Source organism: Ahrensia marina, assembly GCF_042140245.1.
Lineage (GTDB): Bacteria > Pseudomonadota > Alphaproteobacteria > Rhizobiales > MH13 > MH13.
This window is the reverse complement of the sequence record NZ_CP159483.1, coordinates 2427516-2658201: the sequence shown is the minus strand read 5'-3', so window position 1 is coordinate 2658201 and position 230686 is coordinate 2427516. Positions and strand designations below refer to the sequence as shown.

At 56.1% G+C, this 230686-nt stretch carries 229 protein-coding genes, 5 tRNA genes and 1 pseudogene (2 of these 235 only partly in view); 80 read left to right on the top strand and 155 right to left on the bottom strand.

All coding sequences use genetic code 11. The features are described 5' to 3' along the window. Positions 1-1271 carry the 3' portion of a TRAP transporter large permease gene (locus ABWH92_RS12965; protein ID WP_375569000.1) on the top strand. The gene continues 7 nt to the left of window position 1, outside the view, so only the last 1271 of its 1278 coding nucleotides appear in the window; its start codon lies off the left edge, out of view; it ends in the stop codon at positions 1269-1271. A 5-nt stretch (positions 1272-1276) separates the two neighbouring features. After that, complete coding sequence (locus ABWH92_RS12960) at positions 1277-2326, top strand: L-idonate 5-dehydrogenase (protein ID WP_375568998.1); 1050 nt, start codon at positions 1277-1279, stop codon at positions 2324-2326. Positions 2327-2344: 18 nt separating this feature from the next. Here the strand turns inward: ABWH92_RS12960 and ABWH92_RS12955 are convergent, their stop codons facing one another. Continuing rightward, entirely contained in the window at positions 2345-3784 is a 1440-nt protein-coding gene (locus tag ABWH92_RS12955; RefSeq protein ID WP_375568996.1) for a S8 family serine peptidase, read from the bottom strand. A 151-nt stretch (positions 3785-3935) separates the two neighbouring features. Between ABWH92_RS12955 and ABWH92_RS12950 the strand changes: the two genes are divergently transcribed. The 6 genes from ABWH92_RS12950 (at position 3936) to ABWH92_RS12925 (ending at position 10700) form a co-directional block, all read left to right on the top strand. Continuing rightward, a complete protein-coding gene (locus tag ABWH92_RS12950) occupies positions 3936-4430 on the top strand; it encodes an RNA polymerase sigma factor (RefSeq protein ID WP_375568995.1) in 495 nt (164 codons plus the stop codon). 34 nt (positions 4431-4464) lie between these two features. After that, on the top strand, positions 4465-5232 hold the full coding sequence (locus ABWH92_RS12945; protein WP_375568993.1) for an anti-sigma factor family protein: 768 nt from the start codon (positions 4465-4467) through the stop codon (positions 5230-5232). Between the two features lie 165 nt (positions 5233-5397). Then, positions 5398-6246 carry a hypothetical protein gene (locus ABWH92_RS12940; protein WP_375568992.1) on the top strand — a complete coding sequence of 283 codons (849 nt, stop codon included), beginning with the start codon at positions 5398-5400 and terminating at the stop codon, positions 6244-6246. A 51-nt stretch (positions 6247-6297) separates the two neighbouring features. Then, positions 6298-7344, top strand: a complete 1047-nt coding sequence (locus ABWH92_RS12935; RefSeq protein WP_375568990.1) for a hypothetical protein — start codon at positions 6298-6300, stop codon at positions 7342-7344. After that, positions 7341-8870: a hypothetical protein gene (locus ABWH92_RS12930; protein ID WP_375568988.1), complete on the top strand. Its 1530-nt coding sequence runs from the start codon at positions 7341-7343 to the stop codon at positions 8868-8870. The genes ABWH92_RS12935 and ABWH92_RS12930 overlap by 4 nt, the downstream gene beginning before the upstream one ends. 114 nt (positions 8871-8984) lie before the next feature. Then, the gene (locus ABWH92_RS12925) at positions 8985-10700 is read left to right on the top strand and encodes a serine/threonine protein kinase (protein WP_375568986.1); all 1716 of its coding nucleotides are present in this window, start codon (positions 8985-8987) and stop codon (positions 10698-10700) included. A 25-nt stretch (positions 10701-10725) separates the two neighbouring features. Here ABWH92_RS12925 and ABWH92_RS12920 read toward each other — a convergent pair whose 3' ends face one another. From ABWH92_RS12920 to ABWH92_RS12895, 6 genes are all read right to left on the bottom strand, one after another. Further along, positions 10726-11664, bottom strand: coding sequence for a TSUP family transporter (locus ABWH92_RS12920; protein ID WP_375568985.1), 939 nt, complete (start codon positions 11662-11664; stop codon positions 10726-10728). 3 nt (positions 11665-11667) lie between these two features. Beyond that, positions 11668-12126, bottom strand: coding sequence for a hypothetical protein (locus ABWH92_RS12915; RefSeq protein ID WP_375568983.1), 459 nt, complete (start codon positions 12124-12126; stop codon positions 11668-11670). Between the two features lie 12 nt (positions 12127-12138). Continuing rightward, positions 12139-14136: an FHA domain-containing protein gene (locus tag ABWH92_RS12910; RefSeq protein WP_375568981.1), complete on the bottom strand. Its 1998-nt coding sequence runs from the start codon at positions 14134-14136 to the stop codon at positions 12139-12141. A 2-nt stretch (positions 14137-14138) separates the two neighbouring features. Then, a complete protein-coding gene (locus ABWH92_RS12905; protein ID WP_375568979.1) occupies positions 14139-15014 on the bottom strand; it encodes a hypothetical protein in 876 nt (291 codons plus the stop codon). A gap of 128 nt (positions 15015-15142) precedes the next feature. Then, on the bottom strand, positions 15143-16174 hold the full coding sequence (locus ABWH92_RS12900; RefSeq protein WP_375568977.1) for a PP2C family protein-serine/threonine phosphatase: 1032 nt from the start codon (positions 16172-16174) through the stop codon (positions 15143-15145). A gap of 85 nt (positions 16175-16259) precedes the next feature. Continuing rightward, a complete protein-coding gene (locus ABWH92_RS12895) occupies positions 16260-16922 on the bottom strand; it encodes an FHA domain-containing protein (RefSeq protein WP_375568975.1) in 663 nt (220 codons plus the stop codon). A gap of 410 nt (positions 16923-17332) precedes the next feature. Here ABWH92_RS12895 and speB (ABWH92_RS12890) point away from each other — a divergent pair, with 410 nt between their 5' ends. Beyond that, a complete protein-coding gene (speB, locus tag ABWH92_RS12890; RefSeq protein ID WP_375568973.1) occupies positions 17333-18307 on the top strand; it encodes an agmatinase in 975 nt (324 codons plus the stop codon). Here the strand turns inward: speB (ABWH92_RS12890) and ABWH92_RS12885 are convergent. The 9 genes from ABWH92_RS12885 to speB (ABWH92_RS12845) all read right to left on the bottom strand — a co-directional run bounded on the left by ABWH92_RS12885 (position 18304) and on the right by speB (ABWH92_RS12845) (position 27105). Then, a complete protein-coding gene (locus ABWH92_RS12885; RefSeq protein WP_375568971.1) occupies positions 18304-19215 on the bottom strand; it encodes a polysaccharide deacetylase in 912 nt (303 codons plus the stop codon). The two genes, speB (ABWH92_RS12890) and ABWH92_RS12885, sit on opposite strands and share 4 nt — an antisense overlap. A gap of 22 nt (positions 19216-19237) precedes the next feature. Continuing rightward, a complete protein-coding gene (locus ABWH92_RS12880; protein ID WP_375568969.1) occupies positions 19238-19993 on the bottom strand; it encodes an SDR family NAD(P)-dependent oxidoreductase in 756 nt (251 codons plus the stop codon). After that, entirely contained in the window at positions 19990-20769 is a 780-nt protein-coding gene (locus tag ABWH92_RS12875) for an SDR family NAD(P)-dependent oxidoreductase (protein WP_375568967.1), read from the bottom strand. The genes ABWH92_RS12880 and ABWH92_RS12875 overlap by 4 nt, the downstream gene beginning before the upstream one ends. Next, positions 20766-21566 (bottom strand): ABC transporter ATP-binding protein, encoded by an 801-nt coding sequence (locus tag ABWH92_RS12870; RefSeq protein WP_375568965.1) that lies wholly within the window; start codon positions 21564-21566, stop codon positions 20766-20768. The genes ABWH92_RS12875 and ABWH92_RS12870 overlap by 4 nt, the downstream gene beginning before the upstream one ends. Positions 21567-21569: 3 nt before the next feature. After that, positions 21570-22358: an ABC transporter permease gene (locus tag ABWH92_RS12865; protein WP_375568963.1), complete on the bottom strand. Its 789-nt coding sequence runs from the start codon at positions 22356-22358 to the stop codon at positions 21570-21572. A 74-nt stretch (positions 22359-22432) separates the two neighbouring features. Beyond that, the gene (locus tag ABWH92_RS12860) at positions 22433-23461 is read right to left on the bottom strand and encodes an ABC transporter substrate-binding protein (protein ID WP_375568961.1); all 1029 of its coding nucleotides are present in this window, start codon (positions 23459-23461) and stop codon (positions 22433-22435) included. Positions 23462-23758: 297 nt separating this feature from the next. Next, positions 23759-25108, bottom strand: coding sequence for an aspartate aminotransferase family protein (locus ABWH92_RS12855; RefSeq protein ID WP_375568960.1), 1350 nt, complete (start codon positions 25106-25108; stop codon positions 23759-23761). Beyond that, a complete protein-coding gene (locus ABWH92_RS12850) occupies positions 25108-26172 on the bottom strand; it encodes a phosphotransferase (RefSeq protein ID WP_375568958.1) in 1065 nt (354 codons plus the stop codon). Before ABWH92_RS12850 ends, ABWH92_RS12855 begins: the two co-directional genes overlap by 1 nt. Positions 26173-26178: 6 nt before the next feature. Continuing rightward, positions 26179-27105, bottom strand: coding sequence for an agmatinase (speB, locus tag ABWH92_RS12845; RefSeq protein ID WP_375568956.1), 927 nt, complete (start codon positions 27103-27105; stop codon positions 26179-26181). 142 nt (positions 27106-27247) lie between these two features. Between speB (ABWH92_RS12845) and ABWH92_RS12840 the strand changes: the two genes are divergently transcribed. Then, on the top strand, positions 27248-28153 hold the full coding sequence (locus tag ABWH92_RS12840; RefSeq protein ID WP_375568955.1) for a LysR family transcriptional regulator: 906 nt from the start codon (positions 27248-27250) through the stop codon (positions 28151-28153). A 38-nt stretch (positions 28154-28191) separates the two neighbouring features. Here the strand turns inward: ABWH92_RS12840 and ABWH92_RS12835 are convergent, their stop codons facing one another. The 9 genes from ABWH92_RS12835 to ABWH92_RS12795 form a co-directional block, all read right to left on the bottom strand. Continuing rightward, on the bottom strand, positions 28192-28521 hold the full coding sequence (locus tag ABWH92_RS12835) for an antibiotic biosynthesis monooxygenase family protein (RefSeq protein ID WP_375568954.1): 330 nt from the start codon (positions 28519-28521) through the stop codon (positions 28192-28194). A 230-nt stretch (positions 28522-28751) separates the two neighbouring features. Next, positions 28752-30494, bottom strand: coding sequence for an extracellular solute-binding protein (locus tag ABWH92_RS12830; RefSeq protein ID WP_375568952.1), 1743 nt, complete (start codon positions 30492-30494; stop codon positions 28752-28754). Then, positions 30491-30886: a hypothetical protein gene (locus ABWH92_RS12825; RefSeq protein ID WP_375568950.1), complete on the bottom strand. Its 396-nt coding sequence runs from the start codon at positions 30884-30886 to the stop codon at positions 30491-30493. The genes ABWH92_RS12830 and ABWH92_RS12825 overlap by 4 nt, the downstream gene beginning before the upstream one ends. A gap of 727 nt (positions 30887-31613) precedes the next feature. After that, positions 31614-31769 (bottom strand): TauD/TfdA family dioxygenase, encoded by a 156-nt coding sequence (locus ABWH92_RS12820; RefSeq protein ID WP_375568948.1) that lies wholly within the window; start codon positions 31767-31769, stop codon positions 31614-31616. Next, positions 31706-32020, bottom strand: a complete 315-nt coding sequence (locus ABWH92_RS12815; protein ID WP_375574306.1) for a hypothetical protein — start codon at positions 32018-32020, stop codon at positions 31706-31708. Before ABWH92_RS12815 ends, ABWH92_RS12820 begins: the two co-directional genes overlap by 64 nt. Beyond that, positions 32021-32701, bottom strand: coding sequence for an HAD family hydrolase (locus ABWH92_RS12810; protein ID WP_375568946.1), 681 nt, complete (start codon positions 32699-32701; stop codon positions 32021-32023). A 28-nt stretch (positions 32702-32729) separates the two neighbouring features. Continuing rightward, positions 32730-33443 carry a hypothetical protein gene (locus tag ABWH92_RS12805; RefSeq protein ID WP_375568944.1) on the bottom strand — a complete coding sequence of 238 codons (714 nt, stop codon included), beginning with the start codon at positions 33441-33443 and terminating at the stop codon, positions 32730-32732. 6 nt (positions 33444-33449) lie between these two features. Further along, complete coding sequence (locus ABWH92_RS12800) at positions 33450-36641, bottom strand: efflux RND transporter permease subunit (RefSeq protein ID WP_375568942.1); 3192 nt, start codon at positions 36639-36641, stop codon at positions 33450-33452. A 4-nt stretch (positions 36642-36645) separates the two neighbouring features. Next, positions 36646-37881 (bottom strand): efflux RND transporter periplasmic adaptor subunit, encoded by a 1236-nt coding sequence (locus ABWH92_RS12795; RefSeq protein WP_375568940.1) that lies wholly within the window; start codon positions 37879-37881, stop codon positions 36646-36648. Positions 37882-37953: 72 nt separating this feature from the next. On the opposite strand from ABWH92_RS12795, the gene ABWH92_RS12790 reads away from it, so the two are divergent. Beyond that, positions 37954-38589: a TetR/AcrR family transcriptional regulator gene (locus tag ABWH92_RS12790; protein WP_375568939.1), complete on the top strand. Its 636-nt coding sequence runs from the start codon at positions 37954-37956 to the stop codon at positions 38587-38589. A 221-nt stretch (positions 38590-38810) separates the two neighbouring features. Here ABWH92_RS12790 and ABWH92_RS12785 read toward each other — a convergent pair whose 3' ends face one another. The 7 genes from ABWH92_RS12785 to ABWH92_RS12755 all read right to left on the bottom strand — a co-directional run bounded on the left by ABWH92_RS12785 (position 38811) and on the right by ABWH92_RS12755 (position 45244). After that, positions 38811-39617, bottom strand: a complete 807-nt coding sequence (locus ABWH92_RS12785; RefSeq protein WP_375568937.1) for a sugar phosphate isomerase/epimerase family protein — start codon at positions 39615-39617, stop codon at positions 38811-38813. A gap of 1 nt (position 39618) precedes the next feature. Further along, positions 39619-40578 (bottom strand): sugar phosphate isomerase/epimerase family protein, encoded by a 960-nt coding sequence (locus ABWH92_RS12780; RefSeq protein WP_375568935.1) that lies wholly within the window; start codon positions 40576-40578, stop codon positions 39619-39621. A gap of 17 nt (positions 40579-40595) precedes the next feature. Continuing rightward, entirely contained in the window at positions 40596-41885 is a 1290-nt protein-coding gene (locus tag ABWH92_RS12775; protein WP_375568933.1) for a TRAP transporter large permease, read from the bottom strand. Next, positions 41882-42439 carry a TRAP transporter small permease gene (locus ABWH92_RS12770; RefSeq protein ID WP_375568930.1) on the bottom strand — a complete coding sequence of 186 codons (558 nt, stop codon included), beginning with the start codon at positions 42437-42439 and terminating at the stop codon, positions 41882-41884. Before ABWH92_RS12770 ends, ABWH92_RS12775 begins: the two co-directional genes overlap by 4 nt. 1 nt (position 42440) lies before the next feature. Beyond that, positions 42441-43430 (bottom strand): sialic acid TRAP transporter substrate-binding protein SiaP, encoded by a 990-nt coding sequence (locus ABWH92_RS12765; protein ID WP_375568928.1) that lies wholly within the window; start codon positions 43428-43430, stop codon positions 42441-42443. Positions 43431-43461: 31 nt separating this feature from the next. Next, complete coding sequence (locus ABWH92_RS12760; RefSeq protein WP_375568926.1) at positions 43462-44130, bottom strand: GntR family transcriptional regulator; 669 nt, start codon at positions 44128-44130, stop codon at positions 43462-43464. Between the two features lie 373 nt (positions 44131-44503). After that, positions 44504-45244 carry a DeoR/GlpR family DNA-binding transcription regulator gene (locus ABWH92_RS12755; RefSeq protein ID WP_375568924.1) on the bottom strand — a complete coding sequence of 247 codons (741 nt, stop codon included), beginning with the start codon at positions 45242-45244 and terminating at the stop codon, positions 44504-44506. Between the two features lie 158 nt (positions 45245-45402). On the opposite strand from ABWH92_RS12755, the gene ABWH92_RS12750 reads away from it, so the two are divergent. The 5 genes from ABWH92_RS12750 to ABWH92_RS12730 are packed head-to-tail and all read left to right on the top strand — an operon-like array spanning position 45403 to position 50716. Next, a complete protein-coding gene (locus ABWH92_RS12750; protein WP_375568922.1) occupies positions 45403-46167 on the top strand; it encodes a BtpA/SgcQ family protein in 765 nt (254 codons plus the stop codon). Beyond that, positions 46164-47354 (top strand): SIS domain-containing protein, encoded by a 1191-nt coding sequence (locus ABWH92_RS12745; RefSeq protein ID WP_375568920.1) that lies wholly within the window; start codon positions 46164-46166, stop codon positions 47352-47354. The genes ABWH92_RS12750 and ABWH92_RS12745 overlap by 4 nt, the downstream gene beginning before the upstream one ends. After that, complete coding sequence (locus ABWH92_RS12740) at positions 47347-48312, top strand: carbohydrate kinase family protein (RefSeq protein ID WP_375568918.1); 966 nt, start codon at positions 47347-47349, stop codon at positions 48310-48312. Before ABWH92_RS12745 ends, ABWH92_RS12740 begins: the two co-directional genes overlap by 8 nt. 1 nt (position 48313) lies before the next feature. Continuing rightward, positions 48314-49825, top strand: coding sequence for an amidohydrolase family protein (locus ABWH92_RS12735; RefSeq protein ID WP_375568916.1), 1512 nt, complete (start codon positions 48314-48316; stop codon positions 49823-49825). A 12-nt stretch (positions 49826-49837) separates the two neighbouring features. Beyond that, complete coding sequence (locus ABWH92_RS12730) at positions 49838-50716, top strand: polysaccharide deacetylase family protein (RefSeq protein WP_375568914.1); 879 nt, start codon at positions 49838-49840, stop codon at positions 50714-50716. On the opposite strand, the gene ABWH92_RS12725 is transcribed toward ABWH92_RS12730, so the two are convergent. From ABWH92_RS12725 to ABWH92_RS12685, 9 genes are all read right to left on the bottom strand, one after another. Beyond that, positions 50713-51360: an aspartate/glutamate racemase family protein gene (locus tag ABWH92_RS12725; protein WP_375568912.1), complete on the bottom strand. Its 648-nt coding sequence runs from the start codon at positions 51358-51360 to the stop codon at positions 50713-50715. The two genes, ABWH92_RS12730 and ABWH92_RS12725, sit on opposite strands and share 4 nt — an antisense overlap. Before the next feature lie 7 nt (positions 51361-51367). After that, positions 51368-52264 carry a polysaccharide deacetylase family protein gene (locus tag ABWH92_RS12720; protein ID WP_375568910.1) on the bottom strand — a complete coding sequence of 299 codons (897 nt, stop codon included), beginning with the start codon at positions 52262-52264 and terminating at the stop codon, positions 51368-51370. Further along, on the bottom strand, positions 52264-53136 hold the full coding sequence (locus ABWH92_RS12715) for an ABC transporter permease (protein WP_375568908.1): 873 nt from the start codon (positions 53134-53136) through the stop codon (positions 52264-52266). Before ABWH92_RS12715 ends, ABWH92_RS12720 begins: the two co-directional genes overlap by 1 nt. Beyond that, a complete protein-coding gene (locus ABWH92_RS12710; protein WP_375568906.1) occupies positions 53133-54020 on the bottom strand; it encodes an ABC transporter permease in 888 nt (295 codons plus the stop codon). The genes ABWH92_RS12715 and ABWH92_RS12710 overlap by 4 nt, the downstream gene beginning before the upstream one ends. Continuing rightward, on the bottom strand, positions 54020-55039 hold the full coding sequence (locus ABWH92_RS12705) for an ABC transporter ATP-binding protein (protein ID WP_375568904.1): 1020 nt from the start codon (positions 55037-55039) through the stop codon (positions 54020-54022). Before ABWH92_RS12705 ends, ABWH92_RS12710 begins: the two co-directional genes overlap by 1 nt. Positions 55040-55052: 13 nt before the next feature. After that, positions 55053-56162: an SIS domain-containing protein gene (locus ABWH92_RS12700; protein ID WP_375568902.1), complete on the bottom strand. Its 1110-nt coding sequence runs from the start codon at positions 56160-56162 to the stop codon at positions 55053-55055. Between the two features lie 32 nt (positions 56163-56194). After that, positions 56195-57235: a PotD/PotF family extracellular solute-binding protein gene (locus tag ABWH92_RS12695; protein ID WP_375568900.1), complete on the bottom strand. Its 1041-nt coding sequence runs from the start codon at positions 57233-57235 to the stop codon at positions 56195-56197. Positions 57236-58322: 1087 nt separating this feature from the next. Beyond that, positions 58323-59342 carry a D-cysteine desulfhydrase gene (locus ABWH92_RS12690; RefSeq protein WP_375568898.1) on the bottom strand — a complete coding sequence of 340 codons (1020 nt, stop codon included), beginning with the start codon at positions 59340-59342 and terminating at the stop codon, positions 58323-58325. Between the two features lie 157 nt (positions 59343-59499). Then, positions 59500-60384 (bottom strand): LysR family transcriptional regulator, encoded by an 885-nt coding sequence (locus tag ABWH92_RS12685; protein WP_375568896.1) that lies wholly within the window; start codon positions 60382-60384, stop codon positions 59500-59502. 350 nt (positions 60385-60734) lie between these two features. On the opposite strand from ABWH92_RS12685, the gene dctP reads away from it, so the two are divergent. The 4 genes from dctP (at position 60735) to ABWH92_RS12665 (ending at position 64300) form a co-directional block, all read left to right on the top strand. Further along, a complete protein-coding gene (gene dctP, locus ABWH92_RS12680) occupies positions 60735-61628 on the top strand; it encodes a TRAP transporter substrate-binding protein DctP (RefSeq protein WP_375568894.1) in 894 nt (297 codons plus the stop codon). Positions 61629-61727: 99 nt separating this feature from the next. Beyond that, on the top strand, positions 61728-62234 hold the full coding sequence (locus tag ABWH92_RS12675) for a TRAP transporter small permease (protein ID WP_375568892.1): 507 nt from the start codon (positions 61728-61730) through the stop codon (positions 62232-62234). A 3-nt stretch (positions 62235-62237) separates the two neighbouring features. After that, entirely contained in the window at positions 62238-63539 is a 1302-nt protein-coding gene (locus ABWH92_RS12670) for a TRAP transporter large permease (protein WP_375568890.1), read from the top strand. A 47-nt stretch (positions 63540-63586) separates the two neighbouring features. Beyond that, complete coding sequence (locus ABWH92_RS12665) at positions 63587-64300, top strand: alpha/beta fold hydrolase (RefSeq protein WP_375568888.1); 714 nt, start codon at positions 63587-63589, stop codon at positions 64298-64300. 555 nt (positions 64301-64855) lie between these two features. On the opposite strand, the gene ABWH92_RS12660 is transcribed toward ABWH92_RS12665, so the two are convergent. The 9 genes from ABWH92_RS12660 to ABWH92_RS12620 all read right to left on the bottom strand — a co-directional run bounded on the left by ABWH92_RS12660 (position 64856) and on the right by ABWH92_RS12620 (position 75851). Continuing rightward, positions 64856-66217, bottom strand: a complete 1362-nt coding sequence (locus tag ABWH92_RS12660) for a four-carbon acid sugar kinase family protein (RefSeq protein ID WP_375568886.1) — start codon at positions 66215-66217, stop codon at positions 64856-64858. Further along, positions 66214-67479, bottom strand: a complete 1266-nt coding sequence (locus tag ABWH92_RS12655) for a ribulose-bisphosphate carboxylase large subunit family protein (protein WP_375568884.1) — start codon at positions 67477-67479, stop codon at positions 66214-66216. Before ABWH92_RS12655 ends, ABWH92_RS12660 begins: the two co-directional genes overlap by 4 nt. Beyond that, entirely contained in the window at positions 67476-68525 is a 1050-nt protein-coding gene (locus ABWH92_RS12650) for a Gfo/Idh/MocA family protein (protein ID WP_375568882.1), read from the bottom strand. The genes ABWH92_RS12655 and ABWH92_RS12650 overlap by 4 nt, the downstream gene beginning before the upstream one ends. Further along, positions 68518-70182: a hypothetical protein gene (locus ABWH92_RS12645; protein ID WP_375568880.1), complete on the bottom strand. Its 1665-nt coding sequence runs from the start codon at positions 70180-70182 to the stop codon at positions 68518-68520. The genes ABWH92_RS12650 and ABWH92_RS12645 overlap by 8 nt, the downstream gene beginning before the upstream one ends. Positions 70183-70188: 6 nt before the next feature. Further along, positions 70189-71034 carry a phosphogluconate dehydrogenase C-terminal domain-containing protein gene (locus ABWH92_RS12640; protein WP_375568878.1) on the bottom strand — a complete coding sequence of 282 codons (846 nt, stop codon included), beginning with the start codon at positions 71032-71034 and terminating at the stop codon, positions 70189-70191. Then, positions 71031-72086 carry an ABC transporter permease gene (locus tag ABWH92_RS12635; RefSeq protein ID WP_375568876.1) on the bottom strand — a complete coding sequence of 352 codons (1056 nt, stop codon included), beginning with the start codon at positions 72084-72086 and terminating at the stop codon, positions 71031-71033. Before ABWH92_RS12635 ends, ABWH92_RS12640 begins: the two co-directional genes overlap by 4 nt. Next, positions 72083-73582 (bottom strand): sugar ABC transporter ATP-binding protein, encoded by a 1500-nt coding sequence (locus tag ABWH92_RS12630; protein WP_375568874.1) that lies wholly within the window; start codon positions 73580-73582, stop codon positions 72083-72085. The genes ABWH92_RS12635 and ABWH92_RS12630 overlap by 4 nt, the downstream gene beginning before the upstream one ends. Further along, positions 73579-74745 (bottom strand): ABC transporter permease, encoded by a 1167-nt coding sequence (locus tag ABWH92_RS12625; RefSeq protein WP_375568872.1) that lies wholly within the window; start codon positions 74743-74745, stop codon positions 73579-73581. The genes ABWH92_RS12630 and ABWH92_RS12625 overlap by 4 nt, the downstream gene beginning before the upstream one ends. Positions 74746-74843: 98 nt before the next feature. Further along, the gene (locus ABWH92_RS12620; RefSeq protein ID WP_375568870.1) at positions 74844-75851 is read right to left on the bottom strand and encodes a sugar ABC transporter substrate-binding protein; all 1008 of its coding nucleotides are present in this window, start codon (positions 75849-75851) and stop codon (positions 74844-74846) included. Positions 75852-76077: 226 nt separating this feature from the next. On the opposite strand from ABWH92_RS12620, the gene nanR reads away from it, so the two are divergent. Next, positions 76078-76794, top strand: coding sequence for a transcriptional regulator NanR (gene nanR / locus ABWH92_RS12615; RefSeq protein ID WP_375568868.1), 717 nt, complete (start codon positions 76078-76080; stop codon positions 76792-76794). 416 nt (positions 76795-77210) lie between these two features. Next, entirely contained in the window at positions 77211-77441 is a 231-nt protein-coding gene (locus ABWH92_RS12610) for an integrase core domain-containing protein (protein ID WP_375568866.1), read from the top strand. On the opposite strand, the gene ABWH92_RS12605 is transcribed toward ABWH92_RS12610, so the two are convergent. Genes ABWH92_RS12605 through ABWH92_RS12570 form a run of 8 tightly spaced genes read right to left on the bottom strand, consistent with a single transcriptional unit; the run spans position 77404 to position 85761 of the window. Further along, the gene (locus ABWH92_RS12605) at positions 77404-77715 is read right to left on the bottom strand and encodes a DUF6455 family protein (RefSeq protein ID WP_375568864.1); all 312 of its coding nucleotides are present in this window, start codon (positions 77713-77715) and stop codon (positions 77404-77406) included. The two genes, ABWH92_RS12610 and ABWH92_RS12605, sit on opposite strands and share 38 nt — an antisense overlap. Then, a complete protein-coding gene (locus ABWH92_RS12600; protein ID WP_375568862.1) occupies positions 77708-79648 on the bottom strand; it encodes a TRAP transporter permease in 1941 nt (646 codons plus the stop codon). The genes ABWH92_RS12605 and ABWH92_RS12600 overlap by 8 nt, the downstream gene beginning before the upstream one ends. Positions 79649-79660: 12 nt before the next feature. Next, the gene (locus ABWH92_RS12595) at positions 79661-80632 is read right to left on the bottom strand and encodes a TAXI family TRAP transporter solute-binding subunit (RefSeq protein WP_375568860.1); all 972 of its coding nucleotides are present in this window, start codon (positions 80630-80632) and stop codon (positions 79661-79663) included. Positions 80633-80658: 26 nt separating this feature from the next. After that, positions 80659-81315 carry a maleylacetoacetate isomerase gene (gene maiA, locus ABWH92_RS12590; RefSeq protein WP_375568858.1) on the bottom strand — a complete coding sequence of 219 codons (657 nt, stop codon included), beginning with the start codon at positions 81313-81315 and terminating at the stop codon, positions 80659-80661. Continuing rightward, positions 81312-82010, bottom strand: a complete 699-nt coding sequence (locus ABWH92_RS12585; protein WP_375568856.1) for a fumarylacetoacetate hydrolase family protein — start codon at positions 82008-82010, stop codon at positions 81312-81314. The genes maiA and ABWH92_RS12585 overlap by 4 nt, the downstream gene beginning before the upstream one ends. After that, positions 82007-83056 carry a gentisate 1,2-dioxygenase gene (gene gtdA / locus ABWH92_RS12580; protein ID WP_375568855.1) on the bottom strand — a complete coding sequence of 350 codons (1050 nt, stop codon included), beginning with the start codon at positions 83054-83056 and terminating at the stop codon, positions 82007-82009. The genes ABWH92_RS12585 and gtdA overlap by 4 nt, the downstream gene beginning before the upstream one ends. Before the next feature lie 18 nt (positions 83057-83074). Beyond that, positions 83075-84628 (bottom strand): benzoate-CoA ligase family protein, encoded by a 1554-nt coding sequence (locus ABWH92_RS12575; protein ID WP_375568853.1) that lies wholly within the window; start codon positions 84626-84628, stop codon positions 83075-83077. Next, positions 84625-85761 carry an FAD-dependent monooxygenase gene (locus ABWH92_RS12570; RefSeq protein ID WP_375568851.1) on the bottom strand — a complete coding sequence of 379 codons (1137 nt, stop codon included), beginning with the start codon at positions 85759-85761 and terminating at the stop codon, positions 84625-84627. The genes ABWH92_RS12575 and ABWH92_RS12570 overlap by 4 nt, the downstream gene beginning before the upstream one ends. A 91-nt stretch (positions 85762-85852) precedes the next feature. Here ABWH92_RS12570 and ABWH92_RS12565 point away from each other — a divergent pair, with 91 nt between their 5' ends. Together ABWH92_RS12565 and ABWH92_RS12560 are read left to right on the top strand one after the other, a co-directional pair. Continuing rightward, the gene (locus ABWH92_RS12565; protein WP_375568849.1) at positions 85853-86266 is read left to right on the top strand and encodes an acyl-CoA thioesterase; all 414 of its coding nucleotides are present in this window, start codon (positions 85853-85855) and stop codon (positions 86264-86266) included. Further along, a complete protein-coding gene (locus tag ABWH92_RS12560; protein WP_375568847.1) occupies positions 86256-87020 on the top strand; it encodes an IclR family transcriptional regulator in 765 nt (254 codons plus the stop codon). Before ABWH92_RS12565 ends, ABWH92_RS12560 begins: the two co-directional genes overlap by 11 nt. Here the strand turns inward: ABWH92_RS12560 and ABWH92_RS12555 are convergent. The 9 genes from ABWH92_RS12555 to ABWH92_RS12515 are packed head-to-tail and all read right to left on the bottom strand — an operon-like array spanning position 87017 to position 94362. Next, a complete protein-coding gene (locus ABWH92_RS12555; RefSeq protein WP_375568845.1) occupies positions 87017-87691 on the bottom strand; it encodes a hypothetical protein in 675 nt (224 codons plus the stop codon). The genes ABWH92_RS12560 and ABWH92_RS12555 overlap by 4 nt on opposite strands. After that, on the bottom strand, positions 87688-88293 hold the full coding sequence (locus tag ABWH92_RS12550; RefSeq protein WP_375568843.1) for a hypothetical protein: 606 nt from the start codon (positions 88291-88293) through the stop codon (positions 87688-87690). Before ABWH92_RS12550 ends, ABWH92_RS12555 begins: the two co-directional genes overlap by 4 nt. Before the next feature lie 3 nt (positions 88294-88296). Further along, entirely contained in the window at positions 88297-89082 is a 786-nt protein-coding gene (locus ABWH92_RS12545; RefSeq protein WP_375568841.1) for an ABC transporter ATP-binding protein, read from the bottom strand. Beyond that, positions 89079-89747 carry a protein-S-isoprenylcysteine O-methyltransferase gene (locus ABWH92_RS12540; protein ID WP_375568839.1) on the bottom strand — a complete coding sequence of 223 codons (669 nt, stop codon included), beginning with the start codon at positions 89745-89747 and terminating at the stop codon, positions 89079-89081. The genes ABWH92_RS12545 and ABWH92_RS12540 overlap by 4 nt, the downstream gene beginning before the upstream one ends. Next, positions 89744-90835 (bottom strand): FecCD family ABC transporter permease, encoded by a 1092-nt coding sequence (locus ABWH92_RS12535; RefSeq protein WP_375568837.1) that lies wholly within the window; start codon positions 90833-90835, stop codon positions 89744-89746. The genes ABWH92_RS12540 and ABWH92_RS12535 overlap by 4 nt, the downstream gene beginning before the upstream one ends. Then, positions 90813-91979, bottom strand: a complete 1167-nt coding sequence (locus ABWH92_RS12530; protein WP_375568835.1) for an ABC transporter substrate-binding protein — start codon at positions 91977-91979, stop codon at positions 90813-90815. The genes ABWH92_RS12535 and ABWH92_RS12530 overlap by 23 nt, the downstream gene beginning before the upstream one ends. A 28-nt stretch (positions 91980-92007) precedes the next feature. Continuing rightward, a complete protein-coding gene (locus ABWH92_RS12525; RefSeq protein WP_375568833.1) occupies positions 92008-92298 on the bottom strand; it encodes a DUF1971 domain-containing protein in 291 nt (96 codons plus the stop codon). Beyond that, positions 92295-93257, bottom strand: a complete 963-nt coding sequence (locus tag ABWH92_RS12520) for a Rossmann-like domain-containing protein (protein ID WP_375568831.1) — start codon at positions 93255-93257, stop codon at positions 92295-92297. Before ABWH92_RS12520 ends, ABWH92_RS12525 begins: the two co-directional genes overlap by 4 nt. A 10-nt stretch (positions 93258-93267) precedes the next feature. Further along, complete coding sequence (locus tag ABWH92_RS12515) at positions 93268-94362, bottom strand: ABC transporter substrate-binding protein (protein ID WP_375568829.1); 1095 nt, start codon at positions 94360-94362, stop codon at positions 93268-93270. 1145 nt (positions 94363-95507) lie between these two features. Here ABWH92_RS12515 and ABWH92_RS12510 point away from each other — a divergent pair. After that, positions 95508-106481 carry a DUF5801 repeats-in-toxin domain-containing protein gene (locus tag ABWH92_RS12510; RefSeq protein ID WP_375568827.1) on the top strand — a complete coding sequence of 3658 codons (10974 nt, stop codon included), beginning with the start codon at positions 95508-95510 and terminating at the stop codon, positions 106479-106481. A 58-nt stretch (positions 106482-106539) separates the two neighbouring features. Here ABWH92_RS12510 and ABWH92_RS12505 read toward each other — a convergent pair whose 3' ends face one another. The 7 genes and pseudogenes from ABWH92_RS12505 to ABWH92_RS12475 form a co-directional block, all read right to left on the bottom strand. Next, on the bottom strand, positions 106540-107328 hold the full coding sequence (locus tag ABWH92_RS12505; protein ID WP_375568826.1) for a transglutaminase-like cysteine peptidase: 789 nt from the start codon (positions 107326-107328) through the stop codon (positions 106540-106542). A 72-nt stretch (positions 107329-107400) separates the two neighbouring features. Further along, positions 107401-108708 (bottom strand): HlyD family type I secretion periplasmic adaptor subunit, encoded by a 1308-nt coding sequence (locus ABWH92_RS12500; RefSeq protein ID WP_375568824.1) that lies wholly within the window; start codon positions 108706-108708, stop codon positions 107401-107403. Further along, complete coding sequence (locus tag ABWH92_RS12495) at positions 108708-111014, bottom strand: type I secretion system permease/ATPase (RefSeq protein WP_375568822.1); 2307 nt, start codon at positions 111012-111014, stop codon at positions 108708-108710. Before ABWH92_RS12495 ends, ABWH92_RS12500 begins: the two co-directional genes overlap by 1 nt. After that, entirely contained in the window at positions 110953-112239 is a 1287-nt protein-coding gene (locus tag ABWH92_RS12490; protein ID WP_375568820.1) for a TolC family protein, read from the bottom strand. Before ABWH92_RS12490 ends, ABWH92_RS12495 begins: the two co-directional genes overlap by 62 nt. A gap of 239 nt (positions 112240-112478) precedes the next feature. Beyond that, on the bottom strand, positions 112479-113612 hold the full coding sequence (locus tag ABWH92_RS12485; RefSeq protein WP_375568819.1) for a helix-turn-helix transcriptional regulator: 1134 nt from the start codon (positions 113610-113612) through the stop codon (positions 112479-112481). Between the two features lie 316 nt (positions 113613-113928). Beyond that, positions 113929-114300: pseudogene (locus ABWH92_RS12480) on the bottom strand (hypothetical protein); the annotation flags it as partial. A 662-nt stretch (positions 114301-114962) separates the two neighbouring features. Further along, positions 114963-115517: a hypothetical protein gene (locus ABWH92_RS12475; RefSeq protein ID WP_375568817.1), complete on the bottom strand. Its 555-nt coding sequence runs from the start codon at positions 115515-115517 to the stop codon at positions 114963-114965. 360 nt (positions 115518-115877) lie between these two features. Here ABWH92_RS12475 and ABWH92_RS12470 point away from each other — a divergent pair, with 360 nt between their 5' ends. Beyond that, positions 115878-116243 carry a thermonuclease family protein gene (locus ABWH92_RS12470; RefSeq protein ID WP_375568815.1) on the top strand — a complete coding sequence of 122 codons (366 nt, stop codon included), beginning with the start codon at positions 115878-115880 and terminating at the stop codon, positions 116241-116243. A 685-nt stretch (positions 116244-116928) separates the two neighbouring features. On the opposite strand, the gene ABWH92_RS12465 is transcribed toward ABWH92_RS12470, so the two are convergent. The 4 genes from ABWH92_RS12465 to ABWH92_RS12450 form a co-directional block, all read right to left on the bottom strand. Beyond that, on the bottom strand, positions 116929-117624 hold the full coding sequence (locus ABWH92_RS12465) for a hypothetical protein (RefSeq protein WP_375568814.1): 696 nt from the start codon (positions 117622-117624) through the stop codon (positions 116929-116931). A 153-nt stretch (positions 117625-117777) separates the two neighbouring features. Beyond that, entirely contained in the window at positions 117778-118008 is a 231-nt protein-coding gene (locus tag ABWH92_RS12460; RefSeq protein WP_375568812.1) for a hypothetical protein, read from the bottom strand. A 153-nt stretch (positions 118009-118161) separates the two neighbouring features. Further along, positions 118162-118422 carry a hypothetical protein gene (locus ABWH92_RS12455; protein ID WP_375568810.1) on the bottom strand — a complete coding sequence of 87 codons (261 nt, stop codon included), beginning with the start codon at positions 118420-118422 and terminating at the stop codon, positions 118162-118164. Between the two features lie 2 nt (positions 118423-118424). Further along, positions 118425-119189: a lysozyme gene (locus tag ABWH92_RS12450; protein WP_375568808.1), complete on the bottom strand. Its 765-nt coding sequence runs from the start codon at positions 119187-119189 to the stop codon at positions 118425-118427. A gap of 559 nt (positions 119190-119748) precedes the next feature. Here ABWH92_RS12450 and ABWH92_RS12445 point away from each other — a divergent pair. After that, positions 119749-120555 (top strand): hypothetical protein, encoded by an 807-nt coding sequence (locus tag ABWH92_RS12445; protein ID WP_375568806.1) that lies wholly within the window; start codon positions 119749-119751, stop codon positions 120553-120555. 616 nt (positions 120556-121171) lie between these two features. Here the strand turns inward: ABWH92_RS12445 and ABWH92_RS12440 are convergent. The 6 genes from ABWH92_RS12440 to ABWH92_RS12415 are packed head-to-tail and all read right to left on the bottom strand — an operon-like array spanning position 121172 to position 128739. Beyond that, complete coding sequence (locus ABWH92_RS12440; protein WP_375568805.1) at positions 121172-123055, bottom strand: hypothetical protein; 1884 nt, start codon at positions 123053-123055, stop codon at positions 121172-121174. A gap of 27 nt (positions 123056-123082) precedes the next feature. Further along, positions 123083-125305, bottom strand: coding sequence for a hypothetical protein (locus tag ABWH92_RS12435; protein WP_375568803.1), 2223 nt, complete (start codon positions 125303-125305; stop codon positions 123083-123085). Further along, positions 125281-125691 carry a DUF6950 family protein gene (locus tag ABWH92_RS12430; RefSeq protein ID WP_375568802.1) on the bottom strand — a complete coding sequence of 137 codons (411 nt, stop codon included), beginning with the start codon at positions 125689-125691 and terminating at the stop codon, positions 125281-125283. Before ABWH92_RS12430 ends, ABWH92_RS12435 begins: the two co-directional genes overlap by 25 nt. Then, a complete protein-coding gene (locus tag ABWH92_RS12425) occupies positions 125673-126263 on the bottom strand; it encodes a hypothetical protein (protein ID WP_375568801.1) in 591 nt (196 codons plus the stop codon). The genes ABWH92_RS12430 and ABWH92_RS12425 overlap by 19 nt, the downstream gene beginning before the upstream one ends. Further along, on the bottom strand, positions 126260-126973 hold the full coding sequence (locus tag ABWH92_RS12420; protein ID WP_375568799.1) for a hypothetical protein: 714 nt from the start codon (positions 126971-126973) through the stop codon (positions 126260-126262). The genes ABWH92_RS12425 and ABWH92_RS12420 overlap by 4 nt, the downstream gene beginning before the upstream one ends. Then, complete coding sequence (locus ABWH92_RS12415) at positions 126970-128739, bottom strand: hypothetical protein (RefSeq protein WP_375568797.1); 1770 nt, start codon at positions 128737-128739, stop codon at positions 126970-126972. Before ABWH92_RS12415 ends, ABWH92_RS12420 begins: the two co-directional genes overlap by 4 nt. 166 nt (positions 128740-128905) lie before the next feature. Here ABWH92_RS12415 and ABWH92_RS12410 point away from each other — a divergent pair, with 166 nt between their 5' ends. Further along, on the top strand, positions 128906-129394 hold the full coding sequence (locus tag ABWH92_RS12410) for a hypothetical protein (RefSeq protein WP_375568795.1): 489 nt from the start codon (positions 128906-128908) through the stop codon (positions 129392-129394). 81 nt (positions 129395-129475) lie between these two features. On the opposite strand, the gene ABWH92_RS12405 is transcribed toward ABWH92_RS12410, so the two are convergent. Together ABWH92_RS12405 and ABWH92_RS12400 are read right to left on the bottom strand one after the other, a co-directional pair. Continuing rightward, positions 129476-130330, bottom strand: coding sequence for a phage antirepressor N-terminal domain-containing protein (locus tag ABWH92_RS12405; RefSeq protein WP_375568793.1), 855 nt, complete (start codon positions 130328-130330; stop codon positions 129476-129478). A gap of 276 nt (positions 130331-130606) precedes the next feature. Beyond that, positions 130607-131041, bottom strand: coding sequence for a hypothetical protein (locus ABWH92_RS12400; RefSeq protein ID WP_375568791.1), 435 nt, complete (start codon positions 131039-131041; stop codon positions 130607-130609). A gap of 100 nt (positions 131042-131141) precedes the next feature. Here ABWH92_RS12400 and ABWH92_RS12395 point away from each other — a divergent pair, with 100 nt between their 5' ends. From ABWH92_RS12395 to ABWH92_RS12380, 4 genes are all read left to right on the top strand, one after another. Continuing rightward, a complete protein-coding gene (locus ABWH92_RS12395; protein WP_375568789.1) occupies positions 131142-131339 on the top strand; it encodes a hypothetical protein in 198 nt (65 codons plus the stop codon). Between the two features lie 55 nt (positions 131340-131394). After that, complete coding sequence (locus ABWH92_RS12390; protein WP_375568787.1) at positions 131395-131961, top strand: hypothetical protein; 567 nt, start codon at positions 131395-131397, stop codon at positions 131959-131961. A 280-nt stretch (positions 131962-132241) separates the two neighbouring features. Then, a complete protein-coding gene (locus ABWH92_RS12385; protein WP_375568786.1) occupies positions 132242-132484 on the top strand; it encodes a hypothetical protein in 243 nt (80 codons plus the stop codon). 275 nt (positions 132485-132759) lie between these two features. Further along, positions 132760-132972, top strand: coding sequence for a hypothetical protein (locus ABWH92_RS12380; protein WP_375568784.1), 213 nt, complete (start codon positions 132760-132762; stop codon positions 132970-132972). A gap of 178 nt (positions 132973-133150) precedes the next feature. Here ABWH92_RS12380 and ABWH92_RS12375 read toward each other — a convergent pair whose 3' ends face one another. The 6 genes from ABWH92_RS12375 to ABWH92_RS12350 all read right to left on the bottom strand — a co-directional run bounded on the left by ABWH92_RS12375 (position 133151) and on the right by ABWH92_RS12350 (position 138904). Next, positions 133151-133978 carry a pentapeptide repeat-containing protein gene (locus ABWH92_RS12375; protein WP_375568782.1) on the bottom strand — a complete coding sequence of 276 codons (828 nt, stop codon included), beginning with the start codon at positions 133976-133978 and terminating at the stop codon, positions 133151-133153. Positions 133979-134210: 232 nt separating this feature from the next. Beyond that, positions 134211-137081 carry an ATP-binding protein gene (locus ABWH92_RS12370; protein ID WP_375568780.1) on the bottom strand — a complete coding sequence of 957 codons (2871 nt, stop codon included), beginning with the start codon at positions 137079-137081 and terminating at the stop codon, positions 134211-134213. Positions 137082-137235: 154 nt separating this feature from the next. Next, on the bottom strand, positions 137236-137439 hold the full coding sequence (locus ABWH92_RS12365; protein WP_375568778.1) for a hypothetical protein: 204 nt from the start codon (positions 137437-137439) through the stop codon (positions 137236-137238). Positions 137440-137546: 107 nt separating this feature from the next. Beyond that, a complete protein-coding gene (locus tag ABWH92_RS12360; protein WP_375568777.1) occupies positions 137547-137972 on the bottom strand; it encodes a hypothetical protein in 426 nt (141 codons plus the stop codon). Further along, positions 137972-138469: a hypothetical protein gene (locus ABWH92_RS12355; RefSeq protein WP_375568775.1), complete on the bottom strand. Its 498-nt coding sequence runs from the start codon at positions 138467-138469 to the stop codon at positions 137972-137974. Before ABWH92_RS12355 ends, ABWH92_RS12360 begins: the two co-directional genes overlap by 1 nt. 12 nt (positions 138470-138481) lie before the next feature. Further along, positions 138482-138904 (bottom strand): phage tail terminator-like protein, encoded by a 423-nt coding sequence (locus ABWH92_RS12350; protein ID WP_375568773.1) that lies wholly within the window; start codon positions 138902-138904, stop codon positions 138482-138484. A gap of 14 nt (positions 138905-138918) precedes the next feature. Here ABWH92_RS12350 and ABWH92_RS12345 point away from each other — a divergent pair, with 14 nt between their 5' ends. Then, complete coding sequence (locus ABWH92_RS12345) at positions 138919-139113, top strand: hypothetical protein (RefSeq protein WP_375568771.1); 195 nt, start codon at positions 138919-138921, stop codon at positions 139111-139113. 369 nt (positions 139114-139482) lie between these two features. Here ABWH92_RS12345 and ABWH92_RS12340 read toward each other — a convergent pair whose 3' ends face one another. From ABWH92_RS12340 to ABWH92_RS12295, 10 genes are read right to left on the bottom strand one after another with little or no spacing between them, the layout of a single operon-like run. Continuing rightward, positions 139483-140481, bottom strand: a complete 999-nt coding sequence (locus ABWH92_RS12340; RefSeq protein ID WP_375568769.1) for a phage minor head protein — start codon at positions 140479-140481, stop codon at positions 139483-139485. Further along, the gene (locus ABWH92_RS12335; protein ID WP_375568767.1) at positions 140478-140846 is read right to left on the bottom strand and encodes a hypothetical protein; all 369 of its coding nucleotides are present in this window, start codon (positions 140844-140846) and stop codon (positions 140478-140480) included. Before ABWH92_RS12335 ends, ABWH92_RS12340 begins: the two co-directional genes overlap by 4 nt. Beyond that, on the bottom strand, positions 140843-141265 hold the full coding sequence (locus ABWH92_RS12330) for a DnaT-like ssDNA-binding protein (RefSeq protein ID WP_375568765.1): 423 nt from the start codon (positions 141263-141265) through the stop codon (positions 140843-140845). Before ABWH92_RS12330 ends, ABWH92_RS12335 begins: the two co-directional genes overlap by 4 nt. A 13-nt stretch (positions 141266-141278) precedes the next feature. Further along, positions 141279-141569 (bottom strand): hypothetical protein, encoded by a 291-nt coding sequence (locus tag ABWH92_RS12325; protein WP_375568763.1) that lies wholly within the window; start codon positions 141567-141569, stop codon positions 141279-141281. A gap of 10 nt (positions 141570-141579) precedes the next feature. Next, positions 141580-142599 (bottom strand): major capsid protein, encoded by a 1020-nt coding sequence (locus ABWH92_RS12320; protein WP_375568762.1) that lies wholly within the window; start codon positions 142597-142599, stop codon positions 141580-141582. 15 nt (positions 142600-142614) lie between these two features. Continuing rightward, the gene (locus tag ABWH92_RS12315) at positions 142615-142995 is read right to left on the bottom strand and encodes a head decoration protein (RefSeq protein ID WP_375568760.1); all 381 of its coding nucleotides are present in this window, start codon (positions 142993-142995) and stop codon (positions 142615-142617) included. Positions 142996-142997: 2 nt separating this feature from the next. Continuing rightward, complete coding sequence (locus ABWH92_RS12310; RefSeq protein ID WP_375568758.1) at positions 142998-144104, bottom strand: DUF2213 domain-containing protein; 1107 nt, start codon at positions 144102-144104, stop codon at positions 142998-143000. A 3-nt stretch (positions 144105-144107) separates the two neighbouring features. After that, positions 144108-145421, bottom strand: a complete 1314-nt coding sequence (locus tag ABWH92_RS12305; RefSeq protein ID WP_375568756.1) for a DUF1073 domain-containing protein — start codon at positions 145419-145421, stop codon at positions 144108-144110. Next, positions 145418-146908 carry a phage terminase large subunit gene (gene terL, locus ABWH92_RS12300; RefSeq protein ID WP_375568754.1) on the bottom strand — a complete coding sequence of 497 codons (1491 nt, stop codon included), beginning with the start codon at positions 146906-146908 and terminating at the stop codon, positions 145418-145420. Before terL ends, ABWH92_RS12305 begins: the two co-directional genes overlap by 4 nt. Further along, a complete protein-coding gene (locus tag ABWH92_RS12295) occupies positions 146835-147152 on the bottom strand; it encodes a hypothetical protein (protein ID WP_375568752.1) in 318 nt (105 codons plus the stop codon). Before ABWH92_RS12295 ends, terL begins: the two co-directional genes overlap by 74 nt. A gap of 413 nt (positions 147153-147565) precedes the next feature. On the opposite strand from ABWH92_RS12295, the gene ABWH92_RS12290 reads away from it, so the two are divergent. The 5 genes from ABWH92_RS12290 (at position 147566) to ABWH92_RS12270 (ending at position 152643) form a co-directional block, all read left to right on the top strand. Continuing rightward, the gene (locus ABWH92_RS12290; RefSeq protein WP_375568751.1) at positions 147566-148744 is read left to right on the top strand and encodes a hypothetical protein; all 1179 of its coding nucleotides are present in this window, start codon (positions 147566-147568) and stop codon (positions 148742-148744) included. A 246-nt stretch (positions 148745-148990) separates the two neighbouring features. Then, positions 148991-149950 carry a DUF3137 domain-containing protein gene (locus tag ABWH92_RS12285; RefSeq protein ID WP_375568750.1) on the top strand — a complete coding sequence of 320 codons (960 nt, stop codon included), beginning with the start codon at positions 148991-148993 and terminating at the stop codon, positions 149948-149950. Between the two features lie 154 nt (positions 149951-150104). Beyond that, positions 150105-150458 (top strand): hypothetical protein, encoded by a 354-nt coding sequence (locus ABWH92_RS12280; protein WP_375568748.1) that lies wholly within the window; start codon positions 150105-150107, stop codon positions 150456-150458. Positions 150459-150864: 406 nt separating this feature from the next. After that, complete coding sequence (locus tag ABWH92_RS12275) at positions 150865-152007, top strand: hypothetical protein (RefSeq protein WP_375568746.1); 1143 nt, start codon at positions 150865-150867, stop codon at positions 152005-152007. A 144-nt stretch (positions 152008-152151) separates the two neighbouring features. Continuing rightward, entirely contained in the window at positions 152152-152643 is a 492-nt protein-coding gene (locus tag ABWH92_RS12270) for a DUF2441 domain-containing protein (RefSeq protein WP_375568745.1), read from the top strand. A gap of 392 nt (positions 152644-153035) precedes the next feature. Here ABWH92_RS12270 and ABWH92_RS12265 read toward each other — a convergent pair whose 3' ends face one another. The 6 genes from ABWH92_RS12265 to ABWH92_RS12240 all read right to left on the bottom strand — a co-directional run bounded on the left by ABWH92_RS12265 (position 153036) and on the right by ABWH92_RS12240 (position 156697). Next, complete coding sequence (locus ABWH92_RS12265; protein WP_375568743.1) at positions 153036-153563, bottom strand: hypothetical protein; 528 nt, start codon at positions 153561-153563, stop codon at positions 153036-153038. A 212-nt stretch (positions 153564-153775) separates the two neighbouring features. Further along, positions 153776-154051, bottom strand: a complete 276-nt coding sequence (locus ABWH92_RS12260) for a hypothetical protein (protein WP_375568741.1) — start codon at positions 154049-154051, stop codon at positions 153776-153778. Next, positions 154052-154663: a hypothetical protein gene (locus ABWH92_RS12255; protein WP_375568739.1), complete on the bottom strand. Its 612-nt coding sequence runs from the start codon at positions 154661-154663 to the stop codon at positions 154052-154054. It lies immediately after the preceding gene. Next, entirely contained in the window at positions 154647-155426 is a 780-nt protein-coding gene (locus ABWH92_RS12250) for a hypothetical protein (RefSeq protein ID WP_375568737.1), read from the bottom strand. The genes ABWH92_RS12255 and ABWH92_RS12250 overlap by 17 nt, the downstream gene beginning before the upstream one ends. Continuing rightward, positions 155427-155807 (bottom strand): VRR-NUC domain-containing protein, encoded by a 381-nt coding sequence (locus tag ABWH92_RS12245; RefSeq protein ID WP_375568736.1) that lies wholly within the window; start codon positions 155805-155807, stop codon positions 155427-155429. Positions 155808-156268: 461 nt separating this feature from the next. Continuing rightward, positions 156269-156697, bottom strand: a complete 429-nt coding sequence (locus tag ABWH92_RS12240; protein WP_375568735.1) for a hypothetical protein — start codon at positions 156695-156697, stop codon at positions 156269-156271. Between the two features lie 189 nt (positions 156698-156886). On the opposite strand from ABWH92_RS12240, the gene ABWH92_RS12235 reads away from it, so the two are divergent. After that, positions 156887-157078, top strand: a complete 192-nt coding sequence (locus tag ABWH92_RS12235; RefSeq protein ID WP_375568733.1) for a hypothetical protein — start codon at positions 156887-156889, stop codon at positions 157076-157078. Between the two features lie 326 nt (positions 157079-157404). Here ABWH92_RS12235 and ABWH92_RS12230 read toward each other — a convergent pair whose 3' ends face one another. After that, on the bottom strand, positions 157405-157641 hold the full coding sequence (locus ABWH92_RS12230) for a hypothetical protein (RefSeq protein WP_375568731.1): 237 nt from the start codon (positions 157639-157641) through the stop codon (positions 157405-157407). A gap of 166 nt (positions 157642-157807) precedes the next feature. Here ABWH92_RS12230 and ABWH92_RS12225 point away from each other — a divergent pair, with 166 nt between their 5' ends. The 15 genes from ABWH92_RS12225 to ABWH92_RS12155 all read left to right on the top strand — a co-directional run bounded on the left by ABWH92_RS12225 (position 157808) and on the right by ABWH92_RS12155 (position 165508). Further along, positions 157808-158338, top strand: coding sequence for a S24 family peptidase (locus tag ABWH92_RS12225; RefSeq protein WP_375568730.1), 531 nt, complete (start codon positions 157808-157810; stop codon positions 158336-158338). Positions 158339-158570: 232 nt separating this feature from the next. Continuing rightward, positions 158571-159494 carry a hypothetical protein gene (locus ABWH92_RS12220; RefSeq protein ID WP_375568728.1) on the top strand — a complete coding sequence of 308 codons (924 nt, stop codon included), beginning with the start codon at positions 158571-158573 and terminating at the stop codon, positions 159492-159494. Positions 159495-159669: 175 nt separating this feature from the next. Beyond that, positions 159670-160002, top strand: a complete 333-nt coding sequence (locus ABWH92_RS12215) for a hypothetical protein (RefSeq protein ID WP_375568726.1) — start codon at positions 159670-159672, stop codon at positions 160000-160002. Between the two features lie 100 nt (positions 160003-160102). Then, positions 160103-160426 (top strand): hypothetical protein, encoded by a 324-nt coding sequence (locus tag ABWH92_RS12210; RefSeq protein WP_375568724.1) that lies wholly within the window; start codon positions 160103-160105, stop codon positions 160424-160426. Next, on the top strand, positions 160423-161139 hold the full coding sequence (locus ABWH92_RS12205) for a hypothetical protein (protein ID WP_375568722.1): 717 nt from the start codon (positions 160423-160425) through the stop codon (positions 161137-161139). Before ABWH92_RS12210 ends, ABWH92_RS12205 begins: the two co-directional genes overlap by 4 nt. Further along, positions 161139-161591 (top strand): hypothetical protein, encoded by a 453-nt coding sequence (locus tag ABWH92_RS12200; protein ID WP_375568721.1) that lies wholly within the window; start codon positions 161139-161141, stop codon positions 161589-161591. The genes ABWH92_RS12205 and ABWH92_RS12200 overlap by 1 nt, the downstream gene beginning before the upstream one ends. Then, the gene (locus ABWH92_RS12195) at positions 161591-161959 is read left to right on the top strand and encodes an HNH endonuclease (protein WP_375568719.1); all 369 of its coding nucleotides are present in this window, start codon (positions 161591-161593) and stop codon (positions 161957-161959) included. The genes ABWH92_RS12200 and ABWH92_RS12195 overlap by 1 nt, the downstream gene beginning before the upstream one ends. Beyond that, complete coding sequence (locus tag ABWH92_RS12190; protein WP_375568717.1) at positions 161959-162171, top strand: hypothetical protein; 213 nt, start codon at positions 161959-161961, stop codon at positions 162169-162171. The genes ABWH92_RS12195 and ABWH92_RS12190 overlap by 1 nt, the downstream gene beginning before the upstream one ends. Then, positions 162168-162425, top strand: coding sequence for a hypothetical protein (locus ABWH92_RS12185; RefSeq protein ID WP_375568715.1), 258 nt, complete (start codon positions 162168-162170; stop codon positions 162423-162425). Before ABWH92_RS12190 ends, ABWH92_RS12185 begins: the two co-directional genes overlap by 4 nt. Continuing rightward, positions 162422-162688 carry a hypothetical protein gene (locus tag ABWH92_RS12180; RefSeq protein WP_375568713.1) on the top strand — a complete coding sequence of 89 codons (267 nt, stop codon included), beginning with the start codon at positions 162422-162424 and terminating at the stop codon, positions 162686-162688. Before ABWH92_RS12185 ends, ABWH92_RS12180 begins: the two co-directional genes overlap by 4 nt. A gap of 1 nt (position 162689) precedes the next feature. After that, positions 162690-162938 carry a hypothetical protein gene (locus ABWH92_RS12175; RefSeq protein WP_375568711.1) on the top strand — a complete coding sequence of 83 codons (249 nt, stop codon included), beginning with the start codon at positions 162690-162692 and terminating at the stop codon, positions 162936-162938. After that, complete coding sequence (locus ABWH92_RS12170; RefSeq protein ID WP_375568709.1) at positions 162931-163935, top strand: hypothetical protein; 1005 nt, start codon at positions 162931-162933, stop codon at positions 163933-163935. The genes ABWH92_RS12175 and ABWH92_RS12170 overlap by 8 nt, the downstream gene beginning before the upstream one ends. Then, complete coding sequence (locus tag ABWH92_RS12165; RefSeq protein ID WP_375568707.1) at positions 163932-164249, top strand: DUF3850 domain-containing protein; 318 nt, start codon at positions 163932-163934, stop codon at positions 164247-164249. The genes ABWH92_RS12170 and ABWH92_RS12165 overlap by 4 nt, the downstream gene beginning before the upstream one ends. 22 nt (positions 164250-164271) lie before the next feature. After that, on the top strand, positions 164272-164496 hold the full coding sequence (locus tag ABWH92_RS12160) for a hypothetical protein (RefSeq protein ID WP_375568705.1): 225 nt from the start codon (positions 164272-164274) through the stop codon (positions 164494-164496). Between the two features lie 232 nt (positions 164497-164728). Further along, positions 164729-165508 (top strand): tyrosine-type recombinase/integrase, encoded by a 780-nt coding sequence (locus ABWH92_RS12155; protein ID WP_375568704.1) that lies wholly within the window; start codon positions 164729-164731, stop codon positions 165506-165508. A 72-nt stretch (positions 165509-165580) separates the two neighbouring features. Here ABWH92_RS12155 and ABWH92_RS12150 read toward each other — a convergent pair. The 8 genes from ABWH92_RS12150 to ABWH92_RS12115 form a co-directional block, all read right to left on the bottom strand. Next, positions 165581-165656 (bottom strand) — tRNA-Trp (locus tag ABWH92_RS12150). Positions 165657-165804: 148 nt separating this feature from the next. After that, the gene (locus ABWH92_RS12145; protein ID WP_375568702.1) at positions 165805-166467 is read right to left on the bottom strand and encodes a CatB-related O-acetyltransferase; all 663 of its coding nucleotides are present in this window, start codon (positions 166465-166467) and stop codon (positions 165805-165807) included. Next, complete coding sequence (locus ABWH92_RS12140) at positions 166467-167648, bottom strand: trans-sulfuration enzyme family protein (RefSeq protein ID WP_375568700.1); 1182 nt, start codon at positions 167646-167648, stop codon at positions 166467-166469. Before ABWH92_RS12140 ends, ABWH92_RS12145 begins: the two co-directional genes overlap by 1 nt. 15 nt (positions 167649-167663) lie before the next feature. Next, entirely contained in the window at positions 167664-168008 is a 345-nt protein-coding gene (locus tag ABWH92_RS12135) for a VOC family protein (protein ID WP_375568698.1), read from the bottom strand. Between the two features lie 98 nt (positions 168009-168106). Next, positions 168107-169282, bottom strand: a complete 1176-nt coding sequence (gene tuf, locus ABWH92_RS12130; protein WP_375568696.1) for an elongation factor Tu — start codon at positions 169280-169282, stop codon at positions 168107-168109. Positions 169283-169514: 232 nt separating this feature from the next. Next, positions 169515-169973 carry a translation initiation factor 2 gene (locus ABWH92_RS12125; RefSeq protein WP_375568695.1) on the bottom strand — a complete coding sequence of 153 codons (459 nt, stop codon included), beginning with the start codon at positions 169971-169973 and terminating at the stop codon, positions 169515-169517. A 141-nt stretch (positions 169974-170114) separates the two neighbouring features. Then, positions 170115-170190: transfer RNA gene (locus ABWH92_RS12120), tRNA-Thr, on the bottom strand. Between the two features lie 356 nt (positions 170191-170546). Beyond that, positions 170547-171419: a TrmH family RNA methyltransferase gene (locus tag ABWH92_RS12115; protein ID WP_375568693.1), complete on the bottom strand. Its 873-nt coding sequence runs from the start codon at positions 171417-171419 to the stop codon at positions 170547-170549. A gap of 133 nt (positions 171420-171552) precedes the next feature. On the opposite strand from ABWH92_RS12115, the gene ABWH92_RS12110 reads away from it, so the two are divergent. Both ABWH92_RS12110 and ABWH92_RS12105 read left to right on the top strand, forming a co-directional pair. Then, a tRNA-Tyr gene (locus tag ABWH92_RS12110) sits at positions 171553-171637 on the top strand. A 102-nt stretch (positions 171638-171739) separates the two neighbouring features. After that, positions 171740-171813: transfer RNA gene (locus ABWH92_RS12105), tRNA-Gly, on the top strand. 267 nt (positions 171814-172080) lie between these two features. Here the strand turns inward: ABWH92_RS12105 and ABWH92_RS12100 are convergent. Beyond that, on the bottom strand, positions 172081-172866 hold the full coding sequence (locus ABWH92_RS12100; protein WP_375568691.1) for a hypothetical protein: 786 nt from the start codon (positions 172864-172866) through the stop codon (positions 172081-172083). Between the two features lie 169 nt (positions 172867-173035). Beyond that, a complete protein-coding gene (locus ABWH92_RS12095) occupies positions 173036-174892 on the bottom strand; it encodes an ABC transporter ATP-binding protein (RefSeq protein WP_375568689.1) in 1857 nt (618 codons plus the stop codon). Between the two features lie 225 nt (positions 174893-175117). On the opposite strand from ABWH92_RS12095, the gene ABWH92_RS12090 reads away from it, so the two are divergent. The 3 genes from ABWH92_RS12090 (at position 175118) to ABWH92_RS12080 (ending at position 177185) form a co-directional block, all read left to right on the top strand. After that, positions 175118-175897, top strand: a complete 780-nt coding sequence (locus ABWH92_RS12090; protein ID WP_375568687.1) for an NAD kinase — start codon at positions 175118-175120, stop codon at positions 175895-175897. 93 nt (positions 175898-175990) lie between these two features. After that, entirely contained in the window at positions 175991-176545 is a 555-nt protein-coding gene (locus ABWH92_RS12085; protein WP_375568686.1) for a response regulator, read from the top strand. Positions 176546-176663: 118 nt separating this feature from the next. Continuing rightward, positions 176664-177185, top strand: a complete 522-nt coding sequence (locus tag ABWH92_RS12080; protein WP_375568685.1) for an Hpt domain-containing protein — start codon at positions 176664-176666, stop codon at positions 177183-177185. A 21-nt stretch (positions 177186-177206) separates the two neighbouring features. Here the strand turns inward: ABWH92_RS12080 and ABWH92_RS12075 are convergent, their stop codons facing one another. The 4 genes from ABWH92_RS12075 to ABWH92_RS12060 form a co-directional block, all read right to left on the bottom strand. Next, on the bottom strand, positions 177207-178526 hold the full coding sequence (locus tag ABWH92_RS12075) for a DUF2336 domain-containing protein (protein ID WP_375568684.1): 1320 nt from the start codon (positions 178524-178526) through the stop codon (positions 177207-177209). After that, positions 178523-179647: a hypothetical protein gene (locus ABWH92_RS12070; RefSeq protein ID WP_375568682.1), complete on the bottom strand. Its 1125-nt coding sequence runs from the start codon at positions 179645-179647 to the stop codon at positions 178523-178525. The genes ABWH92_RS12075 and ABWH92_RS12070 overlap by 4 nt, the downstream gene beginning before the upstream one ends. 101 nt (positions 179648-179748) lie before the next feature. Further along, entirely contained in the window at positions 179749-180354 is a 606-nt protein-coding gene (locus tag ABWH92_RS12065; protein ID WP_375568680.1) for a flavin reductase family protein, read from the bottom strand. Positions 180355-180363: 9 nt separating this feature from the next. Continuing rightward, complete coding sequence (locus tag ABWH92_RS12060) at positions 180364-180939, bottom strand: nitroreductase (protein WP_375568678.1); 576 nt, start codon at positions 180937-180939, stop codon at positions 180364-180366. 155 nt (positions 180940-181094) lie between these two features. Between ABWH92_RS12060 and ABWH92_RS12055 the strand changes: the two genes are divergently transcribed. Then, positions 181095-182216, top strand: a complete 1122-nt coding sequence (locus ABWH92_RS12055; protein WP_375568676.1) for a hypothetical protein — start codon at positions 181095-181097, stop codon at positions 182214-182216. Positions 182217-182365: 149 nt separating this feature from the next. After that, the gene (locus ABWH92_RS12050; protein WP_375568675.1) at positions 182366-182767 is read left to right on the top strand and encodes a carboxymuconolactone decarboxylase family protein; all 402 of its coding nucleotides are present in this window, start codon (positions 182366-182368) and stop codon (positions 182765-182767) included. Positions 182768-182784: 17 nt separating this feature from the next. On the opposite strand, the gene thrS is transcribed toward ABWH92_RS12050, so the two are convergent. The 3 genes from thrS to ABWH92_RS12035 form a co-directional block, all read right to left on the bottom strand. After that, entirely contained in the window at positions 182785-184767 is a 1983-nt protein-coding gene (gene thrS / locus ABWH92_RS12045) for a threonine--tRNA ligase (RefSeq protein ID WP_375568673.1), read from the bottom strand. Between the two features lie 75 nt (positions 184768-184842). After that, a complete protein-coding gene (gene yidD / locus ABWH92_RS12040) occupies positions 184843-185145 on the bottom strand; it encodes a membrane protein insertion efficiency factor YidD (protein ID WP_375568672.1) in 303 nt (100 codons plus the stop codon). Between the two features lie 10 nt (positions 185146-185155). Then, positions 185156-185605, bottom strand: a complete 450-nt coding sequence (locus tag ABWH92_RS12035; protein WP_375568670.1) for an iron-sulfur cluster assembly scaffold protein — start codon at positions 185603-185605, stop codon at positions 185156-185158. A 218-nt stretch (positions 185606-185823) separates the two neighbouring features. On the opposite strand from ABWH92_RS12035, the gene folE reads away from it, so the two are divergent. The 4 genes from folE (at position 185824) to ABWH92_RS12015 (ending at position 188300) form a co-directional block, all read left to right on the top strand. Next, positions 185824-186438 (top strand): GTP cyclohydrolase I FolE, encoded by a 615-nt coding sequence (gene folE / locus ABWH92_RS12030; RefSeq protein WP_375574241.1) that lies wholly within the window; start codon positions 185824-185826, stop codon positions 186436-186438. Positions 186439-186502: 64 nt separating this feature from the next. Further along, positions 186503-186946 carry a phosphoribosyl-AMP cyclohydrolase gene (gene hisI / locus ABWH92_RS12025; protein WP_375568668.1) on the top strand — a complete coding sequence of 148 codons (444 nt, stop codon included), beginning with the start codon at positions 186503-186505 and terminating at the stop codon, positions 186944-186946. 9 nt (positions 186947-186955) lie between these two features. Then, on the top strand, positions 186956-187963 hold the full coding sequence (locus tag ABWH92_RS12020) for a patatin-like phospholipase family protein (protein ID WP_375568666.1): 1008 nt from the start codon (positions 186956-186958) through the stop codon (positions 187961-187963). A 103-nt stretch (positions 187964-188066) separates the two neighbouring features. Then, the gene (locus tag ABWH92_RS12015) at positions 188067-188300 is read left to right on the top strand and encodes a hypothetical protein (RefSeq protein WP_375568665.1); all 234 of its coding nucleotides are present in this window, start codon (positions 188067-188069) and stop codon (positions 188298-188300) included. Between the two features lie 8 nt (positions 188301-188308). Here ABWH92_RS12015 and ABWH92_RS12010 read toward each other — a convergent pair whose 3' ends face one another. After that, positions 188309-188740 (bottom strand): CBS domain-containing protein, encoded by a 432-nt coding sequence (locus ABWH92_RS12010; RefSeq protein WP_375568664.1) that lies wholly within the window; start codon positions 188738-188740, stop codon positions 188309-188311. Between the two features lie 174 nt (positions 188741-188914). Further along, positions 188915-189706 (bottom strand): rhomboid family intramembrane serine protease, encoded by a 792-nt coding sequence (locus ABWH92_RS12005; RefSeq protein WP_375568662.1) that lies wholly within the window; start codon positions 189704-189706, stop codon positions 188915-188917. A 425-nt stretch (positions 189707-190131) separates the two neighbouring features. Between ABWH92_RS12005 and ABWH92_RS12000 the strand changes: the two genes are divergently transcribed. Continuing rightward, positions 190132-190821 (top strand): PAS domain-containing protein, encoded by a 690-nt coding sequence (locus ABWH92_RS12000; protein WP_375568660.1) that lies wholly within the window; start codon positions 190132-190134, stop codon positions 190819-190821. Positions 190822-190945: 124 nt separating this feature from the next. Further along, on the top strand, positions 190946-191557 hold the full coding sequence (locus ABWH92_RS11995; RefSeq protein WP_375568658.1) for a PilZ domain-containing protein: 612 nt from the start codon (positions 190946-190948) through the stop codon (positions 191555-191557). 151 nt (positions 191558-191708) lie between these two features. On the opposite strand, the gene ABWH92_RS11990 is transcribed toward ABWH92_RS11995, so the two are convergent. After that, the gene (locus ABWH92_RS11990) at positions 191709-191975 is read right to left on the bottom strand and encodes a hypothetical protein (protein ID WP_375568656.1); all 267 of its coding nucleotides are present in this window, start codon (positions 191973-191975) and stop codon (positions 191709-191711) included. Between ABWH92_RS11990 and ABWH92_RS11985 the strand changes: the two genes are divergently transcribed. After that, positions 191974-192549, top strand: a complete 576-nt coding sequence (locus tag ABWH92_RS11985; protein WP_375568654.1) for a transglutaminase-like cysteine peptidase — start codon at positions 191974-191976, stop codon at positions 192547-192549. The two genes, ABWH92_RS11990 and ABWH92_RS11985, sit on opposite strands and share 2 nt — an antisense overlap. 198 nt (positions 192550-192747) lie before the next feature. Here ABWH92_RS11985 and ABWH92_RS11980 read toward each other — a convergent pair whose 3' ends face one another. The 5 genes from ABWH92_RS11980 to ABWH92_RS11960 all read right to left on the bottom strand — a co-directional run bounded on the left by ABWH92_RS11980 (position 192748) and on the right by ABWH92_RS11960 (position 199123). Continuing rightward, positions 192748-193845 (bottom strand): ATP-dependent RecD-like DNA helicase, encoded by a 1098-nt coding sequence (locus ABWH92_RS11980; protein WP_375568652.1) that lies wholly within the window; start codon positions 193843-193845, stop codon positions 192748-192750. Positions 193846-193901: 56 nt separating this feature from the next. Then, a complete protein-coding gene (locus ABWH92_RS11975; protein ID WP_375568650.1) occupies positions 193902-195386 on the bottom strand; it encodes a methyl-accepting chemotaxis protein in 1485 nt (494 codons plus the stop codon). Positions 195387-195511: 125 nt separating this feature from the next. Further along, positions 195512-196081: an acetolactate synthase small subunit gene (gene ilvN, locus ABWH92_RS11970; protein ID WP_375568648.1), complete on the bottom strand. Its 570-nt coding sequence runs from the start codon at positions 196079-196081 to the stop codon at positions 195512-195514. A 21-nt stretch (positions 196082-196102) separates the two neighbouring features. Continuing rightward, positions 196103-197881 (bottom strand): acetolactate synthase 3 large subunit, encoded by a 1779-nt coding sequence (locus tag ABWH92_RS11965; RefSeq protein WP_375568646.1) that lies wholly within the window; start codon positions 197879-197881, stop codon positions 196103-196105. A 474-nt stretch (positions 197882-198355) separates the two neighbouring features. Continuing rightward, positions 198356-199123, bottom strand: coding sequence for a glycosyltransferase (locus ABWH92_RS11960; protein WP_375568644.1), 768 nt, complete (start codon positions 199121-199123; stop codon positions 198356-198358). Positions 199124-199370: 247 nt separating this feature from the next. Here ABWH92_RS11960 and ABWH92_RS11955 point away from each other — a divergent pair, with 247 nt between their 5' ends. Together ABWH92_RS11955 and ABWH92_RS11950 are read left to right on the top strand one after the other, a co-directional pair. Further along, positions 199371-201044: a glycosyltransferase family 2 protein gene (locus tag ABWH92_RS11955; RefSeq protein ID WP_375568643.1), complete on the top strand. Its 1674-nt coding sequence runs from the start codon at positions 199371-199373 to the stop codon at positions 201042-201044. Next, positions 201041-202363, top strand: coding sequence for a hypothetical protein (locus ABWH92_RS11950; protein WP_375568641.1), 1323 nt, complete (start codon positions 201041-201043; stop codon positions 202361-202363). The genes ABWH92_RS11955 and ABWH92_RS11950 overlap by 4 nt, the downstream gene beginning before the upstream one ends. Before the next feature lie 46 nt (positions 202364-202409). Here ABWH92_RS11950 and ABWH92_RS11945 read toward each other — a convergent pair whose 3' ends face one another. The 12 genes from ABWH92_RS11945 to ABWH92_RS11890 form a co-directional block, all read right to left on the bottom strand. Then, the gene (locus ABWH92_RS11945; protein ID WP_375568639.1) at positions 202410-203222 is read right to left on the bottom strand and encodes a hypothetical protein; all 813 of its coding nucleotides are present in this window, start codon (positions 203220-203222) and stop codon (positions 202410-202412) included. 241 nt (positions 203223-203463) lie between these two features. Continuing rightward, positions 203464-204963: a tripartite tricarboxylate transporter permease gene (locus ABWH92_RS11940; protein WP_375568637.1), complete on the bottom strand. Its 1500-nt coding sequence runs from the start codon at positions 204961-204963 to the stop codon at positions 203464-203466. Between the two features lie 3 nt (positions 204964-204966). Next, a complete protein-coding gene (locus ABWH92_RS11935; RefSeq protein WP_375568635.1) occupies positions 204967-205464 on the bottom strand; it encodes a tripartite tricarboxylate transporter TctB family protein in 498 nt (165 codons plus the stop codon). Between the two features lie 5 nt (positions 205465-205469). Further along, the gene (locus ABWH92_RS11930; protein ID WP_375568633.1) at positions 205470-206426 is read right to left on the bottom strand and encodes a tripartite tricarboxylate transporter substrate binding protein; all 957 of its coding nucleotides are present in this window, start codon (positions 206424-206426) and stop codon (positions 205470-205472) included. Positions 206427-206527: 101 nt separating this feature from the next. Then, positions 206528-207211, bottom strand: coding sequence for a tyrosine-type recombinase/integrase (locus ABWH92_RS11925; protein ID WP_375568631.1), 684 nt, complete (start codon positions 207209-207211; stop codon positions 206528-206530). 248 nt (positions 207212-207459) lie between these two features. Continuing rightward, positions 207460-208305 carry an inositol monophosphatase family protein gene (locus tag ABWH92_RS11920; protein ID WP_375568629.1) on the bottom strand — a complete coding sequence of 282 codons (846 nt, stop codon included), beginning with the start codon at positions 208303-208305 and terminating at the stop codon, positions 207460-207462. Continuing rightward, complete coding sequence (locus ABWH92_RS11915; protein ID WP_375568627.1) at positions 208302-209327, bottom strand: LacI family DNA-binding transcriptional regulator; 1026 nt, start codon at positions 209325-209327, stop codon at positions 208302-208304. Before ABWH92_RS11915 ends, ABWH92_RS11920 begins: the two co-directional genes overlap by 4 nt. 9 nt (positions 209328-209336) lie before the next feature. Beyond that, positions 209337-210839 (bottom strand): glycerophosphodiester phosphodiesterase, encoded by a 1503-nt coding sequence (locus tag ABWH92_RS11910; RefSeq protein WP_375568625.1) that lies wholly within the window; start codon positions 210837-210839, stop codon positions 209337-209339. Next, positions 210836-211882, bottom strand: coding sequence for an ABC transporter ATP-binding protein (locus tag ABWH92_RS11905; protein WP_375568624.1), 1047 nt, complete (start codon positions 211880-211882; stop codon positions 210836-210838). Before ABWH92_RS11905 ends, ABWH92_RS11910 begins: the two co-directional genes overlap by 4 nt. A gap of 15 nt (positions 211883-211897) precedes the next feature. Beyond that, on the bottom strand, positions 211898-212740 hold the full coding sequence (locus tag ABWH92_RS11900) for a carbohydrate ABC transporter permease (protein WP_375568622.1): 843 nt from the start codon (positions 212738-212740) through the stop codon (positions 211898-211900). Positions 212741-212750: 10 nt separating this feature from the next. After that, entirely contained in the window at positions 212751-214058 is a 1308-nt protein-coding gene (locus tag ABWH92_RS11895) for an ABC transporter permease subunit (RefSeq protein WP_375568620.1), read from the bottom strand. A gap of 74 nt (positions 214059-214132) precedes the next feature. Further along, entirely contained in the window at positions 214133-215485 is a 1353-nt protein-coding gene (locus tag ABWH92_RS11890) for an ABC transporter substrate-binding protein (protein ID WP_375568618.1), read from the bottom strand. A gap of 423 nt (positions 215486-215908) precedes the next feature. Here ABWH92_RS11890 and ABWH92_RS11885 point away from each other — a divergent pair, with 423 nt between their 5' ends. The 4 genes from ABWH92_RS11885 to ABWH92_RS11870 all read left to right on the top strand — a co-directional run bounded on the left by ABWH92_RS11885 (position 215909) and on the right by ABWH92_RS11870 (position 219573). Next, a complete protein-coding gene (locus tag ABWH92_RS11885; RefSeq protein WP_375568616.1) occupies positions 215909-216994 on the top strand; it encodes a bifunctional transcriptional activator/DNA repair enzyme AdaA in 1086 nt (361 codons plus the stop codon). Next, on the top strand, positions 216981-217739 hold the full coding sequence (locus ABWH92_RS11880) for an isocitrate lyase/phosphoenolpyruvate mutase family protein (protein WP_375568615.1): 759 nt from the start codon (positions 216981-216983) through the stop codon (positions 217737-217739). The genes ABWH92_RS11885 and ABWH92_RS11880 overlap by 14 nt, the downstream gene beginning before the upstream one ends. 280 nt (positions 217740-218019) lie before the next feature. Beyond that, entirely contained in the window at positions 218020-218337 is a 318-nt protein-coding gene (locus ABWH92_RS11875) for a DUF1801 domain-containing protein (protein WP_375568614.1), read from the top strand. A 186-nt stretch (positions 218338-218523) separates the two neighbouring features. Then, positions 218524-219573 carry a CNNM domain-containing protein gene (locus ABWH92_RS11870; RefSeq protein WP_375568612.1) on the top strand — a complete coding sequence of 350 codons (1050 nt, stop codon included), beginning with the start codon at positions 218524-218526 and terminating at the stop codon, positions 219571-219573. A 50-nt stretch (positions 219574-219623) separates the two neighbouring features. Here the strand turns inward: ABWH92_RS11870 and ABWH92_RS11865 are convergent, their stop codons facing one another. Continuing rightward, positions 219624-220157, bottom strand: a complete 534-nt coding sequence (locus ABWH92_RS11865; protein ID WP_375568610.1) for a gamma carbonic anhydrase family protein — start codon at positions 220155-220157, stop codon at positions 219624-219626. A 94-nt stretch (positions 220158-220251) separates the two neighbouring features. Beyond that, positions 220252-220578, bottom strand: a complete 327-nt coding sequence (locus tag ABWH92_RS11860) for a DUF6949 family protein (protein ID WP_375568608.1) — start codon at positions 220576-220578, stop codon at positions 220252-220254. A gap of 114 nt (positions 220579-220692) precedes the next feature. Here ABWH92_RS11860 and ABWH92_RS11855 point away from each other — a divergent pair, with 114 nt between their 5' ends. Beyond that, positions 220693-221418, top strand: coding sequence for a hypothetical protein (locus tag ABWH92_RS11855; RefSeq protein WP_375568607.1), 726 nt, complete (start codon positions 220693-220695; stop codon positions 221416-221418). A 25-nt stretch (positions 221419-221443) separates the two neighbouring features. Here the strand turns inward: ABWH92_RS11855 and ABWH92_RS11850 are convergent, their stop codons facing one another. After that, the gene (locus tag ABWH92_RS11850; protein WP_375568605.1) at positions 221444-221656 is read right to left on the bottom strand and encodes a DUF3126 family protein; all 213 of its coding nucleotides are present in this window, start codon (positions 221654-221656) and stop codon (positions 221444-221446) included. 88 nt (positions 221657-221744) lie between these two features. Then, a complete protein-coding gene (gene epsC, locus ABWH92_RS11845; protein ID WP_375568603.1) occupies positions 221745-222626 on the bottom strand; it encodes a serine O-acetyltransferase EpsC in 882 nt (293 codons plus the stop codon). 57 nt (positions 222627-222683) lie between these two features. Between epsC and ABWH92_RS11840 the strand changes: the two genes are divergently transcribed. Continuing rightward, positions 222684-223472 (top strand): enoyl-CoA hydratase-related protein, encoded by a 789-nt coding sequence (locus ABWH92_RS11840; RefSeq protein ID WP_375568601.1) that lies wholly within the window; start codon positions 222684-222686, stop codon positions 223470-223472. Here ABWH92_RS11840 and ABWH92_RS11835 read toward each other — a convergent pair. Further along, entirely contained in the window at positions 223469-224215 is a 747-nt protein-coding gene (locus ABWH92_RS11835) for an alpha/beta fold hydrolase (protein ID WP_375568599.1), read from the bottom strand. The two genes, ABWH92_RS11840 and ABWH92_RS11835, sit on opposite strands and share 4 nt — an antisense overlap. Positions 224216-224345: 130 nt before the next feature. Here ABWH92_RS11835 and ABWH92_RS11830 point away from each other — a divergent pair, with 130 nt between their 5' ends. Both ABWH92_RS11830 and ABWH92_RS11825 read left to right on the top strand, forming a co-directional pair. Beyond that, on the top strand, positions 224346-224594 hold the full coding sequence (locus tag ABWH92_RS11830) for a zinc-finger domain-containing protein (RefSeq protein WP_375568597.1): 249 nt from the start codon (positions 224346-224348) through the stop codon (positions 224592-224594). An 8-nt stretch (positions 224595-224602) separates the two neighbouring features. Then, a complete protein-coding gene (locus ABWH92_RS11825; RefSeq protein WP_375568595.1) occupies positions 224603-225730 on the top strand; it encodes an FAD-dependent monooxygenase in 1128 nt (375 codons plus the stop codon). 18 nt (positions 225731-225748) lie between these two features. Here the strand turns inward: ABWH92_RS11825 and ABWH92_RS11820 are convergent, their stop codons facing one another. After that, complete coding sequence (locus ABWH92_RS11820; RefSeq protein WP_375568594.1) at positions 225749-227398, bottom strand: AMP-binding protein; 1650 nt, start codon at positions 227396-227398, stop codon at positions 225749-225751. Positions 227399-227536: 138 nt separating this feature from the next. Next, the gene (locus ABWH92_RS11815; RefSeq protein WP_375568592.1) at positions 227537-228154 is read right to left on the bottom strand and encodes a glutathione S-transferase family protein; all 618 of its coding nucleotides are present in this window, start codon (positions 228152-228154) and stop codon (positions 227537-227539) included. A 129-nt stretch (positions 228155-228283) separates the two neighbouring features. On the opposite strand from ABWH92_RS11815, the gene ABWH92_RS11810 reads away from it, so the two are divergent. Together ABWH92_RS11810 and ABWH92_RS11805 are read left to right on the top strand one after the other, a co-directional pair. Next, complete coding sequence (locus ABWH92_RS11810) at positions 228284-229513, top strand: CaiB/BaiF CoA transferase family protein (RefSeq protein WP_375568590.1); 1230 nt, start codon at positions 228284-228286, stop codon at positions 229511-229513. Beyond that, positions 229506-230315 carry a citryl-CoA lyase gene (locus ABWH92_RS11805; protein WP_375568588.1) on the top strand — a complete coding sequence of 270 codons (810 nt, stop codon included), beginning with the start codon at positions 229506-229508 and terminating at the stop codon, positions 230313-230315. Before ABWH92_RS11810 ends, ABWH92_RS11805 begins: the two co-directional genes overlap by 8 nt. 74 nt (positions 230316-230389) lie before the next feature. On the opposite strand, the gene ABWH92_RS11800 is transcribed toward ABWH92_RS11805, so the two are convergent. Together ABWH92_RS11800 and gpt are read right to left on the bottom strand one after the other, a co-directional pair. Further along, positions 230390-230475 (bottom strand) — tRNA-Leu (locus ABWH92_RS11800). 15 nt (positions 230476-230490) lie between these two features. Beyond that, positions 230491-230686, bottom strand: partial view of a xanthine phosphoribosyltransferase gene (gpt, locus tag ABWH92_RS11795; protein ID WP_375568586.1) — the 3' portion only. Its footprint extends 317 nt past the window's final position; 196 of the gene's 513 nt are visible here — the last part of the coding sequence; its start codon lies beyond the right edge, outside the window; its stop codon occupies positions 230491-230493.

The following is a 230686-nucleotide window of genomic DNA, read 5'->3' as shown; positions in this document are numbered from 1 at the left end:
TGCTAGTTCTTGTTGGGTTTTTTGTTTTTGGCTTGGTTGTTGGCATTCCAATCGCCATCACGCTGGGCCTAAGTTCACTCGCCTATCTGCTGGTCATGGACATACCGGCGGTGGTGATGCCCCAAAAAATGTATGCTGGTATGGATGTGTTCGTCCTGCTCAGCATTCCAGGATTCATTCTGGCAGGCAATCTGATGAACCGTGGCGGGATCACTGAGCGCATCATTCGGTTTGCCAACGCGCTTGTCGGCTGGATACGTGGCGGGCTTGGACTCACCAATGTCGGCGCATCCATGCTGTTTGGCGGCATCACGGGCACAGCTGTGGCCGATGCTGCGTCCATTGGTGGCGTCATGATCCCGGGCATGAAGAAAGCCGGCTATCCAGCTGACTTTTCAGCCGCCGTCACGGCTGCTTCATCAACCGTCGGGCCGATCATACCACCCAGCGTGCCAATGATCATTGTCGGTGCGCTTTCCAGCATTTCGGTCGGCAAGATGTTTTTGGCTGGCGCCATTCCAGGCATCCTGATGGGACTGGCGATGATGGTGACCACCTACATCATCGCGCGAAGGCGGAACTTTCCCCGGCAAGAATGGAAAGGCGGCGGTGAAATCGCGCGCTCGTTTGCTGGTGCGTTTTGGGCTTTGGCGATGACTGGCCTCATCCTCTATGGCCTGTTGAGCGGCATCGCAACGCCCACCGAAACGGCCATCGTCGCCAGTGTTTATGCGCTGGTCGTCGGGTTGTTTGTCTATCGCGAACTGCCGCTCAAAGAGGTTCCCAAAATTCTTGTCGACAGCGCAGTGTCTGCTGCAGGCATCCTAGTACTGGTGGGCTTTGCCAATGTGTTTGGCTGGATCTTGGTGTCTGAGCGTATTCCACAAACCATCGCTGACGCGGTGCTCTCATTCACCGACAACCGCTTTGTTATCATCCTGATCATCACTGTCCTGTTGCTGATCGTTGGCATGTTTATGGAAACGATCGCGGCGTTGATCATCCTGTTTGTGCCTTTGTTAACGCTGGCAACATCGGTCGGCATTGACCCGCTGCACTTTGCAACCTTTGCCGTGCTCAACCTGATGATTGGCCTCACCACACCGCCCCTTGGTGTGTGTCTGTTCGTTTGCGCCGGGATCGCAAAACTACCGCTCAGCCCAGTCATCATTGCGATCTTGCCTTACATCGCCACCAACATCTTCATTTTGCTGCTGGTCTGCTACTTCCCCCCACTCGCCACGTGGTTGCCCTCGGTGTTGCTGCCGTGAGGACCATGCCTGACACCATGACAGTCTGTCGCCTGCACGGTCAGGATGATCTGCGCGTTGAAGAGCTGCCACTTGATCAACCGACCGCAGGCATGGCGATTGTGAGGATAGCCCGCGGTGGCATCTGTGGATCGGATCTACATTACTATTTACATGGCGGATTTGGCCCTGTTCGTGTGAAAGAACCTATCATTCTCGGCCATGAGATTGCCGGAAGTGTTGAGTGGGTGGACGACCCTAGCGGCACCATCAAAGCTGGCGACCGTGTCACTGTGAACCCTAGCCAGCCTTGCCTTTCTTGCCACTTCTGCAAGCGCGAGGAATTCCAGCATTGCATGTCGATGCGGTTTTTGGGCTCAGCTCGCACAATGCCCCACGTTCAAGGCGGCTTTCGAACCCACCTCACCATTCCTGCCAAGCAGTGCGTTACAATCAGTGAGACAACCAGCCTGGCGAGCGCTGCCTGCGCGGAACCGTTGGCGGTGTGTCTCCACGCCGCACGGCAAGCCAGTGATCTGCATGGCCAACGCGTCTTGGTCACGGGCGCAGGCCCAATCGGTGCGCTCTGCATAGCGGTTGCTGCGCATCAAGGTGCGCAAATGATCGTGGCAACAGACATCTCGGACTTCACACTTGAGACCGCTGCCAGAATGGGGGCGAGCGCGACAGTGAATGTGGCCACAAGCCCCTCCCGGATGGACAGGTTCAAAACGCCCCCTAAGGGCTTCGATGTTGTGTTGGAATGTTCAGCCGCACCTGAAGCCATCGCGATGGCAATTGAGTGCGTGCGTCCTCGTGGCACGATTGTCCAGGTCGGCGTTGCTGGCAGCCTGCCCATACCGATCAACGCGGTTGTCGGCAAAGAAATCACTTTCAGAGGAACGCATCGGTTCCATCCAGAGTTCGCAGATGCCGTCGCCCTGATCGATCAACGCAGTGTCGATGTGGAGCCGCTTCTAACCCACACCTTTCCGATGCGCGATGCGCAAGAGGCCTTCAGGGTTGCGCTTGATCGCTCCAAAGCCCTCAAAGTCCAACTGGACATGGATAGCTAGGCTCTCGAACCCTCGGGGCTACGGCCTATCTGATGAATTGACTTCGGTGCTGCAATCCAAGGGCATCGACACCAAACCGTGACCAAACATCGGGTCCCGACCAGGCTCCCCAAGATCTTCTGCGCTCCCAGCTAAGATGCTTAGAACATCAGCAGATGCCAAATCGGGCTGGCCGTGCAGAAGAGCCGCAACGGCTGCGGTAACAAACGGCGCAGCGAAGGATGTTCCTGTATGCCAGCGTGCGCCGCTTACAGAGGCAGCTGACCAAACATCCACGCCGGGCGCGGCCAAGTCGATGTGAGCCCCCTGCACTGCCCTGCGATACACGCGTCCATCCAGTGTCACAGCGGTCACCGCGATCACAGCTTCATAGGCCGCTGGATAGAGCGGTTCTGAGCGTGGGCCAGCATTGCCAACCGCAGCGACCAGAACCGTACCGCGTTGGTTGGTCAAGCGTTGAACCAACTCTTCCAGAACAGTGTTCGCCGGACCAGCAAGGCTGAGATTGATGACAGGTACATCTTGGCCAGCAAGATAGTCCAGCCCAATGACAAGCCCCTCAACATCAGCCCGTTCATCACCACCTTCGCGCGAAAACACGTCGACTGCGACCAACTCCGCATCGGGGAGCAAACCTGGTGAGCGGCTGTTGCCATCGCCCACCAGAAGCGCTGCGACAGCCGTGCCGTGCACGGCGCGAGAGCGATCCAAAGCCTCATCAGCCAAACGCTCAACGTGAAGTGCGGCCGTCGCGAACGTTTGGTGTTCGTCGTTGACCCGTGTGTCGATCATCCCAAGGCGGATGCCTGCACCGCAACTGCCCGATGGCTTCCAAGAGACCATGTGCCACGTATCGCAGTGCAGGCCATCACACGTGAAGTCCTCGGGACCTTGATTGCTGCGGTAGTAGTGATTGAAATCAGCGCCCTGCCCGGTTGGAAGCGCGCGAACACGCAAACGCGCCTGTTCCAGAGTGGAACCGCTTGGAACACCCAGCCGCCGACTAACCAAACCAAAGCTCGGCAGAACACGTTCTGAAATCAACTCATAGCCTTCATCAAGCAGAACGGAGAGGTCCTCGTCCGATAGGCCAACCGTGATGATCTCGTCAGGTGCGTTGTCTGGAAGGACAACCGCAGCAGGTGTCTGACGTGCCGGCCTTTGTGGCTGGACCTGGCGGGGCAAGAGCGGCGCGAAGAATTCACGCAAACCTGATGATCCAGACGAAGGTGAGCCGGACCTGGAACCCGATCCAGAGCTGGACGAGGAGCCCGAGCCGGAACCGCCACCTCCGCTGCTATCGTCATCGTCGTCATCATCATCACCGTCATCGTCGTCATCATCGTCGTCCGCCATAGCGGTGCCATCAAGATGATCGACCCATGGGCTCCAGGTCGGCGATAGAACAAGGCCCGCGATCAAAAGCAAAGCAGCAATATGGTTGAGAAGAAGAGCCATCGGAAACACCCGTTGTCAGCATGCAAAGGATCTTGTCCATCCATGCGCCATGCTCTTGCCCACAGATGAGGTTCAAGGCAAACGTATGACAGACACTTTTATTCCTCTTGGCCAGTGAAGTACCTCACGGCGCACGCATACAGGCAAATCTGTGAGTGAAACGTTCAGCGACGATCTGATCGCAAGCCTACCTGTTCTACGCCGGTTTGCGCTATCGCTCTGCAAGCGCGGGGATCTCGCCGACGATCTGGTTCAGATCACTGCAGAACGGGCTTTCAAGTCGCGGGACAGCTATGATCCAGCAACACGCCTTGATGCCTGGCTCTTTCGCATCCTGCGAAACGCCTGGATCGACATGACACGTCGGCAAAAAACCCAAGGGTCGCAGATCGACGTCGTCGATAACCCCGAGCTCATCAGCATTGACGGGCGTGATGTCGTGGAATCCAAGATCAGCCTCAATCAGACCGAGGAGGCTTTAACAAACCTGCCCGATGACCAGCGGGCTGTGTTGCTTTTGGTATGTGTTGAGGGTCTTTCCTATGCAGAAGCCGCCGATACGCTGGATGTTCCAAAAGGCACCATCATGAGCCGGCTGGCGCGCGGGCGAGTGGCGCTTGCAAAACAACTGGGAATAAAATCATGAGCCGCGCGTTATCAGAGCAACGAGGAGACCTGCTATGACACGTCCGCCCTTCTCTGATGAGACTTTGATGGCCTATGCCGATGATGAATTGGACGCTGAAACCATGGCAGCCGTTGAGGCTGCAATACAGAGCGACCCGGTCATCGCTGATCGTGTGGCTTTGTTTGATCTATCCCGACAGAAGCTGGCCGATGATCTCGGCGAACCGGACCCAGTTTCTGCTGAGCTTCTGGCATCAGTCAAAACTCTTGCCGACAAGCACAATGCTCAAGCTAGAGAAAGCAATACGCCGGAGGCATCTGTGGTGGCCTTCCCTACCCCAGCCGCCCAAATGCGCACCGCGTCGCGGTGGCAGCTGCCGCTTGCCGCTAGCATCGCTTTGCTGGTTGGCCTGTCTCTTGGACCGCTCCTACCCTGGCCAGGCAACAACGAGACGCGACAGGTTGCCGTAACAGGCCTTGATACACCTGGCTTGGCAACGGCTCTTGCCACCATCCCATCGGGCGAAGAGATCGCACTTGCAGACGGCAGCAGCTTAAAACCCATTGCAAGTTTCCAAGATGGTGGTGGCACACTCTGCCGCGAATTCGAGTTGGACCAAGCCTCGGGCCAGACACTGGTTTCGGTTGCCTGCCATCAAGAAGGATCTTGGTCGCTGCGTTTTGCCGTCGCTGCTGGCCAGAACGATGGCGGCTATGCCCCCGCTTCCTCTTTGGATGCCCTGGATGGATATCTCACCGCCATAGAAGCAGGAGAACCGCTGAGCCTAGACGCCGAAGCAGACGCATTGGGTAGCCTCTAGCCTCGGCTTTTTTTTACCAAGTCTTTTGCTCCCGCGGCGGCACCTCATTCCAAGGTGCCGCCGCAATACGTTCGAGGCCCTGTTCATAAAAAAATGCGCATCCCGGGGAATAAAATCGAACCCCATCCGTTTCCCCTGCAACCGACATGAAAAAGGACGTTGCAGATGCTCATTGAACCCCTCACTGCGAGTACTATTGATCGCCAGCCGATATGCCAATCGCTGAACCTGCGGCTAAAAAACAAAGCACTCACGGCCAGCATCCATGTCCCAGCAAACATCGATCCTTCCTGTCCGCCACTGTTGGCGCTGCATGGTGTCTCGCGTAACGCAGCAGCCATCTCGGCAAGTTTTGCTCCCACTTGCCTGGTGCGCGGACAGGTCCTGATTGTTCCACGGTTCAGCCGGAAACACTGGCCGCATTACCAGCAGATCGGCCGTGTACGCGCCGACAAGGCACTGCTGGAACTGATGTCAACCGTTCAGAGCCTTGGCTTTGTCAAAACCGGTACATTCGATCTGTTTGGCTACTCAGGTGGTGCACAATTGGCCCACCGGTTCGCAATGCTTTACCCAAACCGGATCAACACGCTCCATGTGGCAGCAGCCGGTTGGTACTGCGTGCCAAACACTGCCCAAACCTTCCCGATGGGCCTTGGCCTCCCGACCAGCAAAAGACCAGGATCAGTTAGATCAACGCGAAAGACGGCACGCCTTCAGCAGATTGCATCACTCGCACGCGTTCAACTCGACACGTTTTTGAAGCTGCGTTTCAGAATCTATGTCGGCGACAAGGATGAGACACGCGATCCAGCGCTCCGCCAGTGCGAGCACCTCGATCTCTTCCAAGGCAAGACCCGCCGCGAACGCGCCCGCAACTACGCTGAAAGCTTAACGCGTGCCGCCCATGACGCCGGGATCACGCCCGATGTTGTTCTCAGCGAACTACCAGGATGCGTGCACAGTTTCTCTCAGTGTGCTGCCGCAGGCATGACCCAACTCGTCTGCCGCTAAGTGGCCTTATCACCCCCTCCCCACATTTCTATTCACCAAGGAGACTTGACCATGAAACCCTCTTTTCCAAACGCCAAATGGTGCTTTTCCTCGCGTCGCATTGACCCCGCACTCGCCCATGGCCTCGATAAGGACGTCGCCTCAGCAAAACCTGGCGATATGATCCTCGGTCGCGTGATATCCATTGGACAACACGCCCGAATTCAACTGCCAACCGGTCGCCCGGCAACGCTCTACCCTGGCGATTTGGTAGCCATGCCCTGCGGCGCACGCTACGCGCCCGATCAGTTCGAGGGTTTGGCCGAAATCGATCCGAAAGGCTGCGATATGCTGGCCGGCGGTGGTTGCCTGGGTCGCATGATTCACCGCAACACCCGGCGCAAAGAACCAACACGCGTGCAACCACTCGGCCGCATTCTTGATGCAACCGGCAAAGTGATCAGCACAGAAGATCATGCCTTGCCAGCCATTGGCTCCGCATTCTCTCCTGATATTCCAATCATAGGTGTGTTTGGCGCCGCGATGAACTCCGGCAAAACAACGGCCGCTGTGGCGCTGAGCCATGGCCTCACCAAAGCTGGGTGGAAGGTTGCCGCTCTCAAAGGCACCGGCACAGGCGCTTTCGGCGACTTCAACGATTATGTTGATACCGGCGCAAGCATGGTTGCCGATTTCACAGACGCGGGCATGGTCACGACCTATTTAGAAAGCCACAAACGCGTGATGCGTGCCATCACCGACCTTGTGGCCGAGGCCCAATCCCAAGGGTGTGATATCGCCGTTCTTGAGATCGCTGACGGTCTTTTTCAGCGCGAAACGGCAGCTCTCCTAGCCGATCCAAAGTTCCGAGCCATGCTGACTGGAACTCTCTTCGCCTGTGGCGACCCACTGGCCGCCTCTGGCGGTGTTCTTGCCCTCGCACGCAACCATATCCGGCCGCTTGCACTAACAGGCATGGTGTCATGTTCGCCGATGGCGACAGCTGAAGCAAAGCAGAACACCGGGATCGACGTACTCACCCGTCAAAATCTGCTTGATCCGGCAGAAGCCAACCGGTTGGCGACCTTGGCAAGCACCAAATTATCGACGGCGGCATGACACCTCCACGCCTTTTGGGCGACCGACGAGGGTGGCTTTTTACTGCCCTTGTCGGAGCCAGCCTTCTGCAAGCTATCGGATTTGCTGGCACGGCACTGGCAACCCGATCGGCTTTTGGAGCACTCAGTAGCGATGAGAGTATTGCACGAAATACGTTGATTGCGCTTGCTGCCTCGGCGGCATTGGTCGCCATGATGCAAGTGTGTTTTCGTGTGTTGGCTGATGCCATTGGTGAGCGCTACGCAAAATCTGTCCGACTAGCCTTGTTTGCCCATGCAAGCGCCAGCGCGCAGCCTGACATTGATCGGCGACGGCGCGGCTATGTGTTCATGCGATTTATCGGCGATCTCACCGCGCTTAAACAATGGCCCGGCCTCGGCCTACCGCGATTGGTGCAGTCGATGGTTGTTTTACCGTGTTCGGTGGCCATTTTGTTCCTTCTTCATCGGCCTTTTGGCGGGATCAGTCTTGGCATTATCGGGTTGGTGCTGCTGGCAGTCTTGTTCACACGTGGCCCTCTGCTCAAGGCACACGAAAACCAACGGGCTCAACGCGCCAGAATTGCTGCTGACATGGCAGAACGCATGCCGCTTGCACCACAGCTCAAAGCTGCTCAAAGGCAAGCACGCGAAGCCACCAAGCTATCCAACCAAGCTGACAGGTTAGCGGGCCTGGCCGTTCGACGACGCAGCATCGCTGAAGCTCTAAAAGCCATACCAGACATGTCCGCTGGACTTGCAGCAGCCCTGTTTCTTGCGATCGGCGCCAATCAAAATCTAGGTACGGGCACCATCGCCGGCGCTTTAGCTGCTCTGGCTCTGACGATCACGCCACTTCGTAACCTCATGGCGTTGACTGACAAAGCCGCGGCTTTTCAAGCCGCCCACCAAAAACTCCAAGCCTTGCTGGAACGACCCACGATCTTGCCAGACGTGTCCAAAAGCGCCCTTCCGAAGGGGCCGCTGTCACTTGAGCTTAACCTACCCGGACAAGAGCAAATCATCATACAGCCGGGTGATCATGTAGCTCTCACACCAAAGCTTCTTGACCACATCGCACCCTTATTAACCGGCTTGTGCAGCTTGCCAGAAGGTCAGATCCTATTAAGCGATAGAGATGTTTGGGATATCAACGTTGAAAGCTTGGGGCGGCGTGTGGCCATCATCGATGACAGCCCCTTGGTTCTGAAGGGTAGCTTGAGGCGAGCCTTAGCCCTTGGTTTGCGCCAGCGCCCGTCTGATGAGCAGATGCTACAACGCCTCGAAAAAGTCGGGCTAACCCCGATACTGCAAACACTTGGAGGCTTAGACCGCCGGCTCTTAGAAGGCGCATCGGATTGCTCTCCGTCAGAACGGATCGAACTTGCCGCGCTTCGCGCAGCTGTCCTACGACCAGGACTGCTTCTGCTTCGCCACGGAAACGACAATCCACAGATCCTGTCCTCGCTCAAACGGCTGCGTGCAACGCTGATCACAGCGCGTGTTCCCGCGGGCGCCGCGCGAGCACCGGCCAATCCCGGCCATTGACCGACCCTGATGAGGTAGGGTCATTAGCCGGATTAATGCGCCAGGATTTACAATGCCACCCTTGTCTGTTCATACTTCCCAGCGTTTGGGGCGGAGCATGGATATCAAAGGTCAATGGCAGACGACGATCAACTGACGCGTCCCTTGCCGGATGGTCCACCTGGCGAATTGCCGGTGGGGGCTGAACTGAATGGCGGACAATACAAGATCATCAGCAACATTGCTGCTGGTGGGTTTGGCATCACCTATCTGGCCAAAGACAATCTCGACCGCGATGTCGCCCTGAAAGAGTGTTTCCCACTCGGCCTAGTGGCCCGGTCATCGAGCCGAGCGGTCAGCGCAGCCAGCGAGTCGACGGCGGCATCGTTCAGCACCGCACGCAACCTTTTCCTTCGCGAGGCTCGCCTTCTTGCCGGCCTATCGCATCCCAATGTTGTGCATGTTCAAACCCTGTTTGAAGAAAACGGCACCGCTTACATGGCCATGGATTTTATCCATGGTCAGGACTTGCAGGCTGTCATCAATGCTGATGCCAAAAGCCTGACTCCAACCGTCGTGCTGGCGTTGGCGCGCAGCCTGTTGGATGCGCTGACCTATTTGCACGAAAGCGGGCTGCTTCATCGCGACATCAAACCGTCCAACATTCGTATTGACCGTTTTGACAGACCGATCTTGATCGATTTCGGCGCGGCGCGTCAGCAAACTCGTGCTGAAACGCGCAAAATGGGCACATTCCGAGTCGTGTCCGATGGCTACTCTCCCAGCGAGTTTTACACCACCGGGGCAGAGCAGAGCCCAGCCAGTGATCTCTACTCGCTTGCCGCAACCCTTTACCACGCTATTGCCGGCGAGGCTCCGCCCGCTGCTGACGTGCGCATTCAGCGTGTCGCCACGGCAGAACCTGACCCTTACGAGGCTATGTCAGGGCGGTTCCCTGATCACGATCAGACGCTTCTTGCGCTTATTGATCGCTCCATGGCGATCTCACAAAAAGAGCGACCTCAATCGGCAAAGGCCTGGTTGGACAAGCTCAATGCAGCCGCCACAAAGGCATTGCCCCCAAGTCTTGCGCAGCAAGCACCATCAGCCGCCCCTGCGAGTGGTTCGAGCGGGTCAGGAGGCTTTCTTCGCGGCGCTTTGGTCGGTGGCGGCAGCATCGCCGTTGCAGCCGGTGTTGTTATCGCTCTACTGGGCGGTGGCATGAGCGCAGAAGACGCATCTGCTCTTCAAAACGAACTTGATACGGCGAACGGCGAAGTTAGCCAACTAAGTCAGTCTGTTACGACGCTCCAACAACAACTTGAAACGGCACGGACCGATCTTTCCGCTGCCCAACAGCAGCGTGATCAAGCCTTGGCTGACCTCGCTTCTGCTGGATCGTCAGGTGTCGCAATCCCTGCCGGGTGCCCTGACTTCGATGCGCGTTCTGGTCGGACCGTTCGGCTGACAGGCAGCTTCCTGCAATCCAACAGATCGACCTATCAGCTCACAGCAGGCGGTAGCGCCTCTTTACGCGACTGTCCCAACACGACAGGACGCGGCTATGTGGAGCAGGCTGCGAACCTCTCCATTCTTCTGTCCGATATTGCATCAGACACTGGTTGGTTGCAGTTCTCGGTGACCGCGAACTGCGACACCACCCTGCTCGTCAATACACCAACCACCATTTGGTACTTTGATGATGATTCCAACGGGCGACTTCAGCCTCGCCTGATGGTCCCCAACACCGAAGCCTTCAACGGGACCGAAGGCGGACGGCTCGATGTCTGGGTCGGCACGTTTGAGCAAGCGGAGTCTTGCGATGCAACACTGCAGGTTGAAGGGGTTTAAGCGAGCGGGAGGTCGCTTCAGCTATTCACGTCACAAGCAGATAGACGCTTGAGGCGATGATCCAGATTGAAGCGGCTGTTTTGAGCCAAAGGGAACCAAGCAGCGATGCTATGCCCTTGGCCAAGAAGCCGCCCAATATAGCACCCGGAACCGCAATAAGTGCGATTTCCAATCTGATCAAACCGGCAAAGTAATTGTCCCAAAAACCGGTGAAAACACAAACGACCGAAACCCAAACGGCAACAGCGATCGCCACCTTAGTTGGGAATCGACGCAGGATAAGATAGATCGCCAAAAACTCTCCGATACCAACGGAGAACAGCGCTGTGACCGCACCACCTAGAGCGCCAAGCACAAGCAACACCCAAAGTTCACCCGGCCCAACCGTCAGCTTACGTTCGAGCGCTGACTGATGGCGCTGAACCCACGTGAAGATGAGCAGAATTACACCAAGCGCGAGCGAAAAAAACTTAAACCAAACAATGAGCTGATCGCCATCAACCTCGACAAAAGCTTGGGTCAAAAGAAGCGCCGGTATGCCCGTGGCTAACGGCGTCGCGGTTAGCGTCAACAACGAGTGCGGAGCGATTTTCTCATCCCACTTCAGGCTGTCTTTGACAAAAATAGCATGCGCCCAGGTGAGCGCGCCAATCGACATGCCAAAACACTGAATGGTGAAAGAGACGGCAACGCCTTCATTGGCATTCTGCGGCAACAGGCCCAGCAGCGCGCCTGGCACCATAATGCCACCATCCTGCAGGGCGGCGAACACCGGCACAAACACAACGCCACCACCTGTGCCAGTCGCGTTGGCAATGATCGCTCCAAGCACACCAACGGGCACGAAGAACCAAAGGCCAAGCAACACCTCTAGTGTCAGCGAGGACTGCCAAAACAAGAGGATATAGGCCGCCACCAAGACAGCCAGATGGATCGGTATCCAGGTTTTGACCAGTCGCGCCAAGGCCTAGAGCTTTCCAAACTGGCCGGCCTTAAACCGCCAACGAATAAAAAATACTGACAAAGGACCAAGAAGCGCGAGAAAAGATGGGATGAACACGCTGAGAAAGTGCAGCGTTACGGTCTGCAGCTCGATGGCCCCTTTGCCACCGCCCATAGGCAACCAAGGCAGCCAGTTGTTGAGCATAAGCCCGACAACAATGCCAAACTCAACAATCGAAAAGAAGAACTGGAACGCAAAGGGCCAATCCCGGTCCCAGCGGACCGACTGAATGAAAATGTAGACCGGGTCGAGAACCAGCCCGACACCAAGCAAAGTGAGCAGAAACAGAAAGAAAATTTGCGCCTGGCTCCAGTCCCATGACCACCCGGCATGGGAATAGGCAAAGAGCGCGGTGATCGGCAGTCCAAGAAAAACAAACAAAAACAAACGGGTTTGGATACGGCCTGAAAGCGTCGGTATCATCGCTGGGCCTCCTTAAGGTGAACTGCCAACGGCCCATTTGAGCCATTGGGAAAGAGAGCGTAGCGGGCCGAGATCTCGAACCTTGTGGGTCTTGTCGGTCACAAGATGATCGACGGAGCGCAGCGCAGAGTATTGCAGGCCGAGAAAACTATCGACGGCCAGATAGGGGCCACCGGATGTGATCGTGCCAGCCGCGTACACCCGGCCTGGCCCGTTTTTCAGACCGTTGATCTCAAAATCATTGCTGACTTGCAGTCCAGTTGGCCCGCGTTTTTGCGACACACCATCCTTGATCGCATAAGCATGGTTCCGGGGCAGATCGTAAACATCCAGAAGGTCGGCCATGAAAGGTGAGCGACGAATATCAGCAATCAAGCCAGTGCAATCGATCAGATAGTGAGCGAACAGCTCCTCGCGGTGCTTTTCCGGAGTCTCGATCAAAACGCGAATGCGATCATCCGTATCATCAGCAGGCGTCAACTCCTTGATTGAGCCAAACACCACCCGATACCAATCCTCTTCGGACCCGCGTTCGGCGATAGCCACCCAGTCAGAGCGCAACGCTGTAGACGTGCCACCGAGCGTTGAAAGGATTTCGCCGCGGCGTTCATCATCGGCGTTTTCATACTCGAATCTGAGGTCGCCGCCCCAAGCAGCTTTCGGCCAGTTGAAAGGTTGAATTTCAACATTGTTGATCACGGGCCGCTTGGCGCGACCGTATGATGCCCCATCCCGCGCGCCCAACGGACTGCGCATCGACTGGATGATCCTGATCTGTGGGTTCTTAGCGCGCGCTTCACTCAGCCGTTGCAAGATACGGCTGGCCACAATGCCTCGTCCACGTACCACGACAAAAATCGGCTCATCGTGTTTTTCAATCGCGTTGTAGATATGGTCGTGGGGTTCATAGGCGTTGGCAACAAGCGAACGTTTGTCGGGATGGCTGGCAACAAAGGATTGGAAGTCATCAACAAAACGGGTCGCTGGATATCCAGTGGACAGATGAACGACATCGGCGACGATCAGTGCCAGCTTAGGCTGGTCTGCTCCACCCTCCGAGCCTCGCGGTTGGTAGGCAATGCAGTAACGACCATCATCGGTTTTGCGCAACCGCCGAACCTGCCCCTGCCGAAACATCGCTTCCCAGTGAATACGCTCAGCTTCGCGGTCCAGAGAGTCGAAGACATCCCCTGCCCGTGGTGTATAACTTTGCGCCAAAGTCGGTTCGCCAAAGACCTGAAAAACACCACGCAGCCCAGAAGCCTGGCCTTTGAAAACCTCACGCAGAGCGTATCCTGGGAACCCCCAAATGTTGTCCGGTCGAGAGAGCGAATTAGAACGTAATCTCTCATGGTCTGGGATCTGGCTGTTCTTGCAGTATCTCTTGTAGGTTTCGTAGCACTTGCTCTCGGTGCCGACCACGGCAATGGCATCGGCAGGAACGCCGTAGCAGCGCAGATGATCGACCCACACAAACGAGCCAAGTCCACCGCCAACTGCACAGAACTTCACCTCGGTCAGCGGGTAGCCACTGTTGGTGAGGTCTTCCAGACTGACCTCGCTCTTTGCGCCAAACAGTTCAGTGGAGGGATTGATCGGGGGGGGCACAGCAACATCGCCAGAGTCGCCGGTGATGAGGCGACTGAGAACAACCGCATCCGATCTGGTTGCCGTCTGGGCTGGAACAGCCTCTGCGCCCATCAGAACGATGTGCCATCCAGGCAACTCGATCTGATCGCCGGGAACCACCTCAGCATCGGCAACACGGGTCCCGTTCAGAAAGGTACCGTTGGTGCTGTCGTCATCGCGAACCCGGACATCATCATCACTTAAGACGAGAAACATGTGCTGGCGAGATACGGATTCGCCTTCCAGCTGAACGTCGCAACTCTTTGACTTACCGACAGAAAACTCGCCAGAGCTCTCACACTTCAGCGTCCGGGCCTCGCCCACTGGATTGCCAAGATCGGAGACCTTTTGAACTTGAAAAGTAATGGGATAATTGAGCATGCTTAAGTCCCAAGTGGCAGCTTCTGCGTGCGGCCATCGCCCAGCCGGGTGCCGCAATATCGGCAGTTTCCGCCGACCTCATAAGCGTTCATCTGACGGCAATCTGGATTGACACAGACAATCGGTTGCTCACCGCCCTCCTCCATAATGCGCAGATCCATTCCGCCGATCTCCAACGTGTCCATATGCGCCAAGGCAAACGGCTCATGTTCTGGGAGTGCCCGTCGATTGCAAACAACGCTTCGGTTTTGACCGGGCAAAACGACGGTTCGCCCGTCATCATCGCGGCCAACAACGGCCAAGCACACCTGCCGGGCGTCTTTCACCGACTGTAAAACATCACCGGCCGATGGCCCTATCTGACGCTCCATGCGCACCGAGTTGGCATCGCGCACAAGGCAGAGATAGCCATCCGTCAAGTCAATGGCCTTGGGACGACCGGCACTGGCACTGTCGTAGACGGCATAGATTTTTTGGCCTGTGGATCCCGCTTCAAGCGGGCGCGAGGCATGCGGCAAATTGATTTCGATGACCAGGCCCACGGTCTCATATTGCCGTTGACTACCGATCGGCAGGTGGTCCTCACCATCCTTACCCAGCATTGTATTTGGCTCGCCGGGCATTTTGCGCTGAACACCGTTGCTTGATCGATCAATCACGGTGGCACCGCCGGTATCGGAGACGGTGATATCCATATGGTGGCGCGAAAGGGTGGCAAGGTCCGAACCAAACAGGACTTCCTTGCCATCGGCGTCGGTCAAACGGCCCGCATCATTCGGTCCGTGGCGACCCAATACAACGGGCAGACGCACCTCCAGGGCAGACAGCAGCACCGCCCCAGACGCGGACTGCCAGACCGAAAGCTGCGCTTTGCCCATTCTTCTCCCCCAAGCAGATTGGCCGATGCGTCGACGTTACCTAAGCCAATTGCGCCGGCAAAGCCAAGCCCACCATCGCCTTTGGTAAGCCAACTCAGCACGTTTAATGAACTGGTGCTTACCGACCTTCATTGCCGCAAAAACCAAACGGCTGCCAAACCGGCAGCCAAGGCCACCAGCAGGGCAACACTCCAATAACCAGACTTTGAAGCCCCTTGCCCGGCTCGTTCGTTGGTTCCTATCGCCCCACCTTCACCGGCAGAGTGTGCGTTGCCTTCACGCCCCGTGGCCGTGGAAGCCACCAACGGAGGCTGGCCTTTCAACGCCGATTGATCGGCATTGCCTGTCTCAACTTCGTCATCAGCGGAAAGGATGCGGGTTTGAGGTCGATCATTATCGCCTCCATCCTCCATCAACCGCTCTTTCACTTCCGGCTTCGATGTCTGCTCAGCTTCGTGTCGCTGGATCACAACAATGGCCGAATTGTCCTGATGCGGATCCTCCAGGTCTTTCAGCGATTGCATCAAGGCGTTGCAAATAGTGGTGCTGGATCCCGGGCGCGCTTTGACCACGCAATCAAGTATCTTTGCTTCGTCCAAGAATTGCAGACCATCGCTGGCTGCGATCAAAACGTCGCCGGGCTGCAACGCCATGGGTGCATCGGGCACATCAGATTTTTCAATCTTCTCGCCCATCAGCACCGATGTTAGGGCGTTGCGATCAGGATGCTGCTTGGCTTGTGTAGAGGTGATCTCGCCCCGCTCCACCATCGCCGCAATAACAGGGGCCATAGAATGGTCTTGGTTGAGTTGGCGAAGCGCCGCGTCCCGCACCAGATAAAGCGGGCTATCGCCGACAGATCCCCAATAGAGATGATCGCCAACAATCGCCACGGCCAACAACGTCGTGCCCATGCCAGCAACACGGCTGTCCTGACCAACCCGCTCAGCGATGGTTGCATTGGCTTTATCGATTGCAATGCGCATCTCGCCAGGAAGGCGATCTTCTCGCCCTGCGATCTCCTGCATTGCAACTTTCAAATGCCCGGCGCTTTGGACGGCTGCCAGATTGGATGCAACGTCACCAGCCGCATGCCCGCCCATGCCATCAGCAATGATGGCAAACCCCTGCGATGAACCGGCATGAAAATCAGTCGACAAGCTGTCTTCTTGGTAGGGTCGCATCCCTTTCCAGATTGCACTGGCAACGTCGTAATCGGCTGGATCAGCTGTCAAGACGGCAAACTCAGCTGTCAGACCAGTCGAAGTCTGGACCGCACAAGGCACAAAAGCGCACTGTCGTTTGGCCAAGGCGCAAAAGCGCACCATCGTCGATTGGTTTGGCTTCCAAAAGAGGTTGGTCGTTCAGTCGAACGACACTTTGTTTACCGGCATGGGTAACGTGAAATGCCTTGTTTTCCTCGTCATATACGATGAACGCATGGGCGCTCTCGGTGATGTCCTCATCTCCAAAATCAAGAACGACACCATTGTCAGGCCGGCGACCGATAGAGTTCATCCCAGCGCCAAAAGGAACACTTGTTCCACGACCGGGCCCCTCAACAACAATCAACCAGCCGACAACGGGGGTGCTTGAAAGACGTGCTGGCGAGCGCGTGGCGGATTCCGCCGGATCCTGCTCATCAGAAACCAACCGAGTGACATCAGCTTCAAAGGCCGTCTGCTGGTCATCAACCAGCCGGGTAACGCTTTCTGGAGAGTCCGGCTCTGTTACAGCAGGCCTTTCACCCAGAATTCGTGTTGGGTTCGGCGCCGTCGAATGCGATTCAGACGCTGGGGCTTCAGCAGGATCGCGGTAAAGGCGGGTCGGCGCTGCAGCGTCTTTAATCGTCTCGCTTGCACCATCACTTCCTGAATCAGACGAAACGAAGATTGGTTTTTTAGTCATCTGGTCACCAGGACAGTCTCATCGAGTGCATCGATCCGGTGAGCAATTGGGTCGCACTCAACGCAATCTGTCAAGGAGCATGCATCCTTGGGTAGGTTGGCAACCAACGATAAGGCGCCCAGCAGCATCAAGTCTTTGAGCCTGTGCCTTCACACATCTGCACCAAAAAAGGTCGCGCACACAGACGTATTGATCGCCGCAAACCATCCCCCATCAGCAGACCATCATGCTCATGATATCCAACGAGCCAGTGTTGCTCGGCAGACCTGCAAAGAGACAGCAAAAAACGTGCTGGAAAAACCAGCTTTAGAGGCGAAAGCGACCTGATTCACCTTGCCCATCTGACCTTACGTTCTCATGATGCTGATATCAGATTTCCCCTTCCAATCCCTGTGTCTAAGGAACAGTCGATGAGCAGCAAAGCAGGCTATGATGGTGGGCGGCTCAACCTACCTTTTGTTGGCATCAGCACGTTCGGCAAAAACCGATATGTCGAAGACTGGGATGCCATCGATGCCGATGTTGCGATTTTGGGGGCACCCTTTGATTTTGGAACCCAATGGCGCGCCGGTGCGCGCTTTGGACCACGCGCAATCCGCGAGGCATCCACGCTGTTCTCCTTTGGTCATGGCGGCGCGTATGATCACGAGGAGGACAAGACGTTTTTAGAAGCCGGGGTGGTGCGTGTCATTGACCTGGGCGATGCCGATATCGTCCACACCAACACCGAAAAAAGTCACGCCAACATCGCCTATGGCGTGAAGAAGATTTTAGATGCCAGAGCTCTCCCAGTGGTTCTAGGCGGCGATCACTCCATCAACATTCCTTGTATCAACGCCTTTGAAGAGGATTGCGCGAAGAACGGCCCGATGCATCTGGTTCAGATCGATGCGCATCTGGATTTTGTCGATGAACGCCACGGCGTGCGCAACGGGCATGGCAATCCGATGCGCCGCGCCATTGAGAAGCCCTACATCAGCGGCATGACCCAGATTGGCATTCGCAATGTCTCCTCAACCGCCAAGGAAGGCTATGAAGATGCGCGTGCCCGAGGCAGCGACATCTTGAGTGTTCGACAAGCGCGCGTTTTGGGCAACGAGGCTTTACTTGATCGCATCCCAGCCAAGCAACGCTACTACGTCACCATTGATATTGATGGGTTCGACCCATCCATTGCGCCCGGCACCGGCACGCCAAGCCATGGAGGCTTTCTCTACTATGAGGTTCTGGAACTGCTTACTGGGCTGGCGGCGCGTGGCGATATAGTCGGTCTGGATTTGGTGGAAGTGGCGCCGGACTATGATCACACCGGATCGACGGCGATCCTTGCCGCCCAGATCCTCATGAACACCATCGGTCACATCATGCACAATCGAGCAGGTTAGGCTTTGCCTTGGAGCTCGGTCGGAACCTGGTTTTCGCTGTAGTAGGGCAACGTGTCCACGCGTGCATCGTAGCTGCCATCGGCTCGCACACTTTGAACATGGCGCGCTATCTCTTCCATCGTCGCGAACCAAACATCGCCGGTCTGCGCCATGTAATCGATCATCTTTTCAACGCGCATCCAGCGGGACAAACGCCCACTGACAAAGGGATGCCAAACGCCGATCCACAAGCCCCCAGGATGCGCACGTAGCGCTTCGAACTCTGCCATGAAAATCTCCATAGCCCGCTCCGGCGGCATGATTTGGAACTGATAGTCCAGATCAGCGCAGTGCACATAGGGTGGCCAATCATCGGTCGCCCAGCTGACGGGCAACTCAACAAGTTCACCGGCAGTTGTTTTCAAGATATAGGGCACCTCGTCGCCCATCAGCGAGCTGTCATAGACAAAACCCTCTTTAACCAGCAAATCAGGCGTCTGGTCTGACATATGGTAAAGCGGGGCGCGATTGCCCCGCGGCCTTTGGCCGGTGTGTTTCTCGATGATCTCGATCGACCGGCCCATCCAATGCTGTTCTTGATCAGCTGAAAGCTGATTGGGGGCTTCATGAATGTACCCATGAAAACCAATCTCGTGGCCAGCCTTCACGATGGCCTCAACCGTGTGCGGATAGTTTTGGATGCACCAAGCCGGAATGAAGAAGCTTTGCTTCATGCCATAACGCTCAAAGGTATCAAGAATGCGAGGAATCGCGACCTTAGGCCCGTACTGCAACATCGATGTGGTGCAGAGCTTGGTCAGAGCATTTTCACCATGGTGGATGTGAACCAGGCTGTCGGCATCCATATCCAGCGTAATCGCACAAGCGACCTTTGCATCGTTTGGCCAGGGCACGGGACGTTGCAACATCAGCTCTATCCTTCCAAGAAACTCAAATCATCACCGCGCCGCCATTGGGGCTGAGGGTCTGTCCAGTGAAAAAGCCGGCATCTGGCCCGCATAGGAAGCGGGCCAGCGCTGCGATCTCTTGCGGTTTCCCAAAGCGGCCTAGCGGGATTTGCAGTTCTTTTTCGCGCCACTCCGGCGACATGCTTTCCTGATCAAGCATCGGCGTATCTGTCGGGCCAGGCGCGATGGAATTGACCAAAATGTCAGGAGCGAGTTCGCGAGCCAGCGACCGTGTAAGCCCAACAACGCCTGCCTTGGTGGCGCAATAGGCGGAAAAATCCTCACGCCCGAGATAGGCAAGCTCTGAGGAGATGGTGATCAAGCGGCCCGCATCAGCTTGACGCATAAGACGCGCCGCACCCTGCGCGATCAGGAAGGTGCCGCGCAGATTGACCGCCACGATCCTGTCAAAGTCCGCGACATCCATGTCAGCGATCTTGGCTTCAATCAGTATGCCAGCCGCGTTCACCGCGATATCAAGCCCGCCCCAAGACTGGTTAATGGCTCCGAAGAGTTCAGCAGTCGCGTTCGCATCACTCACATCACACGCCATGCCCGTAGCAGACCCGCCTGCCCGCTTAATAGCGGTTACTGTTTCAACGGGATCAGCCAGGTCGCAGACCATAAGATCGGCGCCCGCTTGCGCAAGAGACTGTGCCACCGCCGCACCAATGCCGCGCGCAGCGCCGGTCACCAGCGCTCGTTGGCCTTGCAACTCTGACCCATCTGACGCGCTCATTGCATCAACTCCCCACGATCAACCGTGAAGGACTGACCGGTGATGTTGTCGGCTGCCGGTCCAGCCAGAAACAGATACATCGCCGCCATGTCGGACGGGTCCATCAAACCGGGAAGCGCCTGTGCGCCTACAATCTCATCAAGCAGCTCGCTTTCACTGCGTTTTTCACGCGCAGCCATGGCCGATAGCGAGCGCATAGAGGCCACGGTACGCACCCAACCTGGACACACGGCATTGACTGAGATTCGGCGCGGCGCGAGCTCCTGCGCAAGCGACCGGGTTAGGCCGATCACCGCATGCTTGGAGGCACAATACGCACTGAACTCAGCAACTGCCGTCTTGCCCCACATCGAGGATGTGCTGACGATCCGCCCGCCATCCACCAGCTTGGGCAACAAAGCCCGTGTTACAGAGAAGGTGCCAACAACATTGGTCATGATGATGCGTTCAAACACATCATCAACCCGTGGCGAAGGATCAGCAATCGGTGTGATGAACTCAAAGCCAGCATTATTGATCAACACATCAAGGCTGTCGCAGTGCTCGCTGAATGCCAGCACCTGTTGGCGATCAGAAATGTCGCAAGTGACACCCTTCACCGAGCGCCCATGAGTCTGGGCAAGTTGCGCAGCGATTTCCGGCGTCTCGTCTTCCAGGCCGCAAATGGTCAAGTCGGCACCGGCTTTTAGAAAACCTTCTGCAATGCCAAGTCCGATGCCACGATTGGCACCGGTGATCACAACATGCTTGCCAGAAAAATCAGCCATCTCGGTCATGTCTCACCCTGCGCGCGACGGTACTCTTGCCGCAGAATCTCAAGTATCTCACCACGCATCCTGAAGAAGGCTTCCATGTTGGCGGTTCCATTGCGTCGATCATCATAGGGCAACACATCACCAACCCTGATCTCCTTGATGACCCGCGTTGGCCGAGCCGAAAAGATCAAGATACGGTCGGCCAGCAAGATCGCCTCTTCAACATCGTGGGTGACGAAGATGGTGGTTTTCTTCTCTTGCTTGTTGATGTCCATGAGTTGGAATTGGAGGAACTCGCGTGTTTGAGCATCAAGCGCTCCGAAGGGTTCATCCATCAGCAGCACATCGGGCGACGAGGCGAGCGTACGAGCAATGGCAACACGCTGGCGCATGCCACCTGAAATTCGGTTGGTGTAAAAGTCGGCATAGTTGGAAAGCCCAACCATGTTGAGATAGCGGTCGGTGACCTCTTCCTTTTCCGCGTTGGAGATGTCTTTGCGATAGCGTGTGCCAAACTTGATGTTTTGGCGCACCGTGAGCCACGGAAACGAGGAGTAGGCCTGAAACACCATGCCTCGGCGACGGTCGGGATCGCTCAACACGTCCCCAGCCAAAGTTATCGATCCCTTGTCTTGGGTTTCCAGCCCACCAACAATGCGCATCAACGTCGTCTTGCCACAGCCCGATGGGCCAAGAAACATCACCAACTCACCTTCGTCGATGGACAGCGACAGCGGTTGAATAACCGGCGTTTCAACCTTGCCATCGGATGACCAGAAGGTTTTGGAGATGTCATTGATGGTGATAAAGTTCTGCATCGCTCACCGGTTTTGGTAAGAAAAGAGCCGCGCGTGGGCGAAGCGAAAAGCTTGGTCGGTGAGCAAGCCAATAATCCCGATGGCAATAATGCCCGCCATCACCTCAGGCGTCTTCACGAACCGGCGCAGCGACCAGATGACGTGACCAATGCCGGAGTTGGCCGCCACGATCTCAGCAACAATGAGGTAGGTCCAACACCAGCCTAGTGTGATGCGCAGATTATCGACCATGTTGGGCAGAGCGGCCGGCACGATGATGTGGCGCATGATTTCGCCCTTGCTCGCACCAAGAGTATGCCCAGACTCAATGTATTCACTCGGCACACGTTTGGTATCGTCAGCGATGAGCAGAATGAGCTGGAAAAATGTACCCATCCAAAGCACCGCGATCTTGGACGCCTCACCAACGCCAAACCAGATCACAAGCAGCGGAACCAAAGCTGGTACCGGAAGATAGCGAATGAAATCAATGAAGGGTTCTAACAAAGCGCCAACAGCTCTGTAGGTGCTCATCAGCAGTCCCAGTGGGATCGCAACGATCACAGCCAAAAGGAAGGCAAACCAGACGCGTCCGACACTTATCCCGATGTCAGTTGCAAAATCTCGCTCTGTGAACAGGCTCACAAAAGCTTGAGCCACCGCCCAAGGTGTCGGCAAGAACTCAGGGCGTATTGCTCCAGAAATCGCGATGAGATGCCAGGCAGTCAGGAAGATCGCGAAGCCAAAAACACCCAGAACGATCTGTGTGCGTCGCGGCAGCTGCTTGCGGAACGAAACGAGGGTTTTCAGCACGAAATGAGCAACCTGTTCAGCGGCAACAGTTGGAGATCACGCATCTTGAAAGACGCGTGATCTCAAGGGTGGACCTAGCGTTCATGGCCTTCGAAAAGGTCGACCAAAAGATCGCCTGACACCAGGCCATCATAGTCCAGCGGGGCGTCGGCAAGGTCTAGTGAGATATTGATCTCGTTGAACGCATCAAAAACCTCTTTCAAGCGTCCAGGCCCATCGGCGCTAGGCATATAGCTCACCAACTCTTCGTAGCTGGTGTAAAGGACACCTTCGAGAGCCTCTGACATTTCATCAGCAGGAACATCGAAGAAGGGCGCCGCGATTTCCACGAAACGTTCAGGGTCAGCCTCATAAAGGTCGATGGCGCGGTAGATGCCACGCAGGAATTTGGCGTACTTTTCCGGGTTCTCTTCATAGTCCTCGGTGCGCACCAAGATCACATCGGTGATGAGGCCCTCATAGTCGGCTGAAGATAGCAAAATACGCGCACCTTCACGTGAGGTGCCATTGACGATGGAGCTCATCATCGGTTCCCACGTCGCAACGGCAGCGATGGAGTCATCCTCGAAAACCGCCATACTGTCGTCCGTGGCGATCAGCTGCAGGTTCACATCGTCAATGCTCAGGCCTTCTTGCGCCAACGCGTGCGCGACAAGGGTCGTCCCTGGATGATTGATTTCACCGGCGAAATTCTGGCCGATAAGGTCGGCAACTGTTTCAATTTCAGGGCCAGCCACAACACCATCAGCGCCGACAGAAACGTCGATGGTTCCAATAACAGTGCCCGTTGTGTCTGCCGTACGTGGGCGCGACATCACCTCTCCGATAGTGCGCATGGTGCAATCGATGGCGCCACTGGCCATAGCAGGCAGCACGTTCGCACGGTCGTTGTCGAACGCGGTACTCACCTCAAGATCTTCGCTGGCAAAATAGCCTTCGCTTTCGGCAACAAAGACGGGAGCAAACCCAAACCAGAAGGGAAACACACAGTCGATTTCGTCGGCGGCATGCGCTGGTGCCATAGCGCCCAAAACAGTGGCAGAAACAAGCGCGGGCATGAGCATGTGTTTGCTCAGCTTGGCCGGGGTACTTGATTTTGTCATTGATACGATCTCCAGTTTGCACGGCACAGCACAAGGTGACCCTAATGCCTGAACGAGAGGGTCAGTCGGCAATCGCATCGCATAAATACGGTATTACCCCATGATGCATCGATATTTATCGATTTAATGCACGCAAACAGGTCAACGCATAATCATTAGGCGCCTATCTTCATGTCTGGGCAGTTCGGTCGGTAAAACGCCTAAAATTAGAGCAGAAAGGTAGACCTGTCCGACCACGCCATCGCGCCGCAAAACGTGGTTTTGCGGCATAGGAGCATGCCACTTTCAACCGAACGGCTAACGGCTTTCGCGCAATGCGCTCTCAAGCGCACTCAAAAACCGATCAACATGCGCCGGTGTGAAAGTCAAAGGCGGGCGAATTTTCAAAACATTGGCATTGAAACCAGTCGCCGATATGAGCACGCGCTTTGCGCGCATCGCATTGACAAGGCCAAGGGCTAGCTTCGAATCTGGTGTTTTGGTCGCACGGTTACTCACCATCTCCACGCCCAGATAAAGGCCTGCGCCACGCACATCGCCAATGCGCTCATCGCTGCGAGCCAAGCTTTCAACACCTGCCTTGAGCATCGCGCCCACTTGGGCGCTGTTGTGGAGAAGGTTCTGGCCCTTAATCACATCGAATGTCGCATTGGCGGCAGCCACCGCGACCGTGTTGCCGCCAAAGGTGTTGAAGTAGCGCATATCGTTGCCAAACGCCTCAACCACGTTTGGACGCATCGCGACCCCAGCAACCGGGTAGCCATTGCCCATGGGCTTACCCATGGTGATGATATCAGGCACCACGTCATGGCGCTGATAACCCCATATGTGCGACCCTGACCGCGCAAAGCCGCACTGAACTTCATCGGCGACAAACAGGCCGCCAGCCTCGCGCACCACGTCCACTGCGGGCTTCAGAATAGGGTGATCATGGGCAAACACGCCGTCCGATGAGAAAAGCGAGTCCACAACAAACGCGGCCACCCCCTCTCCTCGACGTTGCAGATCATGAACTTGCTTGGACACTTCGCCTGCCAGCCATGTGCCCATATCGTTGGCGCTAGCACGATAGGTGTCCGGGGCGGGAACGCGCCGGACCCAGGTTCCCAACGGCGCGTTCTCGCCCAAGGACGGAGAGAAGCTAGCGGAAAGGTCTGAATTGCCGTGATAGGCCTCAGAGGTGACGATAATGCCTTTGTTGCCCGTATGGTGTTTGGCCATCCGCAACGCCAGATCGTTGGCTTCCGACCCGGTACAGGTAAGCATCATGTGCCCGATGTTATCTTCAAACGATCCGAGCAATTTTTCGGCAAAGTTCAAAATACCTTCATGCATGTAGCGTGTGTGGGTGCACAGCGTTTGCATCTGCGCATGCACCGCTTCAACAACATGCGGATTCCCGTGCCCCACTGATACCACGTTGTTGTAGGCATCCAGGTACTCGTTGCCATCGGCATCGTACATCAGCACATCATGGGCGCGCACAAACTCCACCGGATCGGCGTAGAACAAGCGATAGGCGGGCCCAAGAAGATGGGCGCGACGTTCCACAAAATCGCGGGTCCGCTTATCCAGCGTACCGGTCGTTGATGGGTCAAACCCGTTGACCATCTTGCCGCGACGCGGCGTGTTTGAACGTGTTGCCATCAGTGTCCCTTTGCCCGGGCATCGAGCAGCTCCATGCTGACCTGGCTCATTGGTCGGTCAAGAAACCAAGCCAGCTGATGCCATCCCTGCTCGGTGTTGCGCAGAATATAGGTTTGATTGTCAGGAAACATGCGCGCACGCCAAAGCGTGATCAGCGCCCGGGCGACCACACGTGCCATCACCAGATGCGGGATGAGGCGTAGCTCATCGTCCGTTAGATCGGTCTGGCTCAAATAGCCGTCCAGAACATCGCGACCAGCGGCAAACATGTCCGCTTCTGGTTCGCGTGGAAGCTGATTGAGGAGCGCCGTCGATACATCGATCGCAACCGCTGTTTTCACCGCATCACCAAAGTCAATGATGCCCGTGACAAACTCCGGCGCTTGGTGATCAACCACGATGTTAGAGCGGCTAAAATCATTGTGCAAAACCTGTTGCCGGCAGCTGCAAATGTCTGGGAGCAGTGCCTCAAACCGCCCCATGCCGGCCTGAAGAGCCTGCTTTTGATCGGGGTTAGTGATCTCCTCAAGGAGTGGCTTAAGGGACAGCAGGTGCTGAACATCCCACGCAAGCACCCGGTCTTCTGCCGCATGCGACACAGCCTCGGTTGCCAGCCGCAGCCGTGCCAAGATTTTCCCTATCTGGCGACGCTGCTCGGAACTGGAATGGGTTTGATCCAGCGGCGTACCATCCAAAAAGCTCAGCAATCGCACATAGCGATCTTGCCCGTTGCGATCAGTGATCTGGAAAAGATGTTGGCCCTCACTCGTGGCAATCACGCGCGGTACAGGAAGCCCCGGATCACGCCGCTCAACGGTGCGCAAAATGGCGTGTTGAAAGTCAATCTCACCAAAGCTTTCACCGGGGTTGGCGATCTTCAACACAAACGCTTGCCTGTCGTCAGCACTCACCCCAAACGTGTCATCCTTTTCTGTGGCGAAACGTTTCAACTGACCGGTAAAGCCATAGTGCCGATGCAGCAGATTATGCGCCTCGTCTTCCGGCATCGGCGTGTAGCTGTCAGCCAGACCTGCCGCTTGTGCCGTCTGGTTGGCCATCATCATCGCCGCCTACGTGCGCGCACTGGCGGCGCGCACCTCCGCAAGCACACACAAAATCTCATACATAACTGTGGCGGCCGTCAGCGCGGTGATGCCACCCACATCGAAGGGAGGAGAAACTTCCACAACATCTGCACCGATGTAATCCAGATGGCGAAAACCCCGGATCAGATCGAGCGCCTCAGCGGTCGTAAGCCCGGCAATCTCAGGTGTGCCGGTTCCGGGCGCAAAAGCTGGATCAATGCTGTCGATATCAAACGTCAGATACACCGGACCATTGCCCAACACGGCCCGTGCCTCATCGACGATTGCTGGAATGCCCTTGGCGCGAACCTCCTCGATAAACATCACGCGCATGCCTGAGCTTTGCGAATAGTCCCACCCTTCAGAAACATTTTGGGCACCGCGAATACCAATCTGAACGGTTTTTTTCGGGTCAATAAGACCCTCTTCATGGGCACGGCGAAAAGGCGCTCCATGATTGAATTTTGAGCCTTGGAAACTGTCCCAAGTGTCGGTGTGGGCATCGATGTGGAGCAAAGCAACAGGCTCTTTGGCCAAAGCCCTCAAGATCGGCAAACTCACCGAGTGGTCGCCCCCGCAGCTCAACGGCAAGGCCCCTGCCGCGGCGACATCGGCGACAAAGGCTTCAATCTGTCGATGCGACGCTTCGATATCAAAGGCCGACGTAAAGGCCACATCGCCAACATCGGCAACCGAACACAGAGCGTAAGGGTCGATGCGCGTTGCATGATTGATAGAGCGCATCAAGCTGGATTGGTTGCGCACCTCACGCGGGCCATGTCGGGCGCCCGGACGATTGGTCAGGGCGCCATCGTAAGGAATGCCCAGCATCGCAATATCGATGCCCTCAAGAGCTTCAGCAATTGGCGCGCGCATGAACGTTGCCAGACCGCTGTAGCGTGGTGCTGTCATGTCTGGCGTCTTGGGGGATTGGAAGTGAGCCAACTGACGAGTCCTCCGTGTCGTGTTGACAATTGTCTTCTCCAGACCAAACATCTAAGCAATTTGTAGTAAAGCATGCTTACATTGACATTCATCGAAGAGAGTCCCGGCTATGATGTCGATCTCCAGCCCTGACATTCACTTGCTGCGCGTCTTCGTCACGGTGGCAGAGGCCGGAGGTTTCTCACCAGCGCAAATTGCCTTAAATGTCAGCCAATCAACCATCAGCACGCAAATGGCTGACTTGGAAGCACGTCTTGGACTGAAACTATGTCGCCGCGGACGTGCCGGTTTCGCGCTAACCGATGATGGCCGCGTCGTTTACGAGGCCGCCAAAGAACTCTTCGATAACTGCAAACGCTTCACCAGCAAAGTGAGCGCGCTGCGCGGCGAGATCACCGGCGAGCTTCATATCGCAACGGCCGACTCGCTGCTCGGCAATCCAGACTTTCCCATTGATCGGATCATCCGAACCCTCCGGCACAAAATGCCCGCCGTTGCGCTGAATCTCCGCCTTCACGACCCGCTTGAAATCGAACGTCAGATCCTTGATCAGAAACTGCACGCGGGCATCCACACGTTCCCCAATCACGCTCCTGGGCTGCGCTATGTGAGCCTGTTCGACGAACGTCAGACACTCTATTGCGGCCCCGGTCACCCACTGTTTGACGCCACCGAGTTTCCCGACATCGAAGAGCTGTCGCAGTTCGATTACGCCGCGAAGAACTATTATGGGGGCATGCTGCGTCCAGGGCTCATGCAGCCCAAAAAACTGTCCACCAACAGCAGCAATTTGGAAGGCGTGGTCGCCCTTATTCTCTCAGGCGAGTTCATCGGCCACCTACCCGATCAAACTGCGGCGAGCTGGCATGAGAAAGGCATGTTGCGACCAATCTTGCCCGATCAGCTATCCTACAACACCCATTTTGAGTGCGCGTTTTCAATTGGAACACGCATTTCCCGCGCACAACGCGTTTTTGAAGAGACGTTGATGGCTCACGCTAAGAGCACACACTGACTGGGACTAAGCAAAAATGAGCTAGAAGCTACGCCAAATTAGGCTTCGGCCAGTTCAAGCTCCAAACCTTCGACAGCGCTGAAGCCTTCAAAGTTGGGATGTCCCAGATAGAGCGGTTTGTTCTGGCCAGCACCTTTGTGCGCATCACGAAAAGACTGACTGCGCGTCCAATCCAGGAACGCTTGTTCATCCGTCCATGTGGTGTGTGACACGTAGAGCGTATGGTCTTCTGCTTCAGGGCCTTTGAGCATAGCAAAGCGTACAAAGCCCGGCTCTTTGTGGATGTGGATCTCTCTGTTCTGCCAGACAGCTTCAAAAGCAGCTTCCTCGCCCTTCTTTACTTTGAAACGGTTCATAGCGATGTACATCAGCTTATCGTCTCCCTTGTGATGTTGTGAGATCAAGAAAACGGCTTTGCCGCGTGGTTTCAGCCCAGCTTTCCATGAATCCATACACCTGAGAATCGGCACAACATTCTTCGTTGCAACGACCGTACAAGCGAAAAGCGGCCTCATGACAGCAGGGTTGAGCATCCAAGGGCGCTTGGCCATTGCGAAACGGCGTTAAGGCAAAGCGCAACACTGCGGTGAGCAGATCGCTACGCATCGCTCGACCACCAGTCAGCAAGAAAGCTTGGCGAACGCCCAAGCTCCGGATCGTCGACGGACATAATTCCCTCGCGCCAGGCAAGCCGCGTTTCGCCATCTCGCCAAAGAGGCAGATAGGCAAAGCTCTCGCGCAGCAGCCGGTCAAAGCTGCGGCCAGCGGCGACGGCATCCTCCATCGTGCGCGCTGACGATAAGGCATCCAAAGATGCGTCGATGTTCGCATCGTCCAAACCAGACAGTGCGTAACTGCCAGGTCGCGCTGCCAAGTCGCTGTGCCACAGCAAGCGTTCAGCAGATCCAGGCAAACGGCCAGGCGCCCAAGCAAGAGTGGCAAGGTCGAACTGGCGATCGAGCAACTGGCGCGACGCGATGGACGGCTCCAAGGTCTGGGGCACCAGCTCAACGCCGATGCGCTGGAAGGCCAACACCACCTCGCCTAGCACACTGGCGTAGAGAGGGTTTGTGGAGACCGCTTCGAAGCGCAAAGGCGCGCCCGTCTGCGGATCGACCCGACGTGTTCCATCCAATCGATAGCCTGTCTCATCCAACAACTGGCTCGCTAAGCGGGCTGCCTCACGACTGCCCAACGGCGGTCCATCGGCATTGGGGTCGAAATCGGCATCAGCAAAAGCAGTGCCTTCAAACAAGCTTGCGATTGGCTGAAAGAAGCCGGCGAACAAGCGCTCTAGTGTTTGGGCGCTATCAAAGCTCAGATGCAACGCACGGCGCACCCGAACCTCAGCGAGTGGACCAGAGCGCACATTCATCACAAGCCCATGTAGCTTGCCTGGACCATCATTGGGCGTTGTTGCGCGCATAACGGCGGGCGAAGCATCGGCCAGGTCATCATAGCCATTACGCCAACGCGTTGGGCTGGTTTCAACACGGGCATCGTACTCGCGGGCACGAAAGGCCTCAAAGGCCACATCTGCGTCTCTGTAGTAGCGAATGGCCAGACGATCAAAGTTGAAAGCGCCGCGAACGGTCCCAAGGTCAGCCGCCCAGTAGTCGGGCACACGTTCCAGGATCAGACGGCTTGGCGCATCACTCTGCAACAGCCGGTAGGGACCGCTGCCAAGAGGCAGGTTCTCAGGGCCAGGCGGCTCTTGGCGATGCGCGGGATGAATGGGAAGACTGGCCAAGCCGCCGATCAGGTCACGATCAGGTGCACCTTCATTGATGAAGGTGACGGTTCGCTCTGCCGTCTCTTCCAAGCGCACTGCGCGATAGGCTTGACGGTAAAAAGGGGCGCCAAGCGTTTTCAACGTCTCAAAGGTGAAGAGAACGTCTTGCGGTGTCAGCGGTTGCCCATCGTGCCAATGAGCGTCTGTGGCCAAGCGAAACGTGATGCGCGACACATCATCTGAGATCGCCATACCATCGGCCAAGTGACCATAATAGCTGGCCGGTTCATCGGGGCTTGGGATCACCAAGCGATCATAGATCAAGCGCAGATCGGATGGCGGGCGCCCAGGATAACGCAGCGTGTCCAGCGTATCGAAAGCCCCAATACGGGCTAAGCGCAGGACACCGCCCTTGGGCGCTTCTGGGTTACGATGCACAAAGTGTTCGAAGCCTGGTCGGTAGGCCAGGTCCCCCAATGGTGAGGCGCCATGGGCGAGAGCTTCGCCATCTGCGCCCAGCGCAAGCAATGAACCGACTGGCTGAAAAAGGCTGGCGGTGAGCGATGCAACGCCAAGCTGGATCGCGCGCCTGCGGGAGAGCTGGATCATCGCCCGTGGGCGCCGGTAATCGGCTCCACGACTTCAAACGCGGCGGCACACTCATCGCGGTTTCGGAACCCTCCCTCCACCTGACACGTTCCGACCACGAGCACATAGCTTTCAATCGAAGCGCACGGTTCGTTGGGTGCGTCCATTGTCATCTGAAGCGCATCACCCGGCGCAATTGGTCCGGCCAACACGCCACGCGAGGTGTTGATCAGTCCGTTGGAACCGATCAAATCAACAAAGGTGTTGATGCCGACAAGCGGTGCGTTGGAGATGTTCTCGATCTCAATGGTGGTGGTGCAATAATAGTCACGGGTGCCCGCTTCAACGAGGCTCACGCGGTAGTCAGCAGCAACAACCGGCCCCACCAAAACGAGCGCAATTGCAACCAACATAGACGCTTTCACGCAGGGCAAAAGCGCGCTTTTTAACGATTCTTGCATGCAAAACCTTCGTCTTGGCAGGTCAATGTGCGCGTGATTGCGCAAGTAAAACTTGCCTTTGAATCGCAACAAATAAAAGTTGAGATCAAAAGTCAAGTTATAGATGTGCTGAAATTCCAGGCGATCTTGCTGCTGCAGGAAACGACAAAAGAGAGCTCATCAGCGCCGAAGCGGGAGGGGTTGTAAGAGCCTTTCGGTGCCGAAAAAGCCAGTCGATAGCTGTCGAGACTGTAGAGCGCTACGAACGAATGGTTTCGCTCATTGGCGGTCCCGCCAGCGTTCTTATCAGCACCATTTGAGTTGGTCGGAAATTGAGCGTCGCTGGGTTTAATGTGTTGGACATATACCAGTGTGATGTAATGCGCAGCATGGGAAAAACTTGTGGTGTTTTAAGACCTAATGTTGGACGCTGGCACTGTCTATAAGTGGTTTCAGGCAAGCGACCCAGCCAACTTGCAGCTTTCCATCAGTTATCGTTAAGGTTTGAGCCTGTTTCAGAGTGGGTATGACCACTTACCCCCGTACGACGATTGCGGCAGTCGGAATCTAGGATCCGACGGTTCGGCCTGTAGGCAGCTAGTCTCTTTTTTCACGACGAATGCTGCTTGCATGGGCTTGGCCTTGGCGATCGCAGCGGCAAAGAAAGCTCCGATCCCAACCGGTGGTGTCACCATCGACATCATGCCGAGATAGAATTTGCCTCCTTTGGCGGCGCATCTGCAGCGGCATATTGATCGGTGAAGAGCGTGGCACCGCCGCTTTTCGGAACACTCACCCCAAGCAAGGCGCCATAGCTTGGCGGCTGTTTGATGTAGCTGGTGTCGGAGTGAAGCACGCTTTTGGTGGTGTCGTGCGGCCAACATTGGACACGACATTTAGGTCCTCAAAACCCTCTACCGGGGTCTCGCCTTCGGTGAACATCAGCGGTCCTAAGTGCCGGAGCAGGTCCACAAAAGCCTTGGCACCAGACGCGCCACCCTTCAGCTTCACAGCGCCATGGTGCGCGACGGCCCGCTTAATCTCGCCAGGATCGCTTTGAACCAAGGGCACCTCTGCCACATCGCTCTGCAGATTGACGATGTCCATCTACGACGTGCTTTGCGTCATGGATGAAAAGGCCACCAGAAACGTTGCATAGACATCTTTGTCCGCCACATGGTCGGCTTTGCTGTAATCCAGATGATGTGTGTTTGCGCCAGGAAACGCGATCACCTTGATGCCAGCATCCGCCGCGGCTTCCACGCCTGCTGGATTGTCCTCTATGGCGATGGCGTCCCGGGCCTCGACACCGAGCTTTTCAAGGGCGAGGCGATAAATGGCCGGATCTGGTTTGGGAGCAACGCCGCAATCATCAGCGGTGATCAGATCAAACTGACTGGCATCCAAACCTTCCAGCGACGTCAGGGTCAGCAACAGAGATGCGCGCGATGTCGTGGAGACGAAACCCAGTTTCAAACCGTTGCTGTTGGCAACATGGCAGGTATCTGTCACGCCTTGGCGTGCGGAAAGAGTGTTTGATTTCAATGCATCCTGGAACAAGGCCGTTTTCGTGGCGTGGATCGCTTTTGCGTCAACCTGTGTGCCCTGACTTTCGGCGTACCGCGCAATGCGTGCCGCGCCGCCAGAGTCACTCAACATGCGTGTGTAGGCATCGCGCTCCCAAACCCATGGCAGGCCGTGCTTTTCGAACGCTTGGTTGAAGGCTGCGCGTTGTATTTCGGATGTCTCAACGACTGATCCGATCGATCCGAACAAGATCGCTTTCATATCAGATGTCCCTTGTGTCGGGTGAAAATTAGAAGAGGTCGAGGACAGATCGCACGCGTTTGACGCTATCAGACACATGATAGGCGACCCGCCCTGGCGGAACCGGAACTTGCACGGTGTTCGCTTCGATCATGACGCCAAATCGCTTTGGCGCTGCATTGATTGCCGAAGGCAACCAAAACCGCCACGACTGACCCCAACCCCGCCAATCTCCCTCGCCTGCTCCGGGCAGAAAACGCAGAGAATTGTCCCACATGCGATCGCGAATGGCTTCGGCTTTGGCGACAATTGCCCGGTGAACGGCAACCTGTTCACGGCGGTTTGTTGGCTCAAACGTCGCTGAGAAGCACAAATCGTACGCACCGATCTGAAGATCGAATTGCGGACTAAGTGCCGCCAGATCAAGCGCCCGCCAAGCGATGTGAACAAGGGCTTCTTCCTGCTTGCGGCCAGGGTGCAGGCGTCCCAAACCTGGATCATAACCGAGGGCGGCATAGGGTCGGTTGAGGGCTGTTGAGAGATGCCGGGAAACATAGTCAGCCAACTCGCGTGACGAACTGGGGAGCAAAGCGACATCACGCTCAAACCGTCCGCTCGAACCCTGTCTCAACGCTACTAAGGGCTCTCGTTTGAGGGCGCGAGCGATCGTCGAGAAGGTCTCTGACAATCGATCAGGCTCACGCTCTCCATAGGAGGGAAAGAAGGCGATATCGCCGGTCTCGTTTTGGGTTCCGTGCTCCATAGCGTGCTACTCCGCGGCAACAGGTTGCGGTGTCATAATGTCGGTGCCCTTGCTTTCATCATTGTCAGCTTTGGCGGCCTTGGCAGCTTGGCGGGCGTTGCGTTTGGCAAGCCTGCGCGCTTCTTTGGCTTCACGCTTGGCGGCATAGCGAACCGCGTTTTCCGCACGGCGCTCGTTGCGCAGATAGCTGTGATAGAGCACCGGCGCACCCACAAGCGTGAGCACTGAGGCAAAGCCCAAGCCACCCATGATGCTAACCGCCATGGACGCAAAGAAAGGATCGGTCAGCAGCGGTATCATGCCCAAAATGGTTGTACCGGCGGCCAGGACCACGGGACGCAAACGGCTAACCGATGCGGCGACAATGGCGTCGCTCTGAAACGCGTGATCTTTCTTCTGCTCGTCAATCTCTTCGACCAGCACAATGCCGTTTTTGATCAGCATGCCTGAAAGCGACAACAGCCCAAGGAGTGCGGTGAAACTGAAAGGAAGCCCTGTGAACAACAGACCCAGAGCAACGCCGTTCACCGCCATGGGCACCAGTGTCCAAATCACAGCCGTCTGACGCAGTTTGCCGAAGACCAGAATGGTCAGAAGCAGCATCGTGCCGAAGGCGAGCGGCATTTGCCGACCAAGGCTTTGCTGCGCGGTGGTTGCGCTTTCATGCTCGCCGCCCCATTCCATGCGGTAGCCCGGTGGAAGCTGCATCTCTTCGATCAGCGGTCGCACTTGGCTGAAGACGCTGGGTGGCATCACGCCTGGTGGCGTGAAGGATTGCACCGAGATCGTGGGAACCCGGTTGCGACGCTCAATGACCGTGTCACGCACGGCAACATCAAACCCATCAACAACCTGTTCGAGTTGCACAAAGCCCTGCGTTGCCCGCGAGTAGACCGGTTGATCAAGGACGAGCCCGTTTTCGGACTGCTCGTCGCGAGGGGTGCGCACAAGGATCGGGATTTGGCGTTCACGCTCCCGGTACACGCCCGCACGCACGCCATCAGTCGCCAGAGCGATAGCCTGAGAGACATCCTGCCGGCTGATCCCAAGGGCTTGGGCCCTATCGGTGGCAAAGATCGGCTGGACGGCCAGTTCGCGCTCACGCCAGTCAATACGTTCGGTGAGCAAAAGATCCGTTTCGGTCTCAAAGATAAGCTGTGCTTCATCGGCCAGCTCACGCAACACGTTGGGATCTGGGCCAGAGAAACGCACTTCCACATCAGCGCCAACCGGTGGACCGTAAATGATCTGCTCGGTGCGCGCTTCGGCCCAAGGCAAAGCATCAAACGTAAAGGCATCCAAGTCCGCACGCAGCGATGGAATGGCGTCAAAGCTCTCCGCACGGATCAAGATTTGGCCAAAGGCTGGGTCTGGGTTCGGCGGGGTGTAGGTGAGGATGTAGCGGGAGAAAGGACCGCCAGCAGTTGTTGTGAATGCTTTGACATCGTCACGCTCAGCAAGCCAGGCTTCCACCCGCGCAAGGTCTTCGCCCGTTTCGTGGATCGAGGTCCCCTGGGCGGCTTGATAGTTCAGGTAGAAAAGCGGCGTGTTGGCCGGCGGAAAGAACTGCTGCGTCACCATGCCGAACGCCCAAAAACAGGCGACCGTGGTTCCGATCAACATCGTGATGACCAACCAACGCACGCGCAGCGCGCCACGCACCATGCTGCCGTAAGCCCGGAAAAAGAGCGTGTCGTAAGGGTCCTTACCGTCTTTGAGATCGCCAACTTTGAACACGTAGCTCGCGAGCAACGCCGTGACGGTGACAGCAATCAACCAGCTGAGCATCAAAGAGATACCAATGACGGCAAACAGGGAGAACAGAAACTCACCAGAGCTATCCGGGCTCAAACCAATCCCGGCAAAAGCCATGATCCCGATAACTGTTGCCCCAAGCAGGGGAAATTGGGTTTTGCGCGCGACCTCAGCCGCTGCATCTTTGGCTTTGCGCCCACGGCGCATCTCGACCTGCATGCCTTCGGCAACGACGATGGCGTTGTCGACGAGCATGCCCATTGCGATGATCAAGGCACCTAGGCTGATACGCTCCACCTTCACATCGAAAATGTTCATGAAGAAGAAGGTGAAACTGACCGTCAGCAACAGCGAAACGCCAACGACGAGGGCAGATCGCCAGCCCATGAAAACAGCCAGGACCAGGATCACGATGCCAACCGACATCATGAGCGAGTTGAGAAAATCACCATTGGCTTCGTCAACCACGCGGTGCTGCTCGTAGATGGGGGCAAGCTGAACACCAACGGGCAGTATGGTTTCAAGCTCGGCGAGCTTGTCTTCAACCCGCGCACCGACGGCAACAATGTTTTCCGATGTCAGACCGGCAATAGCGATTGTGAATGCTTCTTCACCATTGTGACGGATGATCTGGTCAGGCTGATCAACGCGGCTGCGGTAGACAGTGGCGAAGTCGGTCAGGTTCAAGACCTCACCATCAACACCAAAGCTTAGCGAACCGATGGCCGATACGCTGTCATCAGGCTCAGGCGCATCGATTTCCACTTGCCGCCCGCTGTTGCTGGCCTCACCGGTAGGATTAAGCGCCGTCGACCCACTAACCACTGCAAAGATGGTGGCGGGGTCCACGCCAAGATTAACGATGGATTGGGTGGAAGGCTCCACATAGATCGTCTCTTCAGGCAGACCGAAAACCTCAACATTGGCGACCCCGCCAACAGTCAGCACTTCGCGGCGCAGAAAGGTGGCGATTTCCCAGATCTGGGCGTCGTTGAACCCTGTTGTTTTCACCGCGTAGTAGAGGCCAAACACATCACCAAAACTGTCATTGATGGTTGGCGGGAAGGTGCCATCGGGCAGCAGCGCGCGGGCATTGTCGATCCGGTCGCGCAGATCGTCCCAAATCTGGCGAAGATCATTGCCATCATAGATATCCTTCATCTCCACTTCGATGACGGAGACGCCGGGAATGTTGCGCGAGGAGATGACATCCACTTCGCCCATCTGCTGGATTTCAGCCTCAAGAACCTCTGAGACCTCTATGGCGACTTCACTTGCGGATGCCCCTGGATAAGGCGTGATGACCAGCGCTGATTTCAGCGTAAATGTGGGGTCTTCCAGCTTGCCGACACTGGCATAGCCAGCGACACCGCCGAACACACAAAAGAGGATGAGAAGCCATGTGTAGAGCGGCTTCTCAATGGAAAGGCGCGCGATCTGCATCGGACTATTCCTCAACTTTCAGGCCGGTGTAACGGCGAACGGCTTGGCCATCGCGCAGCAGATGTGCGCCCACATTGACGATCTCCGTATCGGCAGACAGACCGGTGACTTCAAAACTGGTGCCATCCAAGCTGGTGACATTGACATCCACCGCGCGCACCACGCCTTCCTCAGCGCCTGTCGGCTCGAAAACCATGACGTAAGGATCGCGATTCTCATCGGCGGCGATGGCCGTGGTAGGCAGGATGAGTGAGGGTGTTGGCTGCGGCAGAGCTGCCGTAACGGTCAGTGAACTGCCCGGCAGAAGGGACGATGACGATACATCAGGCAAAGCCAGGCTGAACCGGTAGCTTTGACCAACCCGCTGCGTTTGTGCCTGAAACTCAACGATGGATAGTTCGATTGGCTCCTCAAAGCCCAAGGGGTGAGCAGTGAAGGTCACCCGATCGACATACGGGAAGCGCTGAATCAGCCGCTCAGGCACATCAATCTCGACACGCATTTGGGACACATCATGGATGCGTACCACCGGTGAGCCCGGCGCAATGATCACATGATTGGCGATCAACCGCTCAGCGATCAATCCACGGTAGGGTGCGGTAATGGTCGCGTCTTCCAATGCATCCCGCGCCTCACGCAGAGCCACGTCGGCCAGGTCTCTGGCAGTCTCTGCATCCTCGGCCTGGGTGCGCGGGCCAACATTTTGCCGGGCCAGTTCCTGCGCACGCTCCAGATTGCGCTCTGCCTGCTGAAGCTGAAGCTCAGCTCGCTCAACGGCCCGCTCAAATGGTGCCAGATCAAGCTGTGCGAGCAACTGACCAGGCTCGACGATTGTGCCCTCCTCAACCGGGAAGGTGGTCAGCGTTCCATTGAGAGGAAAGGCCAGGTCAGCGGTTTCTCGGGCGACCACGCGGCCAAAAAAATTGCGTTGGAGAATGGTTTGCTGATCGGCAGGGATCGCAAGTTCCACCGCGCGCAAGACGGGGATGCCTACTTCCTCAGCGGTGTCTTCAACGACATCTTCCACCGGAGTGTTTTCCCCAGCTGGATCTTCAGCGCCGATACCAACTAAGGCCAGCGCCTGCTCCAGAAAGGATGGGGCGGTTTCCCCAAGCATCTGTTGCTCAGCATCAGCAGAGCTTGTCGTTGTGTCCTGCGCGTGGGCAAATGATGAGAAAACCAAAAGGCAGGAAAGGCTCGTACCCAGAAGCAAAGCCTTGGATGGGGGGATGACTTGCATTGTGATATGCCTCGCACTAACTCTGTTGTCGTCTACCGACCGGTCGGTTGGTTTATAGGTTAGGAAAAGTACGTGGCAAGGCCGACACGAAAAAAAGCTGAGGTTCTGGTGTCGACTGCTGACACGATCGTCGAGACAGCCACGGAACTGTTCTTGGCGCAGGGCTATTCGGGCACATCAATGAGTGCGCTGGCCAAAGCGTCCGGCATTCAAAAGGCCAGCCTCTACCATCATTTTGAGGGCAAAGAGGCTGTGCTCTTTGCTTGCCTACAAAGTGGTTACGCCGATCATGTGGAGCAAATGCGCGAGGCCGCGGTCGACAACGACCTATCTTATCGGCAGCGCCTGAAGCCGCTTCTGGACGCCGTCTATGGCGCCATTGTTGAGTCCAATGCGGGCAAGATGGCTCCCATCGTGGCTGAAACGACCGGTCGTTTTCCTGACATCGCCTCGCGCTTCAATGACGAGTTCATGGCGGAGATGCAGGTGATCTTCAGAGACTATGTCGAGGGTGGGATGCGAGCTGGCGAGTTCGATGCCATGGATCCCGAAACACTCGATCACGCGCTGTTCGGCGTTGCGGTGCACTTGACGCTTTGCCGCTCCATGTTCAGCGGGTTTGAGATCGCCGACACCAAATATGACATCGCCGCAGTCAAAGCCCATCATTTGACGATCATGCGCAAGCTGCTTGGTATTGAAGCCTAGGCCATTTTTGGTTGCGGGCGTTTCTTGAAGGGCGCTTCGCACGCAATCCGTACAATGCGTCTGTGGGATACAAGCTACCTGCTTGCCTCACCATGCTCAACAGCAGCCAACCAACCAAGTCTTGAGGAAACATCAAACACAACGTTGGATGGGCTAGCACCTTCGATACAACACGGAGTACCCAGTTCACCAGCCTAAATAACAGGATCGGCTGTTCATAGTTAGAGACCCAGTTCGTTGCGCGCATAGAGGACACTTTGCGTCAGCCAGTCATGCTCTTGCTGGCGCGCGCGCGCCATATCATCGGTGCGTGGCAGCCAATGCTCCATGATAACGGTCATGTCCTGCGTTGGCATCGCATCAAGCACAGCACGGCAGTCTGTACGCCCCTTCCCCAATGGACAGCCATGGATGGCGAAGCCGACGCCATAGGGGTCAGGCACAATCACATAGTCTTTCAGATGCAGGTTGATGGTGTGCGTCGCCAGCATACTCACAGTTTCCATCGGCCACTCGCCAGCGCAGATGGAATTGGCAACATCCAGGCATACGCCCACGCCATCATCATCAATGGCGTCCAGCAGTTGTACCAATCGTGGCGAGGGGTAGTTGAAATGGTTCTCAATCGCGATGCGCAGGCCTGCATCCTTGGCCTTGGGCAGTAGCGCTTGAAAAGCAGCGGCGAGATCAACAATCGGGGTTTTCGCGTCCGGACCGTCCAGGGCAACACGCAAAATCTTAGCACCGACGCTCTGTCCGACAGCGACGTAGTCCTCGACCTCTTGGGCGTTGAACGACTGCGTGCCGAGCTCGATGGCGATACCGAACGCATCGGCCTTGGATTTGAGGCTCGCAAGCTCGTCGGCACTCAACAGATGCAGCGGGCAATTGTCTGCGTACTGAACCACAGCAAGGTCTTGCGCCTTGGCTACATCCAGCAAGTCCGACGCAGACAGAGGTTGGGGCGGGTTCAGCCCCTTGTGGCCGATTGACCAACGGAACGTATATGAGCCAAGACCCAGAACCATCCTAAAGAAGACCTTTGACCAGGTCGCGATAGCCCTGCTGCGGCATACCGCTAGCAATGATGCTTTCGATGGTGTCTTGGCCGAGTTTGTCCAGAATCTTTTCAAGATCCTCCATGATCTCAAAAGTCGAAGCAATCGCTTCCACATTGTCGCCGGTGCGCGTGAACACGTCATAGGCAACCCAGCCGTCGTAGCCGATGCGGCGCATGTAATGCAGCGTTTCGAGCGTCTGCCAAAGGTGAACGGAGGCTGGCAGCATATCCCAGTCGGCTCCACGATCATTGTCGTTGAAATGGACATAGAAGAGGCGGCCCGCATCATGGGCGATAGCAAGCTCAGCCGCCGGACATTCCCCGGCAATCAGCGCATGACCGACATCCATCGTCACGCCAAGGTTTGGCGCCCCTACCCGATCACACAGGTGCAAGGTTTTAGCCATTGTCGGCATCACAATGTGGTTGCGGCTCTCATAGGCCTTGTACTCAATGCTCACCTTCACATCAGAGCGGTGAGCGGTTGCCGCGGCAAAGGCTTCAATGGTCCAGCCCCACTGCTTCTGGTGATCAGCCTGAAACGCATAGTCCCAGCCATCTATAAGCGGGCAAACGGTGATCATGTCCGTACCTAAATCAGCGGCAAGGTCCATCGCCGTCTTGATGTACTGCACGGTTTCCGCGCGCAGGCCTGCATCGGTGCTGGTGAAAGACCCATCGCGAAATTTCGGCTCTGTCTTGATGTTCACGTTCACCGCTGACACGGCAAGGCCCGACGCCTTAACCGCCGCTGCACCTGACCCATCAGCACCCAAATCCTGCGGATAAACAGGTTCTACCCCATGCGTACGCGGAATGGTCTTGGCGATCTCCAACCGCTCTTCCAGGCTGCGGTCTTTTTGGAACTGATGGAACCGATCACGGTAACCACCAATCGTGCCCAACAAAATCGAGTTCTTGTACATCATAAGGCGTCCTTTGGAGGTCAGAGGTCGTAGACTTGATCTGGGATGAACATCACCAGGTCAGGAAAGAGGGTAATCAGAATCAGCACCACCAAATGCATCGCCAGAAACGGCAGAATGGCCTTGCAGATTTGCAAAATGGAGATGTTGGCGATGCCCGCCGCGATGTAGAGCGAAAGGCCCACAGGCGGTGTAATTGTGCCGATCATCAGGTTGACCGTCATCATCACACCAAAGAAAATCGGATCGATGCCAAAGGCTGTGGTGACCGGCAAAAGAACCGGGGCAAAAACGATGATGGCCGAGCCGCCATCAAGGAAGCACCCGGCAACGAGCAGCAGTATGTTGATCACCAGCAGCAGCAACAGCACGTTGGTGATCCTGTCGGAAAACCAATCGGAAAGAGCCAGCGGTATCTGCTCGATGGTCAGAACATAGCCAACCAGATTGGCAACGCCGACAATGACCATCACAACCGCGGTGTTCAGTGCAGCCTGGCGAAACAAAGTGGGCAGCTGCGAAAATGACAGCTCGCGGTAGATAAACAGGCCAGCAATCAGCGCGTAGACTGTGGCAACGACCGCCGCTTCGGTCGCGGTAAAAATGCCGCCCAAAATACCGCCAACAATAATCAGCGGCATCACCAGTGCACCGATGGCCGAAAGAAACGACGTGCCAAGACCGCTCATCGAGAAGGGCTCGGTTTCAACCTCCCAGTCGCCGCGGCTCGCTTTCACATAGATCAGGACCATCAGGCCAATCGTCATCATGAAGCCCGGCACGATGCCGCCCATGAACAGCGCACCAATGGAGACGCCTGAAATCACGCCATAAAGAACCAGCGGGATCGAGGGTGGGATGACGGGCCCATTCACGCCGGAGGCTGCCACAACAGACGCGGCAAAGGAGGAATCAAAACCACGGCGCTTCATCATCGGGATCATCGTTGAGCCGATGGCGGTTGTATCAGCGACGGCTGAGCCGGAAATACCAGCGAAAATCGTTGAGGCGATGACAGCCACATGGCCCAGCCCGCCTCGTATCCAACCGACAAGATAAGAAGAGAAATTGACCAAGCGTCGTGAAATGCCCCCACGCTCCATCAAGCTACCGGCAGCCATGAAAAACGGAATGGCCAACATTGGAAAGCTATCGAGCCCAGCATAAACCCGTTGTAGGGCAAGCTGCGGTGACAAAAAGTCGATGGAGGCGAGCACGACCAAAGCTGCGCCCATCAGCGCGAAAATAATCGGTGTGCCAATGATGAGCAGAACAAAAAACACGCCAAAAAGCAACAATAGGCTGGTCATGGCGCGTCCTCAGGACCTGTTTCTGGCCCCTTACGATCATGAGGTGCACCTCGGGCCGCATCGGCCAAACTTGCAATCATCGTTACGACAAGCCAGAGCAACAACAAGGCGCAAGACGCTAGGATAAGCGCGAACACCACGCCCATCGGAAACTGAAGCGCCGGGGTCCGCTGATCCCACTCACGCAGAAGCGTTGCCCAAGCCCCATGCACCAAGAAATACGAGCAGATCAACCCGACGCCCGTCGCCGCTGCATCGGCAAGGTGACGCGTCCGATCAGGCAACATGTCGACAAAGATGGTGACAGTCAGATGATTGCGTTGGCGCGCCAAAACCGCCGTGCCGACAAAGACCAGTGAAATGAAGAAGAGACGCGCCACCTCCTCTGACCAGATCAGCGAGACGTTGAGCAGGTAGCGTGAAGCGACCTGCAAACTGACGACCACAACCATACCAGCAAGCAGCACGATCAAAAGCCAGCCAAGGGCGGCCAACAAACGATCCTCGGCACGCGACAGCACGCCGAGGATGTTGGTCTTGGGGGAATGCGGCAAGTTAGTTGGCCGTCCGTGCCGCGTCGATCAATTCAATCCAGCGGGTTGCATCCTCGCCAAATTCGGCAACTGCATCATCGCGCAGAGGCGCAACCGCCGCAGCCAGAGCATCGCGATCAGGGCGGGTCACTTGCATGCCCTGCTCTTCTAGCTCACCGAGCAGCGTTGCATCGTCCTCAGCAACCTTGTCTCGTTGCACGACTGCACTGTCGAGCACGGCCTGGCGAACGATCTCTTGATGTTCCTCCGGCAGCTCGCCCCAGAGATCTTCAGAGTAAAGAACCATGTGGGTGAGATGCAGATGGCCAGTCAGCGCCAAATGATCGTTCACTTCAGAAAAGCGGGCATTGTAGATGTTGCTAAGCGGGTTTTCCTGACCGTCAACAACGCCCTGTTCCATGGCCGTATAAAGCTCATTGAAAGCCATCGGTGTTGCATTGGCACCCATCAGCTCAACCGTGCGCAAATGGTAGGTTGAACGCGGTGTGCGGATACGAAGCCCTTCAATATCGTCCGGACCATTGATGGCACGCACAGAGTTGGTCATGTGCCGCATGCCAGCTTCATAGAAGCCTAGAAGCTCCACGCCGTGGCGCTCCACACGCTCGGCCACTTCATCGCCCAGCGGTCCTTCAAACGCGCGGAAAGCATGTTCCCGGTTTTCAAACAGATAGCCGATTTCAAGCGCACCCATGATGGGTTCCCAAGAGCCAAAGAAGCCGGTCGTCACCCAAGTGATTTCAAGATCACCGGAACGCAGCTGCTCGACCATCTCGCGCTGATTGCCAAGCTGGCTGTCGGTGAAGACGCGCACGTCAATCGCTCCGCCAGAACGCTCTTCAACCAGGCGCTCGAACTCGCGCGCACCGACATTTTCAGGGTGATCGCCTGAGACAACGGTGCCGACGCGGATCGTGGCATCCTGCGCAAGCGCCGGGCCTGCAAGACATGTGGCAGCCAGCAAGGCAGCCGTCAGCTTCAAATGTTTCATGGTATTCCTCCGTGGGGTTTTGACGTTCTTGTTATTTTTGAGAGATGTTGGGCATCACCGGCTGGTGCTTCTGCACCAAGTCGACAAGCTCAGCGGTCGTGCGATCCCAATGGGTGGTGTAGATCGCGGCGAGCTGGTCCTCATCGCGAGCAACCAAAGCCTCCAGCATGGCGCGATGCTCTTGCGCTGATTTCAGCGGCAAGGGGCGCAGATAGAGCGCAAAGTAGCGGGCTCGATCGGTTAGCCCGCGTTGCGCATGATAAAGCTGTGAAAGCCGCTTGTTGCCGCATTGATCGACAACGGTGAAGTGAAAGCGCGTGTCAGCGTGCGCCCATTTTTCCCGATCATCTTCGGCCAACGCGGTGTGCATATCGTCGACCGCTTGGTGCAGTGACAAAAGGTCGGGCTCATTTTGCCGCGCCAGCAAGCGAGCCGCTTCCAGCTCAAGTGCTTTGGCAATCTGATGAATTTCCAACACGTCGCTCGCCAGCAAAGGCAGAACGCGGGTTCCCCTACGCGGGATCACCTCGACCAAACCCTCTGCAGCCAGCCGCTGCATCGCATCGCGAACCGGCGTACGCGATAGATTCATCCGCGCTGCGATCTCTCGGTCAGACCAGAGCGTGTCGCCGGGAATGGCACCGGTAAGGATGCCGCTTCTCAACGTGTCATAGGCATTCGTGGCTAGGTCAGCACTCATTCACAGTTCAACTTTCGCTTGCCAGATTTCTGGGCCACCATCTGGCATACCAGATAATATGTCAATAGAACTCGGACGCAAAGAGCAGATCTCTCCAACTCCAAAGGGCTCAAGGTTCCGTGTAGTCAGTGCAAAAACTGGACGTCCTACGACACGCGGCGCACGCCAGTGCCAGCGAGACCGAAACCCATAGGGTTTATGAAGTTTTCGAAATGAGTAGCGCTACCGACAAGACTGCAGATACGCTGGCAAGAAGGCTCACCGCAAGCAACCAAAGAGAACGGGCTGGACCGGCCTGAGTGCTAAAACCTGACAGTTTCAACAATGCTCCCGATTATCAGAAGCCCAAGTTGCGCGCTCAAAAAGCCAACGGCTAAGTCGCGACTATTTCCAAGCCTTTTTGACGCGCAGCTTTCATGAAATCGGCTGGCGCAGCCTTGTTGGTGATCAACGTATCGGCACGCCCCAACTCAACGATACGGGCTGACGCGATGTGGTTGATCTTGGTGTAGTCGGCCATAAAAACCACCCGCTTGGCTGCTCGCACCATAGCCTTGGTGACCTCAGCCTCAGCCCAGCTGCTGTTGGTGAAGCCTCGGGTTTCATGCACGCCAGAGGCGCTGAGCAGCGCCAGATCAGCATTAATCTCTCGAAGCAACACGTCACCCAACGGAGAGACCAACGAGTTGCTCTTCGGCCTTAGCGTTCCACCCGTCACAATAACAGTAACGCCGCTATGACCGGCCAAGATGCGCGCAACGTTGATCGAGTTGGTCACGACAACCAAGTCTTTGATCATCGATGGAATGTTCGCCGCCAGAAGGTCGGCTGTCGATCCGCTCGACATGAACATTGTTTCGCCATCTCGAATCATCTCGACAGCAGCACTCACAATACGTTCTTTTTCTTTCAAACGCGTTGGCATCGAAAGACCATCGTCACCATCATGACGACTAGTGAAAGCTGCAATAGCGCCTCCTCGGACGCGACGCAGTAAATGCGCCTGCTCAAGCTGAGCAAGGTCGTTGCGAATGGTCACGGCGGAAACACCCACCGACTTCACCAGGTCATCAATCCGAACGCGGCCATAGTCTTTGAGCGCATCAACGATCAATTTTTGTCTTTCGGTAGCTTTCAAAGATGGCATATAGTAAAGCAACTCTAATGAAGGGCCGTGGATTCAAACGGCCGGTCCAATTTGTGTGAAGTTTGCAACTTCGCTTTGTCGGATCAGCGTCAGCATTCGGCCAACTATCTGAAAAGTGAGAACAATTGTCTATCCCCCCCGTTATTGCTGCGCTTCAAATCCCGGCTTTCACCGCTGGCTCCGTACGCAGCATGGCATGGTATGAAGATTTTTTGCTTTCCAATGCAAAAAGCTTTGTCGAAAACGGCATCAAAGCCATCAAGATACAAGACGAAACGGTTGTGTCCGGCTGTGCAAGCGAACGCACGATCGCACGCATGGCCAGCCTTGGTCACGCGGTGCAGCGAGAATTTACCGACCTGTTTCTGGGGATTATCGTTCAGGCTCACGATCCCAAAGCCGCCCTGGCGATCGCCGATGCATGCGGAGCATCCTTTGTCCGCCAGAAAGTCTTTGCCGCCGCGGCGGTGAACGCTGAAGGTGTGCGTCAGGCGCTTGGCCCAGACGCTGTTGCCTACCGCGATGCCATTGGTCGGCCGGACATTCAGATCTACGCCGACGTCCAGGACCGCACATCAATGCCGCTGGAAAATGTGCCCAGCGAGATGGCCGCTCATTGGACCGAACGGTTGGGCGCGGACGCTCTGGTGATCACAGGAAGTAACTTTGCCGACACCAAGGACCGCATCGCCAAAGCGCGCAGCTTTGGCGTGAAGGCGCCGATCCTTATCGGTGGCAGCATCACCAAGGACAATGTCCAAGACGCGCTCAGCGTTTGTGACAGCGTGGTGATCAGCTCATCACTGGTCCGGCCTGGAGCAGCGCGTGACGCCTTTGATCGCTGGGATCCGTCCAGCATTCGCCAATTCATGGAGCACGCAAACGCATGACGGTTTCAACAACTGCCCCGGCTTCGCCACTGGTAGGCGACAATTCCCCCTTGAATGCCACGGACCAAGCCTTGATTGCGCGTCTCAACGAGGAAGAGTCGGCCCATATCGCTGGTCTGCCATCTGACGATCCAAATGACCCCAGACGACAACGCCGTGTCGGGTTCACGCTGCCGGAAATTCTTGATCAGCCCACATGCATCGAGAACACGGTCAAGGGCCATCGCGAGGCCATTCGCACCACGGCCCAGTCCATTGCCAAAACCGGGTTCACGCGCATTGTCATGACCGGTTGCGGCGACTCCTTGGCCGTTCATGAGGCGGTGCGCAGCCTGATGGAGATGATGACCGGCGTTCCTTGCGAGCCGGTGCAAGCTTTGGAACTCGCCTATTATCAGAACCGCTTCATCGACGCGCAGACCCTCGTGGTTGGTCTGAGTTCCAGTGGTTGGACCCCTCGAACGCTTGAAGGCATGCTGCTGGCCAAACAGCAAGGCGCAAGCTTGTTGGCGCTTACCAACACTGCTGGATCTGCGATCACAGACATATCCGATTACACGCTGATGATCGAAGCCCAGCGCAAGGGTTGGCCAACTCAGTCCAGCACGGCGGCGATCGCGCTGCTTGCTCAGTTGGCGCTCGACATCGGCGCGGCCAAGGGGCTGACCGGCGATCGCATCACCCACTGGCAGCAGGAATTGGATACCATGCCCGCCACGATCTCCAAGGTTCTGGAAACGATTGGTTCGGGCGTCGAGACGCTCGCCCATGAACTATCCGGGGCACCCATGGTGCTTTTCACAGGCGCAGGTCCGTCCAACGCAGCAGCACGCTTCGGTGCTGCGAAGATCAAGGAATGCACCTCAGGTCACGCTCTAGCGATCCCCTTGGAAGAATTTCACCACTACACGTCGATCAAGCCAGGCGAGCCTCTGTTCATCGTTGCGCCATCAGGACCGTTGCAGTCACGTGCGCTCGACACAGCGCGGCGAACGAAAGTCTGGCATGGACGTCCTTTCGGGATTCTCGATGCAAGCAACACCCTTCTTGCTGGCGAGTGCGAGCAAAGCTTTGTCATGCCGCCGGTGAGCGAAGAGCTTTCCAGCCTCATCTACAGCCTTCCCGTGCAGGTCCTGGCCGTGCACATGGCGCTCAAAGAGTTTGAAGCGGCGAGCGCCAATGATTGATCCTTCGCTGGTCTGCTTCGGCAATTTCACCATTGACGATGTGGTGCTGGCCGATGGCCAGAGGCGCGACGGCTGCACGGGCGGAGACGCACTCTACGCGACGCTCGCAGCGCGCGCCTTCGAACAGGCCAGTGAACTGGTGGCACCGATCGGCAATGATATGCCGCCCGACATCCTCGCGCGGCTTGAAGAACTTGGCCTATCCCTCGCCGGCATGCCGCAGCGTGACGTGCCCAACCTGCACAACCGCGTCGACTACAAAGCCGATGGCAGTCGCGAATGGACGCTCTACAGCAACCCGGACCACTTCGACGTTCTCTCCCCGTTTGCCCGTGATATCCCCCCCGCATTCTTGGACGCCAACCGCTTTCTTGTGTTGGCTATGGCCTTACCAGCGCAAGAAAGCCTAATCGGGCACTTAAGCGCTAGGCCGGACACTCTCGTCGCGCTCGATCCTCAAGAAGACTACATTTTTGGCAATGAAAGCCGCCTGGAGGCAATGATCGCCAAGACCGACATCTTCATGCCAAGTGAGGAAGAAGTCGTCCGCCTAACAGGGCTTCGCGACTGGCCAAAGGCTGCGAGGCAGTTCGCAAAGCTCGGTCCAAGACTTGTGATCATCAAGCTAGGTGCCAACGGCGCCTACCTTTATGACAAGGAGCGCGACGCGAGCTTTGAGATACCCGTTTTTGATGGTGACATGGTTGTTGATACCACTGGCGCCGGCGACAGCTTTTGTGGGGCTTTTATGGCCATGATGGCTGGCGAAGCGCCGGAGTGCGCCGCCCTGGCTGGGGCGGTCGCCGCATCAGTGACCGTAAGCGGCTATGGTGTTGATCCATTGCTGACAACACCTTCAAATGTCATCGCGCAGCGCTACGAACGGTGGCGGTCGCAAACCCACTTCGTGCTGGAACCTGACGGCGTGCATCGCTTGCGTCCAAGCGACGGAGCTTAACGTGAGCAAATCCATCGTTCGCGCGCGTTGGCTACTGGAGGGGTTTGATGGGGACACGCCCATGATTTACGAACAGAGCGCCTTGCTCGTCGTCGACGGTGCGGTTGCCAAGATCGGCGATGCTGATGATTTGGTCGCAGAACACCCTGACGCCGAGCCGGTCGGAAGCGGTCAGGATTTGGTCATTCCAGGGCTCATCAACGCCCACCATCATGTTGGCTTGACGCCTTTTCAGCTGGGCTCAGCTGATCACCCGTTAGAGCTCTGGTTTGCGAGCCGCTTGGGGTTGCGTGCGGTCGCGCCTTATCTCGATACACTCTACTCAGCCTTTGAGATGATCGCATCAGGCGTAACGACGGTTCAACATCTTCACAGCCGTGCGCCAGGCGGCCTGAACGGTCTTTACAAGACATCCAAAGAGATCTTGTCGGCCTATGATGAGATCGGCATGCGGGTGTCGTTCTCCATGGCACTGCGTGACCAGAACCGGCTGGTTTATCTGGATGATGATACGTTTTTGAATCGCCTGCCTGAGCGCCTGCGACCGCATCTCGCAGCCTATTTTGAAGCCTACAAGGTGCCGTTCACCGACCAGTTGGCACTGTACGACGATTTGACATCGATGACGGACGGCAAACTGAAGCAGAGCGCCCAACTGGCGCCGTCAAACCTCCACTGGCTTAGCGATGACGCGCTTCAAGCAACCGCGGACCTTGCAAGAAAAAGCGGCGCCCATTTGCATGCGCACATCTTGGAAACGCCCTACCAAAAGCAATACGCCGCCAAGCGTACGGGCGGCTCGGCCCTCACAGCCTTTGATGAGATGGGGCTCCTGAGCCCGAAGATGACCATCGGTCATGGTGTCTGGATGAGCGAAGCTGACATTGAACTCTGCGCGGATCGCGGCTGTCATGTGTGCCACAACTGTAGCTCGAACATGCGGTTGAAGAGCGGCAAGGCCCCGGTCAATGCGCTTCTCGCTCGCGGTGTTCCCGTTGCTATTGGCATCGATGAGGCAGGCATCAATGACGACCGCGATATGCTGTCCGAGATGCGCCTTGTCATGCGCGCGCATCGCGAACCCGGCCTTGCCTCCGCTGCCCCCAGCGCGTCCAGTGTTCTGAAGATGGCAACAACCCACGGCGCCAGCACGACGCCCTTCAGCACGTCCATTGGCCATCTGGGCATAGGGGCGCAAGCAGACCTGGTCATACTCGATTGGAAGACGATCACCTGGCCGCATCAGGACCCTGCTCAAGGTCCAATCGAGGTTCTTCTCCACCGCGTTAAAACCAACGCCGTCAAGCAGGTGATGATCGCAGGCGATGTCGTCTACGCCGATGGGTTGTTCACCCATGTCGACAAAGACGCAGTCTTATCCGAGATCGCCGAGCGCCTGGCCGAACCGCTTACGGAGGATGAAGCCGCCATGAAGGCCTTGGCGCACGACATGCTGCCCCATGTGCGAGCCTTCTATGACGAGCACTACACCCACGATCCCGCCCAGTTTTAGAAAGACTGCATCATGCCGCGCGACTTCTTCGGCTACGGCTCAAACCCACCCGGCGTGACCTGGCCCAACGGATCACGGGTAGCCGTTTCCTTTGTCGTCAATGTGGAAGAAGGGGCGCAGCTTTCCCTCACCGCAGGCGATGAGCGCAATGAAAGCGTGTATGAGGCGCGTGAAGAGGTGGTCGGCACACCCGATCCATGTATGGACAGCCACTATGCCTACGGGCCGCGCAAAGGCTACTGGCGTATCGTGCAAGCATTGGAGAAACATGGCGTATTAGCGACTTTCTCAACATGCGGGCGTGCCGCCGAGACCTGCCCATGGCTGATCCAGGATGCTGTTCAACGAGGCCACGAAATCGCCTGTCACGGCTGGCGCTGGGAAACCCATGCGCATATGGACCGCGCAAGTGAGTGTGAGGTCATCGCCAAGACCTACGCAACGCTGGAGGAAGTTGCAGGCACCGCACCGGTTGGATGGCATACACGATCAGCATCGACGCCAAACACCCGCAACCTGCTGCGCGAACATGGCGGCTTTCTTTACGATTCCGACGCTTATGATGATGATCTTCCCGTGATCTTGGACGACGCGGAGGGGCGACACGTGATCCTGCCCTACGCCTTCGACACCAACGACATGCGGTTTCAACCGGGCGGTGGGTTCATCCATGCAGAGGATTTCTCCCGCTACTGCTTGGCCGCCTACGACCGGCTGCTCACCGAAGAAACACCATCTGTGCTTTCGATAGGACTGCATCTGCGCATTCTTGGACGCCCCGCGCGCATTGTGGCGCTCGACCAGATCCTCGACGGAATCAAGGCTCGCGGCAGCGCCTGGATCGCCTCGCGTCGGCAAATCGCTGAGCACTGGTTGAACGTTGCAGGCTAACCCGCGGTGTCGATCCGTGCTTCGGCCAAGGCAACCGCGCTAACGATCGGCTCGATAATTGGTACATCAAAGTGCGGTTTCAAAACGCGCGCGGCCTTCGCCAATGGCCCGCCTCCGATCACAACTGCCTCTGCCCCATCGCCAACACACTGATCGATCGTCTTGGCAAGCGCTTCCACCAAACGGTCTGTGTCTGCCATCACCACAAAAGGGTCTCCTTTGGTGAACCGCACCGACACACATTCGGCCGTCAGCCCCAACTGCGTGGCTTTTTGGGTGATACGCGGACCAAGCGCTGGCGTGGTCGTCGCTATGCTGAACAATCGCCTGTTCTGACCGGCTTCAAGAAGGCTGGCTTCGGCAATGCCGACCACTGGCACTGGCAAACGCGCACGCAAGCGATCAAGACCGGGATCACCGAAAGCTGCAACGACGACAGCGCCATAGTTGTTATCGATGGGCGTTTGGGACACGGCTTCGGCCGCCTGATCCAACGCGTCAGGTGTCGTGATGATCGGCGGCACGCCTATCATGGTCACACCATGAATGGTGCTGGTCTTGGCCGCCTCACCTGCAATCTCCACCATGGCGCTGGTGGTCTGCGCATTGCTGTTGGGATTGATGAGCAGGATGGAGCGTTGCATCGTCAGCTTACGAACGAGCCGCCAAAAACGCGCGGGCGATATCCTCACGTGTCGCGACCCAAATGCGATCCTCATGGCGCTTGAGCAATTTCAAAATGTTCCAGACCGCCTGAAATCGGGCGGGCCTCCCGCAAATGCGCAAATGAAAGCCAATGTTGAGCAGTCGGCTTTGGCCTGCCTCTGCCTCCCGCAGCAACGTAGCCAGTGCGTCCTCAACATAGTCTTCCATGTCTCGCGAGCGGACAAACCCGTTGGGGTGGAAGAACTTCATATCGTTGCTGTCCAAGGCGTAAGGAACAACGAGCAAGTCTGGATGATCGATGTCCGCATAGGGTAGATCATCGTCAAAAGAGTTAGACGTGTAGAGAAAGCCGCGTTCAGCGAGAAGGCTGCGAGTCCACACGCTCTCGCTGCCACGGCAGAAGAACCCAACTGGTTTGCGTCTCGTTGCAGCCTCAATAGCCGCGACGGCCCTATCAAGGTCAGCAGCTTCCTCTTCGGCTGTTTGGTAGTCGGCCTGCGGGCGCCATCGCCACCCATGGCACGCCGCCTCATGACCCTGGTCCGTGATCTGCTTGGCAAGCTCCGGCGCGCGCTCGACCGCCTGTCCACAACAGAAAAAGGTCGCTAGAAACTCATAATGCGACAACACATCCATGAACCGCCAGAACCCAGCGCGCATACCATAGGCAAATATCTGTTCCTGACCCATGTCGCGTGTGCCAGGCGCGACCACGCTCATCACCTCTCCCATGGGTTCAGAAACCGCGTCGCCGTCGCCAACCTGCCGTTCGGCACCCTCTTCGAAGTTCACAACCAACGAGACAGCCAAACGCGACCCGTTCGGCCAAAGGATATCGGGCGTCTGCCCGCCATAACCGATGAGGTCGCGGGAGGCATCCATCACTGCTTGGCCAAACGCTCAAGCCCCATGGTGCGCGACAACACGATCATGATGAGGAACGCCAGCAGAATTTCCAAGCTCGAAAGCGCTGCCACCATCGGGCTGCTGTCGAACTGGACGAGATTGTAAAGCTCCACTGCGAGAGGACGCGAACGCGGGGATGATGTGAAAAGTGCAACGGTGAGATTGTCGAAGAACTCGATGAACACAAATGCCGCAGCGGCAGCGATCGAGCCGGTCAACTGCCGCACCGTGATGCTGGTGAACGTGCGAAACTTGCTCGCCCCCATCGACAAAGAGGCTTCTTCAAGGGCCGGATCCAATTGGGCCAGGCGGGCCATCACGATGCGCACGGCAAACGGCATGCAGAAAACCGTCAGGCCAAGAACAAGCATCAGATTGGATTGCCGGAACGCGATAAACGCGCCGAAGAATAGCAGCGCGACGCCTATCACCATGCCAGGGATCATCTGCGGCGCGACGATCAAAGCTGAAGCGAAGGCCTTGCCTGGATAACGCCCTCGGACAAGCGAATAGGCGGCCGGAATGGCAAAGCTCAAAGCTATCGCCGTAGCCGCTCCGGCCACCTGGAGGCTGGTGATCGCCGAGTCGATGATCTGCTGGCGACCAAACAAATCGGCGTACCAGTGCAACGTGAACCCCTGAGGTGGGAACGTGATGTAGCGCGTCTCGGTGAAGGAAATCGCGATCACGATCAGGCTCGGCAAGACCAGCAACAGCAAGGCGAAGACTGCCAACGTCACCATGACCGCTGTTCCGAGATGATCAAGCCAGCGTGAGCCTGCCGCTTGTGGCAGCGCGCGTGCCGACGCAGCAGTGTCTGTTGGTGATGCGGGCTCGGCAATGCTCATGATTTAGCGGGCTCCATCCACTTCATGAGGCGATTGCCGACCAAGCCAATCAGCATGATGAAGACGAAACAGCTGCCGAGCAGCAACAATGCCAACATCGCACCCTTGCTCCAATCCAGGATCACCACGATAGACTCGTACACTTGCACTGCAAGCGTCGTGTAGGCACCGCCACCAAGAAGCTGCGGAATGATGAAGTTGGTGTAGGAGAGCGCGAAGACGATTGTCAGGCCGGCGACGATGCCCGGCACACTCATCGGGAGCACCACGCGGAAAAAGGTTTGAACGCGGCTTGCGCCCATGCCCAACGACGCCGCTTCTAGATTGCGGTCACGCATGGCGAGCACGGTGATGAGCGGCAAGATCATGAATGGCAGATGGACCTGCGTCATGCCAACAATCACAGCAAAATCAGTGTTCAGCATGCGAATAGGCCGGGTGATGATCCCAAGCTCGATGAGAGCTGAGTTGATCACACCACGCCGCCCGCCCAGGATGACGAGCCAAGCGTAGGTGCGCACAATCGCGCTGGTCAAAAGCGGGGCGATGGTGAGAATGAGAATGAGCATCTGGGCGCGGCGGCCAACCAGCGTGTAGACATAGGCAACCGGGTAAGCGAGCAAAAGACAAACAACCGTGGAAATCACGCCGACATAAAAGGACTTCCACCAAACCCGCCAAAACAGATCATCCTGCAGCGTTTCGGTGAGATACTGCAGCGTGAAGCCGGTTCCCATCACTTGGCCACGCTCGATGGTGGTGAACCCGAACGAGAAAAGCACCGCCATCGGGGCGATGAAGAAAACCGTTAGGAAAACAAAGGCTGGCACAGCCGGCCAAACCCCTTTCCACTCTTTGAACCGTTCAAGCGCGCCGGCAATCATCACAGAGCGCCAAGCACGGGTTTGCAGCCATCCTTGTCGCGCACCGACACATAGACCTGGTCGCCAACATCAAGCTGGATATGGTCATGACGGTCGATGAGCGCGCGCACGGACGGTCCGCCATCAAGCGCAATTTCATAGGCCATGTCAGGGCCAGTCAGGCGGACAAAATCCACACGGCCAGGCACAGCGCCGGGTACCACCTGCGGCGTCAGGTTGAAATTCTCTGGTCGGACCACGATGCTTTGCACATCATTCGCCCACCCTTGATCGTCGGCGACAAACCTATCGGCAGCCTTTCTTGGCAATACATTGGCCGCGCCAATAAAGTCAGCCACAAAGGCTGTGGTTGGACTGTCATAAATCGTTTGCGGGCTGGCGAACTGTTCAATGCGCCCTTCTGACATCACAGCAATGCGGTCGCTGATCGTCAGGGCCTCATCCTGATCGTGCGTCACACAGACGGCCGTCAACCCGACCCGCTTCACGATCTTGCGCAACTCAATCTGCATGGCACCGCGAAGCTTGGCGTCAAGCGCGTTGAAAGCCTCATCCATCAACAGCACTTTGGGATGAAGAACCAGCGCACGTGCCAGAGCTACGCGCTGTTGCTGTCCGCCCGAAAGCGACTTTGGAAACCGGTCTTCAAATCCGGTAAGCGAAACCATGTCCAACGCTTCAGCAACGCTGCTTTCCATGGTTTTGCGGTCAGCGCGGCGCACAGAGAGGCCGTAGCCAACATTTTCCGCCACCGTCATGTGCGGGAACAGGGCGTAGTTTTGAAAAACAAAGCCCACATCGCGCCGGTTGGGCGGCAGGGTTGTGACGTCTTCACCAGCCAGCGTCACACGGCCTTGTTGCGGCGTCTCAAAACCCGCGATGCAACGCAGAAGCGTTGTCTTCCCGCAGCCTGAAGCGCCAAGCAGCGTCACAACCTCTCCAGCATCAATCGCCAGCGAACAATCGCGCAGCACATGATTGGCCCCAAAATGTTTGTTGAGGGCTGAGACCTCAATCATCAACTCAATCCCCTTAAACGGCCGTCGCAGGGTCACCGGCAACTGCATGCAGCGAACGCCGTGTCAAAAGACGGCTCGTTTTGAACCGTGTCGTGTCGTTCTTCAAATGCATGCGGCGATTGGGGTCGAAGCCAGCCGCATCAGCCCAATGATACGCCAGCAGCTGCAGCGCGCCAGATGCGAGCGTCGCATCATCCACGTTTAAATCATCGCGCCAGGTCATCTGCCAACACGCGGCATCAACACCAAGGCTGGCCGGTCCAATCGCAACCGTGTCGACTTCCATGGCGCGCAGCGCATCCGCCGATTCCTTGGCGATGTCGGCAACGAACGTGCTTGTTGGCAGCATGACGGCCACCTCCCCTCTGGCCATGGTCCAGTACTGGCGATGAGCAAACTCTTCGAGGTCATCGGACCAGACCGGCGTTGCTGAGAGCTCAACGATCTTGGCCGCACCATAATCTGCGACAGCTGATCCGCGACGCCCACAGGATAGATACCGTGCGCCAGGTGTGCTCTTGGCTTTTTGAGCAGCGATGTCCTCGGCGATCGGCCCGACCTCAGCCAGCACGTATCCCAGAGCATCGGCCGTGGTCGTTATCTGCTCCTGCATGGCGCTCACCGACTGGCCTTCGGAAAACGCAGAGAAAGCGGCCAAAACAGTGCGCGTCGCCGTGAAGCTGGACGTTCCGCACAAAAACGGTGCGACATCATCAATTTGGAGGGAGAAGTTGGCAAGGCCGAGTTCGGCAAGACGTCCGCCAGCACTGTTGGTGAGGCTAACAGCCTGGGCACCTTGTTCAACTGCCCGCGTCGCCGCCTCAACCGTCCGGTCAACATTGCCGGACATGGAAATGGCAATCAGTCGATCGGCTGGAGTGATCAATGGGCCCTGATCACCAGCAATCTCCAGCCCACTAGCGGCCAGCAATCCCGGCTCACCGGCGCGGGAACTCGCACTGCGCGCCGCGAACCAGCCGTCGCCGCTACCAAACGCGATCAAGCGTGACGCAACACGCAGATGCTCGCGCCAGAAGGCTTCGATATCGCCGAGACGTGACGCCAGCCCTCGCAAAAGCAAGGGCTGGCGCATGATGTCTTCAAGCATGGGTTTCTCAGTCACCCGTGCCTCCGCTATGCCGGAAAAAGGAGAACTTAGACCGCGAACTCGCGATCAAAGCGTTCCACCAACTGCGGACGAACAGCGACAATGGCATCCCAATTGACCGTCTGTAGGTTCGCAACCTCTTCCGGCGTCGAAGGCGTGTAGGGACGAGCGGCCTCAGGCACTGAAACACCCTGGACCGTTACACCGAAGAAGTAGGGCGAGTCGGCCGCCATCTCCTGGTATTCCGTGCTGATCACACCATCCATAAAGCGATGCGCCATTTCTGGGACGCGGGTGCCGGTGATTTCTGACATCATCGACAAAATGGCAACGGGCCCTGGGTCCGGCTTGACGAACTTGATCGGCAGGCCACGTTCGGCGGCAACGGCGGCGTCGTTGTTCCAGAGCGGCGTTACGCCAATCTCGCCTCGCTCCAGCATCTGCGCGAGAATGCGCGGGCTACGACCGGCAATCGGGTTAAGCTCTTTCAACTTCTCCCACCCGGGCTCGAGATTTTCTTCCGAGCCGCCAAAGATCTTTGAAACAACGGCCAGCGTACCAAGGCCAAGGTTCGAGGACGTGCGGCAGAGACCCACCATGCCAGCATATTCCTCGTTCCAAAGGTCAGCCCAACTGGTTGGCGGCGTTTCCACCATCTCTTCATTGTAAGCGATGCCGATCAGCGAGAACGTGGCTGGCACACCAAAGCCGCTGGTTTTCTCCCAAAACTCCGGAACGACATTCTCGTAATTGTCGATCGTCGACGGGTCGAGCTGCTGAATGTAACCATCGCGCTGCGCAATCAGGTGTGGCGGCTCGCCATTTGGCATCACGTCATAAGGGCTGAAACCCTGCGCTGCCTTGATCTGCGCAACGATATCCTGTGATTCACTCGGCACAAGTCGGACGGTGAGGCCAGGAAACTCCTGCTGCAACTGGTCACCCAGCCAACGGTGCGGCTCCTGCAGAGCACCCCCATAGCTGATAACGATGAGTTCTTGCGATTGAGCACGCACAATATTTGGCATCGACAGAGCCGCACCGGCCCCGAGAAGCGTTTTGCCGAAAGCTCGTCTGCTCAGTTTCATCAATATTCTCCCTGTGTCCCGGGCAGGCCCCTCGACCTGCGGTTGCGACCAGATTGATCGCTTTTGCCTTGAGCGTTCGATGACACCGCCGAACATCAAAGACTGTCTCTCATGGTATCCACGCCCCAAGACGTGGAACGAGTGGTTGAGCGGAAGAGGAAACCCGTTCGCAAAACCACCTCGCGCACTTTCACTCTATATCGAAAAAAAAGAAAGCACAATTTTAGTGCAGAGATGCCGCAACCTTAGTCGTTGGACGCTATCCGACGGACAAAGAAGCACTTCCGGTCACTCCATACGCCGCAGCAGACCATACTGCATTTGCGGCTTCTATGCATCTCGATTTGTAAAGTCCAATGGACGTATTGCTACAGTTCTGACCAGTTCCGAGATCTGCGCACCACTTACCAACCGCAAGATACGAAAGATCCGGCATTTTTCTTTCAAAAGTCATCAAATAAAAAGCAATAGAAAGAATTTTGAAGCGAGCCGCATGTCCAATGCCGTGCGACCTCAGAGGAAACCCTCATAACCATGGGCTGTCGTCCTGCTTGCCCGGCATCGGTTAAAAGCAGCAACACGTCTCTGGGCAGCTCAGGAGCGTGGCCTAAGGAACACACGCAACGGGCCAACCGCTTAACTTGCCGACCAAAGGCCTCGATGGGCAGAACTGATGACTGGAATGTTGTGTTCAACAAAAAAACGCGAGCAAACATCAAACCACGTCGCGATGCAGACCTGACGAACCACTCAGTGATTAGAAGAATGGCAAGGGCAACAGTGTTCGAACCCGCGACCTACGGTTTTGGAGACCGGAAACAAAGCTTTAGACAATCCATATTGAAGTGTTTTTCAGGCTCCAGGGCCTGTTGCGCAAGACTTTAGGTATGTTGACGGTGGCCAGAACGGCTCATCGCTAGCGGTTCTTCGATGAAGGGCCCGACCTCGTGGTCGGTGGTGGATTCGACGAGTTGGGAAAGAACCGTGGTCTCGCTGGTACGGAGCAGCAGTAACATCGGTGGCAACAAAGCAAACAGCAAGATAGTCGCGGCACGGTGCTCCGATAGAAAAGCGATAGCTGCCAACATCAGGCCGCTTTCCACCGATGGGAGAAGTCGAAAGCGCCATCGTAGCCAAACAGCGCCGCAGAGCCCCCGGTGTGGATGAACACCACCCGTTCGCCAGCTTTGAAATGCCCTTTGCGGACCAAGTCAACAAAGCCCGCAGCGCCCTTTGCCGAATAAACCGGATCAAGCAAGATGCTCTCCAACTCAGCAAACATAACAATGGCTTCCTGGCCAGCCTGGGTCGGAATGCCGTACCCCTCGCCCACATAATCGGTGTTGGCGACCACATCACCGCGCTCAACAACACCAGAACAGCCAAGCTTGTCCGCTGTTGCACAGGCCAGATTGAAGACGTTTTCCTCCTGCTTGGCTTTGGGCGCACGCACGCCGATACCGAGCAGTGGGATCTGCGCGTTCATCGCTTTGAGGCCAACGATTAAACCAGCTTGGGTGCCTGCACTGCCGGTGGCGTGCACAATGTGGTCAAGCTTCAAGTTGCCGTCATTGGCCTGGGCCAGCAACTCAAAGGCGCAGTTCACATATCCCAGCGCACCCGTCGGGTTCGAGCCACCGCCAGGAATGGTGTAAACATTTCGACCATCAGCACGTAGCCGATCGGCAACCTTCTCCATCTCGGCATTCATGTCGCCGCCGCCAGGGCGCTTTTCCGTCGTCGCGCCATGCAGATGGTCAAGCAGAACATTGCCATTGTGGTTGTAATTGGCAACGTTGGAGCCGGTACGGTCCTCCAGCAGAATATGACAATCCATCCCAAGCTTGGCCGCAAAGGCCGCTGTTTGCCGAGCATGGTTAGACTGGGTCGCTCCCTGCGTGATCACCAGATCGGCACCAGCCAATTCAGCTTCAGCCATCAGAAACTCAAGCTTACGGGTCTTGTTGCCACCAGTGCTCAGGCCGGTGCAATCATCCCGCTTGATCCAGATCTCAGGCCCGCCAAGCTCCTTGGTCAGTCGGTCAAGGCGTTCAAGCGGCGTTGGCAAATGCGCGATAAAACGGCGAGGAAAACGAGCGAGATGCATGAGAGACTCCTTAACTGACGTTCCACGCCAGTTACTTTCGTTCCCATCGCTGGTCTAATGCCGAATTCCGATCATGCTATGCAAAAACCGCATCTTCTAAACGCTCTTCTTGGTGCCTCGCGACGGCAATCGCCGCATCAGCGCCTAACCAGGTGGCTTAAAGCGCCTCCCACACACGTCGACCGATTTTGTCCAAACGATCAATGGAGCAAAACAGCGACAGAGTGAGTTTTGCATTCCATTCAGGACCGCCCACCGCCACCAGACGGCCATCTGCCATTTCCTCAACGATAGCGCTCTGCGGTAACCACCCCACTCCACTGCCTGCAAGGGTCCGCCGTTTGATCGCTTCCGTCAGCGCATCCATGTAGCGTAGCGCAAGAGGCGGTTTACGCGAACCAATCGTCTGATCCACCACGGTGCCCAGAAAACTCGTTGGGTCGTAGCCGAGATAGGGCACCTGCCGACTCGACGGTGAAGAGAGCGTCCAGCCGCCAAGTGTCGCCGCTTTTGCTTCAGCCACGGGGATCAGCATATCGACGCCAATGTCCTTGCGGGTAAACTGCTTTTCATCAAAAACTGGCGAGACGTCTTGGTGGCTGTAATACAGCAGGAAGTCGCAGGTTCCTTCCGAGAGCATCTGACAACAGGTGCGCAAATTGTCAGAATAGACCCGCACTCGCAGACTCGGCATCGTCTCTTCAAACTCTGCAATGCGCGATGATAGATAATTGACCGATATCGTGTGAAGAACGGCAAAGCGTTGGAAAGCGGTCGTTCCCCTCTCCTCGGCTCGGATCGTCTGACGCATGTCGGTCAGGTTGGCGATCGTCTCTTGCGCGACAGGCAGAAACTGCTTACCGGCATCCGACAACTGAACCGGATAGGTGGACCGCGTAAAGAGTGGCGCGCCAAGCCAGTTCTCCAACGATTTGATGCGTCGACTGAAGGCCGGTTGCGTGATGTTTCGCTCCTCAGCAGCACGCGTAAAATTCAGCGTACGCCCGAGGCATACAAAGTCCTGAAGCCAGTTAATATCCATCAGATGCTCCAAATTACGCCGCTAGCATGTTGATTTTACGAAACTATGCAAGATCAGAATGCAAGGATGCGATGTTTGAATTGGCGCAGCCTCAGCGGCTGCGCATAGCCTCTCAACCTTAGGGCGTGTCACATCGCATAAAGACGCAAACCGCGCACCGCTTTTCGGCAAGCCCTTACTGGAACATGGTCTGAGGGGACCGGCAGAAACACCATTGCCGCTGCATTCTGACCGACTAAGGGAGCTACATATGACACCTTCTTGGAAACTAACATCGGCGGTATCCGCCTTGGCTTTGGCTGCCTCGATCGGCACCGTCCACGCCGAGACAACGATCCGTCTGTCCACCTATGTCAACGAGTTCGGACATTCGCTATCAGGGATTTCGGCACTTTGCTGAACAGGTCACTGAGCGCACCGGTGGCAGTGTAACCGTCGAAATTTTTCCATCGGCAACGCTTCACGGATGGTCTGAAGGGGTGGATGCGTTGCAAGGTGGTGTCTCCGACATCAGCTGGATCAACGCTGATAACCGCCTACCCTGCTATGCGGTGACGTCCCTCTATCCCGCCGAGGTCAGCCTTGAGCGCCAAACCGAGTTGGATGCCGCCTACGCTGAGTTGATACGCGCAGAGGCCGCCGAAATGAACCTGGTGCCGCTCATCAACTCTAACTACTCCTATGACCAAGAATGGTGGTTTGAGGAGCCCGTCGATGACCTTGGCAATCTGGACGGTCAGCTTGTTCGCTCCATCGGCCCGCTGGTCAGCCTGATGATTGAAACCTGGGGTGGTGAACCGGTATTCGTGGCTCCACGCGAAGTGTTCCAGTCTGCAGAGCGTGGCGTCGTTGACGGCATTAATATGGGTGTTGCCACATACTCGTCGTGGCAGCTTTGGACGGTGATGCCGGTCATGGTCAACGCCAACCTGTTTTACGGCAACATCCAGTACATGATGAACAAGTCTGTGTTCGATGGCCTAACCGCTGACGAGCAAACCGCACTGACCGAAGCGGCAGCTGCAACCGAAGCTTGGTTGCAGCCACTCTATGAAGCCTGGGTCGATGAGCAGGTTGGCAACGCAGTGATGTCCGGCGGTGGTTCGGCTGTTTCCATCTCTGACGACAAGCGAGCAGAGCTGATCAGCAGTGTGGCTGACACTTGGAACGAAACAATCGATGAAGCCTGTGGTGCCGATTTGGCAGAAGCGTTTCGCGATTTACTCGAAGATCACGCTCCCTAAGGCAGACCCAAATCGGGTCTTCCATGCCCTGGCCGGTTTCGCGAACCCTTGAGCATTCCGGCCGGGGTACTCTTCTCAACTGCCCAGACGGACCGTGCCATGTCCAATCGTCTTGATCACCTTATCCGCCTTGTTGAACGCGCCGTGGTTTGGATGGCTGGAGCCGGTGCAGCCATCGTCCTCATACAGATGCTTTGGATCTCTTACGGTGTAGCCGTGCGCTATGGATTTGGACGTCCCGACCGCATGGTAACGGAGGCCACAGCCCTGTTGCTGTTTCCGGTCGCGTTTGCTGGCCTTGCCTATGCCATGCGTGAGGACGCGTATCCCAAAGTGACCATGTTGACGGATCTGCTGGGCGCATCCGCTAGAAAAGTCTTGGCGGTCATCAACCACCTGCTCATGCTCGGTGTTGGCCTCTTTTTGTCCTACGCTGGCGTCAGCGCCACCATCCGGTCGTTCAACTCCGGCGCTGCTTCAGAAATCCTGCACTGGCCGCGCTACATGTTTTGGGCCCCTGGCGCAGCATCGCTGCTTCTCTTCTCGCTCTATGTCGCGCTGCGCTTGATCCGTTTGGTCAAGACGCCTGTCACACAGGAGACTTGATCTATGGAATGGTACTATGTCGGCCTTGGACTGTTGGTCCTGTTAATGCTCTTCATCAGCATCGGCCTGCCCATCCCCTTCGCTTTGGCGGCAGCATCCCTGCCCTTTCTCTGGGAAATCCAGGGATGGAGCACCTCGGTTGTTTCCTCTGAGCTGAAGCTGTGGGGGGTATGGATCGACTACATTCTGCTCGCCGTACCCCTGTTTGTGTTCCTTGGCGAACTGATCGGCAAATCCAACATAGGGCCCAATCTCTATCAGTTCTTGCACCAGGGTGTGCGGGTGCGCGGCTCAGCAGCCTATGGCTCAATTGGTGCGAGCGCCGGGTTCGGTGCCGTATGCGGCTCCTCCATGGTGGGAGCGCTAACCATCGGCGGTGTGGCACTGCCTGAAATGCTGCGTCTTGGCTACGGCAAACGGCTCTCAAGCGGCGTCTTGGCCGCAGGTGGAACACTGTCCGTGCTTATCCCGCCAAGCTTGATCCTCCTGTTCTACGGCATTGTTACCGACCAAAGCATTGGTGATCTTTTCATCGCCGGAGTTGTTCCCGGCCTCATCCTTGTATCCTGCTTTTTTCTGATCGTTTTGGTGTGGGGCTTCTTAAAACCCCAAGACATTCCAAGCCGTCAGGACGCAGCAAAGATGCCGCTGCTGATGATCCTCATGACCATTGGGCCCATCGCTCTCATCGGTCTGGTGATCACGGTGGCGATCTATGCCGGGATCGCGACACCCACCGAGGCGGCGGCGGTGGCCGCCTTGCTTACAGTCATCCTTGCTTTCGCGGTGGGTGGACTAACGTGGCAAGGCTTCAAGCAAGCCATCTTCGCCACCATGCGCACGATGGGTTATCTTGGCCTGTTGCTGTCAGCCGGGGTGCTGTTTGGCTTCGTGCTCACCTATCACCGGGTACCACAAGAGTTCACCGAATTCTTTCTATCCTTCGATCTCTCACCGACCATGGTGCTGATGATCGTGCTGGTCTTTTACATCGTACTCGGCATGTTTCTTGAGCCGGTCTCAATGACCTTCATCACGTTGCCAACCATCTATCCTTTGATGGCAGCATCCGGTTTTGATCTCATCTGGTTTGGCGTTGTTTTCACTGTGACCATGGAGATCGCGGTTCTCACCCCACCTGTCGGCCTCAATCTCTACGTCATACAGGCAATCAGCAAAGATGACGTCAGTATTGCCGATGTCATCATTGGCTGCCTGCCTTTTATAGCTTCGATGGTGCTTCTCATCGCGCTGCTTATTGCCTTCCCTGACTTGGCGCTTTGGCTGCCAGAACAGATGAACTGATGGCCGACGACGTGTCTACATACCGAAGCTCTGGACAGGGGCCTGCGATGGTTCTCGTCCATGGCTATCTCGGCGGTAGCGAGCAATGGGCGGCTGAGATGGAGCAGTTTAGCGACCGTTTCCACGTCATTGCTCCCACCTTGCCAGGTTTTGGCACTGCTGCTGGCGAAGCCGGTTACTCTCGCATTGAAGAGATGGCCAATCATATTATTGCGCTGCTTGATCGCCTGCATGTCGATGATTTCGTTTTGCTCGGCCACTCCATGGGCGGCATGATCGCTCAGAGCATTGCAGCCATGGTTGGTGACAGGGTTCGCAAACTCATTCTTTACGGCACGGGCCCTCTGGGTGTCATGCCTGACCGGTTTGAACCAATCGAGGCATCGCGCGAGCGGCTGGGTCGCGATGGCGTTGACCAAACCATTGAGCAAATCGGCTCCACCTGGTTCTGTCGCGGGAGCGAGGCGCCAGAGTTTGCTCTGGTAAAACGAATTGGCGCTTCGGCCAGTCGGTCAGCTGCGCTTTCTGCGCTGGATGCAATGTCGGTCTGGGATGGCCGTACGGCGCTCAAAACCATGGAGATGCCAACGCTGATTGTCTGGGGCGATCATGATCGTTCCTATCGTTGGCCGCAGATTGAAACGCTTTGGACCAGCCTACCCAATGCTCTTCTGTCGGTCATTCCAGGCACAGCGCACGCCGCCCATCTTGAGAAACCAAAGCTCTTTCATGCGATCCTAGAGGACTTTTTGTCCAACTAGAAAAAGCGGTTGTACATCGTGCGGGCGGATCCGTATTTTTGGGCTTTGCTATGGGAAAAGCGCAACCCGTTAGCCGTCCCGGAGAGCGTTTGGGCGACACTCGCACTGAAAGATCAACCCTCTCGTCGATCACAAACAAACTCCAAACTACCAAACAGTGTGCGTAGCTTGTGCCAGCGTGGCTCTGGCGCAGCCAAGTCCAATGATTGTTTTGAGAAAATGGCTGGGGCATCAGGGTTCGAACCCATGACCTACGGCTTTGGATCCGAAGACAGACATCATAAGATACTGAAATAACTTGGCGAACTAAGATCAAACACCAATGATGAGTAAGTCATTGGCAGTCTTATTGCGAGATGGGCAGAGCTTCGTCGCAACAATTGTATCAGAGGGTCTCACCCTTCGCTGACGACAATTCAGCAGACACGGGACCATCGAAGCCTGTCCAAACGGACCAATCCTTGGAGTGAATCCAGCCAGTTCTCAGAATGAAGATTTTTCCGATCTCTTCCTCTGAAAAACACTTCGGAAAAAGCGGTCAGGCGTTAGATGTGTTTATCCGTTGTGCACCAGCCCGCCCGCACGGATTTCTTCGAAGTAACCCGGCGCGCCCATTTGCCCCCCTTTCAGTGCAATCTCCAAGGTGCGTTCGTCCTTGGAGTGAGGGTGAGCGCGATAAAGGCCAGCGCCAGGGGCAATTGGCATCAGTGCCGTTAATGCCAACATCTCAAGGCGCTTGAGTGCGTAGCCTGAGCTGTCGCCTCCAGCGATTGCCGCCCGTGTTACAGCACCGGCGTTGATGAGTGCGGCCAACACCTCGCCCAACGCTTCTCCAATCTGCTGGCTTGCAACCTCGCGGGTCAACCCAAGTTGCTCTGCTGCCTGCCGATGCTTGGCTATGGCAGGATCATCTCGGCCACGTGCGGTGTAGACCAAAGGCGATTTGCCCTCTGACAAAATGGCGAGTGAGGCTTCGACACTTCGACCAACTGCCTCTTGCCGTTCAGCGCCCAAGCAACGGTCAGTATCAAGCTGGACGCCAACGAAACCATTGGCGAGTGCCTGATCAATTTGGTTGCGTGTCGTTGAGGACAAAGACCCTGATAGGCCCACCATATGCTTTGCTAGGCCAGGAGCTTCCAATTGGGCCCTAAAGTCAACGTTTTCGCCGCTGGCTCGCCAGAATGCCACAAGCGCTTCTGCCACACCTTGGGAGCCCGCGAGCAAACTGCCATGCGGAAGGCTAGCAAAAAGCTGCCCGCAGGAGATGAGATCGGCTGGGCTGACTGCGTCAATCGAAACCAATCCAGAGTTGGTTTCCGCCAAAGCCGCGAATGTTTCAACGATGTGAGCTAAGTCCGTCAGCGTGATCAATCCGATGGGGTCGTCGGTTTGTTGGGCGATGTGTTTTGCGACATCGGCTTCGCCCATCGGGGTAACAGGATGGCGAGATACCACCGGATGCCGATCCAGCCGATAGACGGTTTGATCAGAACGGGCGAAAAGCGTGCCGAAGCACTGATAGCGTCCCATTTTCGGTGAAGCAGGAAAGATGGGGACTGCGCCTGATCCAAAATAGCCGCGTGCTAAACTCAAAGCCTTGCCGATTGAACCGACCTCAGGCGAGGAATCGAGTGTCGAGCAAATCTTGTAGAGGTTAAGCGACGCGTTCAGTCCTCGTAGAAAGGCAAAAGGCTCGGGTAAGTTTTGTTCCATCCAGGCGGTGCCGTGGGCGCGGCTGGTACCTGCCAACCCGATGGTACGGGCACTCGCAAAACGCGCCAACTGCTTAGCATTGGGGATATCGAGGAAGAGAACGCTATCCACGCCAGCAAAGGCGAACTCCTCCATGACAGCCGCTGACCCGGTGAAATCGTCACCGTACCAGGCAACCAACGGCGCATTGGGTTGGCTCATTGGGCGTAGGCATCCAAAGCGCGTGCCAAGGCCGGATGCTCTTTGGCGTGATCTACCGCTGGAATACCTTGCTCGGCGGCGTCCCACGCTTCACGCAGGCTACGCACACCAGCTTCAATGCCATCTGGATGCCCAACAATGCCGCCACCAGCGGCATAAATAAGATCGGTCGTTTGCATGCGCCGGTAGGTCTCATCAGGTTGAATCGCACTTTGACCAGAGGAAAAAACCGGCATGGTAAGGCACGGTTTGTCGTTGAACAGCGGCGTCAGCAAGGACTGAGCCGATTGAATGACGCTGTCATCTGGCTCGCAAAACTTGTTGCGCAGTCCATTCACATGCAGATGGTCGGCACCAGCTAGGCGCCAAAACTTCGACCAAGCAACATGCGACCACCCGAGCATGGGGTGGCGAGACAGGTAGCCCCAGCCGTTGCGATGGGCGTGGATGGGCAGTTGCGAATGACGGCCAAGCGCAATCATGCCGCCAAGCCCGACGGAGTTCACACTTGCCATGACGCAGGTGCCACCCAGTTCACGCACGAAATCGTGACGCGCGCGCATCTCGTCGACTTCACCTGTTAGATTGAAGGCGTACATGACTTTCTTGCCGGTCTTCTCAGCGTGCGCATTTATCACCGCCATAACGGCTGTCACGCGCTCTTCAAACGGACAATAGGGTCCATCGGTTTGAAGCTCATCATCTTTGATAAAATCGATACCGGCCTGCGCCAAGATCGCGACGCGGTCGGCAGTTTCCTGCGGGGAAAACCCGACACTTGGCTTGATGATTGTACCGATCAAAGGACCTTTGGAGACACCAGTTAAACGGCGCGTGCCCTCAATGCCAAACTGCGGTCCGGGATAGATATCTGCAAAAGCTTGCGGCATGCGAATATCCATGACGCGCAGGCCAGAAAAAGGCTTTAGTTCAAACAGATTACCGCTGACAGTTGCCATGAGATTGGGCAGCGACGGACCAATATTACCCAGTGGCCACGATAGGGTGACATGTGCACGTTGATAGGTTTCTCCCACTGCCGCACCGGGTAACGATGGCGTATCGACGGTCTGAAAAACCTCCAAGTGCTCAACGCGCGCAGCGGAGCGAGCTTTCAGTTCTTCGGTTTCACCAGGAATGGGCAGAAACGTGCCAGAGGATTGTTCGCCCGCCATGGTCTCCGCAGCTTCCTGCGGGTCTATGGCTGTCTCGATGACATAGTCGGCCTCAATGCGGTCGGTAACGGACATCGATGCGGTCATGACGTTGTCTCCTGCCAGTCCGCCATGGTGATGCTGGACCTGGTTTCTGCTGCGTCGTAGGCGGCCAGGGCCAACGCAAGTGTTTTGAGATTGTCAGCGCCTGAGGGAGCAGGGTCCGCCTGCCCGCGCGCAACATCGGCGGCATGGTTCTGAAAGCGCATGACGCTGTCCTGCACACCCTGCCAAGGTGCTCCGCCCCAGCTTGGAACAGCCGGCGCGGCATCGATTTCGCGTGCGCCGCTGCCAGTGTGAAGGGTAAGGCGGTAGTCTTGACCAAGCATCAGTGTGCCTTGGTCACCCTCAATGCGCGCCAGTGTTTGAGGGAAGGGATCGGGGGCTACTTTGCTGTAGAAGGAACAATCGCAAATGCTGGTCGCGCCACTTGTGTGGACGAGCATCGCGGTAAAAGCATCCTCACCGCGCACAATTGGGTTGAGGCGCTGGGTGGTGCAAGAAAGCGTGTCCACCTCGCCAAGAAAATGGCGGGCAAGATCGAACAGATGAAGCCCCACATCCATGATCGTGAAACGTTCAATTTCGGCCAAGTAAGGTTGATTGACGTAGTTGTCGTAGTCGTGGCGAAATGAAAACTGCGCGAAATGAAGACTGCCCAGATCGCCATTCTCGATCATCGCCTTCATTACTGTGAAGGCGCGCTGCCAGCGGAAATTTTCATGAACGATGAGTGTGCTTCCAGATGCTCCGCAGGCCGCAATCATAGCCTCGCCATCAGCGATGGTTTCAGCGAAGGGCTTTTGACAGATGATCGTTTTGGCATGGCCACTTGCCAGTTCAACCAATGCTCGGTGCGAGCCTACGGTGGTGGCCACATCGACGAAATCTGGTGCTTCAGTCGCCAGCATATCTTGCGCGTTGGTGTAGATGGTTTTTACACCAAATCGCTGCGCCGTTGCTTCGGCTTTGACTTCATCTAGATCGCACACGGCAGTGATGGTCACGCCATCCTGACGGGTCCAGGCGTTCATATGATTGTCAGAGAAAAATCCGCAGCCGATCAACACACCGCGTAATGATTGATCAGTCATTATCTTCTCCAAATCCAGACAGATGGAGAGCGCCTTGACCGCAGATATCAGCTGATAGTGACCCGATAGAGTTTGAGAGCGTCACCTTGTCTTGGCTCACCATGAGGTTTGCTTCCGGTCCCAGAGCCGACAAGGCTTTCAACGCTTTACCAATAGGCAGCAAAGAACCATCGGCGTTCATCATTCCCAACCGTCCGCTCGGTGCCGCGAGTGCGATGGCTTCAACGCCTGCTTGTGCAGCAAGCGCAAACGCAGCCACCGCATAGGCGGCAGCAAAAGGGGCTGTCTGCCGTGGATCATCACCCGTCATGGCGATCTTGGCGTGGCATAGGTTCGGCACCAAAGCCGCTCCATACGGGTTGGAGCGCATGCCAATGGAGACCAGACCAAGACGTATCGGCAAATCGCCTGAAAGGGCTTTGGCCGAGGCGAAGATGTAGGGCAAAGTTTCTAAAGTTTCCCACACCGATATGTCGTCCGCGGCGTGGACGATAGCGGCGTTGGCAAACGTCACATAATCACCAAACGATGTATCGGGCGCGCGCCGGTTGAACTCGGTAAAGTGGGTTAGCATGCCCACACCGATGCGCGCGTTTGTGAAGGTTTGGAGCGCGACTTGGGTGCAAGACTCTGGCGAGAGACCTTCCGGCCAAGGACCGGTCGGCTGGTAGCTTTTGAGGTAAGCCTGCGGCAGCGCCGTAATGTGCTTGGCGTTTAACCCGCACCGCTCAAGGCAGTCCTTCACGGTCTCGCAAACGCCGAGCGCATCCTTGTCCTCTGGAACAATGATTTCGACATCGACATCCTGGTGCGTTTGCACGATCTGAGCGAGCTTTTCATCGCTGTAAGAGTCACCCCCGGTAAAGCGCAAGACAGGAACGACACCTCGCGGCAATGATGCGGACGTCAGCCAATCTGGTTCGACTGCTAAGCAGATTTGTGGCAAGCGCACAGGCTTTTGAATGGACTGCGTTGGCCTCGCGGCCACACCCCGATGAGTGCTTTCAAACTTGCGATCCAAATTGACTTCGATGCGCTGGGTGACAGTCTCCCCCTTAACGATCGTGTAAGGGAACGGCAGCGAAAGCGGGCGGCAATAGGTTTTGAAAGAGGCATCCGACCAGTTGCGCTGATCTTCGGTTTCGAACGTTTCGCCCTTGAAGGATATTCTGACATCCACATCGCCCACTTTGTGAGCCAGCCCGCAGATTTCGATGGCAGGTTGTCCGGGCGCTATCTGCTCGGGGAACTGGGTTTGAGTCACACAACCGTCGCTGTGTGAGACCGTCAGGGCGTTACCTGTTGTTCCAGCAATGGGGTGAAGCAAGGTGAAACCGGCTCTGTTGGTCTGGACATCTTCCTTACCGGTGAAAATCAAGTTGGCAGACACAACACCATCTGCGTGGACGACGAAAGTAAGGTCCGCTAGCAGCCTTCCATCGGCAACCGAAAACACCTCTTCGATACGCACGTTATCTGGGGTTTCGTCGATCGAGTTGGACAACAGTTTTGGCGAGAAGGTGCCCCAGTTCGCGTCGCGCACCGGCGCGCTGATCATGCGGATCACTTCGGTACCAGCCACCATCAATCGTCGGACTAGGCCCGGTTCGTAGAGAAAAGAAATATCTCCGACAGAGAGGTGGTGTGGCTCCTGCATCAGCTCTTAAGCGCCTTTACCGTAGACGATCAGTTCGGCGGCTTCTTTCACTTTGGCCGGGTTGAGAGCTTCTTCCCAGTCCTCACGCACCACCACGCCTTTAGCAAAGCGCATCAGCCTCAAGGCCGCATCGGACGGCACTTTGGGTGAGTAGCCGAACCACATGGCGATCTCGACGTTCAAATGCCCGATCATGAAATCAAAAGCTGCTTCGCGCGGGATGTCGTATTTGGATGCGCACAGATCGACAGCTTCCACCATCGTGTCCACGAAGGGCATCGCCACCATTTCCGATAGTCCGGGCTCCAGAATGGCCAATTGCTCGACAGTAACGCGGTAGCAGTTGGTGATCGGCGACCACATGGCTTTGCAGATGTCTTCGCCCAGTTCGTAGGCCTCTTCGGGTCCCTTCATGAGGGCGCAAACGATGGACTGGCGTGCGATGCCGCCATGATAATCTCGCCGGGCATCCCAGTCGGTTTCATCGTTGAAAAGCGGCGGGTGGCAAGGATGACCGATGACAATGGAGACATCGTCTCGCTCGGTTGGGACATCGCCAGCGTAGGGGGCTGCTGCATCCAGGATGATGAGCAATGCACCTGACTTAAGCGACGGCACAATATCGCGCGATACTTTGCCGATGATGTTGTCGGGCAGCGCAAGCACGACGACATCAGCACCAGCGATCCCAGTCGCCTGGTCAACGGCTTGAATATCGGCCTCGGCAAGGCGAGCCTTGCCAACATCTGCGGTTTCGACGGCGCGAACATCATAGCCGGCATCGACGAGTTTCTTGGTAACACGAAGGCCCATTTTGCCTCCGGCTCCCAGAAGGGCGACGGCGTGTGTCATGGATGGGACTCCTTGTTGGTCGTTGAAGCAGGTGGCGGGTCGCCACGTACTGGTTCGGGTAAAAGCGGACGGATGATGCGGCGCTTGCTGTCTTCCAGTCTCGCCTGGCGTAATCCATCGAGAAGGACGGCGATGAAGATCACCAGCCCAAGCAAAAGTGGCTGCAGGTAAAGATTGATGCCGGTGTAAACGAGGCCGGCCTGCACCACCTGAATGGTGATGGCGCCGATAAGGGCACTGAACGCGGTTCCAACACCGCCAAACAGGCTTGCACCACCCAAGACGGCTGCGGCGATGACGGAAAACTCGCGCCCCTCACCAAAGCCGGTATCAAGCCGTCCAATCTGCGAGATCAGCACAAAGCCCGCTAGCGAAGCGCAAATGCCGCTGGCGATGTAGACGAAAGCTTGCAAGCGGCGCGTGGGCAACCCAGCTTTGCGGGCGCCCTCAGCATCATTACCGAAGGCATAGATCTGTCGACCCATCGGGGTATGCGCCAGGATGATGTAGGCTGCCAGCACCACAATGGCGAAAACAATAACTGGCATGGGAATTCCGAGCACGTTGGACAAGCCAAAGGCACGCACCTCGGCAGGGAAATCCAGTTGCCGCGAGGAGGTCACGTAGGAACCAAAGCCCCGGAACAGAAACAGCGTTGCCAGCGTTGTGATGAAAGGAATAATCCGTAGCACGACGATAAAGAAGGCGTTGATCACCCCCATCAAAGCGCCTGCCAGAATGCTGACAACCAGCGCGCCAGTGACGCTCACTTCCATATCTCGCATGGCAATGCCGGCCATTAGCGGCCCCAGATACATGATGGAACCGACGGACAAATCGATACCTGCGGTTAACAGCACAAAGACCATGCCAACAGCTGCAATGCCGATGAAGGACGCCTGCTTGACGGTGTTGCCCATCGTATCGAACGAAAGGAACGCAGGCTCGGCAATGCCAAAGCCGATGATGATGGCGAACAGGATGATGATCGAGGAATGCCGAGCAGCCATGCCTGCTGGGTCGAATGGGCCCGATGGTCGTTGCGCGCTCATGCTGCCACCTCTTTGAAAGCGGCGGCAATGATCGCGGCCTCTGAAAAGTCCTCGCGTTTGAATTCGCCAGTCACTTCGCCCTGGGCCATCACCATGATGCGATCGCATGTGCCCATCAACTCTTCCAGCTCCGAGGAAATGAGGAGCACACCGCTGCCCGAAGCCGCCAGACTGTCGATAATGGTGTAGATCTCGTGCTTGGCGCCAACATCCACGCCGCGTGTGGGTTCATCCAAAATGAACAGCTGCGGATCGCCCAACAGCCACTTGCCGATCACCACTTTTTGCTGATTACCGCCCGACAAGGCACGCGCGGGCTGCGTTGCGATATCACCGGCTTTGATGGTCACGCGTTCGCGAACGGCTTGCGTACGCTCTTTCAGCTTGTCCTGGTCGAGCATGGCCAGTGGCGCCTGGCCGAACTGATCGATGGTCACCAGTGACAGATTGTCTGCAATGGCTGCATCCATCATCAGGCCTTCGTCACGCCGGTTCTCGGTGACGAACGCCATGCCTTTACCGATGCGTGCACGTGTGTCGCCATCAACCGGTGTGTCATTAAAAAACAGCGTGCCGCGTTGGGTTGGATCGATGCCAAAGATCATGCGGGCGAGTTCACTGCGCCCTGATCCCATCAAGCCAAATAGCCCAAGAATTTCGCCCTTGTGCAGTTTGAAGCAGATGTCTTCGACGACGCCATCCTGGCTTAGCCCATCGGCTTCCAAGATCACTTCGTCACTCGGTGCGCTGGTGCGTGGAGGATAGATTGCAGAAAGCTCGCGCCCGATCATCGCGTTGATCATGGCCGGCACACCGAACTGATCGACTGGCCCATTGGCCACCAGGTGCCCGTCACGCAGAACGGCGATCTCATCGGATAAGGCCTGCACGTCCGCCAAGATGTGCGAGATGTACATGATAGTCGTGCCATCGGCCTTCAACGCGTTGATGGTCTCGAACAGCTTATCGGTCTCACGCGCGGTGAGTGAGGTTGTCGGCTCGTCAAAAATGATCAGCGAGGCTTCACGGTGGAGCGCTTTGGCGATTTCCACCAATTGCCGCTCGCCCGGTGCAAGGCTGCCAACTGAGGTTTCAGGCTCTGCTTGAAGGTTGAGTCGCTCTAGAAGAACACGGGATCGCGCAGCCATCTTGCGCTTATCGATGAGGCCAAAACGGTAAGGAAAATCATCAATAAAGATATTCTCGGCCACCGACAGGTTGGTGAAAAGATTCAATTCCTGATGGATGAACGCAATGCCATGGGCCTTTGCATCGGCTGGGTTTTTGGGTGCATATGAGTCGCCGCGCCACGTCATGCTGCCGGACGTAGGTGGCACCACGCCGCCGATCATATTCATGAGCGTCGACTTGCCTGCGCCGTTTTCACCGATAACGCCGAGACAGATGCCAGCCGGCACCTCAAGATGCATATCGCTGACGGCCGGAACCCCAAACCAGGCTTTGGACAAGCCATGAAGGCCAAGAAGCGTACTCATAACCCGCGCTCCGCCGAGTAGCGGTTTCGGGCAACATCAAGCAGCGCGGCGCACAGGATCACACCACCCTTGGCCATATCGATATGGAAAGTGGAGAGGTTCATCAGGTTCAGCGTGTTGGAAAGAAGAACGAAGAAGATGACACCAAACACGGTCCAGATGATCTTACCTTTGCCGCCGAACAGGCTGGTACCGCCAATGACCGTCGCGCCAATGACATCGAGTAGAAACGTCCCCTCGCCCAGCGTCGGGCGGCCTGCCTCCAGACGGGCGGAATAAAGGATCGAGCCGACGGTCGCGCAGAAGGCTGAGATGGCAAAGACCATCACGATGATGCGCTTCACCGGCACGCCTGAGATCTCAGCCGCTTTGCGGTTCGCGCCGATGGCGATGACCTGCCGACCAAAAACCGTCTTGTTGAGCAAAATATGGGCTGCAATGGCCAGGCTGATGGCAATGACAGCGGAAAAGCCAATGACGGAAAAAATTTCACGGCGCGGAATCTGCGAGCGATCCTGCTCACCGAAATAGACGGAGATAATGTCGCCCTTGCCCAGTGTGACAAGGCTCTCTGGCAAGTTGCCAACGTTCTCCGACTGTGTGAGCCAAACCGCAAACGCTGAGACGACGATCATTGTGACCAACGTCATCATGAAAGGCGGCATGCGCAAATAGGCAATCGCCAGCCCGTTGAGCGCGCCAACACATGTGCCAACCGCGAGCATCACCACAAGACTTAAAAAGACGCTGATCGGCAGGCCATGGAAGAGGCCGCCGTTCTCGTCAATGAACAGCCCCCAGACCGGCGCACCTTCCAGCACATTGGCTGAACCACTCGTGGCAACCAGAACGGCCATCACGGTGCTGGTGAACCCGATCACAGCGCCTTGTGAAAGATCGATGCCCGCAATGGTCAGAACAAAAGTCTGGCCAACAGCTACCGCCAAAAGAGGCCATGTGTTGGACAAAAGGTTCGACAGGTTCGCTGGATTGGTCAGTGTGGGCAGAAACGGCGCCAGCACAAGGAAGTAGGCAATCGACAGCCAAAGAATGAAATAGTCCGATAGAACCAGATTGCGCAGGCGTACCAAAAGGCTAGGCCGTTCCTTGCCTTCGGGCTGCGCCGCAGACGCAGGCGTTTTGGACGGTGGTATGGAATGCATGGATTGCCGTTTCGCCGTAGAAGAGGTTGGTGGTGGCCCAAAAGCCACCACCGGAAAGAACGGCGGCTAAACCGTTCGCTCGGGAGGAACGATAAGTCCTAGCGATCGAGGAAGCCTTCGGAGAGCAGAACGCAGCCCCACATGTCCATTTCACGCTCGCCAATGTTGGCTGAGGTAAGAGCAAAACCCGGATCTGCGATCACTTCATTCGGCTGAGCTTCACCGGCTTCAATCGCCGCAAGGATAGCGTCCATCGCTGCCTCGGCCTCGAAGTAGAGGTCCTGTACGCCGGTCGCGTCCACATACCCGTCCTTGATCAGCCGACAGGCCGTGGCATCGCCATCAAGGCCAGCCATCAACACATGACCTTCTTCACCGGCAGGCACCCACATGCCACGCGGTTCCAGTACCGAGCGAATGGTGGGGAACAGGAAATCAGAAGAAGTGAAAAGCACGTCAATATCTGGATTGGCCGTAATGGCCGCTTCCAGATTGGCCAGGGCTGTGGCTGCGTCCCACTCCGAGGCAACTTCGATGGCAGGATTGAAGTGATCGGCGTACCGGCCGATGGCTTCGTAAAAACCATCGCGACGACCCACAGCGTTGGAGTCGCTCAAATCACCGACGATTACCATAGGTGTGAGCATGCGATCAGGGTTGGCTGCGATGGCTTCCTGGGCCACGAAGTCCACTGCCTGGGCGGCAATGCTGGCATTGTCAGCAACGACGATGATGCCTTTGGAAAGGTCTGATGGCGGGCGGTTGAACACCGCGATAGGCACATCATTGTCTTGCGCTTCACCGACGATCGTCGTCGCGCTGTCGCCATCCTGTGGAATGATGATGATGCCATCCACGCCCTGGGCAATACAGTCGCGCACCTGCTCAAGCTGGCGATTGGCATCTTCATTGGCGTTGCGCTCGATAACGGTGTGCCCGGCTTCGGTCAGCGTGGTTGTGATCGCCTGATGACCCGCAACCCAGAATTCTGTCTCCAAGTCCTGAAACGCGAAGCAAATGGTGGCTGCAGAAGCTGAGCCGGCAAAAAGCATGCTGGTCGAGGTCACCGCAAAGGCGGCTCCGATCAGTTTTGTGCGGAATCTCATAGTGTCACTCCCTAGTCGTCGAGCGTGCCTTTTTGGCACCGTTAGCACCACGGAAATGGATCCCGCGGAAACTGTTGGAGGGCTCATCCACACCTGTTTTTGATGCTTTGGCATGGCGGCATCACCTCATTACTGTTATAGTCATTATACCAGTTGGAAAGCTAAGGCAAGCGTCGGCACGCACAGCCTGCTTGAGACTGGCTGAACAATTGCTTATGAGGCTGGTATGACAACTAAACCAGCAGGGATTAAACGCCGCAAACTATCCGATGAGGTTCAGGATCAACTCCTGGCCATCATTCAAGGCGGCGACCTTGAGCCCGGTGACTATCTACCATCGGAGCGTGAGCTGATGACCGACTTTGAAGTCGGGCGTCCAGCAATCCGTGAAGCGATGCAAAACCTACAACGCATGGGTCTTGTAGAAATTCGCCATGGAGAGCGACCCAGAGTTGCCAAGCCTTCTATTGATCAGATGGTTGGTCAGATGTCGCAGACGATGCGACACGTGCTTTCACATTCCGAAACATCGATGACCCACTTGAAGGAAGCCCGTCTGACCTTTGAGGTTGAAATGGCCCGCATTGCAGCCAGAAAGCGCACACTTTCCGATATCGCTTTCTTGCGCCAGACCGTCTCGTTGCAAACCGCGGCACGCGATGAGGCAGAGGACTTCATGAACTGCGATGGGAATTTTCATCGCGCTGTTGCCACCATCAGCGGCAACCCCATTTTTGCCGTTCTGGCGCAGGCCCTCTTTGATTGGCTGGCCCACTTCCATATCGACCTGGTTCGTCAGGAAGGTATGGAGAGCCTGACCATCCAGGAGCATGACGCGATTGTCGATGCCATTGAGGCAGGTGATGAGCGTGCCTCCGCTGAAGCGATGGCCAACCACCTCAACCGCGCGAACAAGCTCTATCATCAAAAGTACTCAGCCTAGCCGCACAAGATCAGCATGCTCAGCGGGGCAAAAGACCGCTAACAAAGCAAACACACCGCGCAAACGTTAGAGATCAGGAGCACTTCAGAATCGCTGGAAAACTAGAGGAACAACTCTGCAGCAGCTGGTTCTGGCCGCAGATGTGTTGTGAACTGACTGCGTTGCGCAAGAGAGATTTTGGCTCGATAGCGGACGTCGCTGATATGTGAGCCCGCCCCTTTTGAACGCATCCACGTCGAGTGGAACATCTGCGAATTCAAAGGAGTGTTGTGATGGGCTTGAGTTCGCATCCACAGCCGTCGGGGAGCAGTTCACCAAGGTCAGTGCGAAGACCCTGTTCATCGAACCTGGAAACCCCAGGGAGAACAGTGATAACGAGAGCTTTAACAGCAAACTCAAGGACAAGCTGTTGAACGTTGGGACTCTTCAACACTCTGCCCGAAGCCAAAGTGCTTATTGAGAGATGGCGTCGGCACTACAACATCATCCGTCCGCATGCATTTTTAGAGTATCAACCGTCGGCTCCATGGATTGATATCCGGGCTGACATTGTCAAGTCGGCATGGACCGACCCGTCAGATCAGACTTCCATCGAGAGCAGCGCAATGCTTACAGAACAGGTGGTTGCGCCTCTGGGATCCCGTTAGGCGGCTGGTTTCTTTTTTCACGAAGACTGAGCAGCAGCTCTTTGTTGGCACAAAATTCCGGCGGTTTTTCCCTGTCGGTCGCTTTATGCTGTTCAAGCCAAGAGAGACATTTGTCGACAGACTTGCAGTGTGTGCAGGCTTTGAGCGCCTTTCGATAGCGCTCGGCATCCAATCGTCCGTCAAGAGCTGCGTCGGACAGATCAACATCTGTTGCGGCCCCCATCTTGTTCATGAGATCGGCATGTTCATCGAGCTTTTTGAACGGGTTACGCATCAGGACCTCGTTTGATCAGGGGTGGCAAGTAGGGACGCCAGTGTCGCCCGCGTGGATTGAGCAGATTGGGAGCAAGGTGGTGGGCTAGAAAGACGATCGTGGCCCCAGCAATTCCAAGTCCATTGAACCAGAGAGAGAACGGCAAGCTGAGCGGCACGAGAAGTGCTGATCCTGCGAAGATCAGCAAAAGCCGCATCAAAGGTTGAAGGGGAACATGCAACCATCCAACAGCCGCCGCGGAGATCAGGTAAACACCGGCCGCTGCTGTAATCACATCCACCACGATGGCAATCGTGTCGCCTTTCAAAATTAAGGTGGGTGAGAGGACGAACAGGAACGGGATCACATAGGCCGTCCACCCGTAGCGCATCGCGACGAATGCCGTTTGCATGGGCTTGGCCTTGGCGATCGCAGCGGCAAAGAAAGCTCCGATCCCAACCGGCGGTGTCACCATCGACATCATGCCGAGATAGAAGATGAACAGGTGCGCTGCGATAGGATCGACGCCACTTTGAACCAGCGACGGCGCGATCAGAACTGCCAGCAAAAGATAGACCCCGACGGTTGGCATGCCCATGCCAAGCACCAGGCAAACAGCCGCACCGATCAGCAGCAACGCTATCAGGCTCTCCCCACCCAGCGACACAAGAACAAAGGTGAGGCCAAACCCAAGGCCGGTGATGTTGAGGACACCGATGATGAACCCGGCAGCAGCCGCAATCATCACGATATCAACGACCGATGAGCCAGTCTCGCAGAGCGCCTGCCAGATCTCGCGCAAGCTCATGCGTTGCCGGTATCCTTTGATCAGACCGATCGCGAGGGCTGCGCCTCCGCCATAAAGTGCGGCTGTTTCAGGGCGTTGACCAAAGGAGAAAAGGGCAAGCACGATGGCTGCAAAAGGAACGATGAACACCCAGCCATGTTTGAACACGTCTGACGTTTCAGGGATCTCACTCTCATCAACAAGAGCGATGTCGTCGCGCGCGGCCTGCAGGTCAACTTGTGCGAAGACCGCCACATAGTAGAGAAGCGCGGGAACGATCGCAGCAACGACGATTTCCGTGTAGGGGCGCTGAAGGATGTCGGCCATGAGAAACGCAACCGCACCCATAACGGGCGGGACGATCTGGCCGCCCGTTGAGGCGACGGCTTCAATGGCAGCGGCTTGGTGGCGGCGATATCCTGATGCGATCATCATGCGGATGGTCACCACACCCGTGGCGACAATGTTGGAGACCACCACCCCGGAGATGGAGCCGAAGAGGCCTGACGCCACCACAGCGATTTTCGCCGAGCCGCCACGGCGACGTCCCATCAGGGCAACCGCGATGTCGTTGAAGAAATCAGCCCCACCCGATTTCAAGAGCAACTGGCCAAACAGCACAAAGGCGATGACGACTGTGGCCGCCACGTTGAGCGTCAGTCCGAACAATCCGTTGGCATCAAAGGCCAGATACATCAGCATACGTTCAGGCGCGACTTCGCGCGTCTGCAGTGCGCCGGGAATGGTATGGCCTATCAAGCCCATGAGCCCTATGCAGGCAACCACGATAACCAGTGGCCAACCGGTGCAACGTCTCAGCGCTTCCATGATCAGAAGGAAGAGGATGGCGCCTGCGATCAGTCCGTCCAACGGCAGGCTCATCTGTTGGAAGATGAGCCTTGGATACTCCCACATCACCCAAAGGGCCGTACCAAGGCCAAGCAGGCTAAGCGCAATATCCAACCCGACAAAAGGGCTTGGTTTCTTGATGAAGACCAATGCGAGAGAGAAGGCAAGAATAAGCGCCAAAAACTGCTCGGTGTAGGGCGCAAGGCCAATCGAGCGCGGCACATCGGCAGCCCAGGCGACTGCCGTCAATGTGACGACAGCCGCGAAGAGGTTTCCGATCACCGCCAAATGGCGGCGTATCGCGCTTTGATCGGCCATTTCGCTCACAGATCAGAAGTCCTGAAGCGCAATGCCGCGCTCTTCGAAGAACGCGATGGCACCGGGATGATAGACTGCCCCTGGGTAATCCACATAGGAACGCTCAATGCCGAAGGCACCAAAGGGTGGAAAGGCTTCGGCCATGTCGCTCTGGCGCTCGGCCATCGATGCGAGCAACGCCATCACCGTTTCATCGGACACGTGGGCACCGGCAACCAACACATTGTCCCAGGTCACCATCATCATTGGCTCTTCGATGCCAACCCGAAAGGGGGCGGGTTGCACTTCTGAGAAGTAGAAGGCCGGGCGAATGGCCTGAATGGCATTAAGCGTTGCGTCATCGCTTGCGCCCTGTAGAAAACGGACGCCATCAACGGTGGCGTTGACTTCGGCCACTTTCGGCCCGCCAACTGCAAAGAAAGCTGCTTCGGTGCGTCCAGCTGCGAGGTCATCTGATCCACGGATCAAGCCTGGTGTTGGCACACCTTCCACGTCATCATAGGTCAAACCACCGGTCGCCAGCAGTGCTGAGACATGGGAATTGGCAAGTGGGAATCCGTCCCAGCCAGAAGAAACGCGGCGGCCTTCCAGCTCGCTCATTTGCGTCATGCCGCTATCGGTACGCACATAAAGACCGATGGGCAGAGGATTGATCTTGGCCACGATACGCAGGTTTGATTGAGCCTGCCCATCATAGTGGTCGATCCCTTCTGCTGCCGCGATCACATCGTTGATGTCATTGATCGAGAACTCAGCAAGGCCCTGTTCCAGTGCCTGCATCATAGCGAGGTTCCCACCATAGGGCTGCACCACCATGCGCACACCATCCTCGCGCACGGCACCGGCGATTACATTGCCCATTGTGTTCCAGACTGAGCCCTGCGGTAGGGTGGCTATGGAAACGGTTTGCGCGCCGACCTGTGCTGCCAGTCCCAAAGTGGCGCCAAGTGCCAGCGCACCGGCAATCAGTTGCTTTTTCATCATTTTCTCCCGGTTTTAAGATCGCGCGGTTAAGCCGCGTCAGGTTGGTTTTCCGGCAAGGCATCCTGAAAAGCAGGCAAAGCCATGCAGGCGTTGTAAATCCTCTTAAGGGTTGGATAAGGCGCGATATCGACGCCGAAACGACGGTTGTTGACCACTTGGCTCGCCAAACAGATATCAGCCAGGCCGGGCATATTTCCGTGGCAAAATGCACCGGTTTCTTTGTCGTTGGCCAAGCGTTTTTCCAGCGCGCTGAAAGCCTGGTTCACCCAGTGGTGAAACCAAGCGGTTTGGGCGTCGTCATCGGCGCCAAACTGGTCACGAAGGTAAAAGAGCACGCGCAAATTGTTGATGGGGTGTACATCAAGCGCGATCATCTGTGCCAAACCACGCACACGCGCCCTGCTCCAGGCATCGTCTGGTAGAAACGCTGGTTCAGGATGGGTTTCATCAAGCCATTCAATGATCGCCAGCGATTGCGCGATCATACCCTGATCGGTTTCAAGCGTTGGCACCAGACCTTGCGGGTTCACGGCCAAATAGTCTTCGCCACGATGCTCGCCCTTGCGCAGCACATAGGTAGTTTGATCATAGACAAGGCCTTTGAGGTTCAGCGCGACCCGCACACGATAGGAGGTGGACGACCGAAAGAACCCGTGAAGGCGAAGGTCGGGTGCGTCGCTCACACCCGCTCTCCAATCGTGATGGCAATCTCGGCCAAACCTTCAACCGCGCCGGTGACAGCGTCGCCAGGAACAATTGCGCCGACACCAGCCGGTGTGCCGGTCATGATGATGTCGCCCGGTGCCAAGGTCATGGATTGTGAGAGGATCGAGACATGCTCGTTCACCGACCAAATCAGATCAGCGATGTCAGCATCCTGTTTGACCTCCCCATTGACCGCCAACCAAATGCGCCCCTCGGTGAGGCTTTGCACGTCGGCCATGGGAACCAGTGGCGAGATCGGTGCTGATTGATCAAAAGCCTTTCCCCAGTCCCAAGGACGGCCCTTGTCACGCGCAGCCAGTTGAAGATCGCGACGGGTCAGATCAATGCCAACGGTCGCGCCCCAAATGTGGTTTGGGACATCTTCTTCCGCGATGTTGCTACCAACCTTACCGATGGCGACCACCAGCTCGATCTCGTAGTGGAAATTCTCCGTTTCCGGCGGGTAAGGAACTGTAGCACCGTTCTCCACCACCGCATCGGCCGGCTTGGTGAAGAAGAAGGGGGGCTCACGGTCTGGGTCGCGGCCCATCTCGCGGGCATGCGCGGCGTAGTTGCGTCCGACACAGAAAATCCGGCGAACCGGAAACCGATCATCGGTGCCAACGACAGCCACACTGGCCTGGGCTGGTGGAGGGAGAACGTAACTGGTCATGCATTGCCTCGGCGTTCGCGGAAAAGACCGAGCTTTTCGTGAATAGGTCGGTCGGAATAGGAAAACAGCACTGCATCCTCATCCACCTCGTGGGTGAGCGTGTGCCAGGAGGGCACGACGAAAACATCGCGCGGGCCCCACTCGAACGTTTGGTTTCCAATGGTGGCCTGGCCTTTGCCCTCAACACCGACATAAACGGTGGCATCGGTGGATTGATAAGGCACCGAGGAGAAGCCTTTGGGCATCAGTTGCAGGCTGGCGCCAATGGTTGGCATCGCCCATCCGCCATCGACGGGGTTCACATACCGCATCTTCAACCCATGGCAGGGATCCCACTCTTCACGTTTGCGCATCTGCTCCAGCGCCTCGCGTGAGCGATCGTAGGGGTAGTTGAAGATGGGGGATGTTGGTGCAGACTTTTCGTACCCGATTGGCATCATGTTCGCGCCATAACGTGCCAGGCTGTCGCCCATCGGTTTGGTGATCTCTTGCTGATCCTCGCCCATGCCTTCGGCAAAGGATGCATCGAGGAATTGCACGACCGGGATGTCCAGGCCGTCGAGCCAGAAGATGGGTGAACCAGAGCGGCTGGTGTGATCGTGCCATTCCCAGCTCGGCGTGATGACGAAATCACCAAACTTGAGATCGGTGTTCTCGCCACCTACGGCAGTGACACCACCCTCGCTTTCCAGAACAAAGCGCAGAGCACTCTGGCTGTGGCGGTGGGCGGGGGCAACTTCGCCAGGCATCACACATTGAATGCCGCAATAGAGACTGGTGGTGACCTTTGATGTACCCTTTAGACCTGGGTTCTCCAGGATCAGCACGCGACGTTCAGCTTCCTTGGCGGTGATAAGATCAGCCGCTTCCAGGAGGCGCGATCTTACGCTTTCATACGACCACTTCACCGGCACGCAGTCGGACTTGGGCTCCGGCGTGATGATGCCGGACATGACCGACCACAAGGCACGCATCGATTCCGGCTCGATGGCGTCGTAAAAGGCCTGACGTTCAGGTGTGTTGGGGGGAGGCCCATCAAGGCTCATGACAACATTCCTCTGGTGTTAGGCCACTGAACCGATCTGGTCCGCAGCAAGCGCTCGCAAGGCTTGGCGGTCGATCTTGTCGGTGCCTGTTTTCGGCAGATGGTCGAGAAAATGGATGGTCCGGGGATATTTGTGCGGCAGCAGCTGCGCCTTGGCGAAGTCTTTCAACTCCCTGGCCAAACCATCACCGGCATCGGTTTGACTCTTGGGCGTTACCCAAGCTGTCAGCGTCATCCGCTGATCGGCCAGTGGAACGGCCTGGACGCAAATCTCTCGGACTTTGGGATGCTCGGCCAATGCCAGCTCGATCTCCAGCGGGTAAACCCACTGGCCGGATACTTTCACCAGATCATCAGCGCGGCCTTTGAAGAAGTAAAAACCGTCTTCATCGCAGGTGAACTGGTCACCAGTGTAAAGCCAGCCATTGCGCATGGTTTCGGCCGTTTTATCGGGGCGATTCCAATAGTACTCGGCACCGGAAAGCCCGCAGACCTCCATAATGCCTTCGCTGCCCACGGGGACAAGCTGGCCTTCACCATCTACCAGTCGAACTGCATAGCCTGGAACGACACGACCGGCTGATCCAGGTTTCTGCGTGTCCTCATCATTGGACAGATAGATGTGCAGCATCTCGGTTGAGCCAAGACCCTCCACAATGCGATGACCGAAACGCTGCCGCCAGCTATCGGCAAGTTCTGAGGACAGAACCTCGGCAGCCGATATGCACAGACGCACAGAGGACAGATCTGCCATCTCGGCGTCCGCGTGACTGATCAGAGCGGTGTAGACCGTTGGTAAACCAAACAGAACAGTGGGTTTGTGCGCTTCTATGGCATCAAAACAGCGATCAGGCGTTGGGCGACCGGTAAGCAACAAAGCCGAAGCACCAACGGCCATCGGGAAGGCGACCGCGTTTCCAAAACCATAGGCGAAGTAGATCTTTGGCACCGAGAAGCAGATGTCGTCCGGTGTGAGTTTCAGGATGTCACGAGCGTAGGTATGCGCTGTGTAAGCAGCATCCTCGTGCTTGTGCACCACGCCTTTCGGCTTTCCGGTTGACCCTGAGGAGTACATCCAAAAGGCCATATCCGTGCGCATTGTGGGCGCCTCGGAAAGGCTTGGTGAAGCCTTCACAATCTCAGGGCCGTCGCTGCGCAACATTGGACGTGACGCATCTTGCATTTGATCAGCAAGATCCGGGCTGACAAGCACCGCTTTCGCATCGCTGTCCTCTTCAAAGAACGCGAGAAGATCGCTGGGCGACTGAATGTTGATGAGCAGAGGGACCAGACCAGCGCGCATCGCGCCCATGATGGCCGCAGGATAAGCAGGCTCATCGTCCATCAGCAGCATCACGCGATCACCGCGCGAACACCCTGCATTCAAGAATGCATTGCCAATACGGGCTGCCAAATCAGCCAGCGCCGCATAGGTGAGCGTGCCTGATGCATGATGGACGGCAACACGTTCTGCATTGGTCTGTAGATTGTCCCACAACAAGCGAGACGCATTGTAAGTCTCCGGCAGATCAAAACCGACCTGCCTTGCGAGTTCAGCAACAGTGTTGGTCACGCTGCGTCCTCCAGCGCGATACCGTTTTGCGTCAGCTTTGCAGCGAATTGGGGGGATAGCCTGCGCAGCCTATCAGGGCTCAATCGGCCAGCACGCAAGATGTAAGACAGTGCAAACGGCCACGGATCGAGCTGCATGTGCTGCTCAAAGTCATCGTACCAATCTGACGATGTGCGTGCCGCTGACACCAGCTTCGCAAGCACGGGTGCACGCGTTGCTTGGTAAGCGGGTAGTGCTTGGTCAACCGACCAGTCTTTGGCTTTCAGGGCTTCAACCAGGGCAATGACATCTTCCATGGCAAGGCGAGTGCCTGACCCAATGGAAAAGTGCGCCGTATGCAACGCGTCACCAACCAGCACCTTCTTCCCATCATGCCATCGGCCACAGGAGAGATTGGGGAACTGTCGCCAATGGGAGTTGTTTTCGACTAGATGCGCGCCTTCAAGCACATCGGCAAAGGCTTCTTCACAGGCCGCGCGATAGTCGGGTTCGGCCATCTCGCCCAACCCGCTTTGCTTGAATGTCTCTTCGGCCACTTCGATGATGAACGTCGCTCGGCCAGGCGCATAGGAGTAATGATGCGCGTTCATCGGGCCGTAGCGGCTGTCGATAAAGGTTTGGGTGAGAGCGTCAAACTCGCGGTTGGTGCCGTACCAGACGAAGCGATTGGTCTGATAGCTCATTGCTTCATCAAAACTGCCAGTGGCACGCACCTGTGAGTTAAGGCCATCTGCGCCGATGATGAGATCGGCATCAAGCGCATCCACATCATCAATGCGCGTTTCATAGGACGGGTGGATACCAAGCGCTGCCGCCCGCTCTTGGAGAAGCAACAGAAGCTCCAATCGCCCGATACCGGCAAAACCAATGCCATCGATCACGATCCGCTCGCCCTTGTGCGCGAGGTGGATGTCGGACCAGCGCGCCATGTGCGGCTCGATCAGATCGGCGGTTTCAGGATCGTCTTTGCGCAAAAACGCCAGCGCATCATCGGAAAACACAACACCGAAACCGAAGGTCGCGTTCGATGTGTTCTGTTCAATCACCGAAATGTCGAGATCACTGCGCGTGCGCTTGAGCAAAATAGCCGCATAAAGGCCCGCAGGCCCCGCGCCGACAATCGTCACCTTCATCACGTCCTCCCGATCGTGGTGATGTCTTTTTCTTTTTGCGTAATTGATTACGTTATGTGAAAACTGTCAAGCGCCAATGCAAGGAGATGCTATGTTTCAATGCGACCGCGAGATCGAATGGGGGGAATGCGACGCCATGGGCATCGTGTTTTATCCGAGCTTTTTCAAATGGATGGACGCGACGTTTCACGCTTTCACGCGATCTGAAGGCTTCGATCAGTCAAGTCTGAAAAACGATTATGGCTTGGCTGGAACACCGCTGGTTGAGGCTGGGTGCCAGTTTTTGCGGCCCGGTCGGTACTATGATCGACTGGTGGTTGAACTGACGATCACCAAGGTCAGTCGTAGCAGTTTTTCGCTTGCTTACGGTTTTACAATCGGCGACACCCCCATCGCGCGAGGCAACGAAACCCGTGCTTTTGTGGCCGAGAAAGACGGAACGATCGGTAAAGCCGATTTACCGGAGGCGATCCGCAAGACATTGGAAAAACACCATGCCGGATGAAGGTTTGACCCGCAGCAAAGGCGTCCAAAGCGTCGAGATCGGCATGCTGATCTTAAAAGCTTTCTGCAAAAAGCAGGGGCCGATGTCGCTCAGCGAAGTCGCGCAATCGGTCAACATTCCACCGGCCAAGGTTCACCGTTACCTTGCAAGCCTGATCGAGTTGGGCATGGTTGTTCATCGCAAGACTGGGACCTACGATCTAGGACGCGCAGCTGCCGAGGTCGGGATGGCCGCTGTCGCGCGTTTCGATGTGGTGAACCGGGCTGCCGACATGCTGCCTGATGTTGTGGAATCCACCGGTTGCACGGCAATGCTTTCAGTTTGGGGCACTTTGGGTCCAACCGTCGTGCGCTGGGAGCGATCAAGCCCACCTTTGGTAACAGCGCTCGGTGTTGGCACATTGCTGCCGCTTCTCACCTCGGCAACAGGGCTGGCGTTTCTGGCCTGGAGCCCAGAACGTCTCGTGGGTGACCGTTTGTCCAACGAGGAACTAGAGCGGGCCAAAACGCTCTGCTCCGACATCCGCAAAGCAGGACTTGCCGAAGCACGGCAATCCTTCATTCCCGGTCTTTATGCGCTGGCCGCACCGGTGCTTGATTTGCAAGGTCAGGCAGAGGCTGTCGTCACGCTGGTCTCTATGGAGAAGGAGTTGTTAGCCGATGACTCCGTTGGCAGGCGCGAACTTAAACGCGCCTTCCCGACCCAAGTTCTAGCCGTGCCCGGCAGTGAAGAGTTTCAGGCGAGCAGCGGCTAGGCAGTCTTAAGGCCCAAAGGAAGTCCGACAGCTTTTTTGTGCCCTGCTGCGTAGGCCACGGCATTGGGTAAAAAGCGTTCCAGAAACCGCGTGGTCGCAGGCATGAAACCGGAACCATGATGGTAGATCGGGTCAAGACTCGTGACCAACACGCGCCCTTTGCCGATCGGGTAGTCCACCATTAAAGCGCCGGCTGCACCGTTCGCGCTCACCTGCGATGTGGGGGACCAGCTGATCAAGACTTCACCTCCCTCCGGCACCGAGACTATGCCATGCACGTGCCAGGCACAGTCTTTGTCGGTGAGACCCAACAAAGCTGGGTGTGAGGGCTTCTCAACCTTCACCCCGAGATCAAGGCCCGGTTCGCGCCACCACCAAAAGTTGGTTGGCTCAAGTGTGAAACGCAATCCGTTGAGAAAAAGGTCGGGACTTGTCTCGCCCATAACAAACAACAGCCCGCCTTCGCGCACGTAGCGATCCAACATTTTTCTGTGCGGTGCCAAGCGATGCCCTGGCGTACGGCAGGGGATCATCAGTGCGGCGTGGGCGCTTAGGTTCGCATCGGCCAGCGCATCGATACGAATGCGGTCTGAGAAAATGCTGGCCTCTTCAAAGTCGGCGAAGGTACGGCGTTGATAGGCAAGGCCCGCGTCTACGACGGCAATGCTCATGCCGACCTCTCATTTGCCATCCAGTCCAGCATGTTCGCGTAGAACCGCCCTGCACTGCTTTTATCGTTATGTACAAACCAAACATCATTGCCTGGATGCACCAGAACTCGTCCGCCGCCATCGCGGTGCCAGACAAAATCCGTTGGCGTGTCATCGCCGATCATGTTGGTCAGCACCGTGGACCCTAAGGGGACCGGAAAGCTGCCACGAGACCAGAAGCCAATCACGCCTTGGCGATAGGTGAGATCATCGGCCACCACGCCGTCAGTAATTGGGTGTGTGCCTTCAAGCCGCAAAATCCAGTCCTGGGCTTTGCCGCTCGGCAGGGGCGCGTAGCAACCAAGACCGTGTAGGCAAGGTTGATAGAGTGGCCCGTTCAAGCTGATCGAACCACCTTGACGCAGGTAACGCTCCAGCATCGGTGCGCATTCGCACAGATGTTGTTCATCAAGATGCTGGCTGAGAAGAAGTCCATCGGTGTCGGCAAGGTCGTGATCGGAAAGTTCGTACTGATCGATGACATCGATCGTGTGATCTCCCGGTGGGGACGCAATGCCGCCAGGAACTGACACCGTGTTCTGCAAGAAAACAAAATGGCCCATGAATCAAACTCCAGCCTGGCGACGCGAGCGGGCAGGCACAGCGACGGCCGCTGCCAAAGCGCTATCACCACATTGTTCGCGAAGAACGCGCACCTCCGTCCCGTAAAGCGCGGTAAGACTGTCATGGCTGATGACCTTGCCGACCGGGCCGTCTTGACGGCTGGTCTCCATGAGCAGCAATGCACGATCTGCAGCTTCCAGCGCATGACCTGGCACATGGGTCGTAAAGGCAACGCCCAGCCCATCATCATGGGCAAGACCGGCCAGAACATCGAACAACATGGCCTGGTTCTTAAGGTCCAGAGCCGAGGCTGGTTCATCCAGGATCAAGCAGTCGCACTCACCAGCAAGCGCCTGGGCGACCATCACCAACTGACGTTCTCCGCCCGATAGGCTGGCAACCCCGCGCTGCGCCAGAGCATGGATGCCCAGACGATCAAGAGCTGTATCGGCGCGTATGAAGTCGTGCTTACCCGGCGACCCAAACGTGCCGATGTGTCGTGCCCGCCCCATCAGAACCATGTCGCGCACGGTAAAATCAAAGGTTGGGGCGTTGGACTGGGGCACATACCCAACCGTGCCAGAAACCTGCCGCGAACCTTTGGTGAGCGCCAGCGTGCCAACCAGTGCGCGGATTAAAGTGGTCTTGCCGCGTCCATTGGGCCCGAGGATGGCAAGCACTTCAGCAGCATCAACGCCGATATCCAAGCCGTCGAAGATGGTGCGAGCTTCAAAGCGAACACTCGCGCCGGAAAGCGATAACAAAGTTGTTTTGGCATGCGATGTCATGGTTCACGGCGCCCCCAGCTTAATGGGATTAGCCTTGGTGTGCGCTTGGCATAGGCTTGCCATGCTTCGCCGAAATTAGACGCCATCAAAGCTTCCTCCCGGCCGACACGCAGCAGATAGAGCGCACCGAATGTTGCAAGACCCGCAAAGCCGGCCAACCAGTTCGACAACAAGCCTGCTTGCGCGATGACGATCAAAAAGAGCGCTGAATACATCGGGTGGCGCATGAGTCGGTAGACACCGGTATCAACAAGCGTGTGCCCCTCTTGAATCGCTAGGGAAACCGACCATTGCCGATCAAGATCAACATGCGAGCGATAAAAGAGGACGAGACCCAGGGTGCCAATGATCGCCGCAGTAGCATTGATCGCTATCGGCAAATTGTAGTCGGCAAACCCAAAAACTGGCGTTGCCACGAAAAGAAACGGGATCGGCCCCATCCCCAGAAAGACCGCTACCAGAAGCACTTGCTCCAACGTGTCAGATGCTTTGCCGGCGCGTCCGATGCGAACTTCAAAAACCGTGCGAATGACGATCATGACGAGGAAGATCGCAACAAAGCTCGCCGCTCCCCAAGACAGTGAGCCTTTGATCTGAATGGCAGAGATAAGCGCTGCAATGCTGATGATAACGGGCACGATCAACCTCTTAAAAACGGCACTCATCCTCGCCCCCAACCCTTCAGATGCAGCCGACGCAACAGAACAGCGAACACCGGTGCTCCGACCAGAGCCGTCAAGATGCCGATGGGGATTTCAGCGGCGGACATGGTTCGCGCCAGCGTATCGACGATGATGAGATAGCCGGCACCCGCGAGTGCGGCTGCAGGCAACAGTTTGCGGTGATCAGGCCCCACAATCATGCGCGCCAGATGCGGCATGACCAGGCCAACCCACCCAACAACACCTGCCACCGAGACGACACCGGCAACGCCTAACGCCACCGCAGCCAAGATAGCCCAGCGTGTTGGTTCCACACGGATTCCAAGCGCAGTTGCCTCTTCTTCACCCAGCGACATGATGTTGATGCGAAAGCGCAGCGCGTGCAGCACGAGCGCCGAAACAAAAACGGCCAGAGTCAGAATGCCAAGCTTTTCGTAGGTCGCGGTCGCGAACGAGCCCATCAGCCAGTAGACGATGGCCGGCAGGGAGTCGTTCGGGTCCGCCACATATTTGATCAGGCTGACAAAGGCCGTGAAGGCAGCTGAGACCACAACACCGGCGAGCACGAGCATCAGCACAGGCGCGCGTCCGCCGACGCGCGCAATGGTGTAGACGATGAAAACCGCGACCAGACCGAAGACAAATGCAAAGCCAACGGTTGCAGCTGTCGTCCCGACTAGAAGAATGGCCAGCGCCCCACCAAAAGAAGCGCCTGAGGTCACGCCAATGATTTGTGGGCCAACCAACGGGTTGCGGAAAATGCCCTGCAAAGCCGCGCCCGTCATGCCGAGAATGGCACCTGCAAGAGCCGCCGAAAGAATGCGTGGTGCTCGAACCAGTTCAACAACACGTCGCGCTGTATCCGGCACATCGGCATCCACGACGCCGAACCGGGCAAGCAGGATGCGCACAACGTCCAGCGGCTCGATGGCGTACCGGCCAACCCCTAGGGCGATGACTGCGATAACAGCGACGGCAGTGCAGGCCAGAAGCCAACCGCTGCCTGCAAACAACGCTGCTGATACAAGCGCGCGAATGGAAGGTGCGGGACCTGCCTCGCGTGCGGTCTCAGAAGGTGCTGAAACGCTCATACCCTGCCGAATTCTGGTTGGCGTCGATCCGTAGCATCCGCGCAATGTCCCCTGCTTCTGGCGCGTGGCCGTAAAGCAGTTGGTGCGCCGATGTGATCTCGGCGGTGTAGTCCCATTGGAAGCGGTCTGGGTGCAGAAGCTCAGATAGCCACATCCAGCCGAGTGGGCTTTCTGCAACGGGCGCTTCCCAACGATCCCCACCCACCGGGAACGCGTAGATTTGGCGCTCGCGCACCGCCGTCAGCGATTGCAGGACCGGATTGTCGTAAACCATCTGTGGGGTCAGCTCCGGTTGGAAGGCATTCAGCAGAATGACATCTGGATCCCAGACAATCAGTTGTTCTGCGCTGATTTCAGCCGAACGCTGGGGGACCTCTGCGGCAACATTGACACCACCCATGGCCTCAATCTGCCAACTGCGAAAATGGCCGCCACCCACAACGCGTAAGGCATCGCCATAGCGCGCAAGATGCGCGACCGTTGGGCGACCCTCATCTGGCAAGTCGGCCAGCGTTTCAGTGATTGACGCCAGTGTGTTTTGTCGCCACGACAAGATGGTCTGAGCGCGATCTTCAACGCCATAGGCCGCGCCCATCATTGGAATCCAATCAACAGCATCGTCATTGGCGGTGACATTGATCGTCAGGACAGGCAGACCGGTAGCCATGATCGGTGCAAGCACATCCTCGCCCATGAATCCAACTTGAAAAACAAGGTCTGGATCGGTGGCCAGAAGCTCCTCGATGTTCGGCACAAAACCACCGCCAATCGCTCCCGTCGGCAGATCAACAAGGTTTGGGAAATAGCCCGATAGTGACCCTTGCATCATCACAGCTTTTGACCAGGGATGCGCCGCTACCAAATGGTCGGCGTCGCCCGGAATTGCGATGGCAAACGTGCCAAGCGGGGGTGGTAGAGGCGCCGAACGGACCGATGGCGCTGCCAACGTGACGGTGTTGCCATTGACGTCCGTGATGGTGACGGGCGCATCATCAGCCTTGCCAAGGGTTGCGCCGGCGAGCGCTGCCGCAGCCAGAACACCGGCGACAAGAAGCGTTGTTTTAAGCGTGTAAAAAGAAGAGTGGACCGCTCGTGTACGAGCAGCGGAATGCGTTTGCATGTGCAGTTTGGTTTGGGGGGACATGAACGCCTCCTTGGCGTCGTTTTTTCCTCTACGGCGTTTTGTAAAATGTGACGGTGAATTGCCCTGCCTTGGCAAACGCAACAGCGTGGGGCTCTTGCGGCGCGACAATCGCGTGCGCGCCAGCAGGCAAGAGATCCTGGCGGAGCGGGGCGCCGTCGTCAGCAAACCGCGAAACGGTCAGTCTGCCCTCCAGCACATCAATGCGACCCCAGACACCTTCCTTGGTGCGATGCATGGCCAGCAAGGCAGCTGGTACGGTTTCCGGTGTGAACGCTTGTGTGGTTTTGTAGGGCGTTACGTTTTGAGGCAGATCTGTCATCCCACAAGACCCAACTGGCAGGTCATGCTGTCGAGCGCGATCATTGTGCCGGTTTCTTTGATGAACTGCGCCACCTGTTCAGGATCGGTGATCCCCAATCCACAAATCTCAGTGACACCGTATGAACAGAGAAGTGGTGCCACGGGCGTACTCGGTCCCACCACCATGATGCGCGGGCATCCGGCAGCGTGATGCAGCAAGGGTTCCAGCGACCCGTTCATTAGCGTTTGTGCGGTGATCGCAACCGCTGGTGCCTCACGAAGCGCTTCGGGAGCTTTTGCCGCTGGAATATCATTGTCTTTGGGTTCGCGTTCGATAACGCGCGCCCTGTTAAGGCGTTCCAGCGCTCCGCGAAAACCGCCGACAATGACCAAACCTTCGCCATGTGCATCAAATCGCGCAAAGCCCCATGGGCCCTTGTCGTGCAGCCCACCGCCAGGCACACCGCCCTGTCGGTTCCAATAGGCATTGACCGCAGCCAACCCGATGGAGCGTCGCAGTGGATTTAGCGAGCAAATCCAGAGAGCCAGCTCGCGAAGTGGCCGACCGGCAATTGGCTCGCCATCTCGCACAGTGCGCGCGCCTTGCGTTCCGCGATCGGGCGAGCGAGCAATCCCAGTCAACGACCCGGCGGAGACCATGGTCCAGTTGAGACCGACCATCACCTCATCGACGATGGCGTCGGTTGCCACCGATAGGGCGAGATCGCGATCTAACCCGCCGCGACCCACAGCCCGCAACAGGCCATGCCCATTGACCGGTAGGTCATCGCTGGCATTGCGGCCAAGTGGCAAAGCCACGGGCCTGGCCTCACCTATGCCGATGGTGTGATAATCGTTGCGTTCGCCAACGGTCCAACCCGCTTCTCTAAGATAGCCTAAAGCTACGGAGAGCGGCATCGTATCGGAAAACCCGATGCCGACAGACTGCTCGCACATGATGACGTCGCTGCTTTTCATGCTGCGCTCCTCAACGGGCGAAGCGGTCATAGTGCGCGCTCCCACCGTTACGGGCGATCCGCAAAATCCCATCGATCTGATCATCGCTTGGCACCTGGCCGTAAAGCAGCTGGTAGCGGTCTTGGATCTCAGCGCGGATATCGGTGTCGAAGCGCTCTGGGTGCAAAAGCGAAGCGACCCAGGCCCATGTCAGCGGGCTTTCCTGATTGGGTGGGTCCCAGCGGTAACCGCCCAAGGGCAATTGATAGACACGTCGATTGCGGACCGCTGAAATATCGGCAAACACGGGATTGGAGTAAACGTCCTCGGGGGAGAGATCGTCCTCAAACCCGTTCAGCAAAATCACTTCTGGATCCCAAGCTAGGATCTGCTCCGGGCTCACATCGTTGAAGCGATTGAGCTCGGCCGCAACATTCGCGCCGCCAGCCAGATCAATGGTAAAACCATTGTAGGTGCCAGTTCCGGCTACGCGCAGGCTTGATAGGTAGCGTAGGAAATAGAGCGTGCGCGGGCGTTCCTCATCAGAGATATCCGCCGTTGCCGCTCTCATGGCCTCGAGGGCGTCAGAGCGCCACGCCAAGATCGCATCAGAGCGATCTTGGCGTCCCAGGATCTGACCCATCATGCCAAGCCACTGCGCCGCGTCTTCCTCCGTGCCGTAACGCAGTGTCACAACCGGCAAGCCAGCATTCACGATAGGCGCAATGATGTCGTCACCACGTGTGCCCCATTGCAGAACCAGCTGCGGATCGGCGCTCAACAGCTCTTCGACATTGGGCATGAAACCATCACCCACAATGTCGCTAGGAATGTCGCGTGTCTCTGGGAAGAACTCGCCTAAGATGCCATTGACGATGGCTGTCTTGGAAAGCCCGTGCATGGCCACCAAAGCATCAGAGTTGCCCGCCACGGCCACCGACATGGCCGCTGCTGGAATGGGGATCGTCGCCAAGCGTTCAACAGGTGCGTCAAACACAATCTCACGATCATATTGATCGGTGATCGTCTGCTGTTCAGCCCGCACTGCTGACGCTGTGACAATCACGCCCATTGCGGTGGCCGCGAGAATGTAGGGAAGCGCAAACCGCCAACGGTCGGAAATCATGATAGCATGCCTTGAAAAGTTGAATTTCAATGGCAGCTTTTAATTCTTGCAGAGAAAAGTCAACTAATCAGGAATGCGTATCTGCTAGCTCTCGAGCGACGCTAACTTCAGCTGTTGGGATCCAGCAGAAGCGACTTCCTCAAATTGCAAAGTCAGCTTACCGCCTAATTCAGGCTTTCGATAGCCACTCTAAAAGCGTTGAAAAATGGCAGGGGCAGCAGGGTTCGAACCCACGACCTACGGTTTTGGAGACCACATAGAATAACTATAAAATATTGTTATAACTGTCTATTTTCATGACAAGCCAAGTTTTGTGTCAGACTAGCCGCCGAAATCGATCCCTGCTGAGTTAAAATTTTCGGCCAAAGCCTGTTTCGGCTCATCATACATCATGGAAAACCGTGAGAGCATGAATTGCCTTGATTAAGTGCTTTATTGGCTCCCAGTTCCTGGGTAGGGCTTCAGTCTGCTAGTGCCAATGAGTCGTTCAACGACGGGGCCCACTACTGGCGGCAATGGAGAGACAGTGGCGCCTTGCTCGACGTTGCGTTGCACCCGACACTTTTCCTTGATGTAACCGAAAGCTGGGACACGTCGCCAACGATCTATCTTCGGTCGCTTCGGCGCTATCCTATCAATAGTGAATGCCTCTTGATCGGCCAGTGTCGTTGTGAGCAGCGGGTAACGGCACTCTCGATCTTAACAATATCCTTACTCCCGCTAAAGGTCACAAGTGCAAGGGCCTCGTCTCCAAAAAGTGAGCGGCGTTTCGTCGATGGCTTCATCGACTTCATCGCTGACGCGATCACGCTGCACACTCCAGTCTTGATCCGACCTTGCATGGGCTTGGCCGTCGCGCATGTTTCCGACAAGGCCCTACATCGGCGTTTCTGATGACCACATCAGCCCACCCCAGGATGCAAAAGCCGATATATTGCAGACGGGTCGTCAATCCCAGGTGCAAGAGGCAACATTTCGGCGGTCTAAGGCTGATAGACCACACTCTATTGCGCCCTTTAACCAACAGCAGAAGTTCACCCAGCTGGGGGATGTACCGTGACGCCGTTCGGCCCAAAAAATGGTTACGAAAATGTAAACAAAACTGTAGCTTTTCTAGTGGCTGCGTAAAGTGAGAGTTGTTTCTGATGGATAGCTTGGTTGGGTGGAACGATGAGTTAGCCGCTCTTGCGGTCAACAAACCAGAGGCAGGTGAGCAAGTAACCATCACGCCTGGTGTTGACCAAGGCGTTGATATTTCAGCCATCGCCGCACTTGATGCGCAGTTTTATCAAACCGGTTCGAACCTTTGGATCATCTTTGAAGATGGCGCCATCATTGTCGTTGAGGGCTATTTTGAAGGTGGAACAGAGGATGTTGATGGAACGCCGCGCTCGGTCATCGTTGATGGCGAGACATTCACCGGCGAAGAATTTTTAACGGCTTTTGCTATCGATGATCTGCCAGATGAATTTGCTGAAGGTGATGTAGGCGCACCTGAAACACAACAAAATGGCGCCTCTTTTGACGATCCTAGTCTTGGTCCTCTGGGAAATGATCCCAACGGCATCGGGCTACTGGGCAACACCCTACTCTCACCTACCACCACCGCTTTGGATGAGACCGACCCGGCTTTTGAAGACACCGACCCAATCATTGGAGCAATCGAAACCGGCTTTTTGGATGAGGATGCCCTGCTTGCCGCGGGATCGGTCTCCATCACCGGATCGCTCAATGTCGATTTCGGTGCCAACGACGAGGACGTGTCAGACAGCAGCGATGTCCAAGACACACCGACCGGTGCAGGAAACCGATCAATCACGTTTGATGCAGCTGACGTTGGAGCCGCGGTTCCTTTGGAGTCCGGGGGCGTTCCTCTCAACTTTGTTCTCAGTGAAGGCGATACGGTCCTCACAGCCTTTGCCAACGGCACACCAGTGTTTGAAGTTCGCCTCTTCGATGATGGGGCAGGATCGTATCAGTTCACGCTTTTTGAACCGCTCGATCATCCAGACTCGACTTCCGAAGATGATCTGGGACTAACATTCAGTTTCACGGCGACGGACTCCAACGGCGATACAGCATCCTCAACGTTTTCCGTTTCCATAAATGACGACATACCAGAAGTATCGAACCCCGACGGCAGTGCACCAGGGGTCTCCAATGCACTGCTTGATGAGGACGACATTGCCGCAGTGGCAGGTGTTCAACCGGCTGGCAATGACGGAACTGATTCTGCCGAAGTTAGCGGCAATCTGAAGGTCACCTTTGGGGCCGATGGTTTTGGCTCGACACAGTTTTCTGGGGCCTTCGCGATCCCCACGGTTGGCAGCGGAACCGCTGATGAAGATGGTGTGGATTCCGGCCTGACCTCAGATGGACGCACTGTTCTCTTCCGCGTGGTCGAGGATGGCACCAAGCTAGAAGCCTTCGTCGCGGCCACTGGTCAAAGCGATGAAGAGATCATCTTCGAGGCCACACTCGATCAGGACAGCGATGCCGGTTACACCGTGCGCCTGTTTGGCAACATCGATCACGCCGCCGACAAGGATGCGCAGTCCATCAACTTCACCGTCATTGCTACAGACTTTGATGAGGACAGTGTCGATCTAACCCTTTCCGTACGCCTGACCGATGATGCGCCCGTTGTTGATAGTGATGCCAACGCCCGCATTGTGTTGGACGATGATGACGTGGAAAGCCGCGATGGCAATCCTGGATTTGGATCAGACACCAGCGATGGCGCTGACAGCGACAACGCTCCGCGGAACACGGAAGGAACGCTTGATCTAAGCTTCGGGGCTGACGGCGGCAGCGTGAGCTGGGACGCCGAAAACAGCCAAGTCAATGGTCGCGCGCCAGATGTCTCCTTTTCAGAAGACAACGGTGATTTGGTCATCAACCAATTGCAAGACGGCACTCTTGTCGAGATCGCGCGGTTCACACTGAATGCCTCGACTGGCCAGTATGTAGCGACACAATCCAACAATTTGCTACATTTCGACAATGACGAAGATAATGAGAACGATCAGGGCTTCACGCTTGCCTATCAGGTGACCGACGGCGACGGCGATACCGCCAACGGCTTCATCCAACTCACAATCGACGATGACACGCCCGTTGCCGATGCCGTGCAAAGGATAAAGGTGGATGAAGACGGGCTTGCGGACGGTACAGATTTTCGTCCAGGCAGCCAGGACCGCAACATAGATCTGGCCATCAGCTGGGGGGCGGATGGCGCGGTGGGCCAACGTTCGCTCATTTTTGCCGACAGTAACGGTGACGCGATTACCAACGGTTCTCCGGTTAATAGCCTTGCAAGTCTTGGCATCACCGCAACGCATCAAGGCAATCCGATCGAGACGTTTACCTCAGACGGTGTGCCTGTTCTTTTCACCATCAGTGACAACACAAAGGGCGGACAAACCCTGCTGGCCTTTAAGGAAGGTACAACGGACGCTGACGGCCATATCTTCTCCATCAATCTGAACACTGAAACCACACAGTATGAATTCCAGCTGTTGGGTAATCTTGATCACCCCGCTGATGGCAATGTGCCTTTCAGTTCCCTCACACCTATTGTCTTCACCGTTGACTTCATCGCTGAAGATGGCGATGGCGATTCAGTCTTGAGCAGTTTCGAAATTGAACTACAAGACGATCAACCTGAGGGTACTGAGCCTAACAATATTCGGTTTGACGAAGACCGCCTGCCTGATGGAGGCAATGATTTTGAAGCGGACCAAGCGGCCGCGAAAACCGTTCAAACCCAGTCTCTGAAAATCGTCTGGGGTGCCGATAACGATATTGTTGACGAGAACGCTGGCGACACCTTTGGGCGGACGCTCACCTTTATCGCCGAAGGTGGACAGCCGCTCTCGGCCGGAGACTCCTATTCCCAATCGCAGATCGACATTCGTGTGGCCTATTCGGGCGGTGCACCTGAAACCAGCGCCCTGTCTTCCGGGGGAGCTGAGCTGGTCTTCAAGATCGAAGATTTGCCCAATGGTGGCCAACTGCTGACCGCCTACAAAAACGGCGGAACGCCCGAGGCTGACGCGGTGTTTAAGGTCACCCTTGACCCCACTGCCGACAACGGCGCCTACACGGTTGAGATGATCGACAGCCTCGATCACGGGGTTCCGGACGCAGGCTCTGTTCGCAACAACATTCAGATCGACTTCGGCTACCAGGGCTTTGATGCTGATGGTGACGCGATCAAGGGCAATCTGGATGGCACGCTCGATTTTAAGATCACCATCGATGATGATGCGCCGGTCATCGACACCAATGCCATTGAGAATGGCGTTGTTGAAGAAGAGCAGAGCCAAGTCGCTGGATCAGGCATTGAGGATACTCAAGGTACCAATGATGACGACTTCCGCGACGGCTTTCTCGGATGGCGTTTCAATGATGAGACCACGCACGAGGCTGATGGCGGCTTAGGCATCAATTGGGGTGCGGATGACGCGAATCCTTCGGCTGGTGTTGGAGCCAACGACCGCGGCGTGACCTTCGCGTCGAGCTTGGAAGGTGCAACATCACTGACATCGCGCGGTGATGCTATCAGCTACGAGTTCTCCGACGATGACACTATTCTAACGGCCATCGCAACAGACGATGATACCGGAGCCATCCGCACCGTTTTCACGGTGACGCTATCAGATGAAGACAATGGCTCTTACGAGTTCACTCTGGTCGATACGCTCGACCACCCGTCCGATGCGCAGGGCGAAGACAGCCTTGAACTAACGTTCGACTTTGTTGCCACCGATAGCGATGGCGACACCGCTGACGCGAGCTTTGATGTCACCGTTATTGATGATCAGCCGATCACTTTTGGCACAATTTTGCCCCGGTTTGTGGAAGAAGAAGGCTTAAGAGACGGGAACCAGGACGGTCTTGATTTCGGGACAAGCGCGACTGGCTTGTTGAATATTTATTGGGGCGGTGACGACACAGACAACGCTGACAGCAATAGTTCTGGCACTCTTGTCCAGGATGACCCAAGTGTTGCTGGTCAGCGATCGGTTATCTTCTCTGACGCCAACAACGGACCCATCGATGCGGCGGATGTTGCATCCTTCCTGTCAGTGACGGATGACAATGGTAATACAGTTCCTCTTTCGAGCCTGACATCGAATGGCGAGGTACTCACTTTCAACCTCAGCAACAACGGAACGATCTTGACTGCGGAGGCTGATGGTCAGCCAGTCTTTACCGTGACGCTTTCAGATGACGACAACCTGATTGGCTCGGGTTCTTACACTTTTGATCTGCTTGGCACGCTTGATCATCCCATCGCAGGCAACTCCGCCGGTGATGAAGACGTGTTGACTTTCGCTTTCGACTTCACGGCTAGCGATGGCGACGGTGATATCGCCATCGGCAACTTTGAAGTCCGCGTCGTCGATGATAGCCCCATAGCAACCGGTGAGAGCCGGGTTCTCGTTGATGAAGACGATATCTCTAACATCCTGTCGACTGGCAGTGATCCTTTTGATGGTAATAGAGACGGTTCGCTTTCCATTCCCGCGATACTTGGTTTGGGCTTTGCTGCGGCAGCACAGGGAGATTTGCTTGGCGTCGTGGCGTTTGGGGCCGATGGAGCCGCTGAGAGCGGCCAATACGGTTTTGTATCTGATGCCGCTGACGAAATGTCTGCCGTGGGATTGACGTCTAAGGGCCAAGACCTATCGTTCGTACAATTGGGAAATACGCTGATCGGATACATTGAGCGTCGCGGCAGCGCCGACGAGTTCAACCCGCTTACCGGCGATCGCCCAGTGCTCTCTTTCACACTCAACCCAGATACCGGAATCTATGAATTCCGGCTCTACGATCAACTAGATCACGTCGAAGGCAACGGTGAAAACACCGCATTGGTTTCAGCCGACGGTCCGATCAATGCAATCGACTTTGGTGCCGTCATTCTAGCCACAGACGGTGACGGCGACACAGTTGAGCTCACCGACAAGGTCCTAGTGACCATCACTGACGATGTTCCTGTGGTGGATCTGTATCTGGATGGTAGCCGCGCATTGATCGATGAATCGCCAAACCGACAGGGCGATGACACAAATCGGGCCTCAGTACGCAACCTTTTCAACGAGATTGATGACCAAGACAAAGGCACGGATCCCAACTTTGGCCGCCCGCAATATGCGCGCGACGATGTTGTTGACTGGGACATTGTTGGCACCGATGAACCGTCGCAGTCTCAGCTACCTGCCAATATCGTGGCCAGCCTGAAGATCACCAATGAAAATGACCCAACATCAGGTTTTACCACCACAATCGGCGACTACCCAATTTCGCTTGTCAAGCAGGGCGACCTAATTGTCGGTCGTTACAACGACGGCCTTACAGAAAAAACCGCTTTCGCCGTTCACATTGATGGCCAAGGTCGCGTGAGTATCGTCCAATATGTTGCACTTAATCACGATGACCCAAATAGAACCGACGAAAGCATCGGCTTAAATGGTAAGATTGATGCGGTTCTAACTATCACCGACTACGATGGTGATCAGGTGGAGGAAGTACTCGCCATTGGTCATAAAATCCGTTTTGACGACGATGCACCTAGTGCATCACGGGACACAGTCGATGTCGTTGAAGATCAACCCGAAACCTTCAGTGTTCTTGACAATGATGATCTTGGTGCTGACGGCGTCGACTTTGCCGATGTGGCCGTCGTTCGCGGACCTTCAAAGGGTACATTGGAGTACAACAATCAAACAGGTGAGTTCACGTATACACCAAACGCCAATGAAAACGGCACGGACTCCTTTAGATACAGCATCACCGATGGTGACGGAGACACGTCGGAAGCCACCGTTCGGATCAATATTGCCGCAGTGAATGATGCGCCGGAAGTGAGCGGCAATCTTTTCTCAGCGGTTTTTGTTACTGAAACGGAAGACACATCAGACCTTGTCAAGACGCGTGAGTTGAAGATCACGGACGTTGATCTCAGCGATCAGCATGTTGTGACAATCGACTTCAATGGCGTCTCAGGTGGTCCAGCGCCGGGCCTTACAGATCAAGAGTTTATCGATCTGATCGAGGTGGGAAGCGCCACACAAAACGGTGCTGACCGCTCGGTCCCGGTTACCTTCAAGGCCAGTTCCACGGCCTTCGATTATCTTGCTGCTGGTGAGAAGGTTACGTTCTCGTACAAGCTGACTGCTGACGATCAAAACGGCGGCGTTGCAGAACGCAACTTCAATGTTGTGGTCACCGGCACCAATGATGGTCCGGAGGTAAGCGGCAATCTTTTCTCAGCGGTTTTTGTTACTGAAACCGAAGATACATCAGACCTTGTCAAGACGCGTGAGTTGAAGATCACGGACGTTGATCTCAGCGATCAGCATGTTGTGACAATCGACTTCAATGGCGTCTCAGGTGGTCCAGCGCCGGGCCTTACAGATCAAGAGTTTATCGATCTGATCGAGGTGGGAAGCGCCACACAAAACGGTGCTGACCGCTCGGTCCCGGTTACCTTCAAGGCCAGTTCCACGGCCTTCGATTATCTTGCTGCTGGTGAGAAGGTTACGTTCTCGTACAAGCTGACTGCTGACGATCAAAACGGCGGCGTTGCAGAACGCAACTTCAATGTTGTGGTCACCGGCACCAATGATGGTCCGGTGATTACGCAAGCACAAACAGTTGGGTCGGTTCACGAGCCAGGTGCGTTTTCTACCAACATCAATGGAACCAGCATCTCATTTAATCCAGCGCTCGGCGAAAGTGGAGAGTATCGGATTTCTGGTGCAGGTGTCGGAGGCAGTCAAACTTTCGACACGCTTGACGGCCTTGTTCAAGCTCTAGCCGGTATCGCCAGCGGTTCGCGTGTTGGGGGCAACAGTCTACAAGACGCAGGCCCTGCTTCGGGTGGCTTCCCCAACATCATCAGCACGACAGGTGGATTGCTGAGCCTTGGCGGGAACAGTGTTGCTGGAAAGGTTCAGTATCAGTTCTCATCAGAAGGCGCTGCTCAGGACTTCCTGAATGAAGTACTGACGCCCCTCTACGATCAGATTGATCAAGCCGACTCGGTCGCAAGTGCAACCGAGATTGCGACAAAAGGCGTTATCAAGTTTACCGATGCGGATCTGACGGATGCCCACGTGTTTACCGCAACGTCGAACGATCCGAGCAACCTTGGTACCATGACGGTGGCCTTAAACAACGGACGCGAGGCCACCGGTGGTAACACCGGCGAGATCGCGTGGCGCTATTCAGTTGATCCGGATGCATTGAACTTCTTGGCGGAAGGTGAAACGCGGCAAGAATCCTTCACTGTCACGATTGACGATGAAAATGGCGGTGTTGTCAGTCGAGTGGTCACCATCACCCAAGTGGGTGCCAATGATGCCCCAATTCTTTCGGTTACACGAAAAAACAACGTGGATGAAACGACTGACTCGTCAGACATCACCACGACCATCAACGCCACATTCACCGATGTGGATGTTCTGGATGATGGTCATGTTGGCGAAGTGTTCTTGAAGAGTGTTAACGGCAACACCGGTGGGAATAGCAAGGCTGACTTTGCAGCGTTGGATCTGCTGAAGCCTGGGATCGTGACGACGTCTGATGCAACAACCGATGGCACAATAGCCTTCGACTTCTCTGCAAAATCAACAGTCTTTGACTATCTGGCCGATGGCGAGACCATTAAACTCAACTACCGGATCACCGTCGAAGATGAACATGGCGGAAGGGGCTCGAAAGAAGTCGACATCATCATCACCGGCACCAATGATGCGCCGGTGGTCGTCGATGGCGACCCCGACTCGGTCGGATTTGTGGACTTGATTGAAGAAGACAATGGGCTTGAGATTGGCGATAGCCAATATGAGTTTGTTGGCCTTCAGAAACTTGAAGTTTCAGACGTTGACAGCAGTACTTTCAGCGAAGTGACATTCGAAATTGAAAGCGGTGTTGGATCTCTGGCTGGTCGCGGCAACAACATCAACAGTTACAACAATGCTAATGGCACCGATATTCAGGTGACTTCAAATGGCTCCATATTGACCTTTAGCTCGCAGACAGGGATGCTAACGCTTGACGATGTCAATGCGATCCTAGGATCGGGAACCAAGGCGCTCGCTCGCTTTGTTATGCCCGATGATGTTGGCGCCAGCGAAAAAACCATTGTCAAAGTGTGGGTGACCGATGCCGGCGATGGCAACGGCAATCTCGAAGCGACAAGCGAACCTTACACGCTAACGCTCAACATCTCAGGCACCAACGACACACCATTCCTGCAGATTGGCAACACCAGCAACCCACTTGAGGCTGACGCAGGAGCAGGAGCAGGATTCAACGTTCCGCCTCTCCTAACAGCCGATGCTGGTGGGTCCTTCGTATTGAACTCAGAGTTCGGACCAAACCTTTTCTTCCGCAACCCTGATGATGATACCGGAGAGAACTTAGGCACCCCCAATGTGGTGACGGTAACCGTAGAGAATGGCACACTAAACATGCCTGGCTCGCCGAGTGGCGTAACAGGTGCTGGTACCAATAGCCTGGAGATAACGGGTGATGCTGACGACATCACCAGTCTTCTGCGAACGCTAGAGTACACACCTGACACGGGTTTTTCTGGCTCTGACAAACTTGTCATTGAAATGAAAGATGGCGGCGATCAAGCGCTACCGGAGGCTAGTGCCACCGTAACTTTCCCAATTCAGGTTGCGCCAGCAGCGGCTTTGTTTGTCGGCGGTGAAAGCGGTGACTTCGCTACGCTTCAGTTGGCCGTCAATGCAGCATTGGCAGGCGACACGATTGTTGTTCGGTCTGGGTACACTTCGCTTGGTGATACGATCATCGACAAAGAATTGACCATCCTTGGCGAAGAAAATTTTGGGCTGTCAGCTACAAGCGGGTTGCGAGGTGTTGAAAGCACAATCCAAGGCCAAATCACGATCACATCCAACGACCCGGTGGTCATCGACGGCCTTCAAGTGCTCAATCCATCAGGCAGCGCTGCTGGCTTCCGCGGTATAACGCTGCAAAATGCTGACGGTCATAGTATCCTCAACACGGTGTTCTTCAGCGAGGTTGCCGGTGGAGATAGCGGCAAAGCGGACTGGGCGATTTACTCGTTCGTCGATGCCTCTGGCGAGCTAACGATAACCGGCAACTTTTTCACAGGATCGCAGACTGGGAAGTACAGCGATGCGTCGTGGGAGCGTGGCATTTGGCTCAATGGTGGCGGTCACGATGCCGACATATCGAGCAACACGTTTCAGTACACACGTACAGGAATGAACATCGAGGATAATAGCGACGCTGTTGCCGTGACCAACAACACGTTCAGCGAGGCTGGGAGCGGGATTTCGATCGGGTCAACTGATCAGCAGCTCGACAACATCTCAGACAACACATTCAACGACGTCGACACGGATTTCAACATCCGCAACGTCTCCACACCAATTGAATTTGATCTTGGTGGCAGCTCAAACTCTGCCGATGATCCGCTAGACTACATGGTTGTCCTTGGCGGCTCAGCTGATGACACGCTGGGAGGCAGCGCCGGTAATGACGCGCTGTTTGGCAACAATGGGCAAGACACAGCCGTGATTGACGGTGTTTTGGACGCCAGCAACTTTGTCCCTGTCGCTGATGTTGACCCTGGGACCGACACTGTTCCGGGCTGGCAGGTTGATGCGACAGCGATCGGCGAAGGAACTGACATCCTCGTAGGGGTGGAGATAGTCCAAGGTGCCGATCCCGATGGCGCGGGCGGTTCAACCGGCCGTTTCCTTCTCGTCGGCAATGGCGGCTTTTCCACCATTCAAGAGGCGGTCAACGCGTCTGTTGATGGCGACACGATCCTCATCGCCCCCGGGACGTATGCCGACCCCGTCAGCATCGACGGGAAAGCCATCACCTTGCTAGGCTCCGGTGGACCGGGCGGCGTGATCATCGAGCCCGGCGCAGGCCAAACAGGTGTCACGGTTTCGGGTGTCATCGCAGGCGATGTGATCATCGACGGTATAACCTACCAAAACAGTGACAGTGGCGTCAGTGCTTCGGGTAACAGTTTCACCATCGGAAACCTGATCGTCCAAAACTCTAAATTCTTGAACAATGCCAAACATGGCATCTTCGTGAATGGTAAGAACGACGGTATTGGCAAGGTAACCGTTCAAGACAGCACCTTCGAGAATAACGGCGATGGCACCACCAATGGTGACGGCGACGTTGTGCTTTTTGAGTATCGCGGCGACGCAACGCTTAAAAACCTTGTCATCGACAACAGCAGTGGTGGTGGAACAGCAGATACGGCGATCCAAATCGCAGGGTTTGAGCAGACTGACTACGATGTGAATGACCCCATCGGCGTAGTGGAAATCGATGGCGTTCAAATCGATGGCGCTTATGCCAAGGTTGCGCTTTATATCCAAGGCTACACCGATCTTACCGACCTAAGCCTGAGCGATGTCAGCGGATCAGTAGAAGCTGGCTGGGGCTATGCGACGTACATCGATCCGATGAGTTCTGCCATAGTTGGTGCGCCACCGAATGTTGCTGACCGACCTGGAGCCTTCAACGATGCTGCCGCTGACGGCTCGGTGGATTTGTCCGGTGTAACGCTCGCCAATACAGTAGCGGTGGGCGTTGATCCAGGGCATCCTTTAGAGCCGTTTAACGGCACCATCCTTCAGGCCATTGTCAACGGGACACCAGGCGGCGAGACAATAATTGGCACTGAAGGCGTTGATCTGATCAACGGTCGTGATGGTGATGACGTCATATTCGGTGGACTAGGTAGCGATATCAAATCTGGCGGTGGCGGTGAGGACACATTTATCCTCAATGATCTGTCGAGCGTTGATACGATTCTCGACTACACATCAGGAGAAGACAAAATCGATCTGACCGAACTGCTGGATGGAGTGACGCTTTCAGACGCCAATAAGGCTGACTACGTGAAGGTCGAAGGCGGTGTTCTTAAGGTGGACCGTGATGGGCAGGGTGGCGCTGAAACGTTTGAAGATGCAGCCAACCTGTTTTCTGATGGAACGACTGCGGTCACCACGGGTAATGTGACGATCATCGACAATGCCGATACAACGGCTGTGGAGATCAGTATCGCGGCAACCGCTTGATCAGATCGATGCAGAACCGGATGGGCGCCCCAATTGGGGTGCCCTTTTTATTTCCGGTTCAAATTCCAGCGATAACCCGGCTATCCAACGTGCGGTGCTCGGCAAGAACCTGGTCGCCAGGCAGCAGTCTCCCGATGCGCTGGGCAGTGGTGCGGTTGTCCATGATGCGGGTGCCTGATGCAGTATCGACCTGAACGATCACATGGCCGGTGCCGCTTGCGGTCCGCAGGAAGAGCAGCGATACGTCCTCAGCGTCAACACCTGCTTCGAGCAACAGCGCACGCTTCAAAATCGCATGGTCTTCACAGTCCCCTGCCCCGCGGCTCAGTGTCGCCAATGGCGTTTGCCAATGGTCGCGACCCGGCCGATCCCAGCGGAAACGCACGTTATGATGCACCAATCGCTGGGCCTCGCGAATGGGGTCCTCAGCGCGGCGTACGCGCTCGACAGCAGCGCGCCAGGCGCGAGACTCGGATCGCTCTTCACGAGCGATGGCGCGTTCTAAGCGGGCAAGGCGCGCGTTCAAACTTGCTTCCCAGCGAGCACGTACATCACGAGGCGCAAGGCCGTCAGCTGATGCACTGTAGGCAACCCGCTGAGCATCTGCGCCACCCCGCGCCGCCCGCATAACGGACAGCCGATCACGGATGTTCACAAACCCATTCGACAAAGCAACTGGGCGAATGGCTTGGTTCACAACCAGGGGCGCTGCGGCAATAGCCTGCGCACTCGCGCCTGTTACTGAAAGAGGAGCAACCAAAGCGCTGATAGCCAACGCAAGGCAAAAGGATAGCGTCGCGCCGGAACGCACGCGTCCGGTCGCCCGCCAAAGACGGATCGTTGTCATGGTATGCCTCAACCTGTTTTACGGACGAGAGCAAAACCCTCAAATGCGCGCCGCCAACCTCTTGTTGGGCACTTAGCGTTCGCGCAGCGCTTCGTTCCGCGCCCGTGTGATAGGATTGAGAAGATACTGCATGACTGTCTTCTGGCCGGTTAATACATCGGCCGTTACGACCATTCCTGGTATTAGTGGTAAAGGATCAGTTTCAGAACCTATAGAATTGTCTTCAATTTCCACAGTAACGCGATAGAAACTCTCGCCTTGCTCATCCTCAAACGTGTCAGCACTTATCCGCCGCACGACGCCAGGCAGGTCGCCATAGACAGTGTAGTCATAGGCCGTCACTTTGACCGAAACGTCTTGACCGGCACTGATAAAGGCTATGTCTTGAGGCCGAATTTCGGCTTCAACAAAAAGCTGTTCGTCGAGCGGGACGATCTCAACAACGTTTTCGCCCGGCCTGATGACCGCACCAATTGTGGTAACTGGTAGCGCGTTCACAACGCCCCTAACTGGGGAAGAAAGAGTGGTCCGCTCAAGGCGTTGTTGGGCCGACAAGATGGACTGCCGGATCACAGCCACATCGCCAATCGCCTGGGCTAGCTCACCGCGAGCCTGAGAGGCGAATTGCGCGTCCAGATTAGCAAGCTGCGCCTCAGCCTCTGCGATAGCGGCAGCCGTGCGTGGCAGTTGAGCACGAAGCACAGACAACTCTTGTTGCTCAGCAAGAGCGGCACGCTCCCTTTGGAGGAAATCGATTTCAGGAATCGCCCGTCGGTCAAACAAACGGCGCGCCAGCTCGACCTCGCGATCGAGCAACTCGATTGCGACAGCCGTCTCTTCAATGCGCAGTTCAAGCTCGGTACGCTCTAGATTGCGCTGCGCCAGTTGCTCATCAATGACCGCCCGTTCCTGCGCCAACGCAAGCTGCCGAGCGTTGTAGAGTTGTTGTTCACCCAAAAGAATGTCCATAGGCGTTTCTGGCGAAAAGACAGGTTGATCGCCCTGTGCTTCCGCTTGCAACCGGGCACGCTTTGCTTCCAGCACCAATTGGCGCTGTTGCAATTCGCCCAATGCCGAACGCGCATCTGTATCATCCAGACGCAGAAGCACTTGGCCCGCATCGACGATGTCGCCCTCAGCTGCGTTGATCTGCACGACAACTCCAGCTTCAAAGGGCTGAATGAGTTGCATTTGGCTGGTCGGAACAATGCGCCCAAGTCCAGTGGTCACCTCCTCCAGGGTCGCCCATTGCGCCCATACGATAAACCCACCGATCATCGCCGCGACGACCACAAGGGCGGGTAGGAGGTTGGTCCTGCCACCTTGATCAAGCGCGGCACGGATGTCGTTGGCAAACTGTTCGTCGACCCCCTGAGCCACTAGCTGCCTCCAGCCAGTTCGGCGGCACGAGCCATGGTTTCATTTGCTCCGGCTTGGTCTTGCAGGGCCTGAAGAACCTTTTGTTTGGGGCCCAGTGCAAGCAGGCGTCCGGCTTCGATAACCAGCAGGCGATCAACAATGGCCAAAGTACTATGTCGGTGTGTGGCCAGCACTATAGAAACACCCTCGGAAGCTGACAGATGAGCGAGGTTTTTCAGGAGCTTGTTTTCAGCACCTGTGTCCAATGCCGCGGTTGGTTCATCCAGAAACAAGAGCCTTGGCCTGCGAATGAGGGATTGCGCTAAGGCAACGCTGTGCCGCTGTCCGCCGGAAAGGTTTCGACCGCGCTCGCTTATCGGCATTGAAAGTCCGAGTGGATGGTCGCGTGCCAACTCTTCAAGCCCGGCCAAGACAACCGCATAGTCGATGTCTTCGGCACTCGCCATCGGTTCACCCATGGTTATGTTGTCAAGCAGGGACCCAGAAATGAGTTCTGGTTCTTGGGGCACCACACCTACAAACCGGCGCAGTTCCACCGGTGATACCTGTTTGATATCGACCCCATCGATCAACACGCGCCCCGCTGAGGGTGTGGCCAAACCGCTGAGCAGTTTTCCAATTGTCGACTTCCCCGATCCAATTCGGCCGATGACACCAAACCGGTCCCCTGCATTCATTTGAAACGACAAATCCGACAATGCAGGAGCCTGTTGGTCGGGATAGGTGTACGTTACGTTCTCGAAAACAAGACTTGGCTGCCGAAGTGGACGCGTCGGTGTTGCATCCGTCCATTCATTTGGAAGTCCCATCAGTCGGTCCACAGAACGGTAAGAGTGCATGGCCTGTTGCACGCGAGCCAGCGTTCCAGAGATCGATGCCAGCGGGGCAAGAACTCGACCTGAGAGAATGTTGGCAGCGATCAACGCACCAACCGATATTTGACCCTCAATCACCAGAAAGACACCCCACACGATCAACACAACCGACACAGCTTGAGACGCGCTTTGAACAACGGTTGTGTTGAAGTTGGACCAAAAGCGGGTTGTCGTTGCCGACCGGCTGGCTTCAGCCACTGAGTGATCGAAGCGACGTCGCAGATGTGCTGCACCGCCAATGCGCTTGACCATATCAAGCGACAAGAGTGTCTCGATCAAGATGCCATGGCGGCGAGCTGAGTCGGATTGAGCATCTTTCATCGCCCGGTTCATGGGCACTTGCACCCAAAGGGTTACGAGTATCACCGTTAGGGCTGCCACTATGGGCACAATCACCAAAATGCCGACAATCCAGTACAAAACCAAAAGGAAGATTGCTATGAAAACAGCATCAGTTATCGCGATCACCGTTGATGATGTGAGGACATCACGCACATTGTCGAAATCGCGGATATAGCTGGCTAACACGCCAGTGGATTGGGGGCGCGACTCCGCTTTGGCCTCAAGCAGATGATCAAACACTCGGCCAGAGACCGCCATATCGATGCGTCGCCCCGTTTCATCAACGACACGTGATCTCATCGTTTTCAAAACGAAGTCAAAAACAAGCGCCAAGACCACTCCTGACGCCAGTGCCCAAAGCGTTGGTATTGTAAGGTTGGGTATCACACGGTCGTAGACATTCATCACGAACAGGGGACTGGCTAGCGCTAGCATGTTCACGAGAAAACCGGCGACAACAACTTGCGCATAACTGTTCTTAAAGCGCCTCGCCGCAGACCAGAACCAATGGTTTTTATTGCGACCAATGTCGTCGACAGTCAGTTCAGCCGAATGATCAGTCTTGGCGAGATAAATCAGCGCTGGCTTGAGGTTGCGACTAAGCTTACGCAGACTAACCTGCCGCTCGACCATTGTATCTGCGGAGAAAACAACAATACTTGCGGTGTCTTTGGCAAAATCCAAAGCCTCGACGACAATTGCCTTTCCTTCACGAAGGATAGCTATGAGTGGAGGAGCCAGTGGCGAAGCAAGTGTTAGAGGCTTTTTGGAGAATTGTGTTTTTAGGCCAAACTTGCGGGCAGCTTCAGGGAATAGGTCAAGACCGAGGTGCCCATCATCAAGTGGGATACTGTCATCTATTCGAGAGGATTGATGCGAGGCGCCCAGCTTTTTTGCGCAATAAGCAAGCGCCGGACCGAGATTTTCGATACTATCAGGACGCTGCGTGCCATCTGTGACGCCAGTCGCCTCCGCCGATTTTTTCAAATCCGCGTGTTTGTTGTCGTTCTTTAGATCTGAAGCTGCCTTATCGGCGGAGCGGCTCGAAGAGCCCATTTGCTGTTCTGTGGAGGCGTAGGTCTTCTGCACGCAACTCTGGCTCCGGTACAATGTCACGTAGACCAAAATGGTCCAACAAATGTCCTGTAGACCCAATTAGTTGATATCGAGCAAAGACAGCGATTGCTTCCGCACTGGCCACTTCAAACTCGGCGTTAAAGCGAGCATTCTGTGCGTCTAAAAGATCGAGCAAGGTGCGCAAACCAGCATCGTACTCTTCATAGTACGATGATAATACGCGTTCCGATTGGCTCAGCTGGTCACGGAGTGCATGAAGCCGCACATCATTCGTTGTGACGCCAACCCAAGCCCGACGAACACCTTCGTCAATATCCCGCCGAAACCGATCAAGACGGATTTCAGCCTCCCCGACACGCTCCACTTGCTCTCGGTGCTGTGCCGTGCGCAGTCCGCCATCAAACAAACGCCAACGCATAACCAGTCGTAGAGATGCGTCAATGTTCTCGCCAGGCGTACCGCCAACATCGTAGCCGTACGAGGTGCTACCTTCCACCGCAATCTGCGGGTAAATCGATGAAAGCTGTTGCTCGGCAACAGCTTCTTGAGCTTCGACTTCGAGCGCGGCAGCATCAAGAGTTGGGTGCCCTGTCCTCGCCAGTTCAATGGCTTCTTCAACCGAACGTGGGGTTCCTGCAGGCAGGCTGACCGCGTGAAGGTGGCGAGGGTTTTCACCGACCAAGCGAAGGAAGCGCGCTTCCACCTCGCCAAGAGCACGAGCAACTTCAGCACGAATTGCCCTTGAGGCTGCCAGACGTTGCCGAGCAATTTCTACCTCACCCTGCGTTGCAGCGCCTCCATCAAACTGCTCGTCAGCGCGACCAACGATAAAACGATGTTGGTCGATATTGTTGTCAGCGGCACCTAAAACCCGCCGATGTCGGAGCACATCGACATAAGCTTCAACCGTATCAACGGCTACGATCTCAGCGGCTTCGAGCGCACGATACCCAGCCCCTTGCAAACGTGTTGCCTGTCGGAAACTTTCGTTTGCTCGAAAAAAGCCATCGAATAATGTCCAGCTCGCGATAGCGCTCAGTTGGCGGCTGGCTCGCCATTCTGCGTTGTTGGCAGCGCTCAAACCATTGGGTCTATCAACGTACTGGGGTCCAATGAAAGCTTCCAGATCAAGGGTCGGCATGTACAGCGAACGAGCCTGGTCAAGCTCGGCGCTAACAGCACGCTGGTTAGCCTTGGCTTCCAGCACTTCTGGGCTGGTATCTACGGCAATTCTCACGGCGTCGTTGAGCGACAACGCATGAGCAGAGAGTGTGCCTAACAAAAGACAGCCGGCGGATATCGCAGAACGCAACAACATTATTTTGCCCCAGTCGCTCTTCACCAAGATTCCGTAAGGGCTACTTGGCAAGAACTGATCAACTCAGTCGAAGTTATATTAGCGCGAACCTGCGCCCCACTGTTCCCTTCTGTTAGACAGTTCGAACAGATGCATCCCCCACATGGGTGAAGCATGGATTATCGATTAACAAGTTGGCCAATAAGCAACATAAGCTGCGTTAGCGACGTTATTCCGGTTTTCCCGTAGATGCTGCGCAGATGTGTTTTTACCGTTTCCCTGGAGAGGCCAAGTTTTCGAGCTGCGGACGATGCGCTTGGAGTGACCGTAAGGGCTGATACAACGGATTGTTCCGCTGGCGTCAAATCGAACGCCAGACCAACGACCGAACTGTCAATCGATGCGCGCAAATTGACCACCGCGATTCGCAAGACCGTGGTCGCGCTCTCATGCGCGAATGTTTCAGCATGCGGTGCCAAATAGCGATGCAACATGAGCAGCAGTCCGTTCCGTGGCTGCAGCACAAAGGGCTCTGTCTGATCAATGCTTTTGCTGAGAAAAGCTTTTAAGGCATCGTCATCCGACGAGGCAGTCTTGCTGGTCGACCTCAATTTGCCACTGGCAACCCGAAGCCCAAGGTCGGCGTCCAATATCCGTTGCGCATTTTTGTCCAACGTCACAACATGCCCGGCTCTGGACATAGAAACCAAGCCGTCGGAATAGTGGCTGTTCACCCCATCATCCATTAAGTCATTGACCTTCCGTTGCGGCATTTGCAATCGATCTGAAAGCCTGGCACTGCGCAGAATGTGAGATGCAAGATCCGTGAAGCGGCGCACATGCTCTTTTCCAAAATCGTCATCTCCGTCATTTGCATTCCGATAGAGGTTGAACCAGGCAAAATCACAGCCAGGTCGGCACAAACTAACCATCAACCCGCGATCGATTTTCTGCGGATGTAGAATTGCGCGGGTCGACGGTTCGGTCGCGAAGATATCCGCACTCATGAAATCCGAGATGCGGAAGGCCTGACCTGGCGTAGCGCGCATAACAGCGCGAACACCGATGTTGTTCTTGGGCGAGTTGAATTCTTCGAAGTACTTTTGAAGGCAGTGTAGATCAAAATTCGTGTGCGCCGCCGTGTTGCGATTCACAGGATTTTGAGCTGAGTTCAGTTCAATTCCAGCGACACTGCTATCAAAGAGCTTCGCCGTATCAAGCACCAGCTCGTGCCAAACCGTGTCATCAAGCGCTGCCAGGTAGCACTTGTCGATGATATCGTCCCAATTTTGCCCCATAAATCGATTGGCCAAATCATCTTAGCTGCACAGTTTTTAGGCCAGAACCCCCACGAAAATACCAAACAGATTAGAAGACGTACGGTGTATCAAAAAACACTGCAAATACTCTTGTTTACGTAAAGGAATTTGCGCATCCCCCAGTTGGGGGACGGGTAAGTTGTTAGAAATTCTTCACCAGAGTTGCCATGAATGAAAGGATTTTTTGTTTTCAAACGAACGGGGTTTTTGCGCCTTATGTTACTCCCGGCCTTTGGCTTCCAACGGTTTTTTGGACTCGTTAGAGAGGAACCAGAAAAAGCGCGAGCCCAGTCCTTCTTGCCCTACAGGACTAAGACGGAAGTAAATTTTTCCAATTCAACCTTACTGGAACGCCACGACTCTCACTCGATGGCGCTGGGAGGATTTTGGTCACGTTATCGATCACACGGTTCGTGCCCTTTACCTCGTTGACAATGCGGATGGCGGCGTTCGCCAAGAACCGCGTGTCAAAGTGACAAAAGTCTGTGATCATGCCATCGGCCGACGTGGAACCAGTGCAAAATCATATGGGCGGCCATCGGCTATCAGGCCGACGTTTTGCATCGGGGGCAACACAGCGAACGCCTGCCAGATGGGCTCGTAGAGGCCGGCATCGTCAGTCTCTTCAAGGTAGATGGCATTGGGCCTTGCGGAGGATTTCCAGCTTCTCACAGGTAGTGCCACGCGCCAGGCTAGTCACCAACCATGTCCGTTACTCAAACGTTGCGAGCTTCTAGCGTACATAGATGGCGGTGGGATGGAGCTTAGTGGAGACTGAGCGGAAGTGCCTTTCGAAATTGGTATTGCAAGCTTCTTGCCCAATTTGAGCTTTCGATAGCTACTCTAAAAGCGTTGATGAAAATGGCAGGGGCAGCAGGGTTCGAACCCGCGACCTACGGTTTTGGAGACCGGCTAGTATCCAGTGAAATCAGCGGGGTAGATGTATAATGCCCCAAATCCTCACATTGAAATCATTGAACTCTTTCGGCTGGGTGTATAACGCAGACCGCCCCCTCCCACCCTTTCAAATGGGAGGGATTGGGTGATGGGCGAGGTCGAACTTCTATCCGACAATCACAACCGGCGCCTTCGCGATCTTGAATTACGGTGTGCGCAGATCGAGGGTCGCCTCGAAGCCCTTTCCAGGCCCAGTGTAACCGAAATGGACGGGTTCTGGTGGGCAATCGTCGATGGTGAGCTACAGGTAGTGCAATGCGCCCACGGTTGCTGGTGGGCCTTTGCAAGAGATTCGCCTGTCACGTTGGATAAGATCGGCCCCAAGGTCGAGCCACCTGATCTGCCCAACCCCAACACCACTGTCACTGGGGAGGGAGAAGGAAGGAGCTAACAGGAAACTGTTTGCTTTGATCTGTTTGGAGTCGTGTGTGTTAGCCGATACCGGTACACGATTTGCTCCGGCTCCTTGACGCTCTTATCCTCGCCATTCACGATCCAATACAGCATCGACCGATAGATTGTGCCCATAAAAACGGCCCGATACGATGATAGCACCAGAGCGGTTCCTATCGCTTCGGCGAACGCTTTCCTAGCCTCCGGCTCAAGACTGCCCATCACCTCAATGGCCCGCTTCCGCTCGGCACCCATCGAGTCAAGATTAGCTTCTTTCAGACGCTTATGGAAAAGGATAAATGACTGAACGAAGCTATCGCTCATCATGGCGTAGCCCGACGATTGCAGAATTTCACGCAACTCAGCATGTTTGTCCGGGTCAGTAATCCGCATAAAACGAGCGACGTGATCCTGGAACTGCTCAATAAGCTCGTTTTGCATTTCCGTTCGGGCGTGTACCCGTTCTAGCCAGTGACGGACGTGCTTAAGGGCGAAAGAAACCACGACCACAGACAGCGGAACAACGAGAAACAAAATCCAATCAGTCATTTCTTGCCTCCTTTGTCCTGCATCTGGTTCTCAATCTTTTTCATAGCTCGCGAGTGAGACTGCTTTATCTTGGTTCGTTCGTTCCAAATCCCGCCAGCAGCGGTGATGATAGGTGCTATATGGGGTAGTCCCAGCCATAAAAAAGCAACGAAGGCCAGGAACCATGGGCCATATGATATCACCGCGTCAATAAGGGCACGCTGTGCCTCCGGATCAATTTCCAACTCTGTCGTCCCGTAGACTGGCAAAGATTTCAGGCGAATCTTTGAAAAGTCTTAATATTTTGTCGAATGAAAGTATACTTGCCAATATCTCGATGTCATACTCGATCTTTGTTGGCTTTGTTCTGGAAACAGAGAATTGATCGAACTCATCCTTTGCGCCTCTCTCGCCGCTATAGACGGCGACACTATCCGCTGCGATGGCCAGCGCATGCGCATCCTGGGGGATGGTGCTCCATATGTTTTGGGCGTCGATGCACCAGAGGTCGGGCACAGAGCCGATTGCCCTGTGGAACACGAGCGCGGCGTTCAAGCCAGTCGAAGACTCGCTCAACTCTTAGAAACGCCTGGCATGGTCATTGAAGATAGTGGGGAGATCGATCGTTTCGAGCGCCCACTGGTGACGCTAAGGCTGCCTGATGGGAGGACAGCGGGCCAAATCCTGATCGACGAGGGGTTGGCGGTCGAATGGACGCCTGGCTATCAGGCGAACTGGTGTGGGTGAGCTGATCAGCGCCATCGTTATTGTGGCGACCTTCGTCATCAATATCGGGCTGATCGCTGCGGTTATTTATCGGCGCTGGAGGGACCGTCAGGTAGAGCGTCAGAGGAAGAAGCCCCGCGCCAGTTGACTTTCAAGAAGCGCTCTATCTACGGTTGAGTAAAGCTACTGATGGTACTTACCCAACATGACGGCACATCGCGTTCTCGAAAGCCAAAGGGATTGGACTTGGCCGGTCAATCCTCGCCCTTGTCAGGAATTCGAGCAACACGTCGAAGAAGTCTGGCTGGTGGGAAGGGTCAGTGATGGCGCTTTTGAACCGTCCTGCCGAGTCGTTCTGCACATACAAGATGGCAAGATTGTCGGGCAATACCAGTTGGAACTTGATGACCTAGAAGGGTCCGATTCCTCCAGTTCGCCCCAATACTCACTAACAAATTTCCTGGCTACGCCGATCCATCATCAGGACCATTAGTAGACGATCAGGCTCGTCGATTGTTGAGGCTTTTGAGAATGTTGCTGAAGGTGCGGTCGGACTGAGCTTTGCGCTCAAGCTGTTTGCGATCCTCACAACCCCAATCCAGCTTTTCAGCAATTGAGGTGAGCCGCTCACCAGACTTGACTGCCTCTTGTGCTATTTGGTCACGCTCCGATGGCATTAGTTCTGATCGCTTCTTTCGACCCCGTCTCATTTGGCCTCAGGCTCCTTGGAGGTGTCATCGGTACCACAAATAGACGAGCCTGTGGTTCTGATCCCCCGCTTGTTTAAAAGCTCATCAGTCTGGCTTTTGAACCTGCGAAACTCGCGCTCTTTCAGATCGTCATGGAATGCGCGTGGTCCTTGGAGATGATCAACTTCTCCTGTCTCTCGCGGCTTATCACGTTCGGCCTTCGCGACAGCACGAGCGGACTCTAGAGCATCAACCTTTGAGGTGATGCGCCCATCCCATTCATCTGGATTGGTTGAATGTGGGAAGATGGCAATCGGATTGCCATCGACCAGAACCAGGATCTCACCCCACTCGCTGTTGATCTTCCGGCCCTTGATCCGAACGTCTCTGAGAGATGGCCGTATATAGTGAGGGTTGTTCGAATCCGGCCTGTAGGGATGAATGTTGCGGTTGGGGTCATTGCGCCAACCGGCTTCCTCATGCTTCGGGATCACACGCATGGTCTGCTTGTCGATCAATCGCATGCCCGCTTCGGCTTCACGGTCGCGTCGCACCACCTGATAGACGTCCCTACCAGCAGGACGCCCCTTGCGCTCTGATGGATTGGGCGCGTCAGAGAATGGGTATGTTTTGCAATCGCCAAACGGGATGTGAAGAACAAACTGTCCTTCGTAGAGGCTCTGCCATTCCCGCATGATCTCGATCATATACATGATGAGAACATAACAGGAACAAAGAGGAGCAGGTCAAGCCGCTAGATGTTGTGGTCTAGAACAGAGCCGCGAGTATATCCTCGCCCTTCCACAAGACGATCAGCACGCAGATCGCACATGCAATCCACGGAACCCAGATGTGATGACGCGTCCTCATTGCGAGCCACCTCCGCCCCACCAGCCCCGAAAAGAGCCGATTACGCCGACCACACCAGCCAGTGTAATCAGCGCGGCCCCCCATTGAACCGTCCACTTGCGCAAGGTGTTCCAGGCGGCAGCGCCTTTCACCATCTCGCCAAGCACGTGCATTCGTTCAGGATCGGCCAAGCCTTCCTTCTCAAGGAGCTCAAGAATCTCCTTCTGGCGATCAGTTATCTCCGTCATGGCACCGCCTGCTCTTGGTGGCGGATACACTCAGATTGAGTCCACACCTGAGCGCCACACAGGCCAGCAGCAGTGTCATCAATTTTATCCTGATCACGCGGAGTGGCGCCGCGCGCACCGATCAGCGATGTGCCTACCACTGAGCGGGCCGTGCTAGTCTGCACTGCCTGACTCGCATCCACCGCTTGGCCCGAAGACATACACCCCGCCACCAGCAATACACTGGCGACGGAGAAAGCGAGCGCGCTCTGCTGCATCTGTGATCTCCTCTGATGCTTCGATTGTTGCCGCTGTGAGGCGGGCTTCAGTTTCCAACTCGGCACGCTCATAGCCACGATGATCGCCCAACAAAAAAGCCCCAACCGGGGCTAGGACAGCGGCTGCTAGAGCCACTAGCTTCAGGGTGTCTGTCATCGTCAAACCCCGTCTTCACGGGCGTGACGACGTCGCTCCCTGATGATCCAGGCGGCACAACCAGCAACCACAATCGCCGCCACGGCCAGAGGCCAAAGATCGCCAAGAGCAGTCATGATACCGACTCCGTTCTCGGTGGTCTCACGCGCGACCTGCGTGACCGTGGCCACGGTCGTTGCTGCACCCGTGACCGTTGCTGCACCAACAGTTGTTGAGCGGGATGCGGGGGTTCCATCAGCTGGTGGATCGGCAGGCATTGGGATAGGCACGGTTTCCACTGGCGGCGCCTCAACGAGACCCCGCCACAGTTCGGCCTCATCACGCCGTCGGCGCACCAAGCCACGAAGCTCGCGACCCTTGCTCTTGGTCCACCGCATCAACTGCGCGGGCACGTCGTCATAACGACCCTGATTCAGACGTCGAAGCAGAGTTGAATCCGCCAGCGCACCCTCGCCAATGTTGTAAACAAAGCAAACGAGCGCATCGTATTGGTACTGCGTGAGCGGGACCCTCACTAAACGATGGATCGCGGGTTCGAAGTCTCTGCGCAGTCGATTATTGAGACGCTCTGACGCGGCCTCTTCAGTGATCGTATCGCCCATACGGACGCCCAGGGTTTCCCCATACCCAATCGTGAGTGTGCCTTGAATAGGCCGACGCGCAGGGCGATTTGGTGCGAAATCGTCATAGGCATAGGGTCGAAAACCCTCATGCTTCTTGATCAAGTCGAGTCCCTGCGGTGACAGCCGCATCAATCGAACGTCCATCGTACTTCCTTTCAGGTGAGATCGTTGCACTGCACCCAATAAAAAACCCGCCTCAGAGGGCGGGTTGGCAGGGGTGGAGTACTCATTCGTTCCAGCGAGTTTCATCAAGTGTTTTGCAGCCTTTAGCGCTGCCAGAACGGTCAGACGCCGGTGCCGAAAGGGAAACCAACGGCAGCAATGATCTACCGTTCCCTGTAAAACGCTCGTTGCTCGTTGCTGGTTGCTTGGATCGACCTTTGATGGCGCACATAGTTGACCGACAGAGATCACTCGAGCGACCAACGCTTCGTCACAAGCAGAAAACCCGGTTAATCTGCCGGAGATAGACGCTCCTAAAGAGTTATATTTCTTGGCGGCTCTTTGCGGGATTCCAGTTACAATGGAACAGTTGGAATCCGAGAAAACTCAATACGATCAAGAATGTTATTTGCTGTACGGATTTCGCTGAATATTGTGTGATATGGATCTAAACGTCCAACATCAATAATTAGTTGAAAATATAAAAAATGGATGTTTTCATGTAAACGTCTGTCAAAACACATTACTTGGGGGCTGTACTGTGAGAAAAATTCTTTCCCTAGCGTGTGCATTAGCGCTGTGTGGATGTGGCACGTACGTTCCCAATATCAGGCCACTTTCCTATTCTCCCACTGATGGAATTGAGCTAGTTCGCGGAATTACGCAAAGTATCGAGTGTGAGCTTCGTCGCGCAGTAGTGGAAGTGATTGATGCCGACATAAGGGTTGCGGCTCTCAATCAGGGCATTCGGTCTGCTCCGTGGATTGATGGTTGGGGAGTCCAATTGGCCCTAACACTGACCATGGTTGAAAACTCGGGTGCTACGCCGGGTGTGGGAATTCGTTTACCCACAGTCACCGATCCAACACCAAATGTAATTCTCGGCGGAAGTGCTCCTCTGACCGCTAAAGCAACCCGCCGTTTGGCATTGAACTACTACTACTTGGTCGCCGATCTCTACCAGTTAGGAATTTGCACAGAAGACACAATAGCGAGCCTTCCTAACGGTTCGCGACTGATCCGTAGTGACTTAAAGATCGGTGAATGGTTACTGGCGCAAACGCTTGCTGCAGGAACCGGCGCAATCCCGGTTAGTCGTACAACAAATGCACTGACGCAACGAATTGATTTTGTTGCCACCTACGGTGCGGCCGTCAACGCTAACTTCCCTTCGATTTCGTCTACAGTGAATGCGATTACGCTATCGACGAGCGCAGGGCGAACCAGCTCCCACTCGGTCATAATGACTTTTGGAGCACCAGACCCTAGGCAGGCGGCTCTTTCTGGATCGGCAGCAGATGCATTTCTCGCTGCTCAGATTGGATCGGAAATACGGGAAGTCAATTAAAATCTAGGAGGAAACCATGTCCGCACAATATCCGAAATACTGGTACTTTCCGACATCAGATCCAAATGTTGTTATTCGTTGTGAATTCAATAGCGCTGACAATCAATATAACAAGAACTGCACGCCTATTAATATCTCTGATGTTCCACAAAGAGTGGCGGTTGAAATGACGCGTTTCTCAAACGCAATAACACGGTATGTTTGAACTCACATGGCCAAGATGACGCTTAGAGCAAGGTTTTATTGATCCTGGGCTAGCCGATGGGCAAGCCATAGTTTTTCAACAAATAGCTAACATAGCGACTGTGGCAGGCCCTACGCCCTTCGGAAACCTTGCCAGGGCAGCACGAGCCTTCGGCGGGACATGCGGCCAATATCGGTTGTCGAAGAGCCATGCGTTGTACGACGACTTTGATCAGCCACTGCCAAATACCCTCGCAGCCGCGGACCATCGAGCTGAAAGTCAAACCACCCAGTCAAATCCAGACAAATCGACCTAGACTCGCCGCTCTCAAGCGCCCGTCTAAGCTTTCTCACCCACAAAAAACCCGCCTGAGAGGCGTGCTGGTTTCGCGTTCAAGTATCCTACCGAAGTGTCTTCCGGTGAGCGTGTTGTTTAGGGCCGTACATCCGTCTGTGAGGCAGCAGATAAGTTGATGCTGGAATTGGCACTGCTGGGAAGGTTGTCAATCAAGATGCGGGAAGGTCGGCCATCTCCCCCGCCGTCATTAAACCGAATTGCCCGCTTGTTGGATGTGTCCCAAGCGCCATCCCATATGCCGTTTCGCCAAATCAACTGTTCTGAACGACCGGAGCGGTTGCCGCCTTGGTCGGCGGCATTCTTGTCTTCCCAAAGCTTGCCAACCCGGAATCCATCGTAGGTGATTGCCTCCAAATAAGGGCCGTCAAAAGTGATGCCTCTGACGTAGCCGTTGCGTGGGTCAAGCACGCATCCCACTTTGTTTCCCTCTAGATTAAGGCTGGTGAATGTCTGTCCGTAGATATTCCCACCCAACGTGTAACCGTGCGCAACCAGTCCAAACCGATTGTTTTTCGAGGTGATGGCAGACCAGTGACCAACCGTCATGTTGTTTTGCAACAGAATACCTGTGTTGCATTTCATGGCATGCACCTGAGTGGCTTTGAAGTGCCAAGACTCAGCGGTTCTCAACCCTTTGTGGAAGTTCGCAATGTTCACGTCCGAAACATGGCCACCATACATCCACTCAACGTTAAGCCCTGTCGTTTCGGTGGCGTAGGTATTGGCATCTTCAATTGTCTCGGTGACAGGGCCAACAATGACGCCACCTCGCCACACGTTTGATGAAATCTCATTCATATTGGCCTGTGCCGTTGCGCCGATGCTTATCGTGCCGCCACTGGTCATCGTTGAACCGCGAAAATCTAGAAACGCCCCTGTTGCATCGACTTCGTAAGAAATGCCGATTGGTTGCGGGATCGTCCGTCGAAGGTCGATACCTTGCGTTAGGTTCAAAACGTAATGGCCGGGAGGAATGACGATTTTGCCGCCTACATCCCGGTAGGCTGTCGCCATCAACAAGAAAGCTGCTGAGTCATCAGTTGTGCCATCGGCCACCGCGCCAAACTGTTGCGGTGTTAGAAATTGTTGAAAAAGCTCGACGCGAACGCGACCGTTGCTAGGATCATCAGAGACACCAAACCCGTTGCCGACAAAATCAAGCGCCGGTTGGCTAGCGACTGAAACGCCATTCTTCTGGACATCAAGATCTGTGCTTCGCGCCGCGAGCCCCTCCAGGGAAGCTTGAACAGTACCGCCACCCTCAACTGCGGGCGAAACGCTAACCGTTCCCGCTGAACCATCAAACCCAACAATGGCCTCAGCTTCGTTGCGAAAGGTCTGCGCTTGGTTTCTGGCGAGTTCAGCAGCAGCGCGGTCAGCGGCGGCATCACCAGACATAAACAACCGAAGGCTCATCCCATCATAAGCTGCAAAACCAAGGCGAGCAGCCGTGACGGCTCCTGCAGCAGGATCAACACCAGTGAGATCCGTTTTGATCGGGATAGCGGCTGTGCCATCAATCTCGATTGTCATCGCGCCAGCAGCATTGGAGGCGTTAAAGTCGATCAGATAGGCGACATCGGCCAGGTCGCTTGGAAGTGGAGTGCTGGCACTCGCAACCAAAGCATTCGTTTCAGTGTTAGTGACCGTTAGCTTTACCATGCCCCCCGGATAGAGATCGTTGATATTGATGCGCTTGGTCCAGGTGGAACTGGCAAAGGTATAGAGACCCGCATCAGCTCCTGCCGATTTGGGCAGGATCGCGAAATCACCGTCTGAGTTGCCAGTGGTCGCATTCAGTTCAGCGAGCGTGGTCGCAAAAACGCGGTTCTTGCCCGCAGTCAGATCGGCGGCAGTGAACTTGCTGTCCAGTGCTTCAGCAAGCAGATGAATGTGTGCCTTGTTCACGTCCGAACCCATCGGCCAAGCGGCCAATGCGCGCGAGAGAAATGTGGTCATGCCACGCTCCAATGTTGAAAGTCGAGTTTAGTAAAGGCTGCCGGCGTTGCCCGATCCGACCGAACCGCTATCAACGGTATTTGTGCCAGCGTTATTGTCGCTGTCAGAACCGCTATTGTTGCCACCATCACCTGCTGATCCGGTGTCAGTGACGGGTGCCGGGGCAACGGTCACGTTGGCTGAAGCCCCAACGCTGAACGTTCCATCAACATAAACCACACGAGCATGAATGTTGGTTGAGCCTTGGGCGGCATCAAGCGTTCCACGAACAAAACCTCCGCGACTGACCTCGACGCGCGTTGCGCCTGACCAATCCGATATGATCGCGCTGGTCGACACCAGAAATTCAACAGCGATAGCCGTCGCCTCATCGGCCTGTTGGATCGTGTACTGGATGGCCTCGATTTGTCCGGTGCCACTCACCGATTGAACACCCGCCGTGCCCATGGTCGCATTAGCCACGACAAAAGACTCAGTCACAAACCCCGACTGATACCCATCGGATGAATACCGGTTAACCCGGAACTCCATTGTGTCAGCCGCAACGATCCCGACCGGATTAGCCAGGATAACGACCGATTGATCGGAAGCCACGCTCCCAACGGTGTTCCATTCCGGTTGACCGGCCTCACGCCATTGCACGATCTGTGAGGCGACATTGTTTGTTTCTTGATCCCAAATGAGCGCGACTGTGATGGCGTCCGGATTGGGATCATTGTCCACAACGACTGAGATGCCAGTTAGGTTGTTGGCGGATGGCGGGAACCCTGGCCCCTGACTCAGAAGCGGCGGAACCTCTGGTTGTGTAAACCCTTCGTTGGCTGGAACAAAGGTGTGTTTCTCTGGGTGGTGCGCCCGAAACCGAAGCCGCACGGTGGATAGATCGGCGGCAAGGTCATAGGACAGTATTTCAATGGTCTCGACCGTGTCTTTTATCCGGTTCGGTATCGTTGCTAAGCGCCGCCGACTAAGATTGTCATCATAGAGGACGCCAAGCCCCCGATGATTCAGGATTGCCTCTCCTACGAAATCAGGTTGGTCGTCATAGAGCCGCTTATAGGCCAAGCGCAGCGCTTGGTCGGCGTCTTGCACCATGTCATTGTAAAACTCTTGCACGACCTGCTTGCCACGCTTGGCGACAAGATCGGCGCGCTCAACGCGGCCTGCGGGCTGCTTAGAAAACTCATGCTCAGGCGAGGTGTAGAACACATCTAGGGCATTGTAGGCTTCAAATATCGGCGCCCCGTCCTCGATAAACCGCTCAATGATCATATCCGTGGTGATCTCGAAGGGTGTTTCGGTAATCGGGCCATAGTGGAGGCCGTATTTTCCGTTGGGTTTCAGATAAAGATCACCGCCGAATGTACCGAGGATCGTCGCCAGAACGTCTTGCGGCGGGTCGTTGACCAGATACTCCCCACCAAACGTAAAAGCCTTCTGACCAGCTCCTTTGAGCGTTGTGCGCGTTGCATCGCAATAGTCCGCCGCACCATCGAAATCCTCATTGTCGATAAGATCGCGTGACTGCCCTCGCCCGCGCAGAGATGTGATGTAGTCGCGCGCGCCAACTGCCGGGTTTTGTGTGAATTCCCACGTGTCGCCGTCCAAGAAATCATGGCCCGCCTGTCGATTATCGAAACAGGTTGCGCCCCGAATGATCGCCTGCGGATCGGGCTGGCGACCTTGGTAAATCTTCTGGAAATTGGACTGCGATGATTGCGTGAAGGCGCCTACATAATAGGGCAAGCCAGAAAGCTTGTGGTCGGCTGTCCATTCATCGAAGGCGTTGAACAGTATTGCGCTAACAGGATCATCCAAGAAGCCTTGGCGAAACTCGAACTGGACAAGTCGCCGCCCACTTTCCGTGTAAGGTGGTGATGTGACGAACCCAGAACTGTCCAGCAACACCTCCTGGCCGTAAAGCCGAATAGCTTCAAAGCGGTCTATAGTACCTGACCCGACGATGACGCCGACATGCAGAGTTCCGTCAAGGTTCGCATAGAAGAACAGTTGCCCGCCAACCAAGTCGCGGCCATAGACCCGAAACTCAGGCTGTGATGTTGCGTTGACGGTGTTGCGAACCTCAAACTTGCTGGCTTCACCCGACTGTGCACGACGCTTGGGCGACAGAACGCTTTGCAAAGCCGCAGAAGCGAGTGAAAGACCAATTCCGACTGCCGCTTGTCCGAGGAAGGTCAGCGACCCGCCAGAGACAAAGAGCGGGACTAAGGCAGCTGCAGCAGCGGGCATGGGTTCCAAGCCTTGACTGGGGTCACGCGCGCTTCACGGTAACCGTTGTGAGCAACAAAAATGGCCAAGCCTTCAGCCCCCATAATCCCAAACATTGGGAAGCCCCGGAAATTGATCATCACCACCGCGCCGCAGATCGGTTCATCGGTTGGCGTCCATCCAGCACGCTCGATCTCGGCAATATGATTGTGTGCCAAGTCTTCAAGGTAGTCGGCGGCCTCTTCGACCGATTGATAAGGCGGCTCAATGGACGGTCCGCCGCACTCCCCAACCCAGCGGAAGACGAAGCGTCCGCAATCAAATTGTCCGTAGTCGAAGGGCTTGGCTTCAGCGCGCAGGTCTCGGAGGTAGGCATAGAGCCGGTCCTCTAGCCGTAGATCGGCCATGCCACTTCCGTTCCCGACAAGCGGGACATGAACTCAAGGCCCAATTCCGTTGGGTATTGGAGCTTGTGATTGTAATCAGTGTACCAGCCAAGATTTGCCAGTCGCTGGGTGGCAAGCGCCCCCTCGACCGGGATTGTGACCTGGACGCCTTCCTGGGTTTCCTTAAAAGATGGCTTGTCGAGAATGCCTGCTTGGATCGCGATCAGCTGGTCAAAAAGCGGCGTCCAATCATCATCCATGAACGCCATGTAACGCGTGATCTGGCGGTAGAGCGCCTGGTCGTCGTAGTCGCCCAGCACGATCTTCGCGAACTCGTAGTTCTGTGGGCTGATGATGATCTGTGAGCCTTGGGCATAGGCTTCATTGTCGGTTGAGACGCTGGTGAACTCGATGGCCGACTTATCGCCCGATCCTGTCGGTTCCCACGTCTGCCCAAACGCTGTTAGTCGATAGCGTCCTGCCCAGAACCGGAACGGCTCTTCCTTCAGATCAACTTGGCAAAGATGGACAACCTTAACCTTGTTGCCTTGGGCAATATGTGCGGCAAGATCAGACCAGACAGAGAAGGTCACAGCGTGACCCCCCATGCCTGAGCGATGGCTTTTGGTTCAGCTTCAATGAACGTGGCATTGACCGTCGCGTAGAAGCGCAAATTGCTGTTCTCGATCCGCGCATCTGACGACGTCATAAGGCGGCAGAACATGTGTGGGTTGTCGAAATCGAGAGGCCGTGTTGATGGATGATCGCGCGGCAAAGGCGGCTGGAAATGGACCGTGTATCGCCCGTTTCCGCGATCCAGAGCACGCGTTACCTGATGAAGCGTGAAAGCTTGAAACAGAGCGCCGCGTGTGATCACGCCGCCATTCTGAATGATGATGTCAGCCTTGGTTGCCCCTGCAACCTGATCCGTCACAAAAAACGCCGGCGCAAGTGTTGGCTCGAAGGTTGTGCCATCGGTGAAGTCGGTTCCGTCCGTGAAGTCTTCCGTTCCCGTGACGGATGTGTATCCTGCGGCAACCTCAATTGGGCTTTCGCTCTTGCGTTTGACGGGCATGGAAAAGATGTTGGATGTCCCGTCGATATCGGCCAGGAACCCCTCATAGGCATGGAACTGTGCCTGGCTCCTGATCTGAAGGGTGCAGGTCGCCATGAAATAGCCTGGCACGATGGCGACCGTAGAGGGCCTGCCTTCAAGGCTGGTGTTGATTGCGGACTCCGGTGCTTGATAGTGCGCAAGCAACTCTGAGAAGTTGAGGCCAGGCCACGCAACGATCTGCGTCATGTGGCGCGCCCTGTTCCGCGAACGCGGCGTTGTTCTTGGGCAAACTGGGCATTCTTTTCATTGACAACGCGGACCGCGACCGGCGCCGCCTCTTGCGATGCAGCGTTGCGCACAAACGCTTCCAAGTTGCCATCATTTTGAACACGAACGATCAGTTCCACTTGGGACGGCGCAAAACCCCCAGGCCTGTTCATATTGGCAGGAATAACAGCCTCGCCACGCTGTAAGATTGCCGGGCCGGTTTCTGGAACAAAGTTTGTGCCAGAGTGGTAGACTGGAAGCGACGTGCCGGGGCCAAGACCGATACCGGACGATCCGCCAAATCCTCCAAGCCCACCAAAGCCGCCACCGAAAGAGCCGAGAAGCATGTTCACTAAGTTATTGGAGGCCAAGTCAAGAAACCGAGACGCCACGTTATCCAACGCACGCGTCCACATGCTCTCAAAAGCGTCCGCTACCGAAGTTCCGTTGCGAACCGCTGCAAAGAAACCACTGAAAGCGTTGGAGCCAATCTGAGACCAGTTCCGCATATTGTCATTGGCAGCGTTTAAGGACTGACCAAGCAGGTCAATGGGTTGGCCAGCTTGGGTAGCAGCGCGTCCGATGCCGCCGATACCATCTCCCGCCTCAGCAGCAGCACGGGCAAGTTCTATGGCTTCTTGGCCTACGCGGTCGAGATAGTCGCTGAAAGGCGTGTTTTGGAACTTGGCGTAGGCTGTATCAAGAGCTGCTTCTAAGGTGGCTTGGCCACCGGCAAAGTCATTTTCCAACCCGTCAATACGTCCTGGCGTTCCGATGCTTCCGAACTGCAGGAACTCCGGTAGATGTTGGTTCACTGCCTGCGAAAAACCATTGATCCCCTGTACGGCCTGGCGGACCAAGCCATTGATAGCGTCGATCGCCTTGTTGACCCCGCTAACAAACAGAGCCCCTATTTCAGAAGGCCAATGATTCCAATAAGCTAAGACAGCATCGAAAGCAAAGACCATCGAGTTTATGATGCTGTTGCCCATCAACTCTATGCCGCCAAGAACAAGCTCGCTTGTGCGATTGACGGCATAGCCGAGCCTATCAACAGCAGGTGCGGCAACGGTCATAACCGAGGCTGCGAGTTCATGCGCTGCAGCGGTAGCTAGATGCCCCATCCCGACTGACGCACCGGACACTGCGTTGATGTCATTCTGCAGTCCACGCATTGCCAAGGCAGCGACGCCCGCGGCAACAGCAATTGGACCAAGACGGGCTGCGAAACGACCAACCATCGATGCACTGTCGCTAATGGCGGCGGTGACGCCACCTCGCCCAGCATAAATCTGAGCAATATCAGCCGATTGGAAGGCAAATTGTTGCATAAAGGCGAGCGGAGCCTGAAAAGCCAATGGGACTGATTGGCCAATCTGAAGCAACTGCGGAAACAGCATCCGCTGGTTGATGGCCGCCGCTCGCGTCGCAACAGCCAAAGCATTGTTTGCCTTTGCATTTGCGAGAGCGGCTGAAGCGGCGGCGTTGTTCAGGGTTGTCGAGCGTTGCTGCGCCGCTGACAGTGCCGCTGAAGCGCTTGTCACTGAAGCCTTGGCAGCGCGTAGGGCAAAGTCACTGGCGTTTTCGCGCGCCTGCACGGCTTGATAGCGAGACGACGCGGCGGCGAGACGATCCTTGGCTGCCTCGACTTTCTTTGCAGCCACATCTAGCTTGGTCAAAGCGCGCTCGCCGCGCTCAACGTCACCCGTCTCGATCTGTAAACCTAACGCTGCGAGTGTTGCCATGCGCTATCTCCTTTTCGTTTTCGCTTTGTTCGCAACGCCAGCTTGGGCGCAACAGCAGTGCGCGACTGATGTCTTGGTTGTTGAGTCATGGTCGATTGAACCGATTGACGAGCGAAGCAACACGCTTACGGTTGTGGCTCGATATGAAGGATCGACGCCTATCCGGATGCTGGATGCCTCGGTCCAATTTTCCGATGTACTGGGAGGCAGGATTGCCAGCTACGCGGTAACCCGAGACTTAACTCTGGGTCCGGGTGAACAATTCGAGCAAACAGGCAGATGGGGCCTTAACACCTTCGAAAGACTTCTGGATTTGGACCCCGACGATGTGGTTGTGACCACCTGTGTGCGAGTTGCGATTTCTGATGAAGGTGAGAGGATAGAGTTCAGCGAAGAGCCCGGCCTTAGAAGTGAGCAGCCTACCAACAACAACGTTGAAATTCGTGGTGCGGCGTTCATGTTGGCGATGGCAGCCGCTTGTCCAACAAACGACAATCAATTGGCAATCGATGCCGCACAAAGCATCTTTGACGATGCTGGTTACACAGATTACGCGGCAGCCGACATGTTTGACACGCTGAAGCGAAGCGCCGAGAGCGAAGAGGCCGGGAATCCCGCCCTAGCTTGTGGGCTTCTCGAACGGGCTTTGGAATAGAAAAGGCTCCCCTGGGAATAGGGAGCCCTTTCCACGACCTGCGTTTGCAGAGGAACGGAGATTGCAGGTCTAAACTTGTGGTTAGGTGCCGACGAGGCGCAAGTTACCCTGCCCTCGCTTCTCTTCAATGTAAGCCATGATCTCGGCCTTACCGCCATCAGCGAGCCACTCCTTGGAAGTTGGCTTGTCGTATACGTACACTGAAACCGGGCCGTACAAGTCCTTCATCTTGACCGTGACACCCTTCTTGGCGTGGTAGCGACGAAGGCGATGAGTGATAAAACCGCCAAGGCCTCGTAGGCCCTTGCGATCCGAAACCCCAGCCATGTTACCGACCTCATAGGCAGTCACACCTCGAACAAGGCCATACTCTTGCTCGCCAATCTGTTGAGCAACGAGCGCGGGAACAACCTCGTGCAACGCCTTACCTACGACCGCCTTCATGACGCCACCGAATGCCTGCATAACCTTTGGATCGACATCGGTCACAAGCCCAGCATAGTCGTCTTTGACATCTGGATGGACAGCAACGCCCTTTGTCCAGAAATCATGCAAGGCTATCGCTGACTGCTCCTGGTAGCGCTCGACCTTCTCTTTGCGTTCTTTGTCTTTGATTTTGTTTGGGTTGATCGAGGCAAGCCAGAGCGGAAGTTTAGCAGCAGGGATAGAGAGCATTGCACGCTGCTTGCCATCTGCACCAACCGTACCGATACCGGTACAGTTGAATTTTCCGGCCTGCGATTGAAGCCGTTCGCGCTGACTGCCCCACGACATGCCAAGGGCATCAACAAGAGGCCGCATAGCGACCCATGGCTCACCTTCGTGTTCAAAGGTTGGTAGAAAATCACCGTCGAATTGAAAAGTGCGAACCTCTACAGCCTGTCCGAATTTGACCGAATTGGCTACCAAACCTTGCACTTGAGTGTGTTTTGTCATTTGTAATGACCTTCTGTCGGCTAGGCTCGCACGCCTAGCTGGCGAGTGGCGGGCGGAGAGGCAAAGGTACTCGCCAAAGTCTCAGTCTCTCCGTCCCGCTGACCGGTGGTGCGACACCGGGTTTTCGCCCTGCACGAGCGAATTACTTCAATTTATATGACTCTCTCGTGCTTGTATGGCATGATTGCTCCGCACCAGGATGAGAGCCGCAAATAGGCCAACTTATTGTTTTGTATGCTTTTTTCTGTGAACTCTTGTGGAAAGACTGTGGAACAGTCAGAGGGTTAGCAGTGCCCGCACGATCTGCGCGGCAAGCCGGACGTCAGTGGTTTGGCCCTCACCAAACTCAACAGGGTCATCGCCATAGCACCATTGAAGTGCCTTAGCTTTCACCCGTAGTCCGTGAAGCGTTCTGGCTGGGATGCCTTCGATCTGGTGAACAATCTCAAGCTCAATATCAGCGGCCTTTTCCCAAGCGCGATCTGCATCAAGGGTCTTCTCTTCCTGCGACTTGATGATCAGCACGCGTGCTTGAGCGCTTGCCATTTCAAGCCGGTCAGCCAGGATCAACAGCGCAGCGTCAGGATGTTCTTGTTCAAGAGCTTGGGCAGATGGCAGCGCGGGTGCGGCTAAGCTGATAGAAGCCAAGCCAGCAATTGCGCTTCGTCTGTCGATTCCAGATGTAGGTGTGCTATTGGCGGTATCAGCCATATCGATCTGCTCCATAGATCGGTTTCGGTTAGGGCTGAGGTGGAAGCTCCAACTTCCCCTCGGCCTGCAATTGTGCTAGCACGGTTAGATGAGCGGGTCAATGAGAAAAAAACCAGGACCAAAGCCGACCGGCAAGGGAACTCAAGTTGTGGTCCGTTGTCAGCCTGATCTCCTCGACGCCATCGACGCTGCCCAAGCTGATTTCGACAAAGCTTCCCGTCCCGAAACGATCCGCTTCATCATCAAGGAATGGCTCCAGTCTCAGAGGCGATTGCCGCTTGATCCCGACAAAGACTGACTCAACTCTCGACCTTTAACTGTCCACTTTCATGTTGGAGTGAAAGGGGACTTATATGACAGAAGGCGTATTGTGTATTCCATGTATGGGGTACGCGTTTCCGAACTATACCTATGACAATACTGGTGAAAAATCGACGTCGCAACTGGCAAAGAAAGGCGAAAATGTTTCAATCGGATCGCCAATTTTCCAATGGAAGTATCCAGTCTACAAGTCGAAAGCGCCTGAGCCGTTCAGGTTGCTAGGTTCGCTGCTGTTCGACAAGAACTGGGCTAAGACTACGTTGGCCAGTCCAGTCAACGGCCAGTTAATCGAAGCAAACTTCTATCAGTCCTTTTTTTCCAACGACATACCAACCACAGCGGAAGTCCTCGCGACAGTTGGTCCGAAGGAAGTCGGATCATTCAAGGAAATCGCCTGCTTTCTCGCTGTTAGCTCCTACACAGCCATTTACGTCTCAGACTTCTACGAGCCTTTCCGCAACGAAATCCATGACATGATACGAAGGGCACCTGAGCGAATGACTGACGGGCTCTCGGAAATTGCACAAGAAGAGTTTGCACCGATGCAAAAGGTGCTGTGCCCCTTCATTTCTCTTGAGGAATTCCAGAGTCGCATTTGACCCTGTATCGACCAAGTTTAGCATCGCTGGCGAGCGCGCTGCTGGACGGGGCATTGCGTTCACGACGACGCACCACATTCTTGGATCGAGGGACTTCAACAACCCGTTTAAATAGAAGGTGCTCCGGGCACTCGCGTGGGTTCGAATCCCTCCCTCAGGGGCCGCCACAGTCGGCATTGTTCATATTTGTCACGTGACAATCCGCAACTTATCGCCATATTAAGGGTCGAAGGGATAGCGTTCCCCACTGCCCCTAGGGGCGAAACTCGGAGACAAAGCCATGGACAAAGACATTCGTGTCGTCATCGTTCAAGATGGCGATCTCTATTTTGCACAGTGCCTTGAAGTGAACATTGCAGCGCAAGGTACAACGCGTGACGAAGCGATGGAGCGCCTACGCATTGCGTTCAATGCAGAGGCAAGAGAGCGCGGCGAGACCATCTTTGATCTCGGCCCAGCGCCGGAAGAATATGTTCGCATGTACGAGAGCGAGCCAACACGGCACCACCTCCAGGTAGCCTAACCATCTCAGTGACAACGCTTGGCGAATACATGCATTGGCTTCGCGACAACGGTGGCTCGTGCCGTTCAGGAATCGAAGCTGATCCCGTTCGCGGCATGGTTCCATGCACAAAGCTTATAGGCCCCTCAGGCAGGTTTGTTATCCACTCGGGTAACGATCAGTCTGAGGTGCTTTCGCCTCGCATGATCGAATATTTCGACAGCCGGCTTATGATGCTCTCACCCTTTCGGTCGCATGGCCGAAGCTAACGACGACTAGTCTAAGACAAGGCACTCATGCCCACGCTGATTTTCATCGTCGGCCTGCTGATCTTCGGCTTCTTCTACATCAGAGAGATAAGGGCCAAGAAGATTGGCTATACCCGCAAGACGCTCCGAGGCTTCAAAGATTTCGGTGTTTTCGGGTTGTATTTCTATGGGGCGATTGCAGCCCTGTTTGTCATGGCGCTTGTTGCCTGGCTTCTTGCTGGAAACATCGCAGGTCCCTGAAGCGTGAGTGAACAACGAAGGAGACTGAAGCTTCTCAGCGTGGGTTCGAATCCCACCCCTTGAAGCCAGTCCTGGGGCGGTGGACTCGGTTGCTACAACGGCAGCGCGCGGTTTCACTTTGCGGAAAGCGCAAGTTCACATGGCAATGCTTCTCCGGCAGTCTTGAGGTATTGAGAGGTTAGAAGCGGCCCCATCGAACGCAAGCCCCGTTGGTTCCTGTGATCCCAACAAGCTGAGGTATGTCAAAGAGTGGAGAAGGAAAATCTTCCTGGCATTCCATGGCGCCTCGCGCGATGGCAATTTCGGCCTGATCCTGCAGGTCTAAATCTCGGATAACAAGAGGCGGGTTACCTCGGTGGAACCAGCCACCGGTCAAATCGACCGCGTCTGTCGCAACGGCGCCTATCACCAAGCCCGACAGATTAACGTCGATCAACTTCAGATCGTTGATCACGTGCAGCCCAAGATGTCCGCCCGAAAGATCGCTAGAAGTAAGCGTCGCTCCGTCAAACCTCGACGATTGGAATGCTGTGTTCCGGAAATCGCACGCCACGCAATGCATGCCGTCAAATCGAGCGTTGATAAGCAACAATTCTGGCAAATTCAGGCCAACCAGTGACCGCGGACCGCGAAAGTCTATTCCGTCCAGTATCCTTGCGCAAACTGAGCCTTCGGTAAGTGGAACGCGGACACAACTGAGGTCTAAGCGATCCGTTCGTGCACCAGAAGCAAAAAGGGTGTTGATTGCATCGATCTTTGGATCCAGCGGCATCGATTCATCGTCTAGGATCTGCGCTATTCGTAGCCTGGAGGTGATCTGAAGTTCTCTAAGCGTGGCATCAGCAACCGGCCTGTCCACCAACTCTCTCTGATAGACTTCGTAGCCTATAGCCCCGACACCAATGACGACACCTAGGATTCCAACGATAATGGCTGCTAGCTCTGCTGCCTTGAACCAGTTCCGTTCATACCAGTGGGGCTTGGCGGGCGACTTACCTAATCCCATGTCCTCACGTATGCGCGCACGCCTAAGAGCTTTTGATCGTCTCATGTTGAAAAGCTAGCTGATCTGTAACTCTGATTGCCAGTCATTCTCTTGGATGGGATTTTGCAAGGGCCACCCGGTCAAGCGAAGGTCGGAAAGTCTCCTCGGCAGTTTGCCGCTAAGCCTGCCACCCATTGGCCAGACCCTAGCAAACGAACTTTCTGATCGGATATGCCAACCGCTCAGTCCTTCCCTACGCTACCGAGATGCCCTCGTAGGCCATTCCATATTGCGCTGCGAGATCCTGGACTTCCTCTAGATAGAAGAATTGTTGGACAATGTCGTCCAGTGCTTCCCACCAAAGAGCACGTTGCTGCGCATACTGGTCACCGCCCTTCCCAAACGCATCAATCGCTCGCCCAGCTGCCGATGCTATCTCCTCGACGACCTTCGGATTCTGGCCGTACAGGCCCCGGATGTCTTCAAGGCGACGCGACCAGCTTTCTACATGATCGAAACACTGCCTCTGTCCATAATGGTAGAGCGCACACGCCACAGCACCTGCAAGATCGGCTGCTATTTCTGTGTCATCCGGCAGCGCCTTGGACAAGTCCATCAGCTTGTCACCCCAAAACTCGACTGCTCGCGTTTGTTCAGCAACTCCATATTCATGAATCACAGTGCGAAGTGCCATCGCAACTTTCTTTGGCAACAAGGCATCGTCTCGCACGGCGGAAGTGAATGGAAGCAAACGCTCTGCCCATCGAGCTAGATCATCAAAGCGCTTCGCATTGCCGTAAGCTTTTGCAACCTCTCTAACGACGCTTACATACAGACGCTGCGCACTTGGACTTCCATCCTGTACATCTACGCTCGATTCCAGTTTAGAAACCCACCGCTCTAGGTCAGTGAACCGCTCCTCAGCGGCATAGGCACTTAGAGCGTAGGCGGTAGCCCCGATGACGCTTGTATCAAACCTAGTCTTATCCTTTGCATCACCGTGAATTTTCCAGAGAACCTCACCCCACCGTTCCACACCGGCAAAATCTTCGACTGCCCCGTACGCTTGTAGAGCGTTGACCGCCCCTACTGCGGCGTTCGATTGGCAGGCCTCACACCCACAGTCCTCAACCTTCTGCATGAGTCGGTCAGCCCAGCGTTCGGCGTCGTCAAAACGTTGGGCAAAACCGTAGTATCCCACGTTGTCTTGAGTAATCACTGTCTCAACATGCTGGATAACACCGCTATCGGGAAACGCCTCTTGAAGAGGCTTGAGAAGAGCTATCCATCGTTCAGATTCTTCGAATCTTCCCATTCTCCCGAGCAAGCCAGATGCGACGTGAATGATCGCCGCAAACATCTCTTGTATTGTCTCGTCCATTTCCCACTGAGAGCATAGAGCCTTTAAATGGGCGGCCCAACGCTCGAAGCCTTCCGGGTCCTGTTCCTTAGCGTAGTAGACGCAAACATCAAAAAACGCCGCCCCCACAGCGCGCGCCGCTTCGACGTTTTCACTCAAACCAGGCAACAAGCCAAAAAGCCTGTCTGTCGCTTCTGAAAAGAGGTCAAACTGACCGGTCGTGATGAACAAGCGCATCGCAGTGGCCTCAGCTTGCACGCCAACTCCTTGCAAGTTGCTGTCAAACGACCTTGCCTCAACCAACTGCCGAACCTCTTCAAGCGTATCCTCGAAGTCGTCCACACTGTCGGCGTTGAGTTCATGAGTGGATATGATCGCAGAGTTCAGTTGTTGCAGGAGGTCCTCGGCCTTTGCTTTCAGTTCTGAATGCCGATTGGGAAACAGCCGATCAAAGTCCAGCTGCATTTTGTGCCTAATCTCTTTTCGGCGGCCTTGCTGATTCCCTCTTCGCCAAAGGCTGGCAAGCCGTCTTTCAAAACCAGTGGCATTGATTGGGATTGCCTCACGGACCAAAGACATCAGGTCGGCATCGGTTCGCTCTTCGGCAAATTGCCAAACCAACTCATCTGCGAACACGTCAGGCACAATGGCCGGAAGGGTCTTTTTCAGGACGTTGCGGTCCTCACCTTCAAAAAGTTTCTCCAACCTCGTGATAGGAACTTCGGTGTCAGCTACGGTGCTGCGCTTTTCATGTGCCACCGGGCCAATCAAAGCGCCGAGAAAAAGGGCTCTTTGGTCTCGTTCTGTCTGGGCGTGGTCCAAACGCGTGGCAACTCGTCGGCTGATCTCTCGGGCGGCGTTCTTCCCAAGCAGAGCGTAAAGTGGACGACCGTCAGCATCTTTTGCTGCATCCAAGTCCAAATCTGGGGCCAGGACCAGCATTTCCTCATCAGGCATTCGCCTAAGCCGAAGGTGACCATGATAGCAATCGCTAAGCTTGTCCCTGAGCTCGTCTGATAGGCCACGTGGTACGGTGATCCTGCTCTGGTCAGTGAGCAAGACCCGAATTCGCTGTTCCTGGCTCATCAATGCGAACAGAACTTGCCAAAGGTCTTCGCGACGAGACGGCTCATCTATTAACACGGCAGTGTGTCTGCGGAACTTCGCACGCCTGATATCTGCTGCCGAAGCAGACACGTCCAGCAAGCCGACATCCCATCCTTGGGAGCGAAGGGTCTTCAGCCATTCAAGCCCAATACGCGTTTTGCCAACGCCTTCCCTGCCCCACAATGACATGAAGACAGGACGGATGCCGGCTCGTTTACCCGCAAATGCCATCAGATGCCGAAGTTCGTCTTCGCGGCCGACGTACGGAGTGTCTGGCGCAAAAGCATCACTACGTCTTGCGCCGTTAATCTCGAGCCGTGGATCCAATACATCTGGTGCTGACGGCCAAATGCGATCAACCAATGGGCAATTCCGTGGTGTACAAAGGACAACGCCAGCCTTTGCGGCTGCCACCATCCCTGCAGTTAGTGGAAGTGCCGGGCCTAGCAACCAATCGTGGGCAGCTTGAAACAGCCATCCTTGACCAGCCAAATCAGCCAAAGAGTTGATTGCCAAAACCGGCCAGCCAAGTGCGCCCTTGATAAGCTCTAGCGTAGCATCACTCGCCTGACCGAACGCGATCAGGATAGCTGATGCGAGTCCCACCACCGGAGCGACGACGGCAGATTTACCGACGGTTTCGCGATCTGATCGCACCTAAGACTAGCCCCGACGAATGCGTCACCCACCCATTAGCCTCCCACTGTATTGAAGAAACCGATAGTTAGTCCAGGCCTCTACAGTAACGTCTCAAGCAAGAAACAACCTGAACACCCGCAATGTTCCTTTATGCCGACGTACACGACGGCTTTTATCCAAGCTTTGACCGGAGCAGGCCGGGACTGAGCGGCGTGTCCAACACAACGCTGCGCTGGTCTTCGGGTGTGTTCATATAGTCGAGAAAGGCAGCGTCCATCTCGCGAATACTTCGGCGGAAAACATCGAACTCGTGATCAGCAACAAACCTGTCGGCCCACCACAGGATAGCGCTTTCGGGTATTGGGCCCGCACTCATCGCAGCTTGCCTTTCGGTTGATAGGCACCAAAAAGCTTCCAACCATTGATCAAACCCGGGCCATACATTGGGACGCTCACCCGCCAAGGAAAGCGTCACGGCCCGCGCTAGTTTTTTGCTGCCTCTCCCGTTGAGTCAGTCTTCCGAGATGCAAGATCAACACGAGCAGCGGCCGTCGTGACCGCTGTCTGAAATTCTGCCGTGTTCAGATTGGTCAGCCAAGCGCGCGCTGTGTCTTGATCATACGGTATAGGCTTGCCGTCTTCGTTGTCTTCAATGTTGTCCCAACCCAGAAGAACGACATCCGCTAGCGCATGACCAAGCGCGACGTAGGAGTCGGCAGCCGATAGATTGCCCTCCGCATCCCGTTTGTGAACTGGAACATCTCGCAAGCGTCGAGCATGTGCGTCGGCAAAGGCGGTCGTGTTCATCCCACGAACCTTGAGCCTTAAGTCCTCGCAATTGGGTAGGCCCTCAATCCATTGCCCATCTTCAGCAAGCTGCGCGTCACGCTGAACGTTTGAGAGTTTCATCAGTCACCTGTGGCCGCTGCTGTGAAGAGAAGGTTTGAATTGATCTCGATGGTGCTGGAAATCATCCGCACTGTGTTGGCGCCGCCGCCCTGCTTTGGCGCGCCCATCACCAAGCCAATGAACTCATCTCGCGATGGCGTGGGTGCTGAGCCACTGGCAGGCGCATCATCATACTCAATCTTGAAGGCGTAGTTGTCCCTGGTCGCCTCAGCAGCGATGAGCTGTGTTTGACCAGGGTCCGCATCCACGATGGCAAAATTGTTCTCCATAGAACCCGCGTTCCTGGTGCCTTTTTGCTTGATGTCTCTGCCCCGGTTGATGAGCTGTGTGGTGATTAGTTCTGCAGAGTCACCATAGGCGCCCATGGTCTCCCAGCCGTCGATCTCAACGTAGGTCACCCCTGAGAAGGTCGATGCAGTCACATCATCAGTTGGCAGCGGCACTGGTGCCGTGCTCATCCAAATTTTGGCTCCAGCAACGGGGTATAGATTGGACATGTCTGTCCCTCCTTATGGATAAACGATGTATGGGATCGACACCGGGACCTGCACCCAAACGCCATCTTGTAGGTTCTGTCCAATGGAAGGCTCTTCATCAATGCGGATCGTGACTGAGCCGCTGATGATTTTCGTTCCACGCGCAAAAGCATCTCGGACACTGGCAGCAACATCGCTGATCAAGATGATGCCGTTGCCCTCAGGCATGAACACCGAAGCCTGGAAAATGCCTCTGCGGATTGGTTCATCCCCAAACCGGATGCGGGGGTTCGTTGGTGTGTTTTTGAGAACAGAGAACCGTACGTACCCAGTTGTGTTGCCTTCGGGGCTGTACGGCACGTTTGGCCAAGCCTTTTCAAACCCTGTTGGCAGGGCTACGGTCGATGCCCTCGCCAACAAACCGTTAGCGATGACCGCCTCAATATGAGTTGCCATGAAAGGTGCCTTGATTGACCGAGTTAACCGATGAAGAGGTGCGACAACGGATCATTGCGGCACACGACGCTTTGGGCGCTGATAAAGGCGCAAGCACCCACGGAAACACGGCTCTAGAGGCCGCGCGTGGAGCACTATCCCGGTTGTTGATGTCCTATGAGCTTCTCATCGAGCGCCGCGAACGCGAGCAACAGCCTGGTCAACAGTAGCTTGCCACATCGCGGCCTCTAGTCGGACCATGCCAACTCCCGCACGACCGTTTGACCCGTATTCCACGTAGCCCGCGTAGTTGGCTGAGAACGTCAGATAGAGTGGGTTATTTCCATCCCACCCGGCAATTGCGAGTTCAAGACCCTCTGGTTGAAAAGCAGAGCCACCACCAGGATTTTGGTCGGTGAGAGCCTGCGGCTGATCCAAAGTGGCTCGCCAAGAGGCCTGCAAGAAGCCTGTAGCTCTTGGCGTGCGCATTAGCACTCCATCGAAGGCCATTTGAGCTGCCGTCTTCGCTACAGCCACCTGCCGCTCTTTAGTCTCTCTCACCCAATCTGAGACAGTTGCACTGAATGTTTGACGCGCCATCAGTTCGCCCGATAGTCAACGCGTACTCGCAAGTTACATCTGCAATTCACGATCTCTGATGCAGGCGCTTGCGGGTCACCGGGATAACGCAACCTTGCACCACGTGGGCTGACAAAGGCCTCGCCAAACTTGACGCTTTCCCCGTTTAAGGCGCGATGCGTATCACGGGTTCGCAAGTCCTTTGCCGCGTTCCAAACCAGTGTAACGTCTTGCCTACGCACCTTGCCGGTGTCGATGAGTTGTTCAATGGCCTGAAAACGGCCCATGTTGAGCGCTGAGAGCGTTTCTGTACGTGCGATGGTCTCACCACGCAGTTTTAAAAGTCTGTCGCTGTAGCGCCCCGTGAGCCGTTGTATTTGTGTTCGTGTTAGAGGCCTGCCCTCTCGTATAGCGTTGCGGATTGTTGCATCAAACCTTCGATCTCTCCTGTCGCGCCTCAGGTAGGAGCTGAACTCGCCGCCCTCTAGCTCTCGACGGGCGCTAGAAACGGCGCGTTCATCTTGTGCAGACAAGCCAATGATACCGCCCCTACGCCTCTGCGATCTACGCTCAATGCGTCCAACAACATCCAAAGCTGTTGCACGTGGGTTCTGCCCGCGTGAAAGCCCCTCTTCCAAGGACTGGCGTACAGCCTGCCGTTGATCCTCGACAATCGCAGTTATGCGCTGAGAAGAATACTCTCGTATGATGTGTTCAGCGCGAGGGTTGCGAGTACTGAAGCGGAAAACGAAACGATTGCCTTCCTGGTCTTCCAATCGACCCAAGTCAGCGATCTGAGCCGCTCCACCATCGGCGTAACCTTGTTCCAACGTCTCCTGAAACTCGCGGAAGGCTGCCTCTTCGACATAGAGGATATCAACTGCACCCTGAACATCACCACGCTCTAGAGCCCTTACGAGTTCATTAATCTGGGCCTGATCCTGGATCTCGCGAATACCGACAAAGAAGGCCTGCCGAACTCTTTCTGGAAATGCAGCAAGCAGTTCGTGGAGGGTCACTTTCTCACCTGCACTTTGTACATCAGCGCTTCGCCGCCCGGTGAGACAAACTCCACGTTGATGACCGCATAGGTTTTGCCGCTCATCTCTACTGTGTCTGCAGTGGACGGGATAAACGAACCCGCCTCCACCATCAGCTTGATATCGCCGCGCTGAATAAGAGTGCCGTCAATTTCATTTGTCGTGTACTTCCCGCGCAAGGCACGCAAATCATGGCGCGTCGGTTCACCTGGTGTTGGGTTCCAGGGATCGCCCGTCGCCTCGCCAGCGCGAATGAACGTGACGCGAAACTTGCGCTTACCGACCGACGTTGCCGCCTCATCCAAAGCACTAGCAATCTCAGCAGCAATCGCCTTACCGCTCATGCGACTATGACCACAGGTACGTCAGGAAGGATATAAGGCCGCAAGCGACCTTCGATCTTGGTAGACACGGGGAACTGATAGCCGTTCTCACCGCCAGTGTACTGCCAACGGATCGTGTCCACCTGAACCAAAACCTTGGCCTCTGCGGGCGTGTAAGTCTTGCCCCAGAAACCACCGTCGATGAGCACGACTGCGTCGTCTTCGACGGACAGTTCTGACAGCGCAGCCTCGTAGATCGCCTCGTCGACTGCATCAGGCAACGGGTCTTTGTGTTGCTTTTGAAACCGCCAGATGTACTCGTCGGTGATGTAGTCTGTTGCTCTCACCAAAGCAGCTTCAGCAACGGCGTCATCAGCATTAGTGGGGGCACTGTTACCCCGTGCGGTGTGATAGGCGCGGAACCCTGCAAGATCAGCCATTCCGCGCCCTCACCTATTCAGCCAGCTTGGCGTCAATGGCTTCCTGCAACGACTTCTGGGTCGCGCGGCCATCATAATCGATACCAAGCTCGTCAGCCTGGGCCTTGAGGTCAGCCAGTGGGTCTGCTTTCGCCGCACCCGCCTTGGTGATTTGCAGGCCAGCCGACCTGTAACGGTCCAGTTCAGTGTCAGACCAATCGGCCTCGACCTCGGCAGTCTTGCCAGGTTTGATGACCGTAAAACCACCCGCTTCGCGGACAGCCTTGCTCTTGAACGTAGGGTTTTTCACCTCAACCGTGTTCATGGCGCCCCTCCTATGTCAGCGTTGCGCGACGCAGCACACGAGGCTGCTGGCACATGTAGAGTGGGTAGGAATACATCTCGCCCTTGGTCCACATGTTGCGCTCACGATCCGGCACGTTGATGGAGTAGACCGACTGACCAGGCGTGTTGACGAACTGAAGAGCCTCAAGAGGTGAATAGGCCACCTTGAAGACATCACGCGCACCGACCGGGAAAAACTTCGCTTCCGTTGTTGGGATCGCCACTGTGGCGTTGTCATCGGTCCCGCGATAGTTGTGGAACGTGATACCGCCCACGCGGAAGCTTTCGAAGACCTGCCCTTGAGCCTCACGCAACGCGTTGGCTGCCTGCTGCTGAAGGTAGAACTTCTCGACATTCGGATGGGAGATCAGCGCGTCATAGAAGTCATCACCAGCCAAAGCGTGGATTGATGCGCCTGCCAACGAGCCCTTACCCGAGCGAGCCATGCTACGGGCAATGTTCTTACACAGCTTGTGTACGTCCGTTGTATCGACATCCAACTCAAAGCTCACGGCAGCCGGAATGGCTTCGTTGAACTCGGTGGAGTAGTCATAGATGACCGTCGAACCATCAGCATCGAGCAGAACGCCCTGAAGCGCACCCAGGCGGTGATGCTCGTGCGTCACCTCCATATCGTTACGCAGGCGGCCAAGACGGCGGCCATACTCGCGCTGCACGTTCATCAGCTCGGATTCTGAACCCGTGGCACGGATGCCATCCAATTCGTGAGCATAGAGCGTGAAGCGCTTGGCAAGACGTGTCGTGCGCAGATTGACCGCATCACGATCCTCGCCATCCAGCACATCAGGAGGAGCGCCGTCTGCCGATGTCGGGATGAGCGTCAGCCCGCCTTCTATCCGATCCACGAAGACGTTGCGTGTACGAACTGGTTCCGGCTCGAACAGGCTCAAGGAACCCAAGAGCTGAGGAACGTAGTCCATCTTCTCAACCATGCCCGACAAGGATGTCGCGCTGAAAGCCGAGTTATTGAAAATGTCCATGGTGGCCATGTGTCAGCCCTCCTTTCAGCGGACGATGATGCCAAGACCGGCAAGCGCGGCATTGGTCGTGGTGATTTGAGTGGCGTCAGCGCCATCCTCGTAAGTGAGGCCGGACTGGCGCACTTCCGCATCGCGGGCGACGTTGGTTGCATCAAAATCCACCGCCGATCCGGTGGTGTTCACAAGGTTGGCGAACAAGATGCCGGCTTCAGTCTGTGAGCCGTTAGACGCACCAGCATCATGGCGCACGAATTTGCCGGACGAGGTGATTTCGCCAAGTACCGTGCCTGCCTCAAGCGTGGTGTTGGCCGGGACCGTCACAACGACTTCGTTACGCGACCGCCAGTCGTTCGCTTCGGAAATCATGAACTCAGCTTTGCGAGCACCTTCAGTGATAATGGTCATGATCAGGCCTCCTTACGCATAGGGACAACATCGCCCCAGCCGTCGTTCAGTTTCTGTTTGGATGGTTGGGAGAGTGCATCCGCGACCGGGTCGGACTTCGAGACGTCTTCAGCCAGAACATCGAAGCGAGCCTCGATGTAGGCGTCAGAACGATCCTTGACGGCAGCATCTCCAAGTTTGGCCGAAACCACAGCCTTGCGGATGTCCGTGTCGGCAACGCCGTCCGTCTTCACGTCCTTGGCAATCTTGCGAGCTGCATCGAGCAGCGAAGCGCGTGCCTCAACTCTTGCGTCAAGATCATTGTCGGAAAGCTTGGATTTCTCCAGCTCTTCGATTTTCGCGTCTTTGGTCGCGATCTCTTTGTCTTTGGCATCGATGGCCGCTTTGTGGGCGGTTTCTGCGTCGGCAAGCGCCTTCGCTTGCGAGGTTTTGAAGGCCTCGATTGCAGCAATGTCAGAGGCATCGACCTTGACGGCCTTATCCCCCAACACCACCGTCTTCAGAGCATCTGACATGGTTTTCTCCTTGATGTCGCTCATGGTGATAGGGGCCGCGCCCCACTTGCCCGCACTGTCGCCAATGCGAAGCTCTGAACCGCCCCTCGCCCGATCCACGAGCGCCAAGTGGTTGATTGTGATTGGACCTGTCTGGACTGCCTGATAGGGCGTGCCGTCCGGCGCTACGCCCTCACGCTTCTCGATGTTCGTCGAGTAGCCCATGCTGATTTCACGGGTTCCCGCCTCGACTGCTTTGATCGCAGCGGCATCGCGAACCATGAAGGCAACGCGGACAGTCTGACCGTCGCGGACGATTTCATCCGCCACCTCGCCTACCGCGTGATCTTTCCAGTTCTCAGCGGTTACATCTTCGCTGGGATGACCAATGGTCACCGGTTTGCCTGCGTAGGTTGCTAGACTGTCCTGATTGAAGACCGCTTCTTCTGGTCGGTAGACCGTGATGGCATTCTCGTCTTCGAATCCAGCTTCGGCGCCCAACTCCTTGCCGAGATAGACTTGGCAGCCCGTGCGTGCGCACGCTGCTTCAGCCAATAGGTATCCGTCCCGCGAGATGCGGGTTGCCCCAAGCGGGGCGGTGTCAGTGAAGCGCATGGGTTAGTCCTCTGGCCGAAGAGCCGGGTCAGGATCGTCTTCGTCTTCACGGTCGCCCGCGAAATACTCATCGACATCGGCCTCAAGGCCGGGAGCGATCCCGCTTTCTGTCAGTGCATTGATCAACGCTTTGCCGAGCGGCTCTTCCGGAACCAAATCGGTCATCCGGTGGACACGTTCGAAGGCTGACGTCGTCTTGTCTGCGACCTCTGCGCGTTCTTTCGCACTTGGCTGCTGAAGCGGACGCCAGTTGTAGAAAACTTCGTCTGGGCGGGCTCCAAGAGCTGAGTGGATCAGACACTCGTCAAGGATCGCCATTGCGGGCTGCAGAGACCCGGTTTGGATACCCTTGACCATGTCGTAGTAGTTACTTGTGTCGGCTTCGCCTGTGGCGTTCATGCCCGCTGGGGCACGTCCAAAAAGGCGCGTGACGGGAATGTCTGATGCACCAGATACTGTGATCATGAACCGATCCCAGACGTCCGGGATACTCGCGAAGGATAGTGTTTTCTGCTGGTATTCTTCTTCCGCGTCGATCATCAACGCGCCGTTGATACCCTTCCCGGCCATCGCAAGGCGCCAACGATCTAACATGGCCTTCTCATACGCTGGGCCACCACTGCGCAGGCCTTCGGTAAAGCGCGGGACCTTCACCACATCCACCTTGGCCTCGTAGGTCAGGCTCAGGATGTTAGCTGCTACGCTATCGGTCGCTTTGACAGCATCGAGCGTCGTTTGCAGGACACTATCGCCCCAACCATCTGGGCGCATGTCGGGGTCAGGCAATGCGGCACCATCAAACACCACCAACCGCGATGGATGAACGAACACTCCGCCTTCAACCGTGTAGAGCGAGGGTTCACCGTACCCTGGTAGGAGGGTGTTATCCTGTGTTTCGTAAGCGCTTAGGCAATGTCGCGAAACGACAACCAGCGCCTCGATCCCAGCCGTTCTGATCGATGTTGGATCAAGTGGCTTCTCTGGGCTGCGGTCGCTTGTAGCAATGTAGATGGCCGCACCGCCGTACAGCCTAGCCAGGATCTGTGCCTGTCTGACCTTGGCCTGCACCCCCAGGCGTTTCTCTTCTGCTTCTATTTCGCTTATTTGGTCTGCTTGAGCCTGCCACTCTCGCCAGTCACGGACCGCATCTTGCGCCGGGATATCGACAATCTTTTTAGCCAGCCACGATGAGCGATAGGCGTCACGCAATTCCTTGGCATCTAGTTCTTGCCAGTTATAGCTTGCAGCAGACGCCTTATCTCGCGAACTGCCCAGCCCAGACACAAGGTTCCGCAGGCCGTCGAAAAGCGAAGTCAAAGGGCGCCAGCCCAGTCGTAGTGAAAACCACCTAGCATGTCGGCTATCGCATCCATGAGTGGGTCCACCTGGTCATCGAAGCCAGTTCCAAGGCCATCAAACATCTGCAACTCCACTTTCAGGGTTGGCAGGAAGTCCGCCTTGGCAGGCAAGTGAACAGCACCAGAGTTGATCCAAGGTGCCGCGTCCATGCCCCGCGTGTACTTGTCGTTGCTGCGAGGGACCGCGATGACGGGGATAAGGTCCAATCCCGGCCGCGCTGTGCTTAGGGACTGGATCAAGCCAGTGCCAGATGATTTGTCCTCAACCGCTAGACCGCGAACGTTCTTGTCTTTGTGCTTGGCCCAAAAGGCCCTCGCCGTGCTCTCCAGCGTTGGCGCTTCCCATTTGCCGCGAAGCTGATCGACTAGGTAGATCCCGCCAGACTTGGACTTGGCCCAAAGCTGAATGACGCTGAAGTCGTTGCGCTCTTTCGTCTTCTGCGCGGTATCAGCGTACATCTTGTAGTGATCGACGGGCGGCAGTTCGTTGTAGAACTGGAACCCGTCCATGTTGAACAACGCGCCTTCAACAGATGCGGGGCGTTGCCGATACTGGCTGTTGTAGGTGTACTCATCAGCCTTGAGCACCTCGATCTCATCCAGAGAGTGTTTTTCTGGCCAGAGCGCGCCTTCTGGTAGATCATGCTCGACCGGCTGGCCGTGCGTCCATTCCTTGGGGTAATCCGCCGCCCTATCGATGACGACTGGCAGGTCCAGATGATGCCACGTCTCACCAGTCCCACCCGTGAGCAAATGGCCCGCAAAGTCCTCTGTGTGAAGGCGCTGCATGATCACAATGATCGGCACACCTTCATGGGCCAGGCGCGATCTGAATGTGTTCGTTGCCCGATTGTTGACCGTCTGTCGTTTCATTGGCGAGAACGCATCGTCTGGCTTTAGAGGGTCATCAACGACCAGCGCGCCAGTGAACTTGTCCTTCTCCATCCGGCCAGCCCGAAAGCCCGTGATGGGGCCGCCTGCCGCCTTGGCAAGCATGCCCCCACCCTCAATGGTCTTCCAACGATCCTTGGCGCTGCTGTCTGAACGGATCGAAACAGCTTGCAGACCCTGAAACGCTTCGAGGTTGATCAGTTCCTTGATCTTGTCGCTGTTCTCTCGCGCCAGATCGTCGGAGAACGTTGCATGGATGAACCGACTTGCCGGGTTAACTTGAAAGCCCTTGGCAATGAAATTGACCACGGCAAGTTCGGTCTTGGTGTAACCGGGAGGCAAGGTGATCAGGAGACGGCTGATTTCACCTGCCAAAACTCTATCTAGCGTCGATCCAATAACGTGATGGTGCGGACCTTCAATGAAGTGCTGACCCTCACGATCAGCGAAGAAGTACCGAGCGAAGTCGAGCAGACCGCCTTCAGGTCTTAGTTTCCACTCCTGCACTGAGGCCAAGAACGCTTGGGTCGAGGCCAAGTCGTTTGGATTGCTCAATCAGGTCACCCTCTTTGGCAGGAACATCTTGTGTTTGAATGGGACCACCACCCTCGCCGGTATGCTCAATAGCCTTCAAATCGGGAATGACTTTATTGATCAACTTCACGGCCGCATTCACTTGGCTCGCGTCCATGATAGGATCGGGAGAAAGAGCGTGCTTCGTCAAACGGTTGATGAGCTGACTTGTCTTGATCTTTTCTTTGACTTCATCAGGGTGCCAAAGCTGTTTTCGTGCCGCCATTGTCACCCTCCGCACTGCGTTCCAATTGGTCCTTAGAAGGGGTTACTTACTCATGATTCAGAAATACAATTAGTCTTTCATATTCATTCGATGCCAAGCTCTCTTAATCAGTAACTTCGAGACTAACAGTGATCGCCCACATCGTAGCTGTTCATGGAACCTTTGCATCCGGACCCGTGCGAGGGGACCGGTGGTGGCAAAAGGGAAGTGGGTTCGAGCAAGAGGTACGGGAGAGGCTAATTGCAACGAATCCGAAAATAACGGAACTCAGTTGGACGCCGTTTCAATGGGATGGCCGAAACAGCGAAGGCTCACGAAGAGCAGCATCCGCACGATTAGCTACATTGCTCAGAGAGCTAAGCAAAAAAAAACAACCGCTCTTTCTAATCGGGCATAGCCATGGTGGTTCGATAATGGCGAAGGCGCTCGAAGTATTGGCACAACAGGGAGAGTCTCTTCCGGACTTGAAGCTTTGGATAACGGTTGGGACCCCGTTCCTGAAATTCACTCGGTCACGCCAGCTTTTTGCTCGCTCCAAAACGCTCGGGAAATTTCTGATGATGGCGGTTTTGACTGCTTACTATCTTTCAGTTTTGGCTCTCTTTGACCTCGGCGGCGTCACCCAATTTGACCAATGGCTTGATGATTTTTCGTATGACACGGCTCTCACGCTGGCGTTACTCGCTGGAATAGCAGTCGCACCGTTCGCCGCTCTGCGCGGAGTATCCATTGCTTGGGATTATTGGGCAAAAAGACATACATCGACGATTCTGCGCAACACGCAGATGGTTTTTGAGAGCAGGTTGATCCCGCTTTGGCATGCTGAGGATGAAGCAATCCAAGGCATTGGAATGGCAAATCGATCAACGCTCGAACTTTTCAAGCCAACATTTTTTTTGAATCTGTCATCGACACTGGGTTTGCTGCTGGTCCCCATCTTGCTGCTGGTATTGATTGGCCTGCCAATTACAGCCGATGAGGTCGACATCTGGTTTGGGGAAGAGCCACCGACAGGAATATTTTCTGATCTATTCAGAGCGGAGAATTGGTTTTTTCATTTGTTGGCCGACGCTCTGCCAAACCAACTGCGCAACATCGGCATAGATCTTGGCGGCGGACCCATCTGGACGGTGTTTTACCACATTCCGATCTATGCGACTTTTTTGGCAGGAGTGGGTCTACTGTTCTTACAAGTCACACGATTAGTCGTTGCGTTTAGCGCTCCACTGATCACCAAAGCCGGAAACTCGGTGACCAATGCAGCCGCCAAATCTCAAGCCGGAGGTGCTGATCTGCCAGGTTTGAGACTCGAAAATGTTGCCCCAGTTCCAAGTTGGGTGGCCAAGTCTTATGCGCCTCTACCGAAACACCTGTCGATCAAAATCAGTCATATCGCAGATCAATCGGCATCCAAGCTTGTCAGCCTTTTGCGAACGAGGCTCGGTTTAATAACCATCGCCGGGACTTCTCTACTCATCGACGGCGACGAATTCCCTTTGGACCTGACAACTGAGCTAATTCACACCGCTTACTTTGAGTGTGAAGAGTTCCGAGATCTAATTATCGCACGAATGAATGATGTGCTGGCTTAAGGCAGGGGCCGCCCTCCAAGATACGTCGTGTTTGCACCGTTTGGCTTTGTACCAGCGCTTATGGGGTTGTAGCGGGGCTGTGTCGTCACTCACAAAGGCACCCAATCTATTATGCCGCTCTCATGAAAGAGATGGCCCGTTGGCAGTGGAAGGCATAAGACGGAGGCATCGCATTCACCAGGCGTACAAGACAGTGATTTAGTGCAACGGACCGTCACTACGGTGCACGTGCAAAGGCAAACATCAATGATCCCAAACACCTTCACCGAGCGCGAACCATATGAGGCCGGTTTTGCTGACGTCTACGAACAAGAAATCTACCCCTATTTGGGCGATATCGAGAAGCAGCGCGCGTCCGCCAACGGCAAGGGATGGCTCTATGCCCTAGCAACAGTTGTAGGAGGCCTTTTGCTGGGAGCACTGCTGTCAGCAATGTTCGACAGCAATGGTCCCACAGTCGTGCTGGGAATAGTTTCGACCTTCGTGGTTGCGCCCATAGTCTACAAAGAAGTCACGCGCAATGTTAAGCTGGAGATGTACAACTTTCTGGGGCCAATTCTTAGCGACTTTCTAGGCGGGGCGAACATCGAGGCAAGCCCACAAAACGGTTACTTGAGCGAGTGGGACCGCATCGCAGCCTCGGGAATTCTCCCAAAATACAGATACATCGAAGCAGAAGAAGGCGTCACAGGCTCTTGGCGTGATGTGAACTACAGTGCCTGGGAGATGACGTTGGTATCCGGATCGGGCAAAAACCGCATCAATGTGTTCAAAGGTTTGGTCTTTCAGATCGACGTACCAACAGACATGCCTAAGACAGTCTTTCTCAAGGAGCGGGGTATGTTGACAGGCCTTGCTGAAGCCTTTTCTTCAGCGCGCCGGGGTATGGAGCGCCTGGAATTCCCGAACGCCAACTTTGAAAAGACCTATGAGGTGTACTCTGAGGACGTGGCGCTTGCCAAAGAGAAGCTTTCGCCCTCGATTGGCGAGGCCTTGCTAGAGATAGCGCGCGACCAGCTTGGAACGGAACGCTATGTCGGTGCTGCTTTTGAAGGGCACCACATGTTCATAGCGCTCACGCTGAAACATGATTTCTTGAACCTGGGTCGTACGTCAGCATCTTTGGTGAAGTTTGATGAAGTTTTGCACCAGCTGCTAGCAGATCTGGTGCTGCCAAGGCGCATCATTGACGCGCTGCTCAACTAGCTCAGTTCGAGGTTGTCGATTGACCAAGCCCACTGGGCACACGACGTAAACATGAAATACTGAAACGACTAATCAAATATTGATTTTCGCAAGTATTTTCAATAATTATATTTTGTGCAACGCTGAGATGTTTCTTTTGGAAAGGGTAAGGGAAATGTCTCAAGTCTACACAGTGCATAACGTCTGCTTTAGCATCTTAAAGTCCAACCCACCGCAACTCGTTGTTCATGCCAATGGCAATGTACGAACCTCTGGTTGGACAAAGCCTCGCCTAGAACCCCGCGTTTACATCGATTTTCCAGCCGATGGCATACAAGACTTCGACTTTGTTGCTGTACCGCCGACTGGTTGGGTACTTCAAGTCATCAGCAACATCTCCGGCGAAAGCGAACCCGGCCAGATTCCACCAGAGCTGAAGGGTGTTCGTGTCCACTCAGAAACAAATGAGCTGACTGTCATGCTTGATGACAGCTCTTGTTCTGTAGATTCTGACAACCCCACCATGTGATACGAATTGAGGCGCCCGGCGAACCAAGTACCGGATTGCCGGGCCAATAAATCAGCGCGCTTGGCTTTCCACCGTTTGGCTTTGTACCAGCGCTTATGGGGTGGCTGGCGCATCATCCACCCCATTTGATTGTAACGATGCCGGCGCCGCCGTCTCGTCTGTTAGCGTAACTGGCGTATCTGCTGGCGCAGTCTGGGCATTGAGCTCCAAGAACACCGGGTTGAGTTAGTGCTCAAGCGTCGCGCCGGTTGCCACATCAACGGCCGCGCCGTGGGCGATGCCCAACATGAGATTACCGGCCATACCCGTTACAAGTGATATTTTTTTGTCTTGACTACGACTCGCAATCGCTCGAATTTTGAACAATACTTGGTAGTGGGCAAGATGGTCGATTTTTGGGCTGAGTATGAAACTGTTTCAATCGGCACCAATTCTTGTCTCGTGCAGTTTGTTGTTTGCGAGTTGTAATCCGAACAGTGGCTCCGATGTTGGAGCGTCGACCTTTGACATTTCACCCCCGCAGTTATCGATCCCCGACACGTTGATTCTTCAGATAGCAGAACCGCCATCAAATGAAGTTTCGACAGTCACAATCGAACCCAGTGAAGACAGATCAATACCACCGTCTCCTTCGGTACCTCCCAACGCAATACGCCGGGCAGTTGCAGCCGCCGCCATCGTCGTTGCCAGCCTCAGCGAGGAAGAGCCACGGTCCGTTCCGCGCGAAACGGCTAGGTTGCCCGACAGCGATCAAGACAGAATACAGCTACCTTTTCAACGAATGGCAGCGGAACCCAATCCAGAGATTGAATGTGCTGTGCTGCACGGACGTATGATTTGTGGCTCGGTCGATGTTCAATCGGAGCCTGCAGCCTGCGACCTGTGTGACCAGATTGCTTCGTCAACTTTAGCCTTCACGGTTCCCGCCGAGATGATCATGAACCGCGCCGAGTTCTTCAACTTGGCACTTTCTCCCACGAACTCTTTGGTTTCAGCAGTAAGAGCGCTTCCCACCCAGGGTGATACGGTGACGATTGAGACCGCATCAGACGTTCCATACACTCTGCGAATGAAGGCGGAACTCTATGGACCTGCATTTGAGGTCAGCTCGAGTGATGGGGCACTAAAGACAGTCCTACCGGATCGGCCAACCGTATGGGAATGGACCGTTGAGCCAATTGAACACGGCGAAAGGCAGCTTTTGACGCTGGCAGTTTCGGCTATACTTCACTTGGATGGAGAGTCACTCCCGCCCAGTGCGCCAACAGTCTTTCAAACAACAATACCGGTAAGGGTTGAGTTTTGGGATCGCATCCAAGTCTTTTCGGCACGACTTAGTTTGGTCGAAACGGCTTTGTTTACAGCAGCGGCGATTGTTTTGGCCGTGGTGGGCTGGATAGCCAGCATTCGCGGCTGGAAGGGCCAAATACCACTACTACGACGGGGAAAGCACGCCAGTTCCCGACGTGCGCTTCCTGAGCCTCCCGACCAAATACTAGCTGCTTCTCAAGAGGTTCAGACGCCAGAAAGCGCCAACCGGATCAAATAGCCACAACTTGAACGCTCGTGAGACTGTACGATTGTCGATGCTTGCCAGCACATCAGAATATCCATGCTCCTAGAAGGTAACTGGACCCGACTGGCCCGTTTCATTGAAAGTGTTTTCACCCGTCAAGACTTCGGGAGAGACAGAGTGTCTATCTACTATCATTGCGCGCCTATCCCGCTTGCTCCTGGCAGTGTCATTTGCCCTGGAAACTTTGGACGGGTCATTCGCCAATACGAACCCAACTTCGGTAACTATCCCATGGCGTTCAGAGAGCGTGTACTCGAAGACGTCCGTGCAGCAGAGTTCCCTGAAAAGCCAAGTCGGTTAGCAGCAATCTTCTTACTGCCCTCGTATCCAGTGGCAGAGAAGTACCTGGAGGCTCCAGAACGTCGATCTCTCATCATGTATGAGGTTGAGACAATTCAGGAGCCGAAGCTGCTTCACGTCGGTGATTGGTTGATGGCCTTACCCGAGGACGATCAGGCCTATTTTGATGGCATGAGTGAGTTTGCTCGCCAGTATTGGCAGGGGCAAAGTCTTGACGTCTATCATCAAGAAATTCTCGTTGACGTACCTGTTCGCGTGTTGAGGGCGAGAACGGCAAATGCTTCACGCCTTCCCGGCATGTCTCTTTGAAGAAGATGCCATGGTCATGTGACCGAAGATCGTCCATCCCATCTCCTCATGAAAAAGCCCGCTGGGAGAACCGAGCGGACACATACGATCACCTCTTGAAGAGAGATACCGCCAAAGCGCCGATGCTCAGCGCTAACAACACGTAGAATACCCAAACAGCACCACCGGTAACCCAGAGCGCGATGAGCGAGATCAATCCCACACCTATGGCGGCAACATCAGTTCTCTGCATAAGCTGAAACAATTCGCTCTAAAGTGGCATGCCGTCCGCACGAACCCGAAGAGTTGTGCCTCTGTTTGGAGGCGCCATGAGCGCTTGCGTGGAATCAAAAAGGCCGACACTTAGCCGACCTGATTTTGGTGATTTGCGCTTTAGGCGCAAGTCTAATATGTTAAGCCCTTATCTCTCGTTTTGGTTCCGGGGTCAACCCCCAATGTTCAGCAAGCATGCGAAGGTTCTTTTTGATGATGAAGTTCATGTACCGCAGGCCGGTTTGCTTGCGGTAATCTCCAAGCATGCGGGCGCACTGTTCTTTGCTGACATCATCGAGAACGAAAGACAGGAACGGCATGACACCGCGACCATGGATGACCTTACAAGCCTCATAGTAAGCGTCTGAGTGGTCTTGTTGTGAAAGGCCCTGTGGGCCGCCCTGCCCCATAGAGTCCACACGCTCCAAGCACATCGGCTTTGGGTGTCCGTCCATCTTCCCATAGTGACGGTGCAATGCCAGTTTCAGCCCAGCGGCCAGTTGCGCTTGATCTAGTCCTCCATTGAGGTGCATGCGCTCTAGCTTACTTATGGCCTTGGCGCGTTTCTCTGACTTCCCCACGCCGGATATGCGCACCTCGCCCTGCCTGCGCCTCTCTGGCGTTCCGAGGTCTGCACGGACAGGCTGTTGCTTGGCTGGTTTGGTCATGGTGAGAGCCAATCGAAGTAAGCCAGAAAGCCGGTGAAATCATCGATTGCCAATACGGCCAGCATCGCGCCGAGCAGTCCAACGCACCACCAAACAAGTAGCATTAGCTTTGTTTCCGCGTCGGGGCTCTCGACCTTTGCCAATTGCTTGAATTGGACCCACGACAACACAACGAGAACCGAACCGCCAATCAACATCAGGTAATCCACAGACTAGCCCCTCCACTCAGCTTGAAACGGGATATCATCATCCATCCCCCCACCACTCATAGCGGCATTGGAGCCGTTGGAAGCGGCGGATTGTTGGCTGTCGCGCTCTTGAGGCTTCTGAATGACGAAGCGAACCGATCCCTCATGGTCGGGGATTGGCATCACGTCGAAATAGACGTTGAGCTGTCCTTTATCGTTTTTCTTGGCATAGCCTAGGCGGTTCGGACGCCATTTGCCGTCACGCTCTTTGAACTGAACGACTTCAAGATAATCAGCCATCTATCCGGCCTCCCTTGTGGTGTTGGTGTTGAGAATGTGAGCTGCAATCTTGGCCTCACGGTCGCGCATGGCCTTGACCATGGCTTGGACGGCAGGGGCAGCCTTCAGCGGTTGAACCTCGCCATCAGGCCCTACCCACTCGCCCCGCAAAACGTCTTCCTGCTTTGCCCAGAGTTGCGAAGCTTCTGCCTTGAGGCGCTGCTCATCCTCAGGAAAAGGCAGCTCTCCATGCTCTTCCAGCCAATGGAAAAGTTGCAGTGCCCAGCCGTTCTGAGCAGCATCGATGGCCATGGGTCCAGTGAGCCTTGAGAAGCAGTGCTTGTAATCGAACTTGCTCCTGTCGCGCTTTTCTGGACGCTCAGCCTGTGGCTTAGGTTCCTCGGCTGGGAAGTGCCCGCAACGCTCGGCAACGTCTGCCGGTGATGGCCAGTTCTTGTATTTCCACGAAGCCTTGATGTCGCTCAGGGCTCGCTCGATCTGGTAGACCGTGAAACGCTCCAGAACCTCGAAATAGACCTGGAAATAGGCCGGAGGATTTGGGTGCTTCAATTCCCCCAAGAAGTCCTCAAGGGGCTTGATCAACGTGGAAGTGATTTCAATTTGGGTGGCCATTGGCGGCCTCTTCTTCAAGCTGGCGTAGCATTCGGTCGGCGTCGGATTCGCTTGGAGGTGGATCGCTAGCCCCAACCTTGGGCAGGTCGGACCAATCAGGTCGCCACGCTTGCCATCCTCGCTCCATCCACTCATCAGCAGCAGCATTGGGGTCTTGGGCTTTGGAAAGGGTCTGGACGATTAGGTCTGCGATGTGCGGAGTGATCGGAGACTTTTTGTTGCGCCGATGGGCTATCAGGGCTTTGGCCCTGTCTTCCGTGACAACCTTGGAAAGGGTTTCGATAATCAGAGCGCGCTCGCCGCGCGGCTTCTTTTCCTCTTCCCCCTTCTCCTCCATCTTATCTCCTCCATCCTCCATCTGCGGCGGGATTTCGGAAGCATTGGGGGAATGGTTCGGAACTGGTTCGGAACTCACTGGCTCTAAGCCGACGTAAGTTCGCAACCGATCCGGAAGCACTTCGGAACTGTTTGGCTTTTTAGGGCGCTGAAACTTGCGGAAGTTCCGGATCGCCCCGTAATCTTTCCCGTGACACTCAAAGCGTGTGATGAAACCGTGCTGTTCCAGCTCGCTCAAAAGTTCGGGGACATCAATGTTAGCCGCAGGACGGACCCGCGCTTTTATGCCGTTGGGCTTCCATGCGAACACGCCGTCATCATGCGCTTCGGTCCATAGGCCGATCAGCAAAAGTGCGGCCTCTGACGACAACTCCATAAAGTCATCATCGGTGAACAGAGACGGGTGAACAGATCGAATGCGGGCCATCTACCCCTCCCCTAGAGAGGCGCGGAGCGAGACACCGGCAAAGTTCAACGTGTCTTGAACGTCCTCTATGGAGCGACAGACAGTAGCGTGAGCGCCCATACGCTGGAAACGGTCTAGCCAGTCTTCCTGTGCTTCTGTGGTGCGACCCTTGGCTGATTTAAGCTCAATGACGATGAGATTGACGCCTGGCTCATTATCGCCTGTCGGACCAACAACCATCATGTCAGGAAGGCCAGCTTTGACGCCCAATGCCTTCAACCGTTTTTGCGCTTGAACAGTCGGCGCATTCTGGTGGTTGTGCCAATAGGCCCAGCCATGCGGTAAAGCACGGTCGAGGTATTGACATACACTGCGCTGAAGGACGGCTTCAGGCTTACCCATGGGGAGCCTCCGCGAACTTGTTGCAAGAGAACTCACCACCACTGAAGGTGACGCGTTTGCCTTTCGGCGTGAGAGGCATGGATAGGACGCATGTGCCACGCTTGGGTGGCTGGCCTTCATAGTCAGGTCGCTTGCCGGTCCAATGTTTGCACTCGTGGCAATAGGTTCCGGGCGGACCTGTGAAGGTAAAATGCGCCATGCCTTTCACTGCTCGCACACTCATTCTGCAAGCTCATAGGTTTGGGTCATGCCAGGAAAGAGGGCGTCACCGACGGGGACAACGAACCCGCCGTCAATCAGCTTCTGAGCGCTAAGTTTGTGCGCTGTGTACCCACCAGGCTCGATAAAGAACCGGCGTTGAAGTTTCTCTTTTCCTCTCCCGAAGGTGGTCGTTCAACGCACAGGCGGCGTCCCTTAAGGCGCTCCAGTAGCTTCTCGTCACGATTGGTAAGATCGACCATCTACGCCCCCTCTTTGGGTGGGGGTGGGGTCAGTCGCGGATGCCCGCCGCCAAGCTCCCAAATAGTGTAATCGAGCGCAGCAATTTGCTCTTGATGAAGGCCCGGATCGGTTTGGGCGAGCTGTTCACGCAGCGAAGAAAGAGCCGCGATAGCATCCCTGGTGTCTTGGGATAGTGCTTCATATCGGTTGGCTTCCTGCTTGGCTTTCCAGCGGTCATAGGCGTCTCTCATTTCCAGATATGCGCCAACGCCCCATGAGCCTGCCTTACCGTAGTAGGCTGATTTGAAACGCCAATATGGGATCTGATCCTTGCGCTTCAGGTCATGATTGAAGGCTTTGAAAGCAGCATTGATCACAACGCCCGCTGAGCCTTTGCCTTGCGAAGGTTCTTCAACCCACTCCTTGCAGTCGAGTGCGGCACAACTCATTTTGACGCGCTCCTTTTCGGACGGGATTTGGTTTTGATTGGAGTCGATTGATTCCAGATTGGTCCACATTCGTTCCGGCCTTCCGTGCTTGATTGAACAAGCCGAGAAAGCGAACGGAGACAGACATGCAGGCCGACAACGACAATTTGCAGAGAGGCGTTGAAGGCTGTGAGAATTGGGAAACGCTGCATGAAGCAGCACAAAGAGTGGTGGAAGCGTGCGCGGTTGAACGGGCACACCTCCACCAAGGTGACCGGCCTATCGGGAGGGGCGCTAGCGCGACCGGTGGCGCTGACTGCGAACCAAATGGAAGGCGGGCAGATCATGCGCGCCTCTCAGGAAGGGAAAGCGTGGGGTCTACGAACTTTGGGCGTCGAATAACGCGCCTATAGCCACCTGCTGGAACTTGACTGCCTGCTGCGAAGGAATTGGCCCGCGTGGTCGTTTCGCGCGAGAAAGCCTTAGTAAGTGCCTTACGACTATCGCCCTCAGTCGGCTTGGCTGGCTTTGGGATGCTGTCTTGATTCCCGCCATGTCGAAGCGGAAAACGCTTATCGCCTCGCTTGCGTGCCTTGGTCACAAGGATGCGAGCGCGGCTTGCCATGCTTGGGATATCGAGAAAGGTGCATGCGTGATCCGTTCCGCGCACAAAGCTCCACACACCCGCCAACATCGCCAACAACTGATCGTCATTGACCTTTGGGAGATCAGCCACTTACCGCCTCCTTTTGTGGGGCGCGCTGCGATGCCAGCCATGCGAAGTCGATGCCTGAAACTCCTCGTTCCAGACTAACCTCGATCACCCCAGGCCAGTGTTCAGGAGCAATCGAATTGCGACGACGCATCTGCCGCGCTGCTTCATATCCGCAGCCGAGATCGTCAGCGAAAGCGCCAATTGTCGGCCAGATATCAATGAGAGACTTGATGTCCTTAGGAGTGCTCATAGCAATCCCGTACAATACGTACGACATTCAAGTCAATTAAATTCGTACACTATGAACGTCTTTTGTACGTTACGCACGTTTTATGGAAGAACCAAAAGATAGGCTTAAGGCGGCGCGTGAGCGGGCAGGATATGCCAGTCCAGCAGACGCAGCTCGACGCGTTCGGGTGATCAATCAGAACACCCTCACCAGCAATGAAAATGGCAACAGGCCGATCTCAAGGAAGATGGCCGAGGTGTATGCCCAGGTTTTTAACGTGTCGGCTGGGTGGCTGCTCTACGGCGAAGAAGCAAATTCGTCGCGAATGGCCATACCTTTGGTCTCCTGGGTTAGCGCAGGAGCGCTTACTGAGACCAACACCGTACTTCACGACGAGGATGCAATCCGGTTCGAGTACACATCAGAGCTCGATCCCGCAGGTGACTGGATCGCCCTTCGCGTTCAAGGTCGCTCGATGGACAAGATAAGCCCGGAAGACAGCATTATCTTTGTGAACCGCAAGGAAAAGATGTTGGTGCCCAATGGTTGCTATATCATCAGTGATGGCGACGGCGGTGCAACCTACAAGCGATATAGGCCACCCAATAAGTTTGAGCCTGTTAGCACCAAGCCTGAAGAGTTCGACACTCTCACCTTTGACCAGGGGCAAGAACCTGAGATCATTGGCCGTGTACGGAAAACGGTGCTGTCACTGTGATGAACGGCGTGACCTATAGCGTGTCGAGGGAAAGCTGATGTGTGGAAAGTGTGTGCTTTTCGCTTTGCTCGAACCCAATAAGAACGTAGGGTGAACGGGTCGAGGTGAATCAACACCCCGACCCAAAGATTGCTGGGCAACCTCAGTAGCAACTCGGTTATCGTCTATCGAGATGATGATGTCCAGCGTCTTTGGTCACCACCTTATGTGACTGATATGATAGGACAAAATCATGAAATATGGTGATTTGAGCACCACCCCTCAACAACTTACTTTAGATCTAGAAATTGCGGCAGAACGCGAAGTTGATGGCGTCGGCATGGGTGTGCTCACTGACGGCACGCCATTCTTGACGCTGCGTGGATTGGCTCGCCTGTGCGGCGTCGATCATTCGGTTGTCATCCGCACGTCTGCAGCTTGGCTCGATTCCCCTCTAAAACCGCGCGAACGCCGCATTAGAGAACTTGTACGTGAGCAAAACGCAGATGACAGTGCAGCATTTCTAGGTGTGCAAAAGAACGGGATTGTTCAACACGCCGTCCCTGCTGCCGTATGCATGGCCTTTTTGGAGTATTATGCGTTCGAAGGGCGCGGCGATAACGAGCAAGCTCTCAAAAGCTACCGAACCTTGGCGCGAAAAGGGTTCAGTGACTTCATCTATGCTCAGGTTGGTTACAATCCTGAGAACTCGGTGTCTGTGGCCTGGCGCCAGTTTCACGACAGAGTTTCACTCAACTTTGACACGGTTCCTGATGGCTACTTCAGTGTGTTTCGCGAAGTCGCCGGGCTAATGGTGACCCTGATAAATCAAGAGGCCGACCTTGGAGAGAAATTCATTCCTGATATCTCGGTCGGCTCATGTTGGGGGAAGCACTGGCGAGACAACAATCTGGATAATGTCTACGGTCCCCGACTGAAGTACGAACACTCCTACCCGGACTACTTCCCACAAGCAGAATCGAACCCCCAGCAGCCGTTCTGCTATCCTGACGAAGCACTTCCAGAGTTCCGTGAATGGCTGAAGAATGTGTACAACGTTTCCAAGTTGCCAGGGTATATGAATGGCAAGGTGCGCAGCGGGCACATCCCAGCTCCCAACGCAAAAGCTGCGTTGGAGGCCCTAAAACCCAAACAGATTGCACCCCTTAAGCATTAGCTGCGGCTAATCTCATTGTTTAACCCCGCCCTCACCCGGCGGGGCTTTTTGTGTGCGTGATTCTTGCGAATAGGGCTGTTTCGTAATCACGTCATACAAATTCGTACATTTCGTACTTGACGTGTATTCGTACATTTCGTACGTTTCACCCATCACCTAATCAGAGGTATGGGCAATGACCACTCTTCCCTTCACCTACAATCTAACCGCAGGCCACGTTGACCTGATCACTGATCTTGAATGCGAGATTGAGTGTGAGGTTGACCAAGACGCTGAGGGATATCCTCGCCTTGTCACCAACGCGATTACGTTCGTGAACTGGTGTGGCGAGCAGCGTGTGAACCCACTCAAAAGCGATAGCTCAGTGGTCAATCGACTTGGCTTTGATGCCATGAGCGCTGCTGAGAGCGATGATGATTTTCGCCAGCAAGCTTTCGATAACGCTGGCCTCTCCTTCACCGGCCTAAACGCCAATGACCCCGATGGTCGTTATGTGAGGGCTGCGTGATGAACCCCCACATCTTTCAATACCTATGCGCCTTTTGCGTTGTGATCCTCGCACCCTTTGGCGTGTGGGCTGGATACTACCTGTTTGGAGGGCTGCCGATATGAGCCTCACCGCACAAGCTGAAAAGCAGAAGAAAATCAGGACGGCTGAATTGCGCGAGCACTTTGGCAACCGCGATCCTCAACGCTTTGAAAAAGGGCAATGGTTCAAGAACCGCGCCGGTGACGTTGTCCGAATAGACGACCTATCCCCTCAGTCCATTTGGGGCACGCTTTGGAAGCAATACGCTTGCGGCAAGTGGGTCTGCTACGGCACGCGCTCCTGGGGTCGTGATGGCCGGTACTACCACCAGTGCGGGACCAGCCTCGAAGACCTCACACGTCGCATTCCAAAGCCCTCCTGGCTTGAAGGAGTGGCGGCATGACTGGCAACCACCTGGATCTTTGGGAAAAATTCGCTGACATCGACCCGAAGTTCACCAAAGAAATCAAAGGCAAGCCCTATAAAGGGACGTCGCCCAATCCGCATTATGTTGTTCGCTGCCTTACCGAGATGTTTGGGCCTGTCGGCCAAGGCTTTGGGTGGGAAGTGACAGGAGAAGGATTTCAGCCACTTGGCGAAGAAGTCCTTCACTGGTGCCGCATTCGCTTCTGGCATGGAGAGCATCCGGGTTTTGATGCCTATGGTCAAACCAAAGCACTTACCAAGACGCGGAATGGGCTCCAGTCGGACGAAGATGCTCCGAAAAAGTCACTGACTGACGCGATCACAAAGGCCGCTGCGCAAGTCGGCGTTGGTGCCAACATCTTCTTAGGGCGCTGGGATGACAGCAAATACGTTGCTGAAGTCAACCAAGCCTACCGCGATGCTGAAGGGCCACAAACGACCGGCACAGGACAACGCAAGCCTGATGGTCACAATCTTCCACCTGAAGAAATGGACCACCTCCAAGAGTATGTTTCTCTCGTCAAGCTCATCAAAAATCAGGCGACCGTTGCCAACCTAGAGGCGCTTGGCAAAACCGACCGCTTCAAAGCCTTCTGTGAGGTTGCGCCCATATCTGGTGACCACCTTCGAGGCGAATACCAGGCACAGAAGAAGGCATTGACGGAAGCCGAGTTGGCGAAGGCTGCCTGATGCCCACCAAGGTTGTCCGCACGGCTGACGATATCGACAAGCTTCATGGGCTGTTGATGCGCATGGAGGTGCCGCTGACGGTGTCCTATGCCAAGGGAGACGGGCGCTCAAAGGCCCAGAACGCCCTCGCCTTCCGTTGGTATCAAGATATTGCCGGACAGCTTGGGGATCGCACGCATGAAGACGTGCGGGCGCACTGTAAGCTTCATCACGGGATCCCAATAATGCGCCGGGACGATGAGGTCTACCGCACCGAATATGACCGCGTGTTCAAGCCTATGGCCTATGAGGCCAAGCTTCATGCAATCCGCGTCTTTGACCTCCCTGTGACCCGCAACATGCGCGTCAAGCAGATGGTCGAGTTTATGGATGCTGTGTCGCGTGAGTTTAGCGCCATTGGCGTGACGTTGACCGACCCTGAGGTGTTTGAACGGCAGCGAGGGTTTGGCTGATGCCCCGTGCTCATCATTTCACGCGAAAGATTATTCGACAGGCCAAAGAGCGCGCTGATGGCAAGTGTGAAAACCGTATGTGCGGCGCAGTGCTCAAGACTGGCGAAGGAGAAGCTGATCACATTTTGCCAGTCGAAATGGGCGGCGAAAGCACGCTGATCAATTGTCAGATCCTCTGTCGAGTTTGCCACAAGGCGAAGACCAAGAAGGACATTGGGCGCATTCGCAAGTCGGATAGGCAACGCGACAAGCATTCAGGCGCGTTCCAGCAGGGTCGCAAACGATCATCCTTCAAGAGCCAGGGCTTTACCCCTGCCCCACCACAGAACACGGCAAGCAAGCCCATTGAGAAATGGAGAGGTTTTTGATGACCGACATTACCATGAAGCTGATCTGCCCACGCGCACCGAACTTTATCCTTGTTGACGATATGCAGAAGCGGAAGCGCCAGGATGGAATTGTTGAATCGCCAAAGGTTCCTGTTTCCATGCTGACTGACGAGCAGAAAGACCAACTCGCAGCGGAGTGGCGATCTTCCCTGGATGCTGTCGCTGAACGGCAGAGAAAGGGTGAGTCATGAGCTTGCCCAAGCACATCACACCAATCGAGCCCGTAGCTTCTGAAGGCACGACGAGATGGATCGATAGGCAACACGGCGGTTCGCTGGCCCTTCCGGTTGTCGATGTGCCTGGTGGTCACCTCGTCGCCTTTGTGCCCTCCAAGAACGCTCTGAAGGCTCTGCGGCGCTATGGGTCAATACTTGTGCTCATGCGCGCTGACGATGGCTCGATAAGCCTTGCTGTCCATGAGAAAGCCGTGGAGAGCCAGCCATGACCCAACCACCAAAGGAACGGGAAGACGGCGGGCCTGCTTTTCCTCTGATAGTGCCTCTTAAGTTCAAAGGCGGTGTTCTAGTTGAGAACAACGTTTTCACAGGTCTAAGCCTGCGTGATTGGTTCGCAGGACAAGCATTAGCCGGGATTGCATCAATCTCAAACGAGGGCTTTTCATTGTCAGAGGTCGATTGCGCGGCTTGGGCCTATCAATACGCCGACGCCATGATTGCCGCCCGCTCCACCGTGAAGGAGGGGGAATAGGATGGGACACTATCGCAGCGAAATGGTCTCTCAATCCGATATTGAAGCTGAAGAGCGTCGGAAGTCTCTAGAAAAAGCTGACTTGGTTGCGGGCCTGGAGCAAGAGCTGAAGGGAAAGTCTTTAGCCGAGGTGCTTGCCCAGATGATCGATGATCGAGAGATTTGGAGCGGCGCCCGGCATTTCCGAAGCATTGGCAGGCAAGCCCGCGAGCGCATCCTCATCGCCCAACAGGAGGCCGACAATGAGTGATGCAGTGACGGTGACTGATGAAGCTTTGTGCGCATTGGTGGCTCGCATACCAGATCGCAACCCGGAGCGGCCCGCAGAAGACTATCTGCCGGCTCTAAGAGCCGCCTTCGCCACCCAACCCCAGGACCAGCGCCTTGCTGAGTTGGAGTTGTACAAGACAAGGGTCGTTGAGCTGTCCCTGGCTGTCCAAATCCTACAGTCCCAACTGAAAGCTCCACACGCCGAACGCGATCAATCTCTAGCTCGTGAAGAACAGTTGCGGGAGGACGCCGCTGCGTTGGTTGAAAAGCGGGGTCAGTCCAACACTGGTGTTGTCCATCCCTCAAGCTTGGCAGATGCAGCCGCTATACGCGCCTTGCCTCTCACCCCACCCCAAGCCCTATCAAAACGCGACGGGGAGGTGTTGGCTTTGACGGAGGCGCTGCGCTTCTACGTTGAGGAGTGGGACGAAGAAGATATCTCCTCACTGTCGGGCGACGGTGGCCCGCTAACGGCTGTCGTGCCTTCAGAAGACCTCTGCGAAGACCGAGGTGCTATCGCTCGCCAAACCCTCTCCTCCACCCAAGCAGCCCAAGACGCTGAAGAACGGATAGAGCAACGGACGTTGGCAAACGCGGACACGTTCCAAAACCGCGTGGCCCCATGGATGCAAGAGTGCTTTGGTCCAGAGATTTCAGCGGACATCACCGAACGCAATCACCGGTTCTTGGAAGAGGCTCTAGAGTTGGTTCAATCAACCGGATGCACAGCTTCAGAAGCCCATCAATTGGTGGATTACGTGTTCAATCGTGACATCGGGGACGTGAACCAAGAAATTGGTGGCGTCATGGTCACGCTTGCCGCGCTCTGCCTTGCCTCTGGCTTCAACATGCACCAGGAGGGCGAGACAGAGCTTAAGCGTATCTGGGGAAAGATCGAACAGATCAGGACCAAACAAGCCGCCAAGCCAGATCACTCACCGCTGCCAGGCTCCCTCTCAAGCAAGGGAGAAGGATGATGGAACAAGCGGTAAAAACTCACACGCTGAAAACCGTTGGCGACATCTGGGATCGCGTGGCCTCTGGCGAAAAGACCTTTGAAGTTCGACGCGACGACAGAGGCTTTCAGAAGGGCGATGTCGTCGTGCTTGAGCGATGGCACGTAAAAGGCGCGACAGGTGGCCTAAGAGCCGACATGGACGGCTCAGGGTACAGCGAAAAGCCCAAGGCGCTAACGTTCAAAATTGGTTTCGTTCTGTCAGGTGGTCAGTACGGCCTTGAACCTGGATACGTGGCTTTCTCGCTTCAGCCTGTGGACGCCGCCAATGGGTAGCCGTGTCCCTGCTGAGAGGCCCATGACAGAGGCTCAACTGCGCAAACGGGTCAAGTCGGCTTGTGAGGGAGCGCAGAAGGCCGGATTGCAAGTCTGGGGTGTGGAAGTCGGGGACGGCGGATCTGTACGCCTGGTTACCGCCCCTATTGGCGTTGACCGGCCAACCGAAACCGTGTCCCATCGCCAGCCCGATGCGCTGGATAAATGGGGCTCTCAGAATGTTGTCGCGTTTGATGGGCATTCATAAGCAAACACACACGCTCGCAGATGGAACCAAGCGGACCTACTACTACGCTTGGCGGGGAGGCCCACGCCTGCCGGACGATCCCGATAGCCCAGAGTTTCGGCGGGCCTTTGATGATGCTGTGGCCAGCAAATCTACGCCAGCTCGTGGTACGGTTGCTTGGCTGATTGGTGAGTTCACATCGCCCGACAATCCAGAATGGGCCGAACTCGCACCGCGCTCGAAAAAAGATCACTTGCAAAGCTTTGCGGTTATCAACACCGAGTTCGGTAAGACCACACTCAAACGCTGCCAGGAGCATGGTTCACGCACCAGCTTCATCAACTGGCGCAACTCCATGGCCAAGACGCCGCGCACAGCCGACAAGCGCATGGCCAGCCTTACGCGACTGTTTTCATGGGCGGTTGATAAAGAGATAATGGCGCGCAACCCTGTGGCTCGCCCCAAGCGCCTGTACAAGGGCCACAGGGCCGAGAAGATATGGTCTCCCCACGATCACCAAGCATTCGAGTTTGTAGCTTCCAGGGTGTTGCTGGACGCCAAGCTGCTTGCAGACGAGACCGGGCAGCGCCAAGGTGATCTGTTGGCATTAAAGTGGTCTGCTTACGATGGGCAGCGCCTGCGCTTCACCCAATCGAAGACAAAAGCGAAGGTTTCGATCCTGTGCGCCGATCATCTTAAGAAACGCCTTGATGAGTTGAAGCGGATCAACCAAGAACGTGAGCAACCCACCCTGACGATCCTGACCACGCAGCATGGCAAGCCTTGGCAGTCCGGGTTCGGCGCCTCATGGGGCAAGGCCAAACGAAAGGCGGGACTCGTCGACCGGACATTTCATGACTTGAGGGGGAGCTTCGTTGTCCGCTGTATCGCGAGCGGTCTGACATTAGAGCAGATCGCGCAAGTGACAGGCCACTCAATGGACGATCTGCGCACACTTGAACGTTATTATATGGGCCGCAACGAAGCGATTGCGGACTCGGTAATTCTGACAATCAATGGGGTTGGAACATGAACAAGGTGTATAATGCCCTGTATAATGGTCAGGGCCTTGACCAAGAAAATGTCTGTAAGTCATTGAAAACAATGGCAGGGGCAGCAGGGTTCGAACCCGCGACCTACGGTTTTGGAGACCGTCGCTCTACCAACTGAGCTATACCCCTAAAGCAATTTTCAGCAAAAGATACAGGCTTTTGCGTTCGCGAAATTGCAGAGAAAGAAGGCGTGAAGCATTTCGTCCGATCTCAAGATCGAAAGAAAGGCTCAGCGCCTCACGCGTTGATTACGCGGGCGCAGCATGCATTTCAAGAGTTAGTTTGTCTCGGCCACCGCTTCAAGCGCATCAACATCGGCACCCACGATAGCTGCCTCATTGGCTAAGATGGTTTCCATCGGCCAATCCCACCACGCCAGTGCGTTGATGCGGGCGATGGTTTCATCATCAAAGCGCATTTTTACCACCTCAGCGCGATTGCCTGCCACGATCGCATAGTCTGGCACGGTGCCGCTCACGACGGCCCCTGCCCCCACGATCACGCCATTGCCAATGGTTGCGCCAGGTAGGATTGTTGCGCCAGTCCCGATCCACACATCATGGCCAATCAGTGTGTCTCTCTTACCGGTTGGCATGCTGGGCCGGTCATAATCAATGCCGCCTTCCAAGCCATCGAAAACGGCGAAGGGATAGGTCGATATCCCATCCATGCGATGGTTGGCAGATGATGTGATGAACTGCACACCGTGCGCGATCTGACAAAAGCTGCCCAAAACCAACTTTTCTTTGTTTCCTCCGTAGAGGTAGGGCGCAAGGGCCATAGCCCAATTGTCCGGGACAGTGTGAGCAGACGCATAGGTGTAACGACCCACCTGCCATCTGGGATGATCAATCGCGGCCTGCAGGAACACGGTTCCCTGGTGGACCGATCCATCAGGAAGCGTAATGGGATGCAACGTATCGGGCGTTGGAAACGGCATTAAGCGGATCCCTCTCCGCCAGCCCGCGCCAGCGCTTGCTCCAGATCGTAGATCAGATCATCAGCATCCTCGATCCCGATCGACAGACGCAGCAGGCGTGGATGCACCGGGAACCCCTCGCCCGACACGGTCTTGCGGTGCTCAATAAGGCTCTCAACACCGCCCAGCGATGTCGCCGGATAAAAGACTTCAGTGAAGCGACAGACATCGATAGCGGTCTGCTCGCTCCCTTTGACGATGATCGACATCATACCGCCGAAAAGGCCGGTAGTTTGCCGTTTGGCGACCTCATGACCTGGGTCAGACGGCAGACCAGGATAGAGCACCGCTTCCAGCGCCGGATGACCCTCAAAGTGCTTGGCAATCGCTATGGCATTGGCGCTGGCTTTTTCCACCCGAAGGAACAAGGTCCGCATGCCGCGCACCAGCAACCAGGCATCGAAAGATTGCAGCACTGTGCCTTGGAGTTTGCGGATCAGCGCGATTTGCTCCCAGAAACCGCCCTCGCCGCCTGTTTCGCGTACCGAGAGCACACCAGCGGTGACATCGGAATGTCCGCCAAGATATTTGGTCGCGGAGTGGAAGGAGATATCGGCGCCGAAATCCAGCGCACGCGTGATGTTGGGCGGCGTCCCGGTACAATCGGTGATCAACTTGGCCCCTGCCCCATGCGCTATGTCGGAAGCGGCTTGGATATCCGTCACTTCCCAATTGGGGTTGTTGGGCGTTTCAGCCCAGACCAGCTGCGTCTTGCCGGGTTGAACGGCGCCAGCAAGCTCATCCAAATTGCCCGCCGTATAGCTGGAAAGCGTGATCCGGCCATTCGCTTCATAGGCGTGCAACTGCATCTTCACGCCGTGATACATCACCTCCGGCGCCACCACATGCGCGCCGGTTGGCAAACTCTCGATGACGGCGGTGGCCGCCGACATGCCCGAAGCAAAGAGTAGCGACTCTTTTGCGCCTTCCAACTCGGCGATCACCGCCTCGGCGTGCGCCGTCGTCTGGCTGCCATCGCGGCGATACCAATAGGGTTTGCGGATGTCATAATTCTCATCGCGCGCATAGGTCGCCGCTGGCTGGATGCCCGGCACAACGGCACCGGTTTCCTCTTCGACGAAATGTAACGCCTGCGCCACGCGCGTCGCCAAACTTGGCTTACGGTTGCTGGGGTCGGTCATGGAGTCCTTAAAAGGTTAGAAAGCGTAGAGCTCAACGCGGTAGCCGTCGGGGTCAAAAACCTGAACCCGAGTCGGTCCATGCTCCTGCCATTCGGCTTCGACAATCCCATCGTCTGAAAATCGCTGGCGCGCAACCAGCACTTCATCAACACCGTCACACTGAAAACCAAAATGCGTGGTGCGTGGCACATCAACCACAGGTGTGCCTTCGCTCAGCGCGAGCAGGCAACCGGACGCGTTGGCCAGGATGAGAAGGTGTTCATCCTCATGCACCCGCTGGGCCATGCCGAAGTAGCGCTCATAAAAGCGCGCTGAACGCTCACGATCAGCGACGGTTAAGGCAACGTGATTCAATTTCATGAGTAGTTCTCTATCAGCGCGCTTGTTCTACAAACGAAAACAGGCGACCCGAAGGCCGCCTGTCAGCACTATCAGAAGATAAAGGTCTACTCGACGTCTTACTCGACGATTTTGGAGACGACGCCGGCGCCGACGGTGCGGCCGCCTTCGCGGATGGCAAAGCGCAGCTTCTCTTCCATGGCGATCGGCACGATCAGATCAACATTGATCTCAACATTATCGCCTGGCATCACCATTTCCACGCCCTCTTTCAGCGTCACGATGCCGGTCACATCGGTCGTGCGGAAGTAGAACTGTGGGCGGTAGTTGGTGAAGAACGGCGTGTGACGGCCACCCTCTTCCTTCGTCAGGATGTAGGCTTCAGCCACAAACTTCGTGTGCGGCGTCACCGAGCCTGGCTTGCAGAGGATCTGGCCACGCTCAACATCTTCACGGCCAACACCACGCAGCAGCGCGCCAATGTTGTCGCCCGCTTCACCGCGATCAAGCAGCTTGCGGAACATCTCAACGCCCGTGCAGGTGGTTTTCTGCGTGTCACGGATGCCGACGATTTCAATCTCTTCGCCAACATTCACAACACCGCGTTCCACACGGCCGGTCACAACCGTACCGCGACCAGAGATCGAGAACACGTCTTCGATCGGCATCAGGAACGGCTGGTCCACCGGACGCTCAGGCTGTGGAATGTAGCTGTCCACATGCTCCATCAGCTCACGGATTTTGGTCTCACCGATTTCAGGTGTCTTGCCTTCCAGAGCGGCCAGAGCCGAACCGGCCACGATGGGGATATCATCGCCTGGGAACTCGTAAGACGACAGCAGCTCACGGATTTCCATTTCGACAAGCTCAAGCAGCTCTTCATCGTCGACCTGGTCAACCTTGTTCATGAACACCACCAGCGCTGGCACACCAACCTGGCGGGCAAGCAGAATGTGCTCGCGGGTCTGTGGCATCGGGCCATCAGCAGCTGAACACACCAGGATCGCGCCATCCATCTGCGCCGCACCGGTGATCATGTTCTTCACATAGTCAGCGTGGCCTGGGCAGTCGACGTGTGCGTAGTGACGGTTGGGTGTTTCATACTCAACGTGCGCCGTTGAGATGGTGATACCGCGGGCACGCTCTTCAGGTGCACCGTCAATCTCATCATAGGCTTTGAAGTCACCAAAATACTTCGTGATCGCCGCCGTCAACGTCGTCTTACCATGGTCAACGTGACCAATCGTGCCAACATTCACATGCGGCTTGTTACGCTCAAACTTCTCTTTCGCCATGGCGGGATATCCTTGTGTCTGTCTACTTTGGGCCGGTCAGCGGTTGTTCCGAAGGAACAGAGCCAACCAGAATGGCCCAACCGCGCGGCTGGGCGGTTCTCAGGGGGGCGTAACCGAAAGCCGCTACGCTTGGCCGCGCACATAAGGCTTTAGGCGCAGGGAAGCAAGAGGTTTCGTCTGCTTGGGACGCAAGCTGAGCCGCGACAGAAGAGCCGCCTATACAAGACGCTGCTTAGGACGTCGCAGCCTCGGCGCTGGCCGGCGCGGTCTGCAAAGGTGCCGGGCTTGGTGATGTTGCTGGCTCGGCGGGCGCTGCTGCATCGCCAAAGGTCACGATCACCGGGTTCGGGACATGATCATTCATCGCACCGGTCGAGGCATCAACCACCGCGCCAACCACACCACCAAGAACCAAGTTGCCCGCCATACCAGCCGCGCCTGCACCGGCAACTTGGGTGGTCACAGGCACAACTTGCGGCTCAAACCCTTCCAGATTGAAGGTTGCTGTAAAACTCTGATTGCGTGGCACTTCGAGCATACAGGGTGTCACACAGGTTTGCTGCAACGAGGTCAAAACCGTTGCGCCTGATGGCGTGCTTTCAAAGCTGACATCATTCGTTGTGCCACGCGTCACTGTCGCGCAGCCAGACAAAGCAACTGCCGAAACAGCACAAACAATCAGGTTTTTCATGGATTTCAGCCCCAATACGCAAAACACAGCCCGCTTGTTAGCCCAACAAGCAGTGTTGACCCAGTCTAAGGCCAAACGAATACCCATGCCAATCGGCTAGACGTCCAACACCAGGCCACATGAACTCAGAGGGTGTGGGAATGGTGCTGGCAGCAGGGTTCGAACCCGCGACCCCCTGATTACAAATCAGGTGCTCTACCAACTGAGCTATGCCAGCACTCCGCCAAGCTGATAATGCGGTGATCGTCGCGGCGCAAGAGGTTCTGCACGCAATTGTGTCCGGGCACGCTGCAGACCGGCTGTTGGATGATCCGCTTTGCTCGACCATCTGCCCTCGCACGTCTCTAAGCGTCCACAACACACGAAGAGGTGAACACGCAAAGCGATCCATTGCTTGCCGCTGCGTGGCTGGAGGCGCATGCTACGAAGGTCGAAACAGAAGGAGCATCAAGGGATGGAACCGCATCACCTGGTTGAAGCCTTTTTCTGGCTTATCGTTTTTGTCGTCGGCGGCACGATTGCAGACTACTTGCATCGCGCAGGCTATGTGATCAGCTTTTAAGGCGCGCGCAGTCAGCCATCTTGGCGTTGCGCAATGTACATGGCCAGAACGGCGGCATTGGACACATTGAGGCTGGCGAGCGCATCGCCGGTTAGGGGCAGTTTTGCCACGACCGTACAGGTGTCCATGGTTTTTTGGCGCAACCCCTTGCCTTCAGAGCCCATGACGAGCGCCACCGGTTGATCGCTGCTTTTGCGAAAAGCCTTGAGCGCAGCAGGCAACTCGGTGGTGGCTTCGCCATCCAGCCCGATAGCCAAGGTCCCGGCGTCCTTCAGCATCTGCAGACTGTCAGCCAAGTTGCGCACGGTGAGAATCGGCACCAGTTCGAAGGCGCCCGATGCGGCTTTGGCGAGCGTCGCAGTTTCGCGCGCAGCATGACGTGTGGTGGTGATCAACGCATCGGCATCAAAAGCTGCCGCTGAGCGCAAGATAGCGCCAACATTGTGCGGGTCCGTTACCTGATCAAGCACAATGGAAAACTTTGGGAACGGCGCTTCCAACGGCTGTTCAGGCAGCGGCTTGATCAGTGCGGCGATACCCTGATGCACCGTGTCATCGCCAAGCAACTCGTCCAACGCTTTCGGGTGCACCGTCTCAACCTCGATAGAGGCATGCGGCTGCATATCCAGGCGTTGCAAGGCGTTGGGCGTTGCCATCAGCTTGAAGACTTTGCGCCTCGGATTGCCGAGCGCCGCGCGCACCGCGTGCAGTCCATGCACGTGATAGGGTATCTCCGGCGCAGGGCCCTTCGCTTTGGGAGCAAAGCGCTTTGCCCGCTCGGCTTTGGTCTCACCGCCTTTCTTGGCAGCCTGTGAGGCCTTCAAGCGCTTGAAATTAGACCGCGGTTTGGCGGCGTTTTTGCGTGGGCCTGTGTCATCATTCATGAGGTTGCTGGCTCGCCTGCGAGAAGAAAGTGTTGAAGCGCGCTGTTAGCAGTCGCGCGAACGGATTGACAGCAAAGGTTCGAATGTTGATAACGCGCGGGCTTCGCAAGAGGCACACGCCAAGGGGCTTCGTGGAGGAGTGTCCGAGTGGTTAAAGGAGACGGACTGTAAATCCGTTCGCTTAGCGTACGCTGGTTCGAATCCAGCCTCCTCCACCATCCCTGAAGCTCTGGGCTTTCAGCCCAACCGCATGGGTGGTCAATTCGGTCGTGATCGTGATTGACGGCCTGTGGTGCAAAGCCCATCTTGCGACGGTGATCGCGGGTATAGCTCAATGGTAGAGCAGCAGCCTTCCAAGCTGAATATGCGGGTTCGATTCCCGCTACCCGCTCCATCTTTCTCCAGCTTTACGGCGCAAAATCTGATTGCAAGCCGTTCACCGTCGGCCTCAAACCCATTTCAAAGCAACAGCCTCTAGGCTATGAGCAGGTGGTAAAGCTGCACTATCAGCACACTATCTTGAGCGCTTGTACATCTCAGTTGGTAAATCACCTGATTTGCAGTTAGGGGGGGCGCGTTCGAACCCTGCTGCCAGCACCGTTTCTTTTTCAGTTAGCAACCATGTCGATTGTGAGCTCTAGGGGCCTAAGGAACGCGAACGTTATTCACGCGGCGCCTTGAATTCTATATGGGCCCAAAAATTTGCAGCACGTTCCTTAGCGTTCTTTTGTACATCACCTGACAGATCAAATCCGACGCCGTTCACGATGTTGTAGAGGCTTTCGATAATCTCAGCGGCTTTGGCGACCAGTTCAGACTCGTGGCCATATTTCATCTGTGGTTCTTTTCCAGTCTGCCTCGTCAACGAGTGCGCGATATGGGCATCTCGAACCTCCTTAACGCCTCGATAGAGTTCAGATCGGGCTAGGTGCCCTATTTCGTCAATAAGCTCTGGTATGCGCTTTTCTGCCCATTCCACGCGAAAGTCAGCTTCTGTTGCCGCAACCGACTGAATTTGCCGTTCGACTTCTTCGCGAAGCTCTGGGGCTAACTCTGGGTCGGCCATGATAAATGAACCGGCACGTTCTCTGCCTCCGACCTCCCGCAAAACGAGTGTTTGAACATCGCCATCGTCGAGAAGCTTGGCCACCACCGGTAGACTATCACGCATGATACTGTTTGGCGGGTCCAACAACTTGCAGGCCTTAATAATGCCAGCTTCCATAAGCTGGTCTCGTAGTACAAGATAAGCGTTGGCGAATTTTGACGGGGGTATCTTGGCAGCGACATCGTCGCCGTAAGAAACTTTCGCAGTCATGGCTACAAAATCGAATGCATTCTCAGCAAGAAAGGTGAGCGTTTTGATTTTTTCTTTTGCAGCGGCTAACTTTTCTGCCGCCGTCAGCTGTTCAAGCTGCTTGTCGATTTGTCTTGGCTTATTTGCCATATTCGGCGCTACCTGTTGCTATGGCGTCAAGAAATACTAGTCCGCAGCTTGCTCACGTTGATCTTTTCCCAGCCATCCAGATCGCAACCTCACTTTCACAAACCAAGATTGCCAGTCTAAGGTGGACCCCCGGGTCAAGCCCGGGGATGACGCCTTGGAAAGCAAGCGCCTACTCCGCCGCATCCGCTTTTGCCGGCTGGGTTTCGGTCAAGAACCCACCCGACTGACGACGCCACAGCTGGCTGTAGAGACCGCCAGCCTCAAGCAGGCTTTCATGCGTGCCGTCCTCAATAATCTGGCCTTTGTCCATCACAAGCAGCCGATCGAGCTCAGCAATCGTTGACAGCCTGTGCGCGATAGCGATTACCGTTTTGCCCGCCATCAGCTCGTAAAGGCTATCCTGGATCGCCGCTTCAACTTCAGTGTCAAGCGCTGAGGTCGCCTCGTCGAGCAGCAAGATCGGTGCGTTTTTCAAGAGCACACGAGCAATCGCAATCCGCTGACGCTGGCCGCCAGAGAGTTTCACACCGCGTTCGCCGACTTGGGCATCCAGCCCAACGTTTCCAGCCATATCCTCAAGGTCGTAGACAAAGCTTTCCGCGCGCGCCATCTCCACAGCGCGTCGAATGTCAGCTTCGCTGGCATCGGGGCGGCCATAGGCGATGTTGTCGCGCACAGAACGGTGCAACAGCGCCGTATCCTGCGTGACCACGCCAATATGCCGTCGCAAGGTATTTTGCTGTACCTCGGCAATGTTTTGACCGTCGATCAGCACCCCGCCCGCTTCCACGTCATGCAGACGCAGCAGCAGATTGACGAGTGTTGTCTTGCCGGCACCCGAGCGACCGATAAGCCCAACCTTTTCACCAGGCGCGATCGTGACAGTGAGATTCTCCATCACACCGCCATCCTTGCCATAGTGGAAGGAAACATTCTCGAACCGGATTTCACCGCGATCCACCTGCATTGTGGGTGCTTCGGGCTTGTCCTGCACCAAACGCGGCGTGGAGAGCATCGCCATGCCATCGTAAACGGTGCCGATGTTTTCAAACAGCGCCGCCATCTCCCACATGATCCATTGGGAAATGCCGTTAAGGCGCAGCGCCAGGCCCACTGCGACAGCAATCGCGCCAACCGAAATGGAGCCGGTCAACCAGAAGCCAATCGACATCGCACCCAGCGCAAACAGAAGCAGCATGTTGAGCGAGTAGAGCAGAATGTTGAACAGGCTCGACAGGCGCATCTGCGCGTGTACCGCTTGCAAAAACGGGTCCATCGCATCGCGGGCATAGTCTTCTTCATAGCCGGTATCGGCAAACAGCTTCACTGTAGTGATGTTGGTGTAGCTGTCCACGATCCGCCCCGTCATGTCGGAGCGCTTATCAGCCTGTATCTGCGCCACATCCCGCAGGCGGGGCACGAAATAGATCATGATGGCAAGGTAAAGCACCAGCCAGACCAGCATGGGGATAAGCAGGCGTATGTCCGCCGACGCCGCCACAAAAAGCGTGCCGATGAAGAAGGCGACCACATAGACCACCACATCGAAGAGCTTTAAAATGCTTTCGCGCACGGCCAGCGCCGTCTGCATCACTTTGGTCGCCACGCGGCCTGCAAACTCATTGGCGTAAAAAGCCTGGCTTTGCCCGAGCAGATACCGGTGCGCCAACCAGCGGATGCGCATGGGGTAGTTGCCAAGCAAGGTTTGGTGCACGATCAGCGTCTGCCAGATCACAGCGCCTGGAAGCACGATCAGCATCAAAAACGCCATCCAGATCAGCGTGTTGCGCTCATCGGCAAGAAAGGTTTCACGTTCGCTTGTGACCAACCAATCGACCACCTGGCCGAGGAAGGAATACACATAGACTTCACCAATGCCGATGAAGAACGCCAGCGCAGATGCCGTCAGCACAGCCGGCCACGCACCACGTGTGTAGTGCGCGCAGAACGCAATGAGCGTCGCCGGCGGTGTGACCGGTGGCTCAGGGGGAAACGGATCAAGGCGTCGCTCAAACCAGGCGAACATGAGGGGACCTCAGGCGCAAGCCATGCAACATGGCCAGTGGGTGGGGATACGAATCGGGAGGCGCAGACATCAAATGAATCCGCGAGCGAACAGTTTAGATCGACCAATCATGACAGCGCGAGGGCAGACCGGCAGGTTTTGTTCAAAACGGCAATCATTCTTGCCATACCGTGCCATTTAAGCGACACACCTTCCCCGCGTCCTACCTCCTAGCATGAGCCCACCATGTCGCAGACCCACTTCTCCCGCATCGGCTTCATGGCAAGCTCCGTTACCGAAGCGCAAAACGCCAAGGCACGCCTGCAAGAGCGCTATGGCACGCATGATCTGGGCAATTGCGATGTCATTGTTGCGCTAGGCGGTGACGGCCTGATGCTCTCGGCGCTGCATGATTTCATGAACACCGGCATCCCGATTTACGGTATGAACCGCGGCTCGGTCGGCTTTCTGATGAATGAGTATGCCGAAGACGGGTTGATCGAGCGTCTCGCCGCCGCCTTCCCAACGGTGATCCATCCGCTTTCCATGCAGGCCTGGGATGCCGATGGTGTGCTGCATGAAGCGCGCGCCCTCAATGAGGTCTCGCTTCTGCGGCAAACCTATCAGGCGGCTAAGCTGAAAATCTCCGTCGATGATCGGGTGCGTTTGGAGGAACTGATCTGCGATGGCGCTCTGGTGGCGACCCCGGCCGGATCGACGGCTTACAACCTGTCCGCCCATGGGCCTATCTTGCCGATCACCGCAACCATGCTAGCCCTCACGCCCATCAGCCCCTTCCGGCCAAGACGCTGGCGTGGAGCGATCCTGCCCTCCAACGCCAAAGTGCGCTTCGATGTGCTAGAGGCCGACAAGCGCCCGGTAGCGGTTGCCGCCGATGCACAAGAAACCCGCTCAGTGGTGCGCGTGGACATCATTGAATGCAGGACTGACAGCGCCAACATGCTGTTCGATCCCGATCACTCTTTGGAAGAACGCATCCTAAACGAGCAGTTCTCAGGATTTTAAACCAAAAATTGCATTAGTGTCTCGTGAATTAAGCTTATCCTAACACCGGTGTGGGATGGTTACAGATCGTTTCACTCTAACCACCAGCCGGCCGTGCCCCACGATTTCTCACAAATCAGCGTTCTGCTTGTTGATGACTCGCTCTACATGCGGCGATTGGTACGCTCGTTGCTGAACGGACTTGGCGTGCGCCATATCCTGGAAGCTGAAGATGGAGCGGCGGCGCTGGAGGTTTTTCAGCAAAACCCATGCGACATCATCATCACCGATTGGGTAATGCCGGTTTATGATGGATTGGAGCTGACAGCAGCGGTACGAAACCCAGACGGCGACAACCCGTACACTCCTATCATTATGCTGTCGGGTTACTCAGAACGCAGCCGCGTGGTGCAAGCCCGCGATGCCGGTGTCACGGAGTTTTTGTGCAAGCCGATATCCGCCCGACAGCTCTATCTGCGGCTTGAAAGCTGTATCGAACACCCGCGTCCCTTCATCCGCACACAAACCTTCTTCGGCCCTGACCGTCGCCGCTTCGTCCATCCAAACTACACGGGCGAGAAGAAGCGCGAGGGGGATGTCGATGATGATGATGATGTGGAAGTGGACGACACCTTGGATCACGAGGCTGACGCTGCGGTAGCAAAGTAACCTAAGCCGCAAAAAAGGGAATGCTTTGACGCCCAGCCTAACCCTCTGGCAACTCTTTTGCCGCTAGAGTGATAAGGCATTGCACAAGGCCTGCTGGGCTGAAATTGTGAGGAAGACCATGAGCAAGCCCATTGAAGCGGGTTCTTACGAAACGATCACACCGCCAAACACCTTGCAGAAAAAGGTGCGCAAGCTCACTGGTCGTGACGCAAAATTTGACCCCGTTGAAAAGGCTGAGCAGGCCGTCAAGCGCCTTTCGGTGAACTTCGCCGACTGGATGGCCGAAGAGGTTGAGCGCCTCATGGAGATTTGGGAAGCCAACAAACAGGCTGGTTTTTCTGAAGAAGCACGCGGTGCCCTCTATCGCGCGGCCCATGATATGCGTGGCCAAGCGTCCACACTTGGCTTTCCGTCAGTGGGAAAAATTGCCGGTGTTTTCTGTGACATCATGGATGCCAAAGGCAAACACGATATCCCCAACTCGTTCCTGGAAAAATACATCACCGCCATTCGCGCCATCGCGCGCGAAACCAAGGCGGGGGAAGACAACAGCATTGCCATCACATTGGCCGATGAGCTGTCCAAAGCCGGTGCTGAGATGATCGCCAAAGTCCACGACCAGGACCCGAAGGCCGCCTAGTCGAGCAGCCAATCCCAAACTTTACGCTGCCAACTGTCGTTCTTGCCTGTCGGCGTCTGATCCTTCGACGCTCAGCAGATCTCCGTCCAAGGCATCACTTACCAAAGCATCCACCGTCATCGCCAAGGCTTCGCCAGGCTCACCCTCGGTGAACATAGCCTCAAGATCACTCACCTCTGGCAAGCGGCTTGCGACGGTGTAGGCGCGCGCTTCGGCCTGCATGATATCGGCGGCAATGCTGTGACAGAGCGCCACCGTCGCATCAGACGCATCCCCCGAACCAACACCATCAAGCGCATCCATCGACGCATCAGCATTGCGTTGGTCAACAACCTCAATCAGCGTTTCAGCGAAAAACGAGGCCGTCCAATCAACATCGGAACGGGCCAGCTCACGGGCAAGCACCAGCGCCATGGAAAGCACGCTGCGCACGGTTTCGCTCAACCCGGTTTTCTTGAGCAGCGTCGCAGCGACAACCGGACGGGCATGCACGAAAGCACTGCGAACACGCTCCATGGAGACATCGCAAAGCCGCGCTACCAAGGCCTCCAGCGTCAGAATCTCGCCCGAGAGGGCCGCCCGCAAAATGAAGGCAGGTGTGACAACGCCTCGCGCGTACAACACCCCTGTGGCCTGCCAGCAAGCCTTTGGGCTCAAGCGTGCCAAAACTTCCAGAACAGCACGTTCGCGTGCAGCTTTGGTCAACCGTTCCAAGCGCTTGTCTGGCACCAGAGCCCGCACGAATTCGTTGGCCTGATAGGCCTGGGCACACGACGCAACCAAAAGACACTCATGCTCCGGCGACAAGCGACGGTTGGCCTGGAGGGTTTCCAAGGCATCGGCGTCGCCGGCAAAACGATCAATGAAAGCGTGCAGATCATCGTCGGTCAGCGATACGTGCGGATTGCTCACCAGCGCCTTGCAGGCTGTTGCACACGCACGTGCGATCAATTGATCGATCAGCATACGGTTCAAATCCACACGCTGCGCAATCGCTTCTTCCAAGCGCGGCTCTGCGCGGTACAGAGCATCCATCAGGTGCGACGCGAGCAAAACGGGCGACCGAGCATAAAGTGACGCGCTGACCGCTGGCACATCGTCCAGCAGCCGTAACACCAAGGCACGCGGTGCATCGCGGCGGTCGGCGAAAATGGCGGCCAAGCGCTCGCGCACACCAACGCTGGAATCATCAACCAATGCAAAAAGGCCCGTCAGGACCTTACGGCGATCATCTTCATCCAACTCAGAATGAAGATAGGAGCGCGCCAAAGCATCAGCTGCTTCGATCCTGCGCTCTCGCGGCGCACTTTTTGACCACTCAAGAAACGCATCAACAATCATACTGGTGGCGCCAACTCCGAGGCGATGGGGATACCGGCAGGGTTGCGGTATGAGCTGGTAAGCTGACCGCTCTGCACGAACGTGACCAAGTCAAGCGGCTGCCCCACGCTGGACGGATGCGCCACAGGGTTTGGAGGCACAGCCCCAGAACCACCGGGGATCGGTGCACTGACCGGCTCGCCATGGGTTGCCACCAGGTCTTCGGCAACCTCCGGCACTGCCACACCATCAGGTCGATAAAGCGCGGCGAAAAAGGGCACAGCGCCGCGCCCAGCGGGCGAGAACAGCCCCATCTGCGCAAACTGATCAGGCTCTACCGCCTCCGGCAAAGCATCAAACCCTGCAGGTTCCAATGACAAGGGTTGGCTTGGATCACGCGGCGCAACCGGCGCGGAGGCAGTCGGCGCCGTCGCTGTGGCCACCGGGCTCTGAAGGCCCTGTGTTGAAACAGGATCGGTTGGGAAGCCGTCCACCAGTCGGTCGTAGAGCTGACGCACGGAGACCGGCTCACCTGAGCGATCGTAGAACAAACCACGATTGGCCGCTGCCTGTGTGGGAAAAACCTCAGCAGCCACTCGGTTGGGCTGCTGTTCAGACAAAGAGATCAACCGGGAAGCACCGGACGGACCGAACACATGGGCAACATACCCCTCGCCCACGGTCACCTGGCGCCCCAGAGCATTCTGCAGGTCAGCCGCATTCTCTTGCAGGTAGAGACCGCTCATCACAGCTGAAAGCTGCGGATCGTGCCGCATCGCCAACACGGTTTCGCGAGCCTGCGGATCATCCATCACGAAACGACCGTCGGACCGGCGCGCAATGGCTGCCGCCTCATCCGCCAAGCCAAGGCTCGCACCGTGCTCATGCACCATGCCGAGCCACGTCTGCTCGATAAATTGGAACGGCCCACGCGCTGAGGATGTGCTGGCAGCCGCATTCACGTCCAAGCTGCTCTCGCGCATCGCCGTGGTCATGAAGAAATCAAACGGCAGACCGGTGGTTTCCGATGCTGCTGCAAAGGCTTGCTCAATGCGTACCGGCGATCCAGCCGCGCGTGTTGGGTCCGCTGGGCGTGTTGCCGCCGCATCAGAAACACCAAACAGAGACAAAAAGGATTGCACCGCACCACCCCGCCAATCAGCGCTTAGTGTCGGCTCGTTATGGTAAATGGGGGCTTAACGCGGCTTGCTCCACGCAGGATCACGTGTGGATTTGCAGGCGTTTAAGGCTGTTTTGGCCGGGATTTGGCAATGATGGTGCTTGCAACCGCGTAATCCAGATAGCCACAGCGGGCCATCAGCGACGCTTTGCTCGAATCAAAGCGACCATCCTCGGTTACGTAATCATCATGGATATGCACACCGACCACTTGCCCAAACACCATATGGTAGCGGCTTGGCACACCGTCTTTGTCCAGCGGCTGCATGATCTGCGTCACAATGCATTCCAGCGCCGAAGGCGCGTCCACCAAACGCGGCGCATCCACGCGCTCAGCATCCACGCTGGCAAGCCCTGTGGCTTCGATCTCGCTAACACCGCGTGCGTAGGCGGCAGAGCTTTGGTTCATAGCGTCAAACAACGTTGCAGATACGCTGTGAGCGACAAAGCAACCTGACTCACGCGCAAAGCTAAGCGAGTCTTTTTCGCCATCTGAAGAAAAAACGATGATCGGCGGCTCATCGCTGACGGCGTTGAAAAAACTGTAGGGCGAGAGGTTTTCAGCGCCGCTCTTGCTGCGCGTTGCAATCCATCCAATGGGCCGTGGTGCCACCAACGCCTTAAATGGATTGTGGCGAAACGGGTGGCCAAGGCTTGGCTCGTAAAACATCAAACTGCCCTAGACCGACAACGTCGTGAGATGATCATCCACCGCCGGTCGCGGTCGCTGCGTGGGCGGCACGGTTGGCGTGCCGATATGGATGAAACCGGCAATTTTCTCATCCTTGCTCACACCGAGAAGTGCTTTGGCATCAGCGTTGTACGTGGCCCAGCCGGTCAACCATTGCGCAGCATACCCCATGGCGTGGGCGCCCATGATCAGGTTCATCGTGCTTGCACCAACGGAAAGCTCCTGCTCCCAAATCGGGATTTTCACATGCTCAGCGGCCGTGCTCACCACAACCAAGCACAGCGGGGCCTGCACAAAGATGCTATCGACTTTATCGCGGCTCTCCACCGGCAGATCAGGCTCGTCAATCTCGCGTAGTGCCCGCAGTTTCGGCGCAAGCGTCTTGCGCACGTCTTGAGTGAGCGCAATAAATCGCCAGGGCGCCAGCTTGCCGTGATCGGGCACGCGCATCGCGATGGTGATCAGCTCGCGCAGCTCATCTGCGCTTGGCCCAGGTGCATCCAGAAACGCCGCAGTGACGGTGCGCCGTGTATTGAGAAGGTCCAACGTCGTTGGCTCACGCATTGATGTCTTTCTCCTGTGCTAGACGGCATTCACTGCACACAGCACGACCACGGGTCTCATTGCCCTTGAAGGGTCGGGGCCACTTTGGCAAAACCATGCGTGTGTCACCACGTGTGTGCACATGTGAGTCGCGCTTTGCAGTGTTGTGCATTCCCATGCAGTACCTGCACCACCTTGAAATCGCCATACCCAGTGGCTCGAACGGAACCATGCTCGCCAAACCTTTCCCCTTCGGACGTCTTGCCGCCTGGCTCTGTTGTTGCGGCCTCGCAATCAGTGCGGCCCTGCCCCTGCAGGCACCACCCGCGCTTGCCCAATCTGAAACAGAGCGCCAGGCACCACCGAACCCAATCGCGCGCCCGGCCGAGATTGTCTCGACGCCTTTGACACCTGGCGATCAGCCAGCCCCCGATCCGTTTGCCCTTGAAACCGACGGGTTGCAAACGCTTGATCCATCAGCCGTTTCTCCCTTGGCGGAGCCGAGCTTCGAGGTTGTGATCCCCAACCTTGAAGCCGCTGGTGTACCGGTGCAGTTCTCCGCCGTGCTCAATGATGGCGGACCACGTCTCCAGCGAGATCTCATTTGGACGGTTTACGCATTGGGGGATGACGAAATCAATGATAACGATCTTGTCCTCAACTCCCAAGGCGGAACGCTAGATGCCCAGCTGCCACCGGGCAGCTACATCGTGCACGTCTCCTATGGGCTTGCCACGCTCTCGCGCCCCTTGACCGTTGGCCAAGGCGGGCTGAGCGAACTGTTTGACCTCAACGCTGGGGGCATGTCGCTGCGTGCCGCGATCTCCAGCGACAATTTTCTGCCCAACGAAGCCGTGACCTTCCAGGTGTTTCCAGAATCAGTGGAAGACTTTGAAACCACGCGCCCCCTCGCCCGTGACATCGACGAGCGCGCTGTTCTGGTTGTCCCCGCCGGGCGCTACACCATTGTTAGCCGCTATGGCGATGTGAATGCGATTGTGCGCGCACAGATCGATGTCGAGCCCGGCCAGCTCACCGAGGCGGTGATGTTCCACAACGCTGCGCAGATCACGCTGAAGCTGGTGAACGAACCCAATGGCGAGGCGCTGCCCAACACGGCCTGGAGCGTGCTGAACCCAGGCGGCGACATTGTGCGTGAGTTTGTTGGCGCCTTCCCGACGATGGTTCTGTCCGAAGGTGACTACACGATCATTGCACGCCATGACGGCCAGGTTTTCAGCCGCGAGTTCGCCGTCGTCTCCGGCGTCAACCGCGAAGAAGAACTGGTCGCCCAATAGGCCGGAATTCAAGCAGGCGGTCTGCCGGAAAAAGCGGACGGTCCGCCACTAGTCTGCTCTTCGTCCGCCTGCCGTCCGCCCTTAGTCCGCATGATGGAGCAGACGGTCCGCTCGTTGTTCTTGTCTTTGCACGCCAAACATGAGGCTCCATGACTGACACACCTGATCAACGCCGCGCGCGCGGCACGCGTATTTTGGATGAGTTGCACCCCGATGCCTACGGCGCGGTCAAGGAGGCGATGGCCGACATCGCGCCCGACTTTGCCGACTTCATCAGCGATTTTGCTTTCGGTGATATCTATGGCCGTGACGCGCTGGCGCTACGCGATCGACAGATCACCACCATTGCAGCCTTGGCGGCAATCGGGACCGCCGCTCCCCAGCTCAAAGTCCACATTCAGGCCGGTTTGCGTGTTGGCTTGTCACGCGAGCAAGTGGTTGAAATTTTGATACAAATCGCTGTTTACGCGGGGTTCCCCGCAGCGCTCAACGCCCTGGCCGTGGCCAAAGAGGCGTTTGCCGAGCTGGATGAAAAAACACCCGGCGCTTAGAGACGCCGGGCGCTCAATCATTTGGCCGCCAAACGAGCAATATCAGGTGGCGTCGCCTCTTCTTTGAGACTGGACAAGGCTTCGTCCAAGCTCATGGCCGTTTGGTGTTTGACGCCAAGACGACGCACATTCACCGAACGCTCGTCTGCTTCGCGATTACCAACCACCAAGATCACCGGCACTTTTTGCAATGAGTGCTCGCGAACCTTGTAGTTGATTTTCTCATTGCGATTATCCAGTTCAGCATTGAAATCATTGGCCAAAAGCGCCTCATAGACTTCACGCGCATAAGCGTCGGCGTCCTGGGTGATGGTTGCCACCACAACTTGCGTCGGCGCCATCCACAGCGGGAAGTGCCCGGCATAGCTCTCGATCAAGATGCCAAGGAACCGTTCCAGTGAGCCACAGATCGCCCGATGCACCATCACCGGCTGAACCTTGTCGCCATCCTTGTCGACGTAAAACGCGCCAAACCGTTCCGGCAGATTGAAGTCCACTTGCGTTGTGCCAAGCTGCCAATCACGACCGATAGCATCTTTCAACGTATACTCGAACTTTGGCCCGTAAAACGTTCCCTCGCCTTCATTAATTCCGATTTTGATACGCGGGTCTTCAGCCGCCATACGCTCCAGCGAGCGCTTCAAAATCTCTTCGGCGTGATCCCAAGCAGCATCGGTTCCAACGCGTTTCTCAGGCCGCGTGGCGAGCTTCACTTCAACCTCTTGGAAGCCGAAATCCTCATAGACCGACATCATCAGATCGTTGATCTTCAGAATTTCTGATTCCAGCTGGTCTTCAGTGCAGAACACATGCGCATCGTCCTGCGTGAACGCCCGCACCCGCAACAAGCCATGCAGCGCACCGGAAGGCTCGTACCGGTGTACCGCACCAAACTCCGCTAAGCGCAGCGGCAGATCACGGTAGCTTTTCAGGCCGTGTTTGAAGATTTGAACGTGCCCAGGGCAGTTCATGGGTTTGAGCGCAAACACCCTTTGATCAACGCTCTCATCATCAGGCTTCACCAAACCATCGGCGGCCTTCACCCCGAACATGTTCTCCGAATACCAGCCCCAGTGACCAGAGGTCTCCCAAAGCGATTTATCCAGCACCTGTGGGGCGTTGACCTCTTTATAGCCATCCTTGCAGATGCGGCGGCGCATATAGCTGGTGAGGTTTTGGAAAAGCGTCCAACCCTTGGGGTGCCAAAAGACAGTGCCCGGCCCTTCTTCCTGGAAATGAAAAAGGTCCATCTCGCGGCCAAGCTTGCGATGGTCGCGCTTCTCGGCCTCTTCCAGCATATGGAGATAGGCTTTGAGGCCCTTCTCGTCGGCCCAAGCCGTGCCATAGATGCGGGTCAGCATCTGATTGTTGGAATCGCCGCGCCAATAGGCGCCCGCCACCTTCATCAGCTTGAAGGCCTGACCGATCTGACCTGTTGTTGCCATATGCGGACCACGGCAGAGGTCGAACCAATCGCCCTGGAAATAGATCTTGACGTCCTCGCCATCGGGAATGGCGTCCAGAAGCTCAACCTTGAAGTCTTCGCCCTTCTCTTTGAACACCTCAGCGGTTTTCTCGCGGCTCCAAACCTCTTTGGTGAAGGGTTTGTTGCGCGCGACAATCTCGCGCATCTTCTTTTCGATGATCGGCAAGTCTTCTGTCGTGAAAGGTTCATCACGATAAAAATCGTAGAAAAAGCCGTTCTCGATCACCGGGCCAATGGTGACCTGCGTGCCAGGCCAAAGCTCCTGCACCGCCTCGGCCATCACATGAGCGGCGTCATGGCGGATCAGCTCAGTGGCACGCGGATCATCACGGGTGACGATCTCAACGGTGGCGCCATCTGGCAACGGGTCGGACAGATCGCCAACGGTGCCATCGACGGCAACAGCAACGGCTTTTTTGGCCAATGATTTGGAAATGGAAGCTGCCAGATCAGCGCCCGTCGCGCCGTCATCCAGCGCGCGTTCTGATCCATCAGGCATAGTAAGAGAGGGCATTGTCATCGCTCCTTTGGCTCAACTCCTGCCTACAAGTGCAGGTAAGCGCGAAAAAGTGTGATCAGCGGTGCGTTTCTAATCCGGCAACCGGTGATCTTCTGGGATATGAGCACCAGTCCAGTGCCCATAGCGCCACGGCGTATACCAGCGCGCGGCAGGGTTCAAGCGCTCAGGAACCGGGTCCAGTCCAGATGAGCCCAGCGGCCGGCACCGCCAGATACGGGCGGCCCCCATCCAGACACCTGGCCAGGCGCCATGCGTGGCAATCGCCTCATCTGTGTAGGATGAACAGGAGGGAATATGACGGCAGGTGCGCCCAAAAATCGAGGAAAGAGTGAGCTGATAAAAACGAATGAACCCGCGCAGGATCGTTTTCACGACGCCGCGCTCACGCGACCGACTGCGAGCGGTCGGCCAAGGCCTGCTCCATGGCCTCCGCAGCTGCTTCAAAAGCCAGCATCACAGACGCATGGCGAGCCTTGTAATCGCGCACGGCTTCAAAGATCGCCAGATCAGCAAAGCGTTCTTCAAAAGACGCATCTTCTCCGGCGAGCAGCGCTCTCAGGCCATCACGGGCAGCTGTGACATCCGGCAAGGACGCGCCAACAATGCCCTGCCCCAGAACAGCAGCGGACGCCTGTCCCAACGCACACGCTTTCACGTCTTGAGCAAAGGATTCCACGGATCCATCATCCGCCAAAACAACATCAGCCGTGACGACCGAGCCGCACAGCCTTGCATGTCGCGTTGCGCTGCCCTGAGGAGCGTCCAACCGGCCCAAATGGGCGATGCTGGCCGAAAGCGCGAGGAGTTTGGAACTGTAAAGATCATCAAGCATGGATATGTCCGGCCAAAACGGCCACCTACACGTTAATGTGATGGGGCTAGAATGTAGGCCGATTTGATCCATATGCAATCAGGCTTCCAAGCGGCATACTGTCAGCACCGTGGCAGATGGCCTACAAAGTGTTTGCTGGACCTTTGGTCCAAGTGAAGATGAGATACGTAATTTCCGGTGCAAGCATGACAGAAGAAAAATCCCACCCGGAGAAAATCATGGACGCGATCCTCGACAGCTTAAAGAATCCGCAGGCCGACAAAGCCGCTGATCGTCCCTCGCAAGAGGAAGCAGAAGCTGCCGTACGCACGCTGATTGCCTGGGCGGGAGATGACCCAACGCGCGAAGGTCTGCTGGATACGCCCAAGCGTGTCGCCAAGGCCTATGGCGAACTGTTTTCCGGTTATGACGCTGATATCGCAGAGATTCTTGACCGTGTGTTTGAGGAAGTAGAAGGCTATCAGGACATTGTTCTGTTGAAGGACATCACCTTCCACTCGCACTGCGAACATCACATGGTTCCCTTCGTTGGCAAGGCGCATATCGCCTACTACCCGCGTGCTGGCGTGGTCGGCTTGTCCAAGCTGGCACGCCTGGTGGATGCCTATGCTCGCCGCCTGCAAACGCAAGAGGCGATGACCGCTCAGATTTCGATGGCGATCGAAGAATATCTCGGGCCGCGGGGCGTGGCTGTCATGGTCGAGGGTGAGCATATGTGCATGTCGATGCGTGGCATCCGCAAGGCTGGTTCCACGACCGTCACCACACGCTTTAGCGGCGTGTTTGAGGAAGCCGATGAACAGGTACGCTTCTTGACGCTCGTGCGCGGATAGGGTTGCTGGGCGATGCGCGGATCAAAGTCCGCCTATCCCAGCTCTAGCCTTATCGTGCCGTTTTATGACCCTTTCTCCACCGTCAGCAGACCCTCAAACCCAAGAGTTTGGAACGCTGTTTGCACCGCGCTTTGATGCCAATGGCCTGGTAACTGCGGTTGCCGTCGATCATAGCTCCAAGCGTGTTTTGATGGTCGCCCACATGAATGAAGAGGCGATCCGCGAAACGCTGAGCACTGGCTATGCCCACTATTGGTCCCGCTCACGCGCAACGCTTTGGAAAAAAGGCGAGTCGAGCGGCGAGCTGCAAAAACTGCACGCGCTCTATGTGGATTGCGACCAGGACGCTTTGATTGTTGATGTGTCGGTCGAGGGGCGAGGTAGCGCCTGCCACAACGGTTTCGCGTCCTGCTTTTACCGAGTGGTGGAAGCCCACAATGGTGAACTGGCGCTTCGAACAGATGACACGCCGCTGGTCTCCAAACAGACACTCTATGGCGACGAGTAGACCGCTGCCATGCCGCTGACAGACCCTGAAGCCATCAACGCCGTCACGTCGAACAAGAACGGCCGCCCAACCATCGGTCTCGCCTTGGGTGGCGGTGCGGCGCGCGGATGGGCGCATATCGGTGTTCTGGAAGTGCTGGCTGAAAACGGCATCGTTCCCGATGTCATTGCTGGCACATCCATCGGCGCTGTCTCCGGCGGCGCCTTCAGCGCTGGCAAGCTGGCAGAACTGAAAGCCTTTGCGCTCAGCCTGACAGCGCGGCGCGTGTTTTCACTGGTCGATCTTACCCCGCTTTCCAGTGGCTTGGTCGGCGGTGAAAAACTCGAAGCGCGGCTGGCCGAACATATGGACGGGCTGCGGCTGGAAGAACTTCCAATCCGCACCGTTTTCATTGCGGCCGAACTGGCAACCGGCCACGAGGTCTGGCTGCGCCGTGGCAACCTCATCCGTTTGATGCAAGCCTCTTACGCGCTGCCCGGCGTGTTTCATCCAGTGCCGATCAATGGTCGTGCGCTGGTGGATGGCGCTTTGGTCAATCCCGTGCCGGTCTCCGTGTGCCGGGCCTATGGCGCACGGCTGGTAATTGCTGTGAACCTTTCACCTGAAACGATGCCTCATGGTGGCGTGGTGCCCGACCTGCCCGATTTCGATGATGAGATGGCCGACGAACCTTCTTTGGATGTCGATGGTGATGGCACCTTTGGCTGGAAAGATGTCACAGGCTTTGCCAATCCGGTACGCAAGATCTTACGCAGCCAGTTTGGCACCGAAAAAGGCAAAGTCCCTCGGCGCAGCATTCTGGCTGTCATGATGCAGTCTTTCACCATCATTCAGGATCGCTTGACGCGTATGCGGCTGGCTGGTGACCCGCCTGACGCCACCATTGCGCCCCATGTGGGCGGGATCAGCATGTTTGATTTTCACAAGGCTGAAGAGGCGATTGCCGCTGGTCGCCAAGCTGCGACGCGCGCTTTGGACGATATCGCAGCGCTAAGCGAGCGATTGTCGACAAAATAGCCGCCCGCGCTAACGCTCTGTTAACGGCGGAGCAATGCTTTGCGCTTAGGCTCTCCGTTAATCTGGTGGCCACCCCCCGAGCCGCCGCAACGGATCCGATGCCATGATCGACGACTTGCGCAAAGTGCTAGCCCTATCGGCCCTTTTGAGCGTGCTGGTTGCTGCCCTATTTACCTTTGGCGCACCCGTCCAAGCCCAAGTACAGAGCCCGGTGAACGCTCAGAACCAGCAGAACATACTGATGCAAAGTTCAACCACGCAGGGCGTGCCAACACTTGGTGATGACGATCAAGACACCGGTCAGAGCACTGACGGTGATGAGACATCAACGAACTAGTCTCTGACTTAGCTGGATGCGATGTAATCGCGTAGCGCTTCAGCTTCCCGCTGAACCTCTTCGATGCGCGCTTTGACGATATCGCCAATTGAGATCACACCAACAAGTCGCATGTCTGACACAACAGGCACGTGACGGAACCGACCAGCCGTCATCTTGGCCATTAGGTCATGGGCCGACTCGTGCTCCGCACATGTGACGACCGATTGGGTCATGTAGCTCGACACGGGCTGGTCAAACACCGTTGCACCATGCTGCGCCAATGAGCGAACAATATCGCGCTCTGAAATAATACCAGCCACACCGTGCCGCTCATTGACGATGATAATGGCACCGATGTTTTTGTCCGAGAGGTTTTCGATGATGCCCATCATCGGTGTGTCTGGACTGGCGGTCGCAACCTCATGGCCTTTTTCAGCCAACAATGCGCTCACTTGCATAGTTTCCCCCTCTTAGACTTTGATGTTCTTGTTCCTTTACCTAACAGCAACTTGCATGGGCTGCTTCAGCACCATGAGCATGCGCTAACGAACCCCAGATTGGCAAGAGCAACCAACGCCACGGCCCATCACGCGCCATGTCGCCATGTTGCAGAGCTTGGCGCCGTGCAAAGCTCAGACCGGCCGGATGCGGGGGCGCTTGTCGAACAGAGGAAAGCCGAAGAAACCGAGCGCGAACCCACCCAAATGAGCTTGCCAGGCAATGCTGGAACCCTCGTCCACACCGGGCACAGAAATCGCACCGAACAGCAGGTTCGAGACGATCAACATACCGCAAAAAACCAAAACGGTGGGATTGCTCCACAGATCACGCAAAGACTGGACCGGCCGCTCGCGCAGCAGCTCTGGATGCCGCAGCGCGATGAACATGCCACGATCGCGCGGGTCGAAAACAAAACGTGCCGCCCCACCCATCACAGCTGAAATACCAGCCGATGCCCCGACGAGCGGTGCAGCACTGCCCCAATGGATCAGCACATGGGTGAGCGCACCGGCAATCGTACCCAGCACCAAAAGCGCTAGAAAGCGCTGCGTACCAAGACGGCGAACAACGGGCGCGCCAAACGTCACCAGCCACAGGGCGTTCACACCCAAATGCATCCAGCTGCCGTGAAGCAGGCCGTAGGATGCAAAGGTCAGATAACCCGCCCATGCTGGGCCTGCAAAAAACTGCGCCAGCACCTCATCAGAGGCCAACAAGCGCGCCGGGAAAAACGCCAGGTTGAGAAATATCTCCGTGCCCAGTTCGCGCGGCCCGTACGTCACCAACCCATGGATAGCGGCAAGCAGCACAACCAAGCCAAGCAGTAAGGGCGGCACATTGAAGGCAGGCTCACGCGGTGGTGGTGGCGCGCGATAGAGCGGTCCATCACCGTCACCCTGTCCAGATTGTCTCAACGGCTCCATAGCGCCTGCCTTCTGTGTTCTTAGCGTTTAAGCATCCGCCATCAGGCAGCGCCTCGCCCTTATATAGACAGGACGCGACATGATGCGACCGTGCCTTACGCGCCCAAACGGCAAAAAAAAGCCGCCGGCTTTCGCCAGCGGCTGGTCACATCCCCTATTCGGTGGCGCGCATTCAAATGAGAGTCTGGAAACCGTCAGAATGCGCAGCACAACGCCCGTCGATGTGATGGTTTTGTCAAGAAAACCAAAGGTGTGTGTGGCCTTAACGTGCTGCAATCCACAGACAGGGGCAAGCGTAACACCTTGTTAAGGTTAATCATCACAACCGCCTGCATTTCATAGCAATCCGTGCTGATTAGCGCATCAACACATACACAAAGCCTGTCTCCTTGTGAGACACAAAAGTAAACAGTGGTTGAGATGTCATGAAGTCGGTAAGCGCAAAACGCCTCTATCAATACTGGGATGATCTGCGTGGCAGCCGCCCTGCCCCAGAACGCCGCGACATCGAGCCTGCCGCCATCAAATCCCTGCTCAGCGATGTCTTTATCCTTGAGCATGTGTCTGGCACCAACTTCACTTACCGCCTTGCTGGCTCATCCCTTTGTGCGTCCTATTGCCGTGAACTGAAAGGTCGCGCATTCGGTCAGTTTTGGGGTGAACGGGATCTTGAAGCCATCGACACCATGATGTTGGCCATCCGTGAGGATGCCGCCGCAGCCGTTGTCGGGTTCAATGGGGTGAACGCGCGCGGCAATCGCGCGCCCTTTGAGATGTTGTTGCTGCCATTGCGTTATGGCGGTGAGGACTACCCTCGCATTTTGGGCATCGCCGTTCCTTCAGACTCTGACTACTGGCTTGGTCTTCATCCGGTCGAGCGTCACGAGATCACATCGATGCGCCTCATCTGGCCCGATGAACAGCCTGCTTTCCTGCGCCACGCGGTCAACGCCGATGCATTGCTGGATGATGATCTGTTTGGCGATGAACGCGCGGCAGACGATTTGGTGGATGGTGATTTTGGCATTTCGGTGCGCGACACCAATGTATCCGAAACCCGCGCCAACGCCCGTCGTCAGGCGTTCCGTGTCATTGCCGGTGGGCGCACCACTTAGGGCGTCGCACGCTCACAACTGAGACTTCGACACATAAGACACTGTAAACATCGCCGCGTTTAGCCGTCATTTACTTAAAGGATGGCATGGTGCAATCGATTGCCCACGCTTTAGCGATGTATCGATGTTGTCCAGCGCCCTTGAAGTAGCCTCCTCTCACGCCGCCGACCGCCGCCGTTTCCAGCGGGTGGAAGTGAATTTGCTCGGCCGTTTCATGCTGCCCAATTGGCAAGAATATCCCTGCCAAGTGATCGACATGTCACCCGGTGGTGCAGGCATCATTTCTCCAGTTACCGGCAACATTGGCGACCGCATCGTCGCCTATATTGATCACATTGGCCGCGTTGAAGGCACGATATCGCGCCACATCAGCGGCGGCTTTGCAATGAGCATCAATGCCTCTGCGCGCAAACGCGACAAGCTGGCCTCGCAACTCACCTACCTGGCAAACAAAGACATTCTCGATTTGCCAGAAGATCGCCGCCACGACCGGCAGCCGGTGGAAAATCCCTACACACGCCTCACAATGCCCGATGGGCGTGAGTATCAATGTGCCGTCCTCGACATTTCCTTGTCCGGTGCAGCTGTGCGCACCACCGTGCGCCCCGCCGTAAATTCCATGATCCACCTTGGCAACATGCGGGCCCGCGTCGTGCGACATCTGGAAGATGGTATCGCGCTGGAATTCGCTACAGTCCAAAAAGACGGCGATACATCAGGCGCTTTCGTTAGCTAGATAGACTGGCTTTCGCTCGAAGACACTTTTTGCCAGCTCCTTTAAAATGAGCTGACCGACCTCTCTCAGACAAAAAACCGAATGCCGCGCCAACAAGCGCGGCTTTTTTTTGCACAAAAAACACCGCCTAACCGACAAGAATGTTGCCAAATCACGGGCTGGCAACACCACCCTTCGACGCACAATGGTTAGCAGCAGGCACCCTCAGGCCGACCGTATTCCTTTGTGGCGCGGGCCTCAGCGTCGATTGATTAAACTTTTCATCAAATACGCCACAAAGGCGCATCAAATACAATTTAAAAGCAAATAAAATACGCGATAAATACAATAAAATACTGAATAAAATTGCTATTTGAACCTGAACTGCAAAGTAAAACGCGATTGCTAGAACCATCTCCACAACAAGGAGGGGTTCCATGCGCAATAAAGTTCTTGGGATTATTGCAACCACACTGTTCGCAGGGCAAATGGGCGTCGCTCACGCGGAGTTGCCTTATATGGAAGTATTGGGGGCGACGAGTGCACCTATCGGTTATGTTCAGCTTTGCCAACGCGAGCCATCGGCATGCGTGCAACGCACAGCGTCGCCAAGTGTCGTTCAACTCAGTGAGAGTTCATGGCGGGATTTGCTGGCCATCAACACCCACGTCAACCAAACCATTCTGCCAGTCACCGACGCCGAGCTCTATGGCCATCCAGAAGTCTGGACGATGCCGACCAATTACGGCGATTGCGAAGACTATGTGCTGATGAAGCGCCAAATGCTCATTGATCGCGGCTGGCCAGCGTCTGCATTGCTGATCACCGTTGTCCGTGAACGTTCCGGCGAGGGTCATGCGGTCCTCACTGTGCGCACTGATCGTGGCGACTTCGTTTTGGACAATCAGGAAGCAAACGTCCTGCGCTGGGATGAGACCTCATACCACTACATCAAACGCCAATCTGAGTTTGATGAAACCGTATGGGCCTCGATCAACGACGGCCGCGCCTAAGCAACTCGTCTTGGCGTTTTTGAAACGCTCATCGAACACTGGTCCGGTCACGTCCCCACCCTCCCCGTCCCCAAAGATCGGGCCAGCGGGCCGACGCCTCCCAAGCGTCGGCCCATTTTCTTTTTCAGAGGGTGCCAAGGTTGAATCTTACGCCAAAGATCGCGCAGACACTTTCAAAAAAGCCCTGCTTCGCCAAGCTCACCTAACGATTGTCAGCCGCTCCGCCGCCCGCGTGATCGCCGTGTAGAGCCAGCGCTCGCGATAGTCTTTGAAAGCCCAACTTTCATCAAAAAGAACGATGTGGTCCCACTGCGAGCCTTGAGCTTTGTGAACCGTCAAAGCGTAGCCAAAATCAAACGCATCCATGGATCGCGGCACAGGAGGGGCGTTCTCTGGGTCTTCAAAAGCCATCGCCGAGAGGCGCACCTTTTGGCTCACACCCTCATCTTCAGCGCGCACCAACGCTTGTAACGTGTTGCCCTTGCGCCGACCGACAGACGCTACGTGCCAGAGCGAGCCGTTGAGCAGCCCTTTCTCCGACCGGTTACGCAGACAGACCAGCTTGTCGCCTTGTGACGGCAACAGCCCGGCATAACCCTTCAACTCGCGTAGACGGCGATTGTATTTGCGGCGTGTCTTGTTGGTCCCGACCAGCACCTGATGAGCATCCAGCACTTCGCTCTGATCGACTTCGGAACGCCCGATGACGCGGCTCTCACCATACGAGCCATGCTCAAGCGTCCCGCCCATGCGCACGATGTCGGCCATCTCAATGATGGGGTTTTCACGCGCCTGGCGGTGAATTTCGGTAAGCAGAACATCCGGCTCGTGATCGGTGAAAAACCCGCCGCCAGACACCGGTGGCAACTGACCCGGATCGCCTAGCACCAGGATCGGCGTGCCAAAGGAAAGAAGATCGCGCCCAAGTTCTTCGTCAACCATGGAGCACTCATCGATGATGACCAAATCAGCCTTGGAGACAGGCGAAGAGCGATTGAGGGAGAAGAGTGGCGAGGACTCGCCTGTCTCATCGTCAGCCTCTTCGCCTTTGGGTCGATAGATGAGCGAGTGAATGGTGCGTGCGTTCTCGGCCCCTTTCGAGCGCAGAACCTGCGCAGCCTTGCCGGTAAAGGCGGCAAACTGCACATCGCCGTCCACATCCTCAGCAATCAAACGCGCGAGCGTTGTTTTACCAGTACCGGCAAAGCCAAAGAGGCGAAAAACAGGGCGATCAGGCGCGCGAAACCAAGCGCGTACAGCCTTGATGGCATCTTCTTGTTGAGGGGACAGATTCATAAGGCGGGTTTAGCCGAGTCGCCCCCAGCGAAACCAGCGAAATGTTGAACGGCGTGCTAGCCGAGCGCGCTGGATGCCGCTTGCACCTTCTGCACCGAGCTATCAACCAGCTGCGCTGCATCAGCAATCTCGCGCACGCCCTCGCTGATCTGGCGCACGCCATCAGCGGCTACCTGCATGGAGCCTGACATCTCGCTGGTCGTGGCCGACTGTTCCTCAACAGCCGACGAAATCACCGTGGTGATCTCATTCACTTTCATGATGGTGTCAGAGATCATCTTGATCGCATCAACTGCTTCGTTGGTGCTGGTGAGCACCCTGGTGATGCTCTGGCCGATCTCTTCCGTTGCCTTGCCCGTTTGCGTGGCAAGACTCTTCACCTCGCTAGCGACAACCGCAAAGCCCTTACCGGCCTCCCCGGCCCGCGCGGCTTCGATCGTGGCATTCAGCGCCAGCAAGTTGGTTTGCTCGGCAATATCGGAGATAAGCTTGACCACATTTTCAATTTCGCCAGCGGCTTCCGAAAGCCCTGCCACGGTCTCCGTGGTCCGCTTGGCCTCTTGTTCAGCCTGCTGCGAGATGGTGCTGGCTTCCACAACTTGAGCGTTGATCTCGTTTACAGACGCAACAAGCTCTTCAATGCCGGCGGCCATCGATTGCACATTGTCGGACGCCTGATCAGATGAGGTCGCGATACTGGCGGCCTGGTGGCTTGTGCTCGACACAGCACCAGTGATTTCAGCGATGTCGGTGGCGATGGTTTCTTGCGCGGCCCTGCGACGCTCGCGGCTGTCGATCTCATCGGTGATATCAACGGCAAACTTCACCACCTGGTAGACATTGCCATCAGGGTCGAGCAGCGGGCTGTAGCTTGCACGAATCCAAAGCGGCTGACCGTTTTTGCGGATCCGTTCAAACTCAGCAACCTGGGCCTTGCCGCTGCGCAGCGAGTCCCAAAACTCTTCGTATGCAGGCTGAGACGCAGCTTCGCCGGGCATAAACATTCGGTGATGCTGACCAACGATCTCATCACGGGTGTATCCGGTGGCCGCCAGAAAGTTGGCATTGGCATCCAGGATCGTGCCGTCCGGCGTGAAAGATATCACCGCTTGGCTGCGACCCACCGCTTCGATCTGCGCCTGATAATCATCGCGCGCAATGCGTTCGGCAGCATCACGCCATTCCACGAAGGTGCCGAGGCGCTTGCCGCCACTTTTTACAGGTTCAGCTTTCAGATCGAACTTGGCTTTGCCAACCTGGATGGTTGTTTCAAACGCACGATCCATCTTGGCCATCATCACTTTCTGATGGTCAGGGTTCTTGTGAAAAATGTGCATGTTCGAGCCAACAAGCTCGTCGACTTTAAAGTGCGGCAGCTTTTCCTGAATGTCGGCTTCGGCCTGTTTCAGGAAGGCGATCAGCGCTTTGTTGACATAAATGATGATGTCGTTTGCATCGGCAATCATCACGCATGACGCCAGGCCACCCAAGACTTCCGACTGCATCGTCAACGCGTTGCCACGACCCAAAAAACCAAACATGCCAGCCACCCTTTTTTGCACAATTCATGCAGGGCGTAGGGCTCTTGGCGTTAACAAAGCGTATCGGTACGCAGTCGCACGAAGTATTGGGCAAGCAAGTGAGTGGTAATTTCTACTTTAAGTTGTTAGACCGCCCCACCCAAACCTTGCGCACCTCGTGTAACCGCTGCAATTCCAGTGCGAGAGACTTCGACAAGGCCAATTTCAGCCATCAAATCGATGAACCGTTCGATCTCACGTGGACGACCGGCAAGCTGGAAGACGAAGCTTTCCAGCGTCGCATCCTCGGTGGTTGCCCCAAAAGCTTGTGCAAGACGTAGCGCTTCGAGCCGCGCCTCGCCGGTGCCAGCCACTTTCACCAAAGCCAGCTCACGCTCCAGCGGATCGGCGCCTTCGACTGTCAGGTCCGAGACCTGATGCACCGGCACCAAACGGTCGAGCTGGTGGCGTATTTGTTCAAGGATCGCCGGAAGACCAGTCGTCACAATGGTGATGCGCGAAAGGTGCTTCTCGTGCTGGGTTTCCGACACGGTGAGCGATTCAATGTTGTAGCCACGACCGGAAAACAGGCCGATCACGCGGGCAAGGACCCCCGGCTCGTTGGTGACAACCACCGAGAGGGTGTGGGTTTCAACTTCGGTGCCGAGATCCGATAGGAAGTAGGCTGAGCCTGTCGGCTGATGCTGTGCGTTCATGTCTTTCTCTCCACGCCCGCGCTAAACGAGCATCTTGCCTTCTTCATCAATAGCGGTGCCGATGTCTTGATCGGGCACTTCCTCATCCAACAACATTTCATTGTGCGCTTTGCCCGATGGGATCATCGGGAAGCAGTTGGTGAGGTTGGCCACGACGCAATCAAAGATCACCGGGCGCTTCACATCGATCATTTCCTGGATCGCGTCGTCCAATTCGTCAGGTTTTTCAGCGCGAATGCCGACGGCCCCATAGGCCTCCGCCAGTTTCACAAAATCAGGCAAGGCCTCTGAGTAGGAGTGCGACAGGCGGTTGCCATGCAGCAATTGCTGCCACTGGCGCACCATGCCCATGTAAGAGTTGTTCAGGATGAAAACCTTCATTGGCAGCTCATACTGAACCGCTGTGGAGATCTCCTGCATGGTCATTTGCACCGAGGCATCACCGGCAATGTCGATCACCAACGCATCGCGATGTGCCACCTGCACGCCCATAGCAGCCGGCAGACCGTAGCCCATCGTTCCCAGACCACCGGATGTCATCCAGCGATTGGGCTCATCAAAACCGTAGTACTGCGCAGCCCACATCTGATGCTGGCCCACTTCGGTGGTGATGTAGGTTTCACGATCCTTGGTCAGCTCATAAAGCCGCTGGATCGCATATTGCGGCATGATCACCTTGTCATTGGGCTTGTAGCGCAAGGAGTCGCGGCTGCGCCAATGATCGATCTCGCCCCACCAGCTTTTGAGCGCGGCTTTGTCCACCTTGTGCGAAACGCTTGGCCACAAGCGCACCATCTCTTCCAGAACATGGCCGACATCGCCAATGATCGGCACATCAACGCGGATCACCTTGTTGATGGAGGACGGATCGATATCGATGTGGATTTTCTTCGAACCCGGCGAGAAAGCGTCCGTGCGCCCGGTGATCCGATCATCGAACCGCGCGCCAATGTTCACCATCACATCGCAATCATGCATGGCCAAATTGGCTTCATAGGTACCGTGCATGCCCAGCATGCCCAGCCATTGTGGATCGGAGGCTGGGAAAGCGCCCAAACCCATCAAGGTTGAGGTGATCGGCATGCCCGTGGCACGCACCAACTCGCGCAGCAGCTGACAGGCTGCATTGCCGGAGTTGATCACCCCGCCACCGGTATAAAACACCGGTTTTTTGGCGGTTGCGATCAGCTCCATCGCCTCGCGAATGGCATCGCGATCACCCTTCAGCTTGGGCTTATAGCCCTCATAGCCCGTGCGCGCGCGACCATTCTGCGGCCCCTCATAAGTGCCGACAGCGAACTGAACATCCTTTGGAATATCGACAACAACCGGACCAGGCCGACCGGTGGTGGCGATGTAAAAGGCTTCGTGCAGAATGCGCGGCAGATCGTTCACATCGCGAACGAGCCAATTGTATTTCGTGCAGGGCCGCGTGATGCCGACCGTATCGCATTCTTGGAACGCGTCATTACCGATGAGGTGCGTTGGCACCTGGCCGGTGATGCAGACCATGGGGATGGAATCCATCATCGCATCGGTGAGTGGGGTCACCATATTGGTGGCGCCGGGGCCAGAGGTGGCCAGCGCAACACCGCATTTGCCGGTGGAGCGGGCATAGCCTTCAGCGGCATGACCGGCGCCTTGCTCGTGGCGGACAAGGATGTGCTCGATGGAATCTTGCTGAAAGAGCTCATCGTAGATCGGCAGGACGGCGCCCCCCGGATACCCGAAAATATGCTCCACACCCTGATCTTTCAGGGCTTGGATCACCATCTCCGCCCCAGTCATTTCCCGTGTCATTGGCCTGTCCATCCACGTCTTGGTTGTGTCTTCATCTCAATTCAGTTGGCTTGCGCCGTTTCATGATGGCTGTGCAGCGCGCATCTTTGCTTCAGGCAATAAAAAAGGCCCTTCGAAGAGGGCCTCTGCGCACACCGGATTGTTTACGAAACCTATCTGGTTCCGCACCCGGTGTGCTTACCTACAAGTACAATACTGGCTGCATGTGTCATCATGGCCGCGTTGGTAGCCGATGATCGGCGAGCGGTCAAGGACACAAAAAACCATCACTTGGTGGCTTGAACTGACAATTCCAGCGAGAAGCTCGCAACTCCAATTTGCCAACTAAGTGTCAGCTTCATCCCCATAGCGGTCATTAGCGGCGCTGCGGCAGACGGCCGACGGGGCGGGGACGTACGCTGGATAGCCAACAACCAAATGCAGGTTGCCGTCGTCGATCTCAGTTGCTCCGAAACCTAGTTCAGAAGCTTATCCCTACCAATTGGTTCTGACCAAGCTGCCAAGGCCCATATTGTACAATCGAGCTTCCCAAACATAATCAGTCCTCCAGGCCGGTTTCAGCTCAACCAAGCCCTCAGGCTCCTCACCGGTTTTGATCTGATTGCGTACGTTTTGATCGAAGACCTCGTAGCAGTCCAAACCGGCCTTCAGTGTCTTGGTGTCGCTCACATGGCCGTCACCGCGCCAGCGATAGATGTAGAAGTGTTCGGCGGGTGTGAGTTCAGAATGGCTAATGCCGAACCTCGTGCGCAAACGCGTTTCAAATTGCGTATCCTCGCCCACATCGATGGGAGGATATCCGCCAACGGCTTGCCAGAGATCCTTTTGGAAGCAGGATTGGGCGTGAAAAGGGGCCTGGCGGAATCCCGTAATAAACCCTTGCTGAGAAAAAAGAGCGGTTCGCGGTTTGAAGTATCCGTCCCTCAGGCGGGCAAGCGACGTAGACAAACGCCACGGCAAGGATATGTCGTCATCATCCCACGGCGACAGCACATCGAACCGGGCCAGTTCAACCAATGCATTGCATTTGTCGCCCAGCGTTGGGTACCGTTCGCGGACATTGACTATGGTGACATCCTGGTGCGGGAAGCGGAGTTCCTGCGCGTCCAGATCGTTCAGGATGATCAACTCCTTGGGACCTGGATAGTCCTGGACAAGAAACGACTGGATGGCCTCTTCAAGCAACCCGGTGCGCCCATAGGTCCTGCAAAGGCAGCTTACGCCAATTTGTTCGCCACGCATGCTCAACTTTCTCGTTGTTTGATTAAGGCATCCTGTGTTGTTCATCAGGTAATGCAGCATTGCTGCTGAAGACGCTGGCAGCAAGCCTTGTAAGGGATCAACCGTGACCGACGAGCAAACGGAACGCCTTATTATTCCAATCGGCCACGAAACCGCCGATGTACAATGCCCCAAGCCCGTGGCAGAGATTTTGCGGAAGATCTACGGACCAAGGGATTGTCTTGCTAAACAAGCATCGCATTCTGTCGTGGTCGAAGGTTCCGAAATAGATGGTCAACCGACTTTCACCGTCTTCGACAGTCTTGGAGCATTCGCCTCGGGCCTTGGTGAAGCCGATGTTCCCTTACAGTGCGTTGCCGCACTCACAAGAATTGCGACCGCGGGTGAGACCAAAGAGTTGGCTATCCACGCCGACACATTGGTTCGGAATGAGCGCGCACTTCTGGTCGCTGATATCGGCAAGCCGGGGCGAGCCATTGCAACAGCTTGGCTTGCGGGCCAAGCTTTCGACTATGTCGGGTCCGATTGGACCCTGCACGCGACCGACACCAATTGTCTGCAAACGCAACAGGGTGCGATTGTGCTGGATAGTTGGGCATCCAAAAACATCTCAAGATTTCCACTCTTAACAACTCGGCCACTGTATGGACCGGCTGGCCAAAGGCTGGTCCAGATCGATACCAAGGCACCGCCGCCAAACCTCTCGCCTGCACTGCTTGTCTTTCCCTCCTTTGAGGATGGGGCCGATTGCCGAGCCGCCGTAATCGACCCTGATGAAGCGGCACTGCTATTGAGCAGCTGCCTCTTAAATGCTGCCCAGCTGGATGGCGGTGGCTTTGACATGGCCAAGACGATGGCTGCTGACGTTCCAGCAGTTTCGTTAAAGTTTGGAGCGCCTGATCAGCTCGACCGAGCCATCGATCTGATCGATGCGCTTCTCGATAGCGGTTTGCCAGCTGCCAAACTCTCCAGCCTGGTGAACGCGGTCTCGGCCGTGGGCGGCGGGCCAGCCAAAGCTGTGTCGATCGCTCCAAAGCCGACCCCACCCCGCGGCAATAAACGCCTGACCATTGGGATGGCCACTTTTGACGACTATGACGGCGTATACTTCACGCTCCAGTCATTGCGGCTGCACCATCCTGAGATCATGGACCAGAGTGAACTCCTGGTGATTGACAACAACCCCACCGGACCATGTGCTGAAGCGCTCAAGGCGTTTGAAAATCGGATTGCGAACTACCGATACGTGCCGTTTGCCGCAACCACCGGACCATCGGCTTCCAAGGCGAAAATCTTCGACGAAGCGACCGGTGACTTTGTTCTCGTAGTCGATTGCCACGTACTGCTTGCTCCTGGAGCGCTGGCTCGCCTTGACCGATATTTCCAGGACAATCCTGATACGAATGACCTGCTTCAAGGGCCTATGGTCCGAGACGACCTTTCATCAGTCTACACGCACTGGGCTCCCAGCTGGCGTCGCGGCATCTTTGGCACCTGGGTTGAAGATGATCGAGGAAAGGACCCCGACGCAGAACCGTTTGACATTCCCATGCAGGGGGCTGGCCTGTTCGCCTGCCGCGCGGAGGCCTGGCCTGGCTTCAATCCGCTGTTCAGAGGGTTTGGCGGTGAGGAAGGCTATCTCCACGAGAAGTTCCGCCAAAACGGTGGAAGAGCGCTATGTCTGCCTTTCTTGCGATGGGTCCATCGCTTCCGTCGACCGATGGGGATTCCCTATCCGCTTGTCTGGGAAGATCGAATTCGTAATTATCTTATTGGTCACAAGGAGTTGGGTCTTCCCATCGATTCAATCATTGTGCATTTCAATGACATAATCGGTGAGCAGGCCGTGCAGGATGTTGTGAGGCGTGTGGACAAGGAACTCGCTGTCGGAACCAGCGACGAGGCGACGGTGCGGGAATGAACAACGACGAGATCGTACGCGGCTTTTGCAAGGTTCTGGACAGTTGTGAGACGCGCTCGCGCGCCGAACTTCAAGCTCAGCACATCACTATGCTCGAGCGCCTGTGCCGTCATGCCTGGCAAACGACGCCCTTCTACAAACAGCGTCTCAAATTGCTGTTTGATGACGATGGTGCGTTTCGCCTTGAAGCGTGGAAGGATGTGCAGCCTCTTACCAGGCGTGAATTGCTGGAAGAATTTGAGAGCCTACGAAGTTCCGATGTGCCCAAGAACTTTGGCGGCCTACTCTTCGCCGAAACCTCGGGTTCGACGGGCCAACCGGTGCGTGCGTTGTGGACCGATACGCAGCAAATCGCAACACAATGTGTCATTCGTCGATTTGATCAATGGAACGCAAGCGAGCCGCACGGACTGATGGTTACCATTTCTGGACGGCCGATTTCCAGCGGACCAACGGAGTATGAAGAGGAGCATTGGGCGCCCGTTTACAAAGCGCTTGGTCAACCTGGAAGGCACGTCAACATCAACGCCCAGTTGCCAACCGATCACCTTTGGAAAAGGCTTGAAGAGATCAAGCCGCAGCATCTCAAAGTCCGGCCGCAACAATTGCTGGCCATCGCAAATATCTACCTAAGCCGTAGCCTTCGGCCCAGCTTCGAACTGGCGACGATTCGCCTTTATGGTGAGCCTCGAGGCAAGAGCGATGACGACACTATTGCCAAGGTATTCGGCACGCGCCCGCTCTCCAACTACTCAGCGGAAGAAGTGGGTCATGTTGCCCTGGAGTGCCCGGATTGCAGGCGATACCATGTTGTCGACGAAGTGACGCATGTGGACGTGGTTGATGATGCCAATCAGCCGGTGGGCGCTGGTGACATCGGCCGAATCCTGACCACACCACTTTACAGCTATGCCATGCCGCTTATTCGCTATGAATTGGGCGATGAAGTTAGGTTGGGCGAGGCTGACTGCCACCGGTCGCAGAGTGTCGATATAGCTGAGATTATGGGACGGCGTGCCGACCTTTTTCACCACCCCGATGGCGGGTTGTTTCGTCCAACAGCACTGGTGCTGACCCAGACAAGCAGTCTGCTTGGCGCTGCGGCAATCCAGATCGTTCAGTTCGACCCAAATCGATTTCTCGTCCGCTATCAGGCGGACGATGTCCCGGGTATTGATGCACGAAAGGGTGCCGTTTCGCAGGTGCAAGACGCCTTTGGATTCCGTGCAAACGTCTCATTGGAGCGCGTAGCGGAAATACCAGCTATGGCCAACGGAAAGCGGAACGTTTTTGTATGCGAGATCCAGAATCCTGACTAGGGCGCTAAGCGGACAGCGCGAACTGAGAGCCCTGCCAACCCTCAGCTCACTCAGATGGGCTTACGCTCGTCAATGGTGCAGCTGTCTGCGCCGCAACATTTGATTCAAAGAGGAAATCCAGCGACGGATTGTTGGGGTCATCCTCACGGTGACGGCCGATCAGTGTGTTGGGTGCGCCAAGGTATACACGCAGTCCACCCCAGATTTCGGCATTGTCATCGCCAAAGCGGCCTTCGGTAAACAGACCCAGCGCGTGCCGCGCACCATTTGGATTGAACTGATACTCAGCGCCCAATGCTCCGGTGAAGTCTTCCTGAATATAGCGAAGGCCAGCATAAAGGCGCAGATCATCGGTTGGGTAGTAGGCCAGATTGGTGATGGTGAAGACGCCTTCCTCAACGTCATCACCGCCCTCCAGACCAACAATTGTCTCGAGGCTGAACTGTCCGAAATAGGCTGCTGCTTCCAGACCACCAGCAATATGTGTGTAGTCATTGTCGTCGATGTCGACACTGGTCAAAGCACCATAGACGCCCAAAAGCCCAACCGATGGGTCACGCCAGAACAGATGAGCGCCGGTTCCAAACACGCCACCGTCATCACCGAGCCCGGCAAGCCCATCAAGCTGGAAGCCAGTCTGGTGGGTAACAGGAAACGAGATGGAGCCCTCCACAAAGCCAGCCCCGAAATCTTCGAACGCGCCGCCGCCAATGGCAAACTTCGCATTCAACTCGGAAACAGCAGGCAGAGTTGGATCGATGCCATTGACTAAAAAATCTGACGCCGTTGCGGCGTTAACACCGAACGCGCAAACAATAATCGCCGTCCAGGACACGCTAGACTTTAGTTCATACGCCATACCAACACCTTACAAACGCGCTAAGCTAATCACGACTCGCGCAACCGCCAAAAATTTTTTTAGCACCGTCGCTAACGCTGCGGCAATGGTTAGTCATGGGGAGTCTGACGGCCCGATCCGATTCCTTGGGAAAGTTGCCCACGCGCCACAAGGTGCCACTCGTTGGACCTTTATTCGCAGGGCACCAGGCAGTCCTTGGAGCACATGCTGCTTAATGACTCCAGGCCTGTCCGATTGCGCCTTATAGCGGCCCAGCCTTTGTGCCTTGGGAGCGGCGGCGCAAACTCTGGAGAACCCCAAAGACGCTCGGTAAGAGCAGCACCGCTAGCGCTGCAAGCAGCAGGATCACCGTAAGCGGTTGGCTGATGAGCGCGCCAAAATTGTCGTCGTTCATGAGGAGAGCACGACGCAGCGAAACTTCGATTATTGGCCCAAGTATCATGCCCAGGATCAGTGGTACTGTTGGCACCGCTAGCACCTGGAAAACCACGCCAACGGCTGCGAACACGAACATGGCGGCCAGCGTGTCCATCCCGCCCACCGCAATGGCGCCGGTGATGCTGATAGTGAGGATGCCAGTGGCCAGCAGCGGATAGGGAAGCCGCACCATCTGTGCCAGGAGCCGCACAAAAAAGAAGGCCAGCACAACAAACATAACGTTGGCGCACAGGACAGACCACAAAAGTGTGTCGACCAAATCCGGGCGCTGAATGAACAAAAGCGGACCAGGCTGGAGGTTGTGGATGGCAAAGGCACCCAGAATAACCGCCGAGGTCGCGCTGCCGGGGATGCCAAGGGACAAGAGTGGGATGAGCGCACCAACGCCTGCCGCGTTGTTGGCGGCCTCAGCTGATGCGATACCTTCCAGCGTCCCTTCCTCATGCGGGTTGGTACGCCGGTCCAGTTGCTTTTGGATGCTGTACGCAATGAAGGAAGCGCTCGTTGCTCCAACACCGGGAAGGATCCCTAAGACCACGCCAATTAGCCATGAGCGTACCAGGGCAAAGCGTAGCGCAAAAAACTGGGCCATCGAAGGGTAGCCAAGCCGACGCAGCGAAACCTTTGTGGCATCCGGACCATCGTCGCCCTGAATGACGTTCATCATAATGCTCGCGACACCAAACAACCCGATGATGGCAGCCACGAAGTCAATACCGTCGGCGAGGCCATCGCTCCACACGAAACGGGAGGTCGACGTGATCCGATCGATGCCGATGGTACCGACAAACAGGCCAATTAAGGATGCGGCAATACCTTTGAGGATCGATTGGCCAAATGCGGCGGAAACGCAAGCAAGGCCAAGAATGGCAAGCGCTGCATAGTCCGCAGGCCCAATCAAAAGTGCCAGCTGTGCCAGACGTGGGGCGATCGAGATCAGAACGACAGAAGCCCCGATCCCAGCCAGGCCGGAACTCACAATCGCCGTGCCCAAAGCAAGGCCGGGCTCACCACGGCGCGTGAACGGGGATCCTTCGATCGCGGTCATAGCGGATTCTGACGTGCCCGGCACATTGAAAAGAATCGCGGTTATGGACCCTGCGAACACGCCGGCACAGTATACAGCAGCAAAAAAAACGAGCGCGTTTTCAGCGGCGATTACGTAGGTGATCGGCAACAGAAGCGCGACGCCAGTGGTGATGTCGAGACCGGGCAAAGCGCCGATGAAAAATCCGACGAGAACGCCCGCCAGCACGAATACCATGGTGGACAGCGTGATCGTAGGAAGGAGCGCGTCAATCATTGTTCAGTGGATGAGCCGGTTCATATCATAGAACATGCCAAGGCCGCGCGGCAGCGGCACGCCAAGGAGCTCGGAGAAAAACCCGATCGCCAGCGCCGTTATTAGGATTGGCGCCACAAGCAGCCACATCCAGCCGCACCGCTGAAAGCCCAGGGCCAATAGCCCAGCTTGAAGCACCAGTGTGGGCAAAGTGAAACCCATAAGTCTGAGTGCCAACCAATAGATTGCAAGCAGCACCAAAATCAGGACGAAATGGCCTGAGGCACGCAGAGCCGTTGGAGGGAGGCCAGGCTGGGACCTAATGTCGCTGAGGATCAGAAGGCAGCCAATCCCCAGACATCCCCATAAATAGGCGAGCGGAAAGTCACCAGGGCCTATCGTTTCATTGCGTGATATGCCGCCGGACAATTCAATGCCTTGGGCCGAGGGGAGAAGCGCGCCAGCCAGAACCACAAGTCCCAAACCGAAGACGCTGGCTGTTGGAACTCGTCTGTTGTTCATGGGCTTCAGTTGCCCAATGACGCAGCGAAGTTCTCGATTTCCAGCCTAATAATATCTTGAAAGGAATTTGGCCCGGCAAAACCAGGCACGATGTCGAGCGAACGGCCGATCTCAAAAGCGCGGTATTGCGGACTGCCTAGGGCCGCCTCGATGGCGGATGCAATCACCTGTTTGATATCCTCTGGCGTTTCCCGGCGCACGGCGACGCCACGCCAAATCGGCGGAGAGACGCTGAGGCCAAGCTCTCCTGCCGTTGGCACCTCGGGCAGTGCATCAATCCGTTGATCGAAGGCAACCAGCAGCGGCCTGACCTGGCCAGCCTCGGCCATTGGCAGCATGACTCCGACCTCGTCATAAGCCAGGTCGAGACGACCGCCGAGCAGATCAGCGTGCATTTCCTGCGCGCCATCATAGGGGATGAAGCGATACCCAATATCGGCCTGTTCCATAAGGATCATGACGGCGCCCTCGTCAAATGAGCCTGCACCAACGCCGCCAATCAGCAGATCTCGACCCTCGTTGCGGGCCATCATGGCCATGGCATTGAAACTCTCTGCCCCGCCGGCAACGGCATTCAGTAGCCCTATATCAACATGAGCCCGAACCAGTGGGCTCATATCAAGCAGCGACAAATCAGCGGCCGCCCTTGTCACTTCAAGGAGAACATAATCTGTGTTGATGCCGAAGATCGTGCAACCATCAGCAGGGCGCCTCATGACGTCCCTATAGGCGACGACACCACTTCCGCCGGTGATATTGAGGACCTGAACGGGCACACCCAGTTCCTCTTCGATGCGCGGCTGAATGGAGCGCGCAAACAGATCGGTTCCGCCGCCTGCCCCAAAGCCAACGATGAACTCGACCGACGGGCAGTCGATCTTGGCTTCCTGCGCCAGTGACTGGCTTGCAGTCAGTAGAGTAAATCCGGCGAAGGCCATTGATACCAAACTTATCGGATTCATAGCGGGCCTTCTTTTTGGGAACAACAGAATGTGACGTGGGTTGCCTACTGGGATCGAACCTTGGCGCTCACTAGCATGTTTTTCACAATGTGCACGACAGGCTAAAAAGGCCGAAGTCTAAATGTCTGCTTTGCCGCCACAAATGGACGGGCGCGAGAATACAGCTCAATGCTCTCGGCCAATTCCAACGCATCTTCGACCTCGACGCCAAGATAACGAACCGTGCTGTCAATCTTGGTGTGACCGAGTAAGAGTTGTACTGCCCGCAGGTTGCCGGTCTTTCGATAAATCAGCGTCGCTTTGGTGCGGCGCATGGAGTGGGTTCCGTACGCTGAGCATCGAAGACCGATCGACTGGACCCAGTCGTCGACCAGACGGGCGTACTGGCGTGTTGAGAGGTGATGTTTGCGATCCTTCCGGCTTGGGAACAGCCAGTCATACTGCTCCAGCCCTTTGAACTCACACCAATCGCGGATCGCATCTCGGGACTGATCCATGATCTCAAATTGGACCGGATTGCCAGTCTTCTTTTGAATGATCTTGGTTCGGCTCCGAACATCGCCACCGGTCCGAACGTCCGAGACCTTCAGGCTTAGCAGGTCGCAGCCGCGTAGCTTGCTGTCGAGCGACAGATTGAAGAGGGCCAGGTCGCGTTTCTTGTTGGCGATCTGAAGCCGGACCCGAATGGCCCAAACTTCACGGGGTTTGAGTGGCGGTTTCTGCCCAACGAGTTTTCCCTTGTTCCAAGGGCGATATGGGGCGGCATATTGCAGTATGACAGCCATGGCTGATCTCCTTTCCGATGAAGATCAGCATTGAAGCACGGGCAAAGGCCAACGGCAGCTTTGCCGCCACGTTCTGGCAATTCTTGAACTTCAGCATAGCCAACTTCCCGGAGATCGGATCGGGTGCGTTTGGCTCGCCTTCGACCCCTAGCCGAGGTTCAAGCTTTAAGTAACAGGTCTTAGCTTTCAAGCCTCGATTGCCGTTCAGTGAATGCAATCAACTATTGTCATCGCTGTGAAACCAACTGCTACCACTTTGATACTGAGTTAGCGGTCAAGCCAGAAGCCAGCACATCGCCAATCGGGGCCGCTATCGCTGGTGCTGTGCATAGTACAGGACCAGCCGTCCTCAGGAACTGATCTACCTTTTGCGCGGTGACAACGGCACCCGCTTCCTGCGCGATACAAAGGCCACCCAAGGCATCCCAGGCATTAAGAGAACGCTCGTAGTAAGCGTCGACGCGGCCATCCGCGACCATCAAAAGTCCAGTCGCTGCCGATCCATGGCGACGGTAGGCTGCGCCAAGCGCATCGAGCTTGCGGTGATCGGTAAGATGGTGATCAAGCGGTGTGTGGCTGTTGGTTCCGAGCATGATGAGCGCACGATTGGGATCGGGTGTGTCCGCGCATCTCACCGGCTTGCCCTCAATGTAAGCGCCGTGGCCGGCCCGCGCCCAATACAGGCAGTCACGCCCGCCATCATAGATGATCCCGAGATGCAGCTGGGTGCCTTCGACCAAGGCCAGTGACACCGCCCAATCTGCCAACCCGCGGATGAAGTTGGTCGTTCCGTCGATTGGATCGACCACCCAAAGTGGGCCATCGCTTTTAGGTCCGCCGAACTCTTCGCCCAACACCCCATCACCTGGAAAGGCGTTGGTCAACTCATTGCGGATCAGCGTTTCGGTGTCGCGGTCAATGGCTGTGACAAAGTCCTGGTGCCCTTTGACATCGACGGCAAGGCTGCCAGCCTGCCAGGCCTTACGTGCTTCTTGGCCAGCCCGTCGCACCACTTCACAGGCAATGGCCAGCCGCGCCTCCAGCGCTTGTGTCTCAAGAGTAGAGGACTGGGAAGCGGGGTGTGTGGAAGTCAATGCGTCGATCTCAGTTTCAAGGTCACGGGAATGCGGATGGTTGTGGGCGGACCATCAGGCGTCTCGATGCGTCGGGCAAGCAGTGTAAGCACTTCGGCGGCGATGGTTTCAGGATCCTGCCGCACCGTGCTCAAGCTTGCGCCAACCCAAGCGGCTTGGGCGATATCGTCATAGCCCATCAAGCCGATGTCTTGAGGTACGGCGAGGCCAGTGACGCGCAAGGCATCCAGCGCGCCAAGGGCCGAGATATCATTGGGTACAAAAAGGGCTGTGCTCCCATCGCGCACCGGCGCGTTTTGCGTGGTCAGCCAGTGCGACACGCATTGCAGAGCAGCGTCATAATCCGAGCCATCCATGAGGATGGTTTCAACGGCGATATCGAACTCGCCGCAGGTCGTCACAAGGCTGTCGACGCGCTCGCTCATCGCATGGGTAATGCGTCTGGGGCGCACAACAACAATGTGGCTGCGCCCTTTTTCTTGAAGGGCCTGTGCCACCATGCGTCCGCCGGCAACATTGTCGCCCGTCACATGGTCAACACGCTCCCAATCTGTGTTGGGCCTGTCCACGAGGATGAGTGGGACCTCATGGGCGGCGCATCGCTCGACAATGGTTTCATCGGGCGAACCGGATGTAATGATGACGCCAGAGACCTGATAGTCGAGAAGGAGCCCGAGGATACGGTCCACCGGCTCGTTTCGTTCAATGCAAAAAAGCAGGGGCCGCAGCCCTTGCGCGACAACTCCTTTGGTGAGCGCCTCAACCTGTGCCGAGCGGTGGGGATTATCAAGGCGCGAGGCGATTATGCCGACAAGGTCGCTACGCTGGCGATTCAGACCACGTGCGATCTGGTTGACGCTGTAGCCAATGTCCTGCGCGACTTGCAGAACGTGGCTGCGCAGCTTTGGCGAAATGTTGCCGTCGGCGGCAAAAGCACGGCTGACCGAAGCGCGGGAAACACCTGCTGCGCGCGCCACATCGTGCGATGTGACGGCCTGTTTGCGTCGGTCCCCAGCGCTCACATTGGCCTCTTATGCTTGCCCGCGTTCAAGCCAATTGTAGTCGGCCAGGAGTTTGAAGCGATCGGGGCGATCCAAGTTTGCAAGGTCAGGTCTATACTTGAAATAGCTTGCCAATTCATCCCAATCGTGGGTCTGGGAATAGATCATTGTTTTCAATCCCATCGCGTTGCAGGTAGCAATCTCGTTCAAATCGTCGCGTGTAACATCAAATTCGATGATCTGCGCGCGGTAATGCTTATGGGCTTCTTCAACTGAGCCATAAAGCCAGAGCGGGGCCATGAGCTGGAGGGATTTGGATCGTGCACGCAGCCATTCCAGCGCGTCGATGTCCGCCCCCCAGAGGAAGACACGGTCGTGCATGCCCGTTGCTTCGATTTCATCGAGAATCGCGCGTGGGCTGGCATATTTGATCTCAATGTAGATGCCGGCCTTCTCATAGGAATGGTCGCGCGCGAGGGTCAGCATTTCGCGCAGGGTCGGTATCTTGGTGCCTTTGCAGGTGTCGGAGAACCAGCTTCCGGCATCCATCTCCCGCAGCTCCGCAAGCGTGTAGTCGGTAACCAGCCCGGTGCCATTGGTCGTGCGCTCCAGCGTCGCATCGTGCATAACGACCAGTTCGCCGTCCTTGCTGGTGCGGACATCAAGCTCGACATAGTCGAGGCGCTGATCAAAGCAAAAGCGGGCGGCTTCCAATGTGTTTTCCGGCGCAAAGGCGTTGGCACCGCGATGGCAGACAAGGGCGATGGGATGGGTTAGCTTGGCAGGCTTCAGGATTTCCGGGCGGTTGGTACAGATGCCAAGTAGCGGTTTTGTTTGCAGAGCTTCGGCCACGTTCAGCCGCTCCTCGTGCCAAGCGACGAGCGTTGCACCGGTATCATGCACGGCGGTGATGAGTTCCTCGGTGATAAGGGCATCAGGCCGGTCGCCCGCTTTCTCCCAGCACAGATGGACGATGTCCGGTTTGGCTTGGTGGGCATAGGCCAGCGGGTCTTCATCGCGGGGAACGAGAACAGCGAGTGGCCATTGGCAACCGGCGTTTCGCAGGTCTGCGATCCAGCCCGCATCGAAAGCGCCGATGACCGCATGCTTAAACCCGGTGGCCTTTAACAGGTTCCAGGTCGCCGGGCCACTCTCAGCATCCTTCAGCTCAATGTAGAGCGCAGTGCCGGTTTCCTCGGCGAGCGCAATGGTTTCATCAAGCGTCGGGATGCGTTCGCCATCCGGCAGCAGGGTCTGTTTCAGTGCTTCGGCGGTTGCCGAGGCGATGGGCCGGTCATCACCGGCGACCCGCCCAAGCGAGGCATCGTGGCTGACGACAACGGTGCCGCAAGCGGCCAGCTGCACATCGATCTCCCACATTTCGGCGCCCAACTCGTGCGCAACGCGAAAGGCTTTCAGCGTGTTTTCGGGCGCATGGTCGCTTGCGCCGCGATGGGCGATGGCCACTGGCAGTGCGTTCTGCGGCCACAGCGTCCAACCGAAGCGGTCGAGGAAGGCTTGCGGCCCGTTCACAGACGTGCACCATTTTCTGAGAAAAGAAGGACGGAACCAGAGTCGATGCCCCAGTTGACGCGGTCGCCGATCTGTTTGTCCGGGATGCTGGCCTGAATGGAGCGCAGATTGCCACCGCCCTTCAGCTTCAACTCATAAAGCGTTTCGCGGCCATGGGCCTCAAAGAAGGTGATTTCTCCTTCGATGGGGACCTCAGCATTGGCCTGGACATGCTCGGGGCGGATACCGGCACGTGCTGCCTGTTGGTCGGGTGCACCGTTGGAAGGAATACGCAAACCGCTCTCTTTGTGAACGAAAGCGCCTTGTTCGATACTGCCATCCAAAAAGGAAATAGGAGGGTTGCCCAGGAAGCCAGCCACGAAGTCGGAGGCCGGCTTGTTGTACATCTCCATCGGTTCGGCGATCTGCACAATCCTGCCTTCTTCCATTATGGCGATGCGGTCCGACATGGACATGGCCTCCACCTGGTCGTGGGTGACGAGCACGGCGGTGATGCCTGTTTCGCGCTGGATGCGGCGGATTTCCGCACGCATTTCAAGCCGCAGCTTGGCATCAAGATTGGCCAGGGGTTCGTCCAGCAGCAGCACGTCGGGCCGGCGGATCAGGGCACGCGCTAACGCCACGCGCTGCTGCTGGCCGCCAGATAGTTCCGCCGGGCGACGCTTCAAATAGGGGGAAATCTGAACAAGCTCCGCCATCTCTTCGACAGCGCGGCGGCGGCTTGCGGTGTCATCTCCGCGAATGCGCAGGGGAAAGCCGATATTTTCGGCCACCGTCATGTGCGGATAGAGCGCATAGGACTGGAAGACCACACCGACATTGCGGTTCTGGCTTGACGTGTCTGTGACGTCCTGATCGCCGAAGTGAAGCCTGCCACCATCCATGCGGTGAATGCCGCAGATAGCAAAAAGCGTGGTCGACTTGCCGCAACCGGACGGGCCGAGCAGCGCCAGCATCTCTCCATCCTGGATGGTGAGATTGAGGTCCTCTATGACAGTGGTTGGCCCAAAGCGCTTGGTGAAATTTTCCAGCCGGATATCCATTGGCCTCTTGTCTCCTTACCCTTTGGTACCGCCGCCATACATGCTGAGCAGGCGCTTCTGGAAGAACACGAACAGAACCAGGACCGGCAGGACATAGAAGACGCCAACCGACTTGAAGAGGTTCATGTTGAAGTTGTTGTCGTCGGCGATCAGGTTCGCCAGATAGACCGACAGGACTTGGACTTCCTGTCCCGGTGCCAACACCTGAGGCAGGATGTATTCCGACCAGCCGTCAAGAAAGGCGAAGAGGCCAAGGGCGAACACTGCCGGCATGACTTGCGGCAAGACCAAGAGCCGCCAGACGGTGAAGCGGCTTGCACCATCCTGCATGCCAGCCATTTCGATCTCCCAGGGAACAGTGTCGTAGAACCCTTTCATGATCCAGATGCCGAATGGCAGAAGTAGTGCTGCTTTCACCAGGATCACACCGCCCAGCGTGTTGTAGAGACCCAGAAACTGCAGCACGAGAAAGATGGCGATCAGCAGGGTGACCGTCGGGAAGGCGTGCAGGATCATAACGCCGGCCAAAAAGAATGCCCGGAACGGAACGTTGAGCCGCGACAGCGCATAGCCAGCCGTCATCGAGATCGAGAGAACGACGGCAGTATGCGATGCGGCGAAGATGAAGGTGTTGAGCGTGACAGCCCAGATGTTCGGGCGGCCTTCAATGTCATGGGTGAGAAATCGCCAATGCTCAAGCGTGAACTCCGACGGCATCAGCGAGCCGGCCTCGGTGTTCGTGACGGTGTCGACGAACAAGAAGACGTACATGAAAGCGAGCGGCCCGGTAAGGATCCCGAGTAGGATCATCATCGGCCAAGGATTGAAGTTGCGCGATATGCTGCTTTGCTGGCTCATTGCGCTTTCCTCACCGCTCAATCCGTGGCGGGCGAACAAGGTTCTTGAAGTCAAAGAAGAAAAGGTAGGCGACCGAAAGAACGAGCCCGATCACCACCAAAACGAGGGCGAGCGCTGCGCCGTAGCCATAGGCAAGGTTGCCGGCATAGTTGGAGAGCGCTGTGTGATAAGCGTGCAGCGCCCAAACCTCGGTCGCGCCGCCCGGCCCTCCATCGGTGGCAAGAAGGGTGTGCTCAAAAGAAGTGAGCAACGAAAGCGACTGATAGGTGGTGATGAAAAGGATCGGCCATTTGAGCTGCGGCAGGATGATATGCCAGATCTGCTGCCAGCGCGATGCGCCATCGACCTCGGAGGCATAGAAGATCTGCTGCGGGATTGCCTTGATGGCCGAAGCGAAGATGAGCATGCCCATGGACGCGCCGACCGTGCCATTGATGATGATGACAAAGGTCCAGGCGCTTGCGGCATCGTTGAGCATCCAGTTGCGCGGCGGCACGCCGAACTGACCCAAGAGCGAGGACAGAAAGCCCGTGTCCCAGGCCAGCCATTTCCACATCAGAACATACAAAACAGCTGGTAGAACGCGTGGCAGGAGCCAGATCGACCGGAACCAGCCGGCTGGCCCCTCCGGCATGTAGTGGGTCGTGATCGCTAGAATGAGCGCAAAGCCGGTGTTGAAGAAGATGAGCGTCGTGAAGACGTAAAAAATCGTGTTCAGGAAAATGGTGATGGTGTCCGGCAGAAGCACCATGCGCTGGAAGTTTTCTGTCGTCCATGACCAGCCAGTCCATGTCGCTTCCGCAACAGCGGCTACCTGATCGGGGCTTAAGGTCAGCCCCATGGTGACAATGGCGGCGAACAGGCTCTCTTCGGTGTCGTAGCGGTTGCCGACCAGCGAGCGCTCAAACTGACTGGCCAGCGCATTGATGTCACGGGTCGAGCGGGGCCGGTTATCAAGGTTCCGAAGGGCGCGGGCGATCTCGCGCCGTGATCCGAAGGTCTGGCCGATGAGCTCTGATTCCAGCTCGTTGACAATTGCTTCTGGCGTGCCTGTTTCCTGAAGTGTTGCGAGCGCGCGTTCATCAACGACAAAGGCCTGAATCTGGAGCGTTTCGGCCAGCTCAGGTTCTTCATGGACAAGCGCCAGCCGCCGCATGGCCCCAGGGTTCACCTGCCATGCGCCGCCAGTGATGCCCGTGGCTGTCGACATGTTGGTGAAGGAGAACACCACTGTCAGAAGCACTGGCACGAGGAAGAACAGGAAGACGAAGGCGGTTGCCGGGGCGAGAAACAGAAAACCAAGCTGCCGGGATGTCATGGTCGCGACGCTCTTCTTGTTGGCGAGGGCAAAAAAGGGTGGGGCGGCCTTAACAGGCCACCCCGTTTTGGCGTTTAGCGGATGGTGATTGCATCGCCCAAGGTGGCGACGAGTTCCGCTTCAGCGTCTGCAACAGCTTCTTCAGCCGTTTTTCGGCCAGTCCATGTTGCTTCCAGATTGGACCACATGACGTCGATGTAGGCACCGAAGTCTGTGTTGTTCGGCTGGGCCGAGGCATAGGGCAGAAGGCGTTCGGTCGCCTCAGAGGCCCAACGGTCGTTGGAGAACAGGTCGATGTCGGATTGCGAACGCGCAATCGACAGGTGAGCTGAGCGGATCGCGTGCAACGTGTTGATACGTGGCTCAGAGGCAATGGTGACCAGCTCAGCAGCGATCTGATGTTTGTCTTCGTCACCTTGGTCGGTGATGAGGTACATCAGCGGGTGGGTGATGGTGTTGGCAGCACCGTCTTCATCACCAGCCGGGATCAGCGTAAACTGGATCGTGTTGAAGAAGTCTTCCAGGCCTTCGCGGCCCGTGTACCGCGCATAGTGCCAGGTGCCGCCGTGCCACAGGCCGGCCCGGCCCGAAGCAACCTCGGAGTACCACTGGTCCCAAGGCGTGCCGATATGGTTCTGGCGGGTTACGCCAGCGTCCACGGCGTCGGCGAAGAACTGGTAGAAGTCCTGCATGGCAGCGCTGTCGAACACGAGCTGGCCGTCTTCTTCAATGGTGCCGCCGAAGGAAAGATAGAACTGCCAGTAGTCTGGACCATTGGAAACGCGTGGATAGAAGCCGTAGCCTGGTTCAACAACGCCAGCTTCCTGCATGGCAATCGCGTCTTCTAAAACGTTCTGAAGGGTGTATTCGCCGTTTTGAACGGCTGCCGGCAGCGCGTCGATTTCGGCATCGGAATAGCCGATGGCGCGCATATGCTCTTTCCAGAAGAAGAACGGGCGGCTTTCAAAGTCCTGCGGGATACCCCAAACGGTGCCACCGAAGGAACCGATCTCCATGAGGTTGGGGAAGATGTCTTTGAGCGGCCAGGCGTCGAGGTTCACATAGTCTTCAACCGGAACGATGATGCCGGCTTGTGACCACGGCGCGATGTCGGTGTGGGAGGTGACGAGGATCTCCGGCGCGTCCCCGGCTTCGGCCGCCAGCGTAACAGCCTGCTTGAAGCCATCCCAGCCATCAAAGCTGGTGCGTCCTTCAATTGTGATGGTGAGCTCTTCACCGCGAATGGCGGCTTCACGCTCAAGAATGTCAGCGGCCATTTCGATGGCGATGGTGCGGTAATCATCAACCGGGCCGGAGCCGCCGGCCCAAACACGGAACGTGTAATCTTCAGCAAAGGCTGCAACAGCCGTGCTGGCCAGAAGGCCGGCTGCAAGTGAAAGACCAGTAGCGGTGCGAAGGATGGTCATCGAACTCCCCTTGGTGCGTCAAAGCTAGGAAAAACGGTTATGTACACGTGTACATATCTGCTTTATGCAGTCCGTCCATGACGTGGGGATGACGGTTCGTGGACAGTTCGGTGAAGATCCGCAATTCTTGGCGCAGAGCTACGTGGAGGACCGCAGAGCAATCGGCGCGCATTCTGCGCTAACTTTGTTGCTATCCGCATTGAGGGTCAGTCTTTCAACCAACTCCGACTACTGTGTCAAAATGTAGGTCAGTAGCTTTGTCCGCTTTGCCGCCCAGAACCGTCAAGTCTCACATGACCGCTTGGAGCCCATTCTACCGGATGTCGCGAAACAGATGAATGTCCGCATAGCGCCAACGAGACAATTTGAATAGACGCCTGATCTTCGGCGGCGCCGTTTCTTTCTTGTGCTATTTTTGCGAACATGCTGTTCGATCTTCCTGACCACGATACGATCTACAAGGCCCTTTTGGCCCGCGATGCATCCTATGACGGGCAGGTTTATGTCTGTGTGTCTTCAACCGGCGTCTTCTGCCGCCTGACCTGTCCGGCCCGCAAACCCAAGCAAGAAAATTGCACGTTCTTTGGAACTATCGGCGAATGTATCGAGGCTGGCTACAGGGCGTGTAAGCGCTGCCATCCTCTTGAGCCAATGGCCCTGGCTGACCCGGCGATTGCAGCGTTGCTCGCGGCCCTGGACGAGCGTCCGGACTATTGCTGGCGGGAAAGTGATATCGAACGGATGGGGTTCGATCTTTCTACTGTCAGAAGAAGCTTCAAACGCCAGTTCGGCATGACATTCCTGGAGATGGCTCGGCAAAGACGGCTCAGGGACGGGTTTGAAAAACTCGCTGATGGCGGCGCAGTGATCGAAGGCCAGCTTGAAGCAGGTTTTGACTCCGCCAGTGCATTTCGGGCGGCGTTCCTGAAATTGCTCGGAAAAGCGCCCGGCGCCCTGTCGGCAGACCCGTTACTCTTTGCTGATTGGGTTCCCACGCCGCTCGGCGACATGGTCTCCGTCACCAGCAAGTCCCAACTTCACCTCCTTGAATTCACCGACCGCAAGGCGCTGCCCAAAGAACTCGAGAGACTGAACAGTTTTGCGAAGGGCCGTCTGGGCATTGGGAGGACGGAACCTGCGGAGCAGGTCAAAGAGGAGCTTTCGACCTTTTTCCGGGGGTCTTCTTCGGGATTTCGTACCCCACTGGCCTATCACGGTTCGCAGTTCAGCGGCGCTGTTTGGGACGCGCTGCGAGAGATACCAGCAGGCACAACGCGCAGTTACAGCGATATAGCAGCCAGCATCGGTCGACCCTCGGCTGTTCGGGCTGTCGCTCGCGCGAACGGGGCGAACCAGATCGCTTTGATCATTCCCTGTCATCGCGTCATCGGCGCAGACGGATCGTTGACCGGCTACGGTGGCGGGCTTTGGCGCAAACAAAAGCTTCTTGAAATTGAACGACAATACCTGCCGAAAAGGGCGAAGGTAAATCATCATGTCACAAGCTGAAAAAGCAACGCGCCTCGCAAGCCTGCATCAAAAAGGTAGTCCGCTGGTTCTCTACAACATTTGGGATGCCGGAGGAGCGAAAGCCGTTGAGGACGCTGGGGCACCTGCCGTTGCGACAGGGAGTTGGTCCATGGCGGCAGCACATGGCTATTACGACGGTGAGGCAATCCCGCTTGATTTCGTTTTGAGAATTGTCGGGCGCATCAGTGCCAGCGTCGATGTGCCCGTGACAGTGGATTTCGAAGGCGGCTACGCGACGGGTCCCGATGAGGTCGCCGAGAACGTCCGCAAGGTCATCCGCGCCGGTGCCGTCGGGATCAATTTCGAAGACAGAGTGGTGAAGGGCGAGGGCTTGCACGCGATCTCCGCACAAACGGCACGCATTCGCGCAATCAAATCTGTTGCCGCTGACGAGGGTATCCTGCTCGTTCTGAATGCGAGAACCGACCTCTTCCTCGGGACCGACCCAGCCAGCCATGCAGACCATTTGGCACAGGCGTTGGAGCGCGAAGCCGCTTACGCAGAGGCGGGTGCTGATTGCTTCTTTGTGCCAGGTCTCACAGACGCGCGGCTCATCTTCGAGGTCACTGAGAGAGCAAGTTTGCCGGTAAATGTCATGATGACGGGGGAACTAGCTTCGATCAAAGACGTCGCTTTACTCGGAGTGTCCAGGGCAAGCTATGGCCCCGGTCCGTTCTTTGAATTCCTCGCCAACCTGAAGGCGGCCTGCACTTCCATCAAATGAAAGCGAACCGGACGTTTGGCCAGCCGCAGCGAATTCACACTTTGTCCGCATAGCTGACGCATGGTCATGTCCGGTTTGCCGCCACTTCAGGACGAAAACCAAGGTCCACTTCGAGCCCAGATTCACCAAATTCGGCGAGACAGCGAAGGTCGGCTTTCAACAAACCTTGTGGTAAGCTCATCTTATGACAGACAACAAGAAACCCACGCATTCCTCCAGCACGAACCCCTATATCCCGAAGGGTGACGGCGACGAAGCTGTGAAAGCATACATCTAGGCGATGCTCGGCTGGAAAGGCACGCTCGGCAAAGAGATCGACGCGACTGTCGAAAGTGCCTTCCCCGAGGTGCGCAAACAGGTTCGTTGGAACACACCGTTCTATGGCAAGGAGGACGGCTGGTTTCTGGCGATGTATTGCTACAAAAACTACGTCCAAATCACCTTTATGACCGGGTCGTCGCTCGATCCGGTACCGCCGATAGCATCCAAGGTAGAAGGTACTCGGTATCTGGACATCTACGAGGATGAGGCTCTCGACAAGGAGCAACTTGCAAGCTGGGTTCACCAAGCCCTGAAGCTTCCGGGACAGAAGCTCTAAAGTAGTCATTCAAGTCGATAGGGCGAACGCCAGCTTTGTCCGCAAAGCTGAAGCTTGGTCATGTCCGCTTTGCCGGCCATTTGTGGACGTTGCCCCCCATGTTTTTCTGCACCACTTGTTGGCGTGCGGGGATGCGAAGCTATATGAGGAGGCGAACCGTTTGACGTGACCTGAAAGGCCCAACCTGTGACCCTGCTCATCCTTTTTGTCGTGCTGGCGATAGGTGTGTCCTTTCTCTGCTCCATTCTCGAAGCGGTGCTTCTGTCGATCACCCCCTCCTTTGTTGAGGCCGCCGAGGAAGATCGTCCCAAGCTCGCCCAAAAGCTCCGACGCCTGCGCACCGATATCGAGCGGCCCTTGGCCGCCATCCTTTCGCTCAACACCATCGCCCACACAGTCGGTGCCACCGGCGCAGGCGCGCAGGCCGCCATGGTGTTTGACGATGCAGGCGTTGGTATATTTTCCGCACTCCTGACCCTCGGCATCCTCGTTCTTTCTGAAATCATTCCCAAAACGCTAGGCGCCACCTATTGGCGCCCCCTCGCCCCCTTTGCCGTGCGGGTTCTGCCCTGGCTCATCATCGCTCAACTGCCGCTGGTCTGGATGAGCCAGTGGATCACGCGGCTGCTCACACGCGGCAAAATTGAAGCAGAGGTCTCACGCGATGAGATCACAGCGCTGGCCACGGCAGGTCAGCGTCTCGGCGTGGTGGAAGAGGATGAAACGCGCGTTGTCGCCAACCTTTTCCGCCTGCCTGAAATCGCCACCAAAGAGGTGATGACGCCGCGCACGGTGATCGAGCATGTGCGCGCTGAGGCGACAATTGCGGAGGTTTTGGCCGAACGCGATGTGTTCACCCACTCGCGGCTGCCCGTTACTGGGGAAACAATCGATGATGTGCGTGGCTTTGCGCTCACGCGTGACCTGCTGCTGGCCGCTGCTCGCGGCAAAGGCGAGCAAACCGTGCAAACCTTCAGCCGAGAGATACCGCGCGTTTCTGAAGGAACCGACCTCGACAGCCTTCTCGACAGCCTGATGGACCGGGACGCTCACATCGCTTTGGTTGAAGATGATTATGGCGGGACGGCGGGCCTCGTCACCATGGAAGATGTGCTGGAAACCCTGCTCGGCACCGAGATCATGGACGAGCACGACAAAGCCGCCGACCTGCGAAAGGTGGCCCGCGCCCGCGCCAAACAGCTGCGTAAAGTTGAAGATGGCGCGGCGGCTGAATAACGCCAAACCACCAAACAACAACGGCTGATCAGATAGCGTTTGTCAGCGCCTCAATCGTCGATCCGTTTAAGCCCCTCGCGGAACCGGGTGGCGTTCTCCACATAGTGCGCGGCGGATTTCTCCAGCATCGTGCACGCGCCATCACCCAGCTCTTTGACCTCGCGAGCAGGCACGCCAACAGCCAAAGAGCGCTCGGCAATCGCTTTGCGCTCCGACACCAGCGCATTGGCACCGATGATTGCATTGCTGCCAATTGATGCTCCGTTCAGCACCGTGGCTCCCATGCCCACCAGCGCGTAATCGCCAAGCGTGCAGCCGTGCAGGATGGCGCGGTGACCAACCGTGCACCCGCGCCCGACCGTCAGCGGAAAACCGGGGTCGGTGTGCATCATCACCATGTCTTGGACGTTAGTGTCCGGACCGATATCGATCCACTCATTGTCGCCGCGTAGCACCGCGCCAAACCAAACATTGGCACCAGGGTGCAGCCGCACCTTGCCGATTACCCGCGCTGATGGCGCCACCCAAACGCTTTCAGGGTCGATGATATCTGGCCGCACACCATCAAGTTCATACAGCGCCACGGTCTATCCCCTCGTTTCAACGCCCGATCCTGTCCCAAGATGAGGCTCACCTTGGAATCTGTCACGCAACGGTACAGGGGTTAGCGCCACCCTGTCACGTCATCACAACGGCAAAGCTGAGCACCACAACGCCAGCGCAAACGCTCCAAACAGTGGCGATGAAGAAGCTAGCAAAGAGCCACCCCAAAGGGCGACGCTCGATGAGACGTCCGCGCACCGCGTTGCGTGTGATGATATATGGCGCTGCCCAAACAATCAGGACAACCCGCCAAATCGCCCCAAAAAGCGAGGCTTCCGGCACATCGCGCACCATCTCAAAACGCGCCGGTCGGTTGGCCAGAAGCTGGTATCCAGTTGCCAAAAGAGCAGCAACAACAAAGCCGCACGCAGCAGCATAGGTGAAGAGAAGCGGTTCGCTCATGAAGGAAGGTCCTGTTTCACTTTGCGCCACTGCCGGGCGCTTGAACCAGGACGCCGCAAGGACCGTGCCGGATGGTAAACCAGGTGTTAACTCAGAGCGCCGTATTTTCACGGCATGATCCAAGCTGACCACCCTATCCTACGTCACGACCGCGGTTTTGCGATCTTGCCGTTCTCCTTTTTGACCGGCGCGCTCATCCTCTTAAGTGCACTGTTTATCGGCCATGCAAGCCTACGGCACATGGGTTTGGTGGTGTCCACCGGCAGCATTGAGCGCGGGGAAGAAGCCTCGTATGAGCTGGTCATTGGTGGCATCAATTTCCGCGTGCCAACCGGCTATCTGCGCTTTGCCGAGCAGCACAGAAATGGGGTCTTGCCGGGTATCGATCTGGCCCTTGCTTGGCCAACTATGGCGCCACTGGGCGACGCTGAAACGCTGCGCAACACGCCACGCGAGCACATTGTTTTCATCGGCATCAGCGATGTCGACGGCGCGATGGACACCACCGATCTTCTCGGCACGGTCTACCGTGAGGTCTTTGTCGGCCCTATCGAGCACACGCAAAGCGGCCTGGTACGTCGCCAACTCGACCCGCAGGCCGGTTATGTCGATGAAACCGTGCTTTATGACATTGCGACCGGCTCAGGCTTTGCCGCTCGCTGCGCAGGTGGCGGCGAGACGGTATGGGAAACCTGCTACCGCGATGTGGTGCTAACCAACGGCCTGACGGTTACCTACCGCTTCTCACCCTCGCTCTTGGAGCAATGGCGCGACCTTGATGAGAGCATTTTGAGCTTTCTGCTGATGCTCGCCCGCTCCAGCCAAGACTACGAAGGCTGAGGCCTATGAAGGCGGCCAATAGCCTCTAATTCAGGTCGAAATCCAAGATCGCCATGGTGAAGTTGTAAGACAGGTCGTCCTCGTCCTCATCATCTTTATGAATGAGGCCAACAAACTCTTCACCCACATAGACTTCCGCGGAATCACCTTTGCGTGGCCGTGCCCGCACGGTGATGGTGGGCGAGTCGAACAGGCGCTTCAGATAGGCTTCCAGCTTCGATAGTTCCTCGGCTTGCATAGCCTACTCCTTGGGTGTGCAAATCAGTGAATGTGGCAGCATGTAAGCGCGATGGCTGCTTGGTTGCAACGCCATCGCGGCCGCTTGATCAGATGCCAGACCCGCTATCCACATGGCGTTCATGCGGCACGGTCTGGTCCATGCTCAGCGATGGCATACAATCAGGGCCTTTGGGTTTGGCCATACTCACGATCTTAGCCGGGATACCGGCCACCGTTGCCAGCGGTGGCACGGAGTCAAGCACCACGGAACTGGCGGCCACGCGCGAGCCTTGGCCAAGCGTGATGTTACCAAGCACCTTGGCACCGGAGCCAACCAGCACACCACACTGAACCTTGGGGTGACGATCACCACCCTCTTTGCCTGTCCCACCCAGCGTCACGTTCTGCATGATGGACACATTGTCGTCGATCACCGCTGTCTCACCAATGACGATGCCAGTGGCATGATCAAAGAAAATACCGCCACCCAATTGGGAGGCAGGGTTGATATCAACCTGGAACACGGCGCTCATCCGGCTTTGCAGATAAAGCGCCATATCTTTGCGCCCATCCTTCCACAGCGCGTAGGAGAAGCGCTGGGTTTGCAATGCCTGGAACCCTTTGAAGTAGAGCAGCGGTTCAACATAGCGGTAGCAGGCAGGATCGCGGTCGTAGACGGCCTGCATATCAGCTGCCAGGTGCTGGAAGATATCTGGATCTTTTTGCAGCGCCTGATGCAACAGCTTGCAGAGCGCCTGATCGGCCCAAAACGCATCGGCAAGCCGCGAGCAAAGCACGGCAATCACCGCATCTTCCAAGCTTGTGTGCCGCAGCACCAAGGCGTCGAACATGGGGGCGGTTGCCGGGTCACGGTCAACGGCGGCGAGCGCATCGTCGCGCACAGCTCGCCAGATCGGATCCTGCGGGGTGACCAATGGCACGTCAGAGGAAAGGTCTGCGGCCTCATTCGGATGGCTGTGTTTGTTCATCTCAAGGAGAGTTATAGCTGGCTGAGAAAACTTTCCAACCGGGAGTCTATCGCAATCATGGCAAGCAATGATGAAGGTGGCATCGTAAAAAGCGATATCAAGGATGGCCATGCGGCCCTGACAATCTGCAATCCCGCACGGCGCAACGCCGTTTCGCTTGTCATGTGGAAGCAAATCGCCGAGCACGTCCGCCGGGCCGATCAGGATACCTCCATTCACCTCATCACCCTACGCGGTCATGCAGGAACCTTTGTTTCTGGCGCTGACATCTCTGAGTTCGCCGAAAATCGCGGTAATCTTGACCGCGCCAAAACCTATGAAGCTTCTAACAGCGCAGCCTTTGCCGCTCTGCGCGACGCCACAACGCCAACACTGGCCCTCATTGAAGGTTTTTGTTTTGGTGGTGGCATCGGACTGGCTGCTGCCTGCGATCTGCGTTTGGCAGCATCAAGCGCAACATTTGCGGTACCAGCCGCCAAGCTGGGCCTGGCTTATCCCGTTGATGGGGTTCGCGATCTGGTACGCCTGATTGGCCCAGGAGCGACCAAAAAACTGTTTTTTACCGCTGATCCGATTGCTGCCGATGTGGCACTGCGTATTGGGTTTCTCGAAGACATGGTGGAAAGCGATGCGCTCGATGAGGCCGCAAATCACCTGATCACCACAATCCTCTCACGCGCGCCCCTCACCCAGCGCGCTGCAAAGTCAGCTATCGCTGCAGCACTGGAACCTGGACGAGAGGAGATCGCGCGCCAGGACGCTGAGGCCTGTTTTGCGTCAGAGGATTATGCCGAAGGGTGGCAAGCGTTTCTCGACAAGCGCAAGCCAACTTTCTCAGGACGCTAAACGCCCAGAAAGTCCAACACACCAGCCTTGAATGTCTTGTCGCCAACAGCCGTCATGTGATCGCGGTTCGTTATGTCCAAGAATTGGCCTTTGGGCAGCAGATCAACCAACGCCTGGCCATCGCCGGAAACAACATCCTTGGTACCAACAGCCACCAGGGCAGAATGCGAGATACTGCGGACATCGGCCTCCGTGATCGGATCGCGGGAGGCAAGAATGCATGTCGCCAGTGCCTCGCGGTCAGACTTGGTTTGCTCCGCAAAGACCCGGAACGCCCGCGCGCCGGGGTCTTCCACCTCGCTGAGCGTTTCTGAGCGCAGCGCTTGCGCAATTTTCTCAGAACCACCGATGCCGCGCACCATGTTGATGCCGAGGCCACCAAACACGAGTTTGGAAACGCGATCCGGCGCATCCATGCTCAAAAAAGCAGAGATGCGGGCACCCATGGAATACCCAACAACAGCCGCCTGTTCGATACCCAGATGATCCAGCAAGCGGCGAGCGTCACCAGCCATCACGCGCGATGGATAGAAGGCCGGGTCGTAGAGCTTCTCGCTTTGACCGTGACCACGATTATCAAGCGCAATCACGCGGTACCCGGCCCCGGCAAGAGTTTGAAACCAACCAGGCCCCACCCAGTTGATCTGATGATTGGAGGCAAAGCCGTGGATAAGAAGGATCGGTTTGCCCTCACCCTCCTCATGGAAGGCAATCTCAACACCATCAGAATCAAAGCTTTGCATACACGGCACCTCACTGGTTTGCGCCGCGAAATATCAGTGATCGACGTCAACGACAAATAGCCCGCTTGCTGTACCTTGAAAGCCGCGCTAGACGGCTTGACGTCCACACCTAACGCTTAAAGGGCAGACCATGGCCGACAAGGCAATTCTCCATGTCCACAATCATGATGGCCTACCGCGGGTCGAAGTTGGGGCGCATTCGTTTATGTGCATCGGCGCCAAGCCGCCTTTTGATCACCCACACGTGTTTCTGACATTCGGCGACGAGCACGAAAAGGTCTGCCCCTACTGCTCAACGCTTTACGTTTACAACGAAGCTCTGGGCGAGCACGGCGCCTCGCCTGGCGAGAGCGTGTGGGCGGGTGAAGACGCGGCCTAGTCGCATTCGTGGCCAACTCCCTTCCAAAAGACCCAATCCCCATAATCGGCGGTGGCATTGCCGGGCTAACGACAGCGCTTAGCCTTGCGCATCGTTCTGTGGCCTGCACGGTCTATGAGAAAGCCAAAAGCTTTGAAGAGGTTGGAGCAGGCATCCAGCTATCGCCCAATGCGACAGCGATTTTGCGCGCTCTGGGTCTTTTGCCAAACCTTCAAAATCACGCCGTTGCGCCAGCACGGATCACCATCGGCGATGGCCGAAACGGTGGACAACTGGCGCATGTGCCGCTGGGACAAGAGGCCGAAGCCCGCTTTGAAGCGCCCTATCTGGTGATTCACCGCGCGGACTTGCAAAAGGTACTCGTGGCGGCCTGTGAGGCGCATCCAAAAATCACCATCGAGCTGGGCACGACGATCGACGTTCATCAGCCTGAGCAGCTGGTCATCGCTGCCGATGGTGTGCATTCAGACTGGCGCGCTCTGTTACGCAGCCCATCGCACAAACGGTTCTGCGGGTATGTCGCCTGGCGCACAACAGTGCCGGTTGAGAAGATCGAAACAGAACCTGAAACCCATGTTTGGCTGGGGCCAAATGCGCACCTTGTCGACTACCCGATAAGTGCCGGCAAGGCGCGAAACCTTGTTGCCATCGCGCAAGCCGATGATCCGCGCCCCATTCGGGCCAATCCCAAAGGCCTGCTCACCAAAGCGTTTGCCGAATGGGATCGAGGGATTCGCGCGCAGCTTGACGCGCAAGATGATTGGACGCCATGGCCGCTGTTTGGCGTCGATCCGCAAGCGCCTTGGGTGAATGATCACGTGGCGCTGGTCGGCGATGCTGCACACGCCATGCTGCCCTTTGTCGCCCAGGGCGGTGCTATGGCGATCGAGGATGCGTGGCTCTTGGCGCAGATGCTCACCTCGGCCCCGCAGGTCGACCAAGCACTGGCACGCTACGAAATGGCCCGCAAACCGAGGGTGACACGCGTGTGGAACGAGGCGTCCCGCAACGGTAAAATCTATCACCTCACCGGACCGGCAGCGTTTGCCCGCAACACCGTTCTCAAAACTCGCTCAGGGCCAAGCCTGCTCGCACGCTTCGACTGGCTTTACGGTTGGAAGGCGAGCGAAACCTGATCGAACAAGCCTGGCCGCCTAGGCTGCCGTGTCTTCGGCCTGGACAGGGTTTGCCAGCTCATCCAGCGCCCCATAGTTGAGTTTGCCCGTGCCAAGCACCGGCAGTTCCTCAACGCTCACAACCTTCTTGGGCAACATCAGCTCGGCCACGCCATGCTCTTTGGCCCAAGCGCGCACTTCCTTGAGGTCGGGGTCATCTTTCTCAGTGACCAGCACCAGCGTTTCGCCCTTGCGCGGGTCAGGAATGGCAACCACCGCATGGGTGGCATCGGGCCAAACCTGGCTGACATAGGCTTCCACAGCACTTAGTGAGACCATCTCACCGCCCAGCTTGGCAAATCGCTTGGCGCGACCTTTGATGCTGATACGGCCCTTTTCATCGATATCGACGATGTCACCGGTATCATGCCAACCATCAGGCAGGGGTTGAACGACGCCTGGCGCATCCACTTTCACATAACCCGCCATGACATTGGGCCCACGCACCATGAGACGCCCGCCCTCGGTGAGGCCTGGCACTGGCTCCACCTTATGCTCGATGGCTGGCATCATGTAGCCGACCGTGCCGGGCGTGTTATCGTCTTCGTGGTTGGCAGCAAGAACAGGCGCCGTTTCCGTTACGCCATAGCCTTCCAAGAGCTCAATATCGAACTTGTCCTTGAAGAGCTTGCGCGTCTGCTCTCGCACCCGTTCGGCGCCGAGAACCATCAAACGAACGTTCTTGAAGTCATCGGGCTCGGCGGACTTGATCCAGCCATTCACGAACGTGTCGGTGGAAACGACAATTTTTGCGCCCGACTTGCGCACATGGGCAGGAATTTCTTTGTAATGCAGCGGCGAAGGATAAAAGTAAGCGCCAACGCCCAGCACGACCCCTGCAATCAAACCGGCTGTCAGGCCGAAAGTGTGAAACACGGGCAGTGCGGTGAAGAACATATCTCCAGGACGCAAATCGATGACCTGGTCAAACTGCCAACAGTTGGACAGCAGATTGGCGTGGGTCAACGCCACGCCTTTAGGCACGCCTTCGGTGCCAGAGGTGAAGACCATAACGGCCACGGCATCGGGCGATACGTTGTGGCCTGGCACACTGTTGAGGCCAAGCTTAAGACGCACCATGCCTTTGATCTTATCAACCGTGCCGATGCTGGCGCGCAGATCCTCCGTCCAGACAAACTCGCAGCGCTTTGACAGTCCTTCGACAAGGTCTTCCAAGCCCGCCTTTTCGATGAAAGCACGCGAAGAAATGATCACCGTGATCTCAGCGGCATCGCAAGCGGCATTCAGGCTACGCAATCCGCTCGAATAATTCAGCATTGCCGGTACCCTGCCAATCGATTGGCAGGCGAAGAAAACAGCAGCGACGCCGGATGCGTTGGGCAGGAGAATGCCAAGCGGCGCTTCAGGCCTTCCCAGATCACGCAATTTGTCGCCGAGCAGCATGGCACCCAGCGTCAATCGATCAAAAGTCAGCGAGGTCTTGGCAAAATCATTGTAGACGACCGTTTTGCCGCCGTACTTGGCCCGGGCGTCAGTAAGTGCGGTGAACAGCGATTTGCGCCAAGGCTCTTTGCCCTGCTCAGGCAGCGCAACAGATTTGTTGCCAACCGCCAAAGGCTCAGAGTTCACACCTCCACCGCCCACCGGCGACGCCAACTGCTGCATCATACGCTTCTCCTCCCCGTGAGCAGCGCCGTCGCGCCGGGCACGTTGTTTTACGTATGTCTAACATAGGAAGCGTTGCAGCGAAACCAAATGTGAACCGCCTCCAACACCGAGCTATGCCGGAATTGGAGGCGGGTTTGCCTAGCTTTTAAGACGCGCAAGAGCGGTTTGAACCGCCGGGCGCGCATCAATTGTATCCACCCAAGCCCGAACAGCTTTCAGCGGTGGCAAGCGGTCGGGTGACGCGTTGCTCAAAAACTTGTAGCCACCCTTCACCCAAGGAAAGCTCATCATGTCGGCGATGGTGTAGTCCTCGCCTGCAAGATAAGCGTTCTTGGAAAGACGCTCTTCCATAACCTCCAGCAGACGAATGGACTCGGCCAGATAGCGTTCGATGGCATAGGGATGCTTTTCCTCAAGCCGCGAAAAGTGACCCCACTGGCCAATCATCGGACCAAGGCCGCCAACCTGCCAAAAGGTCCAAACCAGCGCATCGGTGCGCGCTTGGCCCTCAGCTGGCAGAAAGCGTCCGTGCTTTTCAGCCAGATGCATCAAGATCGCACCAGATTCAAACATGGTTGTATCGCCATCGACGAGTGCTGGGATCTTCCCGTTTGGACTGATGGCGCGAAAGTCAGCTTCGTGCTGTTCGCCTCTGCCGATATCGACCATCACCACATCATAGGTAAGGCCAAGTTCTTCCAGCATGATCGCCGGCTTTTGCCCGTTGGGCGTGTTCCAAGTGTGAAGGGTAATCATAGGAATTCCTGTTCAAAAAGAGACTGTTGGCGCGCGATATGCGCCTCGCCCGCTCGGTTGGCTAGCCTTAGACTCCCGCAACCACGCGAATGTGATAGGCAGAGAGCGTTGCGCGATCAGAGGATGCCCATGCCATCGAAAACCCAAACTTCAACGCCAATGCCGCTGGCCAATCTTCGGGTTCTTGATTTCGGCCACACCGTGATGGGTCCGACCGCGGGCATGATCTTGGCTGATCTCGGCGCAGAGGTGATCCGCGTGGAACCGGCACCGGGCGGTGATCCAACGCGTAAGCTGAAAGGTTTTGGGACGGGCTATTTCCCGTTCTTCAACCGCAACAAGAAAAGCGTCGCGATCGATCTCAAAACACCAGACGGGTTGGCGCTCGCCAAGCGCTTGATTGCGACCGCTGATGTGCTCATTGAGAACTTTGGTCCAGGCACAATGGAGCGTTTGGGCCTCGGCCATGACGCGCTGAAACACGATCACCCTCAACTGATCTATTTGGCACTTAAAGGGTTCTCTGCCGGTCCTTATGAAAACCGCGTCGCGTTGGATGAAGTGGTCCAGATGATGAGCGGCCTTGCTTATATGACTGGCCCACCAGGCCAACCATTGCGGGCAGGCTCATCGGTGGTTGATATTATGGGCGGCATGTTCGGTGTGATCGCCATCCAAGCCGCTCTGCGCGAGCGCGAGACAACCGGCACCGGACAGCTGGTCACCTCCAACCTGTTTGAATCAGCGATGTTTTTGATGGGCCAGCATCTGGCGTATGCCGCGCTCTCTGATGATCCCGTACCGCCCATGCCCGCGCGCGTATCAGCCTGGGCAGTCTATGATCAATTCACCACCAGCGATGGGGAACGCGTGTTTCTGGGTATCACCTCAGATCGTCATTGGGTGCGGTTTTGTGAGGTCTTTGAGCAACCCAGTTTGGCCGGTGATCAGTCGCTTACCACCAACAATCAGCGAATCGAAGAGCGCGACCGATTGATGCCAAGAATGGGCCAGATCATCGGCTTACTCACGCTTGATGAGCTGACTGAAAAGGCAACAGAGGCCAAACTCCCCTTTGCCCACATCGCTCAACCGGAACAGCTTTTTGACGACCCCCATCTCAACGCCAATGGCCGCTTGTTGGAGACCCTGCTGCCAGGCGGTGTGATAACCAAGCTCCCTGCCCTACCCATCGAAATGGATGGTCGCGCGACCCGTCTTTCAGCCAACCCACCTGCCCTTGGCGCGGACACAGAAGACGTGCTGACCAAGCTTGGCCTATCGCAGACGGAGATCACCACTCTGGCTGACCGGCACATCATCACCCGCGCCCAAACAGAAGGCCCAAACCATGAGTGACGTCTCGGATTGGTGGTCCACCAGCATCATCGACATGGAGCCCGGCCGCATCGCGTTGCGCGGCCACCCAGTTCAAGATCTTATCGGCCAGGTGACCTTTCCGCAGATGATCTGGTTGATGGTGCGCGGACAGATGCCCTCGCCTGAGCAAGCCACGCTGTTGGAGTGTGCGTTGGTTGCTGCCGTCGATCACGGCCCTCAGGCCCCTTCGATCGCAACAGCCCGCATGGCAGTGACCTGCGGGCTGGGCTTGAACGGTGCCATGGCGTCGGCGGTCAACATGTTGGACGATGTGCATGGAGGCGCCGGAGAGCAGGCAGTGGAGCTCTACGGATGGATCAAAGATGCAGTCGCCTCGGGCACACCCATTGAAAAAGCCACCGAGCAAGCCATCGACCATTGGCAATCTGAGCGCACACGGTTCATTCCAGGTTTTGGCCACCGCTTTCACAAGCCTGAAGATCCGCGGGCGCCACGGCTTCTGAGCTTGGTGGATGAAGCCGCTTCTCACGGCACCGTCACCGGTGAGTTCGCCGCGATCTCTCGCGCGGTCCAAACCGTGCTCAACACCCGCAAGGACAAGCCGGTGCCAATGAACATCGATGGAGCAACGGCGGTGATTTACGCAGAACTCGGCTTTGAAGGGCCGCTGGCCCGAGGGCTTTTTTGCCTTTCACGCTCTGTCGGCGTCATCGCCCATGCCTGGGAACAAATGCAGCAAGGCGGTCGCAACAAAGGCCCAACACCACCAGATTACCGATGGACCTATACGGGCGATTCCGAGAACAAAGACGTTGACTAAGCTTTGCGTCCGCGGTGGACAAAGCATCACGCAAACGCTGCCGCCTGGCTATGATTTTAGTGTTTCGTCGTTCGTGGTGCGGGCGGCGGAACTCGAACCCGCACGGCCTAGGGCCTCGGGATTTTAAGTCCCGTATGTCTACCAATTCCATCACGCCCGCAGCGTGGTTCCTCAATCAGTCGCCAGCATCTTTGGCGATGGGTGGAACAAACGAATAGCCAAGGTCCCAAGGGAAATAAATCCAGGTGTCCTGGCTCACTTCGGTCACGAACGTGTCGACCAACGGGCGGCCCATCGGCTTGGCATAAACGGTGGCAAAATGTGCCTCTGGCAACATTGAGCGCACCTCCTGGGCGGTTTTGCCCGTGTCG

Bases quoted from the DNA above. Each gene is read 5' to 3' on its own strand.
- ABWH92_RS12960 (WP_375568998.1), top strand. From the start codon at position 1,277: ATGCCTGACACCATGACAGTCTGTCGCCTGCACGGTCAGGATGATCTG.
- ABWH92_RS12955 (WP_375568996.1), bottom strand. From the start codon at position 3,784: ATGGCTCTTCTTCTCAACCATATTGCTGCTTTGCTTTTGATCGCGGGC.
- ABWH92_RS12945 (WP_375568993.1), top strand. From the start codon at position 4,465: ATGACACGTCCGCCCTTCTCTGATGAGACTTTGATGGCCTATGCCGAT.
- ABWH92_RS12940 (WP_375568992.1), top strand. From the start codon at position 5,398: ATGCTCATTGAACCCCTCACTGCGAGTACTATTGATCGCCAGCCGATA.
- ABWH92_RS12935 (WP_375568990.1), top strand. From the start codon at position 6,298: ATGAAACCCTCTTTTCCAAACGCCAAATGGTGCTTTTCCTCGCGTCGC.
- ABWH92_RS12930 (WP_375568988.1), top strand. From the start codon at position 7,341: ATGACACCTCCACGCCTTTTGGGCGACCGACGAGGGTGGCTTTTTACT.
- ABWH92_RS12925 (WP_375568986.1), top strand. From the start codon at position 8,985: ATGGCAGACGACGATCAACTGACGCGTCCCTTGCCGGATGGTCCACCT.
- ABWH92_RS12915 (WP_375568983.1), bottom strand. From the start codon at position 12,126: ATGATACCGACGCTTTCAGGCCGTATCCAAACCCGTTTGTTTTTGTTT.
- ABWH92_RS12910 (WP_375568981.1), bottom strand. From the start codon at position 14,136: ATGCTCAATTATCCCATTACTTTTCAAGTTCAAAAGGTCTCCGATCTT.
- ABWH92_RS12905 (WP_375568979.1), bottom strand. From the start codon at position 15,014: ATGGGCAAAGCGCAGCTTTCGGTCTGGCAGTCCGCGTCTGGGGCGGTG.
- ABWH92_RS12895 (WP_375568975.1), bottom strand. From the start codon at position 16,922: ATGACTAAAAAACCAATCTTCGTTTCGTCTGATTCAGGAAGTGATGGT.
- speB (WP_375568973.1), top strand. From the start codon at position 17,333: ATGAGCAGCAAAGCAGGCTATGATGGTGGGCGGCTCAACCTACCTTTT.
- ABWH92_RS12885 (WP_375568971.1), bottom strand. From the start codon at position 19,215: ATGTTGCAACGTCCCGTGCCCTGGCCAAACGATGCAAAGGTCGCTTGT.
- ABWH92_RS12880 (WP_375568969.1), bottom strand. From the start codon at position 19,993: ATGAGCGCGTCAGATGGGTCAGAGTTGCAAGGCCAACGAGCGCTGGTG.
- ABWH92_RS12875 (WP_375568967.1), bottom strand. From the start codon at position 20,769: ATGACCGAGATGGCTGATTTTTCTGGCAAGCATGTTGTGATCACCGGT.
- ABWH92_RS12870 (WP_375568965.1), bottom strand. From the start codon at position 21,566: ATGCAGAACTTTATCACCATCAATGACATCTCCAAAACCTTCTGGTCA.
- ABWH92_RS12860 (WP_375568961.1), bottom strand. From the start codon at position 23,461: ATGACAAAATCAAGTACCCCGGCCAAGCTGAGCAAACACATGCTCATG.
- ABWH92_RS12855 (WP_375568960.1), bottom strand. From the start codon at position 25,108: ATGGCAACACGTTCAAACACGCCGCGTCGCGGCAAGATGGTCAACGGG.
- ABWH92_RS12850 (WP_375568958.1), bottom strand. From the start codon at position 26,172: ATGATGATGGCCAACCAGACGGCACAAGCGGCAGGTCTGGCTGACAGC.
- speB (WP_375568956.1), bottom strand. From the start codon at position 27,105: ATGACAGCACCACGCTACAGCGGTCTGGCAACGTTCATGCGCGCGCCA.
- ABWH92_RS12840 (WP_375568955.1), top strand. From the start codon at position 27,248: ATGATGTCGATCTCCAGCCCTGACATTCACTTGCTGCGCGTCTTCGTC.
- ABWH92_RS12835 (WP_375568954.1), bottom strand. From the start codon at position 28,521: ATGTACATCGCTATGAACCGTTTCAAAGTAAAGAAGGGCGAGGAAGCT.
- ABWH92_RS12830 (WP_375568952.1), bottom strand. From the start codon at position 30,494: ATGATCCAGCTCTCCCGCAGGCGCGCGATCCAGCTTGGCGTTGCATCG.
- ABWH92_RS12825 (WP_375568950.1), bottom strand. From the start codon at position 30,886: ATGTTGGTTGCAATTGCGCTCGTTTTGGTGGGGCCGGTTGTTGCTGCT.
- ABWH92_RS12815 (WP_375574306.1), bottom strand. From the start codon at position 32,020: ATGGACATCGTCAATCTGCAGAGCGATGTGGCAGAGGTGCCCTTGGTT.
- ABWH92_RS12810 (WP_375568946.1), bottom strand. From the start codon at position 32,701: ATGAAAGCGATCTTGTTCGGATCGATCGGATCAGTCGTTGAGACATCC.
- ABWH92_RS12805 (WP_375568944.1), bottom strand. From the start codon at position 33,443: ATGGAGCACGGAACCCAAAACGAGACCGGCGATATCGCCTTCTTTCCC.
- ABWH92_RS12800 (WP_375568942.1), bottom strand. From the start codon at position 36,641: ATGCAGATCGCGCGCCTTTCCATTGAGAAGCCGCTCTACACATGGCTT.
- ABWH92_RS12795 (WP_375568940.1), bottom strand. From the start codon at position 37,881: ATGCAAGTCATCCCCCCATCCAAGGCTTTGCTTCTGGGTACGAGCCTT.
- ABWH92_RS12785 (WP_375568937.1), bottom strand. From the start codon at position 39,617: ATGGTTCTGGGTCTTGGCTCATATACGTTCCGTTGGTCAATCGGCCAC.
- ABWH92_RS12780 (WP_375568935.1), bottom strand. From the start codon at position 40,578: ATGATGTACAAGAACTCGATTTTGTTGGGCACGATTGGTGGTTACCGT.
- ABWH92_RS12775 (WP_375568933.1), bottom strand. From the start codon at position 41,885: ATGACCAGCCTATTGTTGCTTTTTGGCGTGTTTTTTGTTCTGCTCATC.
- ABWH92_RS12765 (WP_375568928.1), bottom strand. From the start codon at position 43,430: ATGAAACATTTGAAGCTGACGGCTGCCTTGCTGGCTGCCACATGTCTT.
- ABWH92_RS12760 (WP_375568926.1), bottom strand. From the start codon at position 44,130: ATGAGTGCTGACCTAGCCACGAATGCCTATGACACGTTGAGAAGCGGC.
- ABWH92_RS12745 (WP_375568920.1), top strand. From the start codon at position 46,164: ATGACGGTTTCAACAACTGCCCCGGCTTCGCCACTGGTAGGCGACAAT.
- ABWH92_RS12740 (WP_375568918.1), top strand. From the start codon at position 47,347: ATGATTGATCCTTCGCTGGTCTGCTTCGGCAATTTCACCATTGACGAT.
- ABWH92_RS12730 (WP_375568914.1), top strand. From the start codon at position 49,838: ATGCCGCGCGACTTCTTCGGCTACGGCTCAAACCCACCCGGCGTGACC.
- ABWH92_RS12725 (WP_375568912.1), bottom strand. From the start codon at position 51,360: ATGCAACGCTCCATCCTGCTCATCAATCCCAACAGCAATGCGCAGACC.
- ABWH92_RS12720 (WP_375568910.1), bottom strand. From the start codon at position 52,264: ATGGATGCCTCCCGCGACCTCATCGGTTATGGCGGGCAGACGCCCGAT.
- ABWH92_RS12715 (WP_375568908.1), bottom strand. From the start codon at position 53,136: ATGAGCATTGCCGAGCCCGCATCACCAACAGACACTGCTGCGTCGGCA.
- ABWH92_RS12710 (WP_375568906.1), bottom strand. From the start codon at position 54,020: ATGATTGCCGGCGCGCTTGAACGGTTCAAAGAGTGGAAAGGGGTTTGG.
- ABWH92_RS12705 (WP_375568904.1), bottom strand. From the start codon at position 55,039: ATGATTGAGGTCTCAGCCCTCAACAAACATTTTGGGGCCAATCATGTG.
- ABWH92_RS12695 (WP_375568900.1), bottom strand. From the start codon at position 57,235: ATGAAACTGAGCAGACGAGCTTTCGGCAAAACGCTTCTCGGGGCCGGT.
- ABWH92_RS12690 (WP_375568898.1), bottom strand. From the start codon at position 59,342: ATGCATCTCGCTCGTTTTCCTCGCCGTTTTATCGCGCATTTGCCAACG.
- ABWH92_RS12685 (WP_375568896.1), bottom strand. From the start codon at position 60,384: ATGGATATTAACTGGCTTCAGGACTTTGTATGCCTCGGGCGTACGCTG.
- dctP (WP_375568894.1), top strand. From the start codon at position 60,735: ATGTCAACGAGTTCGGACATTCGCTATCAGGGATTTCGGCACTTTGCT.
- ABWH92_RS12675 (WP_375568892.1), top strand. From the start codon at position 61,728: ATGTCCAATCGTCTTGATCACCTTATCCGCCTTGTTGAACGCGCCGTG.
- ABWH92_RS12670 (WP_375568890.1), top strand. From the start codon at position 62,238: ATGGAATGGTACTATGTCGGCCTTGGACTGTTGGTCCTGTTAATGCTC.
- ABWH92_RS12665 (WP_375568888.1), top strand. From the start codon at position 63,587: ATGGTTCTCGTCCATGGCTATCTCGGCGGTAGCGAGCAATGGGCGGCT.
- ABWH92_RS12660 (WP_375568886.1), bottom strand. From the start codon at position 66,217: ATGAGCCAACCCAATGCGCCGTTGGTTGCCTGGTACGGTGACGATTTC.
- ABWH92_RS12655 (WP_375568884.1), bottom strand. From the start codon at position 67,479: ATGACCGCATCGATGTCCGTTACCGACCGCATTGAGGCCGACTATGTC.
- ABWH92_RS12650 (WP_375568882.1), bottom strand. From the start codon at position 68,525: ATGACTGATCAATCATTACGCGGTGTGTTGATCGGCTGCGGATTTTTC.
- ABWH92_RS12645 (WP_375568880.1), bottom strand. From the start codon at position 70,182: ATGCAGGAGCCACACCACCTCTCTGTCGGAGATATTTCTTTTCTCTAC.
- ABWH92_RS12640 (WP_375568878.1), bottom strand. From the start codon at position 71,034: ATGACACACGCCGTCGCCCTTCTGGGAGCCGGAGGCAAAATGGGCCTT.
- ABWH92_RS12635 (WP_375568876.1), bottom strand. From the start codon at position 72,086: ATGAGCGCGCAACGACCATCGGGCCCATTCGACCCAGCAGGCATGGCT.
- ABWH92_RS12630 (WP_375568874.1), bottom strand. From the start codon at position 73,582: ATGAGTACGCTTCTTGGCCTTCATGGCTTGTCCAAAGCCTGGTTTGGG.
- ABWH92_RS12625 (WP_375568872.1), bottom strand. From the start codon at position 74,745: ATGCATTCCATACCACCGTCCAAAACGCCTGCGTCTGCGGCGCAGCCC.
- ABWH92_RS12620 (WP_375568870.1), bottom strand. From the start codon at position 75,851: ATGAGATTCCGCACAAAACTGATCGGAGCCGCCTTTGCGGTGACCTCG.
- nanR (WP_375568868.1), top strand. From the start codon at position 76,078: ATGACAACTAAACCAGCAGGGATTAAACGCCGCAAACTATCCGATGAG.
- ABWH92_RS12605 (WP_375568864.1), bottom strand. From the start codon at position 77,715: ATGCGTAACCCGTTCAAAAAGCTCGATGAACATGCCGATCTCATGAAC.
- ABWH92_RS12600 (WP_375568862.1), bottom strand. From the start codon at position 79,648: ATGGCCGATCAAAGCGCGATACGCCGCCATTTGGCGGTGATCGGAAAC.
- ABWH92_RS12595 (WP_375568860.1), bottom strand. From the start codon at position 80,632: ATGATGAAAAAGCAACTGATTGCCGGTGCGCTGGCACTTGGCGCCACT.
- ABWH92_RS12585 (WP_375568856.1), bottom strand. From the start codon at position 82,010: ATGACCAGTTACGTTCTCCCTCCACCAGCCCAGGCCAGTGTGGCTGTC.
- gtdA (WP_375568855.1), bottom strand. From the start codon at position 83,056: ATGAGCCTTGATGGGCCTCCCCCCAACACACCTGAACGTCAGGCCTTT.
- ABWH92_RS12570 (WP_375568851.1), bottom strand. From the start codon at position 85,761: ATGAAGGTGACGATTGTCGGCGCGGGGCCTGCGGGCCTTTATGCGGCT.
- ABWH92_RS12565 (WP_375568849.1), top strand. From the start codon at position 85,853: ATGTTTCAATGCGACCGCGAGATCGAATGGGGGGAATGCGACGCCATG.
- ABWH92_RS12560 (WP_375568847.1), top strand. From the start codon at position 86,256: ATGCCGGATGAAGGTTTGACCCGCAGCAAAGGCGTCCAAAGCGTCGAG.
- ABWH92_RS12555 (WP_375568845.1), bottom strand. From the start codon at position 87,691: ATGAGCATTGCCGTCGTAGACGCGGGCCTTGCCTATCAACGCCGTACC.
- ABWH92_RS12550 (WP_375568843.1), bottom strand. From the start codon at position 88,293: ATGGGCCATTTTGTTTTCTTGCAGAACACGGTGTCAGTTCCTGGCGGC.
- ABWH92_RS12545 (WP_375568841.1), bottom strand. From the start codon at position 89,082: ATGACATCGCATGCCAAAACAACTTTGTTATCGCTTTCCGGCGCGAGT.
- ABWH92_RS12540 (WP_375568839.1), bottom strand. From the start codon at position 89,747: ATGAGTGCCGTTTTTAAGAGGTTGATCGTGCCCGTTATCATCAGCATT.
- ABWH92_RS12535 (WP_375568837.1), bottom strand. From the start codon at position 90,835: ATGAGCGTTTCAGCACCTTCTGAGACCGCACGCGAGGCAGGTCCCGCA.
- ABWH92_RS12530 (WP_375568835.1), bottom strand. From the start codon at position 91,979: ATGTCCCCCCAAACCAAACTGCACATGCAAACGCATTCCGCTGCTCGT.
- ABWH92_RS12525 (WP_375568833.1), bottom strand. From the start codon at position 92,298: ATGACAGATCTGCCTCAAAACGTAACGCCCTACAAAACCACACAAGCG.
- ABWH92_RS12520 (WP_375568831.1), bottom strand. From the start codon at position 93,257: ATGAAAAGCAGCGACGTCATCATGTGCGAGCAGTCTGTCGGCATCGGG.
- ABWH92_RS12515 (WP_375568829.1), bottom strand. From the start codon at position 94,362: ATGATTTCCGACCGTTGGCGGTTTGCGCTTCCCTACATTCTCGCGGCC.
- ABWH92_RS12510 (WP_375568827.1), top strand. From the start codon at position 95,508: ATGGATAGCTTGGTTGGGTGGAACGATGAGTTAGCCGCTCTTGCGGTC.
- ABWH92_RS12505 (WP_375568826.1), bottom strand. From the start codon at position 107,328: ATGACAACGATCCGTCTTTGGCGGGCGACCGGACGCGTGCGTTCCGGC.
- ABWH92_RS12475 (WP_375568817.1), bottom strand. From the start codon at position 115,517: ATGACTGATTGGATTTTGTTTCTCGTTGTTCCGCTGTCTGTGGTCGTG.
- ABWH92_RS12465 (WP_375568814.1), bottom strand. From the start codon at position 117,624: ATGTATATGATCGAGATCATGCGGGAATGGCAGAGCCTCTACGAAGGA.
- ABWH92_RS12460 (WP_375568812.1), bottom strand. From the start codon at position 118,008: ATGACGGAGATAACTGATCGCCAGAAGGAGATTCTTGAGCTCCTTGAG.
- ABWH92_RS12455 (WP_375568810.1), bottom strand. From the start codon at position 118,422: ATGACAGACACCCTGAAGCTAGTGGCTCTAGCAGCCGCTGTCCTAGCC.
- ABWH92_RS12450 (WP_375568808.1), bottom strand. From the start codon at position 119,189: ATGGACGTTCGATTGATGCGGCTGTCACCGCAGGGACTCGACTTGATC.
- ABWH92_RS12440 (WP_375568805.1), bottom strand. From the start codon at position 123,055: ATGACCACATTTCTCTCGCGCGCATTGGCCGCTTGGCCGATGGGTTCG.
- ABWH92_RS12435 (WP_375568803.1), bottom strand. From the start codon at position 125,305: ATGCCCGCTGCTGCAGCTGCCTTAGTCCCGCTCTTTGTCTCTGGCGGG.
- ABWH92_RS12430 (WP_375568802.1), bottom strand. From the start codon at position 125,691: ATGGCCGATCTACGGCTAGAGGACCGGCTCTATGCCTACCTCCGAGAC.
- ABWH92_RS12420 (WP_375568799.1), bottom strand. From the start codon at position 126,973: ATGACGCAGATCGTTGCGTGGCCTGGCCTCAACTTCTCAGAGTTGCTT.
- ABWH92_RS12415 (WP_375568797.1), bottom strand. From the start codon at position 128,739: ATGGCAACACTCGCAGCGTTAGGTTTACAGATCGAGACGGGTGACGTT.
- ABWH92_RS12410 (WP_375568795.1), top strand. From the start codon at position 128,906: ATGCTGGATGCCTCGGTCCAATTTTCCGATGTACTGGGAGGCAGGATT.
- ABWH92_RS12405 (WP_375568793.1), bottom strand. From the start codon at position 130,330: ATGACAAAACACACTCAAGTGCAAGGTTTGGTAGCCAATTCGGTCAAA.
- ABWH92_RS12400 (WP_375568791.1), bottom strand. From the start codon at position 131,041: ATGGCTGATACCGCCAATAGCACACCTACATCTGGAATCGACAGACGA.
- ABWH92_RS12395 (WP_375568789.1), top strand. From the start codon at position 131,142: ATGAGAAAAAAACCAGGACCAAAGCCGACCGGCAAGGGAACTCAAGTT.
- ABWH92_RS12390 (WP_375568787.1), top strand. From the start codon at position 131,395: ATGACAGAAGGCGTATTGTGTATTCCATGTATGGGGTACGCGTTTCCG.
- ABWH92_RS12385 (WP_375568786.1), top strand. From the start codon at position 132,242: ATGGACAAAGACATTCGTGTCGTCATCGTTCAAGATGGCGATCTCTAT.
- ABWH92_RS12380 (WP_375568784.1), top strand. From the start codon at position 132,760: ATGCCCACGCTGATTTTCATCGTCGGCCTGCTGATCTTCGGCTTCTTC.
- ABWH92_RS12375 (WP_375568782.1), bottom strand. From the start codon at position 133,978: ATGGGATTAGGTAAGTCGCCCGCCAAGCCCCACTGGTATGAACGGAAC.
- ABWH92_RS12365 (WP_375568778.1), bottom strand. From the start codon at position 137,439: ATGAGTGCGGGCCCAATACCCGAAAGCGCTATCCTGTGGTGGGCCGAC.
- ABWH92_RS12360 (WP_375568777.1), bottom strand. From the start codon at position 137,972: ATGAAACTCTCAAACGTTCAGCGTGACGCGCAGCTTGCTGAAGATGGG.
- ABWH92_RS12355 (WP_375568775.1), bottom strand. From the start codon at position 138,469: ATGTCCAATCTATACCCCGTTGCTGGAGCCAAAATTTGGATGAGCACG.
- ABWH92_RS12350 (WP_375568773.1), bottom strand. From the start codon at position 138,904: ATGGCAACTCATATTGAGGCGGTCATCGCTAACGGTTTGTTGGCGAGG.
- ABWH92_RS12335 (WP_375568767.1), bottom strand. From the start codon at position 140,846: ATGAGCGGTAAGGCGATTGCTGCTGAGATTGCTAGTGCTTTGGATGAG.
- ABWH92_RS12330 (WP_375568765.1), bottom strand. From the start codon at position 141,265: ATGGCTGATCTTGCAGGGTTCCGCGCCTATCACACCGCACGGGGTAAC.
- ABWH92_RS12325 (WP_375568763.1), bottom strand. From the start codon at position 141,569: ATGAACACGGTTGAGGTGAAAAACCCTACGTTCAAGAGCAAGGCTGTC.
- ABWH92_RS12320 (WP_375568762.1), bottom strand. From the start codon at position 142,599: ATGGCCACCATGGACATTTTCAATAACTCGGCTTTCAGCGCGACATCC.
- ABWH92_RS12315 (WP_375568760.1), bottom strand. From the start codon at position 142,995: ATGACCATTATCACTGAAGGTGCTCGCAAAGCTGAGTTCATGATTTCC.
- ABWH92_RS12310 (WP_375568758.1), bottom strand. From the start codon at position 144,104: ATGCGCTTCACTGACACCGCCCCGCTTGGGGCAACCCGCATCTCGCGG.
- ABWH92_RS12295 (WP_375568752.1), bottom strand. From the start codon at position 147,152: ATGGCGGCACGAAAACAGCTTTGGCACCCTGATGAAGTCAAAGAAAAG.
- ABWH92_RS12290 (WP_375568751.1), top strand. From the start codon at position 147,566: ATGGCGAAGGCGCTCGAAGTATTGGCACAACAGGGAGAGTCTCTTCCG.
- ABWH92_RS12285 (WP_375568750.1), top strand. From the start codon at position 148,991: ATGATCCCAAACACCTTCACCGAGCGCGAACCATATGAGGCCGGTTTT.
- ABWH92_RS12280 (WP_375568748.1), top strand. From the start codon at position 150,105: ATGTCTCAAGTCTACACAGTGCATAACGTCTGCTTTAGCATCTTAAAG.
- ABWH92_RS12275 (WP_375568746.1), top strand. From the start codon at position 150,865: ATGAAACTGTTTCAATCGGCACCAATTCTTGTCTCGTGCAGTTTGTTG.
- ABWH92_RS12265 (WP_375568743.1), bottom strand. From the start codon at position 153,563: ATGACCAAACCAGCCAAGCAACAGCCTGTCCGTGCAGACCTCGGAACG.
- ABWH92_RS12260 (WP_375568741.1), bottom strand. From the start codon at position 154,051: ATGGCTGATTATCTTGAAGTCGTTCAGTTCAAAGAGCGTGACGGCAAA.
- ABWH92_RS12255 (WP_375568739.1), bottom strand. From the start codon at position 154,663: ATGGCCACCCAAATTGAAATCACTTCCACGTTGATCAAGCCCCTTGAG.
- ABWH92_RS12250 (WP_375568737.1), bottom strand. From the start codon at position 155,426: ATGGCCCGCATTCGATCTGTTCACCCGTCTCTGTTCACCGATGATGAC.
- ABWH92_RS12245 (WP_375568736.1), bottom strand. From the start codon at position 155,807: ATGGGTAAGCCTGAAGCCGTCCTTCAGCGCAGTGTATGTCAATACCTC.
- ABWH92_RS12240 (WP_375568735.1), bottom strand. From the start codon at position 156,697: ATGAGTTGTGCCGCACTCGACTGCAAGGAGTGGGTTGAAGAACCTTCG.
- ABWH92_RS12235 (WP_375568733.1), top strand. From the start codon at position 156,887: ATGAAGCAGCACAAAGAGTGGTGGAAGCGTGCGCGGTTGAACGGGCAC.
- ABWH92_RS12230 (WP_375568731.1), bottom strand. From the start codon at position 157,641: ATGAGCACTCCTAAGGACATCAAGTCTCTCATTGATATCTGGCCGACA.
- ABWH92_RS12220 (WP_375568728.1), top strand. From the start codon at position 158,571: ATGAAATATGGTGATTTGAGCACCACCCCTCAACAACTTACTTTAGAT.
- ABWH92_RS12215 (WP_375568726.1), top strand. From the start codon at position 159,670: ATGACCACTCTTCCCTTCACCTACAATCTAACCGCAGGCCACGTTGAC.
- ABWH92_RS12210 (WP_375568724.1), top strand. From the start codon at position 160,103: ATGAGCCTCACCGCACAAGCTGAAAAGCAGAAGAAAATCAGGACGGCT.
- ABWH92_RS12205 (WP_375568722.1), top strand. From the start codon at position 160,423: ATGACTGGCAACCACCTGGATCTTTGGGAAAAATTCGCTGACATCGAC.
- ABWH92_RS12200 (WP_375568721.1), top strand. From the start codon at position 161,139: ATGCCCACCAAGGTTGTCCGCACGGCTGACGATATCGACAAGCTTCAT.
- ABWH92_RS12195 (WP_375568719.1), top strand. From the start codon at position 161,591: ATGCCCCGTGCTCATCATTTCACGCGAAAGATTATTCGACAGGCCAAA.
- ABWH92_RS12190 (WP_375568717.1), top strand. From the start codon at position 161,959: ATGACCGACATTACCATGAAGCTGATCTGCCCACGCGCACCGAACTTT.
- ABWH92_RS12185 (WP_375568715.1), top strand. From the start codon at position 162,168: ATGAGCTTGCCCAAGCACATCACACCAATCGAGCCCGTAGCTTCTGAA.
- ABWH92_RS12180 (WP_375568713.1), top strand. From the start codon at position 162,422: ATGACCCAACCACCAAAGGAACGGGAAGACGGCGGGCCTGCTTTTCCT.
- ABWH92_RS12175 (WP_375568711.1), top strand. From the start codon at position 162,690: ATGGGACACTATCGCAGCGAAATGGTCTCTCAATCCGATATTGAAGCT.
- ABWH92_RS12170 (WP_375568709.1), top strand. From the start codon at position 162,931: ATGAGTGATGCAGTGACGGTGACTGATGAAGCTTTGTGCGCATTGGTG.
- ABWH92_RS12165 (WP_375568707.1), top strand. From the start codon at position 163,932: ATGATGGAACAAGCGGTAAAAACTCACACGCTGAAAACCGTTGGCGAC.
- ABWH92_RS12160 (WP_375568705.1), top strand. From the start codon at position 164,272: ATGACAGAGGCTCAACTGCGCAAACGGGTCAAGTCGGCTTGTGAGGGA.
- ABWH92_RS12145 (WP_375568702.1), bottom strand. From the start codon at position 166,467: ATGCCGTTTCCAACGCCCGATACGTTGCATCCCATTACGCTTCCTGAT.
- ABWH92_RS12140 (WP_375568700.1), bottom strand. From the start codon at position 167,648: ATGACCGACCCCAGCAACCGTAAGCCAAGTTTGGCGACGCGCGTGGCG.
- ABWH92_RS12135 (WP_375568698.1), bottom strand. From the start codon at position 168,008: ATGAAATTGAATCACGTTGCCTTAACCGTCGCTGATCGTGAGCGTTCA.
- tuf (WP_375568696.1), bottom strand. From the start codon at position 169,282: ATGGCGAAAGAGAAGTTTGAGCGTAACAAGCCGCATGTGAATGTTGGC.
- ABWH92_RS12125 (WP_375568695.1), bottom strand. From the start codon at position 169,973: ATGAAAAACCTGATTGTTTGTGCTGTTTCGGCAGTTGCTTTGTCTGGC.
- ABWH92_RS12115 (WP_375568693.1), bottom strand. From the start codon at position 171,419: ATGAATGATGACACAGGCCCACGCAAAAACGCCGCCAAACCGCGGTCT.
- ABWH92_RS12100 (WP_375568691.1), bottom strand. From the start codon at position 172,866: ATGGCAAATAAGCCAAGACAAATCGACAAGCAGCTTGAACAGCTGACG.
- ABWH92_RS12095 (WP_375568689.1), bottom strand. From the start codon at position 174,892: ATGTTCGCCTGGTTTGAGCGACGCCTTGATCCGTTTCCCCCTGAGCCA.
- ABWH92_RS12090 (WP_375568687.1), top strand. From the start codon at position 175,118: ATGTCGCAGACCCACTTCTCCCGCATCGGCTTCATGGCAAGCTCCGTT.
- ABWH92_RS12080 (WP_375568685.1), top strand. From the start codon at position 176,664: ATGAGCAAGCCCATTGAAGCGGGTTCTTACGAAACGATCACACCGCCA.
- ABWH92_RS12075 (WP_375568684.1), bottom strand. From the start codon at position 178,526: ATGATTGTTGATGCGTTTCTTGAGTGGTCAAAAAGTGCGCCGCGAGAG.
- ABWH92_RS12065 (WP_375568680.1), bottom strand. From the start codon at position 180,354: ATGTTTTACGAGCCAAGCCTTGGCCACCCGTTTCGCCACAATCCATTT.
- ABWH92_RS12060 (WP_375568678.1), bottom strand. From the start codon at position 180,939: ATGCGTGAGCCAACGACGTTGGACCTTCTCAATACACGGCGCACCGTC.
- ABWH92_RS12055 (WP_375568676.1), top strand. From the start codon at position 181,095: ATGCAGTACCTGCACCACCTTGAAATCGCCATACCCAGTGGCTCGAAC.
- ABWH92_RS12050 (WP_375568675.1), top strand. From the start codon at position 182,366: ATGACTGACACACCTGATCAACGCCGCGCGCGCGGCACGCGTATTTTG.
- thrS (WP_375568673.1), bottom strand. From the start codon at position 184,767: ATGCCCTCTCTTACTATGCCTGATGGATCAGAACGCGCGCTGGATGAC.
- ABWH92_RS12035 (WP_375568670.1), bottom strand. From the start codon at position 185,605: ATGCTTGATGATCTTTACAGTTCCAAACTCCTCGCGCTTTCGGCCAGC.
- folE (WP_375574241.1), top strand. From the start codon at position 185,824: ATGGACGCGATCCTCGACAGCTTAAAGAATCCGCAGGCCGACAAAGCC.
- hisI (WP_375568668.1), top strand. From the start codon at position 186,503: ATGACCCTTTCTCCACCGTCAGCAGACCCTCAAACCCAAGAGTTTGGA.
- ABWH92_RS12020 (WP_375568666.1), top strand. From the start codon at position 186,956: ATGCCGCTGACAGACCCTGAAGCCATCAACGCCGTCACGTCGAACAAG.
- ABWH92_RS12015 (WP_375568665.1), top strand. From the start codon at position 188,067: ATGATCGACGACTTGCGCAAAGTGCTAGCCCTATCGGCCCTTTTGAGC.
- ABWH92_RS12010 (WP_375568664.1), bottom strand. From the start codon at position 188,740: ATGCAAGTGAGCGCATTGTTGGCTGAAAAAGGCCATGAGGTTGCGACC.
- ABWH92_RS12005 (WP_375568662.1), bottom strand. From the start codon at position 189,706: ATGGAGCCGTTGAGACAATCTGGACAGGGTGACGGTGATGGACCGCTC.
- ABWH92_RS12000 (WP_375568660.1), top strand. From the start codon at position 190,132: ATGAAGTCGGTAAGCGCAAAACGCCTCTATCAATACTGGGATGATCTG.
- ABWH92_RS11995 (WP_375568658.1), top strand. From the start codon at position 190,946: ATGTTGTCCAGCGCCCTTGAAGTAGCCTCCTCTCACGCCGCCGACCGC.
- ABWH92_RS11985 (WP_375568654.1), top strand. From the start codon at position 191,974: ATGCGCAATAAAGTTCTTGGGATTATTGCAACCACACTGTTCGCAGGG.
- ABWH92_RS11990 (WP_375568656.1), bottom strand. From the start codon at position 191,975: ATGGAACCCCTCCTTGTTGTGGAGATGGTTCTAGCAATCGCGTTTTAC.
- ABWH92_RS11980 (WP_375568652.1), bottom strand. From the start codon at position 193,845: ATGAATCTGTCCCCTCAACAAGAAGATGCCATCAAGGCTGTACGCGCT.
- ABWH92_RS11975 (WP_375568650.1), bottom strand. From the start codon at position 195,386: ATGTTTGGTTTTTTGGGTCGTGGCAACGCGTTGACGATGCAGTCGGAA.
- ilvN (WP_375568648.1), bottom strand. From the start codon at position 196,081: ATGAACGCACAGCATCAGCCGACAGGCTCAGCCTACTTCCTATCGGAT.
- ABWH92_RS11965 (WP_375568646.1), bottom strand. From the start codon at position 197,881: ATGACACGGGAAATGACTGGGGCGGAGATGGTGATCCAAGCCCTGAAA.
- ABWH92_RS11960 (WP_375568644.1), bottom strand. From the start codon at position 199,123: ATGCGTGGCGAACAAATTGGCGTAAGCTGCCTTTGCAGGACCTATGGG.
- ABWH92_RS11950 (WP_375568641.1), top strand. From the start codon at position 201,041: ATGAACAACGACGAGATCGTACGCGGCTTTTGCAAGGTTCTGGACAGT.
- ABWH92_RS11945 (WP_375568639.1), bottom strand. From the start codon at position 203,222: ATGGCGTATGAACTAAAGTCTAGCGTGTCCTGGACGGCGATTATTGTT.
- ABWH92_RS11940 (WP_375568637.1), bottom strand. From the start codon at position 204,963: ATGATTGACGCGCTCCTTCCTACGATCACGCTGTCCACCATGGTATTC.
- ABWH92_RS11935 (WP_375568635.1), bottom strand. From the start codon at position 205,464: ATGAACAACAGACGAGTTCCAACAGCCAGCGTCTTCGGTTTGGGACTT.
- ABWH92_RS11930 (WP_375568633.1), bottom strand. From the start codon at position 206,426: ATGAATCCGATAAGTTTGGTATCAATGGCCTTCGCCGGATTTACTCTA.
- ABWH92_RS11925 (WP_375568631.1), bottom strand. From the start codon at position 207,211: ATGGCTGTCATACTGCAATATGCCGCCCCATATCGCCCTTGGAACAAG.
- ABWH92_RS11905 (WP_375568624.1), bottom strand. From the start codon at position 211,882: ATGGATATCCGGCTGGAAAATTTCACCAAGCGCTTTGGGCCAACCACT.
- ABWH92_RS11900 (WP_375568622.1), bottom strand. From the start codon at position 212,740: ATGAGCCAGCAAAGCAGCATATCGCGCAACTTCAATCCTTGGCCGATG.
- ABWH92_RS11895 (WP_375568620.1), bottom strand. From the start codon at position 214,058: ATGACATCCCGGCAGCTTGGTTTTCTGTTTCTCGCCCCGGCAACCGCC.
- ABWH92_RS11890 (WP_375568618.1), bottom strand. From the start codon at position 215,485: ATGACCATCCTTCGCACCGCTACTGGTCTTTCACTTGCAGCCGGCCTT.
- ABWH92_RS11885 (WP_375568616.1), top strand. From the start codon at position 215,909: ATGCTGTTCGATCTTCCTGACCACGATACGATCTACAAGGCCCTTTTG.
- ABWH92_RS11880 (WP_375568615.1), top strand. From the start codon at position 216,981: ATGTCACAAGCTGAAAAAGCAACGCGCCTCGCAAGCCTGCATCAAAAA.
- ABWH92_RS11875 (WP_375568614.1), top strand. From the start codon at position 218,020: ATGCTCGGCTGGAAAGGCACGCTCGGCAAAGAGATCGACGCGACTGTC.
- ABWH92_RS11860 (WP_375568608.1), bottom strand. From the start codon at position 220,578: ATGAGCGAACCGCTTCTCTTCACCTATGCTGCTGCGTGCGGCTTTGTT.
- ABWH92_RS11855 (WP_375568607.1), top strand. From the start codon at position 220,693: ATGATCCAAGCTGACCACCCTATCCTACGTCACGACCGCGGTTTTGCG.
- ABWH92_RS11850 (WP_375568605.1), bottom strand. From the start codon at position 221,656: ATGCAAGCCGAGGAACTATCGAAGCTGGAAGCCTATCTGAAGCGCCTG.
- epsC (WP_375568603.1), bottom strand. From the start codon at position 222,626: ATGAACAAACACAGCCATCCGAATGAGGCCGCAGACCTTTCCTCTGAC.
- ABWH92_RS11840 (WP_375568601.1), top strand. From the start codon at position 222,684: ATGGCAAGCAATGATGAAGGTGGCATCGTAAAAAGCGATATCAAGGAT.
- ABWH92_RS11835 (WP_375568599.1), bottom strand. From the start codon at position 224,215: ATGCAAAGCTTTGATTCTGATGGTGTTGAGATTGCCTTCCATGAGGAG.
- ABWH92_RS11830 (WP_375568597.1), top strand. From the start codon at position 224,346: ATGGCCGACAAGGCAATTCTCCATGTCCACAATCATGATGGCCTACCG.
- ABWH92_RS11820 (WP_375568594.1), bottom strand. From the start codon at position 227,398: ATGATGCAGCAGTTGGCGTCGCCGGTGGGCGGTGGAGGTGTGAACTCT.
- ABWH92_RS11815 (WP_375568592.1), bottom strand. From the start codon at position 228,154: ATGATTACCCTTCACACTTGGAACACGCCCAACGGGCAAAAGCCGGCG.
- ABWH92_RS11810 (WP_375568590.1), top strand. From the start codon at position 228,284: ATGCCATCGAAAACCCAAACTTCAACGCCAATGCCGCTGGCCAATCTT.
- ABWH92_RS11805 (WP_375568588.1), top strand. From the start codon at position 229,506: ATGAGTGACGTCTCGGATTGGTGGTCCACCAGCATCATCGACATGGAG.